The organism is Algihabitans albus, from assembly GCF_003572205.1.
GTDB lineage: Bacteria > Pseudomonadota > Alphaproteobacteria > Kiloniellales > DSM-21159 > Algihabitans > Algihabitans albus.
The window spans coordinates 169,149-394,425 of sequence record NZ_QXNY01000006.1 but is presented as its reverse complement, the minus strand read 5'-3'; the positions used below and the strand labels follow the sequence as shown (position 1 = coordinate 394,425).

The window sequence follows — 225,277 nt, the reverse complement described above, 5'->3', positions numbered from 1 at the left end:
CGCCCGGCGGCGCGGCCCTGAAGATAACTGTGACACCTGCGACTCCCCCACGCGAACGCATAGGCTGCGGGCAGCAGCAGCGTTCGCGGCCGTGTTTCATCGTATCTGTCCTGACGGATCGCGCCCGGACGGCTCGAGACTCAGAGCAGGGAGACTCGCGGCGGCGCCCGGACAAGCGGGGTCGCGTAGGCGGGAACAGGTTGGGGAGCGCGGCTCTCCGGGCGGCTTACCGGTTCGACGATGAGTTCGAGACTCGCCGCGAGGAGAACGGCCGGCGGCAAAAGGGCGCCGCCGGCCAAGGACGCGCAGAGCGGACAGGGTTGCTTGCCCTGCCCGGACTGATCCGGCAGAGGCACGTAGCCGTCGGCCGTCCAGACCAGGACCTGCGTGCCCTGGGACGTACAGATAATGAGGAGTGGCCCGTCCGCCTCCGGCGTCTCGAGCGACCCCATGGAGGCCGCGTGCGCGACGTGACCGGCCAGATTGACCAACAACGCGGCGACAGCCAGGGTCGCGGCCAGACGGCGAAAACATCTCCACATGGGCGGGAGACTACCGGGAGATGTGCGATCAGGTCCAGCGGAAGCTGGCCGACTTTCGCTCCCGCTTCGAGGAGCCGGATCGACACGGTCCTTGCCGGATCGCGTAGCTTCCCGACGGGGACTCACTCGGCTGCGGGCCGCCCCCCGTCCGCCGTTACCGCCGCAACTTCGGCCCAGTAGATCAGGGCGATATCGCGGAAGTGCTGCAGTGCCGGATCCTCTCCGCCGCGCCGCCACGCGAGCAATGTCTGAACCTCATAGGGTTGCCCGACGAGGCGCCGCATCACGATGCCGGGCCGCGGCCGCTTCGCGATGCTCTCGATACTCAAGGTGACCCCGATACCGGCGGCGACGAGCCCGAGGATCGCCTCGCTGTCCGCCGCCTCCTGAGCGAGCTTCGGCAGAAAACCGGCGCCCTGGCAGAGGTGGGTCACGTGAGTGAGAAAATGAGACCAGCGCTCGCTGACGCCGAGAACGAAGGCTTCGTCCGCGAGATCGCCCAGCGTCACCCGCTCCCGCGCGGCAAGCCTGTGCCCGGCGGGCAATACCGCGACGATATCGTCGCGCTGAACCATGTGGGTCTGCAGGAACGGAAGCTCGACCGGCCCGGTCAGGAAGCCGGCGTCGATCCGTCCCTCCCGCAGCGCCTCGATCTGACTGGTCGTGACGCTCGGCGTAAAGGTGACCGAGATTTCGGGAAAAGCCGTGCGGAAGGCGTTGACGATGTCCGGCAAGGCGCCGGCGATGGCGAAGTCCGTGTAGCTGACGCGGAGCTGCCCCAGAAGTCCCTTGTGAGCCCGCGAAGCGCTGTGGGCCAGATCCGCCGCCTCGTCCAGGAGACGCGCGCCCCCGGCAGCAAAAACGCGGCCGGCCGGCGTCAACTCCAGACCGCGCCGGTCGCGCGCGATGAGGAGAGCGCCGAGAGCCTCCTCGAGATTGCGCAGAGTGCGACTCAAAGCCGGCTGCGCGATGTTCAGATGGCGCGCGGCGCCCCGGAAACTGCCGTGCTCGACGATGGCCAGAAAGCAGGCGACATGACGGAGATCGAAACGCGGTCGCACGAAACTGATGCCTTTTCGGTATCACAGACGAACGCAATGATATTATACGCGCCTGCCTTTGCCCACTAGGCTTTCCGCTTATGGGAAATCAACGGGACGGCCCAGGCGGGCACGTTCGCGGGAGGCAAAAAACATGACCACATCGCTTACACGACGGACGGCCGTCACGATCCTGGGCGCCGGCGTCGCCCTGGCGGCCCTGACAGGTCCGGCCCTGGCTCAAACGACCATGAATCTCGGTTGGGGCACGCCGCTGGACTCGAACAACGGCGTCTTCGCGAAGAAGTTCGCGGAGCTGGTCGACAGCTACACGAACGGCGAAATCGAGGTGAAGCTCCGTCCCTCGGGGCAGATCTCCAGCGAGGACGATGCCTTCAAGGCGATCCAGCTCGGCACGGTCGACAGCTACCTCATCTCGCAGAACAACATCTCGCCGCACTTCGGCATGATGGACGTCTTCGTGCTGCCCTACGTGTTCCGCAGCCGCGATCATGCGATCGCCGTACTGGACGGCGAGGTGGGCAGTTTCATCCAGGACGAACTGCTGGAGCAGACCGGCGTCCATCTGCTCTCCTTCAACAACGTCGAACATCGCGACCTCTACAACAGCGTGCGCCCGATCGAGACCTTCGAGGACTTCGGCGGCCTCAAGTACCGGGTGCCAAAGAACGAGGTGATGATCGAAACCTTCCGCGCCTTCGGCGCCGAGCCGGTGCCGCTGGCCTGGTCGGAAACGCCGACGGCCCTGCAGACCGGCACCATCGACGGCGGCGACAACGGCACCAGCGTGATCCTGGACATGAAGTTCTACGAGTTCGCCGACAATCTGGCGATCCTGGAGCACTTCTCGGGCTTCACGCCGCTGCTGGTCAGCGACCGCTTCATGTCGCGCATCGACGAGGAGCAGGCCGAGGCCCTGCGCCGGGCCGCCACCGAGGCTCAGGACCACCAGCGCGCGATCATGAAAGACGAGATTCAGAAGGTGCGGGACGCTCTGGCCGGTCATGGGATGAATGTCACCTATCCGGAAAAGGGTCCCTTCATCGAGGCCGCCGAGAGCGTGCAGAACAAGTTCGCGGACGAGAAGGGCGAAGCCTTCCGCGACCTGCTGGTTCGCATTCGCGAAACCGAGGGCTGAGGCGCAAAACGGCCGGCTGGCGGAGCGCGCCCGGGAGGCGCCCCCGCCGGCCGGCCCCTTATCCAGCAATCCCTTTCTTCAGGGGAGGCCGTACGCGGCGCCCTCCTCCTGCCAGTGGTGCCTCTAGCCATGAGACTGCTTCTCGATCGTGCCGAAGAGATCGTCGCACAGGCCGCCCTCTGTCTGATCGCCGTCTGCGTCTTCGCGCAGGTGGTCAGCCGCTACGTCTTCAGCACCGCCATCACCTGGACCGAGGAGCTGGCGGGTTTCGCGATGGTCTGGGCGGTCTATATGGGCGCCGCCGTGGCGGTACGGGACCGTTTCCACATCCGCATCCTCTTCGCCGTCGAGGCCCTACCCCGCCCCCTGGCCCTGGCAGCGATCCTGCTCGGCGACCTGCTCTGGATGGGCTTCTGCACGCTGATGCTGGTGGTTGGCTGGGAATACATCTCGCTGCTGTGGCAGCGCGAGTTCATCTCACCTTCGCTCGGCATCGACCAGAAGTGGCCGCAGAGCATCGTCATCATCGGCTACGTCGCGATCATGCTGCGCGCGGCCCAGCTATACGTGCGCTGGTTCGCGGGCGGCCGCGTCGGTTTGCCCGGCATCACGCCTCCATCGCATGACGAAGCCCTTCGGAAAGATGGGGCCGGCACCCAATGAGCGCGTCCCTGATCGTCGTTCTCTGCTTCGTCGGCTTCACGTTGCTCGGCATGCCACTGTTCGCGGCGGTCGGTCTGACGACGGCCGTTGCGCTGGTTCTGATCGACATTCCGGTCACCCTGCTGGCGCAGAACGCCTTCACGGCCCTGCAGCCCTTTCCGCTGCTGACGATTCCCCTTTTCATCCTGGCTGGACGTCTGATGGAGACCGGCGGCATGGCGTCGCGGATGATCGCCATCGCCCAGTCCCTGGTGGGCGCCTACCGCGGCAGCATGTCGATGGTCACGATCTTCGGCTGCGCGCTCTTCGCCGCCCTCTCCGGCTCCGGCCCCGCGACCACGGCGGCGATCGGCAGCGTCACCATTCCGGAGATGGTGCGCCAGGGCTACCGGCCGCGCTTCGCCGCCGCCGTGGCCGCCTCGGCCGGCGCCCTGGGCAGCATGATTCCGCCCAGCAACCTGATGATCATCTATTGCCTAGTGGCGGAGGAATCGATCCCGCGCATGTTTCTCGCGGGCTTCGTCCCAGGCGTATCGGTCGCGCTGATGCTGATGGTGACGGCCTACGTAATCTCGGTGCGACGCGGCTACGGCTCCACAGGAGACCGCTTCTCCTTCCGTCCGCTGCTGCAGGCGCTCTGGCGCGGGAAATGGGCCGTCTTCGCGCCTATTCTCATCCTCGGCGGGATCTACGGCGGGGTCTTCACACCGACCGAAGCCGCTTCGGTGGCGGTCTTCTATGCCCTTTTCATCGGCGTCTTCGTCTATCGCGAGCTGACCTGGGATCGCTTCGCCGAAGCTCTGAAGTTCACCGCGCTGATGAGCGGTATCCTGATCATCATCGCGCCTTCGCTCGCCTTCGGACAGGTACTCGCCTTCTACGACATGCCGCAGGCGGTGCAGGCTTTTCTGGACACCGTGGCCGCCAACCCCTTCTGGGTCATGGTCATCGTCGGCCTGATCCTGATCGCGGTCGGCACCTTCATGGAGTCCCTCGCGCAGATCATCCTCTTCACCCCGATCTTCCTGCCCGGTCTGGTGGCGATGGGCGTCGATCCCATCGTCTTCGGCATCTTCATGGTGATGAGCTGCGAGATCGGTTTCCTGACTCCGCCCCTGGGCGGCAATCTCAACGTCGCCGCGCGGCTGACCAACATCTCCATCGAACAGGTTTCCATCGGCGTCCTGCCCTTCATCCTGCCCTACATGGTGATGATGCTGGTGATGATCGTCTTCCCGGAGATCATCACCTTCCTACCCGATCTGGTCTATGGGCCGCGCCTGTGAGGGAGACGAGCGGAAAACAGAGAACCGGGAGACACGCGTCATGATCGACACGCTGCTGCTCAATGGCCGAGTGATCGACGGCACCGGTAGCCCTGCCGTCGTCGCGGACGTCGGGATCGCCGAGGGCCGCATCGTCGCGGTCGGCGATCTGGCCGAGGCCGAGGCGCCCAACCGGATCGACGTAACCGGCCTGACGGTGACGCCGGGCTTCATCGACATCCACACCCACTCCGACGCCGTTCTGCTGGCCGACGGCAAAGCCGACAGCCAGGTGATGCAGGGCGTCACGACCGAACTGGCCGGCCAGTGCGGCTACAGCTTCGCCCCGGTGGGCGACGCGCGGCGCATGGAGCGCTGGATGGTCGGGCGGTTGCCCGGCGTGGAGGTGACTTGGCAGTCCTTCGGCGGCTATCTCGACGCGCTGGAAAGCAAGGCGCTGGGGTTGAACGTCATGGGGCTGGTCGGCCACGGCGCGATTCGCGGCGCGGTCCTGGGCGATGAGGTGCGCCCGCCGACCGAAGACGATCTGGACCGCATGGCGGACCTGGTCGCAGAGTCTCTGGACGAGGGTGCCTGGGGCCTCTCCACCGGACTGGAGTACTGGCCCGGCCTGGGCGCCACCGCCAGCGAGTTGACGCGGCTCTGCCGGGTGGTGGCCGAGCGCGACGGCTTCCATGCCTCGCATGTGCGCAACAGGGACATCCACTACGATCTGGGCTTCACCGAGGTACTGTCGGTCGGCCGGGTCGCCGGCGTACGGACCCAGATCTCCCACATCCAGCCGAAGTACGGGCGGCCGGATCATGCGATGACTCATGCCCTGGAGATGATCGATCAGGCGCGCGCGGTCGGACTGGACGTCGCCTTCGACGTCATCCCGCACGAATGGTCCCATACCGGCGTTGCCGCCATCCTGCCGGCCTGGGCGCGCGAAGGCGGCGTCGAGCGGCTGCTCGAACGGCTTCGGGATCCCGAGGCACGCAGGCGCATGAAGGCCAACCCGGCCCCCATGTGGCGGCTGGTGCTCGACGGCCGTTGGGATCTCATCCACTTCCTGCGGGCGAACGACCCCGAGATTCTCGGCCGGACCGTCGCGGATGTCGCGGCCGAGCGCGGCACCGCGCCCTACGATACCGTTCTCGACCTGTTGCTGGAGGCCGGCGAGAACGCGCTGCACATGCTTTGGACCTCCAAGAGCTTCTTCGAGGAGGACCTGCGGCTCTGTCTCGTCCGTCCCGACTGTGGCGTCATGTCGGATACCTTGGCGCTCAGTCGGCGCGGCCCAACCGGCAGCCTCATTGGCTCCCTGGCCGGCTACGGTTGGGCCGCGCGTTTTCTAGAACACTACGTGCGGAACCTGGAGCTGATGTCTCTGGAGGAGGCGATCCGGCGGGTGACCAGCTTCCCCGCGGAGCGGATCGGGATCGCCGACCGGGGCGTTCTGCGGCCCGGGGCGGCAGCCGACATCGCCGTCTTCGACTACGACAAGGTGACCTACAGCGGCACCCTCGAAGATCCCCGGCAGCATCCGCGCGGCTTCGTCCACGTGCTGGTCAACGGCCGCTTCGCCATGCAGGACGGTCAGAGGACGGACCAGGACGCCGGCGAGGTTCTGCGCAGCCCGGCCTCATGACGGAGCGCCGCTGGGCCGGCAAGGGATGAGCGGCCGGACCGCCATCGTGATCGGTGCCGGGATCGTCGGTCTCGCCACGGCCCGCGCCCTGCAGACGGCGGGCCACAGACCCCTGCTGATCGATCCGGAAAAGCCGGGCAGCCAGACTTCTTACGGCAACGCCGGGCTGATCGCCGGCTCGGCCGTGGTGCCGGAAGCCCGGCCGGGACTGTTCCGCCGCCTGCCGCGCCTGCTGCTGGATCCGGACGGACCGCTGGCGATCCGCCCGCGCCACCTGCCCAACCTGCTACGCTACGGCTACCACGTGGCGCGGGCGGCGCGGCCGGCGGAGGTGGAGCGCATCTCCCAGGCGATGGCGGCCCTCACCCTACCCGCCTACGACCGCTGGATGGATCTGCTGGAGGATCTGCCCGACGCGCGGCGGCTGTTCCGCCGCGACGGCTGCCTTTACCTCTACCGCTCGCAGGAGGAACGCGCGGGCGCGGCTGCGGCGAATGCGCTGCGCCGCCGGCGCGGGATGATTCTGGACGACGTGAACCAGGCCGAGTTGCGGCAACTCGCGCCGGGCCTGGCCCTGCAGTCGGACCATGCGGTTCTGTCGCGAGATAGCGGCCAAGTGACCTCGCCCTGGCGCCTCAGTCAGCATCTCGCCGCGGCCCTGACCGACGCAGGCGCGGAGTTTCTCCCTGAACGGGCGATCGCTGTCGAAGGACGGGGAAGCCGCCTGTCCGCCGTCGTGACGGAGACGGGCCGGCACCCCTGCGATCTCGTCGTCCTGGCAGCCGGTGCCCGCTCCCGTCCGCTGGCGCGCAAGCTCGGCCTCTCGGTCCCGCTGGACAGCGAGCGCGGCTACCACCTCGACCTTCCGCTCGACCCGGCCGGTCTGCGGTTGCCGGCCCTTGTGCCATCGCTCGGCGTCGCCGTCACTCCCCTGGACGACGGCATCAGGGTCGCCGGCCTGGTCGAGTTCGCCGGCTTGGAAGCGCCACCCGCCGAAGCCTTCTTCACACGGCTGGAGCGGCGGGCGCAGCTCCTCTTCAGGATCTCGGATTTCAGCCGCGCGAAACGCTGGATGGGCCAGCGCCCCTCCCTGCCCGACGGCCTGCCGATCCTCGGCCGCGCGCCGCGCTTCGAGAACGCCTGGCTGGCTTTCGGCCACGGCCAGATGGGCCTGACGCAAGCAGCGGCGACTGGCCTGCTGATCCGCGATCTGATCGAGGGCCGCGCGCCGGGGATCGATATGACACCCTATGCCGGCGAGCGGTTTAGCTAGCACCTCCGCACCCGGGCGACGTCTCTTGGGTGTCCCGCGCCGGCCTAGAGGCGCCCATAGCGAAGCAGCCGGCGCGCGTCGCCGAGGAAGCGCCGGGCATAGACGAGCCCGCCCAGCAGCAGGCACGCCAGTAAGATCAGCTTCACCCCGGCGCCGAAGAAGATGCCGGCCGGCGTCTCCGCCTCCGGCAAGGTGCGCAGCAGCGCTTCCGTTTCCGGCGCCGCCTCGCCCGCGACCCAGGCACTCACGGTCTCGCGTAGGCTGCGCCGTTCGATCTCCAGGCCGTAGCGGCCGGCGAGCGCGTTCAGGATCGTCTCGACGGCCCGTTGCCGCTCGTCGCGCATGACGAGAAAGAGGTGGGCCTGCAGCAAAGCGCCGCTCAGGTCGGAGTCGTCGAAGACCGCAGCCACCTGACGGGCGACCAGGCGGGGGTTGCCGTCGCTTCCAAGCCCTCGCGCCTCGGCCAGCGCCCCCGCGGCGGCGGCCGGTCGCGGCGCCGTCTGCAGGAGCCAATCCTGCAAGGTCCGGGTCAGCGCCGAGGCCTTTGGCTCGCCCTTGGCGACCGCGATGGAGAGTTCCGTCAGTTCGGTGGCCACATCGCGCAGGGCAAGCGCGCGCTCCGCTTGGGCAACGCTCCGGATACCGCCCTGCAGGCACACCCCGGCCAGCGCAAGCATGACCAGCGTCATCAGCAGGTAAAGCGCCGCGCTCAGCCGTGGCAGTGGAACGGGGCGGGTGTCCGCGGCCACGGATCAGGCCTTGCCGCCGCGCAGCTCGGCCAGCAGCCGCTCGGCGATGTCGACACGCACCTTGCCCATCTCCTTCAGCTTCGCGGCGACAAGCTCGACTTCCTCGCCGAGGGCGCCCGCCATGGCCGCGATATTCTTGGCGTGCAGCGACATATGTCCCTTCTGCACGCCGGTCGTCGCCAGCACCTTCAGCGCCGCGAAGTTCTGCGCCAGGCCCACGGCGGCGATCACACGCGCCAGCTCGTCCGCCTTGGAAACGCCCATGATCTTGAGAGCGGTCTGGGCGGTCGGGTGGATCTTCGTCGCACCGCCGACCAAGCCGACGGCCATGGGCATCTCCAGCAGGCCGACCAGATTGCCTTCCGCGTCCCCTTCCCATCGTGTCAGGCTGCGGTAGCGGCCGCTGCGCGCCGCGAAGGCATGCGCGCCGGCCTCGATGGCGCGCGTGTCGTTGCCGCTGGCCATCACCACGGCGGTCACGCCGTTCATGATGCCCTTGTTGTGGGTGGCGGCCCGATAGGGGTCGGCATCCGCGAACCTGAAGGCCGAGAGCATGCCGTCGCGCACCTCCGCGCCGCCGATGTTCTCCAGCTTCCAGACGCCCCGCGCACGGACCAGACGCCGGTCGGCGAGGTTCGAGAGAATCCGGAGGAGCACCCGACCGCCGGTCCAGGCCTCGATCCGCGGCCCCACCGCCTCCGCCATGGAATTGACGGCATTGGCGCCCATGGCGTCGCCGGTATCGACGATCAGGTGGGTGATCACCATCGGACCGTCGTCGGTTTCAAGCACGCGGACTTCCAGGTCGCGGAACCCGCCGCCGAACTTCAGCAGGACGGGATCGGTCTCGTCGCAGATCGCCTTGATCTCCTCCCGCCGTTCCAGGATCTTGAAGCGTGCGTTTTCCGGGTCGCTGACGCCCAGGAGCTGCACCTGCGCGATCATCAGCGGCCCGCTGCTCGAGGTCGCGATCCCGCCGGCCGAGCGGCATTGCTTGGCCGCATTGCAGACCGCCGCCACGACCGAGCTTTCCTCCGTCGCCATCGGCACCAGGATTTCACGGCCGTCGACGATCAGGTTGGTGGCGACGCCGACGGGGATATTCATCGTCCCGACGACGTTCTCGATCATGCGGTCCGCCGTCTCGACCTCCAGGTTTCCGGTGTTGGAGAGCTGCGCGATCGCGGCTTCGTCGAGATCGGTCAACTCGGCCAGCCTGGCGATGCGCGCCTCGACCGACATGGAATGGAAACCGGGAATTCGGGAGGTGATGTTCGTCTTGCTCATGGGCTCTCTTGTCGGTTGCTCGTCGTTTTCGGGAAGGCGCGTCACCGTGCCATCATCTGCTGAGGCAGCCAGAGCACCAGCTCCGGCCAGACGATGCAGATGAGCAGGCCGGTGACCTGCAGGAGAAAGAAGGGCACGATGGCCCGGTAGATCGTCTCCATGCCGATGGAAGGCGGCACCACGCCCTTCAGGTAGAAAAGGGTGTAGCCGAAGGGCGGCGTGATGTAGGCCATCTGGGCCGAGATCAGAAAGACGATGCCGAACCACAGCGGGTCGAACTCGAGAAACTCGATGATCGGCAGAAAGACGGGAACACACAGCAGAATGATCCCGATCTCGTCGAGAAACATGCCGAGAAAAACCAGGATCAGCATCATCACGAGCAGGATCACGTAGCGGTCGGCCTCCAGCGCCTCGATCTGCGCCAGCATGAAGTCGGCGCCGCCGGTGCCGGTGAAGATGGCGACGAAGGCCTTCGCCCCGATGGTGATCCAGAGGATCATGGCCGAGACCTTCAGCGTATCGAAGGCGGCCCGTCCCAGCATCTGTGCATCCAGGCGCCGTTGAGTCGCGGCCGAGATGACCGCTCCGGCCACGCCGACCGCCGCGGCCTCGGTCGGCGTGGCAATGCCGAGGTAGATGCTGCCGAGCACGCCGAAGATGATCAGGCTGGGAATGATCAGCGCCTCGAGCGACCGCAGGCGCGTCCCCCAATCGACGTTGTCCGCCGTCGCGCCGGTCGGCGCGAGCCCCGGCTGCAGCAGGGTCCGGATCACGATGTAGGCGATATAGAGACCGGCCAACAACAGACCGGGCACGACCCCGCCGATGAACATCTGGCCCACGGAGATCTGCGCCGTAACGGCATAGACGATGGTGATGACGGAGGGCGGAATGAGAATGCCCAATGTGCCGCCGGCACAGATCGTGCCCAGCGCGAGGCGCTGGTCGTAGCCCCGCTTGAGCATGGAGGGCAGGGCCAGGATGCCCATGGCCGCCACGGCTGCCCCGACGATGCCGGTCATGGCCGCCATGATGGTGCAGATCACGACGGTCCCGACCGCGAGACCGCCCGGCAGCCGCACGAACCACAGCTCCATCGCCCGGTAAAGCGCATCGATGATACCGCTGCGCTGCAGGACCGCCGCCATCATCACGTAGAGCGGGATCGCCAGCAGCACTTCCGACGACATGGTGTCGAAGGTCTGCAGCACGGTCACCACCAGGGCCTGCGAGCCCCAGAGGGTGACGGTGAAGAACAGCGCCAGGGCGCCGAGAGCGAAGGCGAGCGGCAGGCCGGTCAGGATCAGCAGGACCAGACCGACGAACATCGCGAGCAGAACGAGTTCGGAGCTCATGGGCCGGTGCCGCCCGTGACCAAGTCCTCGGCCGGCGCGGCCGGTGCGGGCGCCGGATCGGGACGGCCCAGCACGCGGAACAGGGCGCGCAGCCATTCCGCCACGGCCTGTGCGATCAGCAGGGCAAAGGCGAGCGGCATGACGGCCTTTGCCGGCCAGATCTCCGGATTCCAGGCGGAGGTCGAGGTCTCCCGATGCTCCCAGGAGGCCAGCGCCAGGGGCAAGCTGTGACTCAGCAGCACCCAACCGAAATAGACGATGATGGGGACAGTCAGCAGATCGACGATCTTCGCCGTTCGCTCGGGCAGCTTGCCATAGACGATGTCGACGTTCACATGGCCGCCGATATGCAGCAGATAGGGCCCAGCCAGCAGAAAGTACGGCCCCAGCAACAGCCGGGCCATTTCCATGGCCCAGACCGTGGGCGCGTCGAAGGCGTAGCGGGCGATCACCTCGTAGCAGATCACCGTCACCATGATCGCGATCAGGCCCGTTGCCGCGATCATGATCCAACGATTCAGTGCGGTGATGCCGCGACAGTAGAGAGCGAGGAAGAACACCGGGGAGCTATCCCATAAAGCCGGAGGCGGCGGAGTGCCGTTCGGCACCCCGCCGCCGGACCGTCCGCGCTAGAGCAGGCCGAGCTGGCGCATGAAGTCGATCTGGCTCTCCAGAATCCGGTTCGCCAGTTCGTCGTCGCCCGCCGCCGCGCGCCAGGCCTCGACCGCCGTGGGGCGAGCGGCCTGAACGTCCTCATCGTCCAGGCGCAGGACCTCGATACCCGCATCCTGGAACTCCGCGAGGGCGATCTGGTCCTGCACGAGAATGTGCTGACGCAGCGCGCCGGAGACTTCACGCGCCGCCAACTCCAGGGCGGCCTGATAGCTGCGCGGAAGCGCATCCCAGGCCTCCTGGTTGGCGACGTAGGCGGTCGCCGTCACCGGCTGATGCACGCCGGGCAGAACCACGTAGTCCGCCACCTCGGCCAGGCCGGCCTCGAGATTCGCGGTGAGGTCGCCACGATCGGCGAAGTCGATCACACCCCGCTCGAGCGCGGAGTAGACCTCGCCCGTCGCCATCGGCGTGACCGCCACGTCGAAGGCCGCCATGACCTGACCGGCCAGGCCGACGAAACGGCCCTTCTGACCCGCCATGTCGGCAATCGACTCGATCGGGAAGGTGGAGTGAATCGGCTCCTCCCCATAGACGCTCGGCGCGACGTAGTGGAGGCCGTAGTCGTCGTAGGCGTCGCGCGCCAGCTCCAGACCGTCCAACTCGTAGAACCAGGCCTCCATCTGATCCGGCGTCTCGAAACCGAAGGGTACGGTGCTGGTGAAGTAGAAGGCGGGGACCGTGCCCGCCTCATAGCCGTCGAAGGTCTTCATCATCTCGAAGGCCCCCGATTGCACCGCCTCGAAGGCCTCGGCCGCCGGGACGATCTGGCCGCCCGAGAAGAGACGGATCTGAAAGTTGCCGTCGGTCAGCTCGGCCACCCGCGCGACGAACCGCTCTTCGAACTTCTGCGGCGTCGTGTTGGCGTCCCATAGGGACTGCATGCGCCAAGACACCGCGTCCTGAGCGACCGCAGCACCGGCGGCGCCCGACAGGCCGGCGAAGACCGCGGCCGTGACGACCCATTTACGCATCTAGAGACTCCTCCCACTTTCATTGGGACCGCCGGGTCGTTCGCGAGCCCGGCGCGTCCGGTCAATCCCCGCTCTTTTCCGGGGGAACGATAACGGCCAGAGCCGTGGCGGGTTCTCCGCCATGGGCCAGGCCCCTGTGCTGGATCGCGGCGTCGAAATAGATCGCATCACCGGTCTCCAGAATCAGTTCTGTGCCGCCGTAGACGAAACGGACCCTGCCGGTCAGCACGAAGAACAGTTCCTCGCCCGCATGGCTGAACAGCTCCGGCGGCTCGTCGATGGGCGGCAGCGTGACGACGAAGCACTCGGTCCGACGCTCCGCCTTGCCGTGGTTGATCAGTTCGTAGAGATAGCCGTGCTCGCCGCCGTCGCGATTGAGCGCCAGTCGCTCCGCGACACGCACGACCGAGATCTTGTCCGAACCGCCGGTGTCCAGCAGTTGAGACAAGGGTGCGCCGTAGGCCTGGCTGGTCCGGTTGAGAACGGCAATCGAGGGACTCGCGAGATCGTTCTCGATCCGCGACAGATAGCCCTTCGTGATGTCGATCTTCCGCGCCGCGGCTTCGAGACTCAAGCCGAGCGACCCGCGCCAGCGGCGCAGGCGCTGTCCGAGCGTTGCCATCCCTACCCCATGTTTCGTTGCGGCCGGTTTCCGGCTCGTTTGGGTTTTCTCGTCGTTTCCTAATGATAAACTTATAAGCAACAACAGCGTCAACAGGAAGCTCCAGCGCGGATTTCAACGCCGGGTTTCAAAGCGGAACTTCAACGCAGTTGTGATGAAAGCCGTCTTGCGCAGGGGTCGGGTAACTGCATAATAAACTGTATACAGTTTTGCGCACAGGACCCCTGGAATGCCCAAAACCCCTCAGGCCGCGACGCAAGGAACCGCGCAGGAGGTGCCGACGCACCTCTCGCAACGGGCCTACGAGCGCCTGCGGGAAATGGCGATCAACTATCGCTTTCGGCCTGGCGAGCGCCTGAACGAAGGCGTGCTGGCCAAGGACCTGCAGATCAGCCGGACCCCCTTGCGCGAAGCCATGCATCGGCTGGTCTCCGAGGGCTTGCTGCAGCTGATCAGCGGCCGCGGTTTCTTCGCCCGCCCGCTCGACGTGAAGGAAGTCTGCGACCTCTACGAAGCCCGGCTGGCGCTGGAGACGGCGATCGTCCGGCTGGCTTGCGAACGGGCCGCGCCGGAGTGGCTCGCGACGATGAACGGCTATCTCGACCGCAGCGTCAGCGCCCACGAGAGCGAACCCCTGGAACGCCTGCTGGAACTGGACGAAGGCTTCCACGAGCGCATCGCCGACTGCACGGGCAACCTGGAACTGCTGCGCATGCTGCGCAGCATCAATGCCCGCATCCACTTCTTCCGCTGGATCGACATGCAGGGCCGGCGGGACAACACCCAGGCGGAGCATCGGGCGCTGATCGCCGCCATCGGCAAAGGCGACGCCGGGACGGCGGTCGAGATCGCGCACGCACACGTCGCCCGGCGTCAGGATCAAATCATCGACGGTATTCGCGAGGGCTACGCACGCCTCTACATGGGCGAAGGTCCCCAGGCGGCCGGCCCAGTCTCCTACACCCCTTCACCGGAGGACCAATGAACCAGCTATCCGGAGCCGAAGCGCTCGTTCGCCTGCTCGACCTGCACGGCGTCGAAGTGATCTTCGGTCTATGCGGCGACACCAGCCTGCCGTTCTACGACGCGCTCCACCGCCTCGATCACGGCATGCGTCACGTCCTGACGCGCGACGAGCGATCGGCGGGCTACATGGCCGACGTCTATGCCCGCATCTCCGGCAAGGTCGGCGTCTGCGAAGGCCCCAGCGGCGGCGGTGCCACCTACATTCTCCCCGGCGTCGTCGAGGCCAACGAGTCCTCCATCGCCGTCCTGGCCATCACCACGGATATCGCCGTGAGCTCGCACGGCAAGTTCGCGCTGACCGAACTCGATCAGGAAGCCCTGTTCCGGCCGCTGACCAAGTGGAACAAGGTGATCGAAAGCAGCGACGCCCTGCCGCGCAGCGTGCGCGCCGCCTTCCGCCAGATGAGCAGCGGCCGCCCGGGCGCGGTCCATCTGGGTCTGCCTTTCGACGTGCAGAAGAACCCGGTCGATGCCGAGGAGATCTGGGGCGACGCCTCGCAGGGCCGCTTCCCGGCGCTGCGCACGGCCCCGGCCCCCGACCAGGTGGAGGCGGCCGCAGAGGCGCTGACCTCGGCGGAGCGCCCGGTGATCGTCTGCGGCGGCGGACCGGTCATCGCCGGTGCGCGCGCCGAAGTGACGGCCCTGGCCGAGCGTCTGGGCGCGGTCGTGGCGACCTCGATCAGCGGCCAGGGCGCGATCCTGGACGACCATCCCCTGGCGCTCGGCGTGGTCGGCTCGAACGGCGGCGCGGAGGAAACGCGGGCGGTTCTGGACGAGGCCGATCTCGTGCTGCTGGTCGGCTGCCGCGCCGGCTCGGTCACCACGGAGCGCTGGCGGCATCCCGCCGCCGGCAAGCAGCGGATCCTCCACATCGATGCCGAGCCGACGGTGATCGGCGCCAACTACCCCACCGAAGTCGGCCTGGCCGCCGACGCCAAGCTAGCGCTCGCCGCGCTGTTGGCAGCCGTGGATGGCAAGCTGGGCGAGACCCGGCGGCCGGCAGAGCGCGCGCGCAGCGCGGTCGCCGAGGCCAAGTCGGCCAAGTTCGCGCGCTTCAACGCCCTGGCCGACTCGCTCGACCGGCCGATCCGCCCCGAGCGGGTCGTGCGCGAACTCTCGGAGCTGCTGCCGGACGACGCCATCGTGGTCGCGGACCCCGGCACGCCCTGCCCCTACTTTTCGTCCTACTTCGAACTGAAACATCCCGACGCGCGGATGATCAGCAACCGCGCCCATGGAGCATTGGGCTACTCCCTGCCCGGCGTGCTCGGTGCCTACTACGCGCGCCCCTCGGCCAAGTGCGTGGCCGTCATGGGCGACGGCAGCTTCGGTTTCAATGCCGGCGAAATGGAGACATTGGCGCGCACCGGCGCCCCGATCACGCTGGTCGTCTTCTCGAACAGCGTTTACGGCTGGATCAAGGCCGGTCAGCATTCCGGCTTCGGCCAACGCTACTTTTCGGTCGACTTCAGCCAGACGGACCACGCCCGCGTCGCCGAGGCCTTCGGGCTGAAGGCCTGGCGTGTGGAGGATCCGGCCGAGCTGCGCGGCGCCCTGGCCGCCGCCATCGAACACGGCGGACCCTCGCTGGTCGACGTCGTATCGCAACCGCTGCACGAAGCGGCCGCTCCGGTGACGGAGTGGATCGCTTGACGAGGGCCGGCTGTCCCAAGGGCAGCGGCCACAGGAGGGCCGCCAAACCGCGCGGCCGAGACCCGGGAGGCAAAGGGAAAACCTCATGACGACACATCACACCAGTCTGCACATGCCTGCACTCACCCGCCGCTCCGTCCTGCGGGGCGGCCTGCTCGGCCTTGCCGCCGCAGGCGTCGGCTCCACCGCTTTTCGAGGCGGCAGCGCGCTTGCCCAACAGAACCTCCAATGGGGCTCCTCCTCCATCGGTTCGACCGGCTACGTCATCATGGAAGGTCTCGCCAACACGGTGAACCGCCACAGCGATCTGCAGAACGCCTCGATGGCCACCAGCGGCGGCACCGAGAACATGCAGCTCTTCGCCGAGGGCATCATTCAGTTCGGTCAGACCACCTCGACCGACTGGAAGCCGGCATCCGAGGGGCAGGCGCCCTATCCGGCGCCGATCGAGGTGCACCAGATGTTCGCCTACACGCTGTTCAACTGCACGCCGATGGTCCGGGCGGACAGCGATATCCAGACCCTGGACGACCTGCGCGGACGCCGCTGCATGCCCTCGCCCGCCGGCAGCTCCACCGCCACCATGTGGCAGGTGCTGTTCGAGGCGGCCGGCCTCTACGACGAGGTCGAATGGACCTACGGGTCCTGGCGCGAGACCTACGACGCGCTGCGCGGCGAAGCCGTCGACTGCATCCCCTCGCTGCTGACCAACGGCCGCCCGGCGCCGATCCTCTCCGAACTGAGCGCGACCGTCCCGGTGCGCGCGCTGCCCGTCTCCGACGAGATTCTGGAGCGTGCCAGGGAGATGAACCCCGGCGTGGCGCGCGGCGAGATTCCCGGCGGCGTGGTGCCCGGCATCGACAGCACGACGGCGGCGGCCTCCTTCTCCGGCGTTCTCGCGGCCTCGCCCGAGGTCGAGCCCGACGTGGCCTACCAGGTCATGAAGGCGATCTTCGAGAACGAGGAGGACGTGAAAGGTCTGGGCGTGCAGTTCCAGGACATCGGGCTGCCCTTCGGGACCGACTTCCTGGTCGCGGGCTTTCCGGTGCACAAGGGCGCGGCGCGCTACCTGAAGGAGCGTGGCGCGTGGCGCGACGACCTGATCGAAGCCTCCTGAACCGGACGGTCCATCGGACCGGCGCGGCGGACCGGCAGGTAAGCCCGGTCCGCCGCGTCGCGTCTCCGCGCGTCCGGCAACCCTTATGATTCGGACTCTCACCGCCAAGCTGGCCGGCGCGTTGACCGACGAGGACGGCGACCGCCGCCTGATCGCCCTGCTGGGCATCGTCGGCATCGTCTACGTCCTCGCTCACGCCGCTCAGATCATCTGGTTCGTGCTGCCTTCGGGCCAGTTCAAGATCATGCATGTCGGCGGCGCGGCGGCGTTGATCTTCCTGTCCCTGGCGGCGCGCGCGCCGAAGTCGGCGGGCCGCGCGGCCCACCTGGTGCTGGCGCTGCTCGCGGCGGGCACCGTCTGGTACGTCTTCGTCGAGCTTGGCGCGCTGACCTCGCAGCGTTCCTTCCTGCCGAACGCCACGGATCTCGCCGTCGCCACGGTCCTGCTGGTTCTCTGTCTCTATGCGTCCCTGCGCGAGTGGGGCTGGACCGTCAGCCTGATCGCCATCGTCGGACTGCTCTACGGCTACTTCGGCCAGGCCATGCCTGAGGGCTTGCTCTATCACGGCGGTCTCTCGCTGAAGCGGCTGATCGGCTACACCTCGATTCCCTATTTCAGCGGCCTGCTGGGCGGATTGGCGGAGCTGTCCGCCGGCACGATCTTCCCCTTCATGCTGCTGGCCGCGGCCCTGCAGGTGACCGGCTGCGTCGACTTCATCATGGGCGCGGCCTACCGGATCGGCGGACGCACGCGGGCGGGACCCGCTCAGGTCGCGATCCTGTCCAGCGGTATGATGGGCATGGTCTCCGGCTCGAGCGTGGCCAACGTCGCCTCGACCGGCGCCCTCACGATCCCCCTGATGAACCGGGTCGGCTTCAAGCCGGCCTTCTCCGGCGCGGTCGAAGCCGTCGCCTCGACCGGGGGACAGATCACGCCACCCGTGATGGGACTGGCCGCCTTTCTGATCGTCGGGCTGACCGGCGTCCCCTACGGCGAGGTGATCATCGCCGCCGCTTTCCCGGCGCTGATCTACTACCTCTATCTGATGTTCGCGGTGCACCTGCGCGCCGTGCAGCAGGATCTGGACGCTTCGGCCCAGGACGTCCTGCGCGACAGCCTCGGTTCCGACGAGAGCTTCTGGCGCAGCTGCCTCCATAACTTTCACTTCTTCATCGCGGTGACCTATCTGGTCTGGACGCTGATCGAGACCAACCTGGCGGGACGCGCGTCGATTCAGGCGACTGCGCTGCTGATCGGCCTCTACATCCTGCGCGAACTCGTCCTGTCCTGGCGCGGCCTGGTCTTCTCCTTGTCCGGGCTGGGCAGCATCCTGGCCCAGATCGCGAGATTGCTGGGACGCACCGCCTATATCGGGGCTCTGCGGGGCGCTCAGATCGCGGTGGTGGTCGCGGTGATCGGCGTCCTGGTCGACATCCTGTCGGTGACCGGCTTCGCCCAGAAACTGTCTTTCGCGATGCTGGAGCTGGCCGGCGGAGATCTCTGGCTGCTGCTGGTCGTCGCCGCCTTGGCCTGCCTGGCCTTCGGCCTCGGACTGCCGACCTCGGCCTCCTACATCCTGGTCGCGCTGATGGGCGCACCGGCCCTCGTCAGCCTCGGCGTGCCGCTGCTGGCCGCCCACTTCTTCGTCTTCTTCTTCGCCAACGTCTCGGCAATCACCCCACCGGTCGCCGTCTCCTGCCTGGTGGCCGCCAAGATCGCCAACGGCGACTTCCTGCGCACCAGCTTCATCGCCGTGCGGCTGGGTCTGCCGGGCTTCATCCTGCCCTTCATCTTCGTCATCCATCCCGAACTGCTGGGGATCGACGCCCACCTGGGTTACACGGCGCTGATCGCCGTCATGGCGCTGCTCGGCGTGGTGTCGCTCAACGTGCTGCTGGAGGGCTTCCTGCTCCGCCCTCTGACCTGGCCGCAACGGATCAGCCTACTGCCCGCGATCCTTGGCCTCCTGCACCCCAACCTCTGGGCGTCCCTGGTCGGCATCGCCATCCTCGGCGGACTGCTCGGCTGGCAATGGACGACCCGGCAGCGCGCTCAAGACAGCCAGGAAACCGAGGCCTCCAGCGGAACGACGCTGGCCGACCCGCCGAGTTCGGGCGGGAAGCGATAGAGGGCCTCGCCCGGTGCCGGCATCGTCGCCTCCAATCCACCGGCCTGGAAACGATCTCGGGTCAGCTCCGTGTCAGAACTGCCGAGGGCCGTCGCGACGATGACCGGCGGGGACGGCCGCGCGGCGGAAGGTGCCACGCCGACTCCCGGCGCAACGCTGTCCAAATCCTCCGGAGCGACGAAGACGCAGGCGCCGCGATCCAGATCCAGCAGCCAGCGCGCATCCCGGCGCCGGGGCGCCCGCCCGACGAAGCGGCCGAAGCGCCGCGCCGTCTCCTCCGGATCGGCGACGACGAGCAGCACCCCCTTCAGCGAGACCACGCCGTTGTCGTGGGTCAAGCGCCGCTCCTGCCAGACCAGCTCCTCGGTATGGTGCTGCAGCACCTGGACGCGCCCCTCCGGCATCGCCTCGGGCGGGACGCGCAGAACGGTGAAGCGCGCCTCCCGGGTCTCGCCCTGCGGATCCTCGACCGGGCGGGTCAGGGTCACCGGCGCCCTTGGCTTGAAACCTTCGGTGACCAGGGTCGCATGGGCCGCCTGCGGATCGGCCAAGCTGAAGGCGATGAGATGCAGCCCCACGTAGCGATCCGTCGCGGCGTGAAACTGCCCCGCCAACTCGGTGTCGCCGACGGCGGTCAGGAGTTCCAGGTAGCCTTCGCGCAGCATGGCGCAGCGATTGGCCATGCCGGCGGAGACCAGCCCCTCGGGCGTACGGTTGCGCTGCTCGGTGAAGGGCGTCAGCCGGAAGCCGATCCGCTCGAAGAAAGTCGAGGCACGCGCGAGGTCCGGCACGAAATGCGCCACATGATCGAGAAAAATCTCGCCCTTCTGCGGAAGCTGTCTGGTCACAATTCCTCGCCTAGGATGTTGGGAAAGCGCCGTTTCGCGCGAAGACGCGGGCGCGGGACGGAAAACAGTTTAGCCGCCAAGCGCCCCTAAAGCAGCATTCCCGGCAGCCAGGTTGCAATGGCCGGGAAGGCCGTCAGCAGCGCCACCAAGAACATGGAGCAGAGAATGTAGGGGATCGCCGCCTTGTAGATCGTCGCCATCGAGGTTCCGCTCGGCGCCACGCCCTTCATCACGAAGAGCAGCAGGCCGAAGGGCGGCGTGGAGAAGCTGATCTCCAGCGCCAGCAGCACGATGATGCCGAACCAGATGACATCGAACCCCAGCGCCTGGGCCAGGGGGAAAAAGAAGGGCACCGTCAGCATCATGATCGAGATCTGCTCCATGAAGGTGCCGAGCACCAGGAGCACGGCGAACATCGCCAGCAACATGAGCAGCGGCGAAAGGTCGAAACCGATGCCCCACTGGATCAGACCGCCCGACGCGCCGGAGAAGGCGAGCAGCTGGCTGAAGGTGGCGGAGCCGAAGACGATCAGATAGGCCATCAAGGTGACCTTCAGGGCGCCGATCACGGAGACCTTAAGCGCCTCCCAGGTCATGCAGCGGAAGGCGAAGGCCAGCAGGATGACGCCCAGCGCGCCGAAGGCCGCGGATTCCGACGGCGTGGCGAAACCGACCAGCATCAAGGTGATGATGACGATCATGACGCTGATCATCGGAAGGATGTCCCGGAAGAAGAGGACCAGCTTCTCCCGCGTCGAGATCGTCTCCAGCGCGTAGGCCGGCGCGGCCGAGGGGTCGAGCCGCGTCTGAATCCAGATCGTGACCATGTAGAAGGCCGCCAGCAGCAGCCCCGGCAGGATTCCCGCGATCAGCAGCGCGCCGATGTCGATCTTGGCCAGGGTGGCCAGCAGCACGGCCAGGGCGGAGGGCGGAATGATGATCGCCAGTCCGCCGGTGCCGAGAATGGGGCCGATGGACATATGCTTCTTGTAACCCCGGCGCTCCATCTCCGGCACCAGGAGCGACCCCATCAGCGCGGTCGATCCCATCGACGAGCCGCTCAAGGTCGAGAAGGCCGTGCCGCCGGCCACGGTCACGTAGGAGAGCCGGCCCGGCACCCGTCCGATCAGACGGTCGACCGCGTTGAACATGCGCAGCCCGAGACCGGTGCGGAAAAACAGTTCCCCCATCAGCAGAAACAGCGGAATCGGCACGAGATTGAAGCTCGAGAGAGCGCCGAAGCCGTTGTCGAGCATCTGCACGACGCCGGCCTCGCCGCCCATGAAGTACCAGGCTCCGATGACATTCGCGGCCAGGAAGGCCAGCGCGATCGGGGTTCCCACCGCCATGAAGACGATAACCAGGCCGAGCAGGAAGCCCAGGGCGACGTACCACTCCATCACTCTTTAAGTCCCGCTTCGCCGCTATGCAGGATCTCCGGGCCGAAAACGAACCGCGAGAACTCGACGGCCATGAGGCCGAAGCTGATCGGGAAGGCAATGGTGAGAATCCACTTGGGAACGAAGAAGGCGCGCACGTCGAAGTCGTTCCGCGCGATGTTCATCGTGACGAGGTCCAGGCCTTTCCAGGCCAGCACCCCGCAGACCGCGACACAGAGCAAGGCGACCAGCCGGCTGAGAACGGTCAGCGCCACAGGGGGAAGCACCGAGGTCAAAAGCTCGATATGGACATGCCCCTTCTGCCGGACCAGCCAGGGCGCACCCAGAAGGGTCAGGTAGAAAAGGGAATACTCGGTGGAGAGAAAAAACCAGGCGGACGGCTGCAGGCCGAGATTACGGATTACCACCGAGACGACGATGGCGACCATGAGCCAGACCAGCAGCACGCCGGCGATCAGGGCCATTCCGTTCAAGACGTAGGAATAGAGACGCAGCGCGTATCTCATGCCGTCATCCACCCGGCGGGCATCCCCAACCTAAACTCAGAAAACTGAGTGGGGGCTGCCTCACGAGGCAACCCCCACTCAGCCTTAGAGATCGTTGAACGCCTCGATCAGCGCGTCATAGTGCTCCAGCCCTGACGGATGGCGCTCCATCTGCGTGCGCATGCGATTCCAGGTCGCCTCACGGGCAGCCTCCGAGAAGGCGTCGGCCGCCGCACCCTCGAGCGTCACCACCGTCATGCCGTCGGCCTCCAGTTCGGCCTGCTGCTCCTGCGCCACCTCGGCGAAACCTTCAGCGCTGCTCCGCTCGTGCTCGATGGCGACCTCCTGCAGGATCTGCTGAGCCTCGGGGCTCAGCGCGTTCCAGCTATCCAGGTTCACGATCGCGCCCATGTCGGTGGAGAAGAAGGAGGGCTCGATGCGGTAGTTGAGAAAGCGGTCCCAGTTCAGATCCTTCAGTCCGATCTGGGTCCAACCGGTAGCATTGACGACCGAACGCTCGAGCGCCGCATAGACGTCGGTGGTCGGCAGACTGATCGGCTGAGCCTGGAGATAGTCCTGGAAGAAGGCGTCATAGACCGGATTGCTGCGCAGCTTCATGCCGGAGACGTCGAGGTTGCCCTCCGCATCGAGCTGCGGCTCCTCGATGGAATAGAGGTTGTAGCTCACGCCGCTATCGAACCAACCGAGATAGTAGACGCCCATCTTCTCCTGATGGATACGGTTCATCAGGTCGATGCCGCCGTTCTCGCGCGCATAGATCGCGTTGGTGTTGGAGGCCACCATGGCATCCCGCTCGGGCACCGTTCCGGCGTAGAAGCTGGCGGCCGTGTAGGCCATGTCGACCACGCCGTTGCGCACGGCCTCCGGCTGCTGAGCCAGGCCGATCACCTCGGGGCCGCCACGCACGTCGATCTGCACGACACCCTCGCCGCGCTCGTTCACCTTCTCGACGAACTCCAGGAAGCTCTGGGTGTAGATCAGAGAGGGGGGGAAGGCGTGCACCGCGCTCAAACGGTCCAGCGCCATGGCCTGCGACGACGTGAGGATCGCCGCACCGCTCAAAGCCGCAACAAGGTACTTGTTCATTCTCGCCATCCCTATTCCGTTTTCATCGTTTTGGTCTTGCTACCTAGGCTTCACGGGGCAACGCTGGCCGGACCGGACTCACCCAGGGGAAGACGCGCAGGCGCTCCGCCGCGAAGTCGTCAATGGCCGCCCGGTGCCGCTGCGTCATGCCGATGTCGTCCCAGCCGTTGATCAGCTTGGTGCGCCAGACCGGGTTGACGGTAAAGGCGATCTCCCGTTCGCCAGCCCGCAGCCGGCAACGCTCCAGATCGACCTTTAGCGGCGCCGGCTGATCGCCGAGATAATCGAAGAGGCTCTCCAGGTCCGCTTCCTCGACTGTGGCGGGCAGCAGGCCGTTGTTGACCGCGTTGGCGCTGAAGATGTCGCCGAAACTGGACGCCACCACGCAGCGGAAGCCGAAGTCGACCAGCGCATAGACCGCGGCCTCGCGCGACGAACCCGCGCCGAAGTTCCGCCGCGCGACCAGGGTGCGCGCGCCCTCCGCGTCCGGGCGGTTGAGGATGAAATCGGGCCGGGCATTCCCTTCGGCATCGTGCCGCAGGTCGTGCAGGAGAAACTGTCCGTAGCCGGCGCTGCGCGGCTGCTTCATGAAACGCGCCGGGACGATCTGATCGGTGTCCAGGTTCGCCAGGGGCAGCGGACAGGCGAGACCTGAAAGCAGCTTTAAGGGCTCCATACCTTTACACCCGGTCACAGCGCGCAGCCATCACAGCGCACGAACATCGGTCAGCCGGCCGGTCACGGCGGCGGCGGCCACCATGGCCGGCGACATGAGATGCGTCCGGGCACCCGGTCCCTGACGCCCCTTGAAATTGCGGTTCGTCGTCGAGGCGCAGCGTTCGCCACTGGCCACCTGATCACCGTTCATCCCCACGCACATGGAACAGCCCGAGGCGCGCCACTCGAGCCCCGCCGCCAGGAAGACCTGGTGCAGACCCTCCGCCTCGGCCTGGAGTTTCACCAGGCTCGAGCCCGGCGAGACCAGGCCCGGCACGCGAGACCGGCGCCCCTTCAGGACGGCCGCGGCGGCGCGCAGATCCTCGATCCGGGCGTTGGTGCAGGAGCCGATGAAGACCCGGTCGATGGCAATCTCGGTGAGCTTCTGACCCGGCGTCAGCCCCATGTAGTCCAGGCTGTCGCGCGCCTGGCGGGCCTTCTCGCCGTCTTCCATGGCCGCAGGATCCGGCACCTGCCGGTCGATCGGCAAGGCCTCTTCCGGCGAGACGCCCCAGGTCACGGTCGGCGCGATTTCCGCGGCCTCGATCACGACGTCACGGTCGAAGCGCGCGTCCAAGTCGGTCCGGAGAGACGACCAGTAGCGGGCCGCCCGCTCGAACTCTGCGCCTCGGGGACCGAACGGGCGGTCGCGCAGATAAGCCAAAGTCGTCTCGTCGGGTGCAACCAGACCGCAGCGCGCGCCGCCCTCGATGGAAAGGTTGCAGAGCGTCAGACGGGCCTCCATCGACAAGGCCCTAATCGCCTCGCCGGCATATTCGATGGCGTGACCCCGTGCGCCGTCGGCTCCCAGGCGCGCGATCCAGGTAAGCGCGATGTCCTTGGCCGTCACGCCGGGGGCCAGGTCTCCCGTCACGGTCAGGCGCATCTGTTTCGGACGGGTCTGCCACAGCGTCTGGGTGGCCAGGACATGCGCGACCTCCGACGCGCCGATGCCGAAGGCGATAGCGCCGAAGGCGCCGTGGGTCGCGGTGTGACTGTCGCCGCAAACCATGATGAGGCCCGGTTGCGTCAGGCCCTGCTCCGGCCCCACGACGTGAACGATGCCTTGGCGCGGATCGTCGAGCCCGAAGAGTGCAATGCCGTTGCGTTCGACGTTGTCGGTCAACTGCTCGACCATGTTGCGGATCGCCGGATCGCCGATCCGCTCGCCGGTCCGTCTCAGGGTCGGAACGTAGTGATCCGCGACGCCGAAGGTCAGGTCCGGCCGCGCCACCGGCAGACCCCGGTCGCGCAGCTTGTCGAAGGCGTGAAAGGAGCCCTCGTGGACGAAGTGCCGGTCGATCCAGAGAAGACTCTGACCGTCGTCCCCGCGCAGGATCTCGTGAGCGTTCCAAACCTTGTCGAACAGCGTGGAGGGCTGGGTGTCCGGCGTCGTCATGGCACTCACAGATGGAAACGCAGTCGATCTTCTGCAAACTGTATTTCTTTTAATACATTTAGACTTCGGTCGAACAGCCGGTCAAATGTATTTTCGCAGACCAAAACGGCTTGCCGCTCCGTCGCCTCAGCGCCGGCCGGCCTTGGACGTCTTCGGCTCCCCGCCGGCCTCGCCCATCGGCTCCCAGTAGCGGGCCGCCTCGTCGCCCGCACGGTTCAGTTCGATCTGGAAACGGTAGCGGTCCGGACGATAGAGGGCGTCGAGATGTTCCACGCCGCGCCCGTCCTGGTCGTAGACCACGCGGGTCAGGGAAATGAGCGGCGACCCCACGGCAACGCTCAGCGCCTGCGCCACCTCCTGATCCGCCAAGGCCGCCGAGATAGTCTGCGTGGCCTGGCTCACCTTGACGCCGCTGCGCTCCAGCAGGGCGAACAGCGGCGTGTCGGCGAGGTCCGCTTCGTTGTAGTTCAGCGCGATCCGCTCGGGCACATGGGTCACCAGGTAGGAAAAGGGCTTGTCGTTCATCAGTCTGACCCGGATCGAGCGCTGAACCCGTTCGCTCGAGCTCATTCCCAGGCGTTCCCGGACCATTCCGGTCGGCTCGACATAGCTGAACTCCAGCAGCCTGACGTGCGAGGCCTCGCTCATCTGCACCATGTTGGGCAGCAGGTTGGAGACGCTGGCGGTCAGGCGCGCATCCAGGGGCTGTTCCAGCACGAGCGTGCCGATGCCGGGCCGGCGCGCCACCAGACCGGCCTCCCGCAAGGCCTGCAGGGCACGCCGCACCGTCACCCGCGACACCTTGTGCTGTTCGGCCAGCTTGAGTTCGCCCGGCAGCTTTTCGCCCGGTTCCATCCGCCCGCTCATGATCGCATCCTTCAGAAGCAGGAAAATGCGATGCGCCTTCATGCCGCCGACAGCGGCAGGTTCGGCCAGCGTATCCACCCGGTCGTCGGATCGCGTCATGGGGCCGGGAGTCCCGAAGGACGCCTGGCGGGAAGGCTGTTCCCCATCGCATGGGGACTTGACGCCTGTCGGTGACCGGTCATAGTAAATGTATTATTCATCGTACATTTCTATGTATCTCATGTCGGCATGATTTATCAGATCGGCAGGGTGAAACATAGAGGGGGATCGGTGCATGCCCGTCATCCAGGTCAACCTGATTCGAGGCTACTCGAGCGGGGTCAAGCAACGCCTCTGCCGGCGCCTGACCGACGCCACGCGAGGGGTGCTGGACGCCGCGCCCGAGGCGATCACTGTGTTCCTGCATGAGGTCGAAATGGACGGCTACGCACGCGGCGGACGCGCCCGTGCACCCGCCATCGCCAGCGAGGAGACGCCGGAGGAGAGGGTCCGCGCCTTCCTGACGGCCCTGGAGGCGCGCGACCTGGATGCTGCGGAACGCCAGATCAGCGACGACTTCGTCATGGTCTTTCCCGGCAGTCCGGAGATGACCCGCCTGTCCGATCTGATCGCCTGGGCGGGAGATCGCTACCGCTTCGTGCGGAAGACCTTCCAGACCTTCGACACCTGCGACCACGAGGACCACAGCGTGGTGATCTGCCATGGCCATCTGTCCGGCGAGTGGCCGGACGGCACGCCCTTCGAGGCCATCCGCTTCATCGACCGCTTCGAAGTCCGGGACAACCGGCTGGCGCGGCAGGACGTCTGGAACGACCTCGCGCTCGCCAGATCCTGAGCGCCTTTCCCTTTCCTTCAAGGAACCTGTCCGACATGACCGTTCATCCCAGCCAGCTCAAAGACCGGCTTATCGGCCCCTCGATCGAGGTGGCGCCGGGCGTCTACGACGCCTTGGGCGCATCGCTGGCCGAGCAGGCCGGTTTCGAGACCATCTATCTCTCCGGGGCCAGTCTCGCCTACACGCAGCTCGGCCGGCCCGACATCGGTCTGCTCGGCTTGAGCGAAGTCAACGACGCCCTGCTGCACATTCGCGAACGCACGGAGCTCTCCATCATCGTCGATTGCGACACCGGCTTCGGCAATGCGATGAATGCCATGCGCAGCGTGCGCCTGCTCGAGCGGTCCGGCGCCAACGCCATCCAACTGGAGGACCAGACCTACCCGAAACGCTGCGGACACCTGCGCGGAAAGACGCTGGTGCCGGCGGCGGAGATGGTCGGCAAGCTGAAGGCCGCACTCGACGCGCGCGACAGCGAGCGCACGCTCATCATCGGCCGCACCGATGCGGTGGCGGTGGAAGGGACCGACGGCGCCCTGGACCGCGCCGAGGCCTACCGCGAGGCAGGCGTCGACATCCTGTTCATCGAGGGCATCCGAAGCGACGGGGACGTCGAAAAGATCATGTCCCGCTTTCATGGCCGGGTGCCGATCATGGCGAACATGGTGGAAGGCGGCGATACCCCCCTGAAGACCGCGGAGGCGCTGGAGGGCCTGGGCTTCTCGCTGGTGATCTTCCCCGGCGCCCTGGTGCGCGCCGTCACGCACATGGCAACCCGCTTCTTCGCCACGCTGCGCCGGGACGGGAGCACCGATGCCTTCCGCGACCGGATGCTCGATTTCACGCAACTCAACAAGTATCTCGGAACCCAGGCAATGCTGGAACTGGGCGAGAAGTACGAGAACCGCTGACCCCGCAGGAGAGACCGGATGATCACCACCGACAAAACCGCCAAGGATCTCTTTCACGAGGTCATCGCCAACCCTCAGCGGGTCCCCTTCGGCTTCGGCGAGAAGGCCGTGTTGATCAACGTCGATCCGCAGAAGGCCTATACCCGGACCGACCTCTTCAAGACGGCTTACGAGACGGATCCCAGGCAGCTCGAGCATGTCAACGGGCTGGCCAAGTCGTTCCGGCAACTCGGCTGGCCGGTGGTCTGGACCCATGTCGCCTTCCTGGACTCGGCCGAGGATGCCGGCATCTGGGGCACGCGCAGCGATACGCCGGACTCGCTGCAGAACATCAAGTACGGCTCGGAGCGGGCCGAGTTCGACGAGCGGGTCGAGATCGATCGCAGCCGCGACGTCGTCTACACCAAGCGCATGCCCTCGGCCTTCTTCGAGACGCCCCTGCAGTCGCTTCTGGTCTGGCACCGGGTGGACACCGTGATCATCACCGGCGGCTCGACCTCGGGCTGCGTGCGCGCCACGGCGGTCGAAAGCCTGTCGCGCGGCTACCGCACCATCGTCCCTCTGGAGTGCGTGGCCGACAAGCACGAGAGCTACCACTACGCCAATCTGACCGACATGCACCTCAAGTACGCCGACGTCCTGCCGGTCTCCGACGTCCGGAGCTGGCTCGAGACGCGGATCGCCCAAGCCGGATGAGGCTGCTTGCGGCCGGCCCCATGACCCCGCGCGGGAGAGACTCCTCGTGAAAGAGACGCTGGATGCCTACGACTACTGGCCCTACGAGAAGCGGCCGAAGATCGAATGGCCGGGCGGCGCCCGTGTCGCTTTCTGGGTGGCGCCGAACATCGAGTATTACGAGATCGACCCGCCGGCGAACCCTCACCGCAAGGCCTGGCCCACCCCGCATCCCTCGGTTCCCGGCTACGGCATCCGGGACTACGGCAACCGCGTCGGTCACAAACGCCAGATGGCGCTGCTCGACAAGTACGGCATTCGGGGATCGGTCTCCCTGTCGGTGGCGCTCTGCGAGCATCACCCGGAGATCATCGAGCAGTGCCGCGAGCGCGACTGGGAGTTCTTCAGCCACGGCATCTACAACACCCGCTACACCTACGGCCTGAGCGAAGCTCAGGAACGGGAGTTGATCCGCGACGGGATCGAGAGCATCCATCGCCACACCGGCCAGACCTGCGCCGGCTATCTGGCGCCGGCGCTGTCCCATTCGGAGCACACGCTGGACCTCTTCGCCGAGGTCGGTCAGGAGCTGTTCGGCGAGGACGCGGGGATCTACACCTGCGACCTGTTCCACGACGACCAGCCCACACCGATCCGTCTGCGGTCGGGCCTGCGTTTCCTCTCGGTTCCCTACTCGCTGGAGATGAACGACACCATCGTCTTCGCGGTCAACAAGGTGGAGCCGCGCCACTACCTGACGATGCTGAAGCGCCACTTCGACCGCCTCTATGCCGAGGGGGCGGAGAGCGGCACGGTCATGTGCATTCCCACCCACAGCTATCAGGTGAGCTGCCCGCATCGCATCAAGGCCTTCGAGGAGGCGCTGGAATACATCACCGGCCACAGCGACGTCTGGGTCACCACGGGACGGGAGATCGCCCGTCACTATCTGGACACCCACTTCGATACGGCGCTGCAGGACATCGCCGCCAGGACGGGAGGATAGGAGCATGGCCCTCGACGACGGCTACCTGCGCTATCCCAAGCGCCGCCACGGCTACGACCATGAACGCTACGACTGGTCGATGCTGGCCGACCGCCCCCCGATCCGCTGGCCCGGCGACAAGCCGCTGGCGGTCTGGATCAATCTTTCGCTCCAGTTCTATCCGCTGAACCAGCGCGGCGTGCCCTTCAAAGTGCCGGGCGGCATGACCATGCCCTACCCGGATCTGCGCCACTTCACCTTGCGCGACTACGGCAACCGGGTCGGGGTCTACCGTGTCTTGAAGGCTTTCGACCGCTCCGGCATCCGTCCCACCTTCGCCATCAATACCCAGCTGGCGCAGCAGACGCCCTACCTGCTCGCGCGCCTGCTGGAGCGGGACGGCGAGATCCTCTGCCACGGCTGGAACATGGACCATCTGCATTACGGCGGTCAGGACCGCGCGGACGAGGCGGAGATCGTCCGGCGCGCGCTGGAGACGCTGCGCGAGCTGACCGGCCAGCCGATCCGCGGCTGGCTCAGCCCGGCCCGCAGCCAGAGCTGGAACACCCTCGACCTGCTGGCGGAGAACGGCGTCGCCTACTGCGCCGACTGGGTCAACGACGACCTGCCCTATCCGGTCTCGACCGAGACGGGGCGCTTGACCGCCATGCCCCTGTCCAGCGAGATCGAAGACCAGGTCGTTCTGTCCCAGAACCTGCACTCGGAGCTTTCCTGGGTCGCTCAGGTGAAGGACGCTTTCGACTATCTGCTGGCGGAAGCCGAGCGCGAGGGAGGCCGGCTCTTCGCCCTCAGCCTGCATCCCTGGCTGATCGGACAGCCGCATCGCATCGCCTGTCTGGAGGAGGTGCTGGATCACATCGGCGCGTCGGACCGCATCTGGCAGGCGCCGGCCGGCGAGATCCTGGACGCCTTCCTGGCGCAGACCGAAAAGGACGGCTGATGCCGGTCACGCGTCGAGTGCCGGGTGAGACAATCGAGATGCAGGTGCCCCTGCTGATCGTGGGCGGCGGCGCTTGCGGGCTGGTGGCGGGTCTGGCCGCCGCCGGGACCGGCGTCCCCGCCGTCATCCTCGAACGCGACAGCGTGGCGCGCGGCAGCACCTTCATGTCCTCGGGCTTCGTTCCGGCGGCGGGTTCGCGGTTTCAAGCGGAAAAGGGAGTCCGCGACAGCGCCGCGACCATGGCCGCCGACATTCAACGCAAGAACGGACAGGAAGCCGATCCCGCCGTCGTGGCCACCCTGGCCGAGCAATCGGGCCGAGTGATCGACTGGCTGGCCGAGACGCACCGCATCCCCTTCTCGCTGGTCGAGGGATTTCTCTACCCCGGCCACAGCCACCTGCGGATGCACGCGACGCCGCGCCGCACCGGCGAGGAGCTGATGAGCTGCCTGCTCAATGCCGCCGGAACGGCCGGCATCGACCTGCTGACCGACGCACGGGTCGTGGAACTGCAGGCAGACGACGAAAACCGAATCCACGGCGTCAGCTTCGAACGGCCGGACGGCAGCCGCGAAAGCGTCGGCTGCGAGGCCCTGATCCTCGCCTGTTCGGGTTACGGGGCCGATAGCGAGCTGGTGGCGCGCCATCTGCCAAGTCTGCGCGATGCGCTCTACTACGGGCACGAGGGCAACCGGGGCGATGCCCTGCGGTGGGGCGAGGCCCTGGGCGCGAGCCTGCGCGACCTGGGCGCCTGCCAGGGCCACGGCTCCCTGGCCACGCCGCAGCAGACGCTGATCTCCTGGGCGCTGATGATGCGCGGCGGAGTACAGGTCAACGCCGCCGGCCGGCGCTTCTCGAACGAACACGGCGGCTACTCCGAGCAGGCCGCCAAGGTGCTGGCGCAGCCCGGTGGAACCGTCTGGAACCTCTTCGACGACCGCATCCACGAAACGGCACTGGAGTTCGAGGACTACCGCAACGCCCGGGAGGCCGGAGCGGTCCGCGTCTTCGAGGATCTGGCCGAGATGGCCGAGGGCCTGAGTTTGCCCCTGGACGCGCTCGAAGGAACCTTCGCCGAAATGCGCGCGTTGGCCGCAGGCGGCGAGCCCGACGCCTTCGGCCGCACCTTTGCGCCCGAAACGCTGCTCGCCGCGCCCTACCGGGCGGTCCGCGTCACCGGCGCCCTGTTCCACACCCAGGGCGGGCTGGAGATCGATACGCGCGGGCGGGTGCTCGACAGGGCGGGACAGCCCTTTCCGAATCTCTTCGCCGCCGGAGGCGCCGCGCGCGGCGTCTCGGGCTCCGGCGACAGCGGCTACCTGTCAGGCAACGGGCTGCTCAGCGCCGTCGTCATGGGCGCCATCGCCGGACGGGCCGCAGCGTCTCGCTGTAGCCGGACATCCGCGAAAGCCGAATAGCTCCGCCACAACCCTCTGTGAACGGGTGGGACGAGCGGGCCGGCGTTCGAATGACTGCCGAGTTGAGAGGGCGGGACGTCAGTCCGGTCTCACGGTCTTGCGCTCCCGCTGGTCGCGCCAGCGGTAGTAGCTGGCGAGCGCCTGCACGGCCAGGCCATGGAAGGCGTGGAAGGCAATCGGCGTGAGCGCGGTCACCGGGACCGGTTGGGCGCGCGGCTCCTCGCCCGCGGCCAGACGCGCCAGGATCGAGCCAGTTGCCGTCGCCATGGCGACACCACGGCCATTGAAACCGACCCCGGCGTAGAGGCCGGGCTCCGGCGCATGAACGTGCGGCAGATGGTCGGCCGTCATAGCCACGCGGCCGCCCCAGTGATACTCAAACGCAAGCTCGCCGATCTGGGGGTAGAGCTGCTTCAGCGACCGCTGCAAGATCCGCGTATCCTCCGCGCCAAGCGCGTCCTTGGCGAAGCCGCGCCCGCCCATGACCAAACGATCCTGGCGGTCCTTGCGGAAGTACCAGAGCAGCCGCCGGGTGTCGGAGGCCGGATGTCCTTCGGGCAGGATCGTGGCCGCGAGGTTCGGCGAAAGCGGCCGGGTCGCGACCTGGAAAGAGTAGACCGGCACGAGGCTGCGCCGCAGTCCCGGCAGCAGGTCGTCGCTATAGCCGTTGGTGGCGACCACGACGCTGTCGGCAGTGATCCGCGCTGCCGGCGTCGTCACCTCCCACCGACCGTCGCGCCGGGTCAGCGACAGGGCCCTCGTGTCTCCGAAGATCCTGGCGCCCAGCTTCATCGCGGCGCGCGCGAGACCACGAGACAACGAGAGCGGCTGCACCGACCCGCCGCGCCGGTCCAGCATCGCACCGACATAGTGATCGCTGCCGATCAGCCGGGCCGTCTCGGCCCGGTCCATCTCGACGATATCTTCCGTGAAGGGACGCCACTGCTCCCGGCGGCGACGCAGCGTCTCCAGTCCCTCGGGCGCGTGGGCCGGCTGAATCCAGCCGCCGGTGAAGAGGTCGCAGTCGATCCCGTGGCGCGCAACCAGATCGAACAGCAGGGACGGCGCATCTCCGGAGAAGCGCGCCAGGCGCGCGCCGGCGGTCTCGCCGAAGCGGGCCGCCAAAAAGGCGGGATCGTGCTTCAACCCCGGAATCACCTGCCCGCCGTTGCGCCCCGAGGCACCCCAGCCGGGCCGTTGTGCGTCCAGGACCAAGCAGTCGAGTCCGGCCTCCGAGAGATGAAGGGCCGTGGACAGCCCCGCAAAGCCGGCGCCGACGATACAGACCCGCGTGCTCGCATCCTCGGTCAGCGGCGGACAGGGCTGCAGCGGGGCGGCCGTCGCGTCCCAAAGCGTATTCGGAAAAGGCGTCATGTGGCGGCTCCTGCGCTGTCTCTCAACCCACTGCCTCAGCCGCCGATGGCATAGGACGGCCGCCGCGGATCGGCACCGCCGAAAACCAACCCCTGACCGCGATCGCTTTCCACTGCGCAGACGCCTCCGGCCCGCCAGTCGAAGTCGGGCCAACGGTCGATGCGGTGTCCCTTGGCACGCAGCGCCTCCGCCACGGACTCGTCGATCCGCCCCTCGAGCTTCACCAGACCGGCGTGGTGCGTGAAGGGTGCAAAGGACGACGGGAAATTGAAGGTGGCGAAACGCGGCGCATCGATGGACGCTTGCAGATCCATCCCGAAATGACGCCGGTTGAGCAGTACTTGCAGCATGGCCTGGGTCTGCACGTCGCCACCGGGCGAACCGAAGGGCATGACATCGGCATCCGCGGCGCCCGCGACCAGCATTGCCGGGTTCGGCGTCAGGCGCGGGCGCTTGCCTGCCCGCACGCCGGCGGGATGGGCCGGATCGGGACGCGACTGGCTGCCACGGCCCGAAGGGACCAGCCCGAGCCCGGGCACGACCGGAACGGTCCAGGAGCCGTCGCTCGGCGTGGCCGAGAAGGCGTTGCCGGCGGCGTCGACCACGGCAACGTAGGAGGTATCCGGCTCCGGCCTGGGACTGTCGCCGGACAGCGGCGCCGCCGCGACGCGGCCATCCAGCGGCAGGATCGGAGCGGGCATGCCCGCGCGCGCGCACTGCGGGTCGATTTCGCGCAGACGGGCGCGGGCATGGGCCTCCGACAGCAGACGCTCCAGGGGAACCTCGCCGAAGCGAGGGTCGGTGAAGTGATACTCGCGGTCGGCAAAAGCGTTATTGAGAATCTCCGTCAGCAGGTGGATATAGGCCGCGTCGTTGTGGCCCAGTCCCTCCAAACCCGCCGCCTCGATCTGATTCAGCGCGAGGGCGAGCGCGGGACCCTGGCACCAGGGTCCGCAGGTGAAGACGGTCGTGCCGCGCCAGGCGGTCGCCAGCGCCGGTTCGACCCGGCAGCGAAACTCGGCCATGTCGGACAGCGCGAGAAAGCCGCCCTCCGCCTGGACGAAACGCACGATCTTGCGCGCCACGTCGCCGGTATAGAAGGCCGCCCGCGCCGCCGCCAAGCCGGTCAGGCGATCGCCCTCCGCGGCTGCTTCCTCGTCGCAGAGGAACTGCAGAGTGCAGGCGAGATCGGTCTGAAGGAAACGCTCGCCCACCTTCGGCACGCGGCCACCGGGCAGATAGATCGCCGCGTTGGAGTCCCACCGGCTGTAGCCTTCCACCTGCTCGGTAATCGTATCGACCAGCAGCGGATGCGCCGGAATACCCTCCCGCGCATAGCGAATCGCCGCGGCGGCGACATCGGCGAAACGCAGGGTCCCGAACCGCTCCAGCGCGGTGACCCAGGCATCGATCGCAGCCGGCACCACGATCCGCTCGACCCCGAGCGGAATCTCGCCGCCGTGACGCTCGAGGAAATGCCGTTCCGGAAGGCCGGCGGGCCAGACTCCGAGACCGTCGATGGTGATCGGCGTGGGGCTATCCGCCATGCGGACCATGATCGGGGCGACACCGCCGATGTTGACCAGGTCGCTCTGCACCACACCGAGGGCGAGACCGGCGGCGCAGCCGGCATCGACCGCATTGCCGCCGCCCTCCAGCACGTCGTGAGCGGCACTCGCCGCCAGGTAATGGCCGGCCGATACGACATGGCGCGTCGCGCCGACGCAGGGGCGGGTCAAGGTCATTCGGAGCGATCTCCATGAAGCTGCGCCATTGGATCGAGATCGCGCCGGCGGTTGGCGAAGAAAACCTGGCGGGCGACCACCGCCGCCACGAGCGCGAGGCCGAGAAGGTCGGTGATAAGGCCCGGCAGCAGCAGGGTAAAGGCGGCCGGCAGCAGCAGAAGCCGCTCGATCCGGCTGAGCGGCGCCAGAAGGTAGCCCTCGATCGCGCTGTTCAGCGCCATGAGCGCGACGAAGGCGAGCGCGACGAACAGAAGCTGCTCGCCGAGGCCGACCCCGATGCCGAGGATCCCGGGCTGCACGACGAAGAGGAACGGCAGCAGGAAGCCGGGCAGCGCGAGACGCAGGGCGGTAAAGGAGGTTTTCCAGAAGCTGGCGCCGGCGAGGTTGGAGGCAACCAGCGCCCCCACGGCGACCGGCGGCGTCAGCGCGGACATGTTCGCGTAGTAGAAGACGAAAAGATGCGCCGCCAGCAAGGGCACGCCGACCTGCACCATGGCCGGAGCACCGAGCAGCGCGACCAAGATGTAGGCGGCGGAAGTCGGCAGGCCGATACCGAAGGCCAGACAGGACAGGGCCGCCAGCGGCAGCAGTAGCCAGAGCTGGCCGTTCGAGATCTCGAGCATGGCGTAGCTGAGTTTCTGCGCGAAACCGGTGACCACCACGAATTCGATCATGATCGAGATGACCGCGATGATGACAGCCACCATCGCACCGCTGCGCGCGCCGGCGATCAGGCCATGCAGCACCACCAGCGCCGCCTCCGCGAAGGCGGCGGGCCGCAGCCGGCCGACCGCCAGCCGTTTGACGATCTCCAATCCAAGGATGGTGAAATTGGCGTAGAGCGCGGCGATCCCCGCCGGCATACCGCCGACCAGCAGGTAGACGAGAACAGCGACGGCGAAAATGAGATGGAGATGCAGCAGCGTCGCACGCGCCAGGCTCATCTCCATCATTGGTACATCGGAGATGTCCTGCTTGACACGTCGCGCATCGATGTCCAGGCGCACCGCGCGCAGATGCACGCCCCACATCAGGAAGGCGTAGAACAGCAACGCGGGAAACACGGTCGCGACCATGACCTCCGCGTAGGGAATGCCGGTGATGCCGACGATCAGAAAGGCGGTCAGGCCGAGCTTGGGCGGCGTCACCTGACCGCCGGCCGAGGCGGTCGCCTCCACCGCACCGGCGAAGTGCGGCGCGAACCCGGTCCTCTTCATCAGCGGGATCGTGAAGGCGCCGGTCGAGGCGACGTTCGCCATGATCGATCCGGAAATGCTGCCGAAAAACCCGGAGGAGGCAATGGCCGCCTGGGCCGGCCCGGCCCGCATGCCACCGACCAGCCCGAAGGCCGCGCGCATGATGTAGTCCAGACCGCCGGTTGCCTTCAGCAGGCCGGCCAGCAGCATGAACAGAAAAATCGTCGACGCCGAGATACCCGTCAGGTTGCCGAGAAGCCCCCGGAAGTAGGGAATCGAGGTGATGCCCACCATCCGGTCCCAGCCGATGCCGCCATGGTTCGCGAAGCCCGGAACGAGATACCCGAAGTAGGCGTAGATCAGCGAGAGAACGGCGATGACGGGGATCGAGGCGCCCCAGTCGCGCCAGACGGCATAGAGAGCGATGACCAGCAGCAGCCCCGCGATCCAGACGTCCGGCCGGCTCGGCAGAAACGAACGCTGGGTGACGAGCGCCTCATACTCCAGGTGGATGTAGCCGAGCGGCACCAGGGTGAGCAGGGCGAGGCCGAGAAGAAAGGCCTGCGCCAGACGTTCGCGGCGCGCGCCGGCGGCCGTCGCCGCCGCCAGGAAGGTCAGGATCAGCGACAGACCGAGATGCAGATTCTTGAACTGGCCCGAGGGCAAGGCGAAGACATAGGCCTGCCAGAGATGCAGGAGCGCCATGGCGACCGCCACGGCGTAGTAGACCAGCGCCGTCGCCTTGGCCGGACCGTGGCCACGGTCCACCTTCGCCACCAAAGCGTCGGCAAATCCCCCTTGCATACCCTGATCTACTTTCCTCTGGATCTGCTGCCCGCCGACGCCGAGCCTCAGGCCTCGGTCAGGTCGCTACGCCAGACACCCTGTTCCTTGAAGTACTGGGCGGCCCCGGCGTTGACCGGTACGCCGGCGACCAGGTAGCGCGTCGCCGACTCCAGGGTTACGCTGCGCAACACGTCAGCGATCTGGTAAAGCTGCTCGGTGTTTTCGAAGACCGCGCGAGCGATCGCATAGCCGGTCTCGTGATCGACGCCGGCGTGGGCGGCCAGAATCCCGGATGAGCCGGTGCCGACGCAGGGTTCGCTGATCGCCGGCCAGGTCTCCGGCGTGACGTCGAAACGCATGATGCCGGGATTTTCCGCCTGGGCCTTCTCGATCACCGCGTCGGGGAAGGAGACGGCGCGGATCTCGGTATTGGTGGTCAGTTCCCGAACGATCGGCGCCGGACGCAGGTTGGTCAGGATCGCGGGGATGCAGTCGACCCGCCCGGCGGAGAACTGATCGTAGACCTCGCGCCAGGACCCGTAGGTGAAGCGTACGCTATCGGCCAGTCCGGCGGCGCCGAACATGAGCCGCCAGGATTGCGCCGTGGTTCCACCCGAGGTCCCCGGCGCGACACGCTTGTCCGCCAGATCCTCGAATCGCTCGATGTCGCTGTCGGCCTTGACGATCGGCGGCAGTGCGAACGTCGTGTAGCAGAAGAGCTGCCGCACCTCGATCGGCGCCGGATAGGGTGCGGAGCCCCGCGAGGCCGGCACCAGATCGACCGAGGTCGACTGACCGAAATCGAGCAGGGACTGGCCGATCAGAGCAATATTCTCCGCACCGCCAGAGGTCGATTGGGATGACGTCTGCAGATCGGTATGGCGGTTCACGATCGTGCTGAGAGCCTCGATGATCACATAGCCGGTCGATCCAAGGCTGGCGGACCCGAAAACGTATTGGTCGCCGCGCACCTGGGCGCGGGCGAAAGAGCCGGGAAGAAGTGCGAGCCCGCCCAGCGCTGCCCCAAACCGCAAGGCCGTTCGGCGGGTGACCCCTTGGCGACGGACCGTGTCATGCTTCGTCATCTTCCCCTCCCCGTTCAGTGTGATGAACACTCGACATACCGTACCGATAGCTCAGAGTATCGGCAGCAAACCTCGTCGCCCGACCTTTCAGTCTGAGGTTGCGACTGCTATTTACCCTGTCGGCGCCAGATGTCAGAGTAATTATGTTCAATATTCTGAAATAGCGTTCACCGAGGAGTCAACCGATGACTGACCGGCGATGACTGACCAACCCCTGCGCAGCCGGGAGAACCAAGGCGCCGCCGCAGACAGCGGTGCAGGCGCCGCACCGGCCCCCGAAGACCGAAACGAACCGAGCGGCGCCGACGTTCACGATGCCAGGATCGGTGCGATCCTGCGCGCCTGGCGCGGTACCAGGGGCTTGTCCTTGAGACAGGCCGCCGCACGCGCCGGCGTGGCGATCGGAACGGTCAGCCAGATCGAACGCGGGCTGACCTCCCCGTCTCTGCGGGTTCTGCGCGAGCTCTGTGCGGCCATCGACCTGCCGATGGAGCGCCTGTTCGAACGGCCGGGGGCGACTCCCGACGAAATCGTGGTTCGTCGCAGCGAGCGCCGCGTCCTGGTCTTGGGCGAAAAACGGATGCGCAAGGAACTGCTGACCCAGAAGGCGGGCAGCGGCCTGCAGGGCATGATCGTGGTGATCGAACCGGGCGGCGGATCGGGCGACGACCCCTACACGCACGACGGCGAGGAGATCGGGCACGTCCTCAAGGGCACTCTGGAGATCACGATCGGAACAACCACCTATCGTCTCAGCCCGGGCGACACCTTCTGCTTCGAGAGCCCACGGCCGCACAAGTTCCGCAATGCCGGCCAAGACGAGGCGGAGATTCTCTGGGTGGTCAGCCAGCCGTTCTACTGACCGCACGGCCTCTGGCGGATCGAGACCTCGAAGCGCGCGGCACCGCACCACTTCAAGCCGCAACCGCCCGACGGGATCCTCCCTGCGTTGCAGGCGAAGAAGGGCCGAAGAGCACAGGCTCGATCCCGCATCCTCGAACGGGGCGCCCGGCGCCTCGACCTGGCAGCTTGTCCAGCCCTCCGCGAGGTTCTATTGAGAGGAACCGCCTGGAGGTCCGTCGCGCGAGCGCGATGAGCGCCCGGGGCGATTAACGGGGGGTCTGTTTTCAGCAGGTCTGTTTCGACAGGCCTGTTTCAACCTGGCCAGCCGGCGGACCGGCCGGCAACGAGTAAGACGGCATGCTGAGCGTCCTGCGGATCTTCTTCCTCGCCAAGGGCACCAACTCCTGGACGGTGCTGGCCGGGCTGGTGCTGGCCGGCCTCGCCGAAGGCATCGGCGTCGCCAACCTCCTGCCGCTGATCACCATCATGATCGGCGCCGATCCCGACGCCTCGCCCTTCTCGCGCATGCTGATCGAGCTCATCGAGTCGGTGGGGCTGTCGCCGGAGCCCCATGTCCTGGTGCTGCTGATCGTGGCGAGCATCACGGCGAAGGCGATCTTCACGCTGATCGCCATGCGCCACGTCGGCTACGCGGTGGCCGAGGTCGCGACGGGTCTGCGCGCGACGCTGGTCGGCAACCTCCTGCGCGGCCGCTGGAGCTACTTCGTGACGCAGCCGGTCGGCCGCATCGCCAACGCCATGAGCACCGAAGCGACGCGGGCCGGCCGTGCCTATCAGATCGCCGCCGAGTTCATCGCCGATACGATCCAGGTTCTGGTCTATCTCGTCATCGCCCTGCTGGTGTCTTGGCAGCTCACGCTGCTCGCCCTGCTCGGCGGTGCCGTCGTGGTCGGCCTGCTCGGCTTCCTGGTGCGCGCGGCGCGCAAGGCCGGCCTGAAGCAGACCAACCGGACGCGCTACATGGTCACCTACCTGACCGACGTCCTGAACAACATGAAGACCCTGAAGGCGATGGCCCGGCAGGCGGCCTTCGCCGCCTATCTCGAAAAACAGATCGCCGGCCTGCGCAAGGCGCTGCGGCGGCAGGTCACCAGTATCGAAGCGCTGAAGAGCTTTCAGGAAATCCTGACGACGGCGGTGATGGGCGTCGGGCTGATCTTCGCCATCGAAGTCTCGGCCATTCCCCCCAGCGAACTGATCGTGATGTACGTTGTCATCCTGAAGCTGGTGAAGAACGTGATGCGGATGCAGCGGCAGTATCAGAAGGCCGTACTGGGGGAGAGCCCCTATCACGCGGTCGAGGCGCTGATCGCCGAAAGCGAGGCCGCCGCCGAGCAGGCCCACGGCGGCGCGACGCCCAGCTTCGAGCGGGGCTGCCGGCTGGCCGGCGTCAGCAAGGCCTTCGGGTCGCATCAGGTGTTCCGGAACATCGATCTGGAAATTCCGCGCGGCGAGATCACCGTCCTGATCGGGACCTCCGGCACCGGCAAGACGACCCTCGCCGACCTGATCATCGGCCTGCAGGATCCCGACGCCGGCCAGATCCTGATCGACGAAACCGCGCTGTCCGATCTCGACCTGCAGCGCTGGCGGCGCATGATCGGATATGTATCGCAGGACCTGGTGCTGTTTCACGACAGCGTTCAGATGAACATCACGCTGGGCGACCCCGAAATCTCAGAGGACGACGTGTGGAAGGCGCTTCAACTGGCCGGGGCCGCCGACTTCGTCGCCGCCCTGCCCGACGGCCTGCAGACCACCGTCGGCGAGAGGGGCGGCAAGTTGTCCGGCGGTCAGCGTCAGCGACTCACGCTCGCACGCGCCCTCGCCGGCCAGCCAAGGCTGCTGGTGCTCGACGAGGTCACCAGCGCCCTGGATTCCCGGTCGGAGGAGGAGCTTTGCGCCACCCTCGACGGCCTGACGCCGGACTTGACGATCCTCGCCATTACCCATCGTCCGCAGCTTCTGAAGATCGCCGATCACGTCTACCAGCTTCACGACGGACAGGTCGCCAGGATGCCGCCACCCTCGGAACAGGGACCGGACTCGCAACTGGAGTCGGCCTCGGCGGGCGGGAGCGCTGCCAGCGTCGGGACGCAATCGTCCTCATGACCGCCCGGCCGCTCGGCATGGCGCGGCTCCGGACGGCCTGACGCGCCGCCATGGCTCCCGCCACGCACGAGACCCTGCAGAACAGCTCAGAGCCCGCCGCCGAGAATGCGGCGAGAAAGGCGGCGCCGCGGATCTGGCTTCTGATCGGCGACAAGCTGGGCGACAATGCCCAGGTCGAGATCATCGCGGAGGCGCTCGGCCTGCCCTTCGAACGCAAGCTGCTGTCTCTGCAAACACCCTACGTCCTGGGCAAACCCCGCTTCGAGCCGTCCCTGCATCACCTGGACTCCGCGCGCTCGGCGAGCTTGGTTCCGCCCTGGCCCGATCTGATCCTCACCGCCGGCCGCCGCCCGGCCATGGCCGCCCTCTGGGTCCATCAGCAGTCCGGCGGCCGCAGCAAGCTTGTCCTGATCGGCCGTCCGAAGCGATGGCTGGAGCGCTTCGACCTGGTCATCTCGACGGTGCAGCAACGTCTTCCCGAGCAGCCCAACGTGCTGCGCCTGGGACTCCCGCTGATGCGACTCGATGCCACCGCAATCGCTGCGGCGGCCGCCGACTTCGCACCGCAGCTCGCGGAGATGCCGCGCCCCCTGACCGCGCTTCTGGTCGGCGGCGCGACGGAGCCCTTCGCGTTCCATGCCGCCCAGGCCCGTCAGATCGTCGCCACGGCGCAGACCATGGCGGCACGGCAAGGCGGCAGCCTCTACGTCTCGACCAGCCGGCGGACGCCGCGCGAGGTTTCGGAGGCGTTGGCGGCGGCCCTGCCGCCGGGCGCCAGGCTGTATCGCTGGCAGGCGGAGGACGAGACCAACCCCTACCTGGGCCTGCTGGGCCTGGCCGACCAGTTCGTCGTCACCGGCGACAGCACCTCCATGCTGGTCGAGATCGCCCGCCTGGGACGACCGCTCGCCATCGCGGAACTGCCGCTGCGGCCGTCGCCCTGGACCCGGCTGCAACAGGCCCTGGCACGCCAGCTTCACCCACCCAGTTTCGGAGATCCAAACGCTGGTCGCCTGCAGAGCCTCGGGAACGCCCTTTACCGGCTCGGCCTCGTCGGCTATTCCCGTGATCTGACCGCCGTGCACCGCTTGCTGATCGAGCGCGGCCTTGCAGTTCGGCTCGGTGAGCCCTTTCCGGCCGCCGGCCGCCCGGCCGACGACGAGTTGCCGCAGGTGGTCGAACGACTCCAGACACTTCTGTCCCCCCAAGCGAGAAGCTAAAGAGGCCATGTCCGAAACATACAGCCGACAGTCGCCCAGTCCGCGCTTCCAGGAACTCCTGGCCCTTTACAAGCGCATGCACACCGAAGGCGATACGGTGCACGGCATCCCGCCGGAGCGCACCTTCACCGGCAAGAGCCTGCCGCCGCACGCCATGGCGATCAAAAAGATGATCGATGCCAGCGGTGCACGCACGCTGCTCGACTACGGCTCCGGCAAGGGGCAGCAGTACACGTGGCAGGATATCGAGCTGCCGGACGGCCAGCAGGTGAAGGACCTGAACACCTACTGGGGTCTGGAGCAGATCACCAAGTACGACCCAGGCTACGAAGAGTTCTGGACCCTGCCGAGCGGCCAGTTCGACGGCGTGATCTGCACCGACGTGATGGAACACTGCCCGGAATCGGATGTCCGCTGGATCGTCGAGGAACTCTTCGGCTTCGCCCGACTCTTCCTCTACGTCGGCGTCGCCTGCTATCCCGCCAAGAAGCTGCTGCCGAACGGCGAGAACGCGCATTGCACGGTCCGTCCGCCGGAATGGTGGGCCGAACTGGTCCGCGAGATCGCGGCCCGTCATCCGAACGTCCACTATCGCTTCGTGCTCGGCGTCAAGGGCGACAGCAAGCGCTACCTCGGTTTGTTCGGCAAGCCCAAGCGCCACTGGGAAATTCTGGATGGCAGCGGCGCGAACGGCAGCGGCGGCCAATTGGTGGTTTCGGACGAGCCGTAAGCCCGGGTCTGCAACGCCCGTCAGGCGACCCGGTTGGGCTCGGGGGTTGATCGAGGATGCGGCCTGGGATCCGGCAGTGGTGACCCCAGGTCGTGACCGGCCTCGGCCATCAGACGTCGGATCCGCTCCACCACGATCGGCAGATCGTCCGGCGGGCTCGCGCTCGGTGGGGCGATCGGAGCGCCGAAGTAGCTCGCCCAGCCGCCGCGCACCAGCCCGCGGTGGAAGTGTTCGAAGTCGCGCTGGTAGCCGATCCCCAGTTTGTGGGCGCTATCGCTGAGAACGCCGCGAAGGCCCGAGACGATGCGGTCTTCCGCGAGATGGGAGCCGTGCAGGTAGCTGCGCACGGCGCTCTTGACCCGCTTACGCAGCGACCAGCGCTTGGGCATGTCGTAGATGGCCAGCGGCCTGCCCAAGCGGATGACCTCGGTCAGCATCGAGGCGCTGTCGCCGGTGACCACGAACTGATCGGCCAAGGCCAGGAAGGCGAAGTAGGGATTGGTCTCGGGATCGCTATCCCAGCGGTAGACGAAGTCCTGCGGCCGCGCCTCCGCGACCATGGCCGCGATGGCGGCCTCGGGCGTACGGCGGCTGGTCGTGACCAGAAGCGATCCGTTTTGCCCGTCGGCATAGGCCTGCAGCCGCCGCATCATCTCGCCGGCCGCGGCCGGGTCGAAACTGAAGGGCCAGGCCGGCCCGCCCACCATGGCGGCGACCCAGGGTTTCGGCCGGCCGGCGAAGCGGGACTGCCAGCTCAGTCCCGCCGCCTCCAGCCGCTCCGGATCGTCACGGCGTTGCAGAGCGAGCCTCAAGTTCAGGACGTTGCGGCGCGGCGGCACGCGCAATTGCGGCGGAGCGATCACCAGGTCGAAGGCATCGAGTTCCAGCGGCCGATTGAACTGTACCAGCCGGGTGCGTCCACCCGACTGCTGCTTGATCCAGGTGACGACCGGCACCTGGAGCCGCCCGGCAGAGATCACCAGGTCGGGCCAGGGCGGCGCCAGAGCCGCCGAGTCCTCGACCGCTACGTTCCGCAGCGTCGGTCCCCGGAGCCGGTCGTACCAGCGCCATTCGCTGTCGCCGAACACCATCTTGCGGACCTCGAAGGGCCATCCGAGTGCGTTGGCGACCAGCAGACTCTGGCTGTCGTCGCCGATCTTATCGCTGATCAGCACCCAGACGCGCGGCGCCGAGATCGACTCTATGGGACGAGATACCGGTTGGGACATGGAACCAAAGCTTGTGACAGGCTCGGAAGAGAACGGGCGTCCCCCGCTTCTCTCCGATCAGTCCTCCCGCTCGATGTTGATGGTCAAGGTGCGCCGAAGCGCTTTGCTGCCCTGGCCCGCCATCGGCCGGACCGAATGCCAGGAATTGTGCGTCTTGACGAAGATAATCCCCTGATTGGGCTGAAAATCGAAGGTCTGGAGAATGTCCATGTCCTCGAAGGCGCTCTGGCGATTCAGCCAATTGTAGCTGAAGCGGGTCTCCCTGGCCTGATTTACGTCGGTCCCGCCGCCGAAGGCGGGATCCCATTCCCCCTCGCCGACCATGGAGACGATCAGGGTCACCACCTTCTCGGGCGTATCGGTATGGGGCAGCAAGTGTCCGCCGTCGGCCGGCAGCATGGAGAACTCGAAGCGCGTGTGCAGCCGTCCGGGATCGGCCCAGAGGCGCCCGCGCCGCAGCTCCTTGAAGCGCTTGCCAAGGGTCAGCGACCGTCCCGCCTGCGGCTTGTAACCGAGGTCCAGGTGATGCGCCTGCAGCGTGGCCAGAACCTCGTCGATGAAGGCGTCGCTCTTGATCCAGCCGTGCAGCTCGCGCCAAAGCGGCGTCGACGCGATGAAGTCCTTGTACTGTTTGGGATTGTAACGCTCGGACAGGGAGTACTTGTCGCCCAGCTTGGGAATGTTCGCGAAGATCTCCAGCGGCGGATAGGCGTCCAGCAGATCCCGGTAGGCCTGCGCATCCATCAGGGGATGGGCGCAGCCGATCGGGAAGGGCTCGTAGCGAAAGGTCAGGTGATCGTAGTCGAAGCGCATCTCAAGGCCAGCAGGTGATGGGGAAGGAGTCGATGAAAGCTCTATCGGGCGCGGCGGCTTCTGCAGCGTCAGTCGGTGACGTCTCGCAAATCAAGGGTCCGGCGCCGCCGAAGCCGGCAGAGACGCCGCGGGATCCGGCTGCGTCGCGGTCGGCAACAGCGGCAGGCCCGCACGCGCGCTGACCGTGGGTTCACTGGTATAGAGACCGGAAAAGCGACCGGCAAGGCAACGGAGAACGGCGATATCGGTCTCCGCATGCTTGCTGCGCGTGCTGCCCCATTCGTGGATCAAGGGGTTCTCCGCATAGGCGTGACTGATCTCGAAACTGAAGCCGCTCATGACGACACGGTCGTAAGCGCGCTCGCCAAGACCGAGCGCCAGGGTGACGACGCCGGTCGAGGGTACCTTGCGCTCCATGCAGGCCAGGACTTCGGGGTCCTGGCCACACAGCGACCGGATCAGGTCCAGGTAGTGATCCAGACCGGGGTTCAGGAAGCGGTCGTAGCGGTACCCGCGCGCGGCCAACTTGGCCCGGAAGTAGAGCGGCGTCGTCCGAAAGGCCTTGAGCCGGTGCCCTGCGCGCTGCCAGACGGACCGGCCGCGCCGCGGGCGCGGAAAGAAGTAGAGATCTTCGGTCCGCAAGCCTTGCAAGGCGTCCAGAGCCAGCCGGTTCGGCGCCTTGCGGCCAGAGGTCAGAATCGCGGACATCACACTGTAGCGCGGCTTCGGCAAGCCGAGTCTGGCGGCGGATGCGCCCGAGGCATTGGCACAGGCCAGATCGTCGTAGCTGCCGGCGGGCGGCAGACAGGGATCGGGCTTGGAGCCAAGCACCAAGAGCGTCGCCATCGAACTGGGGTCCCTCCTGCCCGCAGCGTATCTCCCCAAAAGAGAACGCCGGACTTCACGATCGAACCTCACTTGGTGGGTCCGGCACGTCCCGATTGTCAAGGCGGATCGCAGACGCCAGGATCGCGCCCATGCTGACAAAGATCCTCGATTCGCCCATCGCGGCGCTGCCCGCCTTCACCGGCAGCGAGGCGGCCCCCGCAATCTCCAGCCGGGAGCTGGCAGCCGCTTTCGAGCCCTTCGTCGAGCGCTATCTGAACGCCGACGACCAGGCTTGGCGCGGAGAGATCGAACGGCGTCAGAAGAAGATCAGGAAGGGCTATTTCAAGCGGAGCCTGCTCGGCTGGCTCCCGAGCCGTCAGCGCCGGGAAGAGGTGGTGGTGCAGGAATACGACCGGGCCTGGAGCAAGATCGACGTCAGCACCTACGAGGTCGGGGGCGCGCTGCCGCGCGTGGCGCCCTGGGACTGGCGCGGCCAGCCGATGTTCGCCAGCGATATGGGCGCGACCCGGGTGCGCCAGGTGATGCTGGTCCGCGTGCTGGAGCAGCTTCGCCCGCGCCGGGTCCTGGAAGTCGGCTGCGGCAACGGCATCAATCTGATGCTTCTCTCCTGCCGCTTCCCGGACATCGCCTTCACGGGCGTCGAGTTGACGCGGGCGGGACAGGCCGCGGCCCAGGACTTCCAGCAGCAGGCCGAGATGCCGGAAGCCCTGCAGACCTATGCACCGCTGCCGCTGACCGACACGACCGCCTTCCGCCGGATCGACTTCAGGCAGGGCAACGCGGCGGAGCTTCCTTTCGAGGCCGGGGCCTTCGATCTGGTCTACAGCTGCCTGGCGCTGGAACAGATGGAACGGATCCGCCATCAGGCCCTGGCAGAGGTCGCACGGGTCAGCAGCCGCCATGCCTTCCTGATCGAACCCTTCCGGGACATGAACGACAGCGGCTGGCCGCGCCGCAACGTCATCCGGCGCGACTACTTCCGGGGCCGGATCGACGAGCTGAAGGACCACGGGCTTCTGCCGGTCTGGGCCACCAACGACTTCCCCCAGGAAGCCTTCCTCAAGGTCTGCGCGGTGCTGGCGGAAAAGCGCGCCTGACGCCCACACCGGCCCCGGCACGACGTCTTGCAAGCGCGCGCGCGATGCCTATTGTGTCGCGTCACGAGAAACCTGACGGATTCCGCGCCCTATGACCAAGCCCTGCGTCTTCATCCATACCAACGAACGGCAGTATCTCGGCGCCCTGGTGTCGCGGCACTCTCTGCTGCGCAACTCGCAGCATCGCGAGGCGTTCGACGTCAAGATCATCCACACCAAGGACCACCCCTTTCTGCGCGAACGGGAGGGCCAGCCCTTCCTGCGCGAGGGCGGCTCGCGCGTGTGGCGCTACGACGACCTGCAGTCCTTCACGCCGCTGCGCTTCATGCCGCCGGAACTGATGGGCTACGAGGGCCGCGCGGTGGTGATCGACCCCGATATCTTCGCGGTCGGCGACGTCTGGGAGCTGCTGACCCGGGATATGGACGGCAAGGCCATCGTCTGCCGCTCCCGCACCGGCAGCAAGGGTCTCGACGGCTGCATGGCCAGCAGCGTGATGCTGCTCGACTGCGCGAAGCTGACCCACTGGCGGGCGAAGGAAAACTTCACCGAGCTGTTCGAGCGGAAGCGCGACTACATGGAGTGGATCTGTCTCAAGACCGAACCGCGCAGTTCCATCGGCAAGCTCGAGGACCGCTGGAACGATTTCGATCACCTGGGGCCCGAGACCAAGCTTCTGCACAACACGAAGCGCCAGACCCAGCCCTGGAAAACCGGGCTTCCGGTCGATTTCACGGCAGCCTCGAAGAAGTTCAAGGCGACCCGGCCGAAGACCTGGATGCGGCCGCTGAAGCGGGCCATGCTGGGCTGGGGCGGCGCTCCCTCCCACTATCAGGCGCATCCGGACAGGGCCCAGCAGAACTTCTTCTTCGGACTTCTGCGCGAATGCCTGGCCGAGGGCGTCGTCACCGAGGACCAGCTACGGGCCGAGATGCGCGAGAACCACATCCGCCACGACGCACTGGACGTTCTCAAGCAGACACCGCCACTGCCGGCCTAAACCGGAGGATCGGCGTCTAGCCGGCCTTGCGGCCGGCGTCCGCCGGGGACTCGGGCGCGACGGGAGGCGATCCCAGCTCCCCGTCGAACAGGGCCGCGACCGCCGCGACCGCCCGATCGACGCTCTCGAGCGGCGGCGGTGCCGCCTTCGGGAAGGGGTCGCCAAGCCAGACGGCGCGACCGGTTTCGATCAGCTTGCCGTGTACGATGCGGATGTCGCGGGTCATCCGCTTCGGCGGCACCTTCATGGCCATGCGGAAGATGAAGGCGCGCAGGTAGTCGCGCTGCCAACCCGCGCGCGACCGCCGCTCGGACTCCGACCCACCCTGCCCCGTTCCGTCCCGATCTGCGCCATTCCGAAGGGGGCGCATGGCGTACTTGCCCTCGCCGAGGTCGAAGATATGAACCGGCTTCCGCGTGGCGCAGGCCTCGGCCAGCATGGACATGCTGTCCCCGGTGACGATCAGTTCGTCCGCCAGGGCCAGAAAGGCGAAGTAGGGGTTCTCCTTGGCCTTGGCGCTCCAGCGGTAGAGATAGGCGGGCGCATCCAGGGCCTGCTCGAAGGCCGCCAAGGCCTCCGGCGGCGTACGCGCGCTGGTGGTCACCAGCAGGGAGCCGCCGCGGGCCTTGGCGAAAGCGCTGGCCTGCCGCGCCAGGCGGGCCCCGGCGGCCGGATCGAAGGTATAGGGCCCGCTGTTACCGCCCATGATCACCGCAATGTGCGGTTCGGGCAGATGGGCGAAGCGCGGCCGCCAGGCCGTCGCCTGTGCCTCCAGGCGGTCGTCGTGGATCCGATGCAGCGGCGTCTCGTTGTGCAGGATGTTCGGCAGGTCCGGCAGGCGGTACTGGGGCGTGGTCACGATCAGGTCGAAGCGCCCGATCGCGGCCCAGGTCCGCCCCACATGCACCAAGCGCACCCGCTGGCCGGCGGCCTGCCGCTGAATCCAGCGGCAGATCGGCTCGTTGCGCCGTCCGGCCGTAAGGATGAGGTCCGGCCAGGGTGGCTCCAGGGTGCTGGATACGCCCTTCACCACGCCGACCAGATTGGGGCCGAGCAGGAGATTGCTGGCCAGCTCGGTCTTGCGATAGACGAAGCGCTTGATCTCGAAGGGCCAGCCCAGCTGGCTTTCGAGGCCCTCGGCAAGCGCCAGAACCTGCGAGTTGTCGCCGGCGCGATGGCCCGTCATCAGCCAGATTCGCGGTGGCGCCTCACCGCCCGATCGTTGCGTCGACAGGTCCGTCACCTTAGCCACCCAATGTCACAGCCTGCGGCGCATTGCGCTTTGCAAGCATCGCTGTTACGAGGGGTCTTATTCCAACGACACACCGCCGCAAACCTGGATGTCCTAGTCATGCGTGACGCTCTGGGGCGGATTCTGCGGGCGCTGATCCTGCTCCTGCTGTTTTTTCTGCCCAAACCCCGCAAACTCCGTCTCGAGCGCTGGCTGCGCGGCCGCGAGGATCTTAGGCGCCTGCGCCGCGCGGACTGCGTCGTGGTGTCCTTCGGCAAGAGCGGCCGAACCTGGTTGCGCGTCATGCTCTCGCGCTTCTTCCAGGTCAAGCACGACTTGCCCGAGGGGTCGTTGATCGGCTTCGAGAACCTGCACCGCAAGAACCCGGCGATCCCGAAGATTCTCTTCACCCATGACAACTACCTGAAAGACTACACCGGCACCCTGGCCGACAAGTCCGACTACGCCCACAGCAAGGTCGTGCTGCTGGTGCGCCATCCCGCCGACGTCGCCGTGTCCCAGTACTTCCAGTGGAAACACCGGATGCGGCCGGCCAAGAAGGTTCTGAACGACTATCCGCCACACGGCGCCGACACCTCGCTCTTCGACTTCGTCATGCGCGAGTCGAGCGGCTTGCCGAAGATCATCGGCTTCATGAACGCCTGGGCCAAGTCGATCCCCGATCTCCCGTCGCTGCTCGTCGTGCGCTACGAGGACATGCGGGCGCGGCCGGAGGAGAGTCTGGGCAAGATCCTGGAGTTCATCGGCAGCCCGGCCAGCCCGACGGAGCTGAGCGAGGTGGTCGAATTCGCCCGATTCGACAACATGAAGAAGCTGGAGAGCCGCCGGGTCTTCTGGCTCAGCGGCGGGCGCATGGTGCCCGGCGACCGCAGCGACCCCAACTCCTACAAGGTCCGCCGCGCCAAGGTCGGCGGCTATCGCGACGACTTCGACGCGGGCGAACTGGCACAGATCGACACCCTGGTCGCCAAGACGCTCGATCCGCGTTTCGGCTACGATGGGCCGTCCGATTCGCGCGCCTCCGCGCCGGCGGCCTCCGGTTCGGCCGGCGGGTAAGCTGATCAGCAAGACGGACGCAGGACGGAGAGACTGACGTGGAACACTGCGTTTTCATCCACACCAACGAACGGCAGATGCTCGGCGCTCTGGTCGCCCAGCATGCGCTGAAGCGGAATTCGCCCAACGCCGACAAGTTCGACGTCCGGCTGATCCACACCAAGGATCACCCCTTCCTGCTGTCCTACGAGGGCAAGACCTTCCTGCGCGACGGTGTCGAGCGGATCTGGCGCAACGACGACCTGCAATCCTTCACGCCGCTGCGCTTCATGCCGCCCGAGCTGATGGAGTACCGGGGCCGCGCCGTCGTCATCGATCCCGATATCTTCGCCGTCGGCGATATCTGGGAGCTGCTGTCGCGCGACATGGGCGGCAAGGCGATCCTCTGCCGCTACCGCTCCGGCGTGAAGCGTCTGTTCCGCTTCTGGGCCTCGAGCGTCATGCTTCTGGACTGCGCCAAGCTGACGCACTGGCGCTGCGAGGAGCAGTTCGGCGAGATGTTCGCCTTCAAGCGCGACTACATGCAGTGGGTCAGCCTCAAGCTTGAACCGCAGGACAGCATCGGCCTGCTGGAGGACCACTGGAACGACTTCGACCATCTGGGCCCGGAAACGCGGATGCTGCACAATACGCGCCGGCTGACCCAGCCTTGGAAGACGGGTCTGCCCGTCGACTTCACGCCGGCCGAACGCCACCGCCTGTTCCCGCCGCTGGGTTGGATCATGCGCGCCAGGCGCCATCTCTTCGGTCAGCACGGACTGCTGGGACGCTATCGTCAGCATCCCGACAGTAACCAGGAACAGCTCTTCTTCGGCCTTCTGCGGGAATGTCTGGAGTCGGGACTGGTCAGCGAGGATCTGGTACGCGCCGAGATGCGGCAGAACTTCGTTCGTCACGACGCCTTCGAGGTGCTGGAGCGTACGCCGCCCCTGGCAGCCTGACGGGACGTGGGCCGGAATGGGCCGATGTGGAGGAGGCGGGCCGGCGTAGCCTGCCCTTGTCGGTCTCCAGCCGGCTGATTACTTTGACGCGGCATCCGCGATACAGCGGATCAGCGAAGTGAGAGGGATCTCTGTGGTCGATTTCGGGGTCTGGGCGGGTCGCAAGTACTTTCTCGACAAGATGAGTCTTGCCGATCTGGTCAAAGCTTACTTCACGCATTACGCCATTCTGGTCTATCTCGCGCTCGCCGCAGCGGCGATTACGGCGTCGGTGCTGCTCACCGACAGCCTTTGGAAGCCGCTGCTGGCCGCCGCCGTGACGATCGCGCTCTATCCCTTGGTCGAGTACCTGCTGCACCGCTTCGTGCTGCACGCCCAGTTCCTCTACAAATCCCCCCTGACCGCGCGCCTGTGGAAGCGGATTCACTTCGACCATCATCAGAACCCCAACGATATGAGCGTCTTGTTCGGCGCGCTTCACACCACGCTGCCGCCCATCGCGGTGATCACCCTGCCGCTCGGCTGGGCCATCGGCGGTCCGGGCTCGGCGGCCGCGGCCTTCGCCGCCGGCCTGCTGGTCTTCGCCTTCTACGAATTCTGCCACTGCGCGCAGCACCTGCCCTTCAAGCCGCGGTCGGCCTGGCTGCAACGGATCAAGAAGAGTCACGTGGCGCATCACTTCCACAACGAGCAGGGCAACTTCGGGATCACAAGCTTCGCTTGGGACCGAGCCTTCGGCACCTACTATCCCCACGCCAAGCAGGTGAAGCGCAGCCCCACCGTCTTCAACCTCGGCTACACGACCAAGCAGGCCGAGCGTTACCCCTGGGTGGCCGAACTCTCCGACGCGCCCCGGCGACCGGATCCGGTGTGCCCCGCCCCCGGCGAGTAGCCTGACAGGCGCCGGAACCGGCGTAGCTTTGCCCATGGACAGATCCCCCGCCGCAACGCCGGCCACGCTGTCGGTCGAACAAGGTCGCAGCCGCCGCGACCTGACGCGCTTCTTCGAGGTGGCCGAGGTCCTTCACGCCGACGATCCCAATTGGATCGCACCGCTGCGCTTCGAGCGCCTGCGGCACTTCGATCCACGCCGCAATCCCTTCTTCGCGCAGGCCGAGTTCGCCTACTGGACGGCCACGCGCCAGGGACGGCCGGTCGGCCGGATCAGCGCCCAGATCGACCGCAGGCAATTAGAGCGGAGGGGCGACGCCATCGGTCATTTCGGATGCCTCGAGGCCGAAGACGACCCCGAGGTCTTCAACCGGCTCTGCGGCACGGCGGAAGACTGGTTGCGCCAGCGCGGCATGACGAGGGTCCAAGGCCCCTTCAGCCTCTCGATCAACGACGAGTGCGGCCTGCTGGTGAAGGGCTTCGACTCGCCGGCCTGCTTCATGATGAACTATGCACCGCCCTACTACGCGGATCGTCTGGAGCAACAGGGCTATCGGAAGGCGAAGGATATGGTCGCCTACCACTACGACGTCGCGGCCGCCGCACCGCCGGCGGCGCGCGCCTTTCTGGACAACGCACAACGCGCCAAGAAGCTGGAATTCCGCGATGCCAACCTGGCCGACGTCACGCGTGAGCTTCAGCACATCAAGGAGATCTTCAACGACGCCTGGTCCGACAACTGGGGCTTCGCCCCGATGACCGACGCTGACGTGACGTACCTCGAGACCAATCTCAAGCCCCTGCTGACCGCCGAATCGATCTGCTTCGGAGTGGTGGACGGCGAGCCCGTGGCGATGTGCGTCATCCTGCCCAACATGAACGAGGCCTTCGCCGGACTGGGCGGACGGTTGCTGCCCTTCGGCTGGCTCAAGCTGCTCTGGCGCCTCAAGGTGCGCGGCCTGAAAAGCGGACGCATCGCGATCATGGGCGTCAAGCGGCGGTTCCACGGCACGTCGCGCGGCACGGCCCTGGCCCTCGGCGTGATCGACCGCATCCGCGATCACCATCGGCGTCGCGGGCTGATCTGGGCGGAACTCTCCTGGGTCCTGGAAGACAATCTGCCGGCCCGACGGATTGTCGAGGCCTGGGGCGGCGAGGCCTACAAGACCTACCGCATCTTCGAGAAGCAGCTGTCATGACGGTGGAACCGAGCTTCACCGCACTGGTGCTGGCGGGCCAGCGGCCCGGCCGCGACGCTCTGGCGGACGCGGCGGGCGTCAGCCACCGCTGCCTGGTCCCCACCGGCGGCGTGCCGATGCTCGGCCGCGTCGTCGATGCCCTCAATCGAAGCGCCTGCGTCGACGGGATCACGGTATCGGTCGAGAGCCCCGCCGTGCTGGAATCCATCGTCGCCTTCGTCACCCGCGAAGGCCATGCCCGCCCCGGCGCCGTCGCGACCGCCGACAGCCCCAGTCAGAGCGTCCTGCGGGCGTTGAAGACGCTGCAAGCGCCGCCGCCCTACCTGATCACGACGGCCGATCACGCGCTGTTGACACCTGACCTGGTCGAGCGGTTCTGCGCACTGGCGCTGGAAACCGGCGCCGCGGTGGTGACCGGGGTCACCAGCGCCTCCACGATCCAGGCCGCCTACCCAGACGCCAAGCGCACCTACCTGAACCTGCGCGGCGGATCCTACAGCGGCTGCAACCTCTATGCCGTGATGGATCCGGACGGGCTTCGCGTCGTCGACTTCTGGGGCCGGGTCGAACAGGAGCGCAAGCGTCCCTGGCGCATGGCCTGGGCCCTGGGGCCGCTGATGCTCGCCCGCTATCTGCTCGGACGGCTCAGTCTGGACGATGCGGCCCGCCACATCTCGAAGCTGACCGGCGTGACCTGCGCCGCCGTCGTCCTGCCTGTCGCCGAGGCCGCGATCGACGTCGACAAGCCCGCCGACCTGACCCTGGTGGAGGGCATTCTGCGCCAACGCTCCGGCGCTCCCGTTTAGGCGATGTTCAGGCTGGCCCACCTCTCCGACCCCCATATCGCGCCTCTGCCGCCAGTGCGGTGGCGGCAATTGGCCAACAAACGGCTGCTCGGATATCTCTCCTGGAGACGGCGCCGGCAGCATATTCACAGGCGCGAGGTACTGGACGCGCTCACCCGCGACCTGCGGGCCGCCGCCCCCGACCACACGGTTGTCACGGGCGATCTCACCAACATCGCCCTGCCCGCCGAATTCGAACAGGCCGCCACCTGGCTGCGCGCGTTGGGGCCGCCCGATTCCGTCAGCGTGGTCCCCGGCAACCACGACGCCAGCGTCGCAGTGCCCTGGGCCGACTCCCTGGGACATATCGCGGCCTACATGACCTCTCATGACGGCGCCGACATGGCGGCAGATGAGACGGCAGAACAGGCGACCGGGTTTCCCTTCCTGCGCCGCATCGGGGAGGTGGCCCTGATCGGTCTCTCGACGGCGCTGCCGACGCCACCGGCCTTCGCCACCGGCAAGCTCGGGACGAGGCAGATCGAAGCTTTGGAAGACAGCCTGATCCAGCTCGGCCGCGAGGGCCTGTTTCGCTGTGTTTTGCTGCATCACCCGCCGATCGCCGGAGCCGTCAAATCCCGAAAGCGCCTGATCGACGCTGCGGCCTTCCGCCAGGCGATCGCCCGAACCGGGGCGGAACTGGTGCTGCATGGACACGATCACCGCCACAGCCGGGGGCGGATTCCGGGTCCTGCCGGCCCCGTGCCGGTCTGCGGCGTCCCCTCTGCTTCGGCGCTTGCCAGCCATGGCCGTCCTGCGGCGCTCTATCAGCTCTACGCCATCGGCCGCGAAGGGAATGCCTGGCGTGTCGATGTGAGCGCACGTACCTACTTTGAAGAAGAAGGAGCCCTGAAGCCGGCGGAAACGCGGGAAACCATCCTTGTGCCGAAGCCCGAATAACAGTCGACAGTCCCGAGGGCCTGATGCAGGGTGCGCGCGCGGCGAACTTCGGATAATCGCCCGCTACCGGGAGATTGCCAGGCTCCAAGCGATGCGGCGGCATCCGCCCGCAGATTGGCAGCGCAGGCGGCGCTCCACTGTCCGGGATCGATCGGCGCGGCGGCATTCAGAATCCGGCTTCGCGTTTGACATAGCAAGCAGGGCCGCGGCCTCCCAAGTCCGAGACCGGGCCTCACCAAGTCCAAAGGAGTCTCTCTTCGGCGACGGAACCCAAGTCCGGCGCCGGCATCGGAACGCCCCATGAAGACGCTGGACCGCTACCTGCTGAGCGAGACCTTGTGCCCCTTTGCGGTGACGCTCCTGCTCGCGCTTCTGGTGCTGCTGGTAGAACGCCTGCTTCGGCTTCTCGACTTGGCGTTGGGCACGGAAGGGCCGCTGCGCGTTCTCGTGCAGATGCTGACCTATCTCGTGCCCCACTACATCGGACTCGCCCTGCCCTTCGGCTTCTTCCTGGGCGTCCTGATCGGGTTCCGGCGGCTGCACCGCGACAGCGAACTCGACGCCCTGCTGGGAAGCGGGATCAGCCTGTTTCGGCTGCTGTGGCCGAGCCTGGGGGTCGCTCTGGTGGTCGCGGCCATCTCCTTGGCGACACTGGGCTACCTGCAGCCCCACAGCCGCTACGCCTACAAATCGATGGTGCACTCGGCGACCAGCACGGTGATCCAGGCGATCCTGGAGCCCGGCACCTTCACGAGCATCGAGGGCACCACCCTCTTCGTCGAGGAGATTTCCACGGACCGCCGGCAATTCCGGCAGGTGTTTCTCTACACGCAGAACGACAACGGCGCCTGGACCGCCGTCACGGCCGAAGAGGGGTTGCTGGTGCTGGGCGAGAGCGGCCAAGCGCCGACGGTCGTATTGCAGAACGGCGTGCTTCTGCACGGTCCAGGCGCCGGTCCGGGCTCGAGGGGACCGACGGAAGACGGAGCCGACCGGGGCGCCGAAACCGATGAGTCGGAGTCCGAAGCCGGGGCCGCGGAAAAGGGGACCTTGCGCTTCGAAAGTCGGACTGCCGGCCTGGCCGGAGGCTCGAGCGGTGCCTTCCCGCCGCGCGGCAGTCACGAGCGCGAAATGACCCTGTCGGAGCTTTGGCAGCAGCGCCATAGGCTGGGACTGGAGGTCGACCCAGCCGACATGGTGGCCGAGTTCCATGGCCGGATCGTGCGTATCCTGTCCGTCCTGGTGCTGCCGTTCCTGGCCGTGCCGCTGGCCCTCGGCACACGCAATCGTGGCCGCGGCCGTCTGATCGGCATTGCTATCGGCATCGTCGTCCTGATCGGCTATCACGAGACTCTCAGCTTCGGCGAAAACCTCGTGGAGTCGGAGAAGACATCGCCGCTCCTCGGGCTCTGGTTGCCTTTCCTCGTCTTCCTCGCGGCCAGCCTCGCGGCTTTCCTGCGCGTCGCCCAACGCTTGTCGCTGGGGACCATCCTGGCATGGTCCGGAGCGCGGCAGGCCGTATCGCGCGGCCCGGACCCAACCCGTTCCCCGGTCGAGGCGGAGGCCAGGCGATGCGCGTCCTGAGTCTCTACTTCACGCGCCTCTTCGTCGCCAGATTCGCTCTGGTCATGTTCGGTATGGTCGCGGTTCTGCTCAGCTTCGAGTTGCTCGAGCGGGGCGACAACGTCCTGAGCGCCTCGAACGGCGATCCCACTTCCCTGGTCCGCTATGCCCTCTGGCGGCTTCCCGACTTCGTCTCGCACCTCTTGCCGATCGCCACACTGCTCGGTGCCATCATGACCTTGGGCGAACTGGCACGTCATCACGAGTTGGAGGTCATCTGGAGCACCGGCACCTCTCCGGCCCGCCTGATCTTCGGACTGCTGCCGATCTCTTTTCTCCTGGTCGGCCTGCAGTTCGCCGTCGACAACTGGGGTGTTCCGCCCGCCATGGAGCAGGTGCGGGAATTGGGGATGGACAGCTTCGAAAGCAGCAGGCTGGGGGACGATTCCGGCAATGTGTGGTTGCGCAGCGGTGCCGACTTGCTGCGCATCCCGACGGAGTCCGCGCGCTCCGGCGAACTGCGCGGCATCGTGATTTTCCGCCGCGACGAGTCCGGCGCTCTGATCGAGCATTTGAGCGCCGCCGGAGCCGAACCGACCGAGGACGGATGGCTGTTGCGCGAGGTCCGGCAGTACGACGCCCTCACCCAACGGAGCAACCGGATACCGACGCTGTTCTGGGCCGGGCGGCTGGATCTGGACCAACTGATTCAACTATCGGTCGAACCTAGAGAACTGAACCTGGCGGAGATGCGCAACCTGGCGGCCAACGATGCCTACGGTCAGCGCCGGGTCGAGGTCTACGAGACCTGGTTCCATCAGAGGTTGGCGGCAGCCCTGGCGCCGCTGCTCATGATGACGCTGGTCGTCTCACTCGGCCAATACTTGCGCGCACGCCGCACGCTCGCCTGGATCTTCGCCGCCGCCGTCGCCATCAGCTTCGCTTACCTGGTTTTCGCACGGGCCACCTTGGCAATGGGGGAACTCGCCGTTCTCCCGCCCTGGCTTGCGGCCTGGGGTCCGGTGATCGCCTTTGGGAGCCTCGTCGGGAGCGTCCTCATCTTCCGGGATTCGGGGAACCGGCCGCCGGCACGCGCGCTGCTGAGCGCCGGTAACTGAACAGTCGAGACCACTCGTCGAGAACCTGCCGTTCACTCGCCCAATCAGATTTGTGATATTAGTGTGTAAAACCTGAAGTGGTCGTTGCCTGACGGTGGAATCGCCAGGTCAGCGAGGCTTGCTCCTCTCGAATCCCGGGGCCCGCGCCCCTAAGTCACCTGTACGATTTCTGTTGGCTGTCCCTTTGGTGAGAGACCTTGGCACGCACCTACCTGACGCCCTTTTTGGATGGAGCCGCTCAGCGCTCGCCACGGATCAGAAAGATGGTCTGGGGGGCCGAATACGCCTTCCTGTCGGCCTTCTGGGGGATCTGTTCCCTCTTGCCGCCACGGGTCGCTTCCGCCATCGGCCACCGTCTGGTCTGGTCCTACGCCCCTCGCCTCTCGAAGTTCCGCCACTCCGTGCGCAACCTCAGCATCGCCTTTCCGAACAAGAGCCAGGAGGAGATCGCCGCCCTGGCGCGGCAGAGCTGGGCGGCGACCGGGCGCGTTCTGGCCGAGTATCCCCACGTGGGGAGGATCTGCGCAGGATCCGCCGACGAGGGACCCGAAATGCTGGTCGACAGCGAGGTTGAGGACCTGGTGCGGGACGGCAAGCCGATCATGTTCGTCACGGCGCATATCGCCAATTGGGAGATCGCGGCCGGCGCCATCGCCCATCGTCTCGGCCTGCCCCTCAGCGTCGTCTACAGCCCACAGCAAAATCCCTACATCGCCGACCGGGTGCTGAGGATGCGCCGGGGCTTGGCCTGCGAGCTGATCGAAAAGCGAAAATCCATTCGCGGAAGTCTGGCGGCGCTCTCCAAGGGGCGAAGCATCGGCATGCTGATCGATACCCGGTCCGACGAGGGGGAACTTGTCCCCTTCTTCGGGATCGATGCGATGACGTCCCTGGTTCCCGCACGCCTGGCCCTGCGGACGAAGGTCCCGATGGTCCCCGTGCGCGTGGAGCGGCGAGAGGGCGCCAGCTTTCGCGTCCACCTGATGAAACCGATCCGCGTCAGCGCCGAGGCCCGCGACGAACACGAGGCCGCCCGCGCGCTGACCCAGGACATCCTCTCCCACTACGAGGCCTGGATCACCGAACGCCCGGGCGACTGGCTTTGCTCCAAACGGCGCTGGCCGAAGGACATCACGCGCCGGGCGGCCTCCGACGCCCCCGCGTGATGCCCGCCTACAGCCGCGTCATGGCCGTCTGAGCCACTTCCCGCGTATCGTCGATAAAACCCTCGAACATCTCCGTCAGCACGGCCGTGGCCTCCGGCGGCGCGGTTTCCGGCGTGCCGGCGTTGAACGGCGGATCGGGTGCGTACTCGGCGAAAAGCTGCACCATTTCCGCGTAGGCCCGACCGCGCAGGGCTTCGATGATGGAGAGGCCGAAGTCGATGCCCGCGGTCACGCCGCCGCCGGTAATCCGGTTGCGGTCGACCACCACACGCTCCTTGACCGGCGTGGCCCCCAACTCCGGCAGGATATCGTGAGTCAGCCAGTGGGACGTGGCGCGGTAGCCCTGGAGCAGGCCGGCGGCGCCCAAGACGAGGGATCCGGTGCAAACGCTGGTGACCCATCGGGCCCGGCTGGCGCGGTCCTGCAGGAAGGAGAGGGTTTCCTCATCCTGCATCGCGGCGAGCGTTCCCAGCGTGCCGCCCGGCACGCAGATCACCAGAAGATCCTCGGGGCAGTCCGCAAAGGTCGTCGTGGGCTGGATCAGAACGCCGGTATCGGTCGGAACGGGATCGGCCGTCTTGGCGACCAGGTGCGTTTTCTCCCCCCAGAGATTGATGAACATGTGGTGGGGACCGAAGACGTCCAAGGCGGTGAATTGGGGATAGAGCAGCAATGCCAGATGCCCGTCACGTTTACCGCCAAGCTGTTCCGTCAGCTCGGGGCTCATGGCGTGAGCCGCTTCCTTTTCCGCGCGGGCCACGGCGGCGGCCAGCAGGGCAAAGGGCGTGGCGGCCGAGGCCGCCAGACCGGTGTTGAACAAGCGTCGCGTAATGGTCATGAGGGTATCGTCCTTTAGCAAGGTGGGAGACTGGACTCAGAAAGACGCGCGGATCGTCGCGAAGACCGAGCGCGGTTGGGCGGGGCGCACGACGGACTGGCCGAGAAACTGATAGGGCTCGAAATAGTCTTCGTCGGTCAGGTTCTCGATCGAGAGTCCGAAGGTGACCGGGCCGGCTCCGTAGGAAAGCTGAGCGTCGGCCACGACATAAGCATCCGTCTCCAGGTCGTTGGGCAGCGTGATTTCCCGGCCCGAGGCCGCGGTCACGCCGATCCCGAGGCCGAGCCCCTCGAACGGCCCGTCCAGGAACGCGTAGCGTGCCGCCACGCGGCCGCTGTGACGCGGGATGCGCGCCAGACGGTCGCCCTCCGGTATCCGGGTATCTTCCGTCACCTTGGCGTTGGTGTAGGCATAGTTGGCCAGGAAAGTGAGCTCAGCCGTCGCCTGCCAGATGAGATCCAGTTCCGCGCCGCGGGCGCGCTGCTCCCCGGTTTGGATCTGAAAGCCGGGATTGGCAGGATCGAAGGTCGGAACGTTCTGGCGGATCAGTTCATAGCCCGCGATCGAACCGCTCAAGCCGATCCGGTCGAAGGAAAAGCGCAGGCCGACTTCGATCTGCTCCGACTCCTCGGGCTTCGGCGGACCGGTCCCGGTGAAGGCCTGGACACCCCGGAACCCGCGACCGTAGCTGGCGAAGGCGGTAACCTCCTCGATCACGTCGAGCGCGGCGCCGAACCGTGGCGTGACTTCGGTCGCGGTATAGTCCTGGCCAAGCTCCTTCTCTTCGACCGTCAGTCGCGTCCAGCGCAGTCCGCCGAGCAGATGGAGGCGGTCGAACAGCGTGATCTGGTGCTGCCCGTAGGCGGCATAGGTTCTGTAGGAGTTGTCCTGGATGGAAAAAAACGTGCCGTCCGGCGGGAGATAGGTCAGATCGCTCGTGGAATCGCCGAAGTCCAGAAAGCCGTTCGGTCCGAAGTTCAGCGAGGCCGGGTTTTCGGTGCGGTCGTATTCGAAGCCCACCAGCGACGTGTTGGAGAGTGAGCCGAGGTCGAAGTCATAGGTCAGGTTGGCGTTGGTGTTGAATTGCTCGACGTCGGTCTCGAGGATGCCGGAGAAGACCGGGTAAACCGACGGTGCGGTCGGGTCGAGCGGCCCACCGAAGAGGAAGCTGCTGTTTTCCTTGAAATAACTGTCGTAGTAGCTCGCCTGGACCATGCCCGTGAGGGCGTCGTTGAAATCGTGGGTCAGGCGGGTCTGAACCAGGGCGTTGCGAACCTCCGTGTCGGGCGTATCGCTCGCGCCGGAAAAGCGGAAACGGTCGATCTCGAAATCTCCGCGCACCGCCGCTTCGGCCGGCAGACCCGAATACTCGAGATACTCGTTTTCGGCGTAGATCCCCCGGATCAGCAGTTCCGTGTCCTCGGTGATCATCGCACGCAGGCTCGGCGACAGCAGAACGCGCTCGCTTTCCTCGAAATCGATGAAGGATTCGGCCTGCTCGAAGTCGCCCGAGAAGCGCAGCGACAGGCGGTCCTCCACGAGTGGCTGATTGAGATCCCAGAAAGGATTGACCGTGCCGAAGCTCCCGCCACGCAGACCGGCTGTGAGGGCGGCGTCGAATTCCGGCGCGCGCGGCACGACGTTGATCAGCCCACCGAGCGGCGCGCCGGTACCACCGCCGTAGAGCGTCGCCGACGGGCCTTTCAGGACTTCGATCCGCTCCACGTTCACCAGGCTTCCCGTATCGAAAACGTTGGTCGCACCGAAGATCGGCATGCCGTCGATGAATTGATCGGCCGGGAAACCGCGAACGAAGAAGGAGCTGAGCAGGGTTTCCTGGGGCCCCGGCGTGCGCACGCCACTGACGTTCTCAAGTGCGTCCTGGACCGTTTGATCCTGCTGATCCTCGATCAGGGATCGCGGGATCACCTGAATCGACTGGGGGATCTGCTCGAGGGGCGTTTCGGTTCGGGTGCCGGTCACGGCAGTGAGGGCCCGATAGCCGTCGACCGGTCCCGCCGGTGTCTGAGTAAAGGCGGGCGCGGTCACTTCGATGGGGGGCAAGACCGGCACATCGACCTGCGGCGCTGCGTTCCGTTCGTTGTTTTGTGCGTTGCTCCGGTCGACCTCCTGCGCCCTCGCCGCATCGAGTGCGGCCAGTTGGACGGAACAGGCGGAGAGGACAACCGCGCTGGCGTATCGCCAGGCGTGGCGTGGGAAAGGCATAGCGTGCTCCTGACAGGCCGAAGGCATGCTGGGATGCATCGGGCAAGACGGATCGGAAGACTCTGGGTTTGGCCGTCACGGCCTTCGTTCGGCGATGGACAGGCGATGCTGCCCGGCAGCAGCCGGGAGACCGGTCCGAACGAAGGGTCAGGAGCGCAGGGGCGGTGCCCGAGGTAAAAGCGCAGTCGGCCGATAGCGGATGTGACCGGCCGCCGGAATCGAGGACCAGGACGCCGGCGCCGAAGCGAGCGCCCGCGAGGTCAGATCCGCCGGAAGACTCGTCAGAACGACCGGCCCGATTGGGGCGAAGGTACAGTGGCTCTGCGCTTCGGCTTCGTGCCGGTCGTCGGGATCGACCGGGTCGCCATTCGCATCGAGCTCGATGGTCGAGAGGCCGTTGCCGGTGCAGATGACGAGCGTGAAGACGCCATCGCGCGCAGCCGCAAGATCGGGCATGAACCCGACCGGAATCATCGCCCGCAGCAGCAGGCAAAAGGCGATCAGCCCTGTTAACGCACGGAACACGCTGTCAATCCGCAAATACAGCAGGCGTTTTCGCTTATACGTGGTGCCGAGCGAGCGTTCAATGCGTCCTATTGGCGGAGGGGTAGAGACAGCTCCCCCTCGTCCACGCCAACCGGATATCGGCAGACCGGGCGGGACATCTCGCGGTTTCGTCTCCCGATCCGGCTTAGCGGAACGCGCCCTTGCGATAGAGACGCCAGGCGAGGCCGGGTGCCGCCAGCAGGGGGTGGCGGCGCTGCCAGGCCGTGGGCTCGGTGCGAATGCCGGAATGGGTCTCGATTTTCCAAAGCACGTAGTCGAGACCGTCCGTGAAGGTATGCGCGTTCTTGATCAGCCGCAGCACGTGCAGACAGCGACCGGCCTGGCGCCGCCAGTACCAGCGCCGCTCGGCCGTCCGGCGGCGACCGGGATCGGCGGCGTGATCGAAGCTCGGACCTTCGCCCGCGCGCGCGGCGGCGTCGGACGCGGCTGCCTGCGAAACCTGCCGGGCCTCGGCACCGAGCGCGCCCGCGCTCAGCCGCGCGTAACGCTCGACGGCGGCACCGTGCAGCACCTCCGACCGGCCCACCCGTTCGGCCCGGAATTCGGTCCGGTAGCTCTCGCGAAAGGCGCGGGTCCAGAGCTCGCTGGCGGAGAACCGCGGCGGCAACAGAGGCAGGGTCTGAGAGACCGTCGTCCGGACCGCCTGCACCAAGGCATCGCGAACCCGGGCCCGCACCTCTCCGTTACGCGCATAGGGCAAGGCGCAAGGTTGCGCCATGCGGGCCCAGATCGTCGGGACCAGGGCAGCCGGCGAACTGTCGCGGGCCAGGGCCGCCATGGAAATCACGGCGTATTTGGCGCGCACCGTCCGGCCCTGGAAGGGCATTTCGAGATAGTAGACGTTGGGGGGCACAAGCCGGTTCAAAAAGGCCATGACGCGGCTGTCGTGAAACGCGCGATAGCTATCCGCCAGGGCATAGAAATCGAGCACGCGGCCCTCGTCGCGACCGTCCCGCAGGCAAGAGCCGTAGAACAGGCAAGCCTGCACCGCCTCTCCGTGGCGCCGCCGGATCTCCTCGGCCGCCGCGACGACCGCGGCGGAGACCGGCTGCTCCAACTCGGACTCGATGATCCCGGCGATTTCGGCGCCATCGTCCGACATCAGCACCTCACGAAGCTCACGGGTCCGACCGCGCTCAACTCCAGCCAGCTCTCCGGCGCGGTCTCATAGAGCTCGCCGTCGAGCGCGAAGGGCAGTCCCGGACCGATCCGCACGCGCTCGGCATTGTAACTCCGGTAGCTTTCGACCGGCAGCCGGCGCGCCGGTCCTCCGTAGAGAACGCGAAAGGCGCGCCGTATCAAGCGGTCGGGCGGATGGCCGAGCGCGGTAAAACGCAGCCCGCCGCCGTCGCCGCCCCAGTAGGGCCGGAATCCGAGCACCAGACGATCCAAGGTGGTCGCCAGGGCCAGCAGCAGAGTCATCTCCTCCGCTTCCGCCCCGTCGACGCCGAGCCCGACGCACTCGCCCCGCAGGATCCGGTCGGACGCGCCGCCGTTCGCCAGATGCCGGACGATCAGGGCGCCGAGCGTCCGGAGGGTGTGAAGACGCGGGTGGCTGTGGCGTCCCGGAACTTCGTCGTAGCTGTAGCGGATCGCGCGATAGAGGCTGCCGAAGGCGAGGAACATGCCATAGACCGGCGGCAGATCGCCCTCGCGGCGCACGCGAATGACATGGCGGTCGGCGAGGCGCTCGGTGAGCCGGCCGGCCTCGGCGCAGCGCAGCAGGCGGGCCAGGGCGCGGTCCCTCGGCCCCGCCAGGCCGACATCGTCGGCACACATGTTCAGCGTTCCCCCGCGCAGCAACGCCAGCAGCGGCGGGCTGCGAAACCGCGTGCCCGACATCAGCTCGGTGAGGACCGCGGAAACGGTGCCATCGCCGCCGTTGATCGCGATCACGCCCGCGCCAGCGTCGGCGAAATCGTCGAGCGCCTCCGCCAGACCGCTCAAACCCTCGATCGGGCGATGGATGATGGCGGCGGAGGACGGACCGGAAGGGGGCGGGTCAGGAATCCCGGCACGGTTGCTCAGGCTAAGGGTGTTGCTGACGAGCCCGATAGGCAGACCGGTCACGGAGCCTGTTGGGCAGCAGAGGCGGCTGGGCGAGGATGCGCAGGCGGCGGCTCGGTCGGCGCCGTATGCACAATCCGGCTGTAAGTCGACATCGCCGGATTGAAGATAAAATTCGCCAGCACCGCCGTCCAAGAGCGGTAGGACTTCAGTCCGTCGTAGAACTCCGGCGCCAGCTTGCGCAGCCGCGGCAGGTTGTTCCAGGGCACATTGGCGAAGTCGTGGTGCTCGTTATGGAAGCCCATGTTGAAGCAGAGCGCGTTCAAGGGGCCGTAATAGGAATAGGTCTCCTGCCCCGGTTCCGTCAGGTAGTGCTCCTGAATCCAGCGCCCGCCGAGAGGATGCAGGCCCAGCGCGAAGACGGTGGACAGCAGCAGATAGGCCAGAGCCGCAGGGCCAAGGAGCAGGAAGACGGCAAGATTGACGAAAAGCTGAACCAGGACGTTGGCGACGATCCAGGGGTCCCAGAATTCCGTTCCCTTCACCATCATCGGCCGAAGCGCCTGAGAGATCGAGAAGAAGAACATCCAGATGGCCTTGCGCCAGGCCGAATTTCCGACCAAGCGCGCCTCGGCATGGCTGACGATATCCGGGTCCGAACCGTGCTCGCCAAGATGCTTGTGATGCATCAAATGGTACTTGCGGAAGGCCATCGCGCTCGGAATCGCGAGAGCGAAGTCGCAGATGATCCCAATGATCTTGTTGTGACTGCGCTTCTTGAAGACCAGCCCGTGGGTGCATTCGTGGATCAAGACATAGAGAGCATGGTTGAGGAAAGCGCCGAAGCAGTAGGCGATAACCAAAATCCAGGCCCAATGGATTTCCACCACCAGACTCGCGACCACGAGCTGAGCCGCCACGAGCCCGATCACCCAGGCGGCGGTCCAGGGATTGCGGCCCATCAGACTCTTGACCTCGGGGTGCTCGGCCAAAATGCCGCGCCGCCGGCCGACATGGCTGCACTGCCCCTCGATATACGTGAAGTCGCCGGTCATTCTCTCGATTATCCGTTAGGCCGCGTTACCGCCGCCGCTTCAATCCCCGGCTTGCGCCATCATGACCGGAGCCGGCTCCTGTACCGGCATCTGGCTCGCAAGCTCCTGGGCGATGTCTTCGAACCGGCGGCAGATCTCGTTGATCTGCGCTTCCGTGTGAGCCGCAGAGACACTGCAGCGCAGAAGCGACTCGCCGTGTGGCGTCCCCGGCGGAACGGCCAGGTTGACATAGACGCCGGCCTCCAGAAGCCGGCTCCAGGCGTAGTAGGCCGTCTCGATATCCGGAAGCTGCACCGCGATGATCGGGCTCGTCGGGGCACAGATCTTGAAGCCCTGCGCCAGGAGCCGCTGATAGACCTCTTCCGCGTTGCGCCACAGACGTTCACGCAGAGTGGAATCGTTGCGGATCTGACGGATCGCCGTGATCACCGACGCCACATTGGAGGGCGCCGAAGAGGCGGTGTACATGTACTGTCGGCTGCAGTAGCGCAGCACCTCGAACCGCGGATGGTTGGACGCGCCGAAACCGCCGACCGACCCAAGGCTCTTGCTGAAGGTTCCGACGTAGAAGTCGACCTGATCGGCAACGCCCTCGGCTTCCGCCGCACCTCGGCCGGTGTCTCCCAAGACGCCGAGGGAGTGCGCTTCGTCGACCAGAAGATAGGCACCGTGCTTGTTCTTGACCTCGGCGAACTCCGCAATCGGCGCGCGGTCGCCCAGCATGCTGTAAATGCCCTCTACGACCACCAGGTGGCTCTTGCCCTCACCCTCAAGGCGACGGAGCCGGCGGTCCAGGTCGGCCGGGTCGTTGTGGCGGAACCGCACGATGGTCGCGCCGCTTAGCCGGGCACCGTCGTAGATGCTGGCATGCGAGTCCGCATCGATCAGCATCACGTCTTTCGGGCCCGCCAGGCCGACCAGCATCCCCAGGTTCGCCTGGTACCCCGTCGGAAAGCCCAAAGCATGACGGCAGTTCATGAAACTGGCCAGCTCGTCTTCCAGCTGGCGGTGGTTCGAATAGGTCCCGTTCGCGATTCGCGACCCGGTCGTCCCCGTCCCGTGTTTGCGGATCGCCTGGGCAGCGGCTTCGATACAGGCCGGATCGAAAGTAATGCCGAGGTAATTGTTGGTTCCGGCGAGGATCGTCCGCCGTCCGTTGACCATGGCTTCGGTGGGCGAATAGACCTCCTCCAAACAAACGCCGAAAGGGTCGGCGCCTGCGTCCAGGAGCTGGTCGTGGCGGACGGCGATGTCGCCGTACTTGTCGAAAATATCCGTCATGCGCGGTTTTCCAAACGCGCGACGACGATCCGAACGAGATCCTGTGTGGTCTCGACGTCCGAGACCATGTTCACGGGGATATCGATCTCAAAGCGATCTTCTATTTCCATTATTAGATCCATAGCTGCCACCGAATCGATGTTCAGATCTGACATCAGTCTCGTCGATGTCGTTATTTCGATACCTTCGGCATTATAAACCTCCAATATATTCCGTATGCTTTCAAAGGTCGCTTGGTGATCCGCCTCAACCATTTTGGATTCGCTTTAACCATCGAAAAGCAATTTGGCCGGATTGTAGGAATACAGAAAAGGGCGTCAAGGCTTGACTCCGGGTCAAAAGAACAGGTGCGGCATTAGAGCCATCCAGCCTGCCGATACCAAGCGATCGTGGCCAAAAGGCCCTGGTCCAACTGGACCTCGGGCTCCCATCCCTCCAGTTCCGACGACTTTCCATCGCAACTGACCCAGTCGGGGTGAGAGAACTCGTTCAACTTACCTCGCGTCCAGATCGGTGCCCGGCCCAGAAGCGAGGCAACCCCCTCGCTTCCCGCTGCGGTTGCCCAGAGGACCGGCTGCGGCACAGAGACGGCGCGCACCCGCCGATCGAGCTGTCGTGCCGCGATCTCCGGAAGCTCGCTCCAGGCATATCCGCCGGCCCGCCCATCGTCCACTTCGGCGATCCCGCCAGACCAGGCTTTCTGCCGCAGCAGATGCTCGACGAGGTTTTCCAGGTCCGACAGATACAAAAGCGAGAAGCGATTGTTCAACGGAGCCGGCAGAATCCCCAGTCCGCGATTGAGTTGCTGGAACAGGCCGAAGGTGGCGCGGTCGCCCGGTCCATAAACCGCCGGCAGACGCAGGCAAAAATGCTCGAGCCCCGCCGCCTCGCGGACCAGCGCCCTTTCGCCGCCGAGCTTGCTCCCGGCATAGGCGGAAACGCCGGGCTCGCGGGCCGCCAGGGACGACAGCAGCAGAACGCGCGGCCTGGAGGCGGACTGCGCCGCGAGCCGGACCAGGCGGGCCGTGCCGGTCTCGTTGACCGCCGTGAAATCCGCAGCCCGGCGCGCCCGTATGGCGCCGGCGCAATGCACCAGGGTCGCAGCGCCGTCCAGCAGGCGGCGGAGGCTGTCCTCCCGATCGAGAGCCCCACGCACCACCTCGACGCCGAGCGCCTCAAGCTCCGGATCGGGGCGGCGGAGCAACAGGCGCAAGGGGATCGCGCGCGCACTCAGACGCTTGACCAGCGCACGACCGATGAAGCCGCTCGCGCCGGTCACCGCGACCGGCGCTTTCGCCAGCACCGACGCCTTGGCCTGCGCGTAAGTCGCCATCTTACTTCAGCCGCTGTCGGTCGCTGAACGCAGAGGTTCGAGCGTCACCAATGGGGCGGCGGGCCGGCTCAGGCTGAGGGGTTCGAGCCTGTCACCGAGATAGCTCGCCTTGACGGCAGCGCGGCTCAATTTGCCGGAAGAGGTAAAGGTGAGCGAGCGGGTCGGAACCAGCATGACCTCAGGATCGACCCCGGCGACCAGACGACTGGCGCCCTGCATATCCCGAACCAGGGTCTGGCGCGCGTCCTCGTCGGTCAAACGGCACTCGGCCACGATGACCACGCGCTCGCCCTTGATATCATCCTCGACGCAGAAGGCGGCGACACCGCCGGTCCGCAGATCCGGCAATTTCTCCAGGGCCCACTCCAGATCGTGCGGCCAGATGTTGCGCCCGTTGCTGATGATCAGATCCTTTTGGCGCCCGGTGACCACCAGTTCGCCATCGGCGAGATACCCCAGGTCGCCGGTATCCAGCCAGCCGTCCTCGGTCACGGCGCTTTGCGTGGCACCCTCGTCCTGGAAGTAGCCCTCCATCAGACTTGGGCCCTTCACGTGGATAGACCCGATTTCCCGGTCCGGCAGCACCCTGCCGCCGTTGTCGCGGATCTCGACTGAATGATCCGGCAAGGGACGTCCGCAAACCACGACGGTCCGCGCCCTCTTGGCGGATCCATTGCCGAGCTTCGCAACGGGCAGAGCCTGATGCAGCACCTCGCAGGCACGGCGGTCGATACGATCCGTCTTCAAGCCCCGCCCCAGAGGCGCGAAGCTGACGGCCAGCGTCGATTCCGCCAAGCCGTAGCTCGGCAGGTACGCCCGCTGGTCGAACCCGAAGGACGCGAACTGCATGGCGAACTGCTCCAGCACATCCGCACGGATCATTTCCGCCCCGACACCGGCAACGCGCCAGCGCGACAGGTCGTACGTACCGCCCTGCGCCTTCGCCGCCCGACGTACGCACAGGTCGTACCCCATGGTCGGCGCGAAGGAGATCGTCGCGCCATGATCCGAGATGATCTGAAGCCACAGCAGCGGACGCTTGGTAAAGGCCGAGGTCGGCAGATAGTCGGCGGAGAACTGGCCCATCATCGGCGTGATGGAAAAACCGACCAGACCCATGTCGTGGTATAGCGGTAGCCAGGATGCACAGCGATCGCCGGACTCGAGCGCCAGACCGTGACGGGCGATGCCCAGCACGTTGCTGGTCACACCGCGCTGGGTGATCATGACACCCCGCGGCATGCTCGTGCTACCCGACGAGTATTGGATATAGGCCGGATCCTCCTTGCCCAGAGGACGAAGATCGCCCCGACTCTCCGGAAGATCGCGGAAATCGCCCGGCGTGCCAACCATCCGGATGGCCAGACCCTCGGCCGCTTCGCGCAGGACGTCGATCATGTCGGCTTCGGCAACTGCCAGCGACACGTCGGCCGCCGAGAGCATGGCACGCAACCGCTCGACATAGGCGCTGCGGCCGCCGAGGTTCGTGCTGATCGGAAGCGGAACGGGGATCAAGCCGGCATACTGGCAGGCGTAGAAGAAGATCATGAAGTCCGCGGAGGTGGTCGCGATCAAGCCGACGCGGCTACCACGCGGGAGCCCCATGCCGGTCAGGCGCAGCGCCACCTCCACACTGCGCTCACGCAGCTCGGCATAGGGCAGCACCGCTTCGAGCTGGCCGCGGCCAGAGAAGAAATTGCAGCCCGTCTCACCACGCGCCGCATAGTCGAGCCCTTCGGAGAGGGTCTCGAAGGTCGCGAGGCGGAGATCGAGATTGCTGTTGATTGTCGGTGTCGGTAGGAGCGTCACTGGTTCACTTCACCTAGGTCAGGCCGTAAATACCCAAACTGACTCACAGCCGTTATCTCCCCCTTCTCGTTCTTCTCATCGAACAGCTTGCCGCCCCAGGAGACCCCTGGAGGTGCAACGCCACGGTTTTGCCGGATCGACCCGACCGAGATCTAATGCCCCCAGGCCTCTCGAACAATGCCTTAACAGGTCTCGAAAGCGACCAACATAAGCCTGACTCTCCCCTAGATTGAGTGGCCAGTTGAAGGGAATCTGCAGGGGAAACCCAACGCGCTCTTTGCCAGCCAACTCCCAAGACGCTGTCTACGGCAGAGGCGCCGAGACAAGTAATATTCGTCTAAAGTTACATCAGCTTGTCATATTTAGTGGCGATTCGCCTCCGGTTTTCGGGCTTTCTCGTGACATCCGATCACCCGCAGCCCGCCTTCATCCGTTTGATCAAACAGCGATAAGGAAGAGATGCGGCGCGATCAGTTCCCAAACGTCGTTCGATGACCAACAAAAAATCAGATCTAAAGCCTCTCTTCACGGGCAGTTCTAGACAAATCAACTTTTACTACAGAGTTCGAGGACAAGCCGGAGCGCCCGATTCAAGCTGTTTGGCCGAGCCCGCGACGCAAACTTTACAAGAGGTCGAAACACTGCAAGGCGATCAGCCAAAAGGGTTTTCTACGTTACAACGGACTCCGGCGACCGTTGCTCAAAAGGCTTTCCGAACGCTTTCATGCTACGTTTGAGACAACTTTTTCATACCCAGTGGGCTGCAGAACTGCTGTGGAAACACCGAGCGGGAAGAACGCCCCCCGATCGGCGCCGCAAGCGGACAGACCGCTGAATACTGGAAATTGTAGCCTCCACCCGAGCTGGGCTGCCCGCAAACCGGCGCGCGGACAGATCCGCGACCGCCGCTACGACGGGCGCCGCTCACGCCGCGTTCCCCTCGCACTCGAACCGGATCCGTGCCATCCGAGCGCGCCTGCCGGTCTCGGACAGACAGACGCCCAAGACCCGCTCAAGTCTAACCTTGCACAGTGTCGGGCCCCGGACTCAGGACCCGGCGTCGACTTCGAGAGACTCGCGCAAGGCGGCCTTCATCAGTTTGCCGTTCGCATTGCGCGGCAGGGGACGGTCGAGAAAGACGAAACGGTCCGGGACCTTGTAGTCGGACAAGCGTGCGGCGCAGAAGCTTCGCAGGCCGTCCCGGTCTTCGACACCGTCCCGAGGATGAACGACCGCGAGTATCTTCTCCCCCAGCACCGGATCGGCGAAGGACAGGACGGCGGCCTCGGCGACGGTGGCATGGGCGGCCAGAACGTTCTCGACCTCGGCGCTGAAGACCTTGTAGCCGCCGCGATTGATCATGTCTTTCTTGCGATCGAAGACGCGGAGATAACCGTCCGGGCTCATGGCGCCGATGTCGCCGGAGCGCCAGAAACCGCCGACGAAGGAGTCACGCGTCGCCTGCGGGTTGTTCCAGTAGCCCGCGACCACCATCGGACCGCCGATCCAGACTTCGCCGGTCTCTCCCCGATCCACTTCACAGCCGTCGTCGTCCATGACCCGCACTTCGGCGCAGGGAAGGGAGCGGCCGACGCTGTCGCTGCGCGCCGCCTTGTCGCCCAGCGGCATGACGGTGGTCGGGGAGGTCGTCTCGGTCGCACCGTAGGCATTGGCCAGGGCGAGGCGCGGCAGGGTATCGGCCAGCGCGGCAATGGTCGCCGGCGGCATGGGCGCGCCGCCGTAGGCACCCACGCGCCAGGCCGACAGATCGTAGTCGGGGAGGTTCGCGCGCAGCAGGCAGAGTTTGTACATGGCCGGCACCATGACCGTCATCGTCATGGCCTCCCGCGCCGCAAGCGACAGGAATTCGGGCACCGCGAAGGTCTCCAGGACGATGACGGCGCCGCCTGCCGAAAGGGGCGCCATGATGCAGGCGATCAGACCGGTCACATGGCTCGCCGGAACCGCCAGCATGGCGCGGTCGTCCGGGCCCAACCGAAAGCAATGCCGATAGTGCAGGCAAGAGTGAACGATGTTCAGGTGGCTGAGCATCGCGCCCTTCGGGTGACCCGTGGTTCCCGAGGTGTAGAGGATGACGGCCGTATCCTCCTCACCGCCCACCGCTGCAGTAGTGGAAGATCCTGCGCCGGCAAGCAGACTTTCGAAGGTGACCGTCGCGCCACCGCTATCGACACTGCTGCCATCGACCCCGTCGCATCTGCCCTCCAGGCCGATGCGCAGAGTCAGTTCGGGAACCGCGTCGGGCGCGGGAACGCGGCCGGCGAGACCGCTCTCGTAAACCAATCCGCGCGCGCCGCAGTCATTCAGAATGTAGGCCAGTTCCAAAGTCTGCGCGCGGACACTGAGCGGCACGGCGATCAGGTCCGCACGAACGGCCGCCAACAGAGCGACCAGGAACTGCCAGCGGTTGGCGATCAGCAGACCGAGACGACACCCCGGTTCGAGCCCGAGGTCCCGATATCCAGCGGCCGTGGCCGAGACCAGCCGATCGAGCTCGGCAAAGCTGAGCCGACGACTGCCGTCCACCACGGCGTCGCGGTCCGGATGAGCTTCGACCGCCGAGCGGAACATCGCGTCGAAACTGGCCGGCCGCTCGGCGAAGCAGGTCACGACCCGATCGCCGAAGTGTCCCTCGCGGCGCGTCGCCGGCACCGGCTCCTCGGGCGTAACCATGGCGGCGATTCCTACTCGGCGGCCAGCTCGTCGGGCAGCGTGTAGTAGGCCGCCCCGCGGCCGAGATGCGCGCGCGCCTGTTTGAGTTCGCGCCGCGCCACCGAGCGGATATGGACCTCATCGGGACCGTCGATGAAGCGCAGGGCCCGGCCCCAGGTCCAGAGGAACGACAGTGGCGTGTCGGGCGTCAGTCCCATGGCCCCGAAGATCTGCATGGCGCGGTCGACGACCTGCGTCTGCAGCCGCGGTACGATGACCTTGATCGCCGAGACCTCGTTGCGCGCCGCCTGGTTGCCCTGGGTATCGATCAGCCAGGCCGCCCGCATGACGTAGAGCCGTGCCTGATCGATCTCCATGCGCGAGAGAGCGATCCACTCCGCAACCTGGTCATGCTCATGCAGATACTTGCCGAAAGTCTTACGCTCCATCGCGCGTTCGCAGGCCAACTCCAGTGCCAGTTCGCATTGGCCGATCGAGCGCATGCAGTGATGAATCCGGCCCGGCCCGAGACGCGCCTGCGCCAGAGCGAAACCCGCCCCTTCCTCACCCAGCAGATTGACGGCCGGCACCCGCACGTTTTCGAACAGCACCTCGCAGTGCCCCTCCGGAGCGACGTGATGCATGATCGGCAGGTTGCGCACCACTTTGACGCCCGGCGTGTTCATCGGCACCAGAACCATGGAGTGGCGACGGTGCGGGTCGGAGTCCGGCGCCTGGTCCGAAACTCCGAGCACGATGGCGACCTCGCAGCGCGGATCGGCCGCGCCGGTGATGAACCACTTCCGTCCGTTGACGACATAGTCGTCGCCGTCACGCAGAACGGTGGTCTGGATATTGGTGGCGTCCGAGGAGGCGACATCGGGCTCGGTCATGGCGAAGCAGGAGCGGATATCGCCGTTCATCAAAGGGACCATCCAGCGCGCACGCTGCGCGTCGGTGGCGAACATGTGGAGCAACTCCATGTTGCCCGTGTCGGGCGCCGAGCAGTTGAACACTTCGGACGCCCAGTAGATGCGCCCCATGATCTCGGCCAGGGGCGCGTATTCGAGATTGGTCAGGCGCGTGCCCGGCTCGTCGTCGCGCAGCGCCGGCAGGAAGAGGTTCCAAAGACCCTCGTCCTTGGCGAGCTGCTTCAAATCCTCGACGCAGGCCGGCGGAAAGACGCCGGCCTCCGTTTCGCGCAGCCACTCCTTGTGGGCCGGAACGACATGGCGGTCCATGAAGTCGCGCAGTCGCGCGCTGAGTTCCTCGACCTTCGGCGACATTGAAAAGTCCATGGTCTAGCTCCCTTGGTTGCTGCCCGGCCGTCAGGCCCTTTCGGCGATAATCCTGTCCGCCCGCCGCGCGAAGGCGACGCCGAGCGCGCCGACCTGTTCCGCGTTTTCGGCCGCCGCCGTCCCGGCCTTCGCGCGCGCGGCAATGCCCTCGAAAATCACGGCGAAACGGAACAGCGAAAAGGCGAGATGAAAGGCGCTGACACGGTCGTTGCGGCCGCTGCGCTCGTAGTAGAGATCGAGGTACTCCGCTTCCGCGGGAATGCCCAGCGCGCCGAGATCCAGCCCAAGCAGGCCGCCGTACTCCTCCGGCGTCGAGTGATAGGCGATGCAGTTGAAGGCGACATCGGCCAGGGGATTGCCCAGTGTCGAAAGCTCCCAATCGAGCAGCACGACGGCGCGTGGCGCGTCGGGCGCAAACAGCAGGTTGCCGAGCCGCAGATCGCCATGACAAAGGGTGGTTTCCGTGTCGTCCGGCAGGTGATCCGTCAGCCAGTCGCGCACCCGCTCCAGCTCCGGGACGACACGCGTGCTGGAGAGTTCGAGCTGCCGCGACCAGCGCCGCATCTGGCGCGTGAAGTAGCCGCCCACCCGGCCGAAACCGCTCAAGTCCGCCGCCTCCCAATCGACCTGGTGAAGGCGCGCCATCACCTCGTTCATCGAGTCGTAGATGGCGGCGCGCTCCCCGGCGCCCAGCTCCGGAAGCGCGCAGTCATGAAACACCCGGCCCTCCACGTATTCCATGACGTAGAAGGGCGTGCCGATCACGGCCGGATCGTCGCAGAACAACCAGACGCGCGGCACCGGCACCTGTGTCTCCGCCAAGGCCGAGAGAACCCGGAATTCGCGGTCCATGGCATGCGCCGAGGGCAGAATATCGCCACTCGGCTGCTTGCGCAGAACGGCTTGCCCGGCGCTGCCCTTCAACCGATAGGTGGGGTTCGACTGGCCGCCGGTCAGCCTCTCAAGGCCGCGCAGCTCGCCCAAGCCGGAGAGACGGCCTTTGAGAAAGCCGGTCAGCGCCGCAAGGTCGAAATCGGGTTGAGCGGCCGCCTCGGCCGTCATGCCGGCGCCTCCCCTGCGACCGCGACCAGGTTTGCGCCCCGTTCGATCACGAACTCACGGTCGAACAGGGCGTGAGAATGATTCAGCTCCGACTGACTCACTACCACCGAGAGATTCTGCTGCCGGAGTCCGAAGATGACGTCAGACAGACGCTGACTGAGCGCGGGCGCGACTCCTTCGAAGGGTTCGTCCAGAAGCAGCAGACGCGTGCCGACCGCCAAGGCGCGGCCGAGCGCCACCATCTTCTGCTGGCCACCCGACAGCAGCAGGGCGCGCCGCCCGGCCATCTCTCTCAGCTCCGGCAGGATCTCGTAGACCACCGACAGTCGCTCCGGACCGTCGAGCGCGGGCGTGACCCAGGTCGGCAGAAGCAGGTTCTCTTCGACCGTGAGCTCCGGCACCAAGCCGCGATCTTCGGGCATGTAGCCGATGCCGAGGCCGGCGCGATGATGGACGGGCACCTTGCGAAAGTCCTCGCCACCGAACATCACCTGGCCCCGACGCAGCTTGACCAACCCCATCACCGCCCGCATCAGCGTCGTCTTGCCGGCGCCGTTGCGGCCCGTGAGGCCGACCATCTCGCCTTCCTTCAGGTCGAGCGAGAAGCCGCGAAGCGCCTCGACGGCGCCAATCATCACATGCGCATTGTCGACTCGAAGCATGGCCCTACCTCGCGGTTCCGGTGACGTAGCGTTGCACCTCGATGTCCGAGAGCACCTCGTCCGGCGCATCGTCGGCGATGATCTTGCCGGCATAGAAGGCGAGCACCCGGTCGGCGTAGCGCGTGACGATGTCCATGTCGTGCTCGACGAAGAGCACGGTGACCGGTTCGCCCTCGACAGCCGCCATGACGGTGTCCATCAGGCCGAACTTCTCTTCGGAGCTCACCCCGCTGGTCGGTTCGTCGAGCAGCAGGACTTTCGGACGGCGCACCAGGGCCATCGCGATATCGAGCAGTTTGCGAACGCCTCCCGGCAGTTCGGAAACGGGACGGTCGGCGTAGGCAGCGATCTCGAAACGCTGCAGAATCTCGGCCGCCTGTTCGCTCGCACCCTGCGCTCCCGCGTGGCGGAAGAAGGAGAAGCGCGGCCCGGAGGCGCCGACCCCGACCAGGATGTTCTCGCGTGGCGTCATCGCCTCGCAGAGCTGGGGAATCTGAAAGGACCGGCAAACGCCCATCTGGGTGATCCGGCGCGGCGTCATGCCCGTGATCGGCTGATCGGCCAGCAGGATGTCCCCCGTGTCCGGAGCCAGGTAGCCGGTCACCATGTTCACGAAGGTGGTCTTGCCGGCTCCATTCGCGCCGATCAAGGACAGCCGCTGGCCGGTCGGGACCTCGACATTGATGTCGGAGGCCGCAACCACGGCCCCGAAATTCTTGTTGAGACCCTTGGCTTGCAAGATGACGGGCGTGCTCATGGCGCCGCCTCCTTCCTGCGCTCGAGACCGCCCGGGTCGGGCACCGGCGGAGGTTTTCCGCGCCCAAGCCGCTTGCTCAGCTCCTCCCAAAGCGATCCCAGCCCGTTCGGGAGAAAAAGGATCACGACGAGCAGGAAGGCGCCGAGCAGGAGCTGCCAGGTCTCCGGGAAGTAACGGTTCGAGAAGGAACGCACGAGCTCCAAAATCAGCGCGGAGACGAAGACGGCGCTCACGCTGACATGACCCGACAGAATAGCGATGAAGACGAACTCGCCAGACGTCGTCCAGAAGGAGAAGAGGGGATCGACATGCCCCAGAGCGAGGCCGTTCAAGGTTCCGCCGATCCCGCCGAAGCCGGCTGCGATGACGAAGTTGCGAACGGTGATGCGGAACACCGAACTGCCCAGGTACTCGACGCGTAGCTCGTTTTCCCGCACGGCCTTCGCCACGAGACCGGGCATGGAGTCGAAGTAGAAACGGCAGAAGGTCGCCGCCGTCGCCGCAATCACGACCGCCACGCCATAGAGCGCGAGATCGGATGCGCCCACCCCAGGCGCCCAGCCCAGGAACGTCGGCTCGGGAACGTTGAAACCGTCGGAACCGCCGATGGCGTTCTGCTTGACCAGGATGCCGTACAAGACCATCGAAAGCGCCACGGTCAACATGGCGAAGAAGATACCGCGGTAGCGCGCGATCAGCGGGCCGACCAGCAATCCGACCAGCGTACTGGCGCCGCCGCCGATGGCGAGAAGCAGGAAGACGTCCGAGACGCCCAGTCGGCTGGCGACCAGTCCCGAGGTATAGGCGCCGATGCAGTAGACCATGCCCTGCCCGAAGGAGACCAGACCGCCCCGCATCAGGACGACGATCCCGAGCGCGACGAGACCGTAGCCGGCCGCCTTGGTGGCGGTGAACAGCAGCCAGTCCGGGAGCAGGAGGCCGATGAGAAACAGAGTGACGCCGCCGAGCAGGCCGGCGGCCACGATGTGCGATGCCTTGCGATGGGTCATTGCTTAGACCTTCCGGGCCTGCACGCGCTGGAACAGACCCTCGGGACGGAAGATCAGCACCACGGCCATGACCAGATAGATGATGAAAATCTCGGCTTCCGGCAGTTGGTAGACGGCGGCGGCACGCGCGATGCCGACGATCAGGGCGCCGATCGCCGCGCCGGGAATGCTGCCCAGGCCGCCGATGATCACGACCGCGAAGGACAGGATGATCACGCTGACGCTGATGCCCGGCTGCACCGAGATCAAGGGGCTGGTGAAGGCGCCGGCGAGCGCCGCCAGGAAAACACCGACGAAGAAGGCCAGCATGTAGACCCGGGCGACGTTCACGCCCATCGCCGCGCTGAGTTCGCGATTGTGAATCACCGCGAGTACGATCTTGCCGATCCGTGTGCGGTTGAGACCGAACCAGGTGGCGAGACCGCAAACCACCGCCAGGACGATCAGCAGCAGGTCGTAGCCGACGTAGTACAGCCCGGCGAATTCGAGATTGCCGAACAGCTGGCGCGGTTCGAACACGAAGTAGGGATTGACGCCCCAAATCAGCTTGCTGATGTCTTCGAGCATGAGAAAGACGGCGTAGGTCACGAGCAGAATCAGCACCTCGTCGCGGCCGTAGAACAGCCGCAGCAATCCGCGTTCGAGCAGAGGAGCGAGCGCCACCGCCACGGCCAGCGCCGCGATCAGCATCGCCAGCAGACTGAAGGGCGCCGGGAGGCCGAGGCCGTTGAACAGGGCGACCATCGAGGCCGCGGCGTAAGCCCCGATCGCATAGAGGCTGCCGTGGGCGATATTCAACATGCGCAGAACGCCGAAGACGAGCGTCAGGCCAAGCGCGACGATGAAAAGCCAAGACGCGTAGATCACCCCGTCGATCAGGATGCTCAGCAGAACGTCCATAGGTCGCTTTCCCGTTCCCTGGGTTCGGTGATTTCGGGACGCCGTCTCGCGGCGGCCGCCGGACGGAGCGGATGGCTCCGCCGGCGGCCGTCCCGCTTAGAGACTCAGGCCGGACTGCTCACCCGGATTGCCCACCGGGATCGCTCCGGGTTCGCACCGGCCCGCAGCGTCACTCGCAGACGGCTCCCGGAAAGCCGGCGTTGATCCAGTCGGTGCTGTTCTGATCCGCCGGCGGATTGACGCACTCCGCCGCGAAACGCTGGATGTCGCCGATCACGACGTTGCCGTCGCCGTCGCGCACCGTGCGGCCGATGGCGGTCGGCTGGATCGCCTGATGCCCATTCCCCAGGGCCATTGTGATGGTGCCGCCCGGGGACTCCCACTCCAACCCGCGAAGCTGCTCCCGAATCTCGTCAGCCGTCGGCTTGGAGCCGCCGTTCGCGTCCATGGCTTTCTCGACCGCCGTCTTGAGGCCGAACAGCGCCTGCACCATGCGATAGGGTGCCTGAACCGGGATGACGCCGTACTCGGCCTCATAGGTCTCGAACCACCAACGGTTCAGAGGCGTGTCCGGAGACAGAAGGCCGTAAGCCCCGCGCGCGCCGATGATCAGACCCTCCGGCATGTTGTTGCCAAGCGGCGGAATGACGTGATCGGCAGCACTCAGCACGCCTTGCGATCGTTGAAACATGCCGCGCGGCGACGCCTGAAGGATCAGGGCCTGGAGGTCGCCGCCCCAAAGAGACGAATGCACGACATCTACACCCTGACGCATCAGCGCGGAGACCTCGGTACCGTACTGACCGGCTCCGAAGGCCGGGAACAACTCGGCCTCGACCGTCGCGTCGGGGTAGATCTGGGCCATGGAGGCGGTGAAATCGCGCCAGCTGTCGTGGCCCCAGGCGTAATCCTGGTTGATGCCTGCGATGCTGTCGACCTCGACGCCTTGGGCTTTCAGGTAGCGGGCGAGCGCGACGTTATCCATCGTCGCATGGGCCGCCGTGCGGAACACGTACTCGTAGGAACCGTCTTCGAACACACGCGGGGTTCCGCAGTCGTAAAGGATCGTCAAGGCCTGAAGCTCGTCGGCGACCGGCGAAACGGCAAGGCAGTCCCCCGAACTCACATAGCCGACGACCGCATCCACTCCCTCGCGTTGAACCAGATTGCGAAACTCCTGCACCTGCTTCGTCGCGCCGCCCGCTTCGTCGATCACGATCGGTTCGATCTCGATCCCGCCGAAGCCCGGCGTATCGTAGGGCGGAGGGACTTCGCCGGCGTTCAGTTTGTCGATCAGCAGCTTGCCACCGTCCCACGCCGGGACGCCGAAGCTCTCGGCCGCCTGGCCCGACAAAAAAGTCACCACACCGATCTTGAAAGTTTCGGCCACCGCCATCCCGGCCAGCGGGCCGGAGAAGGCCAGCACGGCCGCCCCGGTCGTCAAGAGGCTTTTCAGCGCCGTCTTCGCGGGTCTTTGCTTGCTCATTTAACATCCTCCCGAGCTTTTATTCGTTGCATTCACGGGGCCGTCCACTGCCCCGCTTCGTCGCACCGTCGACGCCGGCGGGCTGTCTTTTTTGCCCGATCACCGACGTCTGTTCCACCGCTCACCGGCGGTTTCGGTCTCTCAGTTCGCCATGTTCTCCACCAACAGTGCCATGCCTTGTCCGGCGCCCATGCACATGGAAATCACCGCGAAGCGCCCGCCGCTATCTTCCAGATGCTGCAGGGCCACCAGCATCATACGCACACCCGTCGCGCCCGGCGGATGCCCGATCGAGATGCCGCCGCCGTAGAGGTTGGTCCGCGCGCGGGGCACGCCGAGTTCGTGCTCGGCATGCAGATTGACGGCGGCGAAGGCTTCGTTGATTTCGAAGTAGTCGATATCGTCGACCTTCAACTCGTGACGCGCCAACAGCTTGGCGATGGCCGGCACAGGGCCGCACCCCATGATTCGCGGCGGAACGCCGACGATGGCCCAATCCACCAGACGGGCGCGTGGCGCGACACCCTCGCGCTCGAGCGACGCGCGGTCCCCGACCACCACGAAGGCCGCACCATCGGTCACGCCGCTCGAATTCCCAGGCGTCACCCGCCCGCCGTCCCGGAACACGGGCCGAAGCTTGTTCAGTTTCTCCAATGTGATCTGGGGACGCGGAAACTCATCCGCTTGCATGCTGCGCAGACCCTTGCCCTCGGGCACTTCGATCGGGGCGATCTGCTTGGCCAGGAAACCGGAGTCGATCGCCGATCCGACACGCTGCTGGCTGCTGAGCGCGTAGTCGTCCATGGCGTCCCGGGTGTACTGGAAATCGTCGGCGAGATTTTCCGCCGTCTCGCCCATCAATTCCGAGCTGAAGGGGTCTCGGTAGGCCCAGTCCAACGTATCCTGTATCTCTTGCGGGCCGCGCACGGCGCCCCAGCGGGCGCTTGTCAGGGCATAGGGGCCGCGCGAGAAATTCTCGCCGCCGCCGGCCAGCGCGATCTGCCCCTGTCCCGCAATGATCTGTTCCGCCGCCGTGAGAATGGCCTGCGTGCCCGACCCGCAGGCGCGCGAAACGTTCAGAGCACAGCTTTCGACCGGCATGTCGACCTTGAGCGCAATCACACGGCTGGCGAAGTAGCCGTCGTGATCGACCGGCAGGACGTTGCCCCAGACCAGGTGATCCACCTTCGCGGCCGAGAGGCCGGCCTTGTCCAGACAGGCACGGGCGGCGTGACTCCCAAGTTCGGTCATCGGCGTGTGGCGCAGAGACTTGCCGAAGTCGCCGAAGGGCGTCCGCATACCGCCGGCCAATACAATCTCGGTCATGCCTTGCTCCTTACTCTTACCGGGTCTTTCGCCCTTGCGGTTTCTGGCAGCGCGCCCTCCCGGTCGACCGGCACGTCGATACTGATTCCCGCCATCTCATAGCCACGCCTGAAGTCGACGATGTGCTTGCGCATCCAATCCTCCGCCACGCGGGCCTCGCCGCTTTTGAGAGCGGCCAGCACCCGGCTGTGCGCCTCGACCAGGCGGTGGCCGGACTGGGGGAGTTGCGGCATCATCAGGTCGGCTGCCGGGAACAGGAGCAGGGCGGCGGGCTCGCGCGCCAAGATCCAGGCGGGATTCCCCGTCGCTTCCGTCACCATGCCGTGAAACTCGATATCGAGCTGGGTGAAACTGCGGCCCAGCTCGACAGCCTCGACGGTGCGGGCGAGGTTGTCTTCCAGCGCCCGGATCTGTTCGGCCCCGATCCGCTCCGCCGCCAGCGCGGCCGCCCCCGGTTCGGTGACCATCAGCACCTCCCAGAGTTCGCGGAAGGTGACCTGCTGCAGGACCAGTGCGCGGCTGGCGCGCGACGACAGCTCCTCCTGTCGCGGCACGGCGGCGAATAGCCGGCGGCCGCCTTCGCGGCGCACCAGCCCGGTCTGCTCCAGCAGACGCAGACCCTCGCGGGCCGTCGAGCGGTTCACGCCGAGCTGTCCGGCAAGGGCCGTCTCCGACGGGAGCCGGTCTCCAGGTCTCAGCCGGCCGGAGAGAATTTCCTCCTCGATCGTCTCGAAGACCACCCGGTAGGCCGGCGCAACCTTCAGTTTCGCGAAATGCGGTTCGCGGGTCTTGGCTACGGCGGGCCCGATCTCGGCAGACCCGACGTCAGCGGCCTTCGCCTCGTTGCGTTGATCGACCGCGCGCCGCACTCTCTCCGCCTTCCCGGTCACCGACTTTTTTTGCGATCCGACGCCACCGCACCTTCGAGGCGCGTCGGCTCGGACTCGGCTATTCGTTCGATTGTCGGACAAACGAAGTGTCACGCATGCCGCCCTACTCGGTCAAGGCCACCGTACGCTGCAGTGCAGCGGGCTCAGCAGCGCGTAGAAAGGCCGCCGAAGCGCCCCCCGTCCGCCCAGCCTGCGTCCGCCTGGGAGGATCGCGCGTTAACGGCCGCGAAACCGCGGCACACGTTTCTCCACGAAGGCCGAGACGCCCTCGCGGAAGTCCTCTCCGGCGGCACCCGCGACGAAGGCGCGGCGCTCGCGGTCGAGCTGATCGGTCAAACCGTCTCCGGTCGATGCAGCCAGAAGCGCCTTGAGACGACCGTAGGCCGCCGTCGGCCCGCCGCAGAGACGCTCCGCCATGGCGGCGGTCTCGGCTCCCAAGCGTTCGGCCGGCACGACGCGGTTGATCAAGCCCCACTCCAGAGCCTGGGCGGCGCCGAAGCGGTCCGAGAGAGCCGCGATCTCGAAGGCCCGGCGCAGGCCAAGGATACGCGGCAAGTGATAGGTCGAGCCGCCGTCGGGCGACGCCCCGATCGCGCTGTAGGCAAGAGTGAAGACCGTGTCCTCGGCGGCAAGAGCGAGATCGGCCGCCAAAGCCAGGCTCAGACCCGCCCCGGCGACCGCCCCGTGCAGCTCGGCGATCACCGGCTTCGGCAGGCGGCGCACCCCCTCGATGGCCCGATGGAACGGCGTGATGATCGCATCGGCGACCTCGCCGGCCCGCTCGACATCATGGTGGAACGCCCCGATATCGCCACCGGCCAGGAACGCGCGCCCCTTGCCGCGAAGGACGACGCAGCGGACCGCATCGTCCGCCGCCATCTCCACGGCGGCCGCCAAAGCCTCGGCCAACGCGACATCGATGGCGTTCAGCACGTCGGGGCGATTCAGGGTGATGGTGAGAAGGCTGTCTGTCCGTTCGGCGAGAACGACGTCCGCCATAGCTGAGGTCTCCTTCAGATTCGTACGACGGTTGGACTTAGGCGCCGTCGCCGTAGTCGAACCAACCGCGTCCTGTCACGCGGCCGTCGCGGCCGGCCCGAACCATTTGCTTGAGCAGCGGCCTCGGCATGAATCGCGGCCCGTAGGCCTCGTGCAAAATCTCCTGCACCTGCAGTGTCAGGTGATTGGTCACCCGATCCATCAGCTCGTAGGGTCCGACAGGGTGGCCGAGGCCGAACTTACAGGCCGCATCGATATCGGCGGGGCTGGCGACCCCTTCCTCGACCAGGCGGTTCGCCTCGATCCAAAAGGCGTGAAGCAGGCGGTTGACGGCGAAACCCGCCACGTCCTTGACCCGGATCGGCTCCTTGCCCGCAGCGCGACAGGCAGCCATCGCCGCGGCAACGACCTCCTCGTCGGTGTCAAAACCGGGTATGACTTCGACCAGCTTCATCCGTGAGACGGGTGAGAAGAAATGCATGCCGAGAAATCGCCGCCGCCGCTCCGGCCGGAGACGACCTGCCAAGACCGAAATCGAGATCGACGAGGTGTTGCTGGCGAGAATCGCCCCGGCATCCGTCAGATCGTCGAGCCGCCGCAAGACCTCGGCTTTCACCTCTTCGTCTTCGAAGACCGCTTCGATCAAAAGCTGCCGGTCGGCCTGCTCCTCCAAATGCGAAGCCGTGTCCAGGCGCGCCAGCGTCGCCTCGGCCTCTCCGCTGCTGCAGCCCCCACGGGCGACGGCCTTGTCGAGCAGTCCAGTCAGGCGGTCGACGGCGCGGCCGAGCTGCTCGGGACTGCTGTCCGTCAGCCGAACATCCGCCCCGGACAAGGCGAAGACCAAGGCGATCTCCGTTCCCATCATCCCGGCGCCGATCACGCCGACTCGCTCGATGATCAAGACTGTCTCCTTCCCCACTGCGCCAGCACGGCAAAACCCGGCGGTGCCGGTTAGAACCAGGCCGGTTGCATCTCCAAACAGGTTGCGTCCAGCGCCGCCAGGGTGTCGGCCAGGGCCAGAGCTTTCGGCAACTCGAAGCGAAAGACGTAGCGGCAGGTTTGAAGTTTGCCGCGGTAGAAGTCGGTCGTCGGCGCGTCGGGTGCGGCCGCCAGGGCCTGCGAACTCAGGACGGCTTGCCACAGCCAGATCCAAGCCAGGGTCACCTGTCCGGCAAAGGTCATATAGAGGCTCGCGTTGGCCAGATAGGCCCGCTCGCCTTTCCGCGCGGCTGCGGCGACCATCTGCCGGGTCGTGGTCTCCCAGAGGTCCAGGGCGGCCGCCAGACCCGCCGCTTCCTCGGCCAGTCCCGGCTGCGCGGCGGCGGTCTCGGCCGTCGCGCGCATCTCCGCGATCAGGGCCCGCAGGGCGGCGCCCTCCTGCTGCCGGACCTTGCGACCCAGGAGGTCGATGGCCTGAACGCCGTTGGCCCCCTCGTGTATGGGGTTGAGCCTGTTGTCGCGATAGAACTGCTCGACCGGATAGTCGCGTGTATAGCCGTAGCCGCCGAGAACCTGGATCGAGAGGTCGTTCGCCTCCAGAGCCCGCTCGGAGATGTAGGCCTTGTAGATCGGCGTGACGATCTCGAGAAGCAGGCCCGCGCGCGCGCGCCGATCGGACTCGGGATCGAGGGCGCGACGGTCGACCAGAAGCGCCGCGTAGAGCCCCAGGGCGAGCCCCCCCTCCCCGACGGCCTTCTGTACCAGCAGCATGCGGCGCACGTCGGCATGCTCGATCAATCGAATCTGGGGCGCGGCCGGGTCCTTGTCGTCGGGGTGTCGGCCCTGCAGGCGCTCTCGGGCATAGTCCAGGGCATAGAGATAGCCTGTTGCCGCCAGAGCGGCGGCGCCCATCCCGACGCCGATCCGCGCCTCGTTCATCATGTGGAACATGTAGGCGAGGCCCTTGCCCTCCTCGCCGATCAGTTCGCCGATACAGCCGCCGTCTTCGCCAATCGACAGGACGGTGTTGGTGGTGCCCCGATACCCCATCTTGTGATTCAGGCCGGTGACGGTCACGTCGTTCGAGCCGCCGATGCGGCCGTCCTCCCCGACCCGGTCGCGCGGGACGACGAAGAGGGACAGGCCCTTGACCCCGGCCGGGCCGCCGCGGACGCGGGCCAGCATCAGGTTGACGATGGTCTCCGACAGATCGTGGGCGGCGCCGGAGATCCACATCTTGCTGCCGGTCAGCCGATAGCGACCCTCGCCGAGCGGCTCGGCCGTCGTTCGGATGTCGCCCAGGGAAGAGCCGGCCTGCGGCTCGGACAGCGCCATCGTGCCGAAGAAGCGGCCCTCGAGCATCGGCCCGAGGTACCGCCGCTTCTGTTCCGCGTTCGCGAAGCGCTCCAGCAGGTTCGCGGCGGCAATCGTCAGAAAGGGATAGGCGACGGTCGAGATGTTGGCGGCCTGAAACCAGGCGAAGCAGGCCTGGGCGACCACCCACGGCAACTGCATGCCGCCCTGCGCGTAGTCGAAGTTGGCCGAGGTGAAGCCGGCCGCGTTGAAGGCGTCGAGTGCCGACTTGATTTCGGGAATCGTCTCCACCCGCCCATCCCGGAAGCGCGGTTCCTGCAGATCACTCTTTCGATTGTGCGTCCGGAAGCGGTCCCCGGCGATCTGCCGCGCGGTCTCCAAAGCCGCATCGAAGGTATCGCGGCCATGGTCCGCAAAGCGCGGCAGCCGCGTCAGCGCCTCGACGTCGAGCATCTCGTAGAGCAGAAAGTTCAGGTCGCGCGGATCGAGAAGCGGCTCGTTCATCGTCTCACCGCACCAGGAAGCCGCCGTCGACCGTCACGGTGCTTCCGGTCATATAGCGCGATGCATCGGACGCCAGCAGCAGCAAGGCACCGTCCAGCTCCTCCGGCTGGCCGACGCGTCTCACCGGAAGCGCGTTCTCCAGGCGCCGACCGGCCTCGGACTCGAAGAAGCCGCGGTTGATGTCCGTCTCGATGTAGCCGGGCGCGATGGCGTTCACACGCACGCCGCTGCGCGCGAGTTCGTGCGCCATCGCGCGTGTGAGCTGCAGAAGCCCGCCCTTCGAGGCGCAGTAGGGCGAGAGGGAGCCGACCACATCGAGACCGAGTACCGAGGCGACGTTGATGATGTTGCCGCGACCGCGCTCCGCCATGCCTTTCGCCACTTCCCGGGCGACCAGGAAAGCGCCGCGCAGGTTGGTTCCGACGACGCTGTCCCAATCGTCGTCCGCCTGCTCGAGGAAGGGCTTGCTGACGGCGATGCCGGCATTGTTGACCAGGATATCGAGCGGTCCCACCGCCGTTTCGCAGTCGGCGATCGCACGGGATACGGCGGAAGCGTCGGTCACGTCGAGCGCGACGGCGTGGCAGGTCCCGCCCCGCGCCCGCAGCTCGCCGGCCAGTTCGGCCAGCTTACCGGTCTGCCGGGCGGCCAGGCAGACGGCCGCGCCCCGCGCCGCAAGAACCTCGGCGAAGCGACGCCCCAAGCCTTGCGAGGCGCCGGTCACCAGGGCGACGCGGCCCGTCAAGTCGAACAGATCGGCCATGGGCTCACATGTCTCCTTGGGAATGCGATGTCGCCTTGCGAGGTCAAGGCCGGTCCGACAGGTCGGCGCGCAGCACATGCTTCTGGACTTTGCCGGTCGAGGTCTTCGGCAAGTCGCAGAAGATCACTTGCTTCGGGGCCTTGAAGTGCGCCAGCCGGTCCCGGCACCAAGCAATGAGATCCGCCTCGAGGATCGGCTCGGCATCGGGCTTCAGCGTGACGAAGGCACAGGGTACCTCGCCCCAGGTCGCGTCGGGTTTCGCGACGACCGCCGCCTCCAGGACGGACGGATGGCGGTAGAGCGCGCCCTCGACCTCCAGGCTGGAGATGTTCTCGCCGCCGCTGATGATGATGTCCTTCGAGCGGTCGCGGATCTCGACGTAGCCGTCGGGATGCAGGACCGCGAGGTCGCCGGAGTGGAACCAGCCGCCGGCGAAGGCGGCTTGCGTGGCGCTGGGATTCTTCAGGTAGCCCTTCATCAGGGAGCTGCCGCGCATCATCACCTCGCCCAGCGTCTCACCGTCGGCCGGAACGGGTGCGAGAGTCGCGGGGTCCAGCACCGTCATCTCCTCGCAGGCCAGCGTCGGCACCCCTTGCCGCGCCTTTTTACGCGCCCTCTCCTCCAGAGGCAGGGCGTCCCAGGCCGCATGCCAATCGCAGCATCCCGAAGGTCCGTAGGTTTCGGTCAGGCCATAGCCGTGCAGAACGTTGAAACCCAGGGCCTCGATGCGCTCCAGCAGGGATGCGGGCGGCGCGGCGCCGCCGACGGTGTACTCGACCCTGTGGGTGCTGCGTCTCGCCACGCCCTCCGCTGCGTTGATCAGCAGGTTGAGCACGACGGGGGCCCCCGACATGTGGGTCACGCCCTGCGTGTCGATCAGGCTGAAGATCTGCGCCGGGTCGGGCTTGCGCAGGCAGACGTGGGTGCCCGAAAGCGCCGTGATCGCCCAGGTGTTGCACCAGCCGTTGCAATGGAACATCGGCAGGGTCCAGAGGTAGACCGGCAGGGGCGAGAGGCGAAAGGCCAGATGGTTCGCCATGGCCGTCAGGTAGGCGCCGCGATGGTGATAGACGACGCCCTTGGGGTTGCCGGTCGTGCCGCTGGTGTAGTTGAGCGCAATGGCGTCCCACTCGTCGGCGACCTCGGGCCAGACGAACTGGGGGTCGGCGGCCGCCAGCAGCGCGTCGTAGCGGTGGTCGCCGATCGGCTCGGCCGGACCGAAGACGGCGTCCTCGATGTCGATGACGATCGGACGCCGCGACGCTTGATTCAAGGCCCGACGGGCCAGGGGTGCGAGTTCGGGATCGACCAGCAGCACCTTGGACTCGGCGTGCTCCAGAATGAAGGCGATGGCCGCCGCATCCAGCCGCGTATTCAGCGCATTGAGCACCGCACCCAGCATCGGCACGGCGAAATGCGCCTCGAGCACCGGCGGCGAGTTCGGCGCCAGAACCGTCACCGTGTCGCCCCGCCCGACGCCGAGGCCCGCCAGGGCATGGGCCAGCCGCACGCAGCGATCGTGAAAGTCGGTATAGGTCCAGCGCTGCGCGCCATGCACGACGGCAATCTGATCCGGATGGATGCGGGCGGAGCGCGTCAGGAAGGTCAGGGGCGTCAGCGGGCGGTGATTGGCCGCGCAGCGGTCGAGATCGCGGTCGTAGAGTCCGACGTCCGACATAGGGTGTCATATCCTCCCCCGGCGCCGCTTTTCCATGCGGCTGCCGGTGCTTTCACGGCGGACGGCGGCCGTTCCGATCGACCGACCGGCGGCGCGTTCGCCCGAGATTTCGCAGCGGCAGCTTCATCCTGCCGGCCGGTGAAGTGTGCCAGCAGATCCGGCCGTCTTCAATGCAATGTCCGTCTGTCGGACAAATAGAGCAAGAGCTTGGCTGACGGCGGCCGATTCTCGGCGCGGCTCCGGCTCGACGCCGAGGAACCGGCGAGGCGTCCCGCATCGTTCGGGCGGTGCGGAGCGACAATGCAGGACGGTCTTGATTCCGATGAAAGGACTATTGCACCATCGCCCCGTTCAACGTCAGGTGAGCCGCCGAAAGCGGCAGGCCCTTTGCAACGGAAGGACGGTTTCTCTCGAAAGGCGGCGCCGGCCTCCGCCTCGACAAGCCGGCGGGGTACTGGCACCTTCTCAGCAAAACGCCGCCGCGCGGACTATCGTTACCATCACTTGGCGGCACAGCCACATCACCGAGACACCCCACGAAGTCCAGAAGGGTGCAGGTGCAATCGTAGGGAGGACGACTTGCCTGAAAGCGACCCGGCCATCGACAGCCGGGAGGGTCTCTTCGCGCGTCTCCGTTTCGGCTCTCCGGCTCGCCAGGCCGAATTCCGAGAGCTTGGACAGCGTACCTGCGCCGCCTCCCTTCGATCCGTCGATATCGCCGAGAACCAGACGGCCTTCACCGGCCGGCGGGGGCCGTCGTTTCGTGAGCGCTGACCTGCCGCACGGCACGCCGGCCCTGGCGGTCGAGGGCATCACTCTCACCTTCGGCGGACTGCGCGCGCTCAACGAGGTCAGCTTCGACGTCGTCGAGGGCAGCGTAACCTCGGTGATCGGCCCGAATGGCGCCGGCAAGACCTCTCTGTTCAACGCCGTTTCCGGCTTCTATCGCCCCTCCGGCGGATCGGTTCGCCTGTTCGGCACGACCATCGACCAGGTACCGGCGCCCGAGCGCGCCCGCCTCGGTCTTGCGCGCACCTTCCAGAACATCGCGCTGTTCCGCGGCATGACGGTGCTGGACAACATCAAGCTCGGCCGGCACGCCCACATGAGCACCGGACTGCTGGACGCCCTCTGGTACTTCGGCCGGGCACGCCGCGAAGAACTGGAACTGCGCGCCGAGATCGAGTGGCGGATCATCGACTTCCTGGAGATCGACCACATTCGCAATGCACCCGTCGCCGCGCTGCCCTACGGCCTGCGGAAACGGGTGGAGTTGGCCCGCGCCTTGGCGATGCGCCCACGCGTCTTGATGCTCGACGAACCGGTTGCCGGCATGAACCGGGAAGAGACCGAGGACATGGCCCGCTTCATCTTGGATGTGAAGGAAGAATGGGGCGTCACCATCCTCATGGTCGAACACGACATGGGCATGGTCATGGATATCTCCGACCATGTGGTGGTGCTCAACTTCGGCGAAGTGATCGCCGAGGGGGCGCCGCCCGCGGTCGCGGCCAACCCGCAGGTAATCGAGGCCTACCTGGGCGCCGGCGACGTCGGCGACCTGCGCCGCCGCCTGCAGGCCGGCGCGGGGAAGGCGGCCTGATGGACTGGTTGTTCTTCTTCGAAATCTCGCTGGCCGGCCTCGGCACCGGCGGTCTCTACGCGCTGACCGGCCTCGCCTTCGTCCTGATCTACAAGGCGACGCGGGTGGTCAACCTGGCGATCGGCGAACTGCTGATGCTGGGAGCCTACCTGTTCTTCGGCTTCGCGGCGGGCCTGGCCCTGCCCTATTGGATGGCGGTTCTGCTGACCCTGCTGTCGGCCGCCGTGGTGGGGGGCGCGGTGGAGCGGTTGCTGATCCGGCCGATGCTGGGCGAAAGCCCGATCAGCGTCTTCATGCTGACCATCGGCCTGGGCAGCGTTCTGATCGGCGTCGTCGAGCTGATCTGGGGACCGAACCCGCAGCGCTTGCCGGAGTTCCTGCCGACCACGCCCTTGTTCCTGGGCGAGGCCTATCTCTCCTCGAAGATCGCGGCGGCCTTCGCGGCGGCGGCGCTGATGGTCGTGGCCTTCGTGCTGGTGTTCCGCTTCTGGCGCGGCGGTGTCGCGCTGCGGGCCACGGCCAGCGACCAGGCGGCGGCCTACTCGATGGGCATCAACGTACCTCGAGTCTTCTCCTTGGCCTGGGTGGTGGCCTGCGTGATCGCGGCGGCGGCGGGCATGCTGGTCGGCGCCATCGGCGGCATCGCCCCGACGATGGGCGTATTCGGCCTGTCGGTGCTGGTCGTGGTCATCGTCGGCGGCCTCGACAGCGTGTTCGGCGCGTTGGTCGCCGGTCTGTTGATCGGTCTGCTGGAGGCCCTCGCGGGCGCCTATCTGGGCGGCGAGTACAAGTTGCTCGCCACCTTCTCGCTGCTGGTCGTGGTGCTGATGCTGCGGCCCTACGGCCTGTTCGGCACCCACGAGATCGAAAGGCTCTAAGCATGCGCATCGGAGCCGCAAAGGAAAGCTATGCCGCCGACGAGGCGCTGTTCGACACGGCCGTCCAGTGGCGCTGGCTGCTGGCCTTCTTCGCACTGCTGGCGATCTTTCCCTTCGTCGCCACGCCCTACTGGCTCTTCATGGCCTGCCTGGTGGCGATCAACGTGGCGTCGGCGACGGGGCTGAACATCCTGACCGGCTATACCGGGCTGGTCAGCCTGGGCCAGGCCGCCTTCATGGGCGTCGGCGCCTATACCGTCGCCTGGCTGGAGATCAATCTCGGGACGCCGGTGCTGCTCAATCTCGCGGCCGGCGGCCTGATGGCCGGTGCCGCCGGGATGCTGGTCGGCATACCCAGCCTGCGCGTGAAGGGCCTCTATCTGGCGATCGCCACCATCGCGGCCTCGGTGATCTTTCACTTCATCTTCGCCAACTGGACCAGCGTGACCGGAGGCGTCTCGGGTCTGACCATGCCGCCGGCGACGATTCTCGGGCTGACTCTGGACGAACCGCGCCACCTCTACTGGCTGATCGTACCGATCACGGTGCTGATGGTGACCGGGGCCGCCAACCTCTTCCGCACCCGTATCGGCCGCGCCTTCATCGCCATCCGCGACCGCGACATCTCGGCCGAGGTGCTCGGCATCCGGCTGCTGCGCTTCAAGCTTCTCAGCTTCGCACTCTCCAGCTTTTACGCCGGCGTCGCCGGAGGGCTGTGGGCCTACTTTTTCCGCGTGGTGACGCCCGAAAGCTTCCCGCTGGTCATGTCGATCTTCTTCCTGGCAGCGATCATCGTCGGCGGGATGGGCTCGATCCTGGGCGGTATCCTGGGGGCGGTCTTCATGACCCTGGTGCCGGAGGCGCTGAAGATGGCAGTCAACTGGCTGTCGCCCTGGCTGCCGGATGCGGTGGCGCTGCTGTCGCCGGTGCGCGTCATCGTGTTCGGCGCGCTGATCATCGGGTTCCTGCTATTCGAACCCCAGGGCCTGGCCGAGATCTGGCGGCGTCTGCGCCGCCAGTTCCATCTCTGGCCTTTCAGAACCTGAACGAACCCAAAAAAGGGAGGTAGCGATGACGAAGGACACAAAACGACAGGACGCCCGGCAGGCGTCCCCGGCTCGCCGCGGACTGCGCGGCTATGGAACGGCGCTGGCGATGGCCGGTCTGCTCGGGCTGGGCGGGGCGAGCCAAGTCGGCAGCGCTCAGGCGGCGGAAGAAATCGTCTTCGGCGGCTCGATCCCGCTGACCGGCGTTTTCGCCTTCGCCGGCGAGGGCGTGCATGCCGGCATTCAGGACTGGGTGCAGATCGTCAACGAGGCCGGCGGCATCGAGGGACGCATGCTGCGTTACGAACCGGAGGACACGGCTTACAAGGTCGACGCCTCGGTCGCCGCCTTCAAGCGCATCACGAGTCAGTTCCAGCCGAATCTCTACTACGGCGACTCCACCGCCTTCTCCAAGACCATCAATCCGGAGCTGGAGCGCAACGGGCGCATGATCATGGCAGGCGCGTCCTTCGCCACCGAACTGAACGACCCTGAGGTCTTCCCGCTGCAATTCATGGCCGGGCCGGACTACACGGAGATGTTCGGCATCCTGCTTCAGCACATCGCCGACACCCAGCCGGGCGCCAGCGTCGCCTTCGTCTATTCCGATACCGAATTCGGCCGCGATCCGATCGAACCCGGCCGCGCGCGGGCCGAGGCGCTCGGCCTCGAGGTGGTCGAGACCATCGTGACACCGCCGGGCTCGGTCGACATCTCGACCGAGGTGCTGAAGCTGCGCCGGGCGCGGCCCGACTACGCCATCTTCCACGGCTACGTTCAGGCGCCGATCCCCGAGTTCATCAGCCAGGCCCGGCAGATGGGCATGGAGACGCGCTTCATGGGCACCTTCTGGTCGATGGACCATACGGTGGTGATGGGGATGGGCGAGGTCGCCGAAGGTTTCATGGGAGTCATGCCCTACCGCTACTACTACGACGAGGCGGCCGACGCGCCGATGCTGGAGCGGATCCGCGAAATGCGGCCCGAGTACCAGTCGACCGCCTACATGCAGGGCTTCCTGACGGCCATGCTGATGACCGAAGCGGTCGAGCGGACCGTGGCGGCCGGCCAGGATTTGACCGGGCCCAACCTGAAGGCCGCGCTCAACTCCATCGAAGACTTCGACACCGGCGGCATCATCGGCGTGCCGATCAGCCTTCCGGGGAACTCGATCCCCGTCGGACGCATCTACCAGGCCGACATCGCGGCGCAGAAGATGGTGCCCGTGTCCGACTGGATCCGTCTGGACGAGACCGGAGGCTGAGATGACGGGAACGACCGGGACCGTCGAACGGCCAGCCGAGCCGGCGACGGTCCTCGCGGTCAACAACGTCGAAGTGGTCTACAGCCACACGGTTCAGGTGCTGCGGGGGCTGTCGCTTCGGGTGGCTGAAGGGGCCGTGGTCGCGCTGCTCGGCTCCAACGGCGCGGGCAAGACGACCACGCTGAAAGCCATCTCCGGCCTGCTCGCTCTCGAGAACGGTGCGATCACGGCGGGCGACGTGCAGTTCGACGGTGCCAGCGTACGGGGCCGCGCACCGCACGCCCTGGTCCGCAGCGGGCTTTTCCACGTCATGGAGGGCCGCCGCATTTTCGAGGACCTGACGGTCGAGGAGAATCTGGTCGCCGCGACCTACGCCAGCGGGGCCGGTCGCGACTTCAGCCTGGTCTACGACTACTTTCCGCGGCTGGCCGAGCGCCGGCGCGCACTGGCCGGCTACCTCTCGGGCGGCGAGCAGCAGATGCTGGCCATCGGCCGGGCGCTGGTCGCGGAACCGAGGATCATCCTGCTCGACGAACCGTCGCTCGGCCTGTCACCGATGCTGACCGAGGAGATCTTCACCATCATCGCCCGCATCAATGCCGAACGGGGAACCAGCATGTTGCTGGTCGAACAGAACGCCGCCATGGCCTTCGCGGTGTCCTCCTACGCCTACATCATGGAAACCGGCCGCATCGTCATCGACGGTCCGGTCGAGCGGCTGATGCGCGATCAGGACGTTCGGGAGTTCTACCTCGGCATGGGCGAGGAAGGGGCCGCGCGCAGCTATCGCGACGTCAAGCACTACAAACGCCGCAAGCGCTGGCTGTCGTGACCTTGGAGGCCTAGCGATGACACAGGATGCCGAGCCGATCTCCGAACTCATCCCCGAACTCACCATGGTTCAGATGCTCCAGCGGCGCGCGCGGCAGACGCCGACCGCCACGGCGCTGCGTCAGAAGGATTACGGCATCTGGCAACCGATCTCCTGGCGGAACTACTGGGAGCGGGCGCGCGACGTGGCGGCGGGCTTGCTGAAGCTCGGACTGTCGGACGGCGGGCATGTCGGCATTCTCTGCGAGAATCGCTGCGAGTGGGTGATCGCGCAGTTCGGTATCGGCGCGGCCGGTGGCATTGCGGTCGGCGTCTACCCCACCAGCCCGACGCCCGAGGTCGCCTACGTCCTGGGCCACGCCGACGTCGAGATCGTCATCTGCGAGGACCAGGAGCAGACCGATAAGGTCATGGAGGCGCTGCCGAACCTGCCCAAGCTGAAGTTCGTCGTGGTGATCGACATGAAGGGACTGCGCGGCTACGCCGACGCGCGGATCCTCTCGTTCGAGGCTCTGGCCGAACGGGGCCGCGACACCGGCGAAAACGACACCGGCGAAAGCGAAATCGGCGGGCAGGAGATCGACCGGCGGGTGGCGGCGCAGGCGCTCGATCAGGTGGCGTTGATGGTCTACACCTCCGGCTCGACCGGCAAGCCCAAGGGCGCGATGATCACCTGGCGCAACCTGCGGGCCGAGGCGGCCGGGATTATCGAGCGCCTGGGCAGCGGACCCCACAGCGCGCACCTCTCCTACCTTCCGCTCTGCCATGTTGCCGAACAGATGTTCACCACCATGGGCCCGCTTTACGGCGGCGGCCAGGTGAACTTCGGCGAAAGCCTGCGCACGGTGCAGGAAGATCTGCGCGAGGTCGCACCGACCAGCTTTCTCGGCGTGCCCCGCATTTGGGAGAAGCTGCACAGCGCGATCCACATCAAGACCCTGGAGGCCGGCGGTTGGCGCCGTTGGCTGTTCGAGCGCGCGATCGCGGCCTGCGAGCCCTTCGCCGAGGTGCCCCCGGCCGACCGCAACTGGCGCCAGCGAGTGACCTTCCGGCTGTACTACCTGCTGATCTTCCGGGCGCTGCAGAACTTCATCGGACTGCGCCGGGTGCAGGTGGCGGTAACCGGAGCAGCGCCGATCTCGCCGCAGATCGTCCGGTTCTTTCGCACCATCGGAATTCCATTGCTGGAGGTCTACGGCCTGACCGAAACCACCGGCATGGTCACCGGCCAAGCAGCCGGCCGGGCGCCGGGTCAGACATCCGGTCAAGCCCTGCCGGGCAGCGTGGGCGCGCCGATCCTGGGCGCGGAGTGCCGCGTCGGTCCCGACGGAGAGCTGCTGGTGCGCGGCGACGTGGTCTTCGCCGGATACTACAAGAACGAGGAGGCGACCCGGCGCACGCTGCGCGACGGCTGGCTGCATACGGGCGACGTGGTCGAGGAGCAGCAGGGGCAGTATCGTATCGTCGACCGGCTGAAGGACATCATGATCACCGCCGGCGGCAAGAACCTCAGCCCCTCCGAGATCGAGAAGGCCGTCAAGGCAAGCCCCTTCATCAAGGAGTGCATCGTGATCGGCGAGGGGCGCAAGTTCGTCTCCGCCCTGATCCAGATCGAAAGCGATACGGTCGGCAAGTGGGCGGAGGAACAGCGGATCGTCTACACCAACTTTCGCAGCCTTGCCGAGAACCCGCAGATCCGCGAGCTGGTGCAGGCGGAGGTCGACCGGGCCAACGCCGGACTGACCCAAGTCGCCCGGGTGCGCAGCTTCCATCTGCTGACCAAGGAACTGGACCACGACGACGACGAGGTGACCGCGACCATGAAGGTCCGGCGCAGCAACATCAACGCGAAGTACCAGGCGGAAATCACGGCGCTCTACGCCTGAGCCGCCGCGACGGACCGGCTCCACCTCTCGTCGCCCCTCGGCGGCGGCGGCGGATGGAGCAAGTAATCTGCCGCCCCTCGAGCGATCCCCCCCGGAGAGTTGGCCCGGCGGCTTCCACATCGCGGCGCCTTCACTTCATAGGGCGGCCTAGCCCTTCACGAGTTATGGCGCAGCCTCGGCCTTCAGTCGCCCCTTACGCCGCGGCGCCGGATCCGTAGGTGTCGATCTCCTCGGCGATCAACTCGACGCCGCGGGCGATGCGGGCCGAGGGGATCGACGAATAGGCGAGCCGGTAAAAGTGCCTTGGGGCGGAATTGGGATCGAAGAAGCTACGGCCCGGTTCGATGACCACGCCACGCGGCTGAAGCCGGTTTGCGAGACTCTCCGTGTCTACGTGTTCGGGCGCCATCATCCAAAAGCTCGAGCCGCCATGGTTTTCTTCACCCGCAGGCGTCAGACCGTGATCCGAAAACGCCTGTTCCATCACCTGGCGCCGGCCCTGATAGGCCTTCCGCATGCGATTGACCTGCGCATCGTAGTGCCCGAGCGACAGGAAGTAGGCCGCCGTGCGCTGGATCAGTCCAGGCGGATGCCGCAGAACCGCGGTTCGCAGTGCCCGGGCTTCTTGAATGAAGGCCGAAGGCGCCACGATGTATCCCAGCCGAAGACCGGGAAACAACGATTTCGAGAAGGAGCCGATATAGATCACACGGCCCGTGCTATCGAGTGATTTGAGCGAAGGCGACGGCGACCGGTGGAAGGACAGCTCGAACTCGTAGTCGTCCTCGACGATCACGAACCCTTGCTCCGCCGCGCGCCGCAACAGCTCGTGCCGCCGCCAGATCGGCATGGTCACGTTGGTCGGACACTGATGGCTGGCCGTGGTGAACATCACATCGGTGTCCACGGGAATGGCATCGGGCGGCAGACCATGGTCGTCCACGGCGACAACGTGCGTCCGACATCGCGTCTGTTGCAGGATTTCGCGGAGGCCGGGATAGCAGGGGTTTTCGATGGCCGCCGCACGCCGCTGGGTGAGCAGCAATTGGGCGCTCGTCCACAAGGCATTCTGCGCGCCCAGCGTGACCAGAACGTGCTCGGGCCGCGCAGAAATCCCACGACGGCTCAAGATGTGCCGTAGGACGTATTCGACCAGCTTGGGATCGTCGCGTTCGTAGTGATCCGATGTGAGGCTGTCGAACTCCTTGCGGCCAAGCGCCTGCAGGGCACAGAGCCGCCAGTTCTGATGGTCGAAGAGTTTTGGATCGGTCTGCCCATAGACGAACGGATAGGGGTAGGCCCGCCAATCGACCGGCCGGTCGATCCGGGTCGCCACGCCGCTGCGATGCGCCAGCAGCCGGCTCCAATCCATCGTGTTCTCGACCGGATCGTCGGGGAGCTCGAATGGGGTGCCGGAGGGCGCGCTCAAGGAAACAAAATACCCAGACCGCCCCTGCGCCACGAGATAGTCATCGGCGACGAGATCATTATAGGCAAAGGAAACCGTAATGCGGCTGACACCAAGATGCCGCGCCAGGGCACGGCTCGAGGGCATGCGTTCGCCTGGCAGAAACCGCCCGGACAGGATTCCTTCGACCACCTGACGCTTAATCCTGTTTTGCAGGGTGTCGGTCAGATCTCCATCGAGGAAAAAGCTATCAGCATAGATCGCCATGACTGGCTCTATGCTGTCTGAGAACTCAGCCCCAGACCAGCGTCAGCGCGGACGAAGCCCCTCGGCTTGCATCTTGGTGTCGCGATCATCGTCCTTCGGCTTCCGGCTATGCCGCTGCGCCGACTGGTTTTTTCGACACAACACTATGATCGGCGCGTGATTCTTCTTTTCGCGCAGGTTCAAATCGAGGCTTCGCCGACGTCCGGTCGAAAGCGGAAAACGCTCTCTTACTTTGGCGGTACGTCCGAAAACTGGCATTATGACTCGGACGTCTCTGGCCCTATCTGGGCACCGTGGATTGGGTCAGTTTTCCACCTTGCCTTTGGCCTTCGCGATGGAGGAACGGATGAACACGCTCGTCAATCCAAACGATCTGTCCGCAATCATCGAAGCGGATCGCGCGCATCTCTGGCATCATCTGATTCCGCATAAACCCTTCGAGACCAACGACCCTCGCATCATCGTCGAGGGCAAGGGCATGCGCGTCTGGGATGCAACGGGCAAGGAGCATCTCGATGCGGTTTCCGGCGGCGTCTGGACCGTCAACGTCGGCTACGGCCGCGAACGGATTGCCGACGCCGTCCGCGACCAGCTCGTGAAGATGAACTACTTCGCGAATTCGGCGGGCTCGATCCCCGGCGCGCGGTTCGCCGAGATGCTGATCGAAAAGATGCCGGGCTTGAGCCGGGTCTACTACACCAACTCCGGTTCCGAGGCGAACGAGAAGGCCTTCAAGATGATCCGCCAGATCGCGCACAAGCGGCACGGCGGGCGCAAGCACAAGATCCTCTATCGCGAGCGCGACTATCACGGCTCGACCATCGCCGCGATGTCCGCGGGCGGTCAGATCGAGCGCAACGCGCAATACGGCCCCTTCACGCCGGGCTTCGTCGAGGTGCCCCATTGTCTCGAATACCGCGCGCAGTGGGATGTCGAGAACTATGGGGAGCGCGCGGCCGACGCCATCGAAGAGGTCATCCTGCGCGAAGGCCCCGACACCATTGGCGCACTCTGTCTCGAACCGGTGACCGCCGGAGGCGGTGTCATCACACCTCCCGAGGGCTATTGGGAACGGGTACAGGATCTCTGCAAAAAGCATGAAATCCTGCTGCATATCGACGAAGTCGTCTGCGGCGTTGGCCGGACAGGGACCTGGTTCGGCTACCAGAATTACGGGATCAAGCCGGATTTCGTGACCATGGCAAAGGGCGTGGCCAGCGGTTACGCGGCGATTTCCTGCATGGTGACGACCGAGGAGGTCTTCGAGATGTTCAAATCGGCGCCGGACGATCCGATGGATTACTTCCGCGACATCTCGACCTTCGGAGGCTGTACCGCCGGCCCCGCGGCGGCCATCGAGAACATGAAGATCATCGAGGATGAAAATCTGCTGCAGAACACCCTCGCCATGGGTGAGCGGCTGATGACCAATCTCGAGGCCCTGAAGGACAAGCATGCCGTCGTGGGCGACGTGCGCGGCAAGGGGCTGTTCGCCGGCGCGGAACTGGTAGCCGACCGAAGGACCAAAGAGCCCGCGCCGGAGAAGATGGTGCAGGCCGTGGTCGGCGACTGCATGGCCCAGGGCGTCATCATCGGAGCCACGAACCGATCGGTGCCCGGCTTCAACAACACCCTCTGCCTGAGTCCCGCGCTGATCGCGACCGAGGAGGATATCGACGCGATCACCGATGCCATCGATGGCGCTTTGACGCGCGTCTTGACGCACTAGACGACGGAAGCGTCGCACGACCCGAACAAGCAGGAGTCCGGCCTTGAGCGAACTGCCCGCCACCGCGCGCGTGGTCATTATCGGCGGCGGCGCCGTCGGTGCATCGACCTTGTTCCATCTGGCCAAGGCCGGGTGGGGCGACTGCGTCCTCCTCGAGAAGAACGAACTGACAGCCGGTTCGACCTGGCATGCCGCGGGCAATGTGCCGACCTTCTCGGCGTCCTGGTCGATCATGAACATGCAGCGCTACTCGACCGAGCTCTATCGCGGGCTCGCCGAGGCGGTCGACTATCCCATGAACTACCACGTCACGGGCTCGATCCGGCTCGCCCATTCGCGCGAAAGGATGCAGGAATTCAAGCGTGTACGCGGCATGGGCCAGGCTCAAGAGCTCGATCTCGAACTCTTGGCGCCCGGCGAGCTACCGGGCCGTTACCCCTTCATGGAAACCCACGACCTGGAAGGCGCGCTTTACGACCCGGACGATGGCGACATCGATCCCGCCCAGTTGACCCAGGCCCTGGCCAAGGGCGCCCGCGACTTGGGCGCGACCCTTGTTCGTTTCTGTCCGGTCACGGGCGTCGACCGCAAGAACGGCGAATGGATCGTCGAGACCCCGAAAGGATCGATCCGGGCCGACTACGTCGTCAACGCCGCGGGCTACTATGCCCAGCGGGTCGGCGACCTGTTCAGACCGTTCGGCGGCCGCAGCGTACCGATGATGGTGATGAGCCATCAGTACATGCTGTTCGAGGACCTGCCTGCTGTGCGGGCCTGGTCCGAAGGCGAGGGCCGCAAGCTCCCCCTCCTGCGCGACGTCGACAGCTCCTACTATCTGCGTCAGGAGCAGTTCGGCTTCAATCTCGGCCCCTACGAACGCAACTGTAAAGGCCATTGGGTCGAGCCGTCCGACCCGATGCCGGACGATTTCAGTTTCCAGCTCTATCCCGACGATCTCGAGCGGCTTGAATGGTACATCGAGGATGCCATGGGCCGCGTACCGCTCTTGGCCGAGGCTGGGCTCTACAAGACCATCAACGGCCCCATCCCTTACACGCCGGACGGCAACCCCTTGATCGGCCCCATGCCCGGCGTGCCCAACGCGTTCGAGGCCTGCGCCTTCACCTTCGGCATCGCCCAGTCGGGCGGTGCCGGCAAGGTGATCGCCGACTGGATCATCGAAGGCGAGACCGAGTGGGACATGTGGTCCTGCGATCCGCGCCGCTTCACCGCTCACGCCGATCACGACTACTGCGTCGCCAAGGGCATGGAAGTCTATGGCCACGAATATGCGATGCACTTCCCGCATCATGAATGGCCGGCCGGACGGAACAAGAAGCTCTCCCCCCTGCATTCACGGCTTGAGAAGGCTGGCGCGGTCTTCGGCGCCTATAATGGCTGGGAGCGCGCCAACTGGTTCGCGAAACCGGGTGACGACACCTCCGAGGAAGCCACTCAGACCTGGGATCGCGAGGGACCCTGGGAAGCGCGCATCCGCGAAGAATGCGAAATCGTGCGTGACCGGTGCGGCGTCCTTCCCATTTCCGGATTTACGCGGCTTGAAGTGAAAGGCGCGGGCGCACGCGCCTTCGTCGACGGCCTGACGGCCTCCAAGCTCCCGCCGCAAGGGCGGGTCGCCCTGGCCTACTTCCCCGACAGCCGCGGCAGGATCGTCACCGAAATGACGGTGACGGTGCATTCGGACGATCATGTGGGGCTGATTACGGCCGCGCCGGCGCAGTGGCACGACGCCGAAATGCTCAGCAGACAAGCCCCGGACGGGATCACCGTCACCGACATCACCAACGACTTCGAATGCCTTTTGGTCACCGGACCCAAGACACGGGATACCCTGGCACAGCTCAACGATGGACATGACCTTCAGGCGCGCTGGCTGTCGATCAGCGACGGCGGCACCATCGCGGGCGAGCCTTGCCGGCTGCTGCGGGTCAGCTTCGCCGGCGAACTGGGCTGGGAGATTCACTCTGCGCCGGACAGCGCTCCGGTCATCTGGGACGCGCTCATGGACGCCGGCGCGAAGCCGTTCGGCATGTATGCGCTGAACGCCCTGCGGATCGAAAAAGGCTACCGCACCTGGAAGGGCGATCTTTCGACGGACTACACCTTGCTCGAGGCCGGCCTCGGCCGGTTCATCGATTTCGAAAAGAACACGGGCTTCCCGGGGCGCGATGCGCTTCTGGCCGAGCGCAACAGCGGTCCGGCCAAGCAGGCCGTGGGCTTGATGATCGACGCCGGCAAGGCGGACGCGCCCTACATGGCGCTCCTCTGGAAGGACGGTGATCTGGTAGGTGAGACCACCAGCGGCGGCTGGGGTTACCGCGTCGGCGCGTCGATCGCCATCGGCATGCTGCGGTCGGACCTCGCCGAACCGGGCACGGAGGTCGAGGTCGACATCTTCGGCGAGATGCGCCGCGCGACGGTGCACGACCTTCCCTTCTGGGATCCCAAGAACGAGAGGATCCGCGCGTGAAGACACCGCCGTCCAAGGCACGTGCCGTCGTCATAGGCGGTGGCGTTTCGGGCTGTTCCGTCGCCTATCACCTGGCCAAACTCGGCTGGTCGGATGTCGTGCTGCTGGAGCGCCGCAAGTTGACCTGCGGCACCACCTGGCACGCGGCTGGACTGATCGGCCAGCTTCGCCCCAGCCACAACCTGACCCGGCTGGCGAAATATTCGTCCGAGCTTTACGCCGATCTTGAAACCGAAGCCGGCCTTGCGACGGGTATGAAGCAGAACGGCTCCATCTCCGTGGCGCTGACCGAGCACCGCTGGGAGGAGTTGCGCCGGCAGGCCACGCTTGCGCGCATCTTCGATGTCGAAGCCGAGGTGATCACACCGAACGAAGTTTCGAAGCTCTATCCGCACCTCAACAGCGACGGTGTGATCGGCGGGGTCTTCCTGCCCAAGGACGGGCAATGCGACCCGGCGAACATCGCCCTGGCGCTCGCCAAGGGGGCGCGGCAGCGCGGCGCGACGATCCTCGAAGATACCCAGGTCACGGAGGTGCTGGACGATGGTCGCCGGGTGACCGGCGTGCGTTGGGAGGTCGGCGGCGAAAGCGGAGTGATCGAGACGGATGTCGTCGTGAATTGCGGCGGCATGTGGGGGCGCGACCTTGCGGCCCGCTCCGGCGTCACCCTGCCCCTGCACGCCTGCGAGCACTTCTACCTGCTGACCGAACCGGTCGAAGGCCTGACCGCCCTACCCGTTCTGCGGGTCCCCGACGAATGCGCCTACTACAAGGAAGATGCCGGGAAGATGCTGCTCGGGGCCTTCGAGCCACGGGCCAAGCCCTGGGGCATGGACGGTATTCCGCATGATTTCGAGTTCGACAGCCTGCCGGAGGATTTCGAGCATTTCGAGCCGATCCTCGAGCAGGCCATGAACCGGGTGCCGTTCTTCCAGAAAGCCGGCATCCATACCTTTTTCAACGGGCCCGAAAGCTTTACCCCGGATGACCGCTATTACCTGGGTGAAGCGCCGGAACTGCGGGGCTACTGGATCGCGGCGGGTTACAATTCGATCGGCATCTCCTCGTCCGGCGGTGCCGGCATGGCACTCGCATCCTGGCTCGACACCGGCGAGCCGCCCTTCGATCTGTGGGACGTCGACATCCGTCGCGCTCAGCCGTTCCAGCGCAACCGGCGCTATCTGAAGGAACGTGTCAGCGAGAGCCTCGGCCTGCTCTATGCCGACCACTACCCTTACCGGCAGCCCGAGACCGCGCGCAGCATCCGCCGCTCGCCCTTGCACGACCACATGAAGGCCCAGGGCGCCGTTTTCGGCGAGGTCTCGGGCTGGGAACGCCCCAACTGGTTTGCCGGCACCGGTCAAGAGCGCGAGTACCGCTACGACTGGTCGGGGCAGAACTGGTTCGACAACAATCGCAGCGAACATATGGCGGTGCGCGAAGGCGTCGGCCTGTTCGACATGTCCTCCTTCGGCAAGATTCGCGTCGAAGGGCGCGATGCCTGCGCGTTTCTTCAACGCTTGTGCGGCAACGACGTCGACGTCGAGATCGGACAGCTTGTCTATACCCAGATGCTCAATGAGCGCGGCGGAATCGAAAGCGATCTTACGGTCACGCGGCTGTCGGAAACGGCCTTCCTGATGGTCGTTCCGGCCGCCACCGTCGTGCGCGATATCGCCTGGCTGAAGCGGCATCTGAAGGACGAGTTCGTCGTCGTCACAGACACCACCGTTCAGGAAGCCGTCCTATGCATCATGGGGCCAAAGGCGCGCGATCTGATGCGACTGGTCAGCCCCGACGACTTCAGCAACAACGCCCACCCTTTCGGTTGGGCGCGCGAGATCGAGGTCGGCATGGGTCTCGCCCGCGCCCATCGGGTCAGCTATGTCGGAGAACTCGGCTGGGAGCTCTATGTCTCCGCCGATCAGGCCGCGCATGTCTTCGAGGCCGTGATGGAAGCCGGTGCCGAAGTCGGACTCCGGCTTTGCGGGCTGCATGCGCTCGATAGCTGCCGAATCGAAAAGGCCTTCCGCCATTTCGGCCACGACATCACCGATGAGGATCACGTGCTCGAAGCCGGCCTCGGCTTCGCCGTGAAAACCAGCAAGGAGACCTTCATCGGCCGGGATGCCGTTCTCCGGCGCAAGGAGGCCGGACTTGAGCGCAGGCTGGTCCAGTTCAGGCTCACCGAGCCCGACGCGATGGTGTTTCACAATGAAGCCTTGGTCAGAGACGGCAAGATCGTGTCGCATGTCACCTCTGGCAACTACGGACATGCGCTAGGCGGCGCGATTGCCATGGGATACGTGCCGAGCAAAGGTGAAAAGGCGGCCGAGATGCTGGAGTCCCGTTACGAGATCGACATCGGCGGTCGCCGGGTGACGGCCGAAGCGAGCATGAAGCCGCTCTACGACCCCAGCCACGCCCGCATGCGGGCCTGAGGCCCGGGTTTCCACGTCTGGAGCAGTGAAGCGACACAGGAAGCTTCACTGCTCCAGACGCTCCTGACCGGGCACTGCACAAGCTTCGCAAGACTGCTCCGGGCATCGCCGGCACGGCTCAGGATGAGCTGGCACGATCTGGAAGCTCATGGGGAAGTACACCTGCTCGAAGTGTGGGCTTGCGTTCAGCAAGGCCGCGACTGGGAAAGCGCCGACATTGCTCGTCAGCTCCCGAGGTCCGAGCAGGCCGGCTCACCCCGCACCCATGCAGCGGCGACCCTGCGCAATCGGATCGTTCCTCCGACCCAGCCGGTCGTCCTCAAGCGCTCGGGACCGCTGCCCGCGGATGTTGTGATGCGGATGTTCGACCGCACGGTCGTTGCGCTGATTGACCGTCTTCGCATTTTCGTCCAGATGCGATCCGATGCGGCCGTCTCTCTCGCGAATATCCAGCTTCCGGCGCCAGAAGACCAAACGGTGCTTGGTTGGGATGGGCCCGACGGGACTCTGCGGAATTACGTGATCAACGACGGCAGCGTGCTGCCGACACTGCTTGGCAGCTTGTCAGACGACGAAATCACCCAGCTTCTCGCCATCGGGTCGACCACGATCAGCGCGGCGCAGTGGGGTTAACTCGGCGCGATGATTTCACAAACCGCCGAGACTGCCGGCTTCCGCAACTTTCTGATCAATGCCCGCTATGGGCTCAATCAACGCGGCTACGTGAGTGGGACACCCACATCGGGCCCGAACCAATACACGGTGGACCAATGGCGCGTCGTCGTCTCTGGGCAGGCGCTTTCCTGGACCGACAGCGAGGCACCAGGATTTTCACGGCGCCTGCTGGCGGGGTCGAGCAAGTTATCGAAGGTGAGGGCATCATCTCAGGTGTCCACGTCATTTCCTTCACCGGGACGGCCACCTGCACCGTAAACGGCGTGACGAAGGCGAGCGGCGACACGGTTGAGCTTACAGCCCCCGCCGACGTGACGGTCAGGTTCTCAAGCGGGACCTTCAGCCTGCCGCAGCTAGAGCAGGGCAACATTGCCACGCCTTTCGAACGCTGGCCGGTCGGCACTGAGCTGCAACTCAGCCAGCGTTACTATCAGGTCTATACCAACCTTGCCGACCGGGGCCATTACCCGAACACGACAGCGGGTAGCGCCACAATCTGCATTGCGCTCTCGCCGGCGATGCGAACGACGCCTTCGGTTTTCGTCGATGAGGTGGCTGCGGCGTTGGTAAGTAGCTCGGTTATCGTAGATCAGGTGCAGCCCGATGCTTTGACGTTGCGTAGCAATTTTCTTGCGGGAGCGAGCGGCGACTACCTGCTCCGCTGCAGGGCGAGCTTAGATGCTGAGATCTGACCGGCCCCGGCTTTCAGGCTTTCGGTGGGGCCTTGTTGACGCGACCCTTGCCTCGACCTATTCCAAGCGCCTTGGCCGCGACACTTCGTGCAACGTTGTCCAAGCGGCCAAGAACGCGTCGGACTGGCTCTTCCGGTCTTCCGTCGAACGACGTGACGTGAAAATAGTCACGCTCCTCTGGCGAGTGTTTCGAGAAAAAGTAGTTGGAGATGCAGCAACGCGACCGATCCACCCGAACCTGATTGACCGAGTGCCAACTGGTTTTGGTCGTCTCCATGACGACCAAGCGGTTTTCGCCGGAGACAATCGTTTTGGCCGCGCTGCGGTCGTCGTTCCAAAGCTCGAAATTGCCGCCGCTTTCGGGCGTCCAATCTGGCGACACGTAATAGAGCAGATTCAGGCGGCGGTAGCGGTCTCGTTTGGCGTCGTGACTGTTGTCGATGTGAGGATTCAGAAAGTCCCCTTCGAACATCATCGACAATCCGCCAGCATAGAGCGCCGGGTCGGGCTCGAGGCCTTCAATGCCGGTCAGCTCGGAAATCAGGTTCACGACCTCAGCGCTTTGAAAGCCGTATGTGCAATTGGCAAGCACTTCGTCGTAATCCGACAGGCTCGCAGAGGTTCGCTTCTTCTCGCGAAAAGTGTCTCGGCAGAAAAAGCCAGATCCGTCTTTGGGGAAAGCCTCGTAAAGCTCGCTCACCATTGGTTGGGGAAGAAGGCTATTTACAACTATATGGCGAGTGTTCGTCCCTAATGGATTCTTCCACTGACGTTTGAGCGTCTCGTAACTCGCTCGAATACTCAAAACGATCTGACTGCGTATTTCGTCTGAGGAATACATGTTTGCGCTGCCTTTTGTACGTCATACGAGAATATGTAAGCGTACGTGCATATTACTAATAGTTGTGCGGACGCGCAATAACCGCAAGCGCCCCCGACCGGGCTCGCCAAAGCCCAGCCGGGGACTTCCCAACCCCTCAACTCAGTAAAGGGGTCAAGCATGAATAGCCTAGTGATTCTGTTCGTCGTCGTAGTGATTCAGCTCAACTCGGGAGAGACCGACTATCGTTCGGGGCCGGTTCCGCAGTGTCCATCGCTCGAAGAAGTCGAAGCGGAAGTCTCAGAGATTCCGGGCGTGACCCATTGGGGTTTGCGGTGTGGGCCGGTGTTCATGGTCCCGCTGCCGGGCGAGGGGGCCTAGCCGGTGTCGGACGCAACCCGAAAAGAGCAGTGGCATCTGGATAAGCGCATTTCCACCGCCCTGATCCTCACGCTTCTGGCCTACGGCGGGATTGCGCTGTGGTGGGCAAGCGGCATCGAGCAGCGCGTCACCGTGATGGAGCGCGAGCAGATCAAAACCAGCGCGGCTCTCCAGGCTGTCCCCGAACGTCTGGCCCGGCGCTGGAGGCGATCCTGGAGCGCATCGAAAAGAGGCTTGAGCCGCAATGAGTGAGGCCCTGATCGCCCAGCTCAAGCGCCATGAGGGCCTGGTGCTGCACGCCTATACCGATCATCTCGGCTTCTGGACCATCGGTTATGGCCGCCTGACCGATGGGCGGCGGGGCGGCGGGATCAGCAAAGAAGAGGCCGAGCTGCTGTTGCGAAATGACGTGGCTCGCGTAACCGCCGATGTCGAGCGACGACTGCCGTGGGTGCGAGGGCTTTCGGACGGCCGCCGGCAAGCGCTCTGCAACATGGGCTTCCAACTTGGCGTAAGCGGCTTGCTGGGCTTCCGGCAGATGTTGGCCGCGCTGCAGAAGGGCCGCTTCGATCTCGCCGCGCGGGAGGCGCTGGACAGCCGCTGGGCGAAACAGGCCCCCGACCGCGCCGACGAGATAGCGCGCATGATCCGTCATGGCTGAGGTGACGCCTCCTCACGTCTGGAAGCAGCGACGCCGGGTCATATGGACCTCTCTGGTGTGGGCTATGTCGCTGCCGATCGTCGTCGGGCTGATTGTCCCAGACGCCGCTGTTGTGGCGATCACGACGGCGGGCGGTGTGGTGACTCTGATCGTCGGCATCTACGCCGGTGTGGCCGCCTGGGACGACAAGAATCGCAAGTCTGGTGCGATCCCGCATGGAGGTTCGGTCCGGTGATCGGGGCGCTCTTCGGGCTGGTGAAGGCGGTGCCCAAGGGCACGTGGCACTGGATCGCTGCGGGCGCCTTGGTGGCCGGTGTGGCTTGGTACATCTACGATGCCGGCAGGGATGTCCGTCAGGCCGAGTGGGAGGCCGCTGAGGCCCGTCAAGCGCTTGCCGTAGCCAACAGAGCAGATGAAGCGCCTCAGCGCGCTCCAGGCCGCCGCTGACGAGGTCGTACGGGCGTCTCAGCGGGAGCGGCAACAGACCACCATCGTTCGCGAGCGGATCCTGCGGGTGACGGATGAAAGCGCGTGCCTCGACCAGCCCTTTCTCCAGGAAGCTCTCGATGCGCTTCGCCAGTAGCGCCGCTCTGGCCGTGCTGCTGGCCGGCTGCTCCGCAGTGCCCGCGCCGGAAATCCTGCCGGTCGAAATCCCCGAGCGGCTTCGGTCCTGCGAAGCCGAACCCACCGTGCCCGCCGGTGGCGTGACGCACCGCCAGCTATTGGCCGACTACTGGCTGCCGGTGCGATCTGCTGGCCGGGACTGCCGCGCCACGCTCGACGAGTTCATCAGAGCTTTGGAGGCCGAGTAGGGGCCTGCACGACGGCGAGGCGTGACCGGGCCATACCGGCCTCTTCTGGCATTGGTTGCACAATTCGCACACCATCGTTAGCGTGCGATTCCCGTAAAGATTGTGGAAGCGCATGTAGTTCACGCAAAGGTATTCTCTGGAAGTGCTTTGGCTAGTTGCTGTCGCAACAACCTCGGCGCTGACTTACTGGCTGGTTCTCAAGCACTCGGTCAGCGTGTTCCGTGGTGCCGGCTTCCTGGTAGACAACGCACGACTGAGCGCGGTGTTGTTGTGGGTGAACATCGCTGTTGCAGGTGCCGCGCTGGCTCTCCCTTCGTCAGTCCGCGCGATGCTGTCGCGGCTCGGTTCTTGGCCTCTGTTGCTGGTCTCGGCTGGGGCGGTGGCAGGGTGGTTCGTCTACGACACGGTGCCGCTCCGCCGTGTGCTGTTCATGAATGCGACCCTCGTGGGCGTGACCCCGTTCATTCGCGAACTCATTGCCTTTGCATGCGGAAAGACGCAGCGGTTGGCGCGAGGGCTCGCCATTCTGTTGCTTGTCATCCTGATCGTGCCCGGCTTCGTCCTGCCGCCGTTTTGGGACGGGATTCCCGGCTGGACAGCCAAGCACCCGTCAATCGGTTCAGAAGTTGCCGTGGCAGGCTACCAGCTGATTCGGGACGACGGCGCTGCAGTCTGGTACACGCCGGCCATTGTCGGACCTGTCACCTACTTTGCCGCATGGCGGCGCCATTCCGTCGCTCAAGGTAAGATCGCCGAGTACGACGATTTCCTCTGGCGCCGCTACGTCGAGGGCTTCGACCTCCTTGCGACCGGCCGCCCTCCCAACCAGCGTTACCTCGGGCCCTGGGCGCACCCCTCGCACACGCCCTGGCAGATGTACGACTATGCGACCTTCCCGCCAGAGCGCATAGACCGGCTCGCCTATGTGGTCGAGCGCTACGACCTGAAATCGGGTCAGCTTTTTGAGCGCACGGTGCTGCGCTCTCACGAGGTGTGGCCGTGATCGGGCGCGCCCTGCAATCCTATCTCGACCAGTTTTCGCGCCCGGTGCCAACGCTGGCGATCGATTACGTCCGCTGGGCGGTCTGTCTAGCGCTGAGCTACAAGCTCCTGAGCGGCGATTTCGCGATCTTTGTCGACCTCCCGCCTCATCTCCTGGAGCTTTACCCGGTCGACGCCCACGACTCGCGGTACTTCCATCTGATGGGGGTCAAGCCGCTGATCGATCTGGTGACGCTCCATGCGGTCTATTGGTTTGTCGACCTGCCCTCGGCGTCAGTGGTTTCGGCCATCCAATGGACAACCATCGGCTTTTTGCTAGCAGCCGCGCTGTTCGGGAGCGGGCCTTTTCGGTTGATCCCGATCATCGCCTTTCTTCTGGTGATGCACATGTGGGGCTTCAAGCTCCGCTCGCATCACGATTTGGACGATGTGGAGATCCTGCAATCGCTGCTACTGCTCTACGTCTTTTCGAACCATCGCGAAGGTCTGACGCTGCAGCGCATGGCGCCTGACTGCCGGCCAAGCCTTGAAGGCGGACGGATGTACGCCGTCTTTCTGATGGCCTTTGTGATTTACTATTTCCCGTCAGGGGTAAACAAGCTGATCGACATCAGCATCTCTGATTGGCTTGCCTACCCCTACACGTCGATTCTCTCGGCGCGAATGCTTAACAACGTAGTTGGGCATTACGAGTATGTGCTGCCGATGTTCGAATATCTACCAATTATTGACGGCGCGAATTACATCGCAGTCCCGCCGGTGTACATTTCGCATATTCTAACGCCTCTGATCCTTTGGAGGCGCGCAGGGATCTACTTTTTTATCGTCTTCTACACGGCGTTACACTTGCTCTCGGCTGGCGTGGGGATCTTCTTTTTCGGTAACATCTTGGCGCTGATCACCCTAATTCCTGTTTATCGACTGTTCGAGAAGCGGGAGCTGGTGCCTAGCCCGGTCACGACATGAATGAGCCCATCCGGATTATCTATGACGGCGACTGTCCGTTCTGTTCTGCCTACGTAAAGATGCTACGGCTGCGCGATGCGGTTGGCCGCGTCGATCTGGTGAACGCGCGAGATGACGCGGACGCGGCTGCCGAGATGGAGCGTAAGGGCTTCGATCTGAACGAGGGTATGGCGGTACAGTATGGCGACAGCTTCTACTACGGAGCAGATGCGATCCATCGGCTTGCGTTGCTGACGTCACCGTCGTCTGCGTTCAACAGAATCAATGCGCGCGTGTTCCGGAGCGCCAGCGTTTCGCGACTCCTGTATCCGATCATGCGCGCGGGCCGAAACTTGACGCTGAGAGCGCTTGGCCGGCGACCGATCTAGCTGCGGATCAGTCATCGGCGGTTTCAGGTCTTGGGAAGGGATCGGCAGGCTCGACCCTGAAGCGTACCGGGTCGGTAACCCGCTTGACAATGTAGACGGCTTATGAAGATTGAGCCTGCATTCTTCCATCAGCGCCCGTGCAGCGCTACCGCGAGCCACCGCTCGGTCGGCGTGATGGCAGGCCGCCATCTCTTGCTTCTTCCGTAAGTCTTGCTCTTTAGCTTGAAGGGCCAGTCGGATCGGGTATTGCAAGCTGTGAAACGTAGCGCCCGGCCTGAGCTTGTAGATCTCCGGAGCGCTCATGATCCCGCCGCCGCCGGAGACCCCAAGCGCTTGACCGGCCGCCGCCGCCATGCCCATGGCGGCGGCGGCAAGAAGCGACCGGCGATCTATCGAAAGCTTGCCACTATCCGTCATGGGGTCACCCTCCAATCCGGCTGATCTGCTGTGATGAACGCGGCGAGAACCAGGGTGCACCGATTTTGCACGTCTCTACGGGCGTGTTCCGGCATCGTTCATGCATCAATTCGCATCGAACGCCAGACGCTCCGCGCGGGCTGAGCGCGCTTAACCATTGATTTACTTCGGTAAAGGCGTGGCGTCCCCAACGGGAGTCGAACCCGTGTCTCCACCTTGAGAGGGTGGTGTCCTAGGCCTCTAGACGATGGGGACCCAGAGTGCGGCCCGGCAGCCGGCGAGCGGATGCGGCCGCGGAAGATCGCAGTACCTGCGGAGGGCGGCGATATAGCGAAGTCGCGGGCAGGATGCAAGAGCAAGCTGGGACAGAAACCCAAACGCGATACGGCCGCCGTCCCGGATGCCGGGCGGCGGCCGCGCGCTCACGAGGTCGAACCTCGGCAGAATCGGCGACTAGTTGTCGTTGTCGATTTTGTCGGACAGGTAGCCGACGCCGGCACCGACGGCGCCGCCGACGGCCGCACCGCAGGCCACGCAGCCACCTGTAATCACCGTGCCGACCGTACCCACGCCGGCACCGATGGCACCACCGGTCAGCGTGCGCTGCTCGGTTTCGTTCAGGCCGGAGCAGCCGGTGGCGGCCAGGGTCAGCAGCAGACCGGAAGCCAGCGCCAGACGACGCCAGGGCCGCGGGGCCGCGCTACGGGATGCCGGATGAATCGCTAAGCTGGACATCTGTTGTATCTCCTTCTCCAGCAGTTGGTCACATGACCAGTACGGATAAGTCGGCTCGCTTATGCCCTTGAAACTGTGACAACACTGAGGCAAACACAAGTTGTGCCCAAAAGGTTCCAACAACCCCATGCTGAATCCCGGACGCCGCTCAGGCGCGGGAGACCGGACTCTCTCGTGTCTCGAGCGTATGACCGCTTGTCAGGCGCCTGCGACCTCGGCCGATGAGCGAAGAGCACCGGCCGTCGTTTTGGCGGCGGCAACGACGGCCTCGACATCCTCGATTCGGGTGTTCCAGGCGCAGACGAAGCGCTGCACGCCCGGCCCGAAGTAACCGTCGATGAAGTGAACCCCAGCCGCCGTCAGCGACGCGACGATCTCAGGCGGCAACTCGGTGAAGACCTCGTTGGCCTCCACCGGAACCAGCAGGCGGCAGCCGGGAAGCGCCGCCAGGCCGGCCCCCAGCCTCCGGGCCATGCCATTGGCGTGACGGGCATTCTCCAGCCAGAGGCGGTCCTTCAGGTAAGCCTCGAGCTGAGCGGAGATCACCCGGCCCTTGGAGAAGAGATGGCCGGCGCGCTTGCGGTGAAAGCGGAAACTCTCGGCCAGTTCAGGCCGGAAGAAGACGACGGCTTCGGCAGCTAGGCAGCCGTTCTTCGTCGCGCCGAAGGAGAGCACATCCACACCGGCCTTCCAGGTGATCTCGGCCGGCGGCAGGTCGAGGGCGGCGACAGCGTTGGCAAAACGCGCCCCGTCCATATGTAGCTTCAACTGCTTGGACCGGGCGGTCTCAGCGATGGCGGCCACCTCCTCCGGACTGTAGAGACAGCCCGCCTCGGTCGCCTGGGTGATGCTGACCGCCGCGGGCTGCACGTGATGGACCACGCCATGACCCTGGGCCGCTTCGGCCAGGCTGTCCGGCGCGATCTTGGCGCCTTCGCCGGCCAGCGTCACCAGCTTGGCGCCCCCCGTATAGAGTTCCGGCGCACCGCATTCGTCGAGATTGATGTGGGCATCGCGGTGGCAGTAGATCGCGCCGTAGGGCGGCACCAGCGTCGCCAGCGCCAAGGCATTCGCGGCCGTTCCGGTCGCCACGGGGAAGGCGAGCAGGTCGGGTTTCCCGAACAGCTCGCGCAAACGCATCTGGACACGGGCGGTCCAGGGGTCCTCGCCATAGGACATGGCGGCACCGTCGTTCGCCGCAACCAAGGCGTCGAGCACCTCGGGACAGGCGCCAGTCACGTTGTCGGAGGCGAAATTCATCGTTTTAACTCCCTGGGAGTCGATCGCTAGGACACCCGAGCCGCCAAGCCCTTGTCAACGGGGCGCTTCTGGCGGGATTCCAGGTAAGAGCCGGCGCAGCGTCAGTCCTCCGGGGCCAGTCTGATGCGCGCCACCACCGTACCGGCGGCCGGATCGACGAGGATCGCCTGCTGACATCCGCGCTCGGCCGGCCCCTCCAGGCGCAGGACCAGCAGATCGCGATCCGGCACCACGTCGGCCAGACGACAGCCGACCGGAACCGCGACATCGGTTTCCGTCAGATCGCCGGCTTGCCGTTCCAGCCCCCTGTCGGACATCGGAGCCGTCGCCTGATCGAGCCGCTCGGCCTGCCGGAGAATGCCGAAGACGACGGCGCCCAACAGCACCAGGATGACGAGGCCCAATGCAATCACCAGGGCCTTGAGAGCAAAGTGGGCCTTGAGTACCGCCACCGCTTGCGCTTCCTTCTTACGTATCATGACCGAACCGACTGAGCCGACCACAGGGCCGACAGCAGGGCACTACGAAGTCCACGTCCGGGAAGACGAGACCGGCGAGCGGCTCGACCGCCTGCTCACGCGCCATCTACAGGGACTTTCGCGCAGTCGGATGAAGGCGCTGATCGAGACCGGTGCGGTCAGCGCCGCCGGCGCGACGATAGAAGAGGCCTCATTTCGGGTCAAACCTGGCCAAACTTTCGCCATCGAAATCCCCGAAACCATTGAAGCTGAACCGGAGCCTCAGGCGATTCCGCTCGAGGTGATCTACGAGGACCCGGAGGTGATCGTCGTGAACAAGCCGGCCGGACTGGTGGTCCACCCCGCGCCCGGCAACCCGGATTCGACCCTGGTCAACGCCCTGCTGGCGCACTGCGGCAGCGAGCTGACGGGGATCGGCGGCGTCGGACGCCCCGGCATCGTGCACCGGCTGGACAAGGATACCTCCGGCCTGATGATCGCCGCCAAGACCCAGCGGGCGCAGGACGCTCTGGTGACCCAGTTCACAGCGCGCAGCATCGCCCGCCGCTATCACGCTCTGGTCTGGGGCCGTCCTCAGCCACCGGAGGGCGATATCGTAGCCGACATCGGACGTCACCCCCAGAACCGCAAGAAGATGGCCGTCGTGACGCGGAACGGCAAAGCGGCCACGACCCGCTACCGGCTGCTGGCCAGCTACGCCGGCGGCGCCGTCAGTCTGGTGGAGTGCCGTCTGCTGACGGGACGCACCCATCAGATCCGCGTACATATGGCTCACCTCGGCCACCCACTGCTGGGCGATCCCCTCTACGGTCGCGCCAAGCCGGCCCTGATGCAGCGCCTGCCAGGCGCGGCACAGGAACGGATCACGGCACTGGGCCGCCAAGCGCTCCATGCGAAATCCCTGGGTTTTCTCCATCCGGCAACACAGGACTCGCTCTCCTTCGAAAGCGAACTTTCGGATGATCTGAAAGACTTGATCACCTGTTTGGAATCAATTTAATATGACGTCAATTCCGACCAAAAAGGTCGGAATTGACGAAGCGACGACCAACCGCCGAGGACCGGCGGTCCGGATGAAAGGCAAGGGAGCAGCGATATGAGCGTAGGTCGGCAGAACGTTCCCATGGCGGTCAGCGAGAACAATCTCGGCCGCTACCTTCAGGACATCCGCAAGTTTCCCATGCTCGAGCCCAACGAGGAATACATGCTGGCCAAGCGCTGGGCCGAGCGGGAAGAGGTCGAGGCCGCCCACAAGCTGGTCACCAGCCATCTGCGCCTGGTCGCCAAGATCGCCATGGGCTATCGCGGCTACGGCCTGCCGCTGTCCGAGCTGATCAGCGAAGGCAATGTCGGCATGATGCAAGCCGTGAAGCGCTTCGATCCGGAGCGGGGCTTCCGTCTGGCCACCTACGCCATGTGGTGGATCCGCGCCGCGATCCAGGAATACATCCTACATTCCTGGTCCCTGGTGAAGATGGGCACCACGGCCGCGCAGAAGAAGCTCTTCTTCAACCTGCGTAAGCTCAAGGGTCAGATGAAGGCTATCGAAGAAGGCGATCTGCAGCCCGAACAGGTCGCCCGGATCGCCGAGCAGCTCGACGTGCCGGAGCAGGACGTGGTCTCCATGAACCGGCGCCTGGCCGCCCCCGACCACTCGCTGAACGCGCCGCTCAGGATCGACGGCGACGGCGAGTGGCAGGACTGGCTGATGGACGAAACCGACAGCCAGGAAATCCAGCTGGCCGAGAGCGAGGAACTGGGCAAGCGCCGCGAGCTTCTGGCCACGGCCATGGAGACCTTGAACGACCGCGAGCGCCACATTCTGACCGAACGCCGCCTCGTCGAAAGTCCGACGACCTTGGAGGATCTCAGTCAGGAGTACGGCATCAGCCGGGAGCGGGTGCGGCAAATCGAGGTCCGCGCCTTCGAGAAGCTGCAGAAGTCGATCCGCAACGCGGCGATCGAGCAAAAACTGGCGCTGAACTGACCGGCGGAGACCGGATCGCGAAGGGATCGACCGGCAGGTCGCCTCTCGAAAGCCGCCCCCTGGACAGCCGTTGCCGGGGCGGGCGAGAGCAGACGGCGACCGGGTGCCCCTAGCAAGGAGTCCGGTCGATCGCTATCCGGGCTCGCCGTCCTCATCCTCGACCGGATGTTCGGGATCGTCGCGCTCGGCGACTTCCTGGCCCCAGATCTCGATCAGCTTTTCCTGACGCTCGCGCAAGGCTTGGCTTCGTGCCGTTCCGCTGAGGCTCAGGTAGGTGGTGACCACCGGCGGCATCATCGTGAAGAGGATCCAGCCGATCCCCGCCGCTCCGTAGGCGAGCAGCCAGAGGAACACATCGCCCAGCACTTCGCCCGCTGCGGCCAGAGTCTGTCCCTTCGACCACAACTGGCCGAGTGCAGGCAAAGCACCGCAGAAGTTCAACATTCCGACGGTGATCGCCAAGGACTTGTCGCGGAAGCGATCGGCAACGTAAGCGCCCAGGGTCGGCAGCAGGCAAACCGACAGAACCAGCAAACTGGGAAGCAATACGACAAGGATCGGCAGGGTGAAGATCGCGCCAAGAGCCTTGACCCAAACCGGAGTCGCTTCGCGGGGGCTGAGCTGAGGCTGGTTCATGTCACGTAAAGAACCGTCAAGAGCAACAAACCCAGGCTGGAGACGCAGCCGGCAATCAGGGACGAGGCCTGACGACTGCGCAGGCGCACGTTATTTGGGTCGATCAGTTTGCCGGCTTCCAGGTCGGCGATCTCCCGATCCATAGCCGCGTATTCGGCACGCGCCTGGGCGAAACCGTTCTCGTCGTAGGTGCGCGCATCGGGATCGTCGCCGGCACGCGCCAGCGCAATGAGATCGCCGCTGGCCGCAGCCTTCGCGATCCCCTCGGCCGCCGCCTGACGCTGATCCCGGTTGTGGAATCCCTCAACCACCGGGGTCAACAGGCGCGCGATCCAGGCCGCCAGATGGGGAAAGCCGGATTGTCCCGTCGCGCGTTGAATTTCGGCGAGGAAGTAGGCGGTGGAGAGTTGTCGCAGGATTTCGTTGTCGCCGTGCGCCATGACTCGAACGACGCGGTCGGGGATAACCTTGACCCGGGCGCAGGCAAAAGCGGCGATGTGTCGGTCGATCGGGGAGACCTGAGACGGGTCGGCCGCCGCAACACGCTCCAGCGCCGGGAGCAGATCGGCGCTATCCGAAACGTAATCGCCCTCCAGGATCGGCGAGAGGCAGGGCAGGTGCTCGTTGTACTCGTAGAGGCACCGCTCGATCCCGTACCCGGCTTCGTTGCGCGCCATGAAGTGGTGCATCACGTCGAACGACTTGCGAAGCATCGCGTGTTCGGACCGACTCAGCAGCTGAGAATCCAGCCAAGCCTGCGGCAGCTTCGCCTGGATCAGCTCACCGAAGGCCTGCCGCTGTTCCGGATCGCCGTAGTGCACGCTCAGGGCCTGGCCGACGGCATCGATATCGGCGGCGAAGCCTCGGAGACGAACCGGTGCCGAGGGATCCAGCGTCATGAGGATACGGGACACCAGACGGTCGCGCAGACCGCCGCCGCCAGTCGAGGATCCGGCACCGACCCCCGCCGCCGAAACGACGCGCTCGGCCAACTCCTCGTCGGAGAGGGCACGACGGATCCAAGTGGAGAGATCGTTGCGCTGCAACGCCGCGACGCCGGCTTGCCAGTCCATGCCGAGAGCAGCGGCGATGGCACGCGCCGACCAGTAGTTGGTTCCTTCGATCGCATAGGCGCGCTGTCCGCGGATCGGCAGGCTCGGCTGTTTCGGGCTCAGCCGCCGCCCGCCGAGCCAGAGCTCCAGGTCTTGCAGAGTCCAGCGCTCGATCCGCTGATCGCAGAGCAAACCCCGAAGGACTTCCATCATCGGCAGGGAGAGGCGGGTTCGGCCGATCAGCGTGGCGTAAGATCCCCGATGGATCTTCGACTGGATCCGCGCCTGCTCGTCCATGGTTTCGACGGGATTGCCGCCGGCCAGCAGGACGGCGATCGTGACACCCAGGGCGTAGAGATCGTCCGCCGCGTAGCCTCTGCCCCGCCCGCCCGGCAGTGCCAGCATGCCCTCGATCGGCTCGTAGATCGCCGGCTGATCGATGCCCGGCGGCGCCATCACGCATTCGCCCAGCAGGCAGGTGCCGTCCACGGACCCTTCGAGGAAGATGTTATCCGCGCGGATCGCACGATGGGTGATGCTGCGCGCCTCGAGGTCCCGCAGGACCGGCGTCAGCGGCTCGATCAATCGACGGAGGATTTCGTCCTCGCGCCAAGGCTCGAAACGCGCATTCGGCTCCGGCTGCAGTCGCCGGCCGCGCGGCCGCTGGAAAACGGCGACGAAACGCCGCCCGCCGGCAGGCGGCCAGTCGACGACGCCCCAACTGACCGCGGACAGCATGGCCAGCCGCTCCTGCCGGACCAGCTTGCCCATGATGTTGGAGCGGGGCGCCAGATCGGGCCGCCCGACCAGAACCAGCAGAGGGTTGCCGTTTTGCCGCTCACGCGCGCCGAAAGCCTCGGCCTGGGGCGAATCGAACTCGGGAAGCCGTTCGCCCGGCAGCAGGTCGACGGACTGGTTGAGCGCGATGGTCTCGCCGTTAGGGCTCGCGGAGCTCATTGCCGTAGGGTCTCGGGCCGTAGTGGACGACAGGCGCCGCCGAGAGGGCGGCACGCACGTCAATCTACTCGCGCGATGGCAAAGGCGAGGTTAACGGACCCGAGAGACCGGAGCGATACGTCCGACCGGCTTTGCGGGTCGGACGATTGCGGTAACTTGTGTTTAAGCACAAGTACTTGGAGCGAATTGGTCAGGGACCGAAGGGATCGCGTACCAGAATCGTGTCGTCCCGCTCCGGCGAGGTGGAAAGCAGGGCCACCGGCGCGCCGATCAGTTCCTCGATGCGACGGATGTATTTCACGGCCGTCGCCGGCAAATCGGCCCAGGAGCGTGCCCCCTGCGTCGAGTCGGACCAGCCTTCGAAGTCCTCGTAAACCGGTTCGGCGCGCGCCTGCAAGGCCGGTTGGGCCGGCAAATAGTCGAGCAGGGCCCCGTCGATCCGATAGCCGGTGCAGACCTGGAGTTGCTCGAAACCGTCGAGCACGTCGAGTTTGGTCAGCGCAATGCCGTCGATACCGCCGATCTTGATCGCCTGGCGCACCATCACGGCATCGAACCAGCCGCAGCGCCGCGCCCGCCCCGTTACGGTTCCGAATTCGTGCCCGCGCTCGCCCAGGCGCCGGCCGATCTCGTCGTCCAACTCGGTCGGGAAGGGTCCGCTGCCGACGCGGGTCGTGTAGGCCTTGGTGATTCCCAGCACCATCCCGAGCGATCCCGGTGCGATACCGGACCCGGCCGCCGCCTGACCGCCCAGGGTGTTGGAGGAGGTGACGAAGGGATAGGTCCCGTGATCGACGTCGAGCATGGCGCCCTGCGCGCCCTCGAAGAGAATCCGCTTGCCGTCGCGCCGCGCCTCGTCCAGGCGCTGCCAGACGCGGTCCGTGTAGGGCAGGATCTTCGGGGCGATGTCGTGGAGCTGTTCGATCAACTCCTCTGCCGCCACCTCGGGCAGATCCAGCCCCCGGAAGAGAGCGTTGTGGTGAACCAGCAGGGAATTAACGCGCTTGGCGAGCAAATCCCGATCCGAGAGATCGCATATCCGGATCGCCCGGCGGCCGACCTTGTCCTCGTAGGCCGGGCCGATGCCGCGCCCGGTCGTGCCGATCCTGTCGTCGCCGCGCCGCGCCTCGCGCGCACGATCCACCGCCCCATGCAGCGGCAGGATCAGGGCCGCGTTTTCGGCGATCTTGAACGTGTCCGGGGTGATCGCGACGCCCTGCCCCGTCAGCCGCTCGATCTCCTCGATCAGGGCCCAGGGGTCTACCACCACGCCGTTGCCGATGATCGAGAGCTTACCGGGGCGCACGACGCCGGAGGGCAGCAGCGAGAGCTTATAGGTCTCGTTGCCGACCACCAACGTATGTCCGGCGTTATGGCCGCCCTGGAATCGCACCACCACATCGGCGCGCTCCGAGAGCCAGTCCACGATCTTGCCCTTGCCTTCGTCGCCCCATTGGGAGCCGACGACGACTACGTTACCCATGATATGTCCTCTTCGCGAGCGCTGCGGCGGCCCTCGGGAGCCTCCGGCTCTGCCGCGGGCGTTGTCCTAGAGCGCTATGGTCCCGAATGGAAGCGGTTTCGCTTCCGTTCGGATGTGAATCGCACTCTGGTCTTCCGGGAGAGTGGGATTCGGGCCCTACGTGGGATCGCCAGGGCGACTCCACGTAGGGCGATCCTGCTCTAGACGGTTTTTCGGTTGGTTGGAACCACTCGATCCGCCAAAAGGCATCCTTGTGCCGATAGCGGCATCGGCGCCGCCGAACGGGAAGATCAGCGCAGCAACCGCACGAAGGTCCCGTCCGCCAGCGGGTAGCCGATATCGAGTCGCCCGTTGCCGTCGAAGTCCTCGACGACGAAGTCCCCGACGATGGCCGCATCATGCTCCAAACGGCCGCGCCGGACCCACGCACCGCCCCGCAGATCGAACGCCGCGAGACTGCGCAGCCCCATCTCGGGGACCAGCAGTTCGTCGTCGCCGTCGCCGTCCAGATCGAGCACCGCCGAGAGGTCGAGAGACCGGCTGCCGATCGCGTGGTTCGAGACGCCCGCGACCTCGGGTCCGGGCCGAAGGCCGCCGTCCACCCAGCGCCACAGCCGCAGGATCCCACCGATATGCGGCGTCTGCACCTCGACCAGATCGATCTGTCCATCGCCATCGAAATCGCCGGCTCCGGCGGGGTTTCGCCAGCGATTGGGACTGCCGATCGCCGGAGTCTCATCCAACAGGCGCAGCTCGCCCTCGGCGATGGCGTAGACGGCCAGCGCGGCACCGCGATCGCGATAGGCCGTGATCACCAGCACCTCGTCGCGACCATCGCCGGTGAGATCGAGCAGGCGCGGCACCAGATCCTCGAACACCGCATCGCGCGGAAGCATCACCTCCAGCACCAGGCCGCCGTCCGTGATCACCCTCAGGCCGCCGGCTTCGATCGCATCGCCCAGAACCCCGTGGCCATAGCGGTCGGTCGGTGCGATCAACAGTGCCTTCACGATGCCGGAACTGCCTGTGGCCGGCCGCGAATCCGCCAAGGCCTCCGGCGGCAGCGCAATGCGGGGCGCCTCGAGCAAGGGCGCACGCCCGGTCGTCACCCGGATGCCAAAATCGGCGAGGCTCTCGGCCAAGACCTCCGCGGGAAGGATCAGAAACGGCAAGACAATCAGGAGCCTGCCGGCGAGGCGACGCATGAGTCGAAAATCCCTCCGGGACGGAGTGCAACCGCACCACGCTGTCCTACCAGACTCCTTGTCCTACCGGAACTGCAGCAGCTCCGCGCGGGTGATAAGTGGCAAGGCCCTGACCTTTTCCAGGGTCTCGCGGCTCATCGCATCGTCCAACTCGATGAGGGCGATGGCATCGCCGCCTGGTGCGTTACGGCCCAGGTGGAAGGTCGCGATGTTGATGCCCTCCTGAGCCAGGAGTCCGGTCAGGGCCCCGATCACACCGGGCTTGTCGTCGTTGGTGGTGTAGAGCATGTGCGGCGAGAGCTGAGCCTCGATCTGGATGCCCTTGATCTCGACGATGCGCGGCTTGTCGCCGCTGAACAGGGTCCCCGAGACGGCCCGTTCCTGACGGTCCGTCTTGACCACCAGACGGATCAGCGTCTGGTAGTCGCCCGGCGTCTCGTCCTTGACCTCGCGCAACTCGATATCCCGCTGACGGGCCAGAACCGGCGCATTGACCATATTGACCGAGTCCAGCATCGGCCGCAGCAGACCCGTCAGAGCCGCCTGGGTCAGCGGACGGGTGTTGAGCTCGGCGACATGTCCTTCGTACTCGATGGACACGGCCTGCAGGCCCGTGCGCGTCAGTTGACCGGCGAAGGACCCCAGATCCTCGGCCAGCTTCATGTAAGGGCCCAGGCGCTTGGCGTCCTCGGCCGTCAGCGAGGGCATGTTGATGGCATTGGTCACCGCACCGCTGAGCAGATAGTCGCTCATCTGCTCCGCGATCTGGACCGCCACGTTCTCCTGCGCCTCCGTGGTCGAGGCGCCCAGATGCGGGGTGCAGACCAGATTGGGCAGACCGAACAGGCCGTTTTCCTTGGCCGGCTCGACCTCGAAGACGTCGAGCGCCGCGCCCGCCACCTGACCGGACTCGAGCGCCGCCTTCAGGTCGGCCTCGACCACCAGGCCGCCGCGCGCGCAGTTGATAATCCGCACACCCTTCTTGCACTTGGCCAGGGCGGCGGCGTCGATGATGCCGCGTGTCTGATCGTTCATCGGCACATGCAAGGTGATCACGTCGGCGCGCCGCAGCAGCTCGTCCAGTTCCACCTTCTCGACGCCCAGATCGATCGCCCGGTCGTTCGACAGAAAGGGATCGTAGGCCGCGACCTTCATGCGCAGGCCCAGCGCCCGCTCCGCCACGATCGAGCCGATGTTGCCGCAGCCGATCAGCCCGAGCGTCTTGCCGGTCAGCTCCATACCCATGAAGCGGGACTTCTCCCACTTTCCGGCTTGGGTCGAGGCGTCGGCGGCGGGAATCTGGCGGGCGAGCGCGAAGATCAGCGCGACCGTGTGCTCGGCGGTCGTCGTCGCATTGCCGTAAGGCGTGTTCATCACCACGACGCCCTCGGCCGTCGCCGCCTCCACGTCGATGTTGTCGACGCCGATGCCCGCGCGCCCCGTTACCTTCAGCTTGCCGGCCGCACCGGCCTTCAGAACCTCGGCCTTCAGCTTGGTGGCCGAGCGCACGGCGATGCCGTCGTAGTCCGCGGCGCGCGCCTGCAACTCTTCCGGGCTGAGGCTCGTTTCGAAATCCACCTCGAGGCCGCGCTGCTTGAAGACTTCGACGGCGAGCGGGCTGAGCTTATCGGCAATCAGGACCTTGGGCATGGGTCTCTAAATCTCGTTTTCCAGGAAACGTTGAGGGTTCGGATCGGGCCTTTTGGATCAGGCGGTCGCGGCCTGTTCGGCCTTGACGCCGGCATAGGCCCAGTCGAGCCAGGGCAGCAGCGCCTGGATGTCGGCGGTCTCCACCGTGGCGCCGCCCCAGATCCGTAGACCCGGCGGCGCGTCGCGGTAGGCCCCGATGTCGTAAGCCGCGGCTTCCGCCTCCAGGAGCGCGACCATCCGCTTGGCGGCGGCGGACTGTTGTTCCGGGGCCAGCCCGACGAACCAATCGTCGACCATCTTCAGGCAAATCGAGGTGCAGGAGCGCGTGGCCGGATCTTCAGCCAGAAAATCGACCCAATCGCGGGCCGCGACCCAGTCGGAAACGGCCGCCAGGTTGGCTTCGGCGCGTGCGATCAGGGCCGGGCGGCCGCCGATCGACTCGGCCCAGGCCAAACCGTCCAGGGCATCCTCGACGCAAAGCAGCGAGGGGGTGTTGATGGTTTCGCCCTTGAAAACGCCTTCGATCAGCTTGCCGCCCTTGGTCAGCCGGAAGATCTTCGGCAGCGGCCAGGGCGGGCTGTAGCTTTCCAGCCGCTCGACAGCGCGGGGCGACAACGCCAGCATGCCGTGCGCCGCCTCGCCGCCCAGCACCTTCTGCCAGGACCAGGTGACGACATCCAGCTTGTCGTAGGGCAGGTCCATGGCGAAAGCCGCCGAGGTCGCATCGCAGATCGCCAGGCCCTCGCGACCGGCCGGAATCCAGTCGCCGTTCGGCACGCGCACGCCGGAGGTCGTTCCGTTCCAGGTGAAGACCACGTCCCGGCTCCAGTTCACCTGGCTGAGATCGGGCAGCGCGCCATAGCCGGCCTCCAGCCTGCGCGAATCGGTCAGGCCCAACTGTTTGACCGCATCGGTCACCCAGCCGGCGCCGAAGGATTCCCAGGCCAGCAGGTCGACTCCGCGCTGGCCCAGCAGGGACCACATGGCCATCTCGACAGCACCGGTATCGGAGGCCGGAACGATACCGAGCCGCCAGTCGGCGGGCAGATCGAGCAGCCGCTTGGAGCGCTCGATCACCTCGGCCAGCTTGACCTTGCCGCCCTTGGCGCGGTGCGAGCGGCCGAGGAAAGCGCCGTCCAGGGCCTGCAGCGACCAACCGGGGCGTTTCGCGCAGGGACCGCTCGAGAAATTCGGGTTGGCGGGTGTGGCGGCCGGACGCGTCGGCCTGGCGAGGGGGCTCATAACGGGTCGCTCCTCAGCGGTTAGAGGTCGCCAAAAGAACAGGGAGAGCGCGGACATTAGGCGGCATGCTGCAGTGCGTCAACGGACCAGGTGACAGGGCCGGCCCAAGTCCTATCTATGGCCGGCGCAACGGCCTGCCGAGGCGCCGCGTCGCTCGCCACTGGCGCAGACCAAGGCGGCGAGCGTAGAATGTGGCGCCACTGCGACTTGCCACCGCTCCGGATCGGATTGCCGGACCGCCCGCGCCGCTTGCACCCCGCCCCTGCCAGGGCCTAACCACCCGACAACCCAACCGACCGCACAGGCCCGCAGGAGGGGCCGAACACCGAATGCCGACACCCGACCAGCTCCTGCTCTTTGCGATCTTGGCCGGTGCGCTCGGGCTCTTTGCCTGGGGGCGGCTGCGCTACGATCTGGTTGCCCTGCTGGTCTTGCTGGCGGCGGTGATCGGCGGCGTCGTCCCGACCGAGAGCGCCTTCAGCGGCTTCGGCCATCCCGCCGTGATCACCGTTGCCGCGATCCTGATCCTGACCCGTGCCCTGCGAACCTCCGCCCTGCTCGGAGTCGTGACCCGGCTGCTGAGCCGGCTGTCGTCGCGACCGACCCTGCAGATGCTGGCCCTGACCGCAACCTGCGGCGTCTGTTCCGCCTTCATGAACAACCTTGGCGCGGTGGCACTCCTGCTCCCGGTCGCGCTCGAGCTGGCACGCGACGCGAAGCGCAGCCCGAGCCAGCTTCTCATGCCGCTGTCCTTCGCCTCCCTGCTGGGCGGGCTGATCACCCTGGTCGGCACGCCGCCCAACGTGGTGATCGCCAATCTGCGGGCCGAGGCGACCGGCCAATCCTTCGCGATGTTCGACTTCACGCCGGTCGGCCTGACGGTCGCGGCGGTCGGAATCGGCTTCGTCGCCCTGCTTGGCTGGCGCCTGCTGCCCGAACGGCTGGCCGCCCAGCCATCCAACGGCGAGCGCCCGCTGGTCGAAATCGAGGGCTACATCACCGAAGCGCGCGTGCCAGCCAAATCGGCCTACGTCGGCCGCCGGCTGCTCGACCTTTTCGCCGTCGGCCAAGGGGACATCTCCGTCGTGGCGCTGGTCCGCCGCAAGGACCGGATCCTCGCTCCCTCCGGGTTCCTCCGGCTGCAGTCGGGCGACATCCTGATTCTGGAAGCCGACCCGCAGGCTCTACGCCGGCTGGTCGAGACCGCCGGAGTCGAGCTGGTCGGCGCGGGCGGCGTTCGCGCAGACACTCTGCGCTCCGAGCGGGTCGGGCTGATCGAAGCCGTGATCACGCCCGGATCGCGGCTGGAGGGGCGGACCGCCCGCTCACTGCGCCTGCACACCCGCTACGGCGTCAACCTGCTCGCCGTGTCGCGCCAGGGCGAAAGAATCTACGAACGACTCGGGCAGGTGCGTTTCCTGCCCGGCGACGTCCTGCTGCTGCAGGGCGAACGCGAGATCATGCCGGAGGCCTGCCGCAACCTCGGCATGCTGCCCCTGGCCGAACGCGGACTGGAAATCGCCCGCCGCGGCGACAGTTGGCGCGCGCTCGCCATCTTCGGCGCGGCCGTGGCCCTGGTCGTCTTCGGACTGCTGCCGCCGCACATCGCCTTCACGGGCGCGGCCGTCGCGGTGGTCATGGCCGGGGCCCTGCAGCTCCGCGACGTCTACGAATCGATCGACTGGCCCATCGTGATCTTGCTCGGCGCCATGATTCCGGTCGGCCAGGCTCTCGAAGCCACCGGGGGATCGATGGTGATCGCCCAGCCGATCCTGAATCTCGGCGAAAGCGCTCCCGTCTGGCTGATCCTGGCACTGCTGATGGTGGTGACCATGCTGCTGAGCGACGTGATGAACAACGCCGCGACCGCCGTGCTGATGGCGCCGATCGGTATCGAGATCGCCAACGGTCTCGGCTACTCGCTGGACCCCTTCCTGATGGCCGTCGCGGTCGGCGCCTCCTCGACCTATCTGACGCCCATCGGCCACCAGTCGAACCTGCTCGTCATGGGGCCCGGCGGCTATCGCTTCGGCGACTATGCCCGGATGGGCCTGGCGCTCGATCTGCTGATCGTCATCGTCGCCGTGCCGGTGATCCTGGCGGTCTGGCCTGTCTAGAACGACGTCGAAGCCCTACTCCGCGGGACGGCGGCGTAGGATCTGAGTGGCGACCATATCGGCAACCGTTTCGTCCTTCTGGTTGAGGACATCGTACCGGAACTTGACGACGCCGCGGTCGGGCTTGGAGCCGCTTTCCCGCGCCTCCAGGACTTCGCCGCGGCAATGCAAGGTATCTCCGGGCCGCACGGGCAGAAGCCAGCGCAACGCCTCGATGCCGGGCGAGCCGAGGGAACAGTGAACCCAGACGTTCTCCTGAACGATCAGGCGGAAGGCGACCAAAAGAGTCTGAAAGCCGCTCGCGATCAGGCCGCCATAGCCCCAGCCCTTGGCGGCCTCGGCATCGATGTGGAAGGGCTGCGGGTCCCACTCCCAAGCGAAGGCCAGAATTTGTGCCTCGCTGAGCGTGGCGCCACCCGTGGTGAAACGACGACCGACCGGAAAGTCCTCGAAGTAACTCTCGCCTCTCGCTGCGCTCACCGACACCCCCTAGCGCTATGGGATCCAAAGATAAATCAAGCTAGTCGGGGCGGCGGCGGAAGGCCAGAAGCGGCGGCGGCGCAAATCTTGCGAGCAGCCCGTTAGTCCTCGTAGCCGCGATAGAGACTCCGTAGCAGCTCGCTGCGGCTGACGCCGATATCGCGCAGCATACGGTCGTCCAGTTCCAGGATGCGCTCGCGCTCCTCGGCATGGCGCTGCAGTGCCATCAGGGCGTGAAGCAGGTGCATGAAGGGATTGCGGCGCGGCCGGCGAAGCGGTGCGCGCAGCAGCGGCACCGTGCCGGAGATCCGCTGGGGCTGATCGATGCTCGACATGTAAGTCATTCCTCTCTCCGCGGCGGTCCGTGACAGCGGCCTCTGCAAGGGCCTGAACCGCATCCTGCTCCGCCTGTCTCACGTGTCTGTGAGCACTCTCACAAGTCGATGCAGGCGATGGGGAGAAGTGTGATCCGCCTCACGTTCGCGCTCTATCCGATCCTTGTCTCCGGATTTGGCAGGCTTGGCGCCGGCTCCAGATCGAGACCGAAGTAGAGGATGTCCTCCTGCGGATTGTCGTAGTAGGGCGGCACCGTGACGAAGCCCAGGTCGCGGTAGAGACGCACCGCCGCTTCCAGGCGCGGCAAACTGTCGAGCAAGATACGTCGGTAGCCCGCCCGACGCGCCCAGACGATCGCCGATTCCGTGAGCCGACGGCCCCAACCGCCGCCGCGCAGGGAAGCCTCGACCCACAGACGCTTCAATTCGCAGGCCCCGCCGCCCATCGGCCTGAGCCCGACGCAGCCAAGCGCCTCGCCCGCGGTACTGCGAAGCAAAAGAACCGCGCCCTGCGGCGTGGCATAGAAGCCGGGCAAGCCGGCCAACTCCGCATCGAAGTTCTGATAGCTGAGGTCTTCCTGCAACCAGTCGGCATAGCTGCGGAACAGCCGGCGCACCGCGTCGCTGTCGTCCGGCCAGGCCGCAGCCACGATCCTGAAATCAGTCGGGCAGGACAAGTCTTCCCTCGAGGTAGTAGGCGACGCGGCCCAGCAGTTCGACCCGCTCGCCCTTCAGTTCGCAGACCAATTCGCCCAAACGCGCCGAGACCTGCCGCGCCGTCAGCCTATCGCGGCCGAGCCGTGCGGCCCAGTAGGGCTGCAGGACGCAATGCGCCGAGCCGGTGACGGGATCCTCCGGGATACCGCCGTGCGGAGCGAAATAGCGCGAGACGTAGTCGCAGGCCGTCGGACCGTCCGGACCGGCAGCGGTGACGATCAGCCCGTCGCCCTCCAATTCTGCGACCTTGACGAGGTCGGGCCTCACCGCCCGCACCGCGGCCGCATCCTTCAGGACCGCCAGGTTCTTGTCGGCACGCAGCACCTCGAGCGGCGACTGGCCCAGCGCGTCGGCGATGGCGCCTCCATCGTCCAACGGCTGCGGCGGCCGGGCCGGCAGATCCATGGCGAAGCCACCGGCGAAGCTTTCGGGGGCGCGGCGCACCTCCAGCCAGCCGCTGCGGGTGTGAAAACGGACGGCGCTCAGATCCGGCGCCAGACGGTCGAGCAGCAAGGCGCCACTGGCCAGGGTGGCATGGCCGCAGAGATCGACCTCGATAGCCGGGGTGAACCAGCGCAGGTCATAGGCTCCAGCTTCATCCGCACGCGGAACCAGAAAAGCCGTCTCCGAGAGGTTGTTCTCCAGGGCGATCGCCTGCAGCCTGCTGTCCGGCAACCAGGCCCGCAGCGGCACGACCGCGGCCGGATTGCCGCCGAACACCCGGTCCGTAAAGGCGTCGAGTTGATAGATCTCAAGATCCATGGGTGTAGTCTCCTTGCAGCTCAGGCTTGCCAGAAGTGTTTGCGGGACTCCTGCCGCGCCGCAATCCGATCGATGCCGACATCGCGCAGCAGGCGATCGTCCAACTCGGCCAGCGCATAGCGTTGCTCGGCCCGTTCCTGCCAGCGAATCAAAAGGCCCATGACGGTCATGACAAGCGAACGCTGTCGCGGCCCTTCGTAGCCGCGCCAGAAGCCTCTAAATCCGGTCGTCAGAGATGCTGTTCGACGGTGAATTGTCACCATTTCAATTCTCCAAAAACTCATATTGTCATATTTGTATCCATAATTTCACTTTGGCCTTGCGAACAATATGACTCAATGTCTTTATTGTCCTCATGACAACTTGGATCCCGGAGTTGCGGCCTGACAGCCCGCGCTATATCGCGATCGCCAACGCGCTGGCGGACGATATGGGCGCCGGCCTCTTGGCGCCGGGCGTCAAGCTTCCGACCCACCGGGACTTGGCGTGGCGGCTCGGCGTCACGGTGGGCACGGTGACGCGCGCCTACGCCGAGGCGGAGCGCCGAGGCCTGGTGATCGGCGAAGTCGGGCGCGGCACCTTCGTGCGCGCGCAGACGCCGGACCGGCCACCGAGCGCGGACCGCCGGGACGGCACTCCGCGCGACGACGGACAGATCCTCGATCTCTCGATGAACCTGCCGGCGCTCCCGAGCGAGCCGGAGACCGTGCCCGGCGCTGTAGCCGAGGTCAGTGGCGATCCGCAGGCGCGCCACTGCTTCGACTACACAACCAGCCTCGGCCTACCGGAGCACCGCCAGAGCGGTGCCGACTGGCTGGCCCGCCACGGACTGGAGAGCCCGGCCGAGCGGATCGTCCCGACCTACGGTGCCCAGCACGCCATGTTCCTGGCCTGCGCCACCCTGGCAGAGGCCGGCGCCCCGGTTCTGGTGGAGGAAGCGACCTTCTACGGCATGAAGTCCATCGCCAAGACGCTCGACTTGCGTCTGATCGGCGTTCAGACCGACAGCCAGGGTCTGGACCCGGCCAGCCTGGATGCGGCCGCCCGCTCGACCGGCGCGAAACTGCTCTACTGCATCCCCAACTTTCAGAATCCCACCTCCAGCGTCATGCCCGCGCAACGACGGGACGAGATCGCCGAGGTCTGTGCGCGCAACGGGATCGCAGTAATCGAGGACGACATCTACGCCTTCCTGCTGGACGATGACGACGGCGCTTCGCTCCGCCCCCTTTCCTGCCGCCTGCCGGACCAGAGCTTCTACATCGGCTCTCTCTCGAAAAGCGTGTCGCCCGCCCTGCGGGTCGGTTGGCTGGCCGTGCCCGAGGCCTGGGTCGACCGGATCGCGGTCGCCCAGCGGGCCACGGTGATCATGCCCAACCCGCTGTTGCAGGAGGCGGCGCGGCGCCTGATCGAAAGCGGAGCGGCCGACCGGCTGGCCGCCGGCCAGCGCCAGGAGGCCATCGCGCGTCAGCGGCTGGCAACCGAGATCCTCAGCCGGCCGAACTCCGGCGCGCAGATCGTCACCCACCCCAATTCGTTCCACATCTGGCTGCAGCTTCCACCGATCTGGCGGACCGAGACTTTCGTCTCGGCGGCCCGGCGCCGCGGTGTCGCCGTGACGGCCGGAGACGTCTTCTTCGTCGGCCGGGTGCCCGGTCCGCCGGCCGTCAGAATCTGCCTTTCTGCCGCACCCAACCGCGCCGCGCTGGAACGCGGCCTCCGAACCGTCGCGAGCCTGCTGTCTGAGGACCCGACGCTGGAGATGCCGCTGGTTTAGGGCGACCGACGAACCGCCCGTTCAGAGCATAAAAGGGCGAAGCGTGTGGGCGTGATTGACCGGCCCATGGCCCCCACCGAGGCCCGGCGCGGTGCGCAACGCGGTATAGAGATAGGCGCGTGCGCGTTCCACGGCCTCCTCCAGATCCAGCCCGTAGGCCAGGGTCGCCGCGATGGCCGAGGCCAGGGTGCAGCCGGTGCCATGGGTGCTGGAAGTCTCGACACGCGGCCCCTCGAAGATCCGCGTACCGGCATCGGAGGAGAGCACGTCGCGCATCACGCTGTCTCCCTCCAGGTGACCGCCCTTCACCAAGACGGCCTGCGGTCCCGTGGTGCGCAGCATCTCGGCGGCATGGACCATGCCGTCCAGATCGTTGATCTTGAGACCGGTCAGCTTTTCCGCCTCCCGCAGGTTGGGCGTCATGACGTCGGCCAGAAGCGACATGCGGCGGGTCAGGGTCCGCACCGCTTCCGGCTCCAGCAGGTCGTGCCCGCTGGTCGAGACCATGACGGGATCGACGATGATCGGCAGCTCCCCACAGCGCGCCTCCAGCACATCGGCGACGGCGTCGATCACCTCGGCCGAGTGGAGCATTCCGATCTTCACCGCGTCGCTGCCGATGTCGTCGAGCACCACGTTCATCTGCTGGGCGATGAAGGCAGGGTCGACGGGAAAGACCCCCTCGACGCCCAAGGTGTTCTGCGCCGTCAGGGCGGTGATCGCCGTGGTGCCGTAGGCGCCCAGGGCCATGACGGTCTTGAGATCCGCCTGAATGCCGGCCCCGCCGCCGGAGTCCGAACCGGCGACAATGAGAACCCGACCCGGCTGCATAGCCATGCTGCCCCCTCGCCTCAGTTCGCCGCGACCGCGGCGATGCTGGCCGCCACGGTCTCGACCGCTTCGTTCACCAAGGCTTCGTCCTCGGCCTCGGCCATGACCCGGATAACCGGTTCCGTCCCCGACTTGCGGATGAGGAGGCGTCCACGCTCGCTCAGCTTCGCTTCCACTTCGGCGATGGTCCGCTTGACCGAGGCCGCCTCCAGGGGCTGACCGCCCGTAAAACGTACGTTGTGCAGACGCTGCGGCAAGGGCTCGAAGCAGTGGGTCGCCGCGCTCGCCGGCTGGCCGGACTGAACCAGGGCCGCCAGCACCTGCAAGGCGGCGATCAGACCGTCACCCGTGGTCGTGAAGTCGGACAGCACGATGTGCCCCGACTGCTCGCCACCGACGTTGTAGCCCTGGCTGCGCATCCGCTCGACAACGTAGCGGTCGCCGACAGGAGTGCGTTCCAGGCCGATCCCCAGCCCGTTGACGAAGCGCTCCAGCCCCAGGTTCGACATGACCGTCGTGACCAGACCGCCGCCGGCCAGGCGGCCGTCCTGCAGCCAGGCGCGCGCGATCAGGGCCATGAGTTGGTCCCCGTCGATCACCCGGCCGGTCTCGTCCGCCAGAATGGCCCGGTCCGCATCGCCGTCGAGCGCGATGCCGAGTGCCGCGCCCTGCTCCACGACGGCCCGGCACATGGCCTCCGGCGCAGTCGCGCCGCAGGCCTCGTTGATGTTGAAGCCATTGGGCTCGTCCCCCAGCGCGACGACCTCGGCGCCCAGTTCGTAGAGGACTGTCGGTGCGACCCGGTAAGCCGCGCCGTTGGCGCAATCGACAACCACCTTGAGGCCCTCGAGGCTCAGCCCGCGCGGGAAGGAGGCTTTGACGAACTCGATGTAGCGCCCGAGCGCGTCGTCCAGCCGGCGGGCGCGGCCGAGCAAGCGCGACTCCGCCCGCTCGTCACCGAGCCCGTTGTCGATGCGCGCCTCGATCGCCAGCTCGACGTCGTCGGAGAGCTTGAAACCGTCCGGACCGAACAGCTTGATGCCGTTGTCCTCGAAGGGATTGTGCGAAGCCGAGATCATCACGCCGAGATCGGCGCGCAGCGAGCGGGTCAGCATGCCGACGGCGGGGGTCGGCAGCGGGCCGAGCAGCACCACGTCCATGCCGACCGAGGTGAATCCGGCCGTCAAGGCGGGCTCCAGCATGTAACCGGACAGGCGCGTGTCCTTGCCGATCACGACGCGGTGGCGGTGGTCGCCCCGGGTGAATTGCGCCCCGGCGGCCATGGCGAGCTTCAGGGCGGTCTCGGCGGTGATCGGCTCGCGATTGGCGGTGCCCCGAACACCGTCGGTCCCGAATAGCTTACGAGTCATGGCTTGGTTGAAAAACTCCGATTCTACGAATTCAGGCTGGCTTATAGCAAAGACCGCGGCCCTAGGGAAAATTCCCGCCGTCGGCGGAGGCGATCGCCTGCCACACCGCCAGCGCCTGACAGGTCTCGGCCACGTCGTGGACCCGCAGGATCTGAGCGCCGCGCTGCACGCCCGCGAGAGCCGCAGCCAGACTGCCGGGCAAGCGCTGCTTGGGCGGCGGCCCCTCGTCCGGCATCAGCTTGGCGATGAAGGATTTGCGCGACACGCCCAGCAGCAGCGGGCAGCCGAGGCCATGAAACAATGCCAGGTTGTCGAGCAAATGGAGGTTGTGCGCCAGCGTCTTGCCGAACCCGATCCCGGGATCGACCGCGAGGCGCTCACGCGGGATGCCGGCCGCCAGACAAGCCTCCACCCGGCCCTCCAACGCATCGAAGACATCGAGCGCCACCTCGGCATAAGTCGGGGCCCGCTGCATGGTCTGCGGCTCGCCCTGCATATGCATCAGCACCACGGGCAAGCCAAGCTCCGCCGCGGTCTCCAGACTCTCCGGATCGCCGGTCAGCGCCGTGACGTCGTTCAGGATCCTCGCCCCGGCCGCCGCCGCCGCGCGCATGACCTCCGGCCGCCGTGTGTCGACCGAGACGGCCAGCCCCCGGCCAGCCAAGGCTTCGATCACTGGCAGCACCCGGTGCAGTTCCTCCGCCACCGGGACCGGCTGCGCGCCCGGCCGGGTCGACTCGCCGCCGACGTCGAGAATAGCCGCGCCGGCGTCGGCCATGGCGAGCCCCTCCGAGATGGCCTGCTCGGCCCGCAGACGGTCGCCGCCATCGGAGAAGCTGTCGGGAGTCACGTTGATCACGCCCATGACGAGCGGCCGTTCCAACGAGAGACCGGCGAAGGCCGGGCGCGGGGCGGATAGCAGTTCAGCGCGCGCTGCCAGCCCCGGCGGCAAATCCAGGGGGGACAGCGTTTCATCGGGCCTGTCCCGATGCAGCAGTGTGATCGCGGCCGCATGGAGGCGTCCGGCGACGGAGAGACCGCCGTGCAAGGGCTGCGACGTCAGAGCGGTCGGGAGGATGTAGGGGTCTAAACTCATGGGGCGGGGAAACTACCGTGGCCACGGCCGCAAACCGGCTCGACCTGCGCTGCAAAAGGCAACGCCCCCGCCGTGAAGCGGGGGCGCGACCAAATCGTCTGGAGGCGAACGCTACTGAGCCGGTTCCGGTTCCGGGCCGATGCCGCTGTCCTTGGGTCGGCCGCTGGAAGGAACGGAGGAGCGCCGTCCGCCGCTCGGCTGCTGCGGCTTGTCGTTCGGATCGCTCCGGTCGACCGTCTCGCCGCGCAGGACGCTCTGCACGTCCTCGGCGCCGAGCGTTTCGTATTCGAGCAAGCCTTTCGCCAGAAGGTGCAGATCGTTCATGTGCTCGTTGAGGATCTCGTGGGCCTTGCGTTCGGCATCGTCGATGATGCGGCGCACCTCTTCATCGATCAGCCGCGAGGTGGCCTCCGAGATGTTCTGCTGCCGCGCCACGGAATGGCCCAGGAAGACCTCGTCCTGGTTTTCGTTGTAGCGCAGCGGGCCGAGCTTTTCGGACATCCCCCACTCGGTGACCATCCGGCGGGCCAGAGTGGTGGCCTGCTGGATATCGTTGCCGGCACCGGTGGTAACGTTCTCCTTGCCGTAGATGATCTCTTCGGCGGCGCGGCCGCCGAACATCATCGCCAGCTTGGCCGTGATCTCCGACAGCTTGTAGCCGTAGCGGTCCCGCTCCGGCAGGTTCATGGTCACGCCCAAAGCACGGCCGCGCGGAATGATGGTGACCTTGTGCAGCGGGTCGTTGCCCGGGACGAAGAGGCCGACCAGAGCGTGTCCGGCTTCATGGTAGGCCGTCAGTTCCTTCTCGTCCTCGGTCATCACCATCGAGCGGCGCTCGGCCCCCATCATGACCTTGTCCTTGGCGTTCTCGAAGTCGTTCTGAGTCACCACCCGCTTGCCGGCCCGCGCCGCGATCAGCGCCGCCTCGTTGACCAGGTTGGCCAGATCGGCGCCCGAGAAGCCCGGCGTGCCGCGCGCGATGACCTTGGCGTCGACGTCCGGCGCCAGCGGCACCTTGCGCATGTGCACGCGCAGGATCCGTTCGCGGCCCAGAATGTCGGGGTTCGGCACCACGACCTGACGGTCGAAACGGCCAGGACGCAGCAGCGCGGGATCCAACACGTCGGGGCGGTTGGTGGCGGCGATCAGGATCACGCCCTCATTCGCCTCGAAGCCGTCCATCTCCACCAGCAATTGGTTGAGAGTCTGCTCGCGCTCGTCGTTGCCGCCGCCCAGGCCGGCGCCGCGATGACGGCCGACCGCATCGATCTCGTCGATGAAGATGATGCAGGGGGCGTTCTTCTTGCCTTGCTCGAACATGTCGCGCACGCGGCTGGCACCGACACCGACGAACATCTCGACGAAGTCCGATCCCGAAATCGTGAAGAAGGGAACGTTGGCTTCGCCGGCGATGGCGCGGGCCAGCAAGGTCTTACCAGTGCCCGGAGGCCCGACCAGCAGCATGCCCTTGGGGATCTTGCCGCCGAGGCGCTGGAACTTCTGCGGATCGCGCAGAAAGTCGACGACCTCCTCGAGTTCCGACTTGGCTTCGTCGATGCCGGCCACGTCGTCGAAAGTCACGCGTCCCTGCTTTTCGGTCAGCAGCTTGGCCTTCGACTTGCCGAAGCCCATGGCCTTGCCGCCGCCGCCCTGCATCTGACGCATGAAGAAAATCCACACGGCGATCAGCAGCAGCATCGGGAACCAGGAAATCAGGATCTGCAGCAGGGGCGAGGCGGACTCCTGCGGGGCCGCATTGATCTGCACGCCATTGTTGCGCAGCCCCTCGACCATGCCCGGATCCTCCGGCGCATAGGTGGAGAAGCGCGTCCCATCGTTGTAGGTGCCCTCGATCTGGCGTCCCTGAATGGTGACGTCCCGAACGTTGCCGCCCTCGACCCGGTCGAGGAAGGTGGAATAGGCCACCTGAGAGCTGCTGTTCGGTCCCGGCGAGCCCTGAAACAGGCTGAACAGCGCGAACAGAAGCAGGATTATGATGATCCAGAGGGCGGCATTTCGGCTAAAATTCACGTCGCATTCCCTTCGTCGACAGGGTCTGCGCGAGGTTCCAGCGAAGACCCGTCAGAGCTACATAATGTGCCCCGAGCGCTAAGCAACTGTAAAGCTCGTCCCCAAATCGTCCACCGCGACCGACTGCGGCACGTGGAAGCGCCCCTTGGTCAAGGCGCGATAGGGGCGAAATCGGCAGGAGAAGAGGTCCGGATCCCAGCCCGTCCGCGCGAAAGCCAGCTGCGGCACGGCCAGAGGCGCGTCGCCGTCGAACAGCGCGGGCAAGGAGATCCGCACGGGCCGGGGAAAAGCAACGGCCTTGAGCGCCGGCGAGATCGTCCGCAGGGCCAGCCAGCCGGCTTCGCCGAGCGGGCCGACGGTCAGGCCCGGCGGTGCCCCGGCCCGCAGTTCCACCGCGAAGCGGCCATCCCAATGAAGGCTTCGACCCGGCGCGAGGGGCGAGATCTGCGCCCGCGGTTCGCGGACCGCCAGCCACCCCCCCTCCCAAGCCAGCAGGCGGCAACCGCCGAGGGTGATGGGGCGGTGCGGCCGCGCCCGAAGGCTTTCCAGAGCGCGCTGGGTCCGGGCGGCGCGCGGCGGCCATCCGCCGCCGCCGACGCAGGCCAGCACTTGCGCGAGCGCCCGCAGCGCCAAGGGGTCCGGCGCCGCGACCAAAGCGGGCTCGAGCGAGGCGAAACCGGCCGGATGCAGCGAAACCGCCTCCGCCAGCAGCGCGGCGACACGACCTTCCGTCGCAGCGCGCAACCGGCCGGCGGTCGCCGTCAGGTCGGCGAGCAGGACCGGCTCCAGACCGGCTTCGGCCAGATCCGCCGTGCGTGCACGCAGGCGGCTGCGGGCGAAACGGACGTCCTGGTTGCTCGGATCCTCCACGAAAGACAGCGCCGCGGTGCGGCAGGTCGCAAGCAGACGCACCTTCGGCTGAGTCAGCAAGGGGCGCAGGAGCCTGAGATCGCTTAGCTCGGAGATCGCGGGCATGCCCGCCAATCCGTCCGGACCGCTGCCCGAATCCGCCCGCTGCAGAAGGGTTTCCACCTGATCGTCGCGATGGTGGCCGAGCATCAAATGCAAGATCCCGGCCGTCCTGCAGGCCTCGTTCAAGAGCCGATAGCGCGCCTCGCGGGCCGCGGCCTGAGATCCTGTCGCGACGCCGACCTCGTCGCCCCAGACCAGGACCTGGTTCGCAATCCCCAGACGCGTGAGATGCGCCGAGACGCCGGCCGCTTCCTCGGCCGATCCGGCGCGCAGACGATGATCGACGATCAAGGCGAGCAATTTGCCACCCTGCGCTTTCAGCCAACGCTGCAACAGCCAGGCCAAGGCGAGGGAATCGGGTCCACCGGAAACCGCCGCGGCGATCTGCGGCCGCGGCTCGAAGGGACCGCAAGCGTCGAACAGGCGCGCCGCCTCCCCGGCGCCGATCACAAGATCGCGCGCCGAAGCGGTCGCGGGATCCCCGTCGGGGTCGGCCGGGAGATCCGTCTTCGGACGGATTCCCGCGCTAATTGCAGCCGAGTCGCTGGGACTCCCGGAGAGCGCGCTGAAGGACGGTCGGTGCGGCATTGGGGTAGCGGCTCTGCAGCTCGGAGAAGGTCGCGCAGGCATCCTCGGTGGCGCCCAGATTGGATAGAGACATGCCAAGCTTGAGCAGATTGTCCGGTGCCTTGCCGCTGTCGGGGTAGCTTTGATAGCCCTCGGCGAAGACCACGGCGGCGGTTTCGTAGTCCCCGCGCACGTAGTGGGTTTCACCCAGCCAGTACTTGGCATTGCCGGCGAGATTGCTCTCCGGATAGAGCGTCAGATACTGGCCGAAGGCGGACTCCGCCGCTGGATAGTCCATCCGGCGCAATAGCTCGAAGGCCGAGTTGTAAGCCGCCTGAGGATCGTCGCTCGGGAGGGCCGGCGTCGGTGCCAGCGCCTGCTGTGTTCCCACGCCGCCGGAAGCCGCCCCCTGTTGTGTCGCCGCCCCCTGCCGCGCAGCCGCAAGGTCCTGATCGGAAATCGTTCCCAGCGTGCGCGGCTGTAACGGCCCCGGCTGGCCGCGTCCGGTCTGATCGCCTGCCTGACCGCCCGCAACGCCGCCGGCGGGTGTGCTGACGGCTGCGGTATCGGGCGCCGTCGCGCCGGCGCTTCCCAGCACCGTCGTGCCGGAGCCGTCCGGCGGCGTGTAGGTTGCGCTTGGCGTCTGGGGGGGCGCCGAGGGCTGCCCCTGTTCGAGGCGCAGCAGTCTTGCCTTGGTTTCGGACTCGAAACGCTCCATCCGCTGCTGGAGCTGGCGAACGCCGAAGTTCGCGTCCTCGAGACGGCCCGTGATCCGGCGTAACTCGGCTTCCAAACCGGAGAGCCGGCGTTCGAACTGCGCGGCCTGAGCAGCGTTGAGGCCCGTCGCCTGGGCAAGCTGGGTCGCCAGGAGACGGCGTTCGCTTACCACCTCCGCCACGGCCGCGTTCAAGCCGGATACCTCGGCTCGCGCCAGGGCGAACTCGTCGGTGAACTCGTCGGTCAACTCTGACGCAAGCGCCGGACCCGAGATCAGCAGGGCCGCCACCACCAGGCAAGACCGGCGGATCGGGACGAAACGAAGGAAGGACATGGCGGAACGGCTTTCCAGGGTTGTCGTCTCCGGCGATCATTCGCCGGTCGCGCCCGGCGACGACGAGGGGGCGGCTGCAAGGCCGCGCTTCCACCCACGCCGATCCTCAGGCGCCTTCTAAAAATCCACGGTCACTTTGACCAAATTGCGGCAGAAAAACGCCCGCCGCCGAGGACCGGCAGCGGGCATCCTTCACGACCGTATCTTGGCCGAACCGCCAGCTTTGCTCATCTGCGGTCGGATCCGGAGCGTCAGCCCGGGACGAAAACGCTTCGGCGATTCTGCGCCCAGGACGCTTCGTTCGATCCCAGAACGGCCGGACGCTCCTTGCCGTAGCTGAGCGTACCGACACGCGTCGGGGCGATGCCCAGCGCAATCAGGTACTGCCGCACCGCACTGGCCCGGCGTTCGCCCAGCGCCAGGTTGTATTCCCGGGTGCCGCGCTCATCCGCATGACCTTCGACCGTGAGGCTCACGGTGGGGTTCTGCTGCATCCAGGCCGCCAGGCGATCGACCGTGTTCCGGGCATCGGAGCTGAGCTCGGCCGAATCGAATCCGAAGAAGACCCGGTCGCCGACCTGCTGGACCAGATCCTCACGCGATCCGGCGACGACCTGATCGGTCGGCGCGCCTACGGTTGAACTGCCGCCAGCGTTGGCTCCCGTGGTCGGGCTGGCCTGGTCCTCGGGAGCGCTTTCGCAGGCAGTAAGCACCAGCGCTGCCGCTGCGATCAAAACGTACTTGAGCTTCATGATTGCGAGAATCCCCTTAGTTGCTGTTCGGGCTCCAGGATGTTGGCCCGAACCACCTCTTCTCTGTTGATCGCCTGCAGCCGCCCACGAGGTTAGCTACGGGATCAGACTCGGCTAGACAATGCCCCCACTGCCGAATCGCGCCGTTCCGCGCGAGCGCGCTGCAATATATCGACGAGGGTTTCATGGAATCAAGGGCGACCAGGCCGGGTCGGACGCATCGAGGGGTGTAATCACCTCCCGCTCGTTGAACCCGGTCAGATCGATTGTGTAGAGCCGCGTGCGCTGCTGACCTTGCGACGTCGCCCGCTCGGTCCGGTAGAAAGACATCACCCGGCCGTTCGGCGCCCAGGTCGGGCTTTCGACCAGGAAACCGCTCGCCAGCATCCGCTCGCCCTGACCATCCGGCTTCATCACACCGATATAGAAGGTGCCCTGATGCATGCGCGTGAAGGCGATCAGGTCGCCGCGCGGCGACCAGACCGGAGTCGCGTAGCGGCCCTGGCCGAAGGAAATGCGCCGCACGTCGGAGCCGTCGGCGTTCATGACATAGAGCTGCTGGGACCCGCCCCGGTCGGAGTTGAAGACCACGCGCGACCCGTCGGGCGCATAGGAGGGCGAGGTGTCGATCGCCGGACTCCTGGTGAGCTGCTGAACCTGTCGGGTCCGCAGATCCATCGTGTAGATATCACTGTTCCCAGCATCGGCCATCGACATAACGACCTTATTGCCGTCAGAGGAAAACCGCGGCGCGAAAGTCATACCCGGAAAATCCCCCAAGACCTCCCGGCGCCCGGTTTGAAGATCTAGCAAATACACTCGGGGCCTGTTGTTCTCGTAGGACAAGTAGGTGATTTCCTGAGTCGTCGGCGAGAAGCGCGGCGTCAGAACCAAGTGCTGGCCCTCGGTCAGGAACTGATGGTTGGCCCCGTCCTGATCCATGATCGCCAGCCGTTTGACCCGGCGGTCCTGTGGCCCGCTTTCGGCGACATAGACCAGGCGGGTGTCGAAATAGCCGTCCTCGCCGGTCATGCGCTTGTAGATCGCGTCGGAGATGATGTGGGCAATGCGCCGCCAGTTCGACTGGGTCGTGGTGTAGCCCAAGCCGGTCATTTCCCGTTCCGCCAGGACGTCCCACAAACGGTAGAAGACGCGCAGGCGGCCGTCCGGCGTGATCTCCACGCCGCCGCCGACCAGGGCCTTGGCGTTGATCAGCCGCCAGTCGGCGAAGCGCGGCCCGTTCTGGATGCTCGCGGCATCCTGGATGAACGCACGCTGGTCGATCGGCACGAAGAGGCCCGAACGCGCCAGGTTGTCGGAGATCACCTTGGCGATATCGGCGCCGAGCTGCGCCTGCTCCGGACTCCCCGAGTGAAAGTCGGTCACGGCGACCGGCAGGGGCTCGGCAAAGCCCTGAACGATATCGACCGTGAGCTGCGCCTGGGCCGGCGCGACGGCCGAGCCGAGACCGAAAACCGCGCCGAGGGCGACGCAGAGGGAGCGCAGCGGGTTGCTGGCGGCGAAAGGTGCAAAAGAAAAACGGCGGACTGAGATCACAGAGTTATCCTCCCAACATCTGCCGGGGGTCGAAGCGAAGGCGGATGGATTTCCAGATGTCGTACTGGGACTGCGGCAGTTCGGTGTAGGGCGCGCAGTCTAGAATCGCGCGCCGGGCGTTCTCGGCCGCGGCGCGGTAGAAGCGGTCGCTGTTCAACCGGCCGGGATCCTCGAAGCGCGGCTCGCCGATCAGAAAACCCTCGCGGGTCAGTTCGATGTTCATGACCACAATAAACTCCTCGGCATTGCGCGCACCGGGATCGAAGCGCCAGCAGTAGGCCATCTTGCTCTGAATGATCTGGCCCAGTTGGTTAACTTCCGCACTGGACGGCAGGGCGTTGCCCGGTCCGGGGCGAGCGGCCTGTTGAGTCTGGCGCGGCTGCGGCTCTTCCCGGTTCTGCAGGACGTTGCGCAGGACCGACTGCAGGCGATCCTGCGGCGGCTCTTCCGGTTCGGGCTCTGGCTCCGGCTCCGGCTCCGGCCGCTCGGCGACCTGCGGACGGCGTTGGGGAACCGGCGGCGTCACATCGGCCAGCAGAGCCGTCTCCGGCTCGGCCGGCTGCGCCTCGGTTGCCGGTGGTTCCGGTTCGGGAGCCGGTTCCGGCTCTTCGGGTTCGACGGCCGCCACCTCGGGCTCCGGTGCCGGCTCGGGCGGGGGTGCTGGCTCCGGCGGCGGTACGGCATCCGCGGCCGGGGGCGTCGGCGCCTCCGCGGCCTGCGGCGGGGTCGGCTCGGGCTCGGGCGGCGCGGTGGGCTCGGGCGGCGGCGTCGGAGCGGCCTCCGGCACCGGCGGCGGTTCGGCGGTCTCGGCCGGACTCTCCGCCGGCTCGGCTTGCGGCGCCCCGGGCACGCCGGCCAGTTCCGCATCCGCCTGCGCCGCCGCTTCCGCCAATTGGTCCACGCTCACCAGGTCGACCGAAAAGACGGGCGCGATCGGCGGCGGATCGCTCAAACGCGGCAGCCCCACCACGGCCAAACCCACGACAGCGAGATGCAGGGCGACCGAGCCGAGCAGCGCGGCGGTCATCCTGTTCCCTTCCTGTGCGGTTTGCTCCGCGAGAGTCACGTTGGAGAAGGCTCCCTGTCGTCTTGCAAGTCGTCGTGCCGGCCGTGGCTACTCGGTCACCGGTTCCGGGGGCGGCAACTCGGCGATCAAGGCGACGCGCGAGAAACCGGCGGCGTTGATCGTGCTCATGACTTGCATCACGGTTCCGTATTGCAGACTGCGGTCGCCGCGAATGTAGATTCGCGTCTCCGGATTGTTCTCGGTGATGGCCACCAAACGGGGAACCAGAACGCCGAGTTCGACGGGCGTTTCCTGGACGTAGACGGCGCCCTGGGCGTCGACCGTGACGACCAGCGGCTCGACCGGTTCCGAGATGTTCTGGGCCTGGGTCTGGGGCAGATCGACCGGCACGCCGACAGTCAGCAGCGGTGCGGTCACCATGAAGACGATCAGCAGCACCAGCATGACGTCGACGAAGGGAGTCACGTTGATCTCGCTCATCGGCGACCAGCGGCCGCGCCGGCGGCGGTGGGCAGCGCTCTGTTGCGTGCGCTTCATCAAGGTCGCAGCCATGAGGTTAAGCCGCTTCTTCGATTTGCCGGGAAAGGATCGACGAGAACTCGCCGGCGAAGGACTCCAGCCGCTGACCGTAGCGAGTCAAATCGCTGTTCAATTTGTTGAAGCCGATCGTCGCCGGGATGGCGGCGACCAGGCCGAGAGCGGTGGCGAAGAGCGCCTCGGCAATGCCAGGCGCCACCACTGTGAGCGAGGTATTGGCCTCGGCCGCGATCGAGGTAAAGGCGTTCATGATGCCCCAGACCGTGCCGAACAACCCGATGAAGGGGGCGGAAGAGCCGACCGACGCCAAAAAGGTCATCTGCTTTTCCAGCCGCTCCATCTCGCGACCGATCGTCAGATCCATGACGCGCTCGATGCGGTCGCGCACCGCCATGCCGTGCTCACCGTCGATCCGGCTGCCCCGGGCGCTCGAGCGGCGCCACTCGCGCATCGCCGCCATGAAGACCGCCGACTGCGGATCGTTGGCACTGTCGCCGAGGCGATCGTAGAGCTGATCCAGCGAACCGCCGGACCAGAAGTTGTCCTCGAACTGCTCCGCCTTGCGGCGCAGCCGGCGCAGGCGCACGCCCTTGTCGAAAATGATCGCCCAGGTCCATACCGACGCGACGACCAGCAACAGCATCACAAACTTGACGACGATGTCGGCCATGAGGAAAAGCCCCCACGGCGACAAGTCGTGCGCGTCTGCGGCCGCGCCGATGACCTGAACCGCTTCGTTCTCCATATCCCGGGACGCTCCTAGGTTTCCGGTTGACAAAATGGCGCTAGGGTTTGGCGGATCTGTGGCGGAATTCGGCCAGGTCTGCCATCGGATAAACGCAGACAGGCGACCCGCACTCGGATATCCGCCAGCAGCCGCCCCTCACGCTCCACTCTCTGGCGCGCCGAGAGGGCCGCACCGCCCAATTGCGTCAGGCGCGAACGTACGTACAGCAAGTCCTCCAGACGTGCGGGACTGACGTAGTCGACGCTGGCGCCCCGTACGGCGAAGGCCAGGCCGTCCCGATCGCGCAGCGCGATCTGATCGATATCGAGCAGGCGCAGCAGCTCGCTGCGCGCCCGCTCGGCGAATTTCAGGTAGTTGGCGTAATACACGATGCCGGCCGCGTCGGTATCCTCGTAATAGACCCGCAACGGCAAAAGGTGGTCGCCCCCCTCGAAGCGGCCGGAGGCGGGGATCAGGTCGGCGTCGGGCCTCAAACCTGCGCCTCCTCGCCCGAGTCCTCGCTCGAGCCCTCGCCCTCCGGCGCATCCCCTCCGCCCAGGAGGTCGAGCTGCTCGACCAACGCGCGCGGCGCCTCCAGCCCCAGGTAGCCGAAACCGCTGCGCGTCAGCATGCGTCCGCGCGGCGTCCGCTGCAGCAGACCCTGCTGTAGCAGGTAGGGCTCGATCACCTCCTCGATCACGTCGCGCTGCTCCGACAGCGCGGCGGCAAGGGTCTCGGCCCCGACCGGCCCACCGCCATAGTTCTGCGCTAGGCACCCCAGGTAGCGGCGGTCCATGGCATCGAGGCCGCGGGCATCCACCTCCAGACGCTGCAAGGCTCCGTCAGCGATGGCGGCATCGACCTCCCCGGCGTCCTCGACGGCGGCGAAGTCGCGCACGCGGCGCAACAGCCGGCCGGCGACGCGCGGCGTGCCGCGGGAGCGGCGGGCGATTTCCCCGGCGCCGTCCGAGGTGAGCGGCATGCTCAGCACGCGGGCGCCGCGCCCGACGATCAGCTGCAGTTCCTCCGGAGTGTAGAACTGGAGACGCAAGGGGATCCCGAAGCGCTCGCGCAGCGGGCGGGTAATCAGCCCGGATCGCGTGGTCGCCCCGATCAGGGTGAAGGGCGGCAGGTCGATGCGCACCGAGCGCGCCGCCGGTCCCTCCCCGATGATGATGTCGAGCTCGAAATCCTCCATGGCCGGATAGAGGATTTCCTCCACTGCCGGAGCCAGGCGATGGATCTCGTCGATAAAGAGCACATCGCGCGGCTGCAGGTTGGTCAGAATTGCCGCCAGGTCGCCGGCGCGCGCGATCACCGGGCCGCTGGTGGCGCGGAACCCGACGCCCAGTTCGCGCGCCACGATCTGCGCCAGGGTGGTCTTGCCGAGCCCGGGCGGCCCGTGGAAGAGCACATGGTCGAGCGCTTCGTCGCGCGTCTTGGCGGCCTCGATGAAGATACGCAAATTGGCTCTCAACTGCGCCTGCCCGACGAAGTCCTCCAGGGCTTGCGGGCGCAGCGAAAGCTCACCGCCCGCGTCCTGCTCGCCGGAGTACTCCGGACTGACCATGCGGGCATCGCTCACAGCGCCAGCTCCTTGAGACCCGCCCGGATCAGGGCATCCAGGCCGGCTTCGCCGCCCAGATCGCGGCTAGCCGCCGCGACGGCGGTGAAGGCTTCGCTCCGCTTGTAGCCGAGATTGACAAGGGCGGAGATCGCATCCTCGGCGCGCTGCGCCAGAGCATCACCGGCGGGGGCCGCTCCGTTGGCCGCGGCGCCGGCGCTCGGGGCAGTCTGGGAGCTGCCGTGGAACACCAGGGCGCCGGCCTTGTCCTTCAGCTCCGTGACGATCCGGCCGGCCAGCTTCGGACCGACGCCATTGGCCCGTGCCACGGCGGCCTTGTCCTGGGCCGCGACCGCCGTCGCGAGCTGATCCGGCGAGAGCACCGAGAGGATCGCGAGCGCGACCCGGGCGCCGACGCCCTGAACCGTCGAAAGCAGGCGGAACCACTCCCGTTCCCCGCGCTCGGCAAAGCCGAAGAGATGGATATGATCTTCGCGCACGTGGGTCTCGATCAGCAGCGCAGCGCCCTGACCGGCCTGTAGCCGCCCCAGCGTCGCGGCGGAGGCGAACACCAGGTAGCCGACACCGCCCACATCGATCAGGCAGCGGTCTTCCTCAACCGTATCGACCAGGCCGGTCAGCTTACCGATCATGAGGCGGCCCCTCCGACCACGCGCCGAGCCCCGCCGGGTCCGCGCCGACGCGCTCCGGACTCGGGTTGACGCGCGAGCGGATCGGCCCGCCCCAGGCTCCAGGCCGCCCCGGTCGCCGCCATGTGCGCGTGGCAGATCGCGACCGCCAGGGCGTCGGCGGCATCGGGCGTTGCGATCTCGCAACCCGGCAGCAGCCGGCCGACCATCATCTCGACCTGATCCTTCTTGGCATGGCCCGTTCCGACCACGGATTTCTTGACGATCATCGGCAGATACTCGGCCACCGGGATCCCGACCAGCGCCGGCACCAGCAACGCGACGCCGCGCGCCATGCCGAGCTTCAGCGTCGATCCCGGGTTCTGGTTGGCCAAGGTCTCCTCGACCGCCGCCTGTTCCGGCGCGAACTCGGCGAAGACCGCCTCGATCCCCTGCTTCAACTGAACCAGGCGCCGGGCGAGATCGAGCGCGCCGTCGGAGCGCACCACGCCGTTGGCGACGTGAGCGAGCCGGCTGCCCTCCGCCTCGATCACTCCCCATCCGGTCTGGCGCAGTCCGGGATCGAGCCCGATCACACGCATGTTGATCCCTTTCCCATCCGCACCGCCACGAAAACCCCGGTCCCGCTCACGCGGTGAGACGCTCCAGGACTTCGTCGGCGATTTCGAAGTTGGCCGCGACCTGCTGGACATCGTCGTTGTCGTCGAGCACGCCCAGCAAGCGGACCAGCTTACCGGCCTGATCCTCGTCCTGGATCGGCGTCGTGCTCGCCGGCTTCCAAGTCAGCCCCGCTTCGCGCGGATGCCCGAAACGCTCGCTCAAGGCCTCGCGGACCTCGGCGAAGGCCTCGACCTGACAGAGAATCTCGTGCGCCTCATCGCTGCTGACCACGTCTTCCGCGCCGGCCTCGACGGCGGCTTCGAAGACGTCATCGGGGCTGCCGACCTCCAGCGGGAAGATCAACTGGCCGACCTGATTGAACATGAAGGAAACCGAGTTGGTTTCGCCGAGGTTGCCGCCGTGCTTGGAGAAGGCGGCCCGGACTTCCGACGCCGTGCGGTTACGGTTGTCGGTCAAGGCCTCGACGATCACCGCCACCCCGCCCGGGCCGTAGCCTTCGTAACGAACCTCGGTCAGATCGCTGCCGTCGTCGCCGCCGGTCGCCTTGGCGATGGCCCGCTCGATATTGTCCTTCGGCATGTTCGCGCCGCGAGCGGCCTGAATCGCCGCGCGCAATCGCGGATTCTTGTCCGGCTCCGGCAAGCCGGACTTGGCCGCGATCGTAATCTCGCGGCTCAGACGGGCGAATTCCTTGGCACGCTTCTTGTCCTGCGCGCCTTTGCGGAACATGATGTTCTTAAATTGGGAATGACCTGCCATAACTCTATAGGTCCTACATCCTGATGGATGGCTTTTGGGGTTATACCATATCTTGCGGTCCTGCAGCAGAAGACAAACGGCGACGTCCTGACCGCGCTGCCTGCTTCCGCGTCGCGCTTCTAGCAGGCTGAGGCCAACGATAGAAGACCCCGGCAGAGCCGCCCGGCGGACGACGGCAGGCCCGAGACTTGCCGCCGACCGCGTTAAGAGCGCATTAAGCTTGTCGGGTGCAGTCTGCGATCGCGCGATGCGGACAACTTCGACAGGCCCGCGCCCTGTAAGACCTGTGAGGCGAGAGATGGCGTTGCCGACTCAAATTCTACCGGCCAGCTTGGCCGACGACCTTGCCAGCGGCAATGTCGAGCGCGCCGCGCAACTGGTCGAGGATTTCGCCCATCAGTCCGACCTGGCCGCCTTGGACGCCGTCCTGGGCGCCACGACCCAGACCGACGCGGCCGCCGCCGCACGCAACGCCGGCGCCGCCGCCGCCGAACAAGCCAGCCGCAGCCAGCTGCTCAGCGAAGAAATTTCCCGCTATCTGAACGTGGCGGGCAAACTCTAGTCTCTCCCAGCAGGGGGTTCTAAAAAAGCGCCGGAAGGCGCCTTTTTGCGCTGGTCCGTCCTACTCCGCCGCCAAGGCGGTTTCCGGCAGGGCCTGCTTCAGTTTTCCGCCGACGCGGATCGGTTCGATCCTGCGGGCCAGGCCCGTGCGGTCATCGGTCTCGACGAAGACACCGCAGAGCGTTGCCGGCCCCTCGGCCGGCTGCATGCGCGCCGTCGGCAACTTCCTGGTAAAGCGGTCGATCGAACTCTCCTTCTGCACGCCGATCACCGAATCGTAGTCGCCGCACATCCCCGCATCGGTCTGATAGGCCGTACCGCCCGCCAGGATCATGGCATCGGCCGTCGGCACGTGCGTGTGGGTGCCCACGACCAGGGAGACCCGGCCATCCAGGACATGGGACATGGCCATCTTCTCGCTGCTGGCCTCGGCATGGACGTCGACCAGAATAAAGTCGACCGTGGCGCCGAGGGTGTAACGCGAGAGCTCCCGCTCGACCGTGGCGAAAGGGTCGTCGAGCGGGTCCATGAACAGCCGGCCCATGACGTTGATCAGCAGCACCTTGCGGCCCCGCCGCGCCTCGAAGGTCGCGGCGCCACGGCCGGGCGTGCCGGCGGGGTAGTTGACCGGGCGCAGCAGCCTGGGCTCGCGCTCGATGAAGGAGAGAGCCTCGCGCTGATCCCAGGAGTGGTTGCCGCCGCTGACGGCATCGACGCCGGCCGCGAAGAGGTCCTGGCAGATGCTCTCGGTGATGCCGAAGCCGCCGGCCGCGTTCTCTCCGTTGACCACGACGAAGTCGAGATCGAGCTGCCGCCGGAGACCGGGGAGTTGCTCGACCACGGCCTTGCGTCCGGCCCGTCCAACGATATCGCCCAAGAATGCGACGCGCATCTCGTTTCCTCTTCTTGAGACCGCGGCTTCACGTGAAGCTCAGCAAGCCCCGTTCGGTAACCAGGGCGTCGAGCCGCTGGTCGGTCGGTTCGGTCGGGACCGCTTCCACTTCCTGCCCGGCATAGGCCAGGCCCATGGCCGTCACCGTCTTGCGGCTCCGCAGGTCGGCCAGTGTCCGGTCGTAAAAACCGCCCCCGTAGCCCAACCGGTAGCCACGCCGATCGAAGGCCAGGAGCGGGACCAGAAGAACATCCGGGGTCACGACCTCCGACCCCTCCGACGGTATCTGGGTGCCGAAACGCGCTTCGACCAGTGGGTCGCCGGGGACCCAGGCACGGAAGGTCAGCGCCGCACCGGTCCGCTCGACCACCGGCAGGCAGAGCTTCCAGGCCCGGGCCGCCAGGGCCAGCATCAGGGGTCGAGGGTCCAGTTCGTCACGCATGGGCCAGTAGGCGGACAGGATCAACGCCCCTGTCTGCGAACCGGAGACTTGCGGTTCGGCGACGAAGGTTGGGTCGGTCAGGGCGCGCTCGCGGACCGCCTCCGCCGCGCCCGGCGCCGCAGCGGCCGCGCGGCGGCGGACCTCCGCCATGGTGGCGCGCAAGGCCGTCTTGCTGCTGGCCGACTTACTGCTGGCGGGTAACTCGCTCATACCGGTAGGGGGTGCCACGATGGCCGTTGGTCGTTAATCATCCTCTGTGGCCTGCTTCAAGCAGGTGGGCGCCGTAATGCCGAGGCCAGGACCCCGACAGGGACAGCTCCCTAGAGACTGACATTGGCCCCAGGGATCTAATGACCTGACGCACCTCGCAGCGAAGCCCCCTCCGCGGAGACCGCGGACCCATAAGAGTAAGCTGGGATCACCCCGCTTCCAAGCGCGCGCTCAAGGACTCGAGATGCTGCGCCGCCCGCTGCAGCCGTTCGGACGCTGCGGCTTCCACTTCGGCCACGGCGCCATCCGAGGCTTTCGGCCCGGTTGCCGCGACCTGCCCGGACGCTTCGAGCGCCTCCAGGCGGTTGCTCGCCTCGGCCAGTTCGTCGGCAATCAGGAGACTCATCATGACCAGCAGGCGCGCCTCGCCGACCTGCCCCACCGATGCCGAGAGGTCGCGCATGCGGCCGTCGACGTAGTTCGCCAGGCCGAGCAGATGCGGCTCCTGACCGTCCTCGCAGCCGATCTGATACGGCCGGCCATTGATGGTGATGGTGACCTGCGCCATCCCGTCTAGCCCTCCAACACGCTATCGAGGCGTTCGATCGCCAGATCCAGGCGCCGCGAAACATCGCCGGACAGTTGCCGCAGCCGGTCCGACTCCTGCTGTGCTTCGGCGAGTGCTTCGGCGGCTTCGATTCCGACCGAATCGGATCCGTCGCCTCCCTGAAGGCGGGCGGAGATCGCCTTGTCGAGGCGGGCGAGTGCCGCCTCCAGGCGGCGGTTTGCTTCGTCGAGATCTGTCATATCAGTTCGTAAGCTACGCAGTGCGACGGTCGGGGGTCAACGTCGCAGCGAAGGGTTCGGCAGACGATCACGCCAGCACAACCGTTTCGGGGCGTTGCGCGGTTGACCGGCAGGAGCGCCCTGGGCATTGTGCGCCGCATTCCGGAGGCGCCAGCCGCAGCCCGACTGCGACCTCGTTATCCGGAAAAGTCCATGGCCCCGCGGGCGCCGCGATCTCCCCAATCTGCCCGGCGTGTCGACGCGCCTGCGACCGGCGGGGATTGCCTGGCGGCAGGGCGGCGGCCCGATTGTTGATGCATCAGACCCGTGCCGCGCCCGACACAGCGCTGCCGCACGGGGAAGCTAGGAGGACGCAGTGGCCGAGACGCGCCACGATTTCGACCCAACCACCCATGGTACGAGCCTGACGGAGATGGCCAACGCCATCCGCGCGCTCTCCATGGACGCCGTTCAGAAGGCCAACAGCGGCCACCCCGGCATGCCGATGGGCATGGCCGACGTGGCGACGGTTCTCTTCAGCCAGTTCCTGAGGTTCGACCCCCAGCGCCCCGACTGGCCCGACCGCGACCGCTTCGTGCTGTCCGCCGGCCACGGCTCGATGCTGCTCTACAGCCTGCTTCATCTCACCGGCTACGAAGACATGCCGATCGAGGAACTGGCCAACTTCCGTCAGCTCGGCAGCCGCACCGCCGGTCATCCCGAGTATGGCCATGCCGCCGGCATCGAGACGACGACCGGCCCGCTCGGCCAGGGTCTCGGCAACGCGGTCGGCATGGCGCTGGCCGAGCGCCTGCTGGCCGCGCGCTTCGGCGAAGCGCTGGTCGAGCACCACACCTACTGCCTGGTCGGCGACGGCTGCCTGATGGAAGGCATCAGCCACGAGGCGATCAGCCTCGCCGGGCATCTGAAACTGAATAAGCTGATCGTGCTGTTCGACGACAACGCGATTTCCATCGACGGCGGCACCGATCTGTCCTGTTCCGACGATCAGCTCGTCCGCTTCCAGGCCAGCGGCTGGGATACGCAGCGCGTCGACGGCCACGATCCGGTCGCGGTGGCCGCGGCAATCGCGGCGGCCCAGGCCAGCGACGCCCCGTCCCTGATCGCCTGCAAGACCGTGATCGGCTTCGGCGCCCCGAACAAGCAGGGTACGGCCGCCACCCACGGGTCCCCCCTGGGCGACGCCGAGATCGCGGCGGCACGCAAGGAATTGGGCTGGAACGCCGCGCCCTTCGTCGTGCCCGACGCGATTCTGGCGGCCTGGCGCGCGGTCGGCGCGCAGGGTGCCGGCTTGTCGGCCGCCTGGGACGCCCGGCTCGCCGACGCCGCCCCCGCCGATCAGGCGGAGCTGAAACGCCGCCTCACCGGCGATCCGCCGGACGGGCTCGAGCAGGCCATCGTCACGTTCAAGCAGGAGATCGTGGCAGAGGCGCCCTCCGTCGCGACCCGCGTCGCCTCCCAGAAGGTGCTCAGTGCCCTGACCGGGGTTCTGCCGGAACTGACGGGCGGCTCGGCCGACCTGACCGGATCGAACGGCACCCGCGCCGCCGGCATGCAGGTGGTCACGCGCGACGACTTCACGGGCAGCTACATTCACTACGGCGTGCGCGAGCACGGCATGGCCGCGGCCATGAACGGCATGGCGCTGCACGGCGGCATCCTGCCCTACGGCGGCACTTTCCTGGTGTTCAGCGACTACTGCCGCCCCTCGATCCGCCTGGCCGCGCTGATGCAGCAGCGGGTCGTCTTCGTGATGACCCACGATTCCATCGGCTTGGGCGAGGACGGCCCGACCCACCAGCCGGTCGAACATCTGGCGGCGCTGCGGGCGATCCCCGGCCTCAAGGTCTTCCGCCCCGCCGATGCCGTCGAGACGGCGGAGTGCTGGGAGCTGGCTCTGCGGAGCAATGGCCCGAGCGTGCTCGCGCTGACCCGCCAGAACCTGCCGACGGTGCGCGGCGAGCACGCGGCGGAGAACTACTGCTCCTGGGGCGCCTACATCCTGGCCTCGGCGGCGAGTCAGCGGCAAGTCACCCTGCTGGCATCGGGATCCGAGGTGCAGGTCGCGCTAGAGGCACGCCAGAAACTGCAGGACGAGGGCATCTCCGCGGCGGTCGTTTCCATGCCGAGCTGGGAAGTCTTCCTGGAGCAGCCGGCCCACTACCGCGACGAAGTCCTGGGCCCGGGTGCCCTGCAGATCGCGGTCGAGGCGGCCTCCCCCTTCGGCTGGAACCGCTGGGTCGGCCTGGACGGCACGGTGGTGGGCATGCCCGGCTTCGGCGCATCGGGCAAGGCCGAGGATCTTTACGAACACTTCGGCATCACGGCCGAAGGCGTGGTCAAGGCGGTGAAAGCCTGGCTTTGAGCGACGAGACGGCGGCGGCACGCGCGAGCGGGGCACCGATCATGAGAGCGAATCGACACAACGGAGGAGAAACCAGATGGCAGTTCGCGTCGGCATCAACGGGTTCGGGCGGATCGGCCGCCTGGTGCTGCGCGCGGCCCTCGAGGCCAAGCGCAGCGATATCGAGTTCGTGGCGATCAACGACCTGGGCTCGGCCGAGGCCAACGCCCACCTGCTGACCTACGACTCGGTGCACGGGCGCTATCCCGGCGAGATCGGCTTCGGCGAGGCCTCCATCACGGTCGACGGCAAGAGCATCAAGGTGCTGGCCGAGCGCGACCCGGCCAAGCTGCCCTGGGGCGAGCTGGGCGTCGACGTGGTGATGGAGTGCACCGGCATCTTCACCTCCAAGGAGAAGGCCAGCGCCCACCTGCAGGGCGGCGCCAAGAAGGTGATCGTCTCGGCCCCCGCCTCCGGCGCGGACCTGACCGTGGTCTACGGCGTCAACCACGACCAGTTGAGCGCGGATCACACGGTGATCTCCAACGCCTCCTGCACCACCAACTGCCTGGCGCCGGTGGCCCACATCCTGCACAAGACCTTCGGGCTCGAGCAGGGCTTCATGACCACCATCCACGCCTATACCGGCGACCAGAACACCGTCGACTCCCTGCACAAGGACCCGCACCGCGCCCGCGCGGCGGCCCTTTCGATGATCCCGACCTCGACCGGTGCGGCCAAGGCGGTCGGGCTGGTGCTGCCGGAGCTGAACGGCAAGCTGGACGGCGTGGCGATCCGAGTGCCGACCCCCAACGTCAGCCTGGTCGACCTGAAGTTCACCTCCAGCAAGCCGCTCGACGCCGGTGCGATCAACGCGGCGATGGAAGAAGCAGCCGCGTCCAACCCGCTCAAGGGCATCCTAGAGGTCAACAGCGCGCCGCTGGTCTCGGTCGACTTCAATCACTCCTCGGCCAGTTCGGTCTTCGACGCCGGGGGCACCAAGGTGCTGGGCCAGACCTTCGGCCGGGTTATGTCCTGGTACGACAACGAGTGGGGCTTCTCGAATCGCATGACCGACACCGCCGTGACACTCGGCGAGCTGCTGTAAGCGGCGAGTCCTTCACCGGAAGCGATGACGGCCGGGCTCCCAGCCCGGCCGTTCCTGCGCGTTCCTGCCGCCTGGAACGCTGTGACCCGGGCCCCCGTGATCTGGAGAGCTGTGACATCGTCACGCTCGACTTCCCCTTTTTGCATAGCTCCACCACGGCTTTTGCGCGGCAGACGAACAGACTTTCGCAGCCGGCGTGGTAGGCTTGCCGCCACGATGCGTGAACGGCTGGGCTTTTTCTTCAGGTGGTCGACCTTGCCGGTCCTGGTCGGGCTGGTCCTGGCCGGGCTGGGTCCGTTCGGCACCTTCGACCTGCCGTTCTGGCGGCGCGCAATCTTCTGGGTGCCGGCCGTCTGGCTGAACTGGATCATCGCCGAGACCGCGATGCGCCGCATTTTCCTGCGGTTCGCCGAACAATTGCCGCGGCGCAGCGTGACCCTGCCCCTGCTTGCCAGCCTGCTGATCTCACCGGTCATGACGGCGGTGGTCTTCGGCGTCGCCCGGGTGCTGGGCCACTCGCTTCAATCCTCGGTCTTATCGGTCCACTGGCAGGTTCTGCTCATCACCGCCGCCGTGATGCTGCCCACCTACGCCTGGTCGGTCGCCCGCTCCAATCGCGCCGCCGATGCGGTCGACCGCGCCATCGACGCCGCCCTGACCGAAGCCGAGAACGAAGCGGTCGAGGGAGAAACCGGTTTCCAGCGGCGCTGGCCGGCGGACTTGCACGGCCGCCTGCTGTTCCTGGAGATGGAGGACCACTACCTGCGCATCCATACCAGCGAGGGGAGCGACATTATCCTCTTCCGCATGGAGGATGCGGCGCGCGACCTGCAGGGCCAGGGGTTGCGCGTCCATCGCTCCTACTGGGTGGCCGAAGGCGCGCTCGCGGGCGCCCGACGACACGGCCAAAGCTGGCGTCTGCGGCTCATCGACGGCCGCGAGGTTCCGGTGGGCCGCACCTATCGGTCCCAATTGCGCGCCGCCGGCTGGCTGCGTCGGAAGCTGCCCTCCTACACGGCAGCATGACCAAAGGGGCGGCATGAACATAGAAGAAGGTCCGCCCGCCTTCGTGGTCCACAACCTGCGCCAGGCGCTTGCCGCCGCCGCCGCGGCGAAGGCGGCCGACAGACCCCTGGCCCTGATCACACCGGACGACGGCCTCGCCGCGCAGGGACCGCTGTTCTGGGCGGAGGTGCAAAGCCGCGTGGCGGCGACGGTGCCGCCGGGACGGGTCGTTCTGCTGGTCGACGCCGCCGCCGCACCGGGCCTCGCTCTGGCCGCCCTGCGTTGCGGACTGCAACGGCTGATTTTCCGCGGCGCGGCGCCGGTCGCCGCCAAGCTGGACGCGATCGTCACGGCGGCCGGCGGATCGCTGCGACGGGTCCGGCCGGAAGCAATCGATCTGCTGGACGAACCCGACCCGGGCAGCGCCGTCGCCGCGCGGCTGCGCCTGGTCTCTGCGGCGAAGCGGCCTCGGCGGCGTTGAAATCGACTCGGCGCTCCGCTATTCACCAGAGCCAGGAGGGGCTGGCATCGCTGGCACGACGTCACGACACCTGCGCGACGTCACCAGGGCGCCGCAGGGGCACAGGCATCTCAAAGTCAATCGACGAAGGGAAAGACAGCTCAATGCGCATCACCCAGCGGGTCAAGAAGATCCTCGCGAACTACGAGAGCGACAGTCCGGGCACGAAAACCAGCCTGGCGCGCATCCTGATGGAAGGCAAACTCGGCGGCAGCGGCAAGCTGGTCATCCTGCCGGTCGACCAGGGCTTCGAGCACGGCCCGGTCCGCAGCTTCGCGCCCAACCCGCCGGCCTACGACCCGCACTATCACTACCAGCTCGCGATCGACGCCGGCCTGTCGGCCTACGCCGCGCCGCTGGGCATGCTCGAGGCCGGCGCCGATACCTTCGCCGGGGCGATCCCGACCATCCTCAAGCTCAACTCCTCCAACTCCACCGCGACCTCCAAGGATCAGGCCATCACCGGCAGCGTCGAGGACGCGCTGCGCCTGGGCTGCTCGGCGGTGGGTTTCACCATCTACCCGGGCTCCGACGAGCAGTTCGAGATGATGGAGGAGATCCGCGAACTGGCCGAGGAGGCCAAGTCGGTCGGTCTGGCCGTGGTGATCTGGTCCTATCCGCGCGGCGGCGAGCTGTCCAAGCAGGGCGAGACGGCGATGGACGTCACCGCCTACGCCGCCCACATGGCGACGCTGCTGGGCGCCCACATCATCAAGGTCAAGCCGCCGACCGACGCGCTGGAGCAGGACGAGGCCAAGAAAGTCTACAAGGCGCAGAAGATCGACATATCGACCCTGTCGAAGCGGATCGCGCATGTCGTCGAATCCTGCTTCGCCGGCCGCCGACTGGTGGTCTTCTCCGGCGGCGGCGCCAAGGACACCGCCGCCCTGCTCGATGAGATCCGGGCCATCCGGGACGGCGGCGCCACCGGCTCGATCATCGGGCGCAACACCTTCCAGCGGCCGCGCGAGGAGGCGCTGGACCTGCTGAGTTCGATCATCAAGATCTATCAGGGCAAAGTCTGACGCAGGGTCCGGTGCGGACCGCGGCCCGCACGTTGGCGCAGACCGGGATATCGATTTGAGTATGCGCTGCCGCCTCTACCTCGTGACGCCGCCGGACCTGGAGTCCGGCGGCGTTTCCGTTGACGACCTGCGCCGCAAGCTGGAGGCGGCCCTGTCGGGCGGCGACATCGCCAGCCTGCTGATCCGCGCCGATGTCGGCGACGAGATGCTCAACGCCCTGGTGGAGGCCCTGACGCCGCCGGCCCAAGCCGCCGACGTGGCGGTGCTGGTCGAGGGCCGCTGCGACCTGGCCGATACCTACCGCTGCGACGGCGTGCATCTGGAAGCCCGGCCGGCCAGCCTGCGCTCGGTACGCCTCGCGATGGGTCAGGACGCGATCCTGGGCGCCGACTGCGGCGACTCCCGCCACCTCGCCATGGTGGCGGGCGAACTGGGCAGCGACTACGTCTGCTTCGACGCCCGCGCGCTGGAGACCATCGCCTGGTGGGCCGAGATGATGGAATTGCCCTGCGTCGCCTGGGGCCACATCGACCTGGAGAGCGCCCCGGCCTTGATCGAGGCCGGCGCCGACTTCCTGGCCGTCGGCCGTGCCGTCTGGGACCATCCCGACGGCCCCAAGGCGGCGGTCGAGGCCTTCAACGCCCTCTTCGTCGCCGCGGAACGCGACAGCCGGGGGTGAACTGCCGGGCCCGTCGCGGCCCCACGATCCCGCCTTGCATGCTCGACCCTGTCAGTTCAAGAAAATTCGCGGCTTGTCCGCAGCCAACCTGCCCGATAGTTTTGCTGCGCAAAGCAAGCGGCCGGCGCAAGAATCGACCGGCCGCACCGAAAATTCAGGTCCGTTGGAATTCAACTCCATCGGACAAGTCCATTGGGAGGACGCGACATGAAACGCTTGTTGGGAGCGGCTGCCTGCGCCGCCGCCTTGGCTCTGGCTCTGCCCGTGACGGCCCCTTCCGCCGAGGCCGCCGAAACCACGCTGCGCATCACCCTGCAGCTACCGCTCAAGAGCCATCTCGGCCAGAATCTGACGCTCTTCAAGGAAGAGGTCGAGAGCGCCTCGAACGGCGAGATCGAGGTGCAGATCTTCGATTCCGCACAGCTTTACAAGGACAGCGAAGTTCCCCAGGCGGTCGGCTCTGGCGCGATCGAGATGGGCGTGGCCTCGCTGACCCGCTTCGTCGGCGACATTCCGGCGGTCGACATCTTCTACATGCCCTTCGTCTTCAACTCGGAGCCGCTGGTGCGCGCCGCCACGGCTGCGGACAGCCCGGTGCGCGGGCCGCTGGACGAGGCGATCCTGGACACCGGCAGCCGCGTGCTCTGGTGGCAGGCCTACGGTGGTGCCGTCATGCTGTCCCAGGACGAGCCGCTGCGCACCCCGGCGGACATCGAGGGCCAGAAGGTCCGCGTCTTCGGCAAGACGCTCGGCAGCTTCGTCGAGGCGGTGGGCGGCGTGCCGACCCTGATTTCCGGGTCCGAGCAATATCTCGCCTACCAGCGCGGCACGGTCGACGTCGGCATGACCGGCGTTTCCGGCGTCCGTTCCCGCTCACTCTGGGAGGTGATGGACTGGATCACCGTGACCAACCACGCCGACATCGAGTTCATCGTGCTGGTCAACGAGGAGTTCTGGCAGGAGCTGCCGGAAGCGCATCGCGAGATCATCGCGACGGCGGCCGCCACCGCCGACGCCGCCGTGCGCGACCGCATCACCGAGATCGAGAACGAGGCCTATGACGCCGCCAAGGAAAACGGCATGCAGGTCCACGAGCTCTCGAGCGAGGAGATCGAAGCCTGGCGGGCCGGCTCGCAGCCGGTGATCGACCAGTACCTGGCCGAGACCGGCGAGCTCGGACGGCAGGTCTACGAGGCGGCCCTGGAGCTGCGCAGCAGCGTCAGCAACTAAGGCGCCGGCGGTCCCGGCGGCCGCCGCGTCGTCCGACAGGGACCTCACGGTCCCTCAGAGGTCCGTTCCGTTTCCCCGTCCGTCCGGGAGTGTTTCTTGGGTGGCCCGGGCGGGGCGCGGGACGGACCTCTTCAGGCGCCGGAGAGCGCCTTTTCAAAGAGCCTCTGGAAAAGCATCCTTCTCATGTTTCGGCTTCTCGACCGCCTGACCGACCTGCTCGCCCATCTTGCCGCCTGGCTGTTCTTCGCCACGGCGGCGATGATTTCCTACGAGGTCGCGGCCCGTTATCTCTTCAACGCGCCGACCATCTGGGCGGAGGAACTGTCGCGCGTCTTCCTGGTCTGGGGCACCTTCCTGGCCATGGCCGCGCTGCTGCGCCGGCGTAGCCACATCCGCATCACCCTGATCACCGGCCACCTCAGCGCCGCCGCCCAGCGGGGCTGCGAGATCTTCGCCATGGCGATGGTCGCCCTGCTGTCGGCGGTGGCCGGCTGGTACGGCGGCACCATCGCCTTCGACTCCTTCGAGCGCGGGCGAACCACGGCGACGATGCTCGACCTGCCGCAGTGGACGCTGGAGGTCACGGTCCCGCTCGGCTTCGCGCTGCTGTTCGCCCAAGCCCTGGCCGAGACCCTGCGCCTGCTCGCCGGCGAGACACCCCCAAGCGGTCACGACGGCGAAGACGCCGGAGCTCACTAGAAGTCAGGATTCATGGAAACCCTTATCGTTCTTCTCGCGCTCTTCGCGCTGCTGCTGGCGGGCGTGCCGGTGGCCTTCGCCCTGGCCGGCCTGGGGCTGGGCATGCTGTTTCTCGGGGGCTTCTCGCCGCTGATGGTGCCGCAGGGCCTCCTGTCTACGGTGGACAACTTCATCCTGCTGGCCGTGCCGCTGTTCCTGCTGATGTCCAACGTGCTGCTGAAGGGCGGCGTCGGGCGCGACCTCTTCGCCGCCGTCCAGGCCTGGGTCGGCCACTGGCCCGGCGGGCTGGCGGTCGCCACCATCCTGTCCTGCGGCATCTTCGCGGCGATTTCCGGCTCCTCCGTGGCTACGGCGGCGACCATCGGCACCGTGGCGATCCCCGAGATGCTGAAGCGCGGCTACGCCCGCCCCTTCGTCCTGGGCCTGCTGGCGGCCGGCGGGACGCTGGGGATCCTGATCCCGCCCTCGATCCCGATGATCGTCTTCGGCTTCATCACCGAGGAGTCGGTGATCCAGCTCTTCCTGGCCGGGATCGGCCCCGGCCTGCTGCTGATCGGGCTCTTCATCGGCTTCTCGATGCTCTACGCCAAGTTCGGCGGCGGCTTCACGCCGATGGAAAAGGCGAGCTGGGGCGAGCGCAAGGCCACGCTGCTGCGTGCCTCCCCCACCTTCGCGCTGGCCGGGCTGATCATCTGGGGCATCTATGCCGGCGCCTTCACGCCGACGGAGGCGGCGGCCATCGGCTTCGCCGCCAGCCTGGTCATCACCGGGGTGATCCTGCGCACCCTGACCTGGCCAGCCCTGAAGGCGGCGACGCTGGATGCCATGCGCACCACCGTGACGATCCTGCTGATCGTCGCGGGCGCGAAGGTCTTCGGCAAGGCCATCACCCTCTACCGCATCCCCCAGGACATCTCCGCCTTCATCACGGCCAACGTCGACGAGGCGGCGCTTTTCATTCTCTTCTGCGCCCTGGTGCTAGTGCTGATGGGGCTGTTCCTGGAGGCGCTCTCCATGATGCTGATCATGGTGCCGGTGCTCTCGCCCTCCCTGGCCGCGCTGGGCATCGACCCGATCTGGTTCGGCATCTTCTTCGTCATCATGGTGGAATGCGCCCTGATCACCCCGCCGGTCGGCCTCAACCTCTACGTCATACAAGCGGTCGGAAAGGCCGGCATGGGCGAAGTCGCGCGCGGAGTCTGGCCCTTCCTGGCATTGATGCTGGTCGCCGTGGTGATCATCTACCTGGTACCGGACATCGCGCTCTATATTCCCTTCAAGTTGTAGCGCGTCGCCGGAGCGGTTGCGGCCGGCCCCCTTCGACAGGCTCAGGGTGAAGCGAGAAGAGAGAGATTGGATCACCCCGCTTCATCCTGAGCCTGTCGAAGGGCGAAGGGCGAAGGGGAGCGGCCAACGGGCCGCTACCGCAACGACAGACCAATGCACAGCAGGAGCCGTCCCATGCCCGATTCAGCCAGCCTCGCCACCGAACCCACGCTCACGCCCGGCGCCAAGCTGCGCGCCCTGCTGAGCAAGGGCGGCCTGCAGGTCATGCCCTGCTGCTACGACGCGCTCTCGGCGAAGATGATCGAGCAGGCCGGCTTCCCGCTGACCTTCATGAGCGGCTTCGCCGTCTCGGCCGTGCGGCTGGGGGCGCCCGACACCGGCCTGATCTCCTACGCCGAGATGCTGGAGCAGGGCCGCAACATCGCCGCCGCCGTCTCGATCCCGGTGATCGGCGATGCCGACACCGGCTACGGCAACGCCCTCAACGTCAAGCGCACGGTCAAGGGCTACGCCGGGGCCGGCTTCGCCGCCGCCATGATCGAGGACCAGGTCGCGCCGAAGCGCTGCGGCCACACGCGCGGCAAGGAGGTGGTGGACCGCGAGACGGCGCTGGACCGCATCAAGGCCGCCGTCGATGCGCGCGAGGAGGCGCGCGCCCAGGGCCAGGACCTGCTGATCCTCGCCCGCACCGACGCGAACCACGGTCATGGCCTGGCCGAGGCCATCGCCCGCGCCCAGGGCTTCGCCGAGCTGGGCGCCGACATCCTCTTCGTCGAGGCGCCGCGCGACACCGCCGAGATGGAGACCGTCTGCCGGGAGGTGCCCGGCTGGAAGATGGCCAACCTGGTCGAGGGCGGCGACACCCCGCTGCTGAGCCCGCCCGAGTTGGAGGCCCTGGGGTATTCCATCGCCGCCTACCCCCTGACCCTGCTGAGCGCCGCCATGCGCGCCACCCGCGACGCCCTGGCCGCCATGGCCAGCGGCCAGCACCCCACCGGTCTGCTGATGGACTTCGCCGAGCTGCGCGAACGGGTCGGGTTCGACGCCTACTATGCCGAAGAGGCGCGCTACGCGGGGGCGCGGCAGCGGGACTGAATCCGACCGCCTGGATCGAATCCCTTCACACCCCCTCCGCCGCCGGCACGATCTGCTCGGCCAGCAGGGCGTTGAGGTCGCCGACGTAGCCGCCGGAGCGGGCCGGGCGGGTGGGGTCGGAGGTGACGACGACGGTCAGGGCGAGGGACGGCAGGACGTAGAGCATCTGGCCGCCGTAGCCGCGGGCGTAGGCGACCGGATGGCCGCGCGCCCGGGTCAGGAACCAGCCGTAGCCGTAGTCGTGTCGGGAGAAGGGCGAGTAGGTGCGCGGCTGCCAGGACGCTTCCACCCAATCGGCGCTGAGCACCCGCGTCTCCCGCCAGAGGCCGCCGAGGCGGTAGGCTTCGCCGAAGCGCAGCAGCGCCAGGGGTGAGAGCCGCATGTTGTTGCCGCCCAGGTAGAAGCCCTGGGGATCGCGGGTCCAGGGTGGGATCTCGATCTCCAGCGGGTCGCCCAGCCAGTCGCGGGCCAGCGCCAGGAGGCTGCGGCCCGTGGCGCGGGACAGAGCGGCGCCCAAGAGGTGGTAGCTGCCGGTGGAATAGAGCATGCGCGCGCCCGGCTCCGCCACGAAGGGGCGGCTCAGGGCATAGCGGACCCAATCGCGGCTCTGCACCCAATCGCCATAGAAGGCGCCGGAGGTGCGCTGCAGTCCCGCCTGCATGGTCAGGAGGTCGGCGACGGTGATCCGCCCGACGCGCGGGTCGGCCCCCTCCGGGATCAAATCGGCCAGCAGATCCGACAGCGGCTGATCGGGGCCGCTGATCAGATCGCGGTCCAGCGCCGCCCCGGTCAGGGCCGCGACCAGGGTCTTGGAGACCGACTTGACGTTGGCCGGCCGGTCGAGCGGCGGGCCGCGAAAGGCCTCGCCGAAGGCGATCTCGCCGCCTTGCGCCACGATCAGGCTGTTGAGCTGGTCGAGCCTCCGCGCCATCTCGGCGACCCGCTCGAGCGCGGCCGCGTCGAGGGTCGAACCCTCGACCGCCGAGCCGGGCGCAGTCGCCACGGCAGCGAACGCCGAAGTTGCGGATATTGAGGTTATGGGGGCGACCGTCGCCAGGGTGGAGGTCGCCGCCAGGCCGCCGAGCAAGCGCCGGCGATTCAGTGCGACTGGGGCCGCGCTATCCTTGCCGTCATGATTTTTGCCAACCATAGGCTGCAAGATGGGGCGCCCCGGCGGCGATCCAATTGTCCGACACTGCAGCCTGCCCCCTTTCCGGCGCGCCGTGTCGCCGAAGCCACGCCCTGCAGACGCCGCCCCATAAAGGCGGCCGACTCAGGCGGAGACGAGCGGCGCCCCGTTGCCAGCTCCAGCCGTTCCATGTGCAAATGCAAGCCACCTCGCACGTGACAGGAGCCGCCTTTGGACGTGACCCTGGTTCTGATTTCCGTCTTCGCCGTCTTCATCCCGGCCCTGCTGCTGCCGGGGCCGGACTTCGTGGCGGTGGTCCGCTCCTCCATGACGCGCGGAACCTCGGCCGGGCTTCTGACGACTCTGGGCGTGTCCCTCGGCCTCGGCTTCTACGCGACGCTGAGCCTGCTCGGCCTCTCGGCCCTGCTGATCGAGTACCAGTGGCTGACCTGGCTGGTGCGGGTGCTGGGCGGCAGCTATCTGATCTATCTCGGCATCCGGCTGCTGCTGGCCAAGCCGCAGGAGATCGAGCTTCCCGAAGGCGAAGCCGACAAGCGCGGCAATCCACTGCTCTTCGGCTTCCTGGTCACCCTGACCAATCCCAAGGCCATCGTGCTCTTCGCCAGCGTCTTCGCCACGGCGGTGACCGACGCCACACCGCTCTGGCTGATGGGCCTGATGATCGCGCTGGTCGTCGGCTGCGCGCTGGTCTGGTACGCCGTCGTCAGCCTCTTCATGTCCTCCTCGCCGGTGATCCGGCGCTTTCAGCACGCCCGCCACTGGATCGAGCGGGCCGCCGGCGTCTGCTTCGTCACCATCGGCGGGCGGGTGCTGGCCGACGCGCGGAACCCGGTGAGTCCCTAGAAAGCGAGCATATCGGCGCTCACCGGTCCCCTTAATCCTTTACCTTCATCGCAAGCCTGTCGAAGCAGGCGGCTGTGCACCCGCAGGCCAGAGCAGCGCGAAGCGCAGCCTCCAATCGCCCACGACCGTTGCCTCGGCGGCGGCGAGCGGCTATATCGGCGGCGCCTTTCCGAACGAGATTTCGAGGTTCACCCGCGACCGGGCCGGCTGCGCCCATCCCAGCGCGCGAGCCACCGACAGCCAGCGCCCGACCGTCAGCTACCGAGAGCGAGTCATGAAGATCAACGGCAATGCCATCCGCCCCGGCAACATCATCGAGCACAAGGGCCGTCTGCTGCGCGCCGTCAAGATCCAGGCGACCAAGACCGGCAAGAGCGGCGCCTATGCCCAGGTCGAGCTGAAGGACGTGCGCGACGGCACCAAGATGAACGAACGCTTCCGCGCCGGCGAGACGGTCGAGCGGGTCCGCCTGGAGCAGAAGGACTTCCAGTTCCTTTACGCCGAAGACGAGATGCTGACCTTCATGGACAACGAGACCTACGAACAGATCACGGTCCATAGCGAGCTGGTCGGCGCGCCCCTGCCCTTCCTGGCCGAGGGCATGACCGTCTCCGTCGAGTCCTACGAAGGCAGCCCGATCTCGGTCGAGCTGCCGGAGCAGGTGACGCTGACGATCAGCGAGGCCGACCCGGTGGTAAAGGGCCAGACCGCCTCCTCCAGCTACAAGCCGGCGGTGCTGGAGAACGGCGTCAAGATCATGGTGCCGCCGCACATCGAGGCCGGCACCCGCGTGGTGGTCAACACCGCCGAGGGCGAATACGTCGAGCGCGCCAAGGACTGAGCGCGTCCGCCCACCGCCGGTTTTACGAGACCGCCGTCCACGATCGGGCCTGTCTCTTCGGCCCAGATACCCGGCCCGCATCCCTGGAGCCCATCCCCCACATGTCCCTGCGCTCGCCCGTCATCACCGTCATGGTCAAGGCCGCCAAGAAGGCCGCCGGTCGCCTGCGCCGGGACTTCGGCGAGGTGGAGAACCTGCAAGTCTCCAAGAAGGGTCCCGCCGACTTCGTCTCCACCGCCGACATCACGGCAGAGAAGACGATCCGCGACGAACTGGCCTACGCCCGGCCGGACTTCGGCTTCCTGATGGAGGAGTCGGGCAGCACCCCGGCGAGGAACGGCGAGGAACGGCGCTGGATCGTCGATCCGCTGGACGGCACCACCAACTTCCTGCACGGCCTGCCGCACTTCGCCATTTCCATCGGCCTGGAGGAGCGCGGCCAGATCGCCGCCGGCGTGGTCTACGACCCGATCAAGGACGAGCTCTTCACCGCCGAGCGAGGTGCCGGCGCCTATCTGAACGACCGGCGGCTGCGGGTCTCCTCGCGCGAGCGGCTGGAGGAGGCGGTCTTCGCCACCGGCATTCCCTTCAAGGGCATTCCCGGCCATCGTCAGTTCCTGGCGGAGCTGGAGACGGTCATGGAAATCAGCTCCGGCGTGCGCCGCTGGGGCACCGCCAGCCTGGACCTCGCCTACGTCGCGGCGGGCCGCTTCGACGGCTATTGGGAGCGCAACCTGAATGCCTGGGACGTGGCGGCGGGCGTTCTGCTGGTGCGCGAGGCCGGCGGGCTGGTGACCGAGATCGGCGGCGGCAGCCACCGGGTGGAAAGCAACTCCATCCTGGCCGTCACGCCAAGGCTGCAGGACCCGCTCGACCGCATGCTGAGCAAGGCCCGCGCGCGCGCCTGAAACGCCCCCCTTGGAAGGCCGGCGTTAAACGCAGGTTGTAAAGACTCTCTTCACTTCGTTTGAAGAAAGATGCCGGTCTTATCCGAGGAGGGTCGGCCGCCGGGGCCGCGAGCCGGGAGACCGGCCGGCAACGGCGTCCCATCGCAGGTCAGCAGGTTCCGCACGGAGGGCGGCGGAGAAACATCCGGCAGGAGGCCGACCGTATCATAGCAATGGGCCAGACCAGACCGGCCGACCGCGAACCAACCGCTGGGGAGCCGCTTGCTTGTTTGCCCAGCGCCGCCTGACTAGTGTAAACCGCCATCAGGGGTATCGATTCCTTGGGGGGAGTGGCGATCCGTTCGGAAGCCAATCAGCGCCGTCAAGGCGCGAGGGGACGAAACGCGTATGAGTAGCGACGACACCAAGATTTGGTACCGTGGGCTGTCCGCCGGCATTGCGCTGGCCGGCGCTCTGGCGCTGGCCGCTCCCGCCGCCGCGCAGAATAACGTTTTCGTGAACCAGCAGCTGTTGAACAGCCTGGGTGCCGGAGCCACGCCCTACGGTCAGGCCTTTCCGCCGCCGGGCCTGCCGGGCCAGGGCTTCGTGGCGGTGCCGGGTGGGCTGCAGTTCCCGCCGCAACAGCAACCACGTTCGACTCTGACGCGCCCGCAAGCCTACGGGCAACCCTTCGCGCAGGGCTACGGCCAGCCCTTCCCGCAGCAAGGATCGCCCTTCGCACAGCAGGGAATGCCCTTCTACAGCGGCGTTCAGGTCTACAGCGCGACCCCGCGGCCGCCGCTCACCACCTTCGCCCCCCGCTATCAGGCCCAGGCCGGCGTCCCGCAACCCGGCGCCCTGCAGGGCCGCACGCTTCAGGGTGTTCCGCCGCAGGTCGGGCAGGCCCCCGCGCCGATCCCGCGTCCAGTTCCGCCGAGGGCCATCACTGGCGTCCAGCCGCAGGCACAGCCGCGATCCCAGCCCCAGGCGCAAGTACAACCTCAGCAGCCGCAGGCGGATCCCCAATCGCAGGCCTTCCGTCCTAGCGGAGCCACACCTCAGCCGGCGCAGCCGCAACGCACCCAGCGCAGCAGCCCACCGCCGCTGCCGTCCCAGGCCCTGGCCGAGCGCGAAGCCCAGACGGATGCCGGCACCGGCACCCCCACCGCAGGTAATCAAGCCTCCGAGACTTCGACCCCCGAGGACATGGGGTCGGACGAACGCACCGAAAGCGGGGCGAGTCCGCAGGCGGCCCCCATGCCGCCCGCGCCGCAGCGGCAGGCCACGCCGGAGCCTACACCGGCGCCCGCGCCCGCCGCGCGCCCGGAGCCGGCCAGCCCGCCGCAACAGGCCGAGACGGAGACTCCGGAGCTTCAGCCGATCCCTCCGGCGCCGCCGCCGCCGGCGCCCCCCGCACGAGCCGACGCCGGCGCAGAAACCGCCGCGGAAGCCGATGCCGAAGCCGATGCGGAAGCCGCCGCAGAATCCGATACCCCGGCCCCGGCCCCGGACGCGACGCAGCAGGCCGCCGAACCCGCCAGCCCGCCGCCGTCCGCTCCCGAGCCAAGTCCGGCCGCCACGCCGGAGCCGACACCCGAACCTGCCCCCGGCCCGAGCCCTGGCCCGGCAGCGCAGGCCGAGCCGGAGCCGCAGCAGGCGGCGCTGCCGCCGCAGCCGGAGGCCACGGTCGAGCAGGAACTGCTGGCGCGCGTCACCTTCACCGAGGGCCAGGACGCAGTCGCACCGGACGGCGATACGGCCCTCAACGAGCTGGCGGCCAGCCTGCAGGCCGACGAGAGCCGGCGCATTCAACTGCTGGCCTACGCCGCCGGCGACAGCAACCAGGTCAATCAGGCGCGCCGGCTGTCGCTGTCGCGTGCGCTGGCGGTCCGACAGTTCCTCATCGGACAGGGCATCCGCTCGACCCGCATGGACGTCCGCGCGCTCGGGAACAACATCCCCGACGGCCCGCCCAATCGTGTCGATATCGTCCCGGCACCGCGCTGAACCGAAACCGCAGCCGCGGGCCGAGAAGGATCGCAAAGGCAATGGCAGCCAGAGGCAAGACAGTCCGCCCCCCTGAGCGCGACGTCATGTCCTGCGAGACGCCATGACCCGGCCGAGGATCTACCTGCTGCGCATGGCGGTCTTCCTCGGTTTCGTTGCCGTGGCAGCCGCGCTGCTGTTTCCCCGCCTGCAGGAGGCCTTCCTGGCCAACGCCGTTCTGAACGGCATGATCCTGGGCGTGCTGCTGCTGGGAATCGGCTATTCGATCCGTCAGGTCCTGCTGCTGCAGCCGGAGGTCAGCTACCTGGAGCAGCTCAAGCGCGAGTCGAGCGGTGGCCTGATCTTTCCCGGCTCGGTCCAGGGCGTGACGCCGCCCCGACTGCTGGGGCCCATGGCCAACATGCTGCGCGAGCGCAAGGGCCGGCTGACACTCTCCGCGCTCTCCACCCGCACGCTGCTGGACTCCATTCAGATCCGCATCGGCGAGAGCCACGATATCTCGCGCTACCTGATCGGCCTGCTGATCTTTCTCGGTCTGCTCGGCACCTTCTGGGGGTTGTTGGAGACCATCGATTCCGTTGCCGAGACCATCGGCAGTCTCTCGGCGGGCGGCGATGCGGCCGTGCTGTTCGACCAGCTTAAGGATGGGCTGGAGAGACCGCTTTCCGGCATGGGTACGGCCTTCTCCTCCTCCCTATTCGGGCTCGCGGGCTCGCTGGTGCTGGGTTTCCTGGAGCTGCAGGCCGGCCAGGCGCACAACCGCTTCGTCAACGAACTGGAGGAATGGCTGTCCGGCCTGACCCGCCTGTCCAGCGGCGGCGAGGGCGTGGCCGGCGGCGAGGCCTCCGTCCCGGCCTACCTGACGGCCCTGCTGGAATCGACCGCCGACAGTCTGGACTCCCTGCAGCGCACCATCGCGCGGGGCGAGGACGACCGGCAGGAGGCTAACCGCAACCTCGCCCTGCTGACCGAGCGGCTGAGCGTCATGACCGAACAGATGCGCACCGAACAGGAGGTGATGCGCCGGCTGGCGGAAACCCACAGTGCGATCAAGCCGCTGCTGCAACAGCTCAGCGAGGCGCAGTTCGGCGAACGGAGCGACGCACGGACCGTCCTGGACGAAGCCACCCGCGATCACATCCGCACCCTGGCGCTCAACGTCACCCGCATCGCAGGCGAGGTCGAGCGCGGCCGGGAGCAAACGGTCGGAGACATCCGCGCCGAAATCCGCCTGCTGGCCCGCACCATCGCGGCCCTGGCCGAGGAGACGGAGGGCTGAGGTCTGCCGAGGCTAAGCGCCCATGTATAACCTCTCCCGGACCGGTAGGGAGCGCGCCACCAATATCTGGCCCGGCTTCGTCGACGGGCTGGCGACGCTGTTGCTGGTGCTGGTCTTCGTCCTGCTGGTCTTCATGGTCGGGCAGTTCTTCCTCTCGACCGCGCTGACCAACCGGGATACGCGGCTGGCCGAGTTGACCACGCGGCTGGACGAACTCTCCGACCTGCTGTCGTTGGAACGTCAGGCCAACGAGAACCTGCGCGTCGACGTCTCGCAGCTTTCGTCCGAACTGCAGGCTTCGCTGGGCCAGCGCGAGTCCCTGGCGGCGCAGTTGTCGGCCTTGACGGAACAGCGCGACCGCCTGGCCGGCGATCTGGCGCGACTGGTGAACGAGCGGGACGTTCTGGCCAACCGGCTGGAGCTGACCGAGACGCAGTTGCGCCAGTCCACAGCCGAGTTGGCCGAGGCGCAGCAGCAGGTCGCGGCCGACCGGGCGACCATCGAGGCGCAGCTTGCCGAGGTGCAGGCGCTGCAGACTCTGCGCGACCGCCTGCGCCTTGAGCTGACCGGTCTGGAGGGCCGGCTGGCGATCCGGGACGAAACGGTCGGCCGCCTGGAACGCCAGCTCGGCGAAGCCGAGGCGACGTCGCAGACACGCGCGGAGCGGATCGAAACCCTGGAGCGCGAGGCGCTGAGCCGCGAGGACGAATTGGCGGCGCAGATCGCGGCCCTGGAGGCGCTGCGCGCGCGCGTCGAGGCGCGCGACGCGGAGCTGGCGGAGCTGGAGGCCGAGTTGGCGGCCCAGGCCCGCGCGCTCACGGAGGCTCAGAGCAGCCTCAGCGACCGGGAGGAACGTATCGTCGAATTGCGGCAGTTCCTCGAGGAGCGCGCCGACGAACTGGCGCAACTGCAGACCAGCCGCGAGCAAGCCCGCGCCGCCCTGGCCGAGACCGAGGCGGAGCTGTCGCGCACTCAGGACTTCGCGACGGATCAGCAGCGCCTCAGCGAGACGGCGCAGCGCGAAGTCGAGCGCCTGAACAGACAGCTTCTGCAGCTTCGCGAACAGCTCGCCGCCCTCAACGAGGCTCTGGAGGCCAGCGAGGCGCTGAATCGCGAGCAGCAGGTCGAGATCGTCAATCTGGGCCAGCGGCTCAACGCGGCGCTGGCCACCAAGGTCCAGGAGTTGGCGCGTTATCGCTCGGAGTTCTTCGGACGACTGCGCGAGGTGCTGGGCGACAACCCGGACGTTCGGATCGTCGGCGACCGTTTCGTGTTCCAGTCGGAGGTGCTCTTCGCCTCGGCCTCGGCAAGGCTGCAGTCCGAGGGCGCCGAACAGATCGCCAGTCTGGCGGACACCCTGATCGAGCTTGCGGAGGAGATTCCCGCCGATCTCGACTGGGTGCTGCGGGTCGACGGCCATACCGACAGCCTGCCGATCGCCACGGCACAGTTCCCCTCCAACTGGGAACTCTCGACGGCGCGGGCGATCGAGGTCGTGCAATTCCTCATTGCCCGCGGCCTGCCGGAGAACCGGCTGGTTGCCGCCGGCTTCGCCGACAACTGGCCGATCGCCCAGGGCGGCAGTCCCGACGCGCTCAGCCGCAACCGCCGCATCGAGTTCAAACTGACCCAGCGTTAACGCTTCGGGCGCAGATCGCGGCCTTGCCCCTTGGCCGCGACTTCGCCTTAGCGAAAACGTGCCGGCGCGGCGCTCTCGGCCTCGAACCCAAGGGCGGCCAGTTCCGGCGGAACGTCCCGGCCCAGCAGCAGCGCGGCGACCAGGCGCGCCGCAGCCGGTGCGGTCTGGATGCCGTACCCGCCCTGGCCGGCGAGCCAGAAAAATCCCTCCGCCGCCGGATCGAAGCCGATCACCAGGCTCTTGTCGGGCGCGAAGGTGCGCAGGCCCGCCCAGCTCGCCTCCAACCTCGTCACCTCGTAGTCGAAGACTCGAGCGAAGCGATCGAGCCCCTCGGCCAGCACCATGTCGTCGGGCCAGGCATCCTGCGGCTCGACCAGATCGGCATCGGCCGGGGAGACCATCATGCGGCCGGCATCGGGCCGCATGTACCAACGCTCCCCCAGGTCGCCGGTCAGTGGCCAGCGCCCCACGTCCCACCCGTCGCGCGGCGCCAGCAGCGCGGCCGAGCGGCGGAGCGGTTGCAGGCCGATCGGCGACAACCCTGCCTGCACGGCAACCCGATCCGCCCAGGCCCCCGCCGCGTTGACGATCACGGGCGCCTCGAAGGCACCGGCCGTCGTTTCCAGATGCCAGACGTCGGCCTCGCGACGCAGCGCCGTCACGCGCGCATCGCAGACGAGTTCGCCGCCGGCCCGCTTCAGGAAGCGAAGGTAGATCTGGTGCAGACGGTCGACGTCGATGTCCATCGCGTCGGCCTCATAGGCCGCGCGCGCGAAGCTGCCGGGCCGCAACGCCGGAACCAGCGCGCGCACCGCCGTCTCGTCCAGAGCCTCGACACCGTCGCCCTCCGAGAGCAACTCATCGAACGCGGCGCCCTGCGTGCCGTCGTCGAGCTGCAGGATGCCGCGCGGAGACAACAGGCTGCCCGGCGCCTCCTCCACCTCCGCCGCCAGCGGATGCGCTTCGAGGATCGGGCGGCTGGCCGCGTTGAACTGGCGTATGCTCCTGTTGCCGTAGTTCTGAATGAAGCAGGCGGCGGAGCGCCCGGTGGTGTGATAGCCGGGCCGGGCCTCCCCCTCCAAGACCAGGACCCGCACCCCTTCCGCCGCCGCGAGGATTTCCGCTGCCGCCGAGGCGCCGGCCATGCCGGCACCGATCACGACGATATCCGCGCTCCTCATTCCGCTTCCTCCAGACGGTCGGTGGCCGGCGCAGGCTGGCGCGACAGCGCCGCAATCTCGGCGCGCAGCTCCGCCATCATCTCGATCTCGACGGAGTTCAGAGCCGGCTGCAACTGCTCGACGTTACGCGCGCCCACGATGGGGCAGGTCACGGCCGGATGCGCCCCGGCCCAGGCCACCGCGAGACTGACGGGGTGGACGCCTAGCTTGCCCGCAAAAGCGGTAAAGTCCGCGGCCGTGCGATAGATCCAGTCCTCGCCGTAGCGCGTCGCGTACATCCGGTTGTCGAGCAGACGACCGCTCTCCGGTTTCCGGTCCGAACCGTACTTGCCGCTCAGAAGGCCGCCGCCGACCGGGCTGTAGACGATGGCACCCAGTCCTTCCGCCGCGACCAACGGCAGGATCTCGGACTCGGCCTGGCGCTTGACCAGCGAGTACATCGGCTGAATCACCTGGAACCGATTCCAGCCGTGACGCTCCGAAACACCAAGGGCCTTGGCGATCTGCCAGGCGGCGAAGTTGCTGGCACCCACATAGACGACCTTGCCGGCCCGCACGAGATCCTCAAGCGCCCGAAGCGTCTCCTCCAGGGGCGTGTTCGGGTCCCACTTGTGCAGAAACAGCAGGTCCAGGCGATCCGTGCCGAGCCGCCGCAGGCTGGCCTCCACGGCCATCGAGATATGCCGTCGGTTCAGACCGCGGTCGTTCAGGCCCTCGCCCATGGGATTGAAGCACTTGGAGGTGATCACCAGTTGATCGCGCTCCCGCGCGATCAGGCGGCCGAGAATCTCTTCCGCCCGGCCCTGGCTGTAGACGTCCGCGCAGTCGAAGAAGTTGACGCCCGCGTCCCGGCAAGCCGCGTAGAGGCGACCTGCTTCCGCCTCGTCGGCGTCGCCCCCGAAGGACATGGTTCCGAAGCAGAGCTGCGAAACCTCGACGCCGGTGCGGCCAAGCGAAACGTAATCCATCGAATAGTTCTCCCAATCCCTGCCGGCTAGAGCCGGATCGCCTTAGCTGGACTCGCTCGGGCGATGCCATCTGAGGCGTGAATCCCACTCTTTCGCGAAGTTAGAGTGCGATTCACGTCCTGAAGGGAAGCGAAACCGCGTCCCTTCAGGATGATCGCGCTCTAGGTCACGCCGGCCAACAGCGCTTCAATCCAGGTCTGCACCGCGAAGGCCTCGGCCGGCGTCGCGAGCGCATGCGGTTGGCCGGCGACACATTTCGCAAGCTCGCTCAACTGCGCATTCAGCGCCTCCTCCCGCGGATCGCCCTGAGGGACACGCGCCGGCCTGTAGGCGCCGCCGTCGGAAACCTCCAGGCTATAGAAGTCGGTGATGCGATAGCTGCGCCGGCTGCCCTTGACCGTCACCTCCTGCCGGTCCGGTTGAAGGCCGCCGACACTGCCGAGGACGGAGACGGGCACGCCGCCCGGTCCCTCGAGCCGCGCCAGCAGATGGCTCTCGGCCAGCTCCGGCGCCGGAAAGCTGGGCCGTGCCCAGACCGGCCGCAACGGCCCGAGCAGCCGTGCGGATAGAAACAGGAAGTGCGAAATCACCTCGCGGGTGAAGCCGCCTTCGTCCCGGAACCGCAGCCAGTCGGCCTCCGCCTGCCAGGACCTCGGCCAGGCGCCGTAGGCGACGAGGATATCGATTCCGGCCGGCTCGCCCAACTCGCCAGCCGCCAGCGCGCGCTGAATCTCGGCAAGTGCCGGGCTGGCCGCTTGCGTGAAATTGACGGCAGCCGGCACGCCGGAGGCCGCCAGCCTCTCGATCAAGTCCTGGCTGGCAGCGATGTCGATGCCGAGCGGCTTTTCGAGGAAGACCGGCTTTCCCGCCTCGGCGGCCTGGAGGGCATAGTCCTTGCGGGGCACCGGCGGGCAGGCGAGATAGACGAGGTCCGCGGCGGCAATCACCGCCGCAGCCGAAGCCGCGATCGCGGCCTCGGGGGCCAAAGCCTGCGACTGGGCTCTGGCGGTTTCGGCAGGATCCCACAGGAATCCGGGCCGGAAGGCCGGATGCTGCCGGGCGATCCCCAGCAACCGGCGGCCCATGATGCCCAACCCGATAATGCCGATGCTGCACGGCCCGGCCATGATGTCCCCTCCCCCTCAAACTCGCCGCTCCTTCTAGACCGGATCGCAGTCACGTGGAACCAGGCGAGCGTCGGTCGAGATGCCGGTGTTGATTCCGATGTCGGGGCCGACGGCCCGAACGGTCAGCTTTCCGTTGATCGCGGTCCCGCCGGTCGCTACATCCAACCTTCGCCAGACGGCCGGATGACCGCTCTTCGTTTTCGGACGGAGGGAGGAAAGTCCGGGCTCCACGGAAACGGGGTGCCGGGTAACGCCCGGCGGGCGCGAGCCTAGGGAAAGTGCCACAGAAAGCAAACCGCCGCGCTTCGGCACGGCAAGGGTGAAAGGGTGCGGTAAGAGCGCACCGCCGCCCCGGCGACGGGGCGGGCAAGGTAAACCCCACCCGGAGCAAGACCGAATAGGGGCGACACGGCCTTCCGCAAGGCGGGCCAGGCGGGTTTCCGCGCCGTCGCCCGGGTTGGTCGCGCGAGGCCCGCAGCAATGCGGGTCCCAGATGAATGGTCATCTCCCTGCCGCGAGGCAGGGGACAGAACCCGGCTTACAGGCCGTCTGGCGTTCCTAACATCTTCGCGTTCGGCCGAGGCTCGCCGGCTTGACCGCCAAGGGCCTGCCGCAGGGTCCCAGCTCTGCCCCCTTTTTGTTCATATTCAAATAAGAACATTCAATGAACAAGTCCTTTCTTGTTAATTAACAACAAGGAGACTCACGAAAGCGCGTGGAGCGGGCTGAGCGGTATTTCAAACGGCAGTAGCACTCTGTTGATAACTTAGAAACACATGGCGAATACTTTCCCGTGTCGTTGACACCCATTGAGCCCCATGATATCCCATGATTTCCCATGAACGGACGGCACAGCCCATGCCGAGCCGGGCAGACGGCGCCACGGGGCGAGGCGCTGGAGTGAGGTGAAACGGCCGCGAGGCCGGCGGACGCAGCGTCAGGCGTCCGGTGCGCGACGGGTCCGGCGGATGCCCCGCCGAACCCGGACAGCGGCTCCGCCGCCCGCAAAGCGCGGCAGCGGACGTCGAGACAGGGGACCGACCATGGCGCCGATCTTTCTCGGCACCCACGAGGTAAAGCTGGACAGCAAGGGTCGCGTGTCGATCCCTGCGCCCTTCCGGCCGACCCTGTCCCGCCAAGGCTTCGACGGCGTGATCCTGTTCCCCTCCTACAAGGTCGAGGGCGCGATCGAAGGCTGCGGCCAGGACTTCCTGAATCAACTGATGGACTCGGTCAACTCCTATGAGCTCTTCAGCGACGCTCAGGAGGATCTTTCCGCCACGATCTTTGGCGCCGCCCATCAGCTGCAGTGGGATGCCAACGGCCGCATCGTCCTGCCCGACCCCCTGATTGCGACCGCCGGCCTGAAAGACAAGGCGGTCTTCGTGGGCACCGGCGCCCTGTTTCGGATCTGGCAGCCCGAACGCTGGTCCGCCTATCAGTCCGCGCGGCGGCAGTCAGCCAAGGAGAAGGTCCCCTCCCTGGCGGTCAAGCCGCAGACCGGCGGGGGCGATCCGGCATGAGCGACACGAACCGGCAACCGCACCCTTCCCGTTCCGGCGGCCACGTCCCGGTCCTCCTGGCCGAAGTCCTGCAGGTGCTGCACCCGCGCGACGGCGGAATCTATATCGACGGCACCTTCGGGCTTGGCGGCTACAGCCGCGGCCTGCTGCAGGCGGCCAACTGCAACGTCCTGGCTTTCGACCGGGACCCGGCGGCGATCGCCGCCGGCCAAGCGCTGCGTGCGGAGTTCGGCGAGCGGCTGCAACTGGTCGAGGATCGCTTCGCCGAGATGCAGCGCCACCTGCCGCTCCCGGTCGAGGGCATCGCGCTCGATCTCGGCGTCTCCTCGCCGCAACTGGATCGCCCGGAACGCGGCTTTTCCTTCCGCAACGACGGGCCGCTCGACATGCGCATGGGCAACTCCGGCGAAACCGCCGCCGAAGTCGTCAACAGCCGCAGCGAGACGGAACTGGCCGACCTGATCTGGCGCTACGGAGAAGAGCGCCGGAGCCGGCAGATCGCCCGCGCGCTGGTCGCCCGCCGCAGCGAACGGCCCTACAGCCGTACCCTGGAGCTGGCCGATACGGTGCGCAGCGTCGTGCGCGCGGCCAAGGACGGCATCGATCCGGCGACGCGCACCTTTCAGGCTCTGCGCATCTACGTGAACGACGAATTGGGTGAACTGAAACGGGGCCTCGCAGCCGCCGAGCGCTGCCTCGCACCCGGCGGCCGGCTGGCGGTGGTCAGCTTCCACTCCCTGGAAGACCGTATCGTCAAGGACTTCCTGCGCGCGCGGTCCAGTGCCGCGCCGCGCGGATCCCGGCATCTGCCGGAGGCGAGCGAAACGGCCGCTCCCAGCTTCGAGCTGCTGAGCCGGCAGGCGATCAAGCCGAGCGCCCGCGAAACGGCGGAAAATCCGCGCGCCCGCTCCGCGCGCCTGCGGGCCGCGGCACGGACGGCGGCCCCGGCCTGGCCGAACGAAGGGTCGGGAGGGACGACATGATCCTACGCTGGACCACCCTGCTCTGGCTGGTCGCCTTCGCCGTCGCGGTCGGTCTGGTTTTCCAGATCAAATACGCGGTGCAGGCCCTGGACGACCAGCTTGCCTACGCCCAGACGCGCATCCAGAACGACCGCGAGGCCCTGCATATCCTGCGGGCCGAATGGAGCTACCTGAACCAACCGCAGCGCATCGCGCGGCTGGCGAAGCGGCATCTGGAAATGATTCCCCTGACCGCGCCGCAGATCGGCCGCATCGCGGCGCTGCCGCCGCGCCCGGAAGCGATGGACGGCCGCGTCTTCGCCGCCGGTCCGCCGCTACCGCCGCGTCACCCCGGAGCGCCGACTCACGTCGTGGCGCCGGGCGGGCAGGACGCGCCACCTCCGGTGCAGGAGGTCCCGTCGCGCGAGACTCTCCCGGACGAGCGCCTGGCCGGCACTCCCGACCCGATCGGCGATCTGGTCGCGGCCACCCTGCAGGCCGCGCAGCCGCCCGCCGAAACTCTAGTTGTCGAAATTCCCGTTGCCGACGCTCCGGCGCTTCGCCGCGTCGCAGAACCGCTTCCGACCAGCCTCGGCCGGATCGATGACGGAATTCCCCGCAATCCGGTGACAGGCGCGCCCCTACCCGTCCGTCACCGCACCGTTTCGGAGACCCGCTGATGCGCCGTCACAGCGAGACCAAGATCACGCCCACGACGCCCTGCGGCATGGATTTGGGACAAGGCGGCGTCAACGGCGGCTGGACCATCAGCCTCGACGGCCAGCGCAAGGCCGCACTGGAGATGGGGCGTACCCGCCTGCTGGTCGCGGCCGCCGTCTTCATGCTGGCTTTCCTTGCGGTCGGGCTGCGCCTGGCCGACCTGGCCCTCCTGTCGGAGCAGGACGAACCGAAGCGCGCCGAAACGCCCAGCGCTGCGGCCGCGCTGGAGACCCAGCGTGCCGAGATTCTGGACCGCAACGGCCAGGTGCTGGCGACCACCCTGCCGACCAACTCGCTCTACGCCAATCCGCGCCGGGTGATCGATGCGGAGGCCGCGGCGATCCGGCTGGCTCAGGCCCTGCCCGGGTTCTCGGTCGCGGAGCTGACGGCCAAACTGAACCAGGACACCTCCTTCACCTGGATCAAGCGCGGCCTCACACCGCGCGAGACGGCGCGGATCAACGGGCTGGGTCTGCCCGGCCTCGACTTCGTCCGGGAGGAGCGGCGCTTCTACCCGCATGGGCATCTGACCGGCCATCTGATCGGCTACACCAATATCGACAACGTCGGCCAGATCGGCCTGGAAGCGAGCTTCGACGATGTCCTGCGCGGCAGCAACGAGCCGCTGCGCTCTTCGCTCGACCTGCGTTTGCAGCACATCCTGGTCGACGAACTGAGGACGGCCATGGAGGAGTGGCGGGGCATCGGGGCCGCCGGGATGGTCATGGACGTCCACAGCGGCGAGATTCTGGCGATGGCCTCGCTGCCGCTGATCGACCCCAACGCGCCGCAGCGGATTCCCGACAGCGCCTTTCTGAACCGCGCGACCCAGGGCGTCTACGAACTGGGGTCGATCTTCAAGGTCTTCTCCACCGCCATGGCACTGGACCTGGGCGTTGTCGGGCTGACCGACGGCTACGACGTCACCAACCCGATCCGGGCCGGCCGTTTTCGCATCAACGACTTCAAGCCCAAGAGGGGCGTCCTCAGCATCCCCGAGATCCTGATGTACTCCAGCAACATCGGCACGGTGCAGATGACGCTGACCGCGGGCACCGAAGCGCAGCAGCGCTTCTTCGAACGCCTGGGCCTGCTCGACCCGGTCAGCCTGGAACTGGGCGAGGTCGGCCGCCCGCTGCTGCCCCAGGTCTGGCGCGAAATCAACACCATGACGATCAGCTACGGCCACGGCATCGCCGTGACGCCGCTGCAGGCTGCGCGGGCGATGGCGGCCATGGTCAATGGCGGTCAACTGGTGCCGGCGACGCTGCTCAAGCGTGTACGCGGCGAGCGCATCATGGCCGAGCAGGTGATGAGTCCCGAAACTTCGAACAAGATGAACTGGCTGCTGCGGCTGGTTGTCAAGCACGGCACGACCGGCAAGGCCGATGCCGAGGGCTACCGCGTCGGCGGCAAGACCGGTACGGCCGACAAGCTGGCCGCGGGGGGCGGCTACGCCGTCGACAAGCGCATCGCGTCGGTCCTCTCCGCCTTCCCGATGGACAACCCGCGCTACGTCGTCATGGCGATGGTCGATGAGCCCAAGCCGACGGACTACAGCTTCGGCTACGCCACCGGCGGCTGGGTCGCGGCACCCGTGGTCAAGTCGGTGGTGGAGCGCATGGCGCCGCTGCTCGGCATCGAGCCGCAGGCCGAGCCGGCGGAAGAGCCGGCGGTCAGCGACGACTGGAACCCGCATCTGATCCCGGTGAATCTCAGGGGGCGCCACGTTGCGGCTCGATGAGCTTCTGACGGAGGACGAAAGGCGCGCCATGGGCAACACGGCCGAGAGACTGGAGATCGCGGGTTTGACGGCGGACAGCCGTCAGGTCGAGGCCGGTTTCCTCTTCGCCGCCCTGCCCGGCGCGCAGGCGGACGGCCGCGACTTCATCGACCAGGCCGTGGCCAAGGGCGCGGTGGCGGTGCTGGCGCCGAACGGTACGCAGATCAAGCGCTACAATCCGCCCGTTTTGCTGATTCAGGACGCGGAACCCCGCCGGCGCTTAGCCCTGATGGCGGCGACGCTGCATAAGCGCCAGCCGCGCGAGATCGCCGCGGTGACCGGAACCAACGGCAAGACCTCGGTTGCCGTCTTCGTGCGGCAAATTTGGGAAAACCTGGGCCGCAAGGCCGCCAGCCTCGGCACCCTCGGCCTGACGCCGCCGCGCAGCGACGCGCCGGCGGCCCTGACCACACCCGATCCGGTCGAGCTGCACCGTTGTCTCGCCGCTCTGGCGGCCGAGGGCATCGAGGCTCTGGCCATGGAGGCCTCCAGTCACGGCCTCGACCAGTTCAGGCTCGACGGTGTGCGCCTTTCGGCCGCGGCCTTCACCAACCTGAGCCGCGACCACCTGGACTATCACGGCAGCATGGAGGCCTACCTGGCCGCCAAGGCACGTCTCTTCACGGCACTGCTGCCGGCGGACGGCACCGCGGTGCTGAATGCCGACATCCCGGAGTTCGATCATCTTCGCGGCCTCTGCGACGGGCGCGGCCAGCGGATTCTGACCTACGGCCGCCAGGCGCGCGACCTGCGGCTGCTGGCCCTCGAGGCCCTGCCGGCGGGCCTCGGGCTGACGCTGGAATTCGGCGGCGAAACGCATCGGCTGGTCGTACCGCTGGCCGGCGCCTTCCAGGCGCACAACCTCCTGGCGGCGCTCGGCCTGGTTCTGGCCGGCGGCGCGGAGCCGGCCGCCGCGATCGCCACCCTGCCCCGGCTGACCGGCGTGCCCGGCCGCGTGGAACGGGTCGGCGCCACGCCGGCCGGCGGCCAGGTCTACGTCGACTACGCCCACACCCCCGACGCCTTGAGCGTGGTGCTGCAGGCCATGCGGCCCCATGTGGCCGGCAAACTCTGGGTGGTCTTCGGTGCCGGCGGCGACCGCGATCCCGGCAAGCGCCCCCTGATGGGAGCCGCCGCCGCTGCCCATGCCGACCGGGCGGTCGTCACCGACGACAACCCGCGCGGCGAGACTCCGGCGGCGATCCGCGCGCAGATCCTGCCGGCCTGTCCCGATGCCACCGAGATCGGCGACCGGCGCGAAGCCATCGAATTTGCACTTGCCCGGCTCGAAGCCGGTGATGTGTTGGTAATCGCTGGAAAGGGTCACGAAAGCGGCCAGATCGTCGGCGACCGCGTGTTGCCGTTCGACGATCGCGATGCCGCCCGTACGGCCATCGCAACGTTGGCCGGAGGACAGGTATGACGGAAGCTCTTTGGAGCGCGGGGGAGGCGATCGCCGCGACCGGTGGCACCGGTCCGGGCGGCTGGAATGCCCACGGCGTCTCAATTGACAGCCGCAGCGTGCTGGTCGGCGATCTTTTCGTCGCGCTCGCGGGCCCGAACTTCGACGGACACGACTTCGTTGCCGAAGCCCTGGCCAAAGGGGCGGCCGCAGCAGTGGTGCACCGCCAGCCGAACGACTTGCCCGCGGATGCGCCGCTGCTGCTGGTCGGCGACAGCCTGGAGGCCTTGCGCGCCCTGGCCCGCGCCAGCCGGAGCCGCACCGCGGCCCGCGTTTGCGGCGTTACCGGCTCCTCCGGCAAGACCTCGACGAAGGAAGCCTTGAGGGCCTGTCTCTCGCCGCAAGGCAAGACCTTCGCCAGCGCCGGCAGTCTCAACAATCACTGGGGCGTACCGCTCTCTCTCGCGCGCTTGCCGAAGAACGCCGACTACGCCGTTTTCGAAATGGGCATGAGCAATGCCGGCGAGATCGCGGAACTCACCGAGCTCGTGCGTCCCGACGTGGCCGTCATCACCACCATCGGTTTGGCCCACATCGAGTTCTTCGACAGCCAGGAGGGAATCGCCGACGCGAAAAGCGAGATCTTCCAGGGCATGAGTCCGCAGGGCACGGCGGTGCTGCCGCGCGACGACCGTTTCTACGACCGGCTGGCCGCGAGAGCCGAGGCTGCCGGGCTTACGAAGCTGCTGTCGTTCGGACGGCACGCCCAGTCCAGTTCCCGGCTGGTCGATGCCGATCTTTACGAGACTTGCAGCGCGGTGAAGGCCGAGCTGCGCGGCAAACCCCTCGACTTCTGCCTGGCCCAGCCGGGCGCGCATTGGGTGACCAACGCGCTGGCGGTGCTGACCGCCGTTTCGGCGCTCGGCGCCGATCCTGTGAGCGCGGCCGCGGAACTGGCGCGGCTGCAGCCCGTCTCCGGGCGCGGCGCCCGACGCAAACTGACGCTGCCCGGCGGCCGCGCGGCGCTGCTGATCGACGAGAGCTACAACGCCAACCCGGACTCCGTGAAGGCGGCCCTGGCGGTGCTGGCACGCTGCAAGCCCGAGGGCGCGGGCCGGCGGATCGCGGTGCTCGGCGACATGCTGGAACTGGGCGGACAGGGTCCCGCCTTCCACGCCGCACTCTCCGAAGCCGTCACGGCCGCCGACATCGATCTCGTCTTCCTTTGCGGCCCGCTGATGGCGCATCTCGGCCGCGCCCTGCCGCCCTCGCGGGTGGCCGCGCTTTCGGCGGATTCGAAGACGCTGGCGCCTCTGGTGGCCGACGCTCTGCTGCCCGGCGACGTTCTGCTGGTCAAGGGATCGCTCGGCAGCCGCATGCGCGAAGTCATCGCCGCTCTCGACGCCTTGGCGCCGGGGTCGGACGGGGATTCCGAAGCCGATGCCCCCTCGGATCAACCCACCGCGCCGCGCGCGGCCAACGGCGGCTGAGGAGGTCGACAACTCACACCCATGCTGACCCTGCTCGTTCCCTTCGCCGACGACTTCCAGCTGTTCAACCTATTCCGCTATCTGACCTTCCGCAGCGGCGGGGCGGTGCTGACCGCGCTCCTGATCTGTTTCCTGCTTGGCCCGCGCGTCATCGCCTGGCTGAAAATGAAACAACGCGAGGGCCAGCCGATCCGCGAGGATGGACCGCAGAGCCACCTGCTGACCAAAAAGGGCACGCCGACCATGGGCGGCGTCCTGATCCTGCTGTCCCTGGCGGTCTCCACCCTGTTGTGGGCCGACCTGACCAATCCCTACGTCTGGGTCATCCTTTTCGTGACCATCGGCTACGGCGCGATCGGCTTCAGCGACGACTACCTGAAGCTGACCCGGCGCAGCCATAAGGGCCTGTCGGGCCGCGGCAAGCTGGCCGTGCAGATCGTCATCGCCGTGGCGGCGACCGCCTGGATCGTGCAGATCGCTCCGTCGGAGATGGACCGGCACCTGGCGGTGCCCTTCTTCAAGGACCTGCTGGTCAACCTCTCCTGGTTCTTCCTGCCCTTCGCCGCCTTTGTCATGGTCGGCGCCTCCAACGCGGTGAACCTGACCGACGGACTGGACGGGCTGGCGATCGTGCCGGTGATGATCGCCGCCGCCTGCTTCGCCTTGATCGCCTACCTGGTCGGTAACACGGTCTTCTCCAACTACCTGCAGATCCACTACATCGCCGGCACCGGCGAACTGGCGGTTCTCTGCGGCGCACTGGTCGGCGCCAGCCTGGGCTTTCTCTGGTTCAACGCGCCGCCGGCCATGGTCTTCATGGGCGACACGGGATCGCTGTCCTGCGGCGGCGCGCTTGGCGGCATCGCGGTGGTGACCAAGCACGAGCTGGTGCTGGTGATCATCGGCGGCCTGTTCGTGCTCGAAACCGTCTCGGTCATGATTCAGGTCCTCTCCTTCAAGGCCACCGGGCGGCGCGTCTTCCGCATGGCGCCCCTGCATCATCACTTCGAGCAGAAAGGCTGGGCCGAGCCGACCATCGTCATCCGCTTCTGGATCATCGCCTTCGTGCTGGCGCTGATCGGTCTTTCCACGCTGAAGCTGAGATGAGGGGAGGCGCCGCATGATCGAACTCCCCTTCTTCCACGGCCTGCCCGTCGGCGTGCTGGGTCTCGGCAGCTCCGGTCTGGCAGCCGCGCGCGCGCTGCAGGCGAGCGGCGCCGAGGTCTGGGCCTGGGACGACAACGAGGACGCGCGCGCCCACGCCGCCGAGCGCGGCATACCGCTGGTCGACCTCCACCGCTGCGACTGGCAGGAACCGACCTCGCTGATCCTCTCGCCCGGCATCCCGCACAGGTATCCGGCACCGCATCCCGTGGTGGAGCTGGCGCGCGATGCCGGAGCCGAGATCATCGGCGATGTCGAGCTGCTGGGCCGCGCCCAGGCCGACGCGCGTTACATCGGCATCACAGGCACCAACGGCAAATCGACCACGACCGCCCTGCTCGGCCACATGCTGCAGCTCTGCAATCTGGACGCCCAGATCGGCGGCAACATCGGTCTGCCCGTGATGGACCTGGCGCCGGCCGGAAACAGCGGGACCTACGTGCTGGAGATGTCGAGCTATCAGCTCGAACTGACCTTCTGCATCACCTTCGACATCGCGGTTCTGCTCAACATCACGCCGGACCATCTGGAGCGCCATGGCGGCTTCGACGGCTACGTCGCCGCGAAGAAGGAGATCTTCCGCCGCCAGACCAGCCCGCGCACCGCGATCGTCGGACTGGACGACGAGACCTGCCGCGCCCTTCACGACGAACTCGCCGCCGCCGGCGATCAGCGGGTCATCGGCATCTCGGCGGAGCGGGAGGTACCGGGCGGTGTCTATGTGATAGACGGCGTTCTCTACGACGAACTGGACGGCCGGCGCGTGCCGGCGATCGATCTCTATGAAGTCGGCAGCCTGCCCGGCCGCCACAACTGGCAGAACGCCGCCGCCGCCTATGCCGCCGGCCGGGCCTGCCAGGTCGACGGCGCACCCTTGGCCGCCTCGATCCGCTCCTTCGCCGGTCTGCCGCACCGGCAGGAGCGCGTCACCGCGATCGAGGGCATTGCCTACGTCAACGATTCCAAGGCAACCAACCCGGAGGCCGCAGCCAAGGCCCTGGCCAGCTATCCGACGATCTACTGGATCGCCGGAGGCCGACCGAAAGACGGCGGACTGGAGCCCTGCCTGCCGCATCTCGACAAGGTCGCCGAGGCCTTCCTGATCGGCGAGGCCAGCGAGTCCTTCGCCGCCGAGCTGGAGGGCAAGGTCACGCTGCAGCGCTGCGGCGATCTGGCGACGGCGCTGGCCGCCGCCACGGTGGCCGCGCGGCGCGACGGCAAGCCCAATCCCGTCGTCCTGCTCTCGCCGGCCGCCGCCAGCTTCGATCAGTTCGCAAGTTTCGAGCAGCGCGGCGACACCTTCCGGCGCGCCGTCGAGGCGATCCCCGGCGAACGCGAGGAGGAGCTCGTATGAGCAGCTTCGCGCGCGCCGACACCTCGATTCTCGGCCGCTGGTGGTGGACCGTCGACCGCTGGACCCTGGCCGCCCTCGCCGTCCTGATGGGTATCGGGGCGGTGCTGATTCTCGCCGCCTCTCCCGCCGTGTCGGAACGGATCGGCCTCGGCTCCTTCTCCTTGGCGAAGCGTCAACTCGTCCTGCTGCCGCTCGCCGGGGCCTGCCTGCTCGGCACGTCGCTGCTCTCGGTCGCCTGGGTGCGCCGGCTCGGCGTCCTGGGCCTGCTCGGCACTCTGATGCTGCTGGTCGCCACCCTGGCCATCGGACCGGAGATCAAGGGCGCGCAGCGCTGGATCAACCTGGTCGGTTTCTCGCTGCAGCCCAGCGAGTTCCTCAAGCCCTTCTTCGCCGTGACCTGCGCCTGGCTCTTCGCCCTGGGCAAAAGCCAGCAGAATTTCCCCGGCACGGCCCTGGCGATGGCGCTTTTCGGGCTCTTCGCGACCCTGCTGCTGGCGCAGCCCGACCTGGGGCAGACCTTCGTGCTGGGCGTGATCTTCGGCGTCCAGTTCTTCCTCGCCGGCGTACCCATGGTGCTGGTGATCGCGCTGGGGATCTGCGGCCTGGTCGGCCTGATCGGCGCCTATGCCTTCCTGCCGCACGTGACCGAGCGCATCGACCTCTTTCTCGATCCCGCCGCCGGTGACTCCTTCCAGATCGACCGCTCCCTGGAGGCTTTCGTGCACGGCGGCCTCTGGGGCGTCGGCCCCGGCGAGGGCCGCGTGAAAGCCGTCCTGCCGGACGCTCATGCCGACTTCGTCTTCGCGGTGGCCGGCGAGGAGCTGGGACTGGTCATCTGCCTGCTGATCGTCGCGGTCTATGGCTTCGTGGTGCTGCGCGGCTTCGCCCGCCTGCTCGGCGAGTCGAGCCTCTTCGTGCTACTCGCGGCGACCGGCCTGCTCACGCAGTTCGGCCTGCAGGCGCTGATCAACATGGGCTCGGCCCTGCGCCTGATCCCAACCAAGGGCATGACCCTGCCCTTCATCAGCTACGGCGGCTCCTCGCTGCTCGCCCTGGCGGTCGGCATGGGTCTGCTGCTGGCTTTGACCCGCCGCCGATTCGCAACGGGAGACGAAACATGACCGGCGCCACCGACAGCAAGCGCCGCTTCACGGCGGTCCTGGCGGCGGGCGGGACCGGCGGGCACATGTTCCCGGCGCAGGCCCTGGCTCGCGTACTGCTGGAGCGCGGCGCCAAGGTGGTGCTGATCACGGACAAACGCGGCGCCGGCTTCGGCCCCGACCTGCCGCAGATCGAGACCTGGCGCGTGTCGGCCGGCGGCGTCGCCGGCGGCGACCTGCTGTCCAGGGCGAGCGGTGCGCTCCGTCTGGGTTGGGGCATCCTGCAGGCCCGTTCCCTGCTCAAGCGTATCGGTCCCGACAGCGTGGTCGGCTTCGGCGGTTATGCCAGCGTGCCGACGGTCTTCGCCGCCGGACGGCTGGGGCTGCGGGTGATCCTGCACGAACAGAACGCCGTCGCCGGGCGAGCCAACCGCCTGCTCGCTCCGAAGGCCGAGACGATCTGCACCTCCTTCGCGACGGTCTCCGGCTTGCGCGACTCCGAGCAGGAAAAAGTCACCATCACCGGCAACCCGGTGCGCAGCGCCATCGCCCAGCTCGGTCGCCAGCCCTACGGCGTGCCGGGCCCGAATGATGAATTCCGCCTGCTGGTGATCGGCGGCTCGCAGGGCGCGCGGGTGTTCAACGACGTGCTGCCCCACGCGCTTTGCCGCCTGCCGGACGCAATCAAGGCCCGCCTGAAGGTCGCCCAGCAGGTCCGCGGCACCGACACCGGCAGCGTTTCGGAAGTCTACGACACCTGCGGCGTCACGGCCGAACTCCGGCCGTTCTTCGAAGACATGTCGGAGCGCCTGAGGGCGGCGCACCTGCTGATCTGCCGCGCCGGCGCCTCGACCGTGGCGGAGCTTGCCGCCGCCGGCCGTCCGGCCATCCTGGTTCCCTACCCCTTCGCGGCCGATGACCACCAGACCGGCAACGCGCAGGCCCTCGCCGAAGCGGGCGGCGGCTGGTTGCTGCCGCAATCGAACCTGACCCCGCACAGCCTGGCCGAGCGTCTGGTCCGGCTGATCGAGGAACCGGGCGCGCTGGTACAAGCCGCCGGCTGCGCGCGCGCCTTCGCCGAGGAGAACGCGGCCGAGCGTCTGGCAGACGTCGTCCTGAACCATACCCGCTCCAACGGCGGCGCCAAGCGCGAGGAGGCCGCCGCATGAGAGCGCTGCCCCTCGACATCGGCCTGCTGCACTTCGTCGGCATCGGCGGCATCGGCATGAGCGGGATCGCGGAGATTCTGCACAACCTGGGCTACCAGGTGCAGGGCAGCGACATCTCGGAGAGTGCCAATGTCCGCCGCCTGCGCGGGCTGGGCATCGACGTCGCGGTCGGGCATCGCGCGGAAAACGTCGTCAAGGCCCAGGTCGTCGTGACCTCCAGCGCGATCAAGCCGGACAACCCGGAGGTCGTCGCGGCGCGCGCCGGTTTCCTGCCGATCGTCCGCCGCGCCGAGATGCTGGCGGAGCTGATGCGCCTGAAGTGGTCGATCGCCGTCGGCGGCACCCACGGCAAGACCACAACCACCTCGCTGGTCGCGGCGCTGCTGGAGTCCGGCGGTCTGGACCCGACGGTGATCAACGGCGGCATTATCAATGCCTACGGCACCAATGCCCGCCTGGGCGCGGGCGACTGGATGGTGGTTGAGGCCGACGAGAGCGACGGCACCTTCACCAAACTGCCTTCCGCCATCGCCATCGTCACCAACATCGACCCCGAGCATCTGGATCACTACGGCACGCCGGAAGCGCTCGACCTCGCCTTCGAGACCTTCGTCGAGAACATTCCCTTCTACGGCTTCGCGGTCCTGTGCATCGACCATCCGGGCGTGCAGGCGCTGATCGGCCGCATCGAGGATCGGCGGATCGTCACCTACGGCTTCTCTCCCCAAGCCGAGGTGCGGGCGGAGGCTCTGGAGGCCTCGGCGGCCGGCTCGCGCTTTTCGGTCGTGATCTCCGATCGGACCGGCGAGAACCGGCGCCGGATCGACGAGCTGTTCCTGCCGATGGTTGGGCGCCACAACGTCGAGAATGCGCTCGCCGCGATTTCCGTGGCGGTGGAAATGGGACTCGGCGCGGAAACGATCCGGGCGGGCCTGGCCGACTTCGCCGGCGTCAAGCGACGCTTCACCCGCATCGGCGAGGCGCGCGGCGTCACGGTGATCGACGACTACGGCCATCACCCGGTCGAGATCTCGGCGGTTCTGCAGGCCGCCCGCCAGGCCACCGATGGACAGGTGGTGGCCGTGGTTCAGCCCCACCGCTACACACGGCTGGCCAGTCTCTTCGAAGACTTCTGCAGCTGCTTCAACGACGCCGACGCCGTGATCGTCGCCGACGTCTATGCCGCCGGCGAGACGCCGATCGAGGGCGCCGACCGCGACCATCTGGTCGCGGGGCTGCGCGCGCACGGCCACCGCCGCGCCTTGCCGCTGGAGACTCCCGAGCGGCTGGCGGAGACGATTCTGCCGCTGGTGCAAGCGGGCGACCTGGTGGTCTGTCTCGGGGCCGGCACCATCACCAACTGGGCAGGCAGCCTGCCGGAAGATCTGGACGCGCGCTACGCCGAACAGGACCGCCGGACGGCGGGAGGGAGGCCATGAGCGCGATGACCGCCGCACAGCTTCCCCGTCTGCTCGACCGCTTGCCGCCGGTGCGCGGGCGCTACAGCGAGAATGCCGACCTGGCCAGGATCACCTGGTTCCGGGTCGGCGGCCCGGCCGAGGTGAGTTTTCGCCCGGCCGACCGCGCGGATCTGCGCGCCTTTCTGGCGGCCAAGCCCGCCGACGTGCCGGTGACGGTGATCGGCGTGGGCTCCAATCTCCTGGTGCGCGACGGTGGCGTGCCCGGTGTCGTGCTGCGCCTCGGTCGCGACTTCGCCCGGATGCGGCGTGCCGAAGGGGACGAGCCGGAGGGCGCGGCCCTGGAGGTCGGTGCCGCCTCCCTCGATCTCATGGTGGCCAAGGCCGCCGCGGAAGCCGGCCTGGCTGGTCTGGAGTTTCTCTGCGGGGTGCCCGGCACCATCGGCGGGGCCCTGCGCATGAACGCGGGCGCCTACGGCCGCGAACTGAAGGACGCGCTGATCTGGGCCGAAGCGCTCGACCCGCGGGGCGAACTGCATCGTCTGTCGCCGGCCGATATGGGCCTGTCCTATCGAAAGTCCTCGGTCCCGGCCGACTGGATCTTCCTGGGTTGCCGCCTGCGCGGACAGGTGGGCGACCCCGCCGAAATCCAGACGCGGATGCGCGAGATTCAGGAGAGCCGCGAGGAGAGCCAGCCGATCCGCACCCGCACCGGCGGCTCGACCTTCAAGAACCCGCCAGGCGAGAAGGCCTGGCAACTGATCGACGCCGCCGGCTGCCGCGGCCTGACGGTCGGCGGCGCGCAGGTGTCGGAAAAGCACTGCAACTTCCTGATCAACACCGGCACGGCCACGGCCGCCGACATCGAGGCGTTGGGCGAAGAAGTCCGCAGCCGTGTCAAGGCGCAGAGCGGCATCGAGCTGGAGTGGGAGATCAGGCGTATCGGCATCGCCGCCTATCGCCCGTCGGAGGGTCCGCAGGTGGAGGGCCCGCAGGTGGGAGGCCCGCATCATGGCTAAGCGCGTCGCCGTCCTGATGGGCGGTCCTTCGGCAGAGCGCGAGGTCTCGCTGACCAGCGGCGCGGCCTGCGCCGCGGCGATACGCGAGCTGGGACATGAGGTCGTCGAGATCGATCCGAGGCTGGGCGAGCAGGGTCTGGTCGCTCTGGTTCAAGCCCTGACGCCCAAGCCGGACGTCGTCTTCAACGCGCTGCACGGCCGCTGGGGCGAGGACGGCTGCGTTCAGGGCCTGCTCGATCTGCTCGGCGTGCCCTACACCCACTCGGGCCTACTGGCCTCGGCCGTGGCGATGGACAAGCCGATGGCCAAGCAGGTGTTCGAGAGCGCAGGCCTGCAGGTACCCGGCGGCCTGACCGTCTCCTGCGCCGAGCTGTCCGCGGGCGATCCGCTGGCCCGCCCCTACGTCGCCAAGCCGCTGAACGAAGGTTCCTCGGTCGGCGTGCGGATCGTACGCGAGGGCGACAACAGAGCGCCGCTCGACCCGAAGTCCTGGGGGTTCGGGGAGCGGATCCTGGTCGAGCCCTTCATCGCAGGCCACGAACTGACGGTCGGCGTGATGGGCGACCGGCCCCTCGCCGTCACCGAGCTGCGCCCGCACCAGGGCTTCTACGACTACGAGGCCAAGTACACCGAGGGCCGGACCGAGCACCTGGTCCCCGCCCCCGTACCGCCGAAGATCTACGAAGCCGCGCTGGAGGCCGCCGCGACCGCCCATCGGGCGCTGGGCTGCCGGGGCGTGTCCCGCGCCGACTTCCGCTGGACTCCGGAGGAAGGGGAAGCGGGCCTGTACATCCTGGAGGTCAACACCCAACCGGGCATGACGCCGCTGTCGCTGGTGCCCGAGCAAGCCCAACACCTGGGCATGACCTTTAGCGAGCTGGTCGGCTGGATGCTGGAGCACGCCGCATGCGACTGAACCGAAACGCGAAACCGGCGCGCAGCTCGCAGCCCAAGCGGAGCCGGCGCACCGCCAAGCCGGCCCGCCGCCACTGGCGCTGGGCCCTGCCGCTGCTCGGCCTGACCGTTCTGGGCAGCGCCGGTGGCTGGGCCGCCTCGAGCGGCTGGATCGACCGCCAGAGCCTTGCGGCGACGGAGGCCTTCTTCTCCACGACGGCAACGCTCGGCCTGGCCGTCGACGACGTGCTGGTAGAGGGGCGTAACCGGACGATGTCGGCGGAGGTTCTGGCCGCTCTGGACGTCGGGCGCGGCAGCCCGACGCTGCGCTTCGATCCGACCGAGGCGCGCGACCGCCTGATGGCTCTGTCCTGGATCGCCGATGCGCGGGTCGAACGCCGCCTGCCGAACCTGATCTTCGTGCGCTTGCAAGAGCGCCAGCCGCTGGCGCTCTGGCAACTGCACGGCCGGCTGAACGTGATCGATACCGACGGAGCCATCATCGAGGGAGCCGAGCCGGCCCGCTTCGCAGCCCTGCCGCTGCTGGTCGGCGAAGGCGCGCCGGAGCGCGCCGGCAATCTGCTGGCGCTGCTCGACCGGGCGCCGGACCTGGCCGAACTGGTGATCGCGGCCGTTCGGGTCGGCGAGCGCCGCTGGAACGTCGTGCTGGAGGGCGACATCGAGGTGCGCCTACCCGAGGTGGGTGCGGTCGAGGCCTGGGAACAACTGGCCGAACTGGTCCGCGACGAGGCGCTGCTGGAGCGCGACGTGGTCACCATCGATCTGCGCCTGCCCGACCGCCTGATCCTGCGCGGACACAACGCACCCGAACCCGCCTGGCGGCGCGCCGCCGACGGCGAAGAAACCTGAGCCGAGGGGAGCCGACACCCGCGATGCGCAAGCCACCGCGCCGCAACCGCAACGGTCTGATCGCCGGGCTCGACGTCGGGTCGGGCAAGGTCTGCTGTCTGATCGCCAAACGCGACGGGCCGGAGGGACAGCCGCGCGTGATCGGCATCGGCCAGCAGATCAGCCGCGGCGTCAAATCCGGCGCCGTGGTCGATATGGAAGCCGTCGAGCGGGCCATCCTGGCCGCCGTTCACGCCGCCGAGGAGATGGCCGGCGAGACCATCGAACAGGTGGTCATCTCGCTGTCCGGCGGCTATCCCGCCTCGCGTACGGTCAATGTGGAGGTCTCGATCGACGGCCATGAGGTCAGCGACGCCGACCTCGCCCGCGCCCTGGCCGAAGGCCGCCAAGTAGAAGGGAACCTGGGTCATCCGGAAAAGGGCCGCCAGCTGGTCCACTCCATTCCGGTGGCTTACACCATCGACGGCAGCCGTGGCATTCGCGACCCGCGCGGCATGTACGGCGAGCGCCTGGGCGTCAACATGCACGTGGTGACCGCCGCGATGGGACCGGTGCGCAACCTCGCCACCTGCATTCAGCGCAGTCATCTGGATATCGGCGGCTTCGTCGTCGCACCCTACGCCTCCGGCCTCTCGGCGCTGGTCGACGACGAGCGCGAACTGGGCGTCACCCTGATCGACATGGGCGCCGGCGTCACCTCGATCGCGGTCTTCTACGAAGGCAGCCTGATCTACACGGACGCGGTGCCGGTGGGCGGCGGTCACGTGACCAGCGACATCGCCCGCGGTCTGTCCACGCCACTCAATCACGCGGAGCGGCTGAAGACGCTCTACGGCCACGCGGTCGCCACGGCCTCCGATGCGCGCGAGATGATCGACGTGCCGCAGGTCGGCGAGGAGGAAGAGGGCCACAGCCACCAGGTTCAGCGCTCGCTGCTGGTCGGCGTCATCCAACCGCGTCTGGAGGAGACCTTCGAGCTGGTGCGCTCCCGCCTGGAGGCCAGCGGCTTCGACAAGGTCGGCGGCCGTCGCGTCGTATTGACCGGCGGCGCCTGTCAACTGCCGGGCATGCGCGACCTGGCGGCGGACATCCTGGACAAGCAGGTGCGCATCGGGCGGCCGATCCACGTCGGCGGCTTGGCCGAGGCGACCGGCGGACCGGCCTATGCCGTCGCCGCCGGCCTGATCGCCTACGCCGTCCAGAACGAAGCGGCGAGGCCTCCCGAGACTCGCCCACACAACACACACGCAGGCCTGGTCGACCGGGTGGGGAGCTGGCTGCGTGAACACTTTTGAACGATCCCATCGAAGGAGCTGCGGCGCGACGCAGCAACGGCCGTCCCGACCGCATCGGGACAGTAATCCGCCACCCCGAGCGCATCGGGAGAGTTATCCGCCGTCCCGAATAGATCGGGACAGTCACCCGCCGGTCCCCGCCGGAACGTACGGGGCGCCCGGTTTGGGCCTGCGATGTGAGACCTTAGGAACTGGAGGCTATTGAAATGACCTTGAACTTGAACGCTCCCGAAATGGAAGAGCACTTGAGCCCCCGTATCACCGTGATCGGTGTCGGCGGCGCCGGCGGCAATGCCGTCAACAACATGATCAACTCCCAATTGGAGGGCGTTGAGTTCCTGGTGGCCAACACCGATTCCCAGGCCCTGAAGGGCTCCATCTGCGATCACCGCATCCAGTTGGGACGGAACATCACCTCCGGCCTGGGCGCCGGTTCGCGGCCCGAAGTCGGCCGCGCCGCGGCCGAGGAACAGCTTGAGGAGATCCTGGCTCACCTGGAGACCTCCAACATGGTCTTCATCACCGCCGGCATGGGCGGCGGCACCGGCACCGGCGCCGCGCCGGTGATCGCCAGGGCGGCCCGCGAGTCCGGCATCCTGACCGTCGGCGTGGTGACCAAGCCCTTCCAGTTCGAGGGCATCCACCGCATGCGGATCGCCGAGAGCGGTATCCAGGAACTGAGCCAGTATGTCGACACGCTGATCATCATCCCGAACCAGAATCTCTTCCGGGTCGCCAACGAGAAGACCACTTTCGCCGACGCCTTCAAAATGGCCGACGACGTGCTCTACTCAGGCGTTCGCGGCGTGACCGACCTGATGGTCATGCCGGGCCTGATCAACCTGGACTTCGCCGACATCCGGTCGGTGATGACCGAGATGGGCAAGGCCATGATGGGGACCGGCGAGGCCGAGGGCGACAACCGCGCCATCGCCGCCGCCGAGGCCGCGATTTCCAACCCCCTGCTGGACGATGTCTCGATGCAGGGCGCGCGCGGCGTTCTGATCAACATCACCGGCGGCATGGACATGACCCTCTTCGAGGTCGACGAGGCGGCCAACCGCATTCGCGACGAGGTCGATCCGGACGCCAACATCATCTTCGGCTCCACCTTCGACGAGAGCCTGAACGGCAAGATGCGTGTCTCCGTCGTCTCCACCGGCATCGAAGCCGAAGAGGCCTTGGAGCCGCGGCCGGCGAACCTCTCGCTGGTGCATTCCCGCCCCTTCAACCGACCGGGTGCGCGGCCGGAGGCCGGCCAAACCGCGCCTGAGGCCGGCACCGCTTCGACGGCCCAGCAGCAGGCTCCGGTCGCCGAGACGGCCGCCGAGACAGGCGAGAACGCCAAGACCCTCGACGTCCCCGCCGAAGCCGCTTCGGAGCTCGGTCGGGCCGTCGCCTCCGCCATCGAGCCTGAGGCGGCTCCCGCCGAGGTCGATGAGAGGGCCGCGATCCAGGCCGAGCCCCAGCAGCAGGAAGCCGATAGCTTCATGCCGCCCGCACCGGCCACGCCCGAGCGGCGCAGCCATGCCACCAGCCAGGCCGCGACCCGCCCGGACCCCTTCGCCGTTGCCGATCTGGCCAATGCAGCCCGGTCGCAGCAGGCGGAGAAGCCGACTGCCGCGGCAGCCTCGCGGAACAAGGCCTACAGCCTGTTCCGCCGGGTCACCGGTGGCCTGACCGGAGCGACGGACCAGGAAATCCGGGAAGCGGCGGCTCCGCAGGTTCGCCGCGAACCGGTGATCGCACGCCCGAGCGAGCCCCAGGCTCCCGCAAAGGCGCCTGAAACCGCCGGTGGCAATCCGGCGGCCGAGGCCCGGCAGCATAAACTGGCGGGAATCGACCAGAATCAGGCCAACAAGGACGAGGAAGACCTGCTGGACATCCCGGCTTTCCTGCGCCGCCAGGCAAACTAAGCCGACTACCTGACCGGCGGGAACGAATCACTTAAGAGTTCGTTAAAGAAAACGGGCGCTCGAATACTAGGGATAGTAGGCGAGCGCCCGTTTTGCGTAACAAGCGGTAACAAATGTTGATTTGAGATAACGACGACGGGACGCCTAGAACACTCTGGACGTACTATGCCATGCGATATGAGGGCCGACGGTCCTTGCCCGAGAGTGCGGCCGGGGGCTTTCGAAGCTACGCACCGAAGACCGGGAATCGCGGGCAGATTGAAGAGGATGTGTATCGATGGTCGACGGGATGACGCCGTTTCGCGTGATTCACTCTAGCGCCGCCGGACAGGACGCGCCGAGCGTGAACGATATCGGCAAGCCCGGGATCGGCTCCTCCGGTCGAGGGCAGCGCCAGACGATCCTCAAGCAGACGACCCTCAAGAATGCCATCCACTGCTCCGGCGTGGGCGTTCATGGCGGACAAAAGACGTGCATGACGCTCAAGCCGGCCGCGGCAGACAGCGGAATCCTGTTCCAGCGTAGCGATCTGCCGGGCCAGCCGACGATCCCGGCCCTCTGGTCGCAGGCTGTGGAAAGCCCTCTCTGCAGTAAGATTGTCGCGACCGATTGCGACGCTTCCGTGTCGACGATCGAGCATCTTATGGCCGCTTTGGTGGGCTGCGGCGTCGACAACGCCTTGATTGAGATCGATGGATCCGAAGTCCCGATCATGGACGGCAGTGCGGCGCCCTTCGTGTTCTTGATCGAGTGCGCGGGCATCGCATCGCTTGCGGCGCCGCGCAAGGCGATCAGAGTCCTCAAGCCGATCGAGGTGAGCGAACCGCATCGCACCGCGCGCCTGCTGCCGCACGACGGTTTCTCAGTGGATTTCGCGATTCACTTCGACAGTAAGGCCGTGGGCGGCCAGCGCTTCGCCTGCGAAGTGACGCCGACATCCTTCAAGCAGGAAATCTCGCGGGCGCGGACCTTCGGCTTTCTGCAGGAGGTTGACCAACTGCGCAAGCTCGGGCTCGCCAAGGGCGGAAGCCTGGACAATGCCATCGTCATCGACGACGGCGTTATCCTCAATTCCGGTGGCCTGCGTTACGTCGATGAGTTCGTCCGCCACAAGGCGCTGGACTCGATCGGCGACCTCTACATGGCCGGCCGGCCTCTGATTGCCGGTTTCGAGGGCAACAAGGCCGGACACGCCCTGACTCTGCGCCTCCTGCAAGCGCTTTTCGCGAACCCGGCGAACTACGCCGAGGTGGAGTTGACCGAGGCCACGGCCGAGGACGACCTGCTGTTGGCTGCCGGAGCCTGAGGAACAGCCTCCAGAAGGGCCCGGTGATGGGGGGCTCGTTGTTCGCTATGGCGTCCAGCGCGGCAAAGCATCCTGCGAAGTCGGGGAAAACCGGAGATTCGGGAACTCTCAGGGTGCGAACCCTTCATTGTGACCGCCAGGCGCTTGCTGCCTCCACGGCCATGCCTATAGTCTGCGCCGGATTTGGTTTTGCCTGCCGGAGTCACGCGATGGCCTACTACACCCGACCCTTCCCCCGTGCGATCTCGGCTGCGGCCTTGGCGTCCTTGACCTTGCTGCTTGCGGGCTGCGGCACCGGCGACGAAGAGCTGGCCTACGAGGAACAGCCGGTCGAAGAGCTCTACAACCGCGGCTACACCAACCTCCTGGAGGGCGAAAACGATCTGGCTTCGCAGCTGTTCGACGAGGTCGAGCGGCAGCACCCCTACTCGGTCTGGGCGCCGAAGGCCCAGCTCATGGCGGCCTACGCGCACTACCAGGACAACCGCTACGACGACGCGATCAACACCCTCGACCGCTTCATCGAACTGAATCCCGGCAATGAGGACGTGGGCTACGCCTACTATCTGAAAGCCATTTCCTACTACGAGCAGATCAGCGACGTCGGCCGCGACCAGAGAATGACGGAGTTGGCCCTCGGCGCCCTCGAGGATGTGACCCGGCGCTTCCCGGAAAGCGAATATGCCCGCGACTCGCAGCTCAAGATCGACTTGGCGCGCGACCACCTGGCCGGCAAGCACATGACGATCGGCCGCTACTATCTGCGCCAGGGCGAATATCTGGCCTCGATCAACCGCTTCCGCATCGTTATCGAGGATTATCAGACGACCGCACATACGGCGGAGGCCCTGCACCGTCTGGTGGAAGCCTACATGGCCCTCGGCGTCACCTCGGAAGCTCAGGCCACCGCCGCGGTTCTGGGCTACAACTATCCGGGCAGCGATTGGTACATCGACTCCTATGCCCTCCTGACCGGCGCCGACCTGCGCCCGGAAGAGGACCGGGGCTCGTGGATCTCCCGCATCTTCTGAGGCCCCGATGCTGGCCAGCCTGTCGATCCGCGATGTGGTGCTCATCGACAGGTTGCAGCTCGCCTTCGACCGTGATCTGGGGGTCCTGACGGGCGAGACCGGCGCCGGCAAGTCGATCCTGCTCGATGCTCTCGGACTGGCGCTCGGGGAACGGGCGGAGGCCGGGCTGGTCCGCCAGGGCACGGACAAGGCGCAAGTCACGGCGGCCTTCGAGCTGGAGCCGCGGCATCCCGCCTTCACCCTGCTGGCCGACAACGAGATCGACGTGGAAGAGGATCTCCTGGTGCTGCGCCGGGTTCTCGGCAGCGACGGACGCAGCCGCGCCTATATCAACGATCAGGCGGTCTCGATCGGCCTCCTGCGCAAACTCGGCGACCTGCTGGTCGAAGTGCAGGGTCAGTTCGCACAACGCGGCCTGATGGATCCGAAGACACACCTCATGCTGCTGGACGCCTACGGCGGTCTGGAAACGGAAGCCGCAGAGCTGGCCAGACTCCACGGCGCCTGGCGCGGCGCGGTCAAGGCGCAGGCCGACGCGGAAGCCGCCTTCGCGCAGGCGCGAACCGACGAGGCCTTCCTGCGCCATGCGGTCGAAGAACTGAGCCAACTCGCCGCCCAGCCAGGCGAGGAAGAGAAGCTGGGTGAAGAGCGCAGTTTCCTGATGAACGCGGAGAAGCTCGTCACGGCGATCAATGCCTCCGGCGAGGAACTGAGCGGCGGTGAGTCGGCCCTCGCCCGCGCCCTGCGCCAGTTAGAGGAGGCGGCACCGAAGGCGGGCGGGCGGCTCGACTCCATCGTCGCCGCCGTCGAGCGCGCCGTCGCGGAAGCCGGTGAGGCTGCGGCCGATCTCGCCTCCGTTTCGGCCGGTCTGGAGGTCGAACCGGACCGGCTGCAGGAAATCGACGAACGCTTCTTCGCCTTGAAGGACGCGGCACGCAAACATGGTTGCGAGGCCGAAGACCTGCCGGACTTGCTGACCCGCATGGAGGAGCAACTGGCCGGGATCGAGACCGGCGGCGAGCGCTTGAACGAGCTGGCTCAAGCCCAGCGGGCCGCACGCGGCGCCTACGCCGCCGCCGCCGAAGCCTTGAGCGCCGCCCGTCAGCGCGCAGCCGCGAAGCTGGACAAGGCCGTCAATGCGGAACTGCCGCCTCTCAAACTGGAAAAGGCGCGCTTCGCCACCGAGATCGCGCCGCTCGACGAGGACACCTGGGGCCGGCACGGCAAGGACGCCGTCTCTTTCCGAATCGCCACCAACCCCGGCGCGCTCCCCGGACCGCTGGCGCGGATCGCGTCCGGCGGCGAACTCTCCCGGATCCTGCTCGCGCTCAAGGTGGTGCTGGCCGAGATCTCGCCGATCGTCACCTTGGTTTTCGACGAGGTCGACAGCGGCATCGGCGGCGCCACGGCGGCGGCGGTCGGCGAACGCCTGGCACGGCTCGCCGACGGCCGGCAGGTGCTGGTGGTGACGCACAGCCCACAGGTCGCGGCACGCGGCGCCACGCATTATCTCGTGCGCAAGGACAGCCGCGGCAAGCAGACCACGACCGGCGTGGCGCAACTCGACGGCGGACAGCGCCGGGAGGAGGTCGCGCGCATGCTCTCTGGCGCGACCGTCACCGACGAGGCCCGCGCCGCGGCCGAGAAACTGATGGGGGCGGCATGACCGGCAAGGCCGTGACGGAATTTGTCGCGCAGGGCGCGACCGGGCGCGACAAACCGGTCGAGGAGCTGAGCGAAGCTGAAGCGGCAGACGAACTGACGACCCTGGCCGCCGCGATCCGCCACCACGACGACCTCTACTACCGAGAAGATACGCCCGAGATATCCGACGCGGACTACGACGCCCTGCGCCGGCGCAACGAGGCGATCGAAGCGGCCTTTCCGACGCTGGTCCGCGCCGACAGCCCGAGCCATCGCGTCGGAATCGAGCCGGCCGCCGGCTTCTCCAAGGTCCGCCACCGGGTGCCCATGCTGAGCCTCGGGAACGCCTTCGCCGACAGCGACGTGGAGGACTTCTTCGCGCGGGTCCGGCGATTCCTCAGCCTGCAGCCGGACGATCCCTTGACGGTCGTGGCCGAGCCGAAAATCGACGGGCTTTCGATCAACCTGCGCTACGAGCATGGCCGCTTCGTCCAGGGTGCCACGCGCGGCGACGGCAGCGAAGGCGAGGACGTCACGGCGAACCTACGCACCCTCGACGACGTTCCTGAGCGGATCGACGGCGAAGCCCCCGAGGTCCTGGACGTGCGGGGCGAGGTTTATATGACCAAGCGGGACTTCGCGGCACTCAACGAGCGGCAGGCGGCGGCAGGTGCCAAGCGCTTCGCCAATCCGCGCAACGCCGCAGCCGGCTCGCTGCGCCAGCTCGACAGCAAGATCACCAAACAGCGTCCGCTGCGCTTCTTCGCCTATGCCTGGGGCGAGGTTTCGAAGCCCATCGCGGCGACCCATTGGGACAGCCTGCGGCGGTTGCGAGCCTGGGGGTTCGCGATCAATCCCCTCGCCGCGCGCTGCAACAGCGCCGCCGAGACGCTGACGATCTACCGCAAGGTGGAGGCCGAGCGCGGCGCGCTCGACTACGACATCGATGGCGTCGTCTACAAGGTCGACGACCTTTCCTTCCAGGCGCGTCTCGGTTTCGTCAGCCGCGCGCCACGCTGGGCGCTGGCTCACAAGTTTCCGGCGGAACAGGCGCAAACCGTCCTGGAAGAGATCGCGATTCAGGTCGGGCGTACCGGCGCCCTAACGCCGGTAGCCCATCTCAAGCCGGTCACGGTCGGCGGTGTGGTCGTCGCCCGCGCGACCCTGCACAATCCCGACGAGATCGCCCGGCTCGACGTGCGGGTCGGCGACAGCGTCACGGTCCAGCGGGCCGGCGACGTGATCCCCCAGGTGCTGGGTCCGATCCTGGACAAGCGGCCCGCCAACGCCGAACCCTACCGTTTTCCCGAAGTCTGTCCCTGCCCGCTCGGCACCCCGGTGGTGCACGAGGACGGCGCCGTGATCGCCCGCTGTTCCGGCGAGCTGGCCTGCCCCTTCCAGCAAGTCGAGCGTTTGACCCACTTCGTCAGCCGCAACGCCTTCGACATCGAGGGGCTCGGCGACAAACAGGTGCGCAGCTTCTTCGAGCGGGAGCTGATCCGCACGCCGGCGGACATCTTCGATCTGGCGGAGACGGACAAGACGAGCCTGACCCCGATCCGCAAGCTGGAAGGCTGGGGCGACAAGTCGGTCGAGAATCTCTTCGCGGCGATCGAAGACCGGCGCACCATTCCGCTGGAGCGCTTCATCTACGCGCTCGGCATCCGCCAGGTCGGCCAAGCCACGGCCAAACTGCTGGCGCGCAGCTACGGCACGCTCCCCGCGTGGCAGCAGGTCATGCTTGCAGCGGCCGGCGAGCGGCAGGAAGCCCCGGAGGTCAAAAAGCCGGACCTGGTCGGGGAGCACTACGCAGAGCTCTGCAATATCCATTCGATCGGCACCAGCGTCGCCGACGAGATCTGCAGCTTCTTCTCCGAACCCCACAACCTCCAGGTCGTCCGCGACCTGGAGGAGCGGCTGGAGGTACAGGCCGCCACGCAACCCGAGACGGGCGACTCGCCGGTGGCCGGCAAGACCGTGGTCTTCACCGGCGCGCTGGCAACCATGAGCCGGGGCGAAGCGAAGGCTTCGGCTGAGTCGCGCGGCGCAAAGGTCGCCGGCTCCGTCTCCAAGAAAACCGACTACGTGGTGGTGGGCGCGGATGCCGGCTCCAAGGCCGCCAAGGCACAGGAGCTGGGCGTGACGACGCTGAGCGAGCAGGAGTGGTTGACGCTGATCGGGAGGGACGGATGACTCCGCCACAAGCGGCGAACGCCGGCGGCGAAGAGGCCGGGATAGTGACGTTGGACGACGTGCAGGCCGCCGCCGGCCGGATCTCCGGTCTGGTGCGCCGAACCCCGGTGCTCGCGGCCGCTCCGGCCCGCCAACCGCTTCCGGCCGAAGCGGTCTGGCTCAAGCTGGAGTCGCTGCAGGTGACCGGCTCCTTCAAGGCGCGCGGCGCCAGCAACAGGCTGCGCACGCTCGACCCAGCGGCGGCCGCGCGGGGATTGACGACCGCATCGGGCGGCAACCACGGCCTCGCCATCGCCTATGCGGCCTGGACGGCCGAGACCCGGGCCGTGATCTTTCTGCCCGAGAGCACCCCGCCGGCCAAGGCCGAACAGCTTCGCACCTGGGGCGCAGAGGTACGCATCGTCGGCCAGGTCTGGGACGATGCCAATGCGGCCGCCCTGGCCTTCGCGGAGGCGGACGGTCTGACCTACGTCCACCCCTTCGCCGAACCCAGCGTGATCGCCGGCCAAGGCACGGTGGCGCTGGAATTCCTGGAGCAGGTGCCCGATCTCGACCTGCTGCTGGTGGCCATCGGCGGCGGCGGGCTGATCTCCGGCGTCGCCACGGCCGCCAAGGGCCTCAATCCAGCCGTGAAGATCGTCGGCGTGGAGCCGCTCGGCGCCCCGACGCTGGCCGAAAGCCTCGCGGCCGGACAGCTCGCCACCCTACCCGGCATCGACACCCTGGCGGGAACTCTGGCACCGCGCCGGAGCGCCGGGATCAATCTGGAAATCGTCGATCGGCTGGTCGAGGAGATCGTGCTGGTCTCGGACGATCAGATGCGCGAGGCCGCCGTCTGGCTCTGGCGGGAATGCGGGGTCGCGGCCGAACTGTCCGGGGCAGCCGCGCTGGCGGCCCTGATGAGCGGCTGCCTGCCGGAGGCCGAAGCGGCCAGGGTCGGTGTCGTCGTCTGCGGCGCCGGCACCGACGGCATGGGAAGCTGAGGAGAGGCGGAATGCGACAGGCCGCGACGCAGCCGGGAGTCTGGGGGGCTGGACCGGAAGGATCGCTCGAGCTGCTGCTGGAAGACGACGGCGGTGACTGGAGCCTGGAAGAGGTGCCGGAACTCTTCGGTCTCGGCAGAACCGAAGAAGATGAGGAAGAAAGACTCCATCTGATCCTGGAACCCCGCGAAGCGCGCCAACTCAAACCGCTCGCGGACGCCCATTCCTTCGATCACGACGAGGGATTGATTCAGGCGATGCTGGCCATGGCCCGCTTCGCGCAAGGGCACCCCGGCCCCGAGCTGCGCTTTCTACAGATCTTCTGACGCGGACTCCGGCTCAGTCTTCCGGCCGGCCGTCCCACTCGGCACCGGCGAGGATCGCCCGCTCGGTGCGCCAGCCGGTCAGGTCGGCCCCCGTCAGTTTGGCATGATAGAGCACGGCGCCCGAGAGATCGGCGGAGACGAGACGGGTGCGAAGCTGGCGCTGTCGGCGCCCGCCGCCGGGCAGTCCCTCCTGATCGGCCGCATCCAGCCGCGCCTCGGTCAGGTCGGCACCGCGCAGGTCGGCATTCGAGAGATCGGCGCCGGTCAGGCGCGCCCGGCGCAGCGCGGCACCGCGCAGATGGGCGCCGGAGAGGTCGGTCAAAACCAGCAGCGCCTCGTTGAGGATCACCTCGTCCATCTTGGCGCCGGCCAGCTCCGCACCGGAGAGGTTGACCCCGGTCAGACTGCAGCGTTCCAGATTGACGCCGCTGAGGGCCGCGCGCTCGCCGCGCCGGCCATTGGTGTCGAGCCAGCGGCGATGCGCGTCGATGGCCCGACGCAAGGGCGCCTGCCGCGCATCCTCGCTGCGTTGAAGCAGCGTGCCCAGCGTCGAAGCTTCCAGCAGGTTGCAGTCGGTCAGACTGGCACCGACAAGAATCGCTTTGGCGAGATCCGCGCCGGCGACGTTCGCGCCGTCCAGCTTTGCGGCCGTCAGGTCGGCCGAACGCAGATTCGCCTCGCGCAGGTCGGCGGCGGAGAGGTCGGCGTTTCGCAGGATCGCATGGCTCAGATCCGCGCCACAGAGCTTTGCCTGCCGCAGGTTGGACCCCGACAGATTGCAATTGCCCAAGTCGGCGCCGGCCAGATCGGCCCGTTCCATCTGGGCGCAGATCAGCGATGCCTCGGCCATTACGATTATCTTGTTCGAACCGGCGTTGACCACCGAGGCGTTCTGCCCGCTGCCCGTCAGAAGCACGCCTTCGCGCAGATCGGCGGCATTGAGGTTGGCGCCATCGAAGCGGGTGCCCTGCAGCGTCGCACCGCGCAGATCCGCTTCGGCCAAGCCGGCACCGCGCAGGTCCGCATCGGTCAAGTCGGCGCCGAAGAGGTCGCAACCGAGGAGATCGGCATTGCGCAGATCGCAGCCGACTAACCGCGCTCCAACCAGGGACGCCCGCGCCAACCGCCGCCCGCCGAGCGACAGGCCGGAGAAATCGTAGAAGCGTAAATCCGCGCGCCGACCGGCACGCTCACGGTCAAGCCAGAGCGCGTGCAAGCGAAGAATGTCTTCCAACTCACGCATGGATGGCTTCGGACGATCTGGGCCGACGGGCGGTTGTGGCACGGTCTAGGCTCTCGCGGAAATGGGTCGACGTTCTTCTTTAACGTCTTCCGTCCGAGTGTCCTGTTGCCCGCCTTAGCACTCCGTTAACGGTTCAATTTTAGCGATCCTGGAAAACCCGGCAAACAGCCTTACGGCGGAAAGCGGCCAGCTTCTTCCATGACGTGCACAGTCTAAAAGAAATAATTGGATATATAAACTGCTATCCTTTTTCGAGCGGCGTCGTCGCCGTCTCCAGCCAGGCTTTGGCCTCTGCTTCCACCAGCGGCGCAAGCTCGCGTTTCACGCGCTTATGGTAGTGGTCGACCCAGGAAATCTCGCTCTCATCGAGCAGTGCGACGTCGATAAGGCTTCGGTCGAAAGGCGCCAAGGTCAGAGTTTCGAAGGCCAGCATCTTGCGTTCGTCGCTGCTCCGGGACTCGGCCTCCTGCACCGCGACGAGGTTTTCGATACGGATGCCGTAAGCACCCGGTTTGTAGTAGCCGGGTTCGTTGCTGACGATCATGCCGGGCTTCAGCGCCACCCTGTTCGGCACCTTGGAAATGCGCTGCGGTCCCTCATGCACCGAGAGATAACTGCCGACTCCATGTCCGGTGCCGTGGTCGAAATCGAGCCCCTCATTCCACAAGGGACGGCGTGCAAGGCTATCCAGTTGGCTGCCCGTCGTGCCGTCGGGAAAGCGCGCCGTGGCGATGGCGATATGCCCCTTGAGCACGAGCGTGTAGCGATGGCGCATCTCCGCGCTCGGCTCGCCCACGGCGATCGTTCGCGTCACGTCGGTGGTGCCGTCCAGATACTGGGCGCCGGAATCGACGAGATAGAGTTCGCCCGGCTTCAACTCGCGGTCGGTCTTGGGCGTCACGCGGTAGTGAATCACCGCGCTTTGCGGACCCGATCCCGAGATGGTGTCGAAAGACAGGTCGCGGAACCGCTCGCCCGGCGCGCGCAACTGATAGAGGCGGTCGCTGGCCGCCAGCTCGGTCACGCCGCCCTCGGGCGCGGCCTCGGTCAGCCAAGCCAGAAACGTCGTGAGCGCGACACCGTCGCGACGGTGGGCCGCGCGTGCACCCGACATTTCGGTCGGGTTCTTGCGAGCCTTCGGCATCAGGCAGGGGTCATCGCCGCGCTGCACCTCGGCACCCGCCGCCTCCAACTGGGTGAAGATCCACTGGGCCGCGCTGGAGGGATCGACACGGACCTTCCGTCCGGACTGCTCCTTCAGCGCCGGCGCCAGATCCTCCGGCGGCCGGACGCGCACGCCGTTTCCGAGATGCGCCGGCACCTCGTCGGTGATCTTGCGTGCATCGACGAACCAATCGACCTGTCCTTCGTCGTCGACAATGGCGAAGGACAAGGGCAAGGGGGTGCGCGGAACATCGCCGCCGCGCACGTTCAGCAGCCAGGCGATCGAGTCCGGCATGGTGAGCACAGCCGCGCCGACGCCCTGGCAGCGCAGCTCGCCCGCGAGCTTGGATCGCTTGTCGGCCGAACTCTCGCCGGCGAAGATCAGGTCGTGCGGAACGACGGGCGCCAAAGGCGGTTCGGGTTGATCCAGCCAGACCGCATCCAAGGGGTTGGGCTCCGCCGTCACCAGGGTCGCGCCGCTCCGCTTCAAGGTGGCACCGAGACGCGTCACCTGGTCGGCCGTGTGCAGCCAGGGATCGTAGCCGAGCTTGCCGCCCTTCAGCCGTTCGGAGATCCAGGACCCCACCGGCTCCTCCGTCAGATGACGCGGCGTGTAGAGCGCGGTGTCCACCTCCTGCTCGGCCTGCAGGGTATAGCGGCCATCCACGAAGATCGCCGCGCTGTCGCGGAGCACCACCGCCAAGCCGGCGGATCCCGTGAAGCCGGTCAACCACAGCAGGCGCTCGGCCCGCGGCGAGACGTATTCGCCCTGATGCTCGTCGGCACGCGGAACGAGGAAACCGTCCAGGCCGCGACGGTCGAGTTCGGCCCGTAGCGCGGCGAGACGTTCGGCCGAACCTGCCGGCGAGGCGAGCGATCGCGAAGGAGCATCATTCATATCGTCAAATTAGAGCAGGATCGTGCCGAGGGAAATCGCAATCGCCGACTTCGGAGCGACCCGGCGGCACAGCCTGACCGGGGAGGGCGAGAGGTCCGCTCAACCCCTGTTAACGCCTGGGTAACCAGGCATGCGGAGCGCGCAACGCTGCAGCGCAACAATTACTATTTCACAAGGCGTTAGCTCGCCTATCTGTACGTTGCTCTGCGAAACTCGCAGCCCGCCGACCGCAGTTTTCGAAGCTGTCGCGAAGCCCGCCTCGAGACGCAAGAAACTTAAACGAAACGACAAGAACCGCGAAAGGATTACGACAATGGCCCGCCTTACCGACCGCGAACTGACTGCGGTGCTGAAGGCCAAGACCTTTGGGACGCCGCTGGCGACCCAGATGATCGTTGCCGAAGCCAAGCGCCTGCAGGCCGAGGCCGTTCATGACGGTTTCCGCAAGCTCTTCCAGATGCTCAAGTTGCCCGCCCTGTTCAGGATCGTGCAGCGGGAGACCATCTGCCGCCGCACGCGGACGGCGCTTGCTCAGTTGGACGACGCGACCCTGCGCGACATCGGTCTGCACCGCGGCGAGATCGCCGACCAGGCACGCCGCTGCGCCAACACCCAGGTGCCGGCCCGCTAAAAGCCTCAGTAAGAGCCCCGGTAGAAACCCGGAGACAGGGGCCGATCAGGCCCTCGTCAGCACCAGGGCCGACCACTCGCCCATCCGCCGGCGCGCCTGCAGCCGCAGGCCCGCGGCGCGATGGCGCGCGATGACCGACTGCTCCTGCGTCACGAGCAGGCCCGACAGAACGACCGTTCCGCCGGGCGCCGAAGCGGCGGCCGTGGCGCTCGCCAGGGACATCAGCGGTCCCGCCAGGATATTCGCTATGATCAGATCGTAGGGACCGTTCCGGCGGACGACCGGCGCGGCATAGCCGGCCCCCACATCGAAGACGGGACGCCGGGGTGCGAAGCCGTTCAACCGCGCGTTCTCCCGCGCCACGCGGATCGATGGCGCATCGAGGTCGCTCGCCGTGACCTCTGCGGTCGGCCAGAGCCGGGCGGCCGCCAGCGCCAGCAGTCCGGACCCGCAGCCGAGATCCAGCACCCTCGCGACCTTGCCCCGCCGTGCCAGATCCTGCAGAGCCTGCAGACAGAGCCGTGTGGTTTCGTGTCGGCCGGTGCCGAAAGCGACGTTGGCATCGATCTTCAAGGCGATGCTCGAAGCCGGCGGCGTCTCGGTCACGTGACTGCCGTAGACCCAGATCCGGCCGCTGCGCACGGCCGGAAGGCCGGCCTGGCTTTCGGCAACCCAGTCGATCTCCGGCATCATCTCGCTGGTGAAGTCGGGCACCTGCGTGCCGGCCGCGGCGGCGGCGGCGGCCAAGCGGGCCGTGATCTCGCTCCGGTCCGGCGCCGCGCCGAGATAGAGGATCAAGGGTACCTGGCCCCGCACGTCCGCACCGCCGACCGACAGTGCTCCCCCATCGACGCCCTCCAGCGCTGCCTCGAACAGCGCTTGCGCGCCCTGCGGCACCTGCAGCCGCAGTTCCCAGATCGCATCGGACATGGGCGTCAGCCGGCCTGATCGGCCGGCACGAGGAAGGCCGCCATGACGCGCTTTTCTCCGGAATGGTCGAAGTCGACCGTCAGCTTCTCGCCTTCCGTGCGCAGAATGGCGCCGTAACCGAACTTGGTATGAAAGACGCGCTCCCCGGCGGCGAACCCGCCGGCCGGCGACAAGGACTTCACGACGGTCGCCGTACCGTCGATGAAGGGCTTGGAAGACTCGGCATAGCGCTGGGCCCGGGTCATTCCGGGCGAGGCGCGGCGCGGTCCGAAGGGATCGTCTTCCTCGGCGGCGCCGAAGCGCCCGAAGCTGCCGCCCCAGGCCGCCGTCGCCTGACCGTAGAGGCCCTGTTCCGACTCCACCTCGACATGCTCGGGCGGCAATTCGTCGACGAAGCGCGAGGGAATGGCCGCGGCCCAGGAGCCGTGCAGACGGCGGTTCGCGGCGAAGGTCACGAAGAGCCGCCGCCGCGCGCGGGTCAGGCCGACGTAGGCCAAGCGCCGCTCCTCCTCCAGGCCACGCAGGCCGGTGTCGTCGAGCGCGCGCTGGTTGGGGAACAGCCCTTCCTCCCAACCGGCCAGGAAGACGGTATCGAATTCCAGCCCCTTGGCGGCATGCAGCGTCATGATCGAGACCTGTTCGCCGCCGGTGTCCTGCAGGCTCTCCATCACCAGACCGACATGCTCCAGGAAGCCCTGGAGGTTTTCGAAATCGGCCATGCCGTCGATCAAGGCCGCCAGATTCTCCAGCCGCCCGGGCGCCTCGATCGCCGTGTCGTCGCGCCACATGTCGGTGTAACCGGACTCCTCCAGCACGGTCTCCGCCAGGTCCGTATGCGGCAGGTCCTCGGCCGCCTGCCGCCAGCGCAGGAAGTTCTCCACCACGTCGGCCAGGGCCTTGCGCGCCTTGGGTTTCAACTCGTCGGTGGCGATCAGTCGGCGCGCCGTCTCCAGCAGCGGCAGACCCTGAGCCCGCGCCACCTGGCGAAACTGCTTGAGAGTCGCGTCGCCGAGGCCGCGCTTCGGCTTGTTCACGATCCGCTCGAAGGCCAAGTCGTCGGCCGGCTGTGCCACGACGCGCAGGTAGGCCAGCGCGTCGCGCACCTCTAGCCGCTCGTAGAAACGCGGGCCGCCGACGATGCGGTGCGGCAGGCCGATGGCGTTGAAGCGATCCTCGAATTCGCGCATCTGCGCCGTGGTGCGCAGCAGGATCGCCATGCCGGCCAGGGACTCGCCGTTGCGCTGCAGCGCCTCGATCTCCTCGCCGACGAAGCGCGCCTCGGCCTCGCCGTCCCACAGGCCGCGCACGCGGATCCGCTCGCCCTCGCCGGCCTCGCCGCCCTCGGTCCAGAGGGTCTTGCCGAGCCGGCCCTCGTTCTTCGCGATCAGGCCGGAGGCCGCGCCCAGGATCGTCGGGGTCGAGCGGTAGTTACGCTCCAAACGGATCACCTTGGCCCCCGGGAAATCCTGCTCGAAGCGCAAGATGTTGCCCACCTCGGCCCCACGCCAGCCGTAGATCGACTGGTCGTCGTCGCCGACGCAGCAGATGTTCTTGTGGCCCTGGGCGATCAGCCGCAGCCAGAGGTACTGGGCGACGTTGGTGTCCTGATACTCGTCGACCAGCAGGTAGCGGAACTGCCGGTGGACCTCGTCCAAAATGTCCTGGCGGGTCCGGAAGATCTCGATGCAGTGCAGCAGCAGGTCCCCGAAATCGCAGGCGTTGAGCTGCTTCAGGCGCGCCTGATAGGCGGCGTAGAGTTCGAGGCCGCGGCCATTGGCGACGGCGCCGGCCTCGCCGGCGCTGACCCGGTCCGGCGTCAGGCCCTTGTCCTTCCAGCGCTCCACGGCGCCCAGCACGGCGCGCGCCGGCCAGGATTTATCGTCGATGCCCTCGGCGGCCAGGATCTGCTTCATCAGGCGGAGCTGGTCGTCGGGGTCCAGAATGGTGAAGTTGGGCTGCAACCCCGCCACCTCGGCATGGCGGCGCAGGAAGCGGGCCGCCAGCGAATGGAAGGTACCGAGCCACCAGCCCTCGACGCTGCGGCCCAGCAGGGCCGCCACCCGCTCCTTCATTTCGCGGGCGGCCTTGTTGGTGAAGGTTACGGCCATGATCTGCCCCGGCACCGCACGGCCGGTGAGCAACAGATGCGCGAGCCGGGCCGTGAGTGCCCGGGTCTTGCCGGTGCCCGCACCGGCCAGCATCAACACCGGCCCGTCGAGGGTTTCGACAGCCTCGCGCTGCGCCGCGTTCAAGCCGGCCAGGTAGCGCGGCAGCGGCGCCTCGCCGGCGTGCGGGCCGGAGGCGGAGACAGAAGAGGACATGAGTCAGATATAGCCGATCCCGCGCGAGTCTGTGAGTCCTCGACGGCAAGACCCCACGCTCGCGGCGAGACAAGCTTCGGAGAGCGAAAGGGTTCCCCCTGACGGCTGTATCAGAGGGGCTGCCCTTTCGACCTCCGCTGCACTACCCTCCCCGCGCCATGGAGCCGCCCCGCGAGACGATTCCCCCCCAGGACTGGATGACCACCGCGCCGACCCGCGCCGTGCTGGCGGCGCTGGCGGCCGGCGGTGCCGAAGCGCGCTTCGTCGGCGGCTGCGTGCGCGATGCCCTGGCCGGGCGGCCGGTGCGCGACATCGACATCGCGACTCCGGCGGGGCCGGAGCGGGTCACCCATCTGATCGAGGCCGCTGGCCTGAAAGCGGTCCCCACCGGGCTCGCGCACGGAACCATCACCGCCGTCGCGGCGCATCACCCCTTCGAGATCACGACCCTGCGCGAGGACGTCGAGACCTTCGGCCGCCATGCCACAGTGGCCTTCACCGACGACTGGCGGGCGGACGCCGCACGGCGGGACTTCACCATGAACGCCCTCTCCTGCACGCCCGAGGGCGCGATCTTCGACTACTTCGGCGGTCTGCGGGACCTGCGCGCCGGGCGGGTGCGCTTCGTCGGCAAGGCGACACAGCGAATCGCGGAAGACTATCTGCGCCTGCTGCGCTTCTTCCGTTTTCATGCCCACTACGGCCGGGGGGCGCCCGACCCGGAGGGACTTGCCGCCGCCGCGGCGGCGGCGCCGGAGCTGATCCGCCTGTCGCAAGAGCGAGTACGGGCCGAGTTGCTGCGCCTGCTGGAGGCGCCCGACCCGGTGCCGACTCTCGAGATCATGATTCTCCACCGCATCCTCGCCGAGGAGCTGCCGGAGGAGGGCGACACGGCGCCTCTCGCCCGGCTGCTGGCGTTGGAGGCCGCTCCGCCCGACGCGCTGCTGCGACTCGCGGCCCTGGTCGATACGGATCGCAAGGGGGCGGACGCCATCGCCGCGCGCCTGCGGCTGTCGAACGCCGAGCGGACACGGCTGGAACTGCTGACGCAGCCGCCGCTGCCGGTCGCCGCGGGCATGCCGCGAAAAGATCTGCGGGTTGCCTGCTACCGCCTGGGCAAAGCGGCGGTGGCCGACCTGCTGCGCCTGGCCGCCGCGCGCGGCGATGAAACAGACGGCTTGGAAGCGGCCTTGGCCGAAGCGGCGGCCTGGCCGGACCTGACTTTCCCGGTCAAGGGCCGCGATCTGATCGCACTGGGCGTCGAGAAGGGCCCGGCGATCGGGGATCTGCTGAGCGCGTTGGAGGCCTGGTGGATCGACCGCGACTTCCGGCCCAACCGGGCCGCGCTGCTGGCACGCGCCGAGAGCCTGCTTTAACGCGCCCCCGTCTCGCGCCTGTCCCTAAAGCTGCGTCGGGTTGGGCGCGTCGCCGTAGACCTCGACGGGATCGAAGGTCTTCTCCGTCTCTTCGAAACGGAGTTTCACCGGCCCCTGCTCCGGAGCCTCGCCGACCGGCAGCGAGCGGTAGAAGCAGGAGCGGTAGCCGACGTGGCAACTGGCGTCGCCGACGACCTCGACCCGCAGCCAGACGCAATCCTGATCGTCGTCGATGCGCATCTCGCGCACCTTCTGAACCAGACCGCTGGTGGCGCCCTTGTGCCAGAGCGCCTTGCGGCTGCGCGAATAATACCAGGCCTCGCCGCTTTCGAAGGTCCGCGTCAGCGCCTCGGCATTCATGTAGCCGTGCATCAGCAGCTCGCCGCCGTCATAGGCCGTGGTGACGACGGGAATCAGGCCCTGCTCGTCGAACTTCGGCGCCAGCTCGTGGCCTTCCTCGACCTGTTCGACAGTGAGGCGCTTGGCAAAGAGCGGGGACTTCGGGGCCTGTTCGGTCATGGTTTTCCAACCCATGTCTGACGGAGACGACCTGCCGATGGCGCGGTCGGCGAAGCGGGTGATATACCCACCGTGGTTCGCCACCGCAAGAAAGCGACCGTCAGGAAAGGGCCGAGCTGGGCGGCGTCCCCGGTTCGCCCAGGACCACCGGACACAGGATCACCGATAGGCACGAGATGGCCGACGACGCATTGAAGCAGCTCTATAACGACCGGGTCATGGCGCTCGCCCGCGACATCCCGCGGCAAGAGCGGCTGCAAACCCCCGACGCAACAGTACAGCAGGTCAGTCCGCTCTGCGGCAGCCGTATCACGATCGATCTGAAGCTTCAGCAAGACCGCGTCTCGGACTATGGCCAGACCGTGCGTGCCTGCACCCTGGGCCAGGCCGCCGCCTCCATCCTCGCCCGCCATGTGATCGGACGCTCCAGCGCCGAACTGCATCGTGTGCGAACGGAAATGCAGGCCATGCTAAAGGAGGGCGGACCGCCGCCGGGGCCGCCCTGGGAGGACCTGGAAGTGCTGTTGCCGGCGCGCGGCGTGAAGTCCCGCCACGGGTCGGTGCTGCTGGCTTTCGAGGCTGTGGTGAAGGCGCTCGATCAGATCGAGGCGGAGCGCAGCGGCGGGACCTAAAAATATCCACGTCCGCCTAAAAATGTCCGCCCGCAGCTAACCCATTCCAATCGCTCGAAAGACGCCCGCAGCTTCGGCGAAGGCGTCGCGACACCCCCTGCCGATTAACCGCTCGTTAAGCAGAATCGGGGCATCCAATACCCAACATCTTGCGGCAGGAGTCGTATCAGACCATGCATATTGTGGATAAACCTGTGGATGATTCTCTCGAAAACCGCTCCACCGAGCCGGTCAGTCCCTACCTGCAGCGGCCCTTGCGAAGCCTCGACGAAGTCCTCTTGGATCGGAAGAATCAGAGGCTTCCCGAAGGTTTGATGCGGAGCGACTGGACCGATAACTGAGAGGCCTCTTCGCCCTCGGCACCGCCTCTGAGATATCCACAAGACCGCAGATCAACACCCGTGCAGGGAGAGCCGGACAGTCGGCCGGCGACGGTCCCTTGCCAGGCGAGACGATCCCTTGCCAGCCGAGTAGAGCGGAACGCACCGTTCCGCAAAAGACCGGCGCGGCCCACGGCCCCGGCCGCTCATCCGCCAGCGCCGCTCACCTGTCAGACAAAAGAAAAGCCCCGGCGGTGAACCACCGGGGCAAGTTGAACAGGGAGGCTTCACGTCTGGGAGACGTAGGACCCGCTGCACGGGGGGTGCAGTCCGCGGGCCCCTAACATCCGGAATACTCCGGATCGTAATCTTGCCCACGCCGGAAACCGAGAAACGGCAAACGGCGCCAGCAAGGTGACTCGAAGATGCTGCGTCGCAGCAACTGTGCACTGAAGATGTGCATGAAAGTGCCTTGCGTCTATGCAAATTGCCGCAAGCGAGGCATGCCGCTGTTGCATGGCTCCCGCACTCTGTTGCAAACAGGTCACAGCCTTGTCTGAGGCCGCCGGAAAATGCTCCCCAAATCAATACCTTGACCGAAAGGCCGGCGAGCGCAACTCTCGTGGCACTTTCCCCCGATCCGAGCCCTCGACCCATGGCGCGACGCACCGACATCCGTAGCTTGCCGGCACCCGCTGCCGGCACGGCGCAGCAGTTGCTGATCCACCGTTTCGGCCCCGAGTCGGTCATCCCCGAGTCGCCGACCGGACGGAAGGCCTACATCCAAGCTTCGCTCCATGCCGACGAGACACCCGGTCTGCTGGTCGCCCACCATTTGCTGCGCCTTCTGCAGCAGGCCGAAACCAACGGCGAGGTGACGGGGCAGATCGCTCTGGTGCCTTACGCCAATCCGCTCGGCCTGGCTCAGTTCTTCGATCATACGCAGCTTGGGCGCTTCGAATTCGCGTTGTCCGGGGGCAACTTCAATCGCAATTGGCCCGATCTGGCCGCCCTGGCCGGCGACCGGGTGGCCGGCCAGTTGAGCGACGATGCCGGCAGCAACGTGACCGTAATCCGGACGGCCTTCCGAAACGCGCTCGACGAGATTACGCCCCAGCGCTCCCTGCAGGCCTTGCGGTTGATCCTGGCCCGCGAAGCCTGCGACGCCGACCTGGTTCTGGACCTGCATTGCGACGACCTGGCGCTCCCGCATCTCTTCCTGATCCCGCAACACTGGCCGCAAGCCCAGGATCTGGCCGCCGAGCTGGGTGTCCGCGCCGTTCTGCTGGCCGAGGATTCCGGGGGCGGATCCTTCGACGAAGCCTTCTCGACACCCTGGCTCCGGCTCGCCGAGCGCTTTTCCGGCGCACCGATCCCGCCGGCTTGCGAGGCCGCGACCGTGGAGTTGCGCGGCTGGATGGACGTCAACGACGCCCAAGCCTCGGCCGACGCGCTGGCCATCTTCCGAACCCTGCAGCGCCGCGGTTTCATCGCCGGTCAACCCGGCGCCTTGCCGAAACTGCATTGCGAGGCCACGGAACTGACGGCCACAGACAGCGTCAAGGCGCCCAGCGCGGGCGTGGTCGTCTACGGCGTCGAACCGGGCGACCGGGTCAAGATCGGCGACCTGATCTGCGAGATCGTCGATCCCGCCGCGACCGATCCGAAGCGAGCCCGCCGAGCCATAACGGCCACGACCGATGGGCTGATCCTCTCGATCCGCAGCCACCGCTACGTTACGCCGGGAATGGCCTTGGCCAAGATCGTCGGACGCACCCCGTTGCCCCATCGCAGCGGATACCTGCTGGAAGACTGAGCCGGGCCGTTCCTTAGGGGTCGCGCTTCAATAATATTCGCCAGGGCGCGCCGCGCGGCTTGTCCGCGGGCCTTGCCGTGCTAGCCTAGCTGGTAAGAGCGACTTGTTGCCCAGGGGAGGTCGGATCGACTTTCGGAGGCCTATCATGGCATTGCATCGCCTTGCACAGCTCGGACTTCTACTTCTCATCGCCGTCTCTCCGCTGACCGGCCGGCCCGGTCTCGCCCAGACCGGCGCGCCTGATGGCGAAAGGTCCGCCAGTCCTCTTGAGGCCGTCAGTCCCCTCGAGGCGGTCATCGGCATTCGCGCCCTAATTCCAGCGGACGCCCGCACCGCCGGTAGCCTGGGGACGGAACGCCAGGGCTCGGGCGTCGTTATCGACGCGCGCGAGGGTCTCGTTCTCACGATCGGCTATCTGGTCATGGAAGCCGGCTCCGTCGAACTGCTGCTGCCCGACGACCGCATCGTCGGTGCCGAAGTGACGGCCTACGACTACGACAGCGGTTTCGGTCTGGTGCGCGCCGACCGGCCTCTCGGCCTGCCGGCGATGCCGCTGGGCAATTCCCTGACGGACGCGGAAGAGCGCAGCGAGGTCCTGGTGGTCGCCTCCACGGGCCGCCAGCAAAGGGTCGCGCCAGCCATCGTCGTTTCGCGGCGGGACTTTACCGGCTACTGGGAGTACCTTCTGTCCGACGCGATTTTCACCACCCCGCCCCATCCGGGCTACGGCGGCGCGGCACTGGTCAGCCGGCAGGGCGAACTGCTCGGCATCGGGTCGCTCCACGTCGGCGACGCGCTGGGCGGGGATAGCGGCGGAGTGGGCGGCAGAGTCCTGCCGGGAAACATGTTCGTACCGATCCAGACCTTGCGGCCCATCTACGACGACCTGCTCGCCTTCGGCCGCGCCAACACCGCGCCCCGGCCCTGGTTGGGGCTACACACGGTGGAGGTCGGCGACAGGCTTCTGGTTCAGCGCGTCACGCCGGGCGGTCCGGCCGACCGCGCCGGTGTCGAACCCCTGGATGTCGTCGTCGCCGTGAGGAGCGAACCGGTCGCGGATCAAGCCGATTTCTACCGCAAGATCTGGGCGCTCGGAGACGCCGGGGTGGAGGTGCCCCTGACGGTTCTGCGCGCCGACGGACGGCGCGAGACCGAAGTCCGTTCGATCGACCGCTACGACTTCCTCATGCTGGACGGCAGTTTCTAGCCCGTGAGTTCGCGCCAAGCCCTTGCCGACAGCGCGAAACCGGCGCCGGACCTTTTGAGTGAGTGGCGCGAGCGGCTGGTCGCCTACCGTGCCCGCAGTCGGCAGGAACCCCTCTTCAATCCCGTGCAGCACCTGGCCTTCGAGCTGTCGGTCGCGCTGGAACGCGGAGAGGTCGGCCTACGCGATATCGCCGCTGCCGCCAAGACGCTGAGCGACGAGGCGCTGATCGACCGCGCCGAGCGCCTGCGCCGCTATCTCGGCCTCGAAAGTGACAAGACGGGCGGCGGCGCTGACGGAGCCGGCGGCCAGCCGGGCAGGGCTCGGCTGACGGCCCTGGTGCGGGGCACGACCGTCGGGAACGCGGGAGCGACGACACCCTTCGAGGACTTCGCCGCGCTCTGGAGCCGACCGGAGGACGGGATCGTCTTTACGGCGCATCCCACCTTCGCCATGTCGCAGGCCCTGCGCGAGCTGCTCACCGACCTGGTCGAGGGCCGCAAGCCGAGGGCGGAGACCGAGCGCAACCTGCGCAACCTGCCGCACCGGCCCGATCAGCCGATCACCCTCGACAGCGAGCACGAACAGGCGCTGTCGGCCCTGGCCCAGGCGCAGGACGCCGTGGCGACGCTGCTGCGCACGATCCTGCAGGTCGCTCAGGAGGTCTATCCCGATCGCTGGAGAGAGCTGCGCCCGGCGCCCATCAGCCTCGCCACCTGGGTCGGCTACGATCTGGACGGACGCAACGACATCACCTGGGTCGACAGCATCCGCTTCCGCCTGCAGGAAAAACGCTGGCAGCTCGAGCGCTACGCGAGACGCCTGGAGAATATCCTCGCCGAACTGCCGACAGACGACGCCGCCCTTGCGGCGGCACAGACGGCGATCAGACGACTGCGCGAGGAACTGCAGGCCGTCGCCCGGCAGATCGCGGCCTTCCACGGCGATCTGGAGGGTCCGGCGGCCCTGACAACGGCGGCCAACAGCCTGACCCGGCGGCGCGACGGCGGACTGGGAAATTCGACCGCAAACCTGATCGACAACCTGAACGAGGCCGTCGAAGCGGCAGGCCAGCAAGAGGCAGCCCGGTCATTCGCCGTCTTGCGGTCCGAAATCCAATTGCACGGCCTCGGCGCCGGATTGATCCACCTGCGCATCAACGCGGCCCAGGTGCACAACGCCATCCGCAAGCCCCTGGGCCTCGCCCCCGCCACCGAGATGGAAAGCCGGGTCCTGCTGAACCAGTTGGATCGCGCGGTGGAGGATCTGCCGCGGGAGACGGTCAACTTCGCCTCGCTGGCGCTGGAAAGCGCCACCGCGGTCCGCCAGTTCATCGCGATTGCGCAGATCCTCAAGCACATCGACGGCGACAAACCGATCCGGCTGCTGATCGCCGAGTGCGAGCATCCCTTCACACCGCTGGCCGCGCTCTACTTCGCCCGCCTGTTCGGCGTCGAGGACCGGGTCGACATTTCCCCGCTGTTCGAAACCGAGCAGGCGCTGGAGCACGGCGCCGCGCTGGTCGAAAGCCTGCTGAAGACCAGGAGCTATCGCCGCTACATCGGCGCGCGCGGCCGCCTGGCCGTGCAGACCGGCTTCTCGGACGCCGGCCGTTTCATCGGCCAGGTTCCCGCCGCGCTGGCGGTCGAGCGGCTGCAGGGGCAGTTGGCGGGCGTGATCGAAGCGGCCCAGGCGGCAGAGGATCTGGGCGAGATCGAGGTGTTGATCTTCGATACCCACGGCGAGTCGATGGGCCGCGGTGCGCATCCCGCCAGCTTCCGCGACCGGCAGGACTACGTGCTCTCGCCCTGGGTGCGGCAGCGCTACAGGGCGCGCGGCATTCGCCTGCTGCACGAAACCAGTTTCCAGGGCGGCGACGGCTACGTCTTCTTCGGCCGGGCCGAACTGGCGCTCGCCGTTCTCGCCGGCATCCTGGAAGCGCGCCTGGCCGACAGCGGTCCGGCCCAGGACGACCCCTTCTACGCGGCCTACCTCTTCAATCGCGATCTGCACGAGCGCCTGCGCAGCTTTCAGACCCGGCTTTTCGCCGAGGCGGACCACAGCACCTTGCTGACCGCCTTCGGCACCAACCTTCTGGTCGCCACCGGATCGCGTAAGACCAGCCGGCAGTTCGATGGCCGCAGCGACAGCCGCGTCGCCGCCGCCGCGTTGCGCGCCATTCCGCACAACGCGCTGCTGCAGCAGCTCGGCTACGGCATCAACCTGGTCGCCGGCCTCGGCTCAGCCTTGCGCCACGACCGCGAAACCTTCGCCGGCCTGCATGCCCGCTCCGACCGCCTCAAGGTGATCGTCGATCTGGTGCGGCGCGCCCGGGCGCTCTCCAGCCTGGACACGCTGGCGGCCTACGCGGCCCTGTTCGACGGCGCCTACTGGGTCGCCCGGCCCAGACGCGAGCGCGAAACCGGCCTGAAGGAAGGCTGCTTGCTGCTGGCCGAACATCTGCGCGACGACCCGCGCTTCTACGCGATGCTCCGGCTGGGCTCGGCCCTGCGCGAGGATGCCATCCACCTGGATGACCTGCTGGCGGAGATCGGCGTCGAGTCCGGGATCGGCGCGGAGGGCGGCGACAGCCGGCGGAGCGCGGACCCCGCCTTGCTGCAGAGCCTGCGCCTCGCGCTGATCCAGCACATCTTCCTGCTGGCGGCGCGGCTGCCGAAATTCTCGACCCGTCACGACATGTCGCAGGACGACGTCATCGCGCTGACGACCCGCCTGCGCGTGCTCGAGACGACCCAACTGCTGCGCAGAATCTTTCCGGCGGGCCAGCCGATCGCCGCCGACTACCAGCTCGACGAGGCCGCCAGCTATCGCGGGGCCGAAGCCATCGACTATGCGGAGATGAACCGGCAGCTGATCGACCCGATGCTCTCGGCCTTCGAGATCGCCCAGGACCTCACGGTCGGCATCTCGCACTGCTTCGGCGCTTACGGCTGACAGACCGTTTTGAGCCGCCCTGCCAATCGTTGCGAGCAGACGAACTGAAACAAGCAATGCGAAGTTTTGCGTCACCACGCCTTGGCAGTTACTCGATAGCGCCCAGGCGTCGTTCCGAGAACACGCTTGAAAGCAGTTGTCATGTGGCTCTGTGAACAAAAGCCCGATTTGATCGCCACGGCGGCTAGGGGCAGGTTGCTTTCGGCCAAGAATTCTCGGGCTCGCTCAACGCGAAGCCCCATAAGGTAGCGGTGAGGCGGCATGCCGGTTTCACGAGAGAAGGCCCGAGCAAAGTGCTGTGGGCTGAGACCAACGGAGTCGGCTATGTCGGAGAGACTGATGTCGTCGGCAAGCCTGTCCCGCATGAGGTCGGTCGCACGACGAAACCGCGCAGGAGCAAGCCTGTGTCTGCTTGGCGTACCGTCGCTCTCTCGAACCTCTCGCAATGGCGAAGCCGAATGAGTTCGAGCGAGGACGACAGCAAGCGCCGTCGCGAGACTCTCCGCGAATAGACGCCCTTGGGATCCGGCCGCGACCTCGGCCAACAGCGTGCGGGCTAGTAATGCGAGTCCGCTCTCCCGCGCAGCGAAGCAGTCACGGATCTCCAAACGGGCCGGATCGTTGTCGAATTCCTGCTCAACGACTCGTGCAACGACAGGCGGGGCGAGAAAAAGGTCTATCACCTCAATGGCTCGGTCCCAGCGCCACGCCACCGGCGAACCGGCCGGGAGGATCGTAACATCGTCTACTCGGGTACGCGCGCTGCGCCAGCGCCCGACATATCACTGCTCAAGATGATATCCACCACGGGTGACGACGCTAATTTTGTGATGACCGATTGTCCACTCCGGCAACTCGGCAGCCGGCTGCGCCTGGCGCAGGACCACAAGATCTTTCCAACCCAAGTCTTCGCTGCTGAGTACGGGCCGACAGGGCAGAAGCCGAGCCACATCGGTCGGTGCAAGGACCGAAGAAATAGGAGACGCCACCCGCAAGTTTTTCATACCGGATAAGTCGCCATCGCGCACCCTGAGCAATTCCAGCTACCTGTTCTCCCCTGAAATCAAGTGGGGAGAAGCGGGAAACTCGGCAATGACGCGATCAGCTGATACAGGACGCTAAGATCGTGAAAATCGGGCCAGGCGGTGAAAGAAGCCGTTCGCCAATAGCCCCAAGTTCCACGTGTCGGCGCCAGCCGCGTGCGGGGACGACCTCACAGGCGCCGCAACCTGGAAACGTATTGAGAAGGGGAATAGCGGATGCGAAGTGTAGTCCTAACCGCAGTTACAACCTTTGTCGTCACCGTCAACGCCATCGCCAATCCTTCGGTAGCTGCAGATAGCGGGGCGCAGGCCGAGACAGCGCCGGCCACCTCGGCAGCGCCGCTCGCCGTCAACTCACAAGCACCCTTCGACAATCTTCGCGGGCGTGACGCGGTACGTGAAGGACCGATCCGACTTGCCTTCGTGCCGGTCGCGCCGGATTTTTCCTACTATGCCTCAATGCGCGAAGGCGTCGAGGCCATGGCCGACCAAATCAATGCCGAAGCGATCACCATGGGACCGCCGGGAAGCGGCGACAACGAGGTGCATGTGGCGCTACGAGGTGCATGTGGCGCTACGAGGTGCATGTGGCGCTAATTGAAGAAGTTATCACGCGCCCCTCGGTCCACGGATTGCCCGATGTGCATGGCCTGATTGTGGCTATACGCGACGCGGAGCTGGCTGCCCCGATCCTCCGTCAAGCCGTCGATGCCGGAATTGTAGTGGTTGTCGCGAACTCCGACCTGCAATCCTTTCCCACACCGATTCATGCCGTCGTCGGCTATTCGCAACGCGGCGCCAACCGCGCCATGGGGGATTATGCCGGTCGGCTTTCAGCGGGTCGGACAATGCAAGTGGGCCTTATCGAGGGTGCGCCAGGCTACCATTCCACAGAGGCTGTCTCAGGGTTTCGCGAAGGTCTTGCGGAGCACGCGCATCTGACAGTCGTGGGAAGCGAGCAAGGCGACTGGAGCGTGGAAGGCGGCAAAAAGGCGGCAGAGACGCTGCTACGTGAACATCAGGACATCGATCTGATCTGGGCTGCCAACGACAACATGATCATGGGCGCACGCCTGGCAACCGATGCCGCCGGGCGGTCAGACATCCTCCTCCTCGGCCGTGACGGCGATCCCGATGCACTTCAGATGGTTTCCGAAGGCGAACTCACCGCAACGGTAGACACAGATCCTGCTGCAATCGGCGCAGCCTCAGTGCGAGTTGTCGCTGAAGCACTTGCCGGTCGCTTTCACGGCGGCTTCGTAGAGACGCCGACGATCGTCGTTGACAGCGACACCACCGCACAAACTCCGACGGATCGCTAGCTCACGGATGCCCCACCCTGAGCAACGCTTCGCTCGGGGTGGGGTTTCGGTCAAGCTCGGCAAAAGCAATGACTGTCGCGACTATCCATAGCTACTTCGCGGCGACCTCGTCGTAGCTGGGGCGGCCCAGGGCCTCGGCCTGGTCGAACTGCAGGGCGGCGAGACGGGCGTAAAGGCCGTCGCGGTCCCGCAGCAGTTCGGCGTGGCTGCCGGCCTGCACGATGCGGCCACGGTCGAGCACGATGATGCGGTCGGCCATGAGGACGGTCGCCAGCCGGTGGGCGATGACGATGGAGGTGCGCCCGACCATCAGCCGGTCGAGCGCGTCCTGCACCGCCTTCTCGCTCTCCGCGTCCAGGGAGGAGGTGGCCTCGTCCAGCAGCAGCAGGGCGGGATCGCGCAGGATGGCGCGGGCGATGGCCAGGCGCTGACGCTGGCCGCCGGACAGCCTGACGCCCTTCTCGCCCATGAAGCTGTCGAGACCGCTGGGCAGGTTCTCCAGAAACTCCAGGCAATGGGCGGCGCGGGCAGCCTCCAAAACCTCCGCGTCGCTGGCCTCCGGCCGGCCGTAGCGGATGTTCTCCCAGGCGTCCGCCGCGAAGATCACCGGCTCCTGCGGCACCAGGCCGATGGCGCCGCGCAGCTGCTGCGGATCGAGCGCGCGCAGGTCGACCCCGTCGAAGCGCAGGCTGCCGCCGGCCGGGTCGTAGAAGCGCAGGAGAAGCTGCATCACCGTGGTCTTGCCGGCGCCCGACGGACCGACCAGCGCGACCTTCTCGCCGGGCGCCACCTCCAGCGAGAAGTCTTCCAGGGCCGCCCACTCGGGACGCGCGGGGTAGTGGAAGTTCACCCGGTCGAAGACGATGGCCCCCTTGACCGGCTGCGCCAGCGGCGCCGGGTTGTCGGGCACCTCGATCTCGCTGTCGGTCGCCAGCAGGTCGAGCAGCCGCTCGGTCGCGCCCGCGGCGCGCTGCAGATCGCCGATCACTTCGCTGATCGAGCCGACCGCGCCGGCCACCACCACCGCGTAGAAGACGAAGGCCGAGAGCTCGCCGGCGCTGATCCGCCCGCTCAGCACGTCGTGACCGCCGACCCAGAGGATCGCGGAGATCGAGCCGAACACCAGAACGATCACGGTTCCGGTCAGGGCCGACCGCGCGCTGATTCGGCGGACGGCGGTCGCGAAAGCCCCCTCAACGCGCTGACCGAAGCGCTGACTGTCCAGCGACTCGTGGGTGAAGGCCTGAACCGTGCGGATCGCATTGAGGGATTCGTCGACGTAGGCACCGACATCGGCGATCCGGTCCTGGCTCTCGCGCGAAAGCCGGCGTACGCGCCGGCCGAAGAAGATGATCGGCAGCAGCACCAGCGGCACCACCAGAAGAACGAGCCCCGTCAACTTCGGCGAGGTGATCATCAGCAGCACGAGACCGCCGACGAAGAGGAGAACATTGCGCAAAGCCACCGAAACCGAACTGCCGACCACGACCTGCAGGATCGTCGTGTCGGTGGTCAGGCGCGACAGGATCTCGCCCGTGCGGTTGATTTCGAAATAGGCGGGCGAGAGGGCGATCACCCGGTCGAAGACGGCCCGGCGGACATCCGCCACCACCCGCTCGCCGATCCAGGACACCAGGTAGAAGCGCGCGTAGGTCGCGCCGGCCAGCAGCACGACCACCCCCAGCAGCACCAGGACGGCCTTGTCGAGCAGCGCCGAGTTGCCCGACGCGAAGCCTTCGTCGACCAGCATCCTCAGGCCCTTGCCCAGGGCCAGGACGGTGCCCGCAGCGACGATCAGCGCCAGGGCCGCCAGCGCGACCTGCCAGCCGTAAGGCTTGACGAAGCTCCAGAGCGTCACGAGCACGCGCAGATCGCGACTCTTGGGCCGGTCGCTCTGGCGCAAGGCGGCGGTCGTCGCCGGAGCCGGCGCCGAGGCGCTGGAAGGAGAGGCGCCGGAGGGGGCGGTAGCAGGATCGGACATCGACGGAGGTTTCGCGCTCCAGGAAAAACAACGGCCACTCGTGGGTAAATGGCCCGCGTCAGCTATTGCACGAGCTGCAGGGGCCTCGCAAGCGAGGCTCCCACGCAGCAGGATCGCTTCAGGTCGGATCGCAGGGGCGATCCACGCAAAGCGGAAATCCCGCTCTCTCATAGGGTTAGAGGGCGATTGCCGTCCTCGGCGGAGGCGAAATCCCGTGCGCCTGCGATGATCCGGCCCCAGACTGCGACCTCATGACAAGGCGCTTCGCGGGGTTGCGATCGGTCGCGGGTTTGTTTATATCCGCGACCTCTCACAACGCGCCGCTCGAAAAGCTCAGGCTGGAAAGCCTTAGGTCAGAAAGTCCAGGACCATGAAGAAAGACATCCATCCCGAATATCACGACCTCACCGTGGTGATGACCGACGGTACGGAGTTGCCGATGCGCTCCACCTACGGGAAGGCCGGGCAGAGCCTGCGTCTGGATATCGACATCAAGACTCATCCGGCCTGGACCGGCGTGCAGCGCCTGAACGAGAGCGGCGGACAGGTCGCGAAGTTCAACAAACGCTTTGCCGGCCTCGGCCTGAAGAAGTAAGGCAGCCGAGCCGACAGGCCTCGCCTTTACGGGCTTTCACGTTCGCAGACCTTCGACGCCCAGCGAAGACTAGGTATCCAGTAGCGCGTCCAACCGGGCCACCCGCTCGTAGAGCGCATGGCTGCGGCTGAGCAGATGCATCATCCGCGGCGTCAGGTCCGCGGGTGCCGAGAGTTCCGAGGTTTCGCAGATTTCCTTCGCGCTGAGCCGGTGCTGAGGCTGGCGCGCATCGTCTCGCGTCATCTCACCCGCCTGCACGGCGCGCTGCACCAGAAGCCAGGCCATCACCTGGGTCAAGCGCGTGGTGACCCGCATGGATTCGCAGGCCGCCACCAGCTGATCCGCCGGCCGCAGGCCCTTGCGCTCCGCCCGCTCCTCCAGCGCGACGTAGTCGCGCGCTTCCTGAGTCAGCGCGAGCGCCTCGGCGTAGGTTCCATTGAGAAACGAGATCTGCGGGCTGACTTCTGACGGGTTGTTCTGCGACATGATCCTGAAACATTAACAGCTTGCTAGCGCTCCACAAGTGCGGAGGGGGCGACCGAAACGCCGCGCCCCATACTCTTGAAGTGAAGTTAGCGCTTGATTACCTGAGACGAAGATTTGGGCAAACCGAAGGCCGCCTAGCGGGTTCGGAGACCTTGCCCCGATCTGATCCACGGGCCCTGCCGACCGATCGGAGGGCTGTTCGAACACATATCGCTTCTTGGAGGATATGATCTATGCGTACCACCGATTTTTCCCCGCTTCTGCGCGCCACGGTCGGATTCGACCGTATGATGAACCTGCTCGATACGGCGAGCCGGGTCGACGAGAGCGCACTCAACTATCCCCCCTACAATATCGAGAAGACCGGCGATGACGCCTATCGCATCACGATGGCGGTGGCCGGATTCGGCGATGACGACCTGAACGTCACGCTGCACGAGAACCAGCTGACGATCGAAGGCAAGAAGGGACGCGACGAAGCCGAAGGACAGGGCGAACGCCCCCGTTTCCTGCATCGCGGCATCGCGACCCGTGCGTTCCAGCGCAGCTTCCAGCTCGCCGATCACATCCGCGTGTCCGGCGCCCGGCTGGAGAACGGCCTGCTGCATGTCGAGTTACTGCGCGAGGTGCCGGAGTCGGCGAAGCCCCGCAGCATCGCGATCCAGGCCGTCGCCAACGGCCGGGGCACGAAGGTCCTGGAGAACGAAGCCGCGTAAGTCCGACGGTTTCAAAACGGCAAGAGAGGGCCGGGCGGAGCGACCGTCCGGCCCTTTTTGCGGTCTCCGCTTACAGACAGACCCCTTCTGAAGATGTCCGAAGACCTTGCCGTTCTACTTGGTCGTGAGTGTCTCCGCCTCTTTCCCTGAATTCGCGGGAGGAGCGGGCTTATGCAGGGCGACTCCGAGCATGACCAGAGCCACGCCGAAAAGGTCCTGCAAGGTCGGAATCTGCGCGAGCACGATCGCCCCGATGAGCGTCGCCGTGGCCGGAAGAAGCGCGAGGAGCAGCGCGAAGCTCGCACGCGGCAATCTCGACATGGCCAGTTGGTCGCAAACGTAAGGGATTACAGAGGAGCAGAGGCCGACGCCGAGACCCGCAAGCAGCAACTCGACGGCGCCGAAGGCTTCCATCGCTTCCGGGAAGCCGATGGGCATGACGAAAAGGAAGGCGATCGCCATGGCGGCGCCGAGACCCTCGACACCGCCGCTTGCTCCCTGCTCCGAGACCTTATGCCCCAGGATGACGTAGCCGACGAAGAGCGCTCCGTTGAGAAAAGCCCAGAACAGTCCCAGCGGATCACTCGACCAGGTCACGTCGATCAGCAGTAGGACGCCGACCATGGCGAGGGCCAACGCCAGAAAATTGCGGCCCGTCCGCAGTCCGCAAACCGCCAGTCCGATCGTGCCGACGAACTCGATTGCCGCGACCAGGCTCATGGGGAGCCGTTCGAGCGCCAGGTAGAAGGATACGTTCATGACGGCGAGACACAGACCCAGGCCGATCAGCAGAAGCCTTGTGCGGGAGTCCGCCGCGTGCAGCATCCGCCAAGGTTTGGTCCAGGGCGCGAAGATCAGCGCCGCCGATGCGATCCGCATCCAGGCGACTCCGAGGACGCCGACGGCGGGGAACAGCAGCACCGCGAAGGACGGCCCGAGATAGTGAAAGGTCGCGCTGATGCCGAACCAGGCGTGCGGCGGGACCGACCGGGCGACTGCCGTGAACGTCAAACTGCGCGGTTTCATCGGCTCTCCCCGAGATTTCCATCAGTATGAGAGTCGATTTTTCGTAGCTACAGCGCATAACTCAGGTGTTAGGCTCGATTGGCCAATCTTTATGAGGCCGTAAAAGTGAAACGCCTTCGATATGAAAATGGTGGGCTGGATGCGGTGGACCTGCGGATCCTTTCGGCCCTCATCGACAACGCACGTGTCAGTCTGGCCGAACTCTCTCGGGAGGTCGGGCTCACCCCGCCGAGCGTGTCCGAGCGCATCAAGCGCCTGGAAGAAGCGGGCGTGATCGGAGGTTACACGGTGAAAATCAACCCGGAGGCACTTGGACTGCCGCTCGCGGCCTGGCTCCGCATCCGGCCGATCCCGGGTCAGCTCAAGAAGGTCGCCGAGATTCTGCGTGGACTGCCCGAGGTGGTCGAGTGCTACAGGGTGACCGGAGAGGATTGCTTCATCGCCCGCGCCCATGTGCCATCGGTCGAGGATCTGGAAGCGCTGATCGACGAGATCATCCCCTACGCGATGACGAATACCTCGATCATTCAGTCCTCACCCGTGCCGCGCCGTCTGCCGGTGATCCAGAAGCCCGCGGTCAAGCCCCGCTCGAGGACGCCAGCGTAGCGCGAGGTCCCGTACCGGCAAGGCATCTGAACGCGCGCCGGCCGAAAGCCGGGCGGTTAGAAGCGCGATTGAGCGACCTGGCGCAGCAGGAAATCCCGGAAGACCTCGATCCGCCGCGTGCCGCGCAGCTCCTCCGGATAGACGAAGTAGGCGTCGATGCGCGGCCCCTCGGACTCCGGCAAGACATGCACCAGATCGCTGCCCTCCTGCACCATGAACTCGGGCAAGGCGCCCAAGCCGGCGCCGGAGGAGACGGCCTGCATGATGGCGTAGACGTTGTTGAGGGTCAGCGCGGCCCGGCGCATCGAATTCGAGGGCATGCCGATGCGCAACAGCCAGTTCACGTCGGGAACCGGGGGACGGGTGTCTTCGCCGTAGACGACGATCCGATGGTTGTCCAGATCGCTCGGCACCTTCGGCAGGCCGTGCTTCTTGAGGTAGGCCGTCGAGGCGAAGGCGTGCATGTGCACGGTCAGCAGGTGGCGCTGGATCAGGTCGGCCTGGCGCGGCGGCGACAAACGAATGGCCACGTCCGCCTGGCGCATCGAGAGATCGAGTTCCCGGTCGTCCAGGATCATATGCAGCTCGATCTCGGGATAGAGTTCCAGGAACTCGCGCACCCGCGGTGCGAGCCAGGTCGAGCCGAAGGCGACAGTCGTGGTGACCTTGAGCGGTCCGCGCGGCCGGTCCTTGCTTTCGGTCAGCAGCGCCTCGGTCATCGCCAGCTTGCCGAAGACCTCATGCGCCGTGTGGTAGAGCAACTCGCCCTGTTCGGTCAGAATCAGCCCGCGCGCATGGCGGTGAAACAACGGGACCTTCAAGGACTCCTCGAGGGCCGAGATCTGCCGGCTGACCGCCGACTGGCTGAGATTCAACACCTCGCCCGCATGCGTGAAGCTGCCCGCTTCCGCAACGGCGTGGAAAATGCGCAGCTTGTCCCAGTCCATCAAAGGACTCCGCCCCCACTGGAGTTAGCGCCGCGAAGAAACGTCCGACTCGAACGGCGCGCCCTAACTATAGAAGTTGGAAGAGCTAAAAGCCCAGCCCGGCGAAGCTGGACGCCCCACCCCACCGCTCCGCGCGCGGCGAAGCTGCGATTGCGCGCGCTACTCGGCGGCGACCGCCTGATCGCCCAGCGCCGCCAGATACTTTTCCGCCTCCAGCGCCGCCATGCAGCCCATGCCGGCAGCCGTGACGGCCTGGCGAAATACCTTGTCCACGCAGTCGCCGGCGGCAAAGACGCCGGGGATCGCCGTCCTGGTGGAGCCCGACTCGGCCAGGATGTAGCCCTCCTCGTCCATCGGCAGCTTGCCCTTGACGAAGGCCGTGGCCGGGTCGTGGCCGATGGCGACGAAGAAGCCGTGACAGGCGATGTCCTGGGTGGCGCCGGTCTTGACGTTCTTCGCACGGACCCCCGTCACGCCCATCTCGTCGCCCAGCACCTCCTCCACCACGTGGTCCCAGACCACCATGACCTTGGGGTGCTTGAAAAGACGGTCCTGCATGATCTTTTCGGCGCGCAGGCTGTCGCGGCGGTGAATCAGGGTGACCTTGCTGGCGATGTTGGCGAGATAGAGCGCCTCCTCCACGGCGGTGTTGCCGCCGCCGACCACGCAGACCTCCTTGTCGCGATAGAAGAAGCCGTCGCAGGTCGCGCAGGCCGAGACGCCGCGCCCGTTGAAGGTCTGCTCGCTCTCCAGGCCCAGCCAGCGCGCCGAGGCGCCGGTCGCGACGATCAGCGCATCGGCGGTCAGCGTCGCACCGCTGTCGCAGCGCACGACGAAGGGGCGGCGGTCGAGATCGACCTCGGTCGCCAGGTCGTAGAGCAGCTCCGCGCCGACGTGTTCGGCCTGCTTGGACATCTGCTCCATCAGCCAGGGCCCCTGGATCACGTCGGCAAAGCCGGGATAGTTCTCGACATCAGTGGTGATCGTCATCTGGCCGCCCGGCTGAAGGCCGGCCAGGACCACGGGCTTCAGGTTGGCGCGGGCCGTATAGATCGCGGCGGTCAGACCCGCGGCACCGGACCCGACGATCAAAACCTGGACGTGGCGCGACTCGGCCATGACGAACCTCCCCATTCTGGCAAGCCGTTAGATTAAGCAGTGCGCCGCCGCCTCACAAGCACCGCCTCGTCACAAGTCCAGCGGTGTGGCGCGCCGTCACAGGCCGCCGAAAAGCGGTTGGGACCGCCCGCTAGACCGGCTGCAGGTTTTGCCGCGCCCCGGCCGGCAGCTCCACGGCGATGGCATCGCCGGGACGCACCCTGCCGCCGGCGATCAC

At 66.8% G+C, this 225,277-nt stretch carries 207 protein-coding genes, 1 tRNA gene and 2 other RNA genes (2 of these 210 only partly in view); 107 read left to right on the top strand and 103 right to left on the bottom strand.

Annotated features, from left to right (window positions below):
* From DBZ32_RS18600 to DBZ32_RS18590, 3 genes are all read right to left on the bottom strand, one after another.
* Positions 1-36, bottom strand: partial view of a TonB-dependent receptor gene (locus DBZ32_RS18600; protein ID WP_119168731.1) — the start only. 2,136 nt of this gene lie to the left of the window's left edge; the window shows 36 of its 2,172 coding nt (coding positions 1-36); the start codon lies at positions 34-36; the stop codon falls past the left edge of the window.
* 104 nt (positions 37-140) lie between these two features.
* Positions 141-542 (bottom strand): DUF2946 family protein, encoded by a 402-nt coding sequence (locus DBZ32_RS18595; RefSeq protein WP_119168730.1) that lies wholly within the window; start codon positions 540-542, stop codon positions 141-143.
* 122 nt (positions 543-664) lie between these two features.
* Positions 665-1,603, bottom strand: a complete 939-nt coding sequence (locus DBZ32_RS18590) for a LysR family transcriptional regulator (protein WP_119168729.1) — start codon at positions 1,601-1,603, stop codon at positions 665-667.
* Positions 1,604-1,736: 133 nt separating this feature from the next.
* Here DBZ32_RS18590 and DBZ32_RS18585 point away from each other — a divergent pair, with 133 nt between their 5' ends.
* The 5 genes from DBZ32_RS18585 (at position 1,737) to DBZ32_RS18565 (ending at position 7,596) form a co-directional block, all read left to right on the top strand.
* Positions 1,737-2,741 (top strand): TRAP transporter substrate-binding protein, encoded by a 1,005-nt coding sequence (locus tag DBZ32_RS18585; protein WP_119168728.1) that lies wholly within the window; start codon positions 1,737-1,739, stop codon positions 2,739-2,741.
* A 129-nt stretch (positions 2,742-2,870) separates the two neighbouring features.
* Positions 2,871-3,404, top strand: a complete 534-nt coding sequence (locus DBZ32_RS18580) for a TRAP transporter small permease (protein WP_119168727.1) — start codon at positions 2,871-2,873, stop codon at positions 3,402-3,404.
* Positions 3,401-4,690 (top strand): TRAP transporter large permease, encoded by a 1,290-nt coding sequence (locus DBZ32_RS18575; protein ID WP_119168726.1) that lies wholly within the window; start codon positions 3,401-3,403, stop codon positions 4,688-4,690. The genes DBZ32_RS18580 and DBZ32_RS18575 overlap by 4 nt, the downstream gene beginning before the upstream one ends.
* A gap of 40 nt (positions 4,691-4,730) precedes the next feature.
* Positions 4,731-6,323, top strand: a complete 1,593-nt coding sequence (locus DBZ32_RS18570) for an N-acyl-D-amino-acid deacylase family protein (RefSeq protein WP_119168891.1) — start codon at positions 4,731-4,733, stop codon at positions 6,321-6,323.
* Positions 6,324-6,348: 25 nt separating this feature from the next.
* A complete protein-coding gene (locus tag DBZ32_RS18565; RefSeq protein WP_119168725.1) occupies positions 6,349-7,596 on the top strand; it encodes an NAD(P)/FAD-dependent oxidoreductase in 1,248 nt (415 codons plus the stop codon).
* Positions 7,597-7,640: 44 nt separating this feature from the next.
* Here the strand turns inward: DBZ32_RS18565 and DBZ32_RS18560 are convergent, their stop codons facing one another.
* From DBZ32_RS18560 to DBZ32_RS18535, 6 genes are all read right to left on the bottom strand, one after another.
* Entirely contained in the window at positions 7,641-8,345 is a 705-nt protein-coding gene (locus DBZ32_RS18560; RefSeq protein ID WP_119168724.1) for a hypothetical protein, read from the bottom strand.
* Positions 8,346-8,348: 3 nt separating this feature from the next.
* Positions 8,349-9,632, bottom strand: a complete 1,284-nt coding sequence (locus DBZ32_RS18555) for a hydroxymethylglutaryl-CoA reductase, degradative (RefSeq protein ID WP_119168723.1) — start codon at positions 9,630-9,632, stop codon at positions 8,349-8,351.
* Positions 9,633-9,673: 41 nt separating this feature from the next.
* Positions 9,674-10,990, bottom strand: coding sequence for a TRAP transporter large permease (locus DBZ32_RS18550; RefSeq protein ID WP_119168722.1), 1,317 nt, complete (start codon positions 10,988-10,990; stop codon positions 9,674-9,676).
* The gene (locus DBZ32_RS18545) at positions 10,987-11,550 is read right to left on the bottom strand and encodes a TRAP transporter small permease subunit (RefSeq protein WP_208539296.1); all 564 of its coding nucleotides are present in this window, start codon (positions 11,548-11,550) and stop codon (positions 10,987-10,989) included. Before DBZ32_RS18545 ends, DBZ32_RS18550 begins: the two co-directional genes overlap by 4 nt.
* A gap of 69 nt (positions 11,551-11,619) precedes the next feature.
* Positions 11,620-12,636, bottom strand: a complete 1,017-nt coding sequence (dctP, locus tag DBZ32_RS18540; RefSeq protein WP_119168721.1) for a TRAP transporter substrate-binding protein DctP — start codon at positions 12,634-12,636, stop codon at positions 11,620-11,622.
* Between the two features lie 61 nt (positions 12,637-12,697).
* Positions 12,698-13,258 carry a helix-turn-helix domain-containing protein gene (locus DBZ32_RS18535; protein ID WP_119168720.1) on the bottom strand — a complete coding sequence of 187 codons (561 nt, stop codon included), beginning with the start codon at positions 13,256-13,258 and terminating at the stop codon, positions 12,698-12,700.
* A gap of 229 nt (positions 13,259-13,487) precedes the next feature.
* On the opposite strand from DBZ32_RS18535, the gene DBZ32_RS18530 reads away from it, so the two are divergent.
* The 4 genes from DBZ32_RS18530 to DBZ32_RS18515 all read left to right on the top strand — a co-directional run bounded on the left by DBZ32_RS18530 (position 13,488) and on the right by DBZ32_RS18515 (position 19,182).
* Positions 13,488-14,243, top strand: coding sequence for a GntR family transcriptional regulator (locus tag DBZ32_RS18530; protein ID WP_119168719.1), 756 nt, complete (start codon positions 13,488-13,490; stop codon positions 14,241-14,243).
* Complete coding sequence (locus tag DBZ32_RS18525; protein WP_119168718.1) at positions 14,240-15,937, top strand: thiamine pyrophosphate-binding protein; 1,698 nt, start codon at positions 14,240-14,242, stop codon at positions 15,935-15,937. The genes DBZ32_RS18530 and DBZ32_RS18525 overlap by 4 nt, the downstream gene beginning before the upstream one ends.
* A gap of 85 nt (positions 15,938-16,022) precedes the next feature.
* Complete coding sequence (locus tag DBZ32_RS18520; RefSeq protein ID WP_119168717.1) at positions 16,023-17,054, top strand: TAXI family TRAP transporter solute-binding subunit; 1,032 nt, start codon at positions 16,023-16,025, stop codon at positions 17,052-17,054.
* Between the two features lie 85 nt (positions 17,055-17,139).
* Positions 17,140-19,182: a TRAP transporter permease gene (locus DBZ32_RS18515; protein ID WP_119168716.1), complete on the top strand. Its 2,043-nt coding sequence runs from the start codon at positions 17,140-17,142 to the stop codon at positions 19,180-19,182.
* On the opposite strand, the gene DBZ32_RS18510 is transcribed toward DBZ32_RS18515, so the two are convergent.
* The 7 genes from DBZ32_RS18510 to DBZ32_RS18480 form a co-directional block, all read right to left on the bottom strand.
* Positions 19,107-20,030, bottom strand: a complete 924-nt coding sequence (locus DBZ32_RS18510) for a VOC family protein (RefSeq protein ID WP_162906836.1) — start codon at positions 20,028-20,030, stop codon at positions 19,107-19,109. The genes DBZ32_RS18515 and DBZ32_RS18510 overlap by 76 nt on opposite strands.
* 86 nt (positions 20,031-20,116) lie before the next feature.
* Positions 20,117-21,430, bottom strand: a complete 1,314-nt coding sequence (locus DBZ32_RS18505) for a TRAP transporter large permease (RefSeq protein WP_119168714.1) — start codon at positions 21,428-21,430, stop codon at positions 20,117-20,119.
* Positions 21,430-21,936 (bottom strand): TRAP transporter small permease, encoded by a 507-nt coding sequence (locus DBZ32_RS18500; RefSeq protein WP_119168713.1) that lies wholly within the window; start codon positions 21,934-21,936, stop codon positions 21,430-21,432. Before DBZ32_RS18500 ends, DBZ32_RS18505 begins: the two co-directional genes overlap by 1 nt.
* A gap of 84 nt (positions 21,937-22,020) precedes the next feature.
* On the bottom strand, positions 22,021-23,022 hold the full coding sequence (dctP, locus tag DBZ32_RS18495; protein ID WP_119168712.1) for a TRAP transporter substrate-binding protein DctP: 1,002 nt from the start codon (positions 23,020-23,022) through the stop codon (positions 22,021-22,023).
* A gap of 43 nt (positions 23,023-23,065) precedes the next feature.
* Positions 23,066-23,698 (bottom strand): 3-isopropylmalate dehydratase small subunit, encoded by a 633-nt coding sequence (leuD, locus tag DBZ32_RS18490; protein ID WP_119168711.1) that lies wholly within the window; start codon positions 23,696-23,698, stop codon positions 23,066-23,068.
* Between the two features lie 30 nt (positions 23,699-23,728).
* Positions 23,729-25,138 carry a 3-isopropylmalate dehydratase large subunit gene (gene leuC / locus DBZ32_RS18485; protein WP_119168710.1) on the bottom strand — a complete coding sequence of 470 codons (1,410 nt, stop codon included), beginning with the start codon at positions 25,136-25,138 and terminating at the stop codon, positions 23,729-23,731.
* Between the two features lie 126 nt (positions 25,139-25,264).
* Positions 25,265-26,104: a GntR family transcriptional regulator gene (locus DBZ32_RS18480; RefSeq protein WP_119168709.1), complete on the bottom strand. Its 840-nt coding sequence runs from the start codon at positions 26,102-26,104 to the stop codon at positions 25,265-25,267.
* A gap of 175 nt (positions 26,105-26,279) precedes the next feature.
* Between DBZ32_RS18480 and DBZ32_RS18475 the strand changes: the two genes are divergently transcribed.
* Genes DBZ32_RS18475 through DBZ32_RS18450 form a run of 6 tightly spaced genes read left to right on the top strand, consistent with a single transcriptional unit; the run spans position 26,280 to position 31,790 of the window.
* Complete coding sequence (locus DBZ32_RS18475) at positions 26,280-26,840, top strand: tautomerase family protein (RefSeq protein WP_119168708.1); 561 nt, start codon at positions 26,280-26,282, stop codon at positions 26,838-26,840.
* A 35-nt stretch (positions 26,841-26,875) separates the two neighbouring features.
* On the top strand, positions 26,876-27,751 hold the full coding sequence (locus DBZ32_RS18470; protein ID WP_119168707.1) for an isocitrate lyase/PEP mutase family protein: 876 nt from the start codon (positions 26,876-26,878) through the stop codon (positions 27,749-27,751).
* Between the two features lie 18 nt (positions 27,752-27,769).
* Positions 27,770-28,447 (top strand): isochorismatase family protein, encoded by a 678-nt coding sequence (locus tag DBZ32_RS18465; protein WP_119168706.1) that lies wholly within the window; start codon positions 27,770-27,772, stop codon positions 28,445-28,447.
* 46 nt (positions 28,448-28,493) lie between these two features.
* Entirely contained in the window at positions 28,494-29,432 is a 939-nt protein-coding gene (locus tag DBZ32_RS18460; protein WP_119168705.1) for a polysaccharide deacetylase family protein, read from the top strand.
* A gap of 4 nt (positions 29,433-29,436) precedes the next feature.
* A complete protein-coding gene (locus DBZ32_RS18455; RefSeq protein WP_119168704.1) occupies positions 29,437-30,372 on the top strand; it encodes a polysaccharide deacetylase family protein in 936 nt (311 codons plus the stop codon).
* Entirely contained in the window at positions 30,372-31,790 is a 1,419-nt protein-coding gene (locus DBZ32_RS18450; RefSeq protein WP_119168703.1) for an FAD-dependent oxidoreductase, read from the top strand. The genes DBZ32_RS18455 and DBZ32_RS18450 overlap by 1 nt, the downstream gene beginning before the upstream one ends.
* A gap of 78 nt (positions 31,791-31,868) precedes the next feature.
* Here DBZ32_RS18450 and DBZ32_RS18445 read toward each other — a convergent pair whose 3' ends face one another.
* Genes DBZ32_RS18445 through DBZ32_RS18430 form a run of 4 tightly spaced genes read right to left on the bottom strand, consistent with a single transcriptional unit; the run spans position 31,869 to position 37,976 of the window.
* Positions 31,869-33,164 (bottom strand): NAD(P)/FAD-dependent oxidoreductase, encoded by a 1,296-nt coding sequence (locus DBZ32_RS18445; RefSeq protein WP_119168702.1) that lies wholly within the window; start codon positions 33,162-33,164, stop codon positions 31,869-31,871.
* Positions 33,165-33,199: 35 nt separating this feature from the next.
* On the bottom strand, positions 33,200-34,909 hold the full coding sequence (locus DBZ32_RS18440; RefSeq protein WP_119168701.1) for a gamma-glutamyltransferase family protein: 1,710 nt from the start codon (positions 34,907-34,909) through the stop codon (positions 33,200-33,202).
* Complete coding sequence (locus DBZ32_RS18435; RefSeq protein ID WP_119168700.1) at positions 34,906-36,909, bottom strand: TRAP transporter permease; 2,004 nt, start codon at positions 36,907-36,909, stop codon at positions 34,906-34,908. Before DBZ32_RS18435 ends, DBZ32_RS18440 begins: the two co-directional genes overlap by 4 nt.
* Positions 36,910-36,956: 47 nt before the next feature.
* On the bottom strand, positions 36,957-37,976 hold the full coding sequence (locus tag DBZ32_RS18430; RefSeq protein ID WP_119168699.1) for a TAXI family TRAP transporter solute-binding subunit: 1,020 nt from the start codon (positions 37,974-37,976) through the stop codon (positions 36,957-36,959).
* 199 nt (positions 37,977-38,175) lie between these two features.
* Here DBZ32_RS18430 and DBZ32_RS18425 point away from each other — a divergent pair, with 199 nt between their 5' ends.
* The 4 genes from DBZ32_RS18425 to DBZ32_RS18410 all read left to right on the top strand — a co-directional run bounded on the left by DBZ32_RS18425 (position 38,176) and on the right by DBZ32_RS18410 (position 42,902).
* Complete coding sequence (locus tag DBZ32_RS18425) at positions 38,176-38,838, top strand: cupin domain-containing protein (protein WP_119168698.1); 663 nt, start codon at positions 38,176-38,178, stop codon at positions 38,836-38,838.
* A gap of 338 nt (positions 38,839-39,176) precedes the next feature.
* The gene (locus DBZ32_RS18420; RefSeq protein WP_119168697.1) at positions 39,177-40,952 is read left to right on the top strand and encodes an ABC transporter ATP-binding protein; all 1,776 of its coding nucleotides are present in this window, start codon (positions 39,177-39,179) and stop codon (positions 40,950-40,952) included.
* A 50-nt stretch (positions 40,953-41,002) separates the two neighbouring features.
* Positions 41,003-42,172 (top strand): mitochondrial fission ELM1 family protein, encoded by a 1,170-nt coding sequence (locus DBZ32_RS18415; RefSeq protein WP_119168696.1) that lies wholly within the window; start codon positions 41,003-41,005, stop codon positions 42,170-42,172.
* A gap of 7 nt (positions 42,173-42,179) precedes the next feature.
* On the top strand, positions 42,180-42,902 hold the full coding sequence (locus tag DBZ32_RS18410) for a class I SAM-dependent methyltransferase (RefSeq protein ID WP_119168695.1): 723 nt from the start codon (positions 42,180-42,182) through the stop codon (positions 42,900-42,902).
* Between the two features lie 20 nt (positions 42,903-42,922).
* Here DBZ32_RS18410 and DBZ32_RS18405 read toward each other — a convergent pair whose 3' ends face one another.
* The 3 genes from DBZ32_RS18405 to DBZ32_RS18395 form a co-directional block, all read right to left on the bottom strand.
* Complete coding sequence (locus DBZ32_RS18405; RefSeq protein WP_119168694.1) at positions 42,923-44,131, bottom strand: mitochondrial fission ELM1 family protein; 1,209 nt, start codon at positions 44,129-44,131, stop codon at positions 42,923-42,925.
* Positions 44,132-44,188: 57 nt separating this feature from the next.
* On the bottom strand, positions 44,189-44,944 hold the full coding sequence (locus DBZ32_RS18400) for a hypothetical protein (RefSeq protein WP_119168693.1): 756 nt from the start codon (positions 44,942-44,944) through the stop codon (positions 44,189-44,191).
* A gap of 90 nt (positions 44,945-45,034) precedes the next feature.
* The gene (locus DBZ32_RS18395; protein ID WP_162906835.1) at positions 45,035-45,790 is read right to left on the bottom strand and encodes a hypothetical protein; all 756 of its coding nucleotides are present in this window, start codon (positions 45,788-45,790) and stop codon (positions 45,035-45,037) included.
* Positions 45,791-45,921: 131 nt separating this feature from the next.
* Between DBZ32_RS18395 and DBZ32_RS18390 the strand changes: the two genes are divergently transcribed.
* Together DBZ32_RS18390 and DBZ32_RS18385 are read left to right on the top strand one after the other, a co-directional pair.
* On the top strand, positions 45,922-46,890 hold the full coding sequence (locus tag DBZ32_RS18390) for a class I SAM-dependent methyltransferase (RefSeq protein WP_162906834.1): 969 nt from the start codon (positions 45,922-45,924) through the stop codon (positions 46,888-46,890).
* Between the two features lie 91 nt (positions 46,891-46,981).
* A complete protein-coding gene (locus DBZ32_RS18385; protein ID WP_119168690.1) occupies positions 46,982-47,890 on the top strand; it encodes a glycosyltransferase family protein in 909 nt (302 codons plus the stop codon).
* 16 nt (positions 47,891-47,906) lie between these two features.
* On the opposite strand, the gene DBZ32_RS18380 is transcribed toward DBZ32_RS18385, so the two are convergent.
* The gene (locus DBZ32_RS18380; protein ID WP_119168689.1) at positions 47,907-49,076 is read right to left on the bottom strand and encodes a mitochondrial fission ELM1 family protein; all 1,170 of its coding nucleotides are present in this window, start codon (positions 49,074-49,076) and stop codon (positions 47,907-47,909) included.
* A gap of 165 nt (positions 49,077-49,241) precedes the next feature.
* Between DBZ32_RS18380 and DBZ32_RS18375 the strand changes: the two genes are divergently transcribed.
* The 9 genes from DBZ32_RS18375 to DBZ32_RS18335 all read left to right on the top strand — a co-directional run bounded on the left by DBZ32_RS18375 (position 49,242) and on the right by DBZ32_RS18335 (position 58,821).
* A complete protein-coding gene (locus DBZ32_RS18375) occupies positions 49,242-50,198 on the top strand; it encodes a sulfotransferase domain-containing protein (RefSeq protein WP_119168688.1) in 957 nt (318 codons plus the stop codon).
* Positions 50,199-50,236: 38 nt separating this feature from the next.
* Positions 50,237-51,139: a glycosyltransferase family protein gene (locus DBZ32_RS18370; protein ID WP_119168687.1), complete on the top strand. Its 903-nt coding sequence runs from the start codon at positions 50,237-50,239 to the stop codon at positions 51,137-51,139.
* Positions 51,140-51,257: 118 nt separating this feature from the next.
* Positions 51,258-52,031, top strand: coding sequence for a sterol desaturase family protein (locus tag DBZ32_RS18365; protein WP_456236569.1), 774 nt, complete (start codon positions 51,258-51,260; stop codon positions 52,029-52,031).
* Between the two features lie 34 nt (positions 52,032-52,065).
* Positions 52,066-53,229, top strand: a complete 1,164-nt coding sequence (locus DBZ32_RS18360; RefSeq protein ID WP_119168686.1) for a hypothetical protein — start codon at positions 52,066-52,068, stop codon at positions 53,227-53,229.
* A complete protein-coding gene (locus DBZ32_RS18355; protein ID WP_119168685.1) occupies positions 53,226-54,035 on the top strand; it encodes a nucleotidyltransferase family protein in 810 nt (269 codons plus the stop codon). The genes DBZ32_RS18360 and DBZ32_RS18355 overlap by 4 nt, the downstream gene beginning before the upstream one ends.
* A gap of 3 nt (positions 54,036-54,038) precedes the next feature.
* Positions 54,039-54,974, top strand: coding sequence for a metallophosphoesterase family protein (locus DBZ32_RS18350; protein ID WP_119168684.1), 936 nt, complete (start codon positions 54,039-54,041; stop codon positions 54,972-54,974).
* Between the two features lie 300 nt (positions 54,975-55,274).
* Positions 55,275-56,558, top strand: a complete 1,284-nt coding sequence (locus DBZ32_RS18345) for an LptF/LptG family permease (RefSeq protein WP_119168683.1) — start codon at positions 55,275-55,277, stop codon at positions 56,556-56,558.
* Positions 56,546-57,655: an LptF/LptG family permease gene (locus DBZ32_RS18340; RefSeq protein WP_162906833.1), complete on the top strand. Its 1,110-nt coding sequence runs from the start codon at positions 56,546-56,548 to the stop codon at positions 57,653-57,655. Before DBZ32_RS18345 ends, DBZ32_RS18340 begins: the two co-directional genes overlap by 13 nt.
* Before the next feature lie 263 nt (positions 57,656-57,918).
* Positions 57,919-58,821, top strand: coding sequence for a lysophospholipid acyltransferase family protein (locus DBZ32_RS18335; RefSeq protein ID WP_119168681.1), 903 nt, complete (start codon positions 57,919-57,921; stop codon positions 58,819-58,821).
* 7 nt (positions 58,822-58,828) lie between these two features.
* Here DBZ32_RS18335 and DBZ32_RS18330 read toward each other — a convergent pair whose 3' ends face one another.
* The 25 genes from DBZ32_RS18330 to DBZ32_RS18210 form a co-directional block, all read right to left on the bottom strand.
* On the bottom strand, positions 58,829-59,659 hold the full coding sequence (locus DBZ32_RS18330) for a DJ-1/PfpI family protein (RefSeq protein ID WP_119168680.1): 831 nt from the start codon (positions 59,657-59,659) through the stop codon (positions 58,829-58,831).
* Between the two features lie 36 nt (positions 59,660-59,695).
* Positions 59,696-61,885, bottom strand: coding sequence for a TonB-dependent siderophore receptor (locus tag DBZ32_RS18325; protein ID WP_162906832.1), 2,190 nt, complete (start codon positions 61,883-61,885; stop codon positions 59,696-59,698).
* Between the two features lie 147 nt (positions 61,886-62,032).
* Complete coding sequence (locus DBZ32_RS18320; protein WP_119168678.1) at positions 62,033-62,410, bottom strand: DUF2946 family protein; 378 nt, start codon at positions 62,408-62,410, stop codon at positions 62,033-62,035.
* 166 nt (positions 62,411-62,576) lie between these two features.
* Positions 62,577-63,554 carry a hypothetical protein gene (locus DBZ32_RS18315; protein WP_162906831.1) on the bottom strand — a complete coding sequence of 326 codons (978 nt, stop codon included), beginning with the start codon at positions 63,552-63,554 and terminating at the stop codon, positions 62,577-62,579.
* On the bottom strand, positions 63,554-64,522 hold the full coding sequence (locus DBZ32_RS18310) for a diacylglycerol kinase family protein (protein ID WP_162906830.1): 969 nt from the start codon (positions 64,520-64,522) through the stop codon (positions 63,554-63,556). The genes DBZ32_RS18315 and DBZ32_RS18310 overlap by 1 nt, the downstream gene beginning before the upstream one ends.
* A complete protein-coding gene (locus tag DBZ32_RS18305) occupies positions 64,519-65,514 on the bottom strand; it encodes a fatty acid desaturase (protein WP_119168888.1) in 996 nt (331 codons plus the stop codon). Before DBZ32_RS18305 ends, DBZ32_RS18310 begins: the two co-directional genes overlap by 4 nt.
* 39 nt (positions 65,515-65,553) lie before the next feature.
* Entirely contained in the window at positions 65,554-66,795 is a 1,242-nt protein-coding gene (spt, locus tag DBZ32_RS18300) for a serine palmitoyltransferase (protein WP_119168675.1), read from the bottom strand.
* On the bottom strand, positions 66,792-67,049 hold the full coding sequence (locus tag DBZ32_RS22700; protein ID WP_119168674.1) for an acyl carrier protein: 258 nt from the start codon (positions 67,047-67,049) through the stop codon (positions 66,792-66,794). Before DBZ32_RS22700 ends, spt begins: the two co-directional genes overlap by 4 nt.
* 101 nt (positions 67,050-67,150) lie before the next feature.
* Positions 67,151-68,128, bottom strand: coding sequence for an NAD-dependent epimerase/dehydratase family protein (locus tag DBZ32_RS18290; RefSeq protein ID WP_119168673.1), 978 nt, complete (start codon positions 68,126-68,128; stop codon positions 67,151-67,153).
* Positions 68,129-68,134: 6 nt separating this feature from the next.
* Positions 68,135-69,937 carry a fatty acyl-AMP ligase gene (locus DBZ32_RS18285; protein ID WP_119168672.1) on the bottom strand — a complete coding sequence of 601 codons (1,803 nt, stop codon included), beginning with the start codon at positions 69,935-69,937 and terminating at the stop codon, positions 68,135-68,137.
* Between the two features lie 1,047 nt (positions 69,938-70,984).
* On the bottom strand, positions 70,985-72,631 hold the full coding sequence (locus tag DBZ32_RS18280) for a class I adenylate-forming enzyme family protein (protein WP_119168671.1): 1,647 nt from the start codon (positions 72,629-72,631) through the stop codon (positions 70,985-70,987).
* An 11-nt stretch (positions 72,632-72,642) separates the two neighbouring features.
* Entirely contained in the window at positions 72,643-73,908 is a 1,266-nt protein-coding gene (locus DBZ32_RS18275; protein ID WP_119168670.1) for an acyl-CoA dehydrogenase family protein, read from the bottom strand.
* Positions 73,909-73,938: 30 nt separating this feature from the next.
* The gene (locus DBZ32_RS18270) at positions 73,939-74,970 is read right to left on the bottom strand and encodes a phosphotransferase family protein (RefSeq protein ID WP_119168669.1); all 1,032 of its coding nucleotides are present in this window, start codon (positions 74,968-74,970) and stop codon (positions 73,939-73,941) included.
* Entirely contained in the window at positions 74,967-75,632 is a 666-nt protein-coding gene (locus tag DBZ32_RS18265) for an ABC transporter ATP-binding protein (RefSeq protein ID WP_119168668.1), read from the bottom strand. Before DBZ32_RS18265 ends, DBZ32_RS18270 begins: the two co-directional genes overlap by 4 nt.
* A gap of 4 nt (positions 75,633-75,636) precedes the next feature.
* Positions 75,637-76,389: an ABC transporter ATP-binding protein gene (locus DBZ32_RS18260; RefSeq protein ID WP_119168667.1), complete on the bottom strand. Its 753-nt coding sequence runs from the start codon at positions 76,387-76,389 to the stop codon at positions 75,637-75,639.
* Positions 76,386-77,399 carry a branched-chain amino acid ABC transporter permease gene (locus DBZ32_RS18255; RefSeq protein WP_119168666.1) on the bottom strand — a complete coding sequence of 338 codons (1,014 nt, stop codon included), beginning with the start codon at positions 77,397-77,399 and terminating at the stop codon, positions 76,386-76,388. The genes DBZ32_RS18260 and DBZ32_RS18255 overlap by 4 nt, the downstream gene beginning before the upstream one ends.
* Before the next feature lie 3 nt (positions 77,400-77,402).
* Positions 77,403-78,299, bottom strand: a complete 897-nt coding sequence (locus DBZ32_RS18250; protein ID WP_119168665.1) for a branched-chain amino acid ABC transporter permease — start codon at positions 78,297-78,299, stop codon at positions 77,403-77,405.
* Between the two features lie 169 nt (positions 78,300-78,468).
* Complete coding sequence (locus DBZ32_RS18245; protein WP_119168664.1) at positions 78,469-79,785, bottom strand: ABC transporter substrate-binding protein; 1,317 nt, start codon at positions 79,783-79,785, stop codon at positions 78,469-78,471.
* 141 nt (positions 79,786-79,926) lie between these two features.
* Complete coding sequence (locus tag DBZ32_RS18240) at positions 79,927-81,111, bottom strand: thiolase family protein (RefSeq protein WP_119168663.1); 1,185 nt, start codon at positions 81,109-81,111, stop codon at positions 79,927-79,929.
* A complete protein-coding gene (locus DBZ32_RS18235; protein ID WP_235830268.1) occupies positions 81,108-82,001 on the bottom strand; it encodes a FadR/GntR family transcriptional regulator in 894 nt (297 codons plus the stop codon). The genes DBZ32_RS18240 and DBZ32_RS18235 overlap by 4 nt, the downstream gene beginning before the upstream one ends.
* Before the next feature lie 216 nt (positions 82,002-82,217).
* On the bottom strand, positions 82,218-83,000 hold the full coding sequence (locus tag DBZ32_RS18230; RefSeq protein ID WP_119168662.1) for an enoyl-CoA hydratase/isomerase family protein: 783 nt from the start codon (positions 82,998-83,000) through the stop codon (positions 82,218-82,220).
* A gap of 37 nt (positions 83,001-83,037) precedes the next feature.
* Positions 83,038-83,901, bottom strand: coding sequence for a 3-hydroxyacyl-CoA dehydrogenase family protein (locus DBZ32_RS18225; RefSeq protein ID WP_235830267.1), 864 nt, complete (start codon positions 83,899-83,901; stop codon positions 83,038-83,040).
* A 50-nt stretch (positions 83,902-83,951) separates the two neighbouring features.
* Entirely contained in the window at positions 83,952-85,757 is a 1,806-nt protein-coding gene (locus DBZ32_RS18220; RefSeq protein WP_119168661.1) for an acyl-CoA dehydrogenase, read from the bottom strand.
* Between the two features lie 4 nt (positions 85,758-85,761).
* Positions 85,762-86,520 carry an SDR family NAD(P)-dependent oxidoreductase gene (locus DBZ32_RS18215; protein ID WP_119168660.1) on the bottom strand — a complete coding sequence of 253 codons (759 nt, stop codon included), beginning with the start codon at positions 86,518-86,520 and terminating at the stop codon, positions 85,762-85,764.
* A gap of 43 nt (positions 86,521-86,563) precedes the next feature.
* On the bottom strand, positions 86,564-88,198 hold the full coding sequence (locus tag DBZ32_RS18210; RefSeq protein ID WP_119168659.1) for an acyl-CoA synthetase: 1,635 nt from the start codon (positions 88,196-88,198) through the stop codon (positions 86,564-86,566).
* Between the two features lie 579 nt (positions 88,199-88,777).
* Here DBZ32_RS18210 and DBZ32_RS22575 point away from each other — a divergent pair.
* The 7 genes from DBZ32_RS22575 to DBZ32_RS18180 are packed head-to-tail and all read left to right on the top strand — an operon-like array spanning position 88,778 to position 95,706.
* Complete coding sequence (locus tag DBZ32_RS22575) at positions 88,778-88,972, top strand: hypothetical protein (protein WP_235830266.1); 195 nt, start codon at positions 88,778-88,780, stop codon at positions 88,970-88,972.
* On the top strand, positions 88,962-89,801 hold the full coding sequence (locus tag DBZ32_RS18205; protein ID WP_235830265.1) for an ABC transporter ATP-binding protein: 840 nt from the start codon (positions 88,962-88,964) through the stop codon (positions 89,799-89,801). The genes DBZ32_RS22575 and DBZ32_RS18205 overlap by 11 nt, the downstream gene beginning before the upstream one ends.
* A complete protein-coding gene (locus DBZ32_RS18200) occupies positions 89,801-90,679 on the top strand; it encodes a branched-chain amino acid ABC transporter permease (RefSeq protein WP_208539295.1) in 879 nt (292 codons plus the stop codon). Before DBZ32_RS18205 ends, DBZ32_RS18200 begins: the two co-directional genes overlap by 1 nt.
* A 2-nt stretch (positions 90,680-90,681) precedes the next feature.
* Complete coding sequence (locus DBZ32_RS18195; protein ID WP_119168657.1) at positions 90,682-91,725, top strand: branched-chain amino acid ABC transporter permease; 1,044 nt, start codon at positions 90,682-90,684, stop codon at positions 91,723-91,725.
* 25 nt (positions 91,726-91,750) lie between these two features.
* The gene (locus DBZ32_RS18190) at positions 91,751-92,989 is read left to right on the top strand and encodes an ABC transporter substrate-binding protein (protein ID WP_208539294.1); all 1,239 of its coding nucleotides are present in this window, start codon (positions 91,751-91,753) and stop codon (positions 92,987-92,989) included.
* A gap of 1 nt (position 92,990) precedes the next feature.
* Positions 92,991-93,821, top strand: coding sequence for an ABC transporter ATP-binding protein (locus DBZ32_RS18185; protein WP_119168656.1), 831 nt, complete (start codon positions 92,991-92,993; stop codon positions 93,819-93,821).
* 16 nt (positions 93,822-93,837) lie between these two features.
* Positions 93,838-95,706 carry an AMP-dependent synthetase/ligase gene (locus tag DBZ32_RS18180; protein ID WP_235830264.1) on the top strand — a complete coding sequence of 623 codons (1,869 nt, stop codon included), beginning with the start codon at positions 93,838-93,840 and terminating at the stop codon, positions 95,704-95,706.
* Between the two features lie 193 nt (positions 95,707-95,899).
* Here the strand turns inward: DBZ32_RS18180 and pdxR are convergent, their stop codons facing one another.
* Positions 95,900-97,381, bottom strand: coding sequence for a MocR-like pyridoxine biosynthesis transcription factor PdxR (pdxR, locus tag DBZ32_RS18175; RefSeq protein ID WP_119168655.1), 1,482 nt, complete (start codon positions 97,379-97,381; stop codon positions 95,900-95,902).
* 346 nt (positions 97,382-97,727) lie between these two features.
* Here pdxR and DBZ32_RS18170 point away from each other — a divergent pair, with 346 nt between their 5' ends.
* The 5 genes from DBZ32_RS18170 to DBZ32_RS18150 all read left to right on the top strand — a co-directional run bounded on the left by DBZ32_RS18170 (position 97,728) and on the right by DBZ32_RS18150 (position 105,409).
* Positions 97,728-99,110, top strand: coding sequence for an aminotransferase family protein (locus DBZ32_RS18170; protein ID WP_119168882.1), 1,383 nt, complete (start codon positions 97,728-97,730; stop codon positions 99,108-99,110).
* A 43-nt stretch (positions 99,111-99,153) separates the two neighbouring features.
* A complete protein-coding gene (locus DBZ32_RS18165; protein WP_119168654.1) occupies positions 99,154-101,601 on the top strand; it encodes a GcvT family protein in 2,448 nt (815 codons plus the stop codon).
* Positions 101,598-104,042 (top strand): GcvT family protein, encoded by a 2,445-nt coding sequence (locus tag DBZ32_RS18160; RefSeq protein ID WP_119168653.1) that lies wholly within the window; start codon positions 101,598-101,600, stop codon positions 104,040-104,042. The genes DBZ32_RS18165 and DBZ32_RS18160 overlap by 4 nt, the downstream gene beginning before the upstream one ends.
* 123 nt (positions 104,043-104,165) lie before the next feature.
* Positions 104,166-104,675 (top strand): hypothetical protein, encoded by a 510-nt coding sequence (locus DBZ32_RS18155; RefSeq protein ID WP_119168652.1) that lies wholly within the window; start codon positions 104,166-104,168, stop codon positions 104,673-104,675.
* Between the two features lie 137 nt (positions 104,676-104,812).
* On the top strand, positions 104,813-105,409 hold the full coding sequence (locus DBZ32_RS18150; protein WP_119168651.1) for a hypothetical protein: 597 nt from the start codon (positions 104,813-104,815) through the stop codon (positions 105,407-105,409).
* Between the two features lie 13 nt (positions 105,410-105,422).
* On the opposite strand, the gene DBZ32_RS18145 is transcribed toward DBZ32_RS18150, so the two are convergent.
* The gene (locus DBZ32_RS18145; protein ID WP_119168650.1) at positions 105,423-106,250 is read right to left on the bottom strand and encodes a 2OG-Fe(II) oxygenase; all 828 of its coding nucleotides are present in this window, start codon (positions 106,248-106,250) and stop codon (positions 105,423-105,425) included.
* A gap of 159 nt (positions 106,251-106,409) precedes the next feature.
* On the opposite strand from DBZ32_RS18145, the gene DBZ32_RS22195 reads away from it, so the two are divergent.
* From DBZ32_RS22195 to DBZ32_RS18110, 10 genes are all read left to right on the top strand, one after another.
* On the top strand, positions 106,410-106,610 hold the full coding sequence (locus tag DBZ32_RS22195; RefSeq protein ID WP_162906829.1) for a hypothetical protein: 201 nt from the start codon (positions 106,410-106,412) through the stop codon (positions 106,608-106,610).
* A gap of 3 nt (positions 106,611-106,613) precedes the next feature.
* Positions 106,614-106,862, top strand: coding sequence for a hypothetical protein (locus DBZ32_RS18140; protein ID WP_119168649.1), 249 nt, complete (start codon positions 106,614-106,616; stop codon positions 106,860-106,862).
* A complete protein-coding gene (locus tag DBZ32_RS18135) occupies positions 106,855-107,271 on the top strand; it encodes a glycoside hydrolase family protein (RefSeq protein WP_119168648.1) in 417 nt (138 codons plus the stop codon). Before DBZ32_RS18140 ends, DBZ32_RS18135 begins: the two co-directional genes overlap by 8 nt.
* A 64-nt stretch (positions 107,272-107,335) precedes the next feature.
* Positions 107,336-107,506, top strand: a complete 171-nt coding sequence (locus DBZ32_RS22190; RefSeq protein ID WP_162906828.1) for a hypothetical protein — start codon at positions 107,336-107,338, stop codon at positions 107,504-107,506.
* Complete coding sequence (locus tag DBZ32_RS18130; RefSeq protein ID WP_119168647.1) at positions 107,503-107,718, top strand: hypothetical protein; 216 nt, start codon at positions 107,503-107,505, stop codon at positions 107,716-107,718. The genes DBZ32_RS22190 and DBZ32_RS18130 overlap by 4 nt, the downstream gene beginning before the upstream one ends.
* Positions 107,684-107,854, top strand: a complete 171-nt coding sequence (locus tag DBZ32_RS22185; protein WP_162906827.1) for a hypothetical protein — start codon at positions 107,684-107,686, stop codon at positions 107,852-107,854. The genes DBZ32_RS18130 and DBZ32_RS22185 overlap by 35 nt, the downstream gene beginning before the upstream one ends.
* On the top strand, positions 107,838-108,083 hold the full coding sequence (locus tag DBZ32_RS18125; protein ID WP_119168646.1) for a hypothetical protein: 246 nt from the start codon (positions 107,838-107,840) through the stop codon (positions 108,081-108,083). Before DBZ32_RS22185 ends, DBZ32_RS18125 begins: the two co-directional genes overlap by 17 nt.
* A 142-nt stretch (positions 108,084-108,225) precedes the next feature.
* Positions 108,226-109,086: a hypothetical protein gene (locus tag DBZ32_RS18120; RefSeq protein ID WP_119168645.1), complete on the top strand. Its 861-nt coding sequence runs from the start codon at positions 108,226-108,228 to the stop codon at positions 109,084-109,086.
* Positions 109,083-110,051, top strand: coding sequence for a hypothetical protein (locus tag DBZ32_RS18115; RefSeq protein ID WP_162906826.1), 969 nt, complete (start codon positions 109,083-109,085; stop codon positions 110,049-110,051). Before DBZ32_RS18120 ends, DBZ32_RS18115 begins: the two co-directional genes overlap by 4 nt.
* Positions 110,048-110,419, top strand: coding sequence for a DCC1-like thiol-disulfide oxidoreductase family protein (locus tag DBZ32_RS18110; RefSeq protein WP_119168643.1), 372 nt, complete (start codon positions 110,048-110,050; stop codon positions 110,417-110,419). The genes DBZ32_RS18115 and DBZ32_RS18110 overlap by 4 nt, the downstream gene beginning before the upstream one ends.
* 596 nt (positions 110,420-111,015) lie before the next feature.
* On the opposite strand, the gene DBZ32_RS18105 is transcribed toward DBZ32_RS18110, so the two are convergent.
* The 4 genes from DBZ32_RS18105 to DBZ32_RS18090 all read right to left on the bottom strand — a co-directional run bounded on the left by DBZ32_RS18105 (position 111,016) and on the right by DBZ32_RS18090 (position 113,310).
* Positions 111,016-111,091, bottom strand: a tRNA-Glu gene (locus tag DBZ32_RS18105).
* A gap of 198 nt (positions 111,092-111,289) precedes the next feature.
* Positions 111,290-111,571: a hypothetical protein gene (locus DBZ32_RS18100; RefSeq protein WP_235830263.1), complete on the bottom strand. Its 282-nt coding sequence runs from the start codon at positions 111,569-111,571 to the stop codon at positions 111,290-111,292.
* 198 nt (positions 111,572-111,769) lie between these two features.
* Positions 111,770-112,831, bottom strand: a complete 1,062-nt coding sequence (locus DBZ32_RS18095; protein ID WP_119168642.1) for a threonine aldolase family protein — start codon at positions 112,829-112,831, stop codon at positions 111,770-111,772.
* A gap of 101 nt (positions 112,832-112,932) precedes the next feature.
* Complete coding sequence (locus DBZ32_RS18090) at positions 112,933-113,310, bottom strand: hypothetical protein (protein WP_208539293.1); 378 nt, start codon at positions 113,308-113,310, stop codon at positions 112,933-112,935.
* On the opposite strand from DBZ32_RS18090, the gene DBZ32_RS18085 reads away from it, so the two are divergent.
* Together DBZ32_RS18085 and rpoH are read left to right on the top strand one after the other, a co-directional pair.
* Positions 113,309-114,310 (top strand): RluA family pseudouridine synthase, encoded by a 1,002-nt coding sequence (locus tag DBZ32_RS18085; protein ID WP_119168640.1) that lies wholly within the window; start codon positions 113,309-113,311, stop codon positions 114,308-114,310. The genes DBZ32_RS18090 and DBZ32_RS18085 overlap by 2 nt on opposite strands.
* Positions 114,311-114,406: 96 nt before the next feature.
* Complete coding sequence (gene rpoH / locus DBZ32_RS18080; protein WP_235830262.1) at positions 114,407-115,297, top strand: RNA polymerase sigma factor RpoH; 891 nt, start codon at positions 114,407-114,409, stop codon at positions 115,295-115,297.
* Positions 115,298-115,429: 132 nt separating this feature from the next.
* Here rpoH and DBZ32_RS18075 read toward each other — a convergent pair whose 3' ends face one another.
* From DBZ32_RS18075 to DBZ32_RS18050, 6 genes are all read right to left on the bottom strand, one after another.
* Positions 115,430-115,933 (bottom strand): hypothetical protein, encoded by a 504-nt coding sequence (locus tag DBZ32_RS18075; RefSeq protein WP_119168638.1) that lies wholly within the window; start codon positions 115,931-115,933, stop codon positions 115,430-115,432.
* Positions 115,930-117,942 (bottom strand): serine/threonine-protein kinase, encoded by a 2,013-nt coding sequence (locus DBZ32_RS18070; RefSeq protein WP_119168637.1) that lies wholly within the window; start codon positions 117,940-117,942, stop codon positions 115,930-115,932. The genes DBZ32_RS18075 and DBZ32_RS18070 overlap by 4 nt, the downstream gene beginning before the upstream one ends.
* Positions 117,943-118,132: 190 nt before the next feature.
* Positions 118,133-119,425, bottom strand: a complete 1,293-nt coding sequence (locus DBZ32_RS18065; RefSeq protein WP_119168636.1) for an adenylosuccinate synthase — start codon at positions 119,423-119,425, stop codon at positions 118,133-118,135.
* 290 nt (positions 119,426-119,715) lie between these two features.
* The gene (locus tag DBZ32_RS18060) at positions 119,716-120,630 is read right to left on the bottom strand and encodes an FG-GAP repeat domain-containing protein (protein ID WP_119168635.1); all 915 of its coding nucleotides are present in this window, start codon (positions 120,628-120,630) and stop codon (positions 119,716-119,718) included.
* Between the two features lie 63 nt (positions 120,631-120,693).
* Positions 120,694-122,280: a phosphoglycerate dehydrogenase gene (gene serA, locus DBZ32_RS18055; RefSeq protein WP_119168634.1), complete on the bottom strand. Its 1,587-nt coding sequence runs from the start codon at positions 122,278-122,280 to the stop codon at positions 120,694-120,696.
* A 57-nt stretch (positions 122,281-122,337) separates the two neighbouring features.
* Positions 122,338-123,522 (bottom strand): phosphoserine transaminase, encoded by a 1,185-nt coding sequence (locus DBZ32_RS18050; RefSeq protein ID WP_119168633.1) that lies wholly within the window; start codon positions 123,520-123,522, stop codon positions 122,338-122,340.
* Between the two features lie 329 nt (positions 123,523-123,851).
* Here DBZ32_RS18050 and DBZ32_RS18045 point away from each other — a divergent pair, with 329 nt between their 5' ends.
* On the top strand, positions 123,852-125,639 hold the full coding sequence (locus DBZ32_RS18045) for an SLC13 family permease (protein ID WP_119168632.1): 1,788 nt from the start codon (positions 123,852-123,854) through the stop codon (positions 125,637-125,639).
* Between the two features lie 15 nt (positions 125,640-125,654).
* On the opposite strand, the gene DBZ32_RS18040 is transcribed toward DBZ32_RS18045, so the two are convergent.
* The 5 genes from DBZ32_RS18040 to DBZ32_RS18020 form a co-directional block, all read right to left on the bottom strand.
* Positions 125,655-126,119 carry a MaoC family dehydratase gene (locus DBZ32_RS18040; RefSeq protein WP_119168880.1) on the bottom strand — a complete coding sequence of 155 codons (465 nt, stop codon included), beginning with the start codon at positions 126,117-126,119 and terminating at the stop codon, positions 125,655-125,657.
* Between the two features lie 101 nt (positions 126,120-126,220).
* Complete coding sequence (locus tag DBZ32_RS18035; protein WP_208539292.1) at positions 126,221-126,463, bottom strand: DUF1127 domain-containing protein; 243 nt, start codon at positions 126,461-126,463, stop codon at positions 126,221-126,223.
* 143 nt (positions 126,464-126,606) lie between these two features.
* Positions 126,607-127,104, bottom strand: coding sequence for a GNAT family N-acetyltransferase (locus DBZ32_RS18030; protein ID WP_208539291.1), 498 nt, complete (start codon positions 127,102-127,104; stop codon positions 126,607-126,609).
* A 10-nt stretch (positions 127,105-127,114) separates the two neighbouring features.
* A complete protein-coding gene (locus DBZ32_RS18025) occupies positions 127,115-127,933 on the bottom strand; it encodes a PhzF family phenazine biosynthesis protein (protein WP_119168629.1) in 819 nt (272 codons plus the stop codon).
* A gap of 20 nt (positions 127,934-127,953) precedes the next feature.
* On the bottom strand, positions 127,954-128,103 hold the full coding sequence (locus tag DBZ32_RS18020) for a DUF1127 domain-containing protein (protein WP_119168628.1): 150 nt from the start codon (positions 128,101-128,103) through the stop codon (positions 127,954-127,956).
* Between the two features lie 185 nt (positions 128,104-128,288).
* Between DBZ32_RS18020 and DBZ32_RS18015 the strand changes: the two genes are divergently transcribed.
* Positions 128,289-129,710, top strand: a complete 1,422-nt coding sequence (locus DBZ32_RS18015; protein ID WP_119168627.1) for an aminotransferase-like domain-containing protein — start codon at positions 128,289-128,291, stop codon at positions 129,708-129,710.
* A 21-nt stretch (positions 129,711-129,731) separates the two neighbouring features.
* Here DBZ32_RS18015 and thiD read toward each other — a convergent pair whose 3' ends face one another.
* The 16 genes from thiD to DBZ32_RS17935 all read right to left on the bottom strand — a co-directional run bounded on the left by thiD (position 129,732) and on the right by DBZ32_RS17935 (position 145,822).
* Positions 129,732-130,541: a bifunctional hydroxymethylpyrimidine kinase/phosphomethylpyrimidine kinase gene (gene thiD, locus DBZ32_RS18010; protein ID WP_119168626.1), complete on the bottom strand. Its 810-nt coding sequence runs from the start codon at positions 130,539-130,541 to the stop codon at positions 129,732-129,734.
* 20 nt (positions 130,542-130,561) lie between these two features.
* The gene (gene glmM / locus DBZ32_RS18005) at positions 130,562-131,911 is read right to left on the bottom strand and encodes a phosphoglucosamine mutase (RefSeq protein ID WP_119168625.1); all 1,350 of its coding nucleotides are present in this window, start codon (positions 131,909-131,911) and stop codon (positions 130,562-130,564) included.
* Between the two features lie 61 nt (positions 131,912-131,972).
* Positions 131,973-133,007 (bottom strand): dihydropteroate synthase, encoded by a 1,035-nt coding sequence (folP, locus tag DBZ32_RS18000; RefSeq protein ID WP_119168624.1) that lies wholly within the window; start codon positions 133,005-133,007, stop codon positions 131,973-131,975.
* Positions 133,008-133,118: 111 nt separating this feature from the next.
* Positions 133,119-135,038, bottom strand: a complete 1,920-nt coding sequence (gene ftsH, locus DBZ32_RS17995) for an ATP-dependent zinc metalloprotease FtsH (RefSeq protein ID WP_119168623.1) — start codon at positions 135,036-135,038, stop codon at positions 133,119-133,121.
* A gap of 78 nt (positions 135,039-135,116) precedes the next feature.
* The gene (gene tilS, locus DBZ32_RS17990) at positions 135,117-136,598 is read right to left on the bottom strand and encodes a tRNA lysidine(34) synthetase TilS (RefSeq protein ID WP_162906825.1); all 1,482 of its coding nucleotides are present in this window, start codon (positions 136,596-136,598) and stop codon (positions 135,117-135,119) included.
* Positions 136,537-137,628 (bottom strand): tol-pal system protein YbgF, encoded by a 1,092-nt coding sequence (ybgF, locus tag DBZ32_RS17985; protein ID WP_119168621.1) that lies wholly within the window; start codon positions 137,626-137,628, stop codon positions 136,537-136,539. The genes tilS and ybgF overlap by 62 nt, the downstream gene beginning before the upstream one ends.
* Positions 137,629-137,879: 251 nt before the next feature.
* A complete protein-coding gene (pal, locus tag DBZ32_RS17980) occupies positions 137,880-138,380 on the bottom strand; it encodes a peptidoglycan-associated lipoprotein Pal (protein WP_119168620.1) in 501 nt (166 codons plus the stop codon).
* A gap of 183 nt (positions 138,381-138,563) precedes the next feature.
* Complete coding sequence (gene tolB / locus DBZ32_RS17975) at positions 138,564-139,934, bottom strand: Tol-Pal system beta propeller repeat protein TolB (protein WP_119168879.1); 1,371 nt, start codon at positions 139,932-139,934, stop codon at positions 138,564-138,566.
* A gap of 7 nt (positions 139,935-139,941) precedes the next feature.
* Positions 139,942-140,964, bottom strand: coding sequence for a hypothetical protein (locus DBZ32_RS17970; RefSeq protein ID WP_119168619.1), 1,023 nt, complete (start codon positions 140,962-140,964; stop codon positions 139,942-139,944).
* Between the two features lie 87 nt (positions 140,965-141,051).
* Positions 141,052-141,516, bottom strand: coding sequence for a protein TolR (tolR, locus tag DBZ32_RS17965; RefSeq protein WP_235830261.1), 465 nt, complete (start codon positions 141,514-141,516; stop codon positions 141,052-141,054).
* Positions 141,517-141,520: 4 nt separating this feature from the next.
* A complete protein-coding gene (gene tolQ, locus DBZ32_RS17960; protein WP_119168618.1) occupies positions 141,521-142,246 on the bottom strand; it encodes a protein TolQ in 726 nt (241 codons plus the stop codon).
* A 14-nt stretch (positions 142,247-142,260) separates the two neighbouring features.
* Positions 142,261-142,722, bottom strand: coding sequence for a tol-pal system-associated acyl-CoA thioesterase (ybgC, locus tag DBZ32_RS17955; protein WP_119168617.1), 462 nt, complete (start codon positions 142,720-142,722; stop codon positions 142,261-142,263).
* On the bottom strand, positions 142,719-143,798 hold the full coding sequence (ruvB, locus tag DBZ32_RS17950; RefSeq protein ID WP_119168877.1) for a Holliday junction branch migration DNA helicase RuvB: 1,080 nt from the start codon (positions 143,796-143,798) through the stop codon (positions 142,719-142,721). Before ruvB ends, ybgC begins: the two co-directional genes overlap by 4 nt.
* Positions 143,799-143,809: 11 nt before the next feature.
* Positions 143,810-144,445 carry a Holliday junction branch migration protein RuvA gene (ruvA, locus tag DBZ32_RS17945; RefSeq protein WP_119168616.1) on the bottom strand — a complete coding sequence of 212 codons (636 nt, stop codon included), beginning with the start codon at positions 144,443-144,445 and terminating at the stop codon, positions 143,810-143,812.
* Positions 144,442-145,023, bottom strand: a complete 582-nt coding sequence (gene ruvC / locus DBZ32_RS17940; protein ID WP_119168615.1) for a crossover junction endodeoxyribonuclease RuvC — start codon at positions 145,021-145,023, stop codon at positions 144,442-144,444. The genes ruvA and ruvC overlap by 4 nt, the downstream gene beginning before the upstream one ends.
* 46 nt (positions 145,024-145,069) lie before the next feature.
* Positions 145,070-145,822: a YebC/PmpR family DNA-binding transcriptional regulator gene (locus DBZ32_RS17935; RefSeq protein WP_119168614.1), complete on the bottom strand. Its 753-nt coding sequence runs from the start codon at positions 145,820-145,822 to the stop codon at positions 145,070-145,072.
* Positions 145,823-146,120: 298 nt separating this feature from the next.
* Here DBZ32_RS17935 and DBZ32_RS17930 point away from each other — a divergent pair, with 298 nt between their 5' ends.
* Positions 146,121-146,384 (top strand): hypothetical protein, encoded by a 264-nt coding sequence (locus tag DBZ32_RS17930; protein WP_119168613.1) that lies wholly within the window; start codon positions 146,121-146,123, stop codon positions 146,382-146,384.
* A 60-nt stretch (positions 146,385-146,444) separates the two neighbouring features.
* On the opposite strand, the gene DBZ32_RS17925 is transcribed toward DBZ32_RS17930, so the two are convergent.
* The 5 genes from DBZ32_RS17925 to DBZ32_RS17905 all read right to left on the bottom strand — a co-directional run bounded on the left by DBZ32_RS17925 (position 146,445) and on the right by DBZ32_RS17905 (position 148,734).
* On the bottom strand, positions 146,445-147,275 hold the full coding sequence (locus DBZ32_RS17925; RefSeq protein ID WP_119168612.1) for a TIGR00282 family metallophosphoesterase: 831 nt from the start codon (positions 147,273-147,275) through the stop codon (positions 146,445-146,447).
* 28 nt (positions 147,276-147,303) lie between these two features.
* Positions 147,304-147,927, bottom strand: coding sequence for a 5-formyltetrahydrofolate cyclo-ligase (locus DBZ32_RS17920; protein ID WP_119168611.1), 624 nt, complete (start codon positions 147,925-147,927; stop codon positions 147,304-147,306).
* Positions 147,928-147,934: 7 nt separating this feature from the next.
* Positions 147,935-148,094, bottom strand: a non-coding RNA gene (ssrS, locus tag DBZ32_RS17915) — 6S RNA.
* 41 nt (positions 148,095-148,135) lie between these two features.
* Positions 148,136-148,495 carry a cell division protein ZapA gene (locus tag DBZ32_RS17910; RefSeq protein WP_119168610.1) on the bottom strand — a complete coding sequence of 120 codons (360 nt, stop codon included), beginning with the start codon at positions 148,493-148,495 and terminating at the stop codon, positions 148,136-148,138.
* Between the two features lie 5 nt (positions 148,496-148,500).
* Positions 148,501-148,734, bottom strand: coding sequence for a hypothetical protein (locus DBZ32_RS17905; protein ID WP_119168609.1), 234 nt, complete (start codon positions 148,732-148,734; stop codon positions 148,501-148,503).
* A 355-nt stretch (positions 148,735-149,089) separates the two neighbouring features.
* Between DBZ32_RS17905 and tkt the strand changes: the two genes are divergently transcribed.
* The 10 genes from tkt to DBZ32_RS17855 all read left to right on the top strand — a co-directional run bounded on the left by tkt (position 149,090) and on the right by DBZ32_RS17855 (position 159,726).
* Positions 149,090-151,099 (top strand): transketolase, encoded by a 2,010-nt coding sequence (tkt, locus tag DBZ32_RS17900; RefSeq protein WP_268877955.1) that lies wholly within the window; start codon positions 149,090-149,092, stop codon positions 151,097-151,099.
* Between the two features lie 76 nt (positions 151,100-151,175).
* Positions 151,176-152,186: a type I glyceraldehyde-3-phosphate dehydrogenase gene (gene gap / locus DBZ32_RS17895; RefSeq protein ID WP_119168608.1), complete on the top strand. Its 1,011-nt coding sequence runs from the start codon at positions 151,176-151,178 to the stop codon at positions 152,184-152,186.
* Positions 152,187-152,402: 216 nt separating this feature from the next.
* The gene (locus tag DBZ32_RS17890) at positions 152,403-153,212 is read left to right on the top strand and encodes a LytTR family DNA-binding domain-containing protein (protein ID WP_162906824.1); all 810 of its coding nucleotides are present in this window, start codon (positions 152,403-152,405) and stop codon (positions 153,210-153,212) included.
* A 13-nt stretch (positions 153,213-153,225) separates the two neighbouring features.
* Positions 153,226-153,672 (top strand): hypothetical protein, encoded by a 447-nt coding sequence (locus tag DBZ32_RS17885; protein ID WP_119168606.1) that lies wholly within the window; start codon positions 153,226-153,228, stop codon positions 153,670-153,672.
* Positions 153,673-153,815: 143 nt separating this feature from the next.
* Complete coding sequence (locus DBZ32_RS17880) at positions 153,816-154,736, top strand: class I fructose-bisphosphate aldolase (protein ID WP_119168605.1); 921 nt, start codon at positions 153,816-153,818, stop codon at positions 154,734-154,736.
* A gap of 61 nt (positions 154,737-154,797) precedes the next feature.
* A complete protein-coding gene (locus DBZ32_RS17875) occupies positions 154,798-155,415 on the top strand; it encodes a thiamine phosphate synthase (RefSeq protein ID WP_119168604.1) in 618 nt (205 codons plus the stop codon).
* A 207-nt stretch (positions 155,416-155,622) separates the two neighbouring features.
* Positions 155,623-156,645, top strand: a complete 1,023-nt coding sequence (locus tag DBZ32_RS17870) for a TRAP transporter substrate-binding protein (RefSeq protein ID WP_119168603.1) — start codon at positions 155,623-155,625, stop codon at positions 156,643-156,645.
* A 183-nt stretch (positions 156,646-156,828) separates the two neighbouring features.
* Entirely contained in the window at positions 156,829-157,344 is a 516-nt protein-coding gene (locus DBZ32_RS17865) for a TRAP transporter small permease (RefSeq protein WP_119168602.1), read from the top strand.
* Between the two features lie 12 nt (positions 157,345-157,356).
* On the top strand, positions 157,357-158,631 hold the full coding sequence (locus DBZ32_RS17860; RefSeq protein ID WP_119168601.1) for a TRAP transporter large permease: 1,275 nt from the start codon (positions 157,357-157,359) through the stop codon (positions 158,629-158,631).
* A gap of 174 nt (positions 158,632-158,805) precedes the next feature.
* Positions 158,806-159,726, top strand: coding sequence for an isocitrate lyase/PEP mutase family protein (locus DBZ32_RS17855; protein WP_119168600.1), 921 nt, complete (start codon positions 158,806-158,808; stop codon positions 159,724-159,726).
* 25 nt (positions 159,727-159,751) lie between these two features.
* On the opposite strand, the gene DBZ32_RS17850 is transcribed toward DBZ32_RS17855, so the two are convergent.
* The gene (locus DBZ32_RS17850) at positions 159,752-160,729 is read right to left on the bottom strand and encodes a serine hydrolase domain-containing protein (protein ID WP_235830260.1); all 978 of its coding nucleotides are present in this window, start codon (positions 160,727-160,729) and stop codon (positions 159,752-159,754) included.
* 363 nt (positions 160,730-161,092) lie between these two features.
* Between DBZ32_RS17850 and DBZ32_RS17845 the strand changes: the two genes are divergently transcribed.
* From DBZ32_RS17845 to DBZ32_RS17820, 6 genes are all read left to right on the top strand, one after another.
* Complete coding sequence (locus tag DBZ32_RS17845; RefSeq protein ID WP_235830259.1) at positions 161,093-161,719, top strand: LysE family translocator; 627 nt, start codon at positions 161,093-161,095, stop codon at positions 161,717-161,719.
* A gap of 274 nt (positions 161,720-161,993) precedes the next feature.
* Complete coding sequence (efp, locus tag DBZ32_RS17840; RefSeq protein WP_119168597.1) at positions 161,994-162,560, top strand: elongation factor P; 567 nt, start codon at positions 161,994-161,996, stop codon at positions 162,558-162,560.
* Positions 162,561-162,661: 101 nt separating this feature from the next.
* Positions 162,662-163,468 (top strand): inositol monophosphatase family protein, encoded by an 807-nt coding sequence (locus tag DBZ32_RS17835; RefSeq protein WP_119168596.1) that lies wholly within the window; start codon positions 162,662-162,664, stop codon positions 163,466-163,468.
* 387 nt (positions 163,469-163,855) lie between these two features.
* Complete coding sequence (locus DBZ32_RS17830) at positions 163,856-165,454, top strand: OmpA family protein (protein ID WP_119168595.1); 1,599 nt, start codon at positions 163,856-163,858, stop codon at positions 165,452-165,454.
* 103 nt (positions 165,455-165,557) lie between these two features.
* Positions 165,558-166,733, top strand: a complete 1,176-nt coding sequence (locus DBZ32_RS17825; protein WP_119168594.1) for a flagellar motor protein MotA — start codon at positions 165,558-165,560, stop codon at positions 166,731-166,733.
* 22 nt (positions 166,734-166,755) lie between these two features.
* On the top strand, positions 166,756-168,372 hold the full coding sequence (locus tag DBZ32_RS17820; RefSeq protein ID WP_119168593.1) for a peptidoglycan -binding protein: 1,617 nt from the start codon (positions 166,756-166,758) through the stop codon (positions 168,370-168,372).
* A 47-nt stretch (positions 168,373-168,419) separates the two neighbouring features.
* Here DBZ32_RS17820 and DBZ32_RS17815 read toward each other — a convergent pair whose 3' ends face one another.
* The 3 genes from DBZ32_RS17815 to DBZ32_RS17805 all read right to left on the bottom strand — a co-directional run bounded on the left by DBZ32_RS17815 (position 168,420) and on the right by DBZ32_RS17805 (position 171,648).
* A complete protein-coding gene (locus DBZ32_RS17815) occupies positions 168,420-169,553 on the bottom strand; it encodes an NAD(P)/FAD-dependent oxidoreductase (protein WP_119168592.1) in 1,134 nt (377 codons plus the stop codon).
* Positions 169,550-170,521 (bottom strand): aldo/keto reductase, encoded by a 972-nt coding sequence (locus tag DBZ32_RS17810; protein WP_119168591.1) that lies wholly within the window; start codon positions 170,519-170,521, stop codon positions 169,550-169,552. Before DBZ32_RS17810 ends, DBZ32_RS17815 begins: the two co-directional genes overlap by 4 nt.
* Before the next feature lie 161 nt (positions 170,522-170,682).
* Positions 170,683-171,648 (bottom strand): Gfo/Idh/MocA family protein, encoded by a 966-nt coding sequence (locus DBZ32_RS17805; protein ID WP_119168590.1) that lies wholly within the window; start codon positions 171,646-171,648, stop codon positions 170,683-170,685.
* Between the two features lie 171 nt (positions 171,649-171,819).
* On the opposite strand from DBZ32_RS17805, the gene rnpB reads away from it, so the two are divergent.
* The 23 genes from rnpB to DBZ32_RS17690 all read left to right on the top strand — a co-directional run bounded on the left by rnpB (position 171,820) and on the right by DBZ32_RS17690 (position 199,210).
* Positions 171,820-172,205: RNase P RNA component class A (gene rnpB, locus DBZ32_RS17800), an RNA gene on the top strand.
* Positions 172,206-172,691: 486 nt separating this feature from the next.
* A complete protein-coding gene (locus tag DBZ32_RS17795; RefSeq protein WP_162906852.1) occupies positions 172,692-173,171 on the top strand; it encodes a division/cell wall cluster transcriptional repressor MraZ in 480 nt (159 codons plus the stop codon).
* The gene (gene rsmH, locus DBZ32_RS17790; RefSeq protein WP_119168588.1) at positions 173,168-174,154 is read left to right on the top strand and encodes a 16S rRNA (cytosine(1402)-N(4))-methyltransferase RsmH; all 987 of its coding nucleotides are present in this window, start codon (positions 173,168-173,170) and stop codon (positions 174,152-174,154) included. Before DBZ32_RS17795 ends, rsmH begins: the two co-directional genes overlap by 4 nt.
* The gene (gene ftsL, locus DBZ32_RS17785; RefSeq protein WP_119168587.1) at positions 174,151-174,813 is read left to right on the top strand and encodes a cell division protein FtsL; all 663 of its coding nucleotides are present in this window, start codon (positions 174,151-174,153) and stop codon (positions 174,811-174,813) included. Before rsmH ends, ftsL begins: the two co-directional genes overlap by 4 nt.
* Positions 174,813-176,597, top strand: coding sequence for a peptidoglycan D,D-transpeptidase FtsI family protein (locus DBZ32_RS17780; RefSeq protein WP_208539290.1), 1,785 nt, complete (start codon positions 174,813-174,815; stop codon positions 176,595-176,597). Before ftsL ends, DBZ32_RS17780 begins: the two co-directional genes overlap by 1 nt.
* Positions 176,584-178,059 carry a UDP-N-acetylmuramoyl-L-alanyl-D-glutamate--2,6-diaminopimelate ligase gene (locus tag DBZ32_RS17775; protein ID WP_407923506.1) on the top strand — a complete coding sequence of 492 codons (1,476 nt, stop codon included), beginning with the start codon at positions 176,584-176,586 and terminating at the stop codon, positions 178,057-178,059. Before DBZ32_RS17780 ends, DBZ32_RS17775 begins: the two co-directional genes overlap by 14 nt.
* Entirely contained in the window at positions 178,056-179,528 is a 1,473-nt protein-coding gene (locus DBZ32_RS17770; protein WP_119168586.1) for a UDP-N-acetylmuramoylalanyl-D-glutamyl-2,6-diaminopimelate--D-alanyl-D-alanine ligase, read from the top strand. Before DBZ32_RS17775 ends, DBZ32_RS17770 begins: the two co-directional genes overlap by 4 nt.
* A 21-nt stretch (positions 179,529-179,549) precedes the next feature.
* The gene (gene mraY / locus DBZ32_RS17765) at positions 179,550-180,635 is read left to right on the top strand and encodes a phospho-N-acetylmuramoyl-pentapeptide-transferase (RefSeq protein ID WP_119168585.1); all 1,086 of its coding nucleotides are present in this window, start codon (positions 179,550-179,552) and stop codon (positions 180,633-180,635) included.
* A 13-nt stretch (positions 180,636-180,648) separates the two neighbouring features.
* A complete protein-coding gene (gene murD, locus DBZ32_RS17760; RefSeq protein ID WP_119168584.1) occupies positions 180,649-182,046 on the top strand; it encodes a UDP-N-acetylmuramoyl-L-alanine--D-glutamate ligase in 1,398 nt (465 codons plus the stop codon).
* A complete protein-coding gene (locus DBZ32_RS17755; RefSeq protein ID WP_119168583.1) occupies positions 182,043-183,167 on the top strand; it encodes an FtsW/RodA/SpoVE family cell cycle protein in 1,125 nt (374 codons plus the stop codon). The genes murD and DBZ32_RS17755 overlap by 4 nt, the downstream gene beginning before the upstream one ends.
* On the top strand, positions 183,164-184,315 hold the full coding sequence (gene murG, locus DBZ32_RS17750; protein WP_119168582.1) for an undecaprenyldiphospho-muramoylpentapeptide beta-N-acetylglucosaminyltransferase: 1,152 nt from the start codon (positions 183,164-183,166) through the stop codon (positions 184,313-184,315). The genes DBZ32_RS17755 and murG overlap by 4 nt, the downstream gene beginning before the upstream one ends.
* A complete protein-coding gene (murC, locus tag DBZ32_RS17745; RefSeq protein ID WP_119168581.1) occupies positions 184,312-185,754 on the top strand; it encodes a UDP-N-acetylmuramate--L-alanine ligase in 1,443 nt (480 codons plus the stop codon). The genes murG and murC overlap by 4 nt, the downstream gene beginning before the upstream one ends.
* Positions 185,751-186,752, top strand: a complete 1,002-nt coding sequence (murB, locus tag DBZ32_RS17740; RefSeq protein WP_119168580.1) for a UDP-N-acetylmuramate dehydrogenase — start codon at positions 185,751-185,753, stop codon at positions 186,750-186,752. The genes murC and murB overlap by 4 nt, the downstream gene beginning before the upstream one ends.
* Entirely contained in the window at positions 186,745-187,668 is a 924-nt protein-coding gene (locus DBZ32_RS17735) for a D-alanine--D-alanine ligase (RefSeq protein WP_119168579.1), read from the top strand. Before murB ends, DBZ32_RS17735 begins: the two co-directional genes overlap by 8 nt.
* Positions 187,659-188,516 carry a cell division protein FtsQ/DivIB gene (locus tag DBZ32_RS17730; RefSeq protein WP_119168578.1) on the top strand — a complete coding sequence of 286 codons (858 nt, stop codon included), beginning with the start codon at positions 187,659-187,661 and terminating at the stop codon, positions 188,514-188,516. The genes DBZ32_RS17735 and DBZ32_RS17730 overlap by 10 nt, the downstream gene beginning before the upstream one ends.
* A gap of 23 nt (positions 188,517-188,539) precedes the next feature.
* Complete coding sequence (gene ftsA / locus DBZ32_RS17725; RefSeq protein ID WP_119168577.1) at positions 188,540-189,811, top strand: cell division protein FtsA; 1,272 nt, start codon at positions 188,540-188,542, stop codon at positions 189,809-189,811.
* 206 nt (positions 189,812-190,017) lie between these two features.
* Complete coding sequence (gene ftsZ, locus DBZ32_RS17720; RefSeq protein ID WP_119168576.1) at positions 190,018-191,727, top strand: cell division protein FtsZ; 1,710 nt, start codon at positions 190,018-190,020, stop codon at positions 191,725-191,727.
* 277 nt (positions 191,728-192,004) lie between these two features.
* Positions 192,005-193,033: a UDP-3-O-acyl-N-acetylglucosamine deacetylase gene (gene lpxC / locus DBZ32_RS17715; protein WP_235830258.1), complete on the top strand. Its 1,029-nt coding sequence runs from the start codon at positions 192,005-192,007 to the stop codon at positions 193,031-193,033.
* A 209-nt stretch (positions 193,034-193,242) separates the two neighbouring features.
* Positions 193,243-194,064, top strand: a complete 822-nt coding sequence (locus tag DBZ32_RS17710; protein WP_119168575.1) for an outer membrane protein assembly factor BamD — start codon at positions 193,243-193,245, stop codon at positions 194,062-194,064.
* 7 nt (positions 194,065-194,071) lie between these two features.
* On the top strand, positions 194,072-195,730 hold the full coding sequence (gene recN, locus DBZ32_RS17705) for a DNA repair protein RecN (protein WP_119168574.1): 1,659 nt from the start codon (positions 194,072-194,074) through the stop codon (positions 195,728-195,730).
* Positions 195,727-197,901 carry an NAD-dependent DNA ligase LigA gene (ligA, locus tag DBZ32_RS17700; RefSeq protein WP_119168573.1) on the top strand — a complete coding sequence of 725 codons (2,175 nt, stop codon included), beginning with the start codon at positions 195,727-195,729 and terminating at the stop codon, positions 197,899-197,901. The genes recN and ligA overlap by 4 nt, the downstream gene beginning before the upstream one ends.
* Entirely contained in the window at positions 197,898-198,884 is a 987-nt protein-coding gene (locus DBZ32_RS17695; RefSeq protein ID WP_119168572.1) for a threonine ammonia-lyase, read from the top strand. The genes ligA and DBZ32_RS17695 overlap by 4 nt, the downstream gene beginning before the upstream one ends.
* Positions 198,885-198,895: 11 nt before the next feature.
* Positions 198,896-199,210, top strand: a complete 315-nt coding sequence (locus DBZ32_RS17690) for a hypothetical protein (RefSeq protein WP_119168571.1) — start codon at positions 198,896-198,898, stop codon at positions 199,208-199,210.
* A 13-nt stretch (positions 199,211-199,223) separates the two neighbouring features.
* Here the strand turns inward: DBZ32_RS17690 and DBZ32_RS17685 are convergent, their stop codons facing one another.
* Positions 199,224-200,453, bottom strand: coding sequence for a pentapeptide repeat-containing protein (locus DBZ32_RS17685; protein ID WP_119168570.1), 1,230 nt, complete (start codon positions 200,451-200,453; stop codon positions 199,224-199,226).
* A 241-nt stretch (positions 200,454-200,694) separates the two neighbouring features.
* A complete protein-coding gene (locus DBZ32_RS17680; protein ID WP_119168569.1) occupies positions 200,695-202,515 on the bottom strand; it encodes an aminopeptidase P family protein in 1,821 nt (606 codons plus the stop codon).
* Positions 202,516-202,828: 313 nt separating this feature from the next.
* On the opposite strand from DBZ32_RS17680, the gene DBZ32_RS22180 reads away from it, so the two are divergent.
* On the top strand, positions 202,829-203,146 hold the full coding sequence (locus DBZ32_RS22180) for a DUF1127 domain-containing protein (RefSeq protein ID WP_162906823.1): 318 nt from the start codon (positions 202,829-202,831) through the stop codon (positions 203,144-203,146).
* Between the two features lie 45 nt (positions 203,147-203,191).
* Here the strand turns inward: DBZ32_RS22180 and DBZ32_RS17670 are convergent, their stop codons facing one another.
* Positions 203,192-204,076 carry a 50S ribosomal protein L11 methyltransferase gene (locus DBZ32_RS17670; protein ID WP_119168567.1) on the bottom strand — a complete coding sequence of 295 codons (885 nt, stop codon included), beginning with the start codon at positions 204,074-204,076 and terminating at the stop codon, positions 203,192-203,194.
* Between the two features lie 5 nt (positions 204,077-204,081).
* A complete protein-coding gene (locus tag DBZ32_RS17665; RefSeq protein ID WP_119168566.1) occupies positions 204,082-206,397 on the bottom strand; it encodes an ATP-dependent helicase in 2,316 nt (771 codons plus the stop codon).
* A gap of 158 nt (positions 206,398-206,555) precedes the next feature.
* Here DBZ32_RS17665 and DBZ32_RS17660 point away from each other — a divergent pair, with 158 nt between their 5' ends.
* The gene (locus tag DBZ32_RS17660) at positions 206,556-207,773 is read left to right on the top strand and encodes a CCA tRNA nucleotidyltransferase (protein WP_119168565.1); all 1,218 of its coding nucleotides are present in this window, start codon (positions 206,556-206,558) and stop codon (positions 207,771-207,773) included.
* Positions 207,774-207,797: 24 nt separating this feature from the next.
* Here the strand turns inward: DBZ32_RS17660 and hisI are convergent, their stop codons facing one another.
* Positions 207,798-208,292 (bottom strand): phosphoribosyl-AMP cyclohydrolase, encoded by a 495-nt coding sequence (gene hisI / locus DBZ32_RS17655; RefSeq protein WP_119168564.1) that lies wholly within the window; start codon positions 208,290-208,292, stop codon positions 207,798-207,800.
* A 176-nt stretch (positions 208,293-208,468) separates the two neighbouring features.
* Here hisI and DBZ32_RS17650 point away from each other — a divergent pair, with 176 nt between their 5' ends.
* From DBZ32_RS17650 to DBZ32_RS17635, 4 genes are all read left to right on the top strand, one after another.
* The gene (locus DBZ32_RS17650; RefSeq protein WP_119168563.1) at positions 208,469-208,924 is read left to right on the top strand and encodes an iron-sulfur cluster assembly scaffold protein; all 456 of its coding nucleotides are present in this window, start codon (positions 208,469-208,471) and stop codon (positions 208,922-208,924) included.
* 975 nt (positions 208,925-209,899) lie between these two features.
* Complete coding sequence (locus tag DBZ32_RS17645) at positions 209,900-211,060, top strand: succinylglutamate desuccinylase/aspartoacylase family protein (protein WP_119168562.1); 1,161 nt, start codon at positions 209,900-209,902, stop codon at positions 211,058-211,060.
* Between the two features lie 145 nt (positions 211,061-211,205).
* A complete protein-coding gene (locus DBZ32_RS17640; RefSeq protein WP_119168561.1) occupies positions 211,206-212,267 on the top strand; it encodes a S1C family serine protease in 1,062 nt (353 codons plus the stop codon).
* A gap of 3 nt (positions 212,268-212,270) precedes the next feature.
* The gene (locus DBZ32_RS17635; protein WP_119168560.1) at positions 212,271-215,219 is read left to right on the top strand and encodes a phosphoenolpyruvate carboxylase; all 2,949 of its coding nucleotides are present in this window, start codon (positions 212,271-212,273) and stop codon (positions 215,217-215,219) included.
* Between the two features lie 71 nt (positions 215,220-215,290).
* Here the strand turns inward: DBZ32_RS17635 and DBZ32_RS22890 are convergent, their stop codons facing one another.
* Positions 215,291-215,584: a helix-turn-helix domain-containing protein gene (locus tag DBZ32_RS22890; protein WP_407923508.1), complete on the bottom strand. Its 294-nt coding sequence runs from the start codon at positions 215,582-215,584 to the stop codon at positions 215,291-215,293.
* Between the two features lie 894 nt (positions 215,585-216,478).
* Here DBZ32_RS22890 and DBZ32_RS17625 point away from each other — a divergent pair.
* Positions 216,479-216,859, top strand: coding sequence for a hypothetical protein (locus DBZ32_RS17625; RefSeq protein ID WP_119168558.1), 381 nt, complete (start codon positions 216,479-216,481; stop codon positions 216,857-216,859).
* Positions 216,829-217,584, top strand: a complete 756-nt coding sequence (locus tag DBZ32_RS17620; protein ID WP_119168557.1) for a sugar ABC transporter substrate-binding protein — start codon at positions 216,829-216,831, stop codon at positions 217,582-217,584. Before DBZ32_RS17625 ends, DBZ32_RS17620 begins: the two co-directional genes overlap by 31 nt.
* A 91-nt stretch (positions 217,585-217,675) precedes the next feature.
* Here DBZ32_RS17620 and DBZ32_RS17615 read toward each other — a convergent pair whose 3' ends face one another.
* Positions 217,676-219,565: an ABC transporter transmembrane domain-containing protein gene (locus DBZ32_RS17615; protein WP_119168556.1), complete on the bottom strand. Its 1,890-nt coding sequence runs from the start codon at positions 219,563-219,565 to the stop codon at positions 217,676-217,678.
* Positions 219,566-219,935: 370 nt separating this feature from the next.
* Between DBZ32_RS17615 and rpmE the strand changes: the two genes are divergently transcribed.
* The gene (rpmE, locus tag DBZ32_RS17610) at positions 219,936-220,160 is read left to right on the top strand and encodes a 50S ribosomal protein L31 (protein ID WP_119168555.1); all 225 of its coding nucleotides are present in this window, start codon (positions 219,936-219,938) and stop codon (positions 220,158-220,160) included.
* A 69-nt stretch (positions 220,161-220,229) separates the two neighbouring features.
* Here rpmE and DBZ32_RS17605 read toward each other — a convergent pair whose 3' ends face one another.
* Positions 220,230-220,646, bottom strand: coding sequence for a DUF1465 family protein (locus DBZ32_RS17605; RefSeq protein ID WP_119168554.1), 417 nt, complete (start codon positions 220,644-220,646; stop codon positions 220,230-220,232).
* Positions 220,647-220,879: 233 nt separating this feature from the next.
* Between DBZ32_RS17605 and DBZ32_RS17600 the strand changes: the two genes are divergently transcribed.
* The gene (locus DBZ32_RS17600; RefSeq protein ID WP_119168553.1) at positions 220,880-221,362 is read left to right on the top strand and encodes an Hsp20 family protein; all 483 of its coding nucleotides are present in this window, start codon (positions 220,880-220,882) and stop codon (positions 221,360-221,362) included.
* Between the two features lie 114 nt (positions 221,363-221,476).
* Here the strand turns inward: DBZ32_RS17600 and DBZ32_RS17595 are convergent, their stop codons facing one another.
* The gene (locus DBZ32_RS17595) at positions 221,477-222,388 is read right to left on the bottom strand and encodes an EamA family transporter (protein ID WP_119168552.1); all 912 of its coding nucleotides are present in this window, start codon (positions 222,386-222,388) and stop codon (positions 221,477-221,479) included.
* Between the two features lie 105 nt (positions 222,389-222,493).
* Between DBZ32_RS17595 and DBZ32_RS17590 the strand changes: the two genes are divergently transcribed.
* Positions 222,494-222,994: an Lrp/AsnC family transcriptional regulator gene (locus tag DBZ32_RS17590; RefSeq protein WP_119168551.1), complete on the top strand. Its 501-nt coding sequence runs from the start codon at positions 222,494-222,496 to the stop codon at positions 222,992-222,994.
* A 56-nt stretch (positions 222,995-223,050) separates the two neighbouring features.
* Here DBZ32_RS17590 and DBZ32_RS17585 read toward each other — a convergent pair whose 3' ends face one another.
* From DBZ32_RS17585 to DBZ32_RS17575, 3 genes are all read right to left on the bottom strand, one after another.
* Positions 223,051-223,941 (bottom strand): LysR family transcriptional regulator, encoded by an 891-nt coding sequence (locus DBZ32_RS17585; RefSeq protein WP_119168550.1) that lies wholly within the window; start codon positions 223,939-223,941, stop codon positions 223,051-223,053.
* 159 nt (positions 223,942-224,100) lie between these two features.
* Positions 224,101-225,060, bottom strand: coding sequence for a thioredoxin-disulfide reductase (gene trxB, locus DBZ32_RS17580; protein WP_119168549.1), 960 nt, complete (start codon positions 225,058-225,060; stop codon positions 224,101-224,103).
* Between the two features lie 130 nt (positions 225,061-225,190).
* Positions 225,191-225,277, bottom strand: partial view of an MOSC domain-containing protein gene (locus tag DBZ32_RS17575; protein WP_235830257.1) — the 3' portion only. It continues 471 nt past the right edge of the window; the window shows 87 of its 558 coding nt (coding positions 472-558); its start codon lies beyond the right edge, outside the window; it ends in the stop codon at positions 225,191-225,193.

What these genes read in the sequence shown, in the direction of transcription:
- DBZ32_RS17835 (WP_119168596.1), top strand. Translation starts at nt 162,662, where the DNA reads ATGTCCCTGCGCTCGCCCGTCATCACCGTCATGGTCAAGGCCGCCAAG.
- ftsL (WP_119168587.1), top strand. Translation starts at nt 174,151, where the DNA reads ATGATCCTACGCTGGACCACCCTGCTCTGGCTGGTCGCCTTCGCCGTC.
- DBZ32_RS18465 (WP_119168706.1), top strand. Translation starts at nt 27,770, where the DNA reads ATGATCACCACCGACAAAACCGCCAAGGATCTCTTTCACGAGGTCATC.
- DBZ32_RS18340 (WP_162906833.1), top strand. Translation starts at nt 56,546, where the DNA reads ATGCGCGTCCTGAGTCTCTACTTCACGCGCCTCTTCGTCGCCAGATTC.
- DBZ32_RS22190 (WP_162906828.1), top strand. Translation starts at nt 107,336, where the DNA reads ATGTCGCTGCCGATCGTCGTCGGGCTGATTGTCCCAGACGCCGCTGTT.
- DBZ32_RS17665 (WP_119168566.1), bottom strand. Translation starts at nt 206,397, where the DNA reads ATGTCCTCTTCTGTCTCCGCCTCCGGCCCGCACGCCGGCGAGGCGCCG.
- rpmE (WP_119168555.1), top strand. Translation starts at nt 219,936, where the DNA reads ATGAAGAAAGACATCCATCCCGAATATCACGACCTCACCGTGGTGATG.
- dctP (WP_119168712.1), bottom strand. Translation starts at nt 23,022, where the DNA reads ATGAACAAGTACCTTGTTGCGGCTTTGAGCGGTGCGGCGATCCTCACG.
- DBZ32_RS18580 (WP_119168727.1), top strand. Translation starts at nt 2,871, where the DNA reads ATGAGACTGCTTCTCGATCGTGCCGAAGAGATCGTCGCACAGGCCGCC.
- DBZ32_RS17695 (WP_119168572.1), top strand. Translation starts at nt 197,898, where the DNA reads ATGACTCCGCCACAAGCGGCGAACGCCGGCGGCGAAGAGGCCGGGATA.
- DBZ32_RS17880 (WP_119168605.1), top strand. Translation starts at nt 153,816, where the DNA reads ATGCGCATCACCCAGCGGGTCAAGAAGATCCTCGCGAACTACGAGAGC.
- DBZ32_RS18070 (WP_119168637.1), bottom strand. Translation starts at nt 117,942, where the DNA reads ATGAGCTCCGCGAGCCCTAACGGCGAGACCATCGCGCTCAACCAGTCC.
- DBZ32_RS18045 (WP_119168632.1), top strand. Translation starts at nt 123,852, where the DNA reads ATGCCGACACCCGACCAGCTCCTGCTCTTTGCGATCTTGGCCGGTGCG.
- DBZ32_RS18565 (WP_119168725.1), top strand. Translation starts at nt 6,349, where the DNA reads ATGAGCGGCCGGACCGCCATCGTGATCGGTGCCGGGATCGTCGGTCTC.
- DBZ32_RS18450 (WP_119168703.1), top strand. Translation starts at nt 30,372, where the DNA reads ATGCCGGTCACGCGTCGAGTGCCGGGTGAGACAATCGAGATGCAGGTG.
- DBZ32_RS17930 (WP_119168613.1), top strand. Translation starts at nt 146,121, where the DNA reads ATGGCGTTGCCGACTCAAATTCTACCGGCCAGCTTGGCCGACGACCTT.
- DBZ32_RS18335 (WP_119168681.1), top strand. Translation starts at nt 57,919, where the DNA reads ATGGTCTGGGGGGCCGAATACGCCTTCCTGTCGGCCTTCTGGGGGATC.
- DBZ32_RS18355 (WP_119168685.1), top strand. Translation starts at nt 53,226, where the DNA reads ATGACGGTGGAACCGAGCTTCACCGCACTGGTGCTGGCGGGCCAGCGG.
- ruvC (WP_119168615.1), bottom strand. Translation starts at nt 145,023, where the DNA reads ATGCGTGTGATCGGGCTCGATCCCGGACTGCGCCAGACCGGATGGGGA.
- DBZ32_RS17755 (WP_119168583.1), top strand. Translation starts at nt 182,043, where the DNA reads ATGAGCAGCTTCGCGCGCGCCGACACCTCGATTCTCGGCCGCTGGTGG.
- folP (WP_119168624.1), bottom strand. Translation starts at nt 133,007, where the DNA reads ATGAGTTTAGACCCCTACATCCTCCCGACCGCTCTGACGTCGCAGCCC.
- DBZ32_RS18250 (WP_119168665.1), bottom strand. Translation starts at nt 78,299, where the DNA reads ATGGACGTTCTGCTGAGCATCCTGATCGACGGGGTGATCTACGCGTCT.
- DBZ32_RS17875 (WP_119168604.1), top strand. Translation starts at nt 154,798, where the DNA reads ATGCGCTGCCGCCTCTACCTCGTGACGCCGCCGGACCTGGAGTCCGGC.
- DBZ32_RS17925 (WP_119168612.1), bottom strand. Translation starts at nt 147,275, where the DNA reads ATGCGCGTCGCATTCTTGGGCGATATCGTTGGACGGGCCGGACGCAAG.
- DBZ32_RS17625 (WP_119168558.1), top strand. Translation starts at nt 216,479, where the DNA reads ATGCGAAGTGTAGTCCTAACCGCAGTTACAACCTTTGTCGTCACCGTC.
- murD (WP_119168584.1), top strand. Translation starts at nt 180,649, where the DNA reads ATGATCGAACTCCCCTTCTTCCACGGCCTGCCCGTCGGCGTGCTGGGT.
- DBZ32_RS18135 (WP_119168648.1), top strand. Translation starts at nt 106,855, where the DNA reads ATGAGTGAGGCCCTGATCGCCCAGCTCAAGCGCCATGAGGGCCTGGTG.
- DBZ32_RS22180 (WP_162906823.1), top strand. Translation starts at nt 202,829, where the DNA reads ATGGCCCGCCTTACCGACCGCGAACTGACTGCGGTGCTGAAGGCCAAG.
- DBZ32_RS18065 (WP_119168636.1), bottom strand. Translation starts at nt 119,425, where the DNA reads ATGGGTAACGTAGTCGTCGTCGGCTCCCAATGGGGCGACGAAGGCAAG.
- DBZ32_RS18520 (WP_119168717.1), top strand. Translation starts at nt 16,023, where the DNA reads ATGACGACACATCACACCAGTCTGCACATGCCTGCACTCACCCGCCGC.
- ruvA (WP_119168616.1), bottom strand. Translation starts at nt 144,445, where the DNA reads ATGATCGGTAAGCTGACCGGCCTGGTCGATACGGTTGAGGAAGACCGC.
- DBZ32_RS18595 (WP_119168730.1), bottom strand. Translation starts at nt 542, where the DNA reads ATGTGGAGATGTTTTCGCCGTCTGGCCGCGACCCTGGCTGTCGCCGCG.
- DBZ32_RS17855 (WP_119168600.1), top strand. Translation starts at nt 158,806, where the DNA reads ATGCCCGATTCAGCCAGCCTCGCCACCGAACCCACGCTCACGCCCGGC.
- DBZ32_RS18575 (WP_119168726.1), top strand. Translation starts at nt 3,401, where the DNA reads ATGAGCGCGTCCCTGATCGTCGTTCTCTGCTTCGTCGGCTTCACGTTG.
- DBZ32_RS18240 (WP_119168663.1), bottom strand. Translation starts at nt 81,111, where the DNA reads ATGACCGAGATTGTATTGGCCGGCGGTATGCGGACGCCCTTCGGCGAC.
- DBZ32_RS18390 (WP_162906834.1), top strand. Translation starts at nt 45,922, where the DNA reads ATGCTGACAAAGATCCTCGATTCGCCCATCGCGGCGCTGCCCGCCTTC.
- ftsZ (WP_119168576.1), top strand. Translation starts at nt 190,018, where the DNA reads ATGACCTTGAACTTGAACGCTCCCGAAATGGAAGAGCACTTGAGCCCC.
- DBZ32_RS18260 (WP_119168667.1), bottom strand. Translation starts at nt 76,389, where the DNA reads ATGAGCACGCCCGTCATCTTGCAAGCCAAGGGTCTCAACAAGAATTTC.
- DBZ32_RS18170 (WP_119168882.1), top strand. Translation starts at nt 97,728, where the DNA reads ATGAACACGCTCGTCAATCCAAACGATCTGTCCGCAATCATCGAAGCG.
- DBZ32_RS17620 (WP_119168557.1), top strand. Translation starts at nt 216,829, where the DNA reads ATGTGGCGCTACGAGGTGCATGTGGCGCTAATTGAAGAAGTTATCACG.
- DBZ32_RS18350 (WP_119168684.1), top strand. Translation starts at nt 54,039, where the DNA reads ATGTTCAGGCTGGCCCACCTCTCCGACCCCCATATCGCGCCTCTGCCG.
- murB (WP_119168580.1), top strand. Translation starts at nt 185,751, where the DNA reads ATGAGCGCGATGACCGCCGCACAGCTTCCCCGTCTGCTCGACCGCTTG.
- DBZ32_RS18415 (WP_119168696.1), top strand. Translation starts at nt 41,003, where the DNA reads ATGGCTCCCGCCACGCACGAGACCCTGCAGAACAGCTCAGAGCCCGCC.
- DBZ32_RS18445 (WP_119168702.1), bottom strand. Translation starts at nt 33,164, where the DNA reads ATGACGCCTTTTCCGAATACGCTTTGGGACGCGACGGCCGCCCCGCTG.
- tolR (WP_235830261.1), bottom strand. Translation starts at nt 141,516, where the DNA reads ATGGCTGCGACCTTGATGAAGCGCACGCAACAGAGCGCTGCCCACCGC.
- DBZ32_RS18090 (WP_208539293.1), bottom strand. Translation starts at nt 113,310, where the DNA reads ATGATACGTAAGAAGGAAGCGCAAGCGGTGGCGGTACTCAAGGCCCAC.
- DBZ32_RS17645 (WP_119168562.1), top strand. Translation starts at nt 209,900, where the DNA reads ATGGCGCGACGCACCGACATCCGTAGCTTGCCGGCACCCGCTGCCGGC.
- DBZ32_RS17690 (WP_119168571.1), top strand. Translation starts at nt 198,896, where the DNA reads ATGCGACAGGCCGCGACGCAGCCGGGAGTCTGGGGGGCTGGACCGGAA.
- DBZ32_RS18035 (WP_208539292.1), bottom strand. Translation starts at nt 126,463, where the DNA reads ATGACTTACATGTCGAGCATCGATCAGCCCCAGCGGATCTCCGGCACG.
- DBZ32_RS18425 (WP_119168698.1), top strand. Translation starts at nt 38,176, where the DNA reads ATGACTGACCAACCCCTGCGCAGCCGGGAGAACCAAGGCGCCGCCGCA.
- trxB (WP_119168549.1), bottom strand. Translation starts at nt 225,060, where the DNA reads ATGGCCGAGTCGCGCCACGTCCAGGTTTTGATCGTCGGGTCCGGTGCC.
- DBZ32_RS18025 (WP_119168629.1), bottom strand. Translation starts at nt 127,933, where the DNA reads ATGGATCTTGAGATCTATCAACTCGACGCCTTTACGGACCGGGTGTTC.
- DBZ32_RS18380 (WP_119168689.1), bottom strand. Translation starts at nt 49,076, where the DNA reads ATGACGGGCCATCGCGCCGGCGACAACTCGCAGGTTCTGGCGCTTGCC.
- DBZ32_RS18050 (WP_119168633.1), bottom strand. Translation starts at nt 123,522, where the DNA reads ATGAGCCCCCTCGCCAGGCCGACGCGTCCGGCCGCCACACCCGCCAAC.
- DBZ32_RS18060 (WP_119168635.1), bottom strand. Translation starts at nt 120,630, where the DNA reads ATGCGTCGCCTCGCCGGCAGGCTCCTGATTGTCTTGCCGTTTCTGATC.
- ftsA (WP_119168577.1), top strand. Translation starts at nt 188,540, where the DNA reads ATGCGCAAGCCACCGCGCCGCAACCGCAACGGTCTGATCGCCGGGCTC.
- ruvB (WP_119168877.1), bottom strand. Translation starts at nt 143,798, where the DNA reads ATGGTCAGTCCGGAGTACTCCGGCGAGCAGGACGCGGGCGGTGAGCTT.
- leuD (WP_119168711.1), bottom strand. Translation starts at nt 23,698, where the DNA reads ATGGAGCCCTTAAAGCTGCTTTCAGGTCTCGCCTGTCCGCTGCCCCTG.
- tolQ (WP_119168618.1), bottom strand. Translation starts at nt 142,246, where the DNA reads ATGGAGAACGAAGCGGTTCAGGTCATCGGCGCGGCCGCAGACGCGCAC.
- DBZ32_RS18470 (WP_119168707.1), top strand. Translation starts at nt 26,876, where the DNA reads ATGACCGTTCATCCCAGCCAGCTCAAAGACCGGCTTATCGGCCCCTCG.
- DBZ32_RS17890 (WP_162906824.1), top strand. Translation starts at nt 152,403, where the DNA reads ATGCGTGAACGGCTGGGCTTTTTCTTCAGGTGGTCGACCTTGCCGGTC.
- DBZ32_RS18555 (WP_119168723.1), bottom strand. Translation starts at nt 9,632, where the DNA reads ATGAGCAAGACGAACATCACCTCCCGAATTCCCGGTTTCCATTCCATG.
- DBZ32_RS18505 (WP_119168714.1), bottom strand. Translation starts at nt 21,430, where the DNA reads ATGGAGTGGTACGTCGCCCTGGGCTTCCTGCTCGGCCTGGTTATCGTC.
- DBZ32_RS17710 (WP_119168575.1), top strand. Translation starts at nt 193,243, where the DNA reads ATGGCCTACTACACCCGACCCTTCCCCCGTGCGATCTCGGCTGCGGCC.
- DBZ32_RS17735 (WP_119168579.1), top strand. Translation starts at nt 186,745, where the DNA reads ATGGCTAAGCGCGTCGCCGTCCTGATGGGCGGTCCTTCGGCAGAGCGC.
- DBZ32_RS18435 (WP_119168700.1), bottom strand. Translation starts at nt 36,909, where the DNA reads ATGCAAGGGGGATTTGCCGACGCTTTGGTGGCGAAGGTGGACCGTGGC.
- DBZ32_RS17660 (WP_119168565.1), top strand. Translation starts at nt 206,556, where the DNA reads ATGGAGCCGCCCCGCGAGACGATTCCCCCCCAGGACTGGATGACCACC.
- dctP (WP_119168721.1), bottom strand. Translation starts at nt 12,636, where the DNA reads ATGCGTAAATGGGTCGTCACGGCCGCGGTCTTCGCCGGCCTGTCGGGC.
- DBZ32_RS18275 (WP_119168670.1), bottom strand. Translation starts at nt 73,908, where the DNA reads ATGGACTTTTCAATGTCGCCGAAGGTCGAGGAACTCAGCGCGCGACTG.
- DBZ32_RS18280 (WP_119168671.1), bottom strand. Translation starts at nt 72,631, where the DNA reads ATGGTTACGCCCGAGGAGCCGGTGCCGGCGACGCGCCGCGAGGGACAC.
- glmM (WP_119168625.1), bottom strand. Translation starts at nt 131,911, where the DNA reads ATGACTCGTAAGCTATTCGGGACCGACGGTGTTCGGGGCACCGCCAAT.
- DBZ32_RS18215 (WP_119168660.1), bottom strand. Translation starts at nt 86,520, where the DNA reads ATGGCCGATCTGTTCGACTTGACGGGCCGCGTCGCCCTGGTGACCGGC.
- DBZ32_RS18265 (WP_119168668.1), bottom strand. Translation starts at nt 75,632, where the DNA reads ATGCTTCGAGTCGACAATGCGCATGTGATGATTGGCGCCGTCGAGGCG.
- DBZ32_RS17670 (WP_119168567.1), bottom strand. Translation starts at nt 204,076, where the DNA reads ATGTCCGATGCGATCTGGGAACTGCGGCTGCAGGTGCCGCAGGGCGCG.
- pdxR (WP_119168655.1), bottom strand. Translation starts at nt 97,381, where the DNA reads ATGGCGATCTATGCTGATAGCTTTTTCCTCGATGGAGATCTGACCGAC.
- DBZ32_RS18475 (WP_119168708.1), top strand. Translation starts at nt 26,280, where the DNA reads ATGCCCGTCATCCAGGTCAACCTGATTCGAGGCTACTCGAGCGGGGTC.
- DBZ32_RS18395 (WP_162906835.1), bottom strand. Translation starts at nt 45,790, where the DNA reads ATGGCGACGCTCTTGGTGCTTGGCTCCAAGCCCGATCCCTGTCTGCCG.
- DBZ32_RS18525 (WP_119168718.1), top strand. Translation starts at nt 14,240, where the DNA reads ATGAACCAGCTATCCGGAGCCGAAGCGCTCGTTCGCCTGCTCGACCTG.
- thiD (WP_119168626.1), bottom strand. Translation starts at nt 130,541, where the DNA reads ATGCAGCCGGGTCGGGTTCTCATTGTCGCCGGTTCGGACTCCGGCGGC.
- efp (WP_119168597.1), top strand. Translation starts at nt 161,994, where the DNA reads ATGAAGATCAACGGCAATGCCATCCGCCCCGGCAACATCATCGAGCAC.
- DBZ32_RS17585 (WP_119168550.1), bottom strand. Translation starts at nt 223,941, where the DNA reads ATGGACTGGGACAAGCTGCGCATTTTCCACGCCGTTGCGGAAGCGGGC.
- serA (WP_119168634.1), bottom strand. Translation starts at nt 122,280, where the DNA reads ATGCCCAAGGTCCTGATTGCCGATAAGCTCAGCCCGCTCGCCGTCGAA.
- DBZ32_RS17885 (WP_119168606.1), top strand. Translation starts at nt 153,226, where the DNA reads ATGAACATAGAAGAAGGTCCGCCCGCCTTCGTGGTCCACAACCTGCGC.
- DBZ32_RS18570 (WP_119168891.1), top strand. Translation starts at nt 4,731, where the DNA reads ATGATCGACACGCTGCTGCTCAATGGCCGAGTGATCGACGGCACCGGT.
- DBZ32_RS22700 (WP_119168674.1), bottom strand. Translation starts at nt 67,049, where the DNA reads ATGGTTGAGGCGGATCACCAAGCGACCTTTGAAAGCATACGGAATATA.
- DBZ32_RS18325 (WP_162906832.1), bottom strand. Translation starts at nt 61,885, where the DNA reads ATGCCTTTCCCACGCCACGCCTGGCGATACGCCAGCGCGGTTGTCCTC.
- DBZ32_RS18405 (WP_119168694.1), bottom strand. Translation starts at nt 44,131, where the DNA reads ATGTCCCAACCGGTATCTCGTCCCATAGAGTCGATCTCGGCGCCGCGC.
- DBZ32_RS17770 (WP_119168586.1), top strand. Translation starts at nt 178,056, where the DNA reads ATGACGGAAGCTCTTTGGAGCGCGGGGGAGGCGATCGCCGCGACCGGT.
- DBZ32_RS18020 (WP_119168628.1), bottom strand. Translation starts at nt 128,103, where the DNA reads ATGACCGTCATGGGCCTTTTGATTCGCTGGCAGGAACGGGCCGAGCAA.
- DBZ32_RS17920 (WP_119168611.1), bottom strand. Translation starts at nt 147,927, where the DNA reads ATGAGCGAGTTACCCGCCAGCAGTAAGTCGGCCAGCAGCAAGACGGCC.
- DBZ32_RS18430 (WP_119168699.1), bottom strand. Translation starts at nt 37,976, where the DNA reads ATGACGAAGCATGACACGGTCCGTCGCCAAGGGGTCACCCGCCGAACG.
- recN (WP_119168574.1), top strand. Translation starts at nt 194,072, where the DNA reads ATGCTGGCCAGCCTGTCGATCCGCGATGTGGTGCTCATCGACAGGTTG.
- DBZ32_RS18190 (WP_208539294.1), top strand. Translation starts at nt 91,751, where the DNA reads ATGACGAAGGACACAAAACGACAGGACGCCCGGCAGGCGTCCCCGGCT.
- DBZ32_RS17825 (WP_119168594.1), top strand. Translation starts at nt 165,558, where the DNA reads ATGACCCGGCCGAGGATCTACCTGCTGCGCATGGCGGTCTTCCTCGGT.
- DBZ32_RS17860 (WP_119168601.1), top strand. Translation starts at nt 157,357, where the DNA reads ATGGAAACCCTTATCGTTCTTCTCGCGCTCTTCGCGCTGCTGCTGGCG.
- DBZ32_RS17935 (WP_119168614.1), bottom strand. Translation starts at nt 145,822, where the DNA reads ATGGCAGGTCATTCCCAATTTAAGAACATCATGTTCCGCAAAGGCGCG.
- gap (WP_119168608.1), top strand. Translation starts at nt 151,176, where the DNA reads ATGGCAGTTCGCGTCGGCATCAACGGGTTCGGGCGGATCGGCCGCCTG.
- DBZ32_RS18195 (WP_119168657.1), top strand. Translation starts at nt 90,682, where the DNA reads ATGCGCATCGGAGCCGCAAAGGAAAGCTATGCCGCCGACGAGGCGCTG.
- DBZ32_RS18305 (WP_119168888.1), bottom strand. Translation starts at nt 65,514, where the DNA reads ATGACCGGCGACTTCACGTATATCGAGGGGCAGTGCAGCCATGTCGGC.
- DBZ32_RS18185 (WP_119168656.1), top strand. Translation starts at nt 92,991, where the DNA reads ATGACGGGAACGACCGGGACCGTCGAACGGCCAGCCGAGCCGGCGACG.
- DBZ32_RS18015 (WP_119168627.1), top strand. Translation starts at nt 128,289, where the DNA reads ATGACAACTTGGATCCCGGAGTTGCGGCCTGACAGCCCGCGCTATATC.
- tilS (WP_162906825.1), bottom strand. Translation starts at nt 136,598, where the DNA reads ATGCCGCACCGACCGTCCTTCAGCGCGCTCTCCGGGAGTCCCAGCGAC.
- DBZ32_RS18330 (WP_119168680.1), bottom strand. Translation starts at nt 59,659, where the DNA reads ATGACCATTACGCGACGCTTGTTCAACACCGGTCTGGCGGCCTCGGCC.
- DBZ32_RS17910 (WP_119168610.1), bottom strand. Translation starts at nt 148,495, where the DNA reads ATGGCGCAGGTCACCATCACCATCAATGGCCGGCCGTATCAGATCGGC.
- DBZ32_RS22890 (WP_407923508.1), bottom strand. Translation starts at nt 215,584, where the DNA reads ATGCGGGACAGGCTTGCCGACGACATCAGTCTCTCCGACATAGCCGAC.
- DBZ32_RS18500 (WP_119168713.1), bottom strand. Translation starts at nt 21,936, where the DNA reads ATGAGATACGCGCTGCGTCTCTATTCCTACGTCTTGAACGGAATGGCC.
- leuC (WP_119168710.1), bottom strand. Translation starts at nt 25,138, where the DNA reads ATGACGACGCCGGACACCCAGCCCTCCACGCTGTTCGACAAGGTTTGG.
- DBZ32_RS18230 (WP_119168662.1), bottom strand. Translation starts at nt 83,000, where the DNA reads ATGGCGGACGTCGTTCTCGCCGAACGGACAGACAGCCTTCTCACCATC.
- DBZ32_RS17865 (WP_119168602.1), top strand. Translation starts at nt 156,829, where the DNA reads ATGTTTCGGCTTCTCGACCGCCTGACCGACCTGCTCGCCCATCTTGCC.
- DBZ32_RS18075 (WP_119168638.1), bottom strand. Translation starts at nt 115,933, where the DNA reads ATGAACCAGCCTCAGCTCAGCCCCCGCGAAGCGACTCCGGTTTGGGTC.
- DBZ32_RS17780 (WP_208539290.1), top strand. Translation starts at nt 174,813, where the DNA reads ATGCGCCGTCACAGCGAGACCAAGATCACGCCCACGACGCCCTGCGGC.
- DBZ32_RS18180 (WP_235830264.1), top strand. Translation starts at nt 93,838, where the DNA reads ATGACACAGGATGCCGAGCCGATCTCCGAACTCATCCCCGAACTCACC.
- DBZ32_RS17870 (WP_119168603.1), top strand. Translation starts at nt 155,623, where the DNA reads ATGAAACGCTTGTTGGGAGCGGCTGCCTGCGCCGCCGCCTTGGCTCTG.
- DBZ32_RS18270 (WP_119168669.1), bottom strand. Translation starts at nt 74,970, where the DNA reads ATGACGGCCGAGGCGGCCGCTCAACCCGATTTCGACCTTGCGGCGCTG.
- DBZ32_RS17605 (WP_119168554.1), bottom strand. Translation starts at nt 220,646, where the DNA reads ATGTCGCAGAACAACCCGTCAGAAGTCAGCCCGCAGATCTCGTTTCTC.
- DBZ32_RS18385 (WP_119168690.1), top strand. Translation starts at nt 46,982, where the DNA reads ATGACCAAGCCCTGCGTCTTCATCCATACCAACGAACGGCAGTATCTC.
- DBZ32_RS18535 (WP_119168720.1), bottom strand. Translation starts at nt 13,258, where the DNA reads ATGGCAACGCTCGGACAGCGCCTGCGCCGCTGGCGCGGGTCGCTCGGC.
- DBZ32_RS18530 (WP_119168719.1), top strand. Translation starts at nt 13,488, where the DNA reads ATGCCCAAAACCCCTCAGGCCGCGACGCAAGGAACCGCGCAGGAGGTG.
- pal (WP_119168620.1), bottom strand. Translation starts at nt 138,380, where the DNA reads ATGAAGCTCAAGTACGTTTTGATCGCAGCGGCAGCGCTGGTGCTTACT.
- DBZ32_RS18245 (WP_119168664.1), bottom strand. Translation starts at nt 79,785, where the DNA reads ATGAGCAAGCAAAGACCCGCGAAGACGGCGCTGAAAAGCCTCTTGACG.
- DBZ32_RS18290 (WP_119168673.1), bottom strand. Translation starts at nt 68,128, where the DNA reads ATGGCGACTTACGCGCAGGCCAAGGCGTCGGTGCTGGCGAAAGCGCCG.
- DBZ32_RS18200 (WP_208539295.1), top strand. Translation starts at nt 89,801, where the DNA reads ATGGACTGGTTGTTCTTCTTCGAAATCTCGCTGGCCGGCCTCGGCACC.
- hisI (WP_119168564.1), bottom strand. Translation starts at nt 208,292, where the DNA reads ATGACCGAACAGGCCCCGAAGTCCCCGCTCTTTGCCAAGCGCCTCACT.
- rpoH (WP_235830262.1), top strand. Translation starts at nt 114,407, where the DNA reads ATGAGCGTAGGTCGGCAGAACGTTCCCATGGCGGTCAGCGAGAACAAT.
- DBZ32_RS18375 (WP_119168688.1), top strand. Translation starts at nt 49,242, where the DNA reads ATGCGTGACGCTCTGGGGCGGATTCTGCGGGCGCTGATCCTGCTCCTG.
- DBZ32_RS18440 (WP_119168701.1), bottom strand. Translation starts at nt 34,909, where the DNA reads ATGACCTTGACCCGCCCCTGCGTCGGCGCGACGCGCCATGTCGTATCG.
- DBZ32_RS17685 (WP_119168570.1), bottom strand. Translation starts at nt 200,453, where the DNA reads ATGCGTGAGTTGGAAGACATTCTTCGCTTGCACGCGCTCTGGCTTGAC.
- rsmH (WP_119168588.1), top strand. Translation starts at nt 173,168, where the DNA reads ATGAGCGACACGAACCGGCAACCGCACCCTTCCCGTTCCGGCGGCCAC.
- DBZ32_RS18480 (WP_119168709.1), bottom strand. Translation starts at nt 26,104, where the DNA reads ATGACGCGATCCGACGACCGGGTGGATACGCTGGCCGAACCTGCCGCT.
- DBZ32_RS18585 (WP_119168728.1), top strand. Translation starts at nt 1,737, where the DNA reads ATGACCACATCGCTTACACGACGGACGGCCGTCACGATCCTGGGCGCC.
- DBZ32_RS18400 (WP_119168693.1), bottom strand. Translation starts at nt 44,944, where the DNA reads ATGCGCTTCGACTACGATCACCTGACCTTTCGCTACGAGCCCTTCCCG.
- DBZ32_RS17905 (WP_119168609.1), bottom strand. Translation starts at nt 148,734, where the DNA reads ATGACAGATCTCGACGAAGCAAACCGCCGCCTGGAGGCGGCACTCGCC.
- DBZ32_RS17640 (WP_119168561.1), top strand. Translation starts at nt 211,206, where the DNA reads ATGGCATTGCATCGCCTTGCACAGCTCGGACTTCTACTTCTCATCGCC.
- DBZ32_RS17650 (WP_119168563.1), top strand. Translation starts at nt 208,469, where the DNA reads ATGGCCGACGACGCATTGAAGCAGCTCTATAACGACCGGGTCATGGCG.
- DBZ32_RS17680 (WP_119168569.1), bottom strand. Translation starts at nt 202,515, where the DNA reads ATGAATGATGCTCCTTCGCGATCGCTCGCCTCGCCGGCAGGTTCGGCC.
- ybgF (WP_119168621.1), bottom strand. Translation starts at nt 137,628, where the DNA reads ATGTCCTTCCTTCGTTTCGTCCCGATCCGCCGGTCTTGCCTGGTGGTG.
- DBZ32_RS17830 (WP_119168595.1), top strand. Translation starts at nt 163,856, where the DNA reads ATGAGTAGCGACGACACCAAGATTTGGTACCGTGGGCTGTCCGCCGGC.
- mraY (WP_119168585.1), top strand. Translation starts at nt 179,550, where the DNA reads ATGCTGACCCTGCTCGTTCCCTTCGCCGACGACTTCCAGCTGTTCAAC.
- ligA (WP_119168573.1), top strand. Translation starts at nt 195,727, where the DNA reads ATGACCGGCAAGGCCGTGACGGAATTTGTCGCGCAGGGCGCGACCGGG.
- DBZ32_RS18095 (WP_119168642.1), bottom strand. Translation starts at nt 112,831, where the DNA reads ATGAATTTCGCCTCCGACAACGTGACTGGCGCCTGTCCCGAGGTGCTC.
- DBZ32_RS17820 (WP_119168593.1), top strand. Translation starts at nt 166,756, where the DNA reads ATGTATAACCTCTCCCGGACCGGTAGGGAGCGCGCCACCAATATCTGG.
- DBZ32_RS18150 (WP_119168651.1), top strand. Translation starts at nt 104,813, where the DNA reads ATGGCGCGTCGTCGTCTCTGGGCAGGCGCTTTCCTGGACCGACAGCGA.
- DBZ32_RS17795 (WP_162906852.1), top strand. Translation starts at nt 172,692, where the DNA reads ATGGCGCCGATCTTTCTCGGCACCCACGAGGTAAAGCTGGACAGCAAG.
- DBZ32_RS22195 (WP_162906829.1), top strand. Translation starts at nt 106,410, where the DNA reads ATGAATAGCCTAGTGATTCTGTTCGTCGTCGTAGTGATTCAGCTCAAC.
- DBZ32_RS18155 (WP_119168652.1), top strand. Translation starts at nt 104,166, where the DNA reads ATGAGCTGGCACGATCTGGAAGCTCATGGGGAAGTACACCTGCTCGAA.
- DBZ32_RS18410 (WP_119168695.1), top strand. Translation starts at nt 42,180, where the DNA reads ATGTCCGAAACATACAGCCGACAGTCGCCCAGTCCGCGCTTCCAGGAA.
- spt (WP_119168675.1), bottom strand. Translation starts at nt 66,795, where the DNA reads ATGACGGATATTTTCGACAAGTACGGCGACATCGCCGTCCGCCACGAC.
- DBZ32_RS18100 (WP_235830263.1), bottom strand. Translation starts at nt 111,571, where the DNA reads ATGTCCAGCTTAGCGATTCATCCGGCATCCCGTAGCGCGGCCCCGCGG.
- DBZ32_RS18360 (WP_119168686.1), top strand. Translation starts at nt 52,066, where the DNA reads ATGGACAGATCCCCCGCCGCAACGCCGGCCACGCTGTCGGTCGAACAA.
- DBZ32_RS18220 (WP_119168661.1), bottom strand. Translation starts at nt 85,757, where the DNA reads ATGAACGAGCCGCTTCTCGATCCGCGCGACCTGAACTTTCTGCTCTAC.
- DBZ32_RS17805 (WP_119168590.1), bottom strand. Translation starts at nt 171,648, where the DNA reads ATGGCCGGGCCGTGCAGCATCGGCATTATCGGGTTGGGCATCATGGGC.
- DBZ32_RS17730 (WP_119168578.1), top strand. Translation starts at nt 187,659, where the DNA reads ATGCGACTGAACCGAAACGCGAAACCGGCGCGCAGCTCGCAGCCCAAG.
- DBZ32_RS17600 (WP_119168553.1), top strand. Translation starts at nt 220,880, where the DNA reads ATGCGTACCACCGATTTTTCCCCGCTTCTGCGCGCCACGGTCGGATTC.
- DBZ32_RS18255 (WP_119168666.1), bottom strand. Translation starts at nt 77,399, where the DNA reads ATGACCCATCGCAAGGCATCGCACATCGTGGCCGCCGGCCTGCTCGGC.
- DBZ32_RS17810 (WP_119168591.1), bottom strand. Translation starts at nt 170,521, where the DNA reads ATGGATTACGTTTCGCTTGGCCGCACCGGCGTCGAGGTTTCGCAGCTC.
- DBZ32_RS17595 (WP_119168552.1), bottom strand. Translation starts at nt 222,388, where the DNA reads ATGAAACCGCGCAGTTTGACGTTCACGGCAGTCGCCCGGTCGGTCCCG.
- DBZ32_RS18145 (WP_119168650.1), bottom strand. Translation starts at nt 106,250, where the DNA reads ATGTATTCCTCAGACGAAATACGCAGTCAGATCGTTTTGAGTATTCGA.
- DBZ32_RS18210 (WP_119168659.1), bottom strand. Translation starts at nt 88,198, where the DNA reads ATGTCGGACGTCGGACTCTACGACCGCGATCTCGACCGCTGCGCGGCC.
- lpxC (WP_235830258.1), top strand. Translation starts at nt 192,005, where the DNA reads ATGGTCGACGGGATGACGCCGTTTCGCGTGATTCACTCTAGCGCCGCC.
- DBZ32_RS18125 (WP_119168646.1), top strand. Translation starts at nt 107,838, where the DNA reads ATGCGCTTCGCCAGTAGCGCCGCTCTGGCCGTGCTGCTGGCCGGCTGC.
- DBZ32_RS18515 (WP_119168716.1), top strand. Translation starts at nt 17,140, where the DNA reads ATGATTCGGACTCTCACCGCCAAGCTGGCCGGCGCGTTGACCGACGAG.
- DBZ32_RS18085 (WP_119168640.1), top strand. Translation starts at nt 113,309, where the DNA reads ATGACCGAACCGACTGAGCCGACCACAGGGCCGACAGCAGGGCACTAC.
- DBZ32_RS18315 (WP_162906831.1), bottom strand. Translation starts at nt 63,554, where the DNA reads ATGTCGGACGATGGCGCCGAAATCGCCGGGATCATCGAGTCCGAGTTG.
- DBZ32_RS18455 (WP_119168704.1), top strand. Translation starts at nt 29,437, where the DNA reads ATGGCCCTCGACGACGGCTACCTGCGCTATCCCAAGCGCCGCCACGGC.
- murC (WP_119168581.1), top strand. Translation starts at nt 184,312, where the DNA reads ATGAGAGCGCTGCCCCTCGACATCGGCCTGCTGCACTTCGTCGGCATC.
- DBZ32_RS17615 (WP_119168556.1), bottom strand. Translation starts at nt 219,565, where the DNA reads ATGTCCGATCCTGCTACCGCCCCCTCCGGCGCCTCTCCTTCCAGCGCC.
- DBZ32_RS18550 (WP_119168722.1), bottom strand. Translation starts at nt 10,990, where the DNA reads ATGAGCTCCGAACTCGTTCTGCTCGCGATGTTCGTCGGTCTGGTCCTG.
- murG (WP_119168582.1), top strand. Translation starts at nt 183,164, where the DNA reads ATGACCGGCGCCACCGACAGCAAGCGCCGCTTCACGGCGGTCCTGGCG.
- DBZ32_RS17815 (WP_119168592.1), bottom strand. Translation starts at nt 169,553, where the DNA reads ATGAGGAGCGCGGATATCGTCGTGATCGGTGCCGGCATGGCCGGCGCC.
- DBZ32_RS18110 (WP_119168643.1), top strand. Translation starts at nt 110,048, where the DNA reads ATGAATGAGCCCATCCGGATTATCTATGACGGCGACTGTCCGTTCTGT.
- DBZ32_RS18420 (WP_119168697.1), top strand. Translation starts at nt 39,177, where the DNA reads ATGCTGAGCGTCCTGCGGATCTTCTTCCTCGCCAAGGGCACCAACTCC.
- DBZ32_RS18345 (WP_119168683.1), top strand. Translation starts at nt 55,275, where the DNA reads ATGAAGACGCTGGACCGCTACCTGCTGAGCGAGACCTTGTGCCCCTTT.
- DBZ32_RS17970 (WP_119168619.1), bottom strand. Translation starts at nt 140,964, where the DNA reads ATGACCGCCGCGCTGCTCGGCTCGGTCGCCCTGCATCTCGCTGTCGTG.
- DBZ32_RS22185 (WP_162906827.1), top strand. Translation starts at nt 107,684, where the DNA reads ATGAAGCGCCTCAGCGCGCTCCAGGCCGCCGCTGACGAGGTCGTACGG.